General features: G+C 65.6%; 205 protein-coding genes, 3 pseudogenes and 1 riboswitch (2 of these 209 only partly in view). Of the genes and pseudogenes, 119 read left to right on the top strand and 89 right to left on the bottom strand.

Going from position 1 to position 229,111, the window contains the following annotated elements:
- The 3 genes in view from truB to NU688_RS08175 are tightly spaced (at most 15 nt apart) and all read left to right on the top strand, a layout consistent with a single transcriptional unit that may run on beyond the window.
- Window positions 1–396, top strand: partial view of a tRNA pseudouridine(55) synthase TruB gene (gene truB, locus NU688_RS08185; protein ID WP_257860038.1) — the end only. 573 nt of this gene lie to the left of the window's left edge; 396 of the gene's 969 nt are visible here — the last part of the coding sequence; the start codon falls outside the window, past its left edge; its stop codon occupies window positions 394–396.
- Window positions 393–2,231 (top strand): translational GTPase TypA, encoded by a 1,839-nt coding sequence (gene typA, locus NU688_RS08180; RefSeq protein ID WP_257860037.1) that lies wholly within the window; start codon window positions 393–395, stop codon window positions 2,229–2,231. The genes truB and typA overlap by 4 nt, the downstream gene beginning before the upstream one ends.
- A gap of 15 nt (window positions 2,232–2,246) precedes the next feature.
- Window positions 2,247–3,170: a DMT family transporter gene (locus NU688_RS08175; RefSeq protein ID WP_257860036.1), complete on the top strand. Its 924-nt coding sequence runs from the start codon at window positions 2,247–2,249 to the stop codon at window positions 3,168–3,170.
- A 37-nt stretch (window positions 3,171–3,207) separates the two neighbouring features.
- Here the strand turns inward: NU688_RS08175 and NU688_RS08170 are convergent, their stop codons facing one another.
- Both NU688_RS08170 and NU688_RS08165 read right to left on the bottom strand, forming a co-directional pair.
- Window positions 3,208–4,365 carry an AraC family transcriptional regulator gene (locus tag NU688_RS08170; RefSeq protein WP_374684624.1) on the bottom strand — a complete coding sequence of 386 codons (1,158 nt, stop codon included), beginning with the start codon at window positions 4,363–4,365 and terminating at the stop codon, window positions 3,208–3,210.
- 59 nt (window positions 4,366–4,424) lie between these two features.
- A complete protein-coding gene (locus NU688_RS08165; protein ID WP_374684638.1) occupies window positions 4,425–5,492 on the bottom strand; it encodes an AraC family transcriptional regulator in 1,068 nt (355 codons plus the stop codon).
- Window positions 5,493–6,116: 624 nt separating this feature from the next.
- On the opposite strand from NU688_RS08165, the pseudogene NU688_RS34060 reads away from it, so the two are divergent.
- Window positions 6,117–10,472 (top strand): annotated as a pseudogene (locus tag NU688_RS34060) (ESPR-type extended signal peptide-containing protein); the annotation flags it as partial.
- On the opposite strand, the gene NU688_RS34055 reads toward NU688_RS34060, so the two are convergent.
- Window positions 10,406–13,402 carry a hypothetical protein gene (locus NU688_RS34055; protein ID WP_374684640.1) on the bottom strand — a complete coding sequence of 999 codons (2,997 nt, stop codon included), beginning with the start codon at window positions 13,400–13,402 and terminating at the stop codon, window positions 10,406–10,408. The pseudogene NU688_RS34060 and the gene NU688_RS34055 sit on opposite strands and share 67 nt — an antisense overlap.
- On the opposite strand from NU688_RS34055, the gene NU688_RS34050 reads away from it, so the two are divergent.
- Together NU688_RS34050 and NU688_RS08155 are read left to right on the top strand one after the other, a co-directional pair.
- Entirely contained in the window at window positions 13,299–14,417 is a 1,119-nt protein-coding gene (locus NU688_RS34050; protein WP_374684637.1) for a YadA-like family protein, read from the top strand. The two genes, NU688_RS34055 and NU688_RS34050, sit on opposite strands and share 104 nt — an antisense overlap.
- Window positions 14,418–14,609: 192 nt before the next feature.
- On the top strand, window positions 14,610–15,980 hold the full coding sequence (locus tag NU688_RS08155) for a serine hydrolase (protein ID WP_257860034.1): 1,371 nt from the start codon (window positions 14,610–14,612) through the stop codon (window positions 15,978–15,980).
- Between the two features lie 130 nt (window positions 15,981–16,110).
- Here NU688_RS08155 and NU688_RS08150 read toward each other — a convergent pair.
- Window positions 16,111–18,162: pseudogene (locus NU688_RS08150) on the bottom strand (hypothetical protein); the annotation flags it as partial.
- Between the two features lie 298 nt (window positions 18,163–18,460).
- On the bottom strand, window positions 18,461–18,715 hold the full coding sequence (locus tag NU688_RS08145; RefSeq protein ID WP_257860033.1) for a hypothetical protein: 255 nt from the start codon (window positions 18,713–18,715) through the stop codon (window positions 18,461–18,463).
- A 68-nt stretch (window positions 18,716–18,783) separates the two neighbouring features.
- Here NU688_RS08145 and NU688_RS08140 point away from each other — a divergent pair, with 68 nt between their 5' ends.
- The 6 genes from NU688_RS08140 to NU688_RS08115 all read left to right on the top strand — a co-directional run bounded on the left by NU688_RS08140 (window position 18,784) and on the right by NU688_RS08115 (window position 26,986).
- Window positions 18,784–19,626, top strand: a complete 843-nt coding sequence (locus NU688_RS08140) for an alpha/beta fold hydrolase (RefSeq protein ID WP_257860032.1) — start codon at window positions 18,784–18,786, stop codon at window positions 19,624–19,626.
- A 320-nt stretch (window positions 19,627–19,946) separates the two neighbouring features.
- Entirely contained in the window at window positions 19,947–20,690 is a 744-nt protein-coding gene (locus NU688_RS08135; protein ID WP_257860031.1) for a helix-turn-helix domain-containing protein, read from the top strand.
- A gap of 244 nt (window positions 20,691–20,934) precedes the next feature.
- Window positions 20,935–22,605 carry an AMP-binding protein gene (locus NU688_RS08130; RefSeq protein WP_257860030.1) on the top strand — a complete coding sequence of 557 codons (1,671 nt, stop codon included), beginning with the start codon at window positions 20,935–20,937 and terminating at the stop codon, window positions 22,603–22,605.
- Window positions 22,606–22,607: 2 nt separating this feature from the next.
- Window positions 22,608–23,492, top strand: coding sequence for a Crp/Fnr family transcriptional regulator (locus NU688_RS08125; protein ID WP_257860029.1), 885 nt, complete (start codon window positions 22,608–22,610; stop codon window positions 23,490–23,492).
- A 598-nt stretch (window positions 23,493–24,090) separates the two neighbouring features.
- Window positions 24,091–25,803: a tannase/feruloyl esterase family alpha/beta hydrolase gene (locus NU688_RS08120; protein WP_257860028.1), complete on the top strand. Its 1,713-nt coding sequence runs from the start codon at window positions 24,091–24,093 to the stop codon at window positions 25,801–25,803.
- A 103-nt stretch (window positions 25,804–25,906) separates the two neighbouring features.
- Window positions 25,907–26,986: a TRAP transporter substrate-binding protein gene (locus NU688_RS08115; RefSeq protein WP_257860027.1), complete on the top strand. Its 1,080-nt coding sequence runs from the start codon at window positions 25,907–25,909 to the stop codon at window positions 26,984–26,986.
- Between the two features lie 112 nt (window positions 26,987–27,098).
- Here the strand turns inward: NU688_RS08115 and NU688_RS08110 are convergent, their stop codons facing one another.
- From NU688_RS08110 to smpB, 5 genes are all read right to left on the bottom strand, one after another.
- Window positions 27,099–27,491, bottom strand: coding sequence for an ATP-binding protein (locus NU688_RS08110; RefSeq protein WP_257860026.1), 393 nt, complete (start codon window positions 27,489–27,491; stop codon window positions 27,099–27,101).
- A gap of 81 nt (window positions 27,492–27,572) precedes the next feature.
- On the bottom strand, window positions 27,573–28,409 hold the full coding sequence (locus NU688_RS08105) for an anti-sigma factor (protein ID WP_257860025.1): 837 nt from the start codon (window positions 28,407–28,409) through the stop codon (window positions 27,573–27,575).
- A 10-nt stretch (window positions 28,410–28,419) separates the two neighbouring features.
- On the bottom strand, window positions 28,420–28,935 hold the full coding sequence (locus NU688_RS08100; protein WP_257860024.1) for a sigma-70 family RNA polymerase sigma factor: 516 nt from the start codon (window positions 28,933–28,935) through the stop codon (window positions 28,420–28,422).
- Between the two features lie 31 nt (window positions 28,936–28,966).
- The gene (locus NU688_RS08095) at window positions 28,967–29,335 is read right to left on the bottom strand and encodes a hypothetical protein (protein ID WP_257860023.1); all 369 of its coding nucleotides are present in this window, start codon (window positions 29,333–29,335) and stop codon (window positions 28,967–28,969) included.
- A 98-nt stretch (window positions 29,336–29,433) separates the two neighbouring features.
- Window positions 29,434–29,910, bottom strand: a complete 477-nt coding sequence (gene smpB / locus NU688_RS08090) for an SsrA-binding protein SmpB (protein WP_257860022.1) — start codon at window positions 29,908–29,910, stop codon at window positions 29,434–29,436.
- A gap of 62 nt (window positions 29,911–29,972) precedes the next feature.
- Between smpB and NU688_RS08085 the strand changes: the two genes are divergently transcribed.
- Together NU688_RS08085 and NU688_RS08080 are read left to right on the top strand one after the other, a co-directional pair.
- Window positions 29,973–30,419 (top strand): type II toxin-antitoxin system RatA family toxin, encoded by a 447-nt coding sequence (locus tag NU688_RS08085; protein ID WP_257860021.1) that lies wholly within the window; start codon window positions 29,973–29,975, stop codon window positions 30,417–30,419.
- Entirely contained in the window at window positions 30,420–30,755 is a 336-nt protein-coding gene (locus NU688_RS08080; RefSeq protein WP_257860020.1) for an RnfH family protein, read from the top strand.
- A 10-nt stretch (window positions 30,756–30,765) separates the two neighbouring features.
- On the opposite strand, the gene NU688_RS08075 is transcribed toward NU688_RS08080, so the two are convergent.
- The gene (locus tag NU688_RS08075; RefSeq protein WP_257860019.1) at window positions 30,766–31,287 is read right to left on the bottom strand and encodes a DUF4124 domain-containing protein; all 522 of its coding nucleotides are present in this window, start codon (window positions 31,285–31,287) and stop codon (window positions 30,766–30,768) included.
- 128 nt (window positions 31,288–31,415) lie between these two features.
- On the opposite strand from NU688_RS08075, the gene guaB reads away from it, so the two are divergent.
- The 4 genes from guaB to guaA all read left to right on the top strand — a co-directional run bounded on the left by guaB (window position 31,416) and on the right by guaA (window position 35,362).
- On the top strand, window positions 31,416–32,885 hold the full coding sequence (gene guaB / locus NU688_RS08070; protein ID WP_257860018.1) for an IMP dehydrogenase: 1,470 nt from the start codon (window positions 31,416–31,418) through the stop codon (window positions 32,883–32,885).
- Window positions 32,886–33,051: 166 nt separating this feature from the next.
- Window positions 33,052–33,300 (top strand): type II toxin-antitoxin system Phd/YefM family antitoxin, encoded by a 249-nt coding sequence (locus NU688_RS08065; RefSeq protein ID WP_257860017.1) that lies wholly within the window; start codon window positions 33,052–33,054, stop codon window positions 33,298–33,300.
- 11 nt (window positions 33,301–33,311) lie between these two features.
- Window positions 33,312–33,731 (top strand): type II toxin-antitoxin system VapC family toxin, encoded by a 420-nt coding sequence (locus tag NU688_RS08060; protein ID WP_257860539.1) that lies wholly within the window; start codon window positions 33,312–33,314, stop codon window positions 33,729–33,731.
- Window positions 33,732–33,742: 11 nt separating this feature from the next.
- Entirely contained in the window at window positions 33,743–35,362 is a 1,620-nt protein-coding gene (gene guaA, locus NU688_RS08055) for a glutamine-hydrolyzing GMP synthase (RefSeq protein ID WP_257860015.1), read from the top strand.
- Window positions 35,363–35,372: 10 nt separating this feature from the next.
- On the opposite strand, the gene NU688_RS08050 is transcribed toward guaA, so the two are convergent.
- The gene (locus NU688_RS08050) at window positions 35,373–36,341 is read right to left on the bottom strand and encodes an AraC family transcriptional regulator (RefSeq protein WP_257860014.1); all 969 of its coding nucleotides are present in this window, start codon (window positions 36,339–36,341) and stop codon (window positions 35,373–35,375) included.
- 151 nt (window positions 36,342–36,492) lie between these two features.
- Between NU688_RS08050 and NU688_RS08045 the strand changes: the two genes are divergently transcribed.
- Window positions 36,493–37,356 carry an SDR family NAD(P)-dependent oxidoreductase gene (locus tag NU688_RS08045; protein WP_257860013.1) on the top strand — a complete coding sequence of 288 codons (864 nt, stop codon included), beginning with the start codon at window positions 36,493–36,495 and terminating at the stop codon, window positions 37,354–37,356.
- Window positions 37,357–37,406: 50 nt separating this feature from the next.
- On the opposite strand, the gene NU688_RS08040 is transcribed toward NU688_RS08045, so the two are convergent.
- The 3 genes from NU688_RS08040 to NU688_RS08030 all read right to left on the bottom strand — a co-directional run bounded on the left by NU688_RS08040 (window position 37,407) and on the right by NU688_RS08030 (window position 40,198).
- On the bottom strand, window positions 37,407–38,444 hold the full coding sequence (locus tag NU688_RS08040) for an MBL fold metallo-hydrolase (protein ID WP_257860012.1): 1,038 nt from the start codon (window positions 38,442–38,444) through the stop codon (window positions 37,407–37,409).
- Between the two features lie 67 nt (window positions 38,445–38,511).
- Complete coding sequence (locus NU688_RS08035) at window positions 38,512–39,099, bottom strand: TetR/AcrR family transcriptional regulator (RefSeq protein ID WP_257860011.1); 588 nt, start codon at window positions 39,097–39,099, stop codon at window positions 38,512–38,514.
- Between the two features lie 232 nt (window positions 39,100–39,331).
- The gene (locus NU688_RS08030; RefSeq protein WP_257860010.1) at window positions 39,332–40,198 is read right to left on the bottom strand and encodes a pirin family protein; all 867 of its coding nucleotides are present in this window, start codon (window positions 40,196–40,198) and stop codon (window positions 39,332–39,334) included.
- A 131-nt stretch (window positions 40,199–40,329) separates the two neighbouring features.
- Between NU688_RS08030 and NU688_RS08025 the strand changes: the two genes are divergently transcribed.
- The 5 genes from NU688_RS08025 to argE all read left to right on the top strand — a co-directional run bounded on the left by NU688_RS08025 (window position 40,330) and on the right by argE (window position 45,033).
- Window positions 40,330–41,232: a LysR family transcriptional regulator gene (locus NU688_RS08025; protein WP_257860009.1), complete on the top strand. Its 903-nt coding sequence runs from the start codon at window positions 40,330–40,332 to the stop codon at window positions 41,230–41,232.
- A gap of 97 nt (window positions 41,233–41,329) precedes the next feature.
- Complete coding sequence (locus NU688_RS08020; protein WP_257860008.1) at window positions 41,330–42,160, top strand: AraC family transcriptional regulator; 831 nt, start codon at window positions 41,330–41,332, stop codon at window positions 42,158–42,160.
- A gap of 88 nt (window positions 42,161–42,248) precedes the next feature.
- Window positions 42,249–42,968 carry an alanyl-tRNA editing protein gene (locus NU688_RS08015; protein WP_257860007.1) on the top strand — a complete coding sequence of 240 codons (720 nt, stop codon included), beginning with the start codon at window positions 42,249–42,251 and terminating at the stop codon, window positions 42,966–42,968.
- On the top strand, window positions 42,968–43,915 hold the full coding sequence (locus NU688_RS08010) for a DMT family transporter (RefSeq protein WP_374684623.1): 948 nt from the start codon (window positions 42,968–42,970) through the stop codon (window positions 43,913–43,915). The genes NU688_RS08015 and NU688_RS08010 overlap by 1 nt, the downstream gene beginning before the upstream one ends.
- Before the next feature lie 5 nt (window positions 43,916–43,920).
- Window positions 43,921–45,033 carry an acetylornithine deacetylase gene (argE, locus tag NU688_RS08005; protein WP_257860005.1) on the top strand — a complete coding sequence of 371 codons (1,113 nt, stop codon included), beginning with the start codon at window positions 43,921–43,923 and terminating at the stop codon, window positions 45,031–45,033.
- Here argE and NU688_RS08000 read toward each other — a convergent pair.
- Window positions 45,030–47,096 carry a DNA/RNA non-specific endonuclease gene (locus tag NU688_RS08000; RefSeq protein ID WP_257860004.1) on the bottom strand — a complete coding sequence of 689 codons (2,067 nt, stop codon included), beginning with the start codon at window positions 47,094–47,096 and terminating at the stop codon, window positions 45,030–45,032. The two genes, argE and NU688_RS08000, sit on opposite strands and share 4 nt — an antisense overlap.
- A gap of 152 nt (window positions 47,097–47,248) precedes the next feature.
- On the bottom strand, window positions 47,249–47,866 hold the full coding sequence (locus tag NU688_RS07995; RefSeq protein WP_257860003.1) for a porin family protein: 618 nt from the start codon (window positions 47,864–47,866) through the stop codon (window positions 47,249–47,251).
- A 150-nt stretch (window positions 47,867–48,016) separates the two neighbouring features.
- Between NU688_RS07995 and NU688_RS07990 the strand changes: the two genes are divergently transcribed.
- From NU688_RS07990 to NU688_RS07935, 12 genes are all read left to right on the top strand, one after another.
- Window positions 48,017–48,622 carry a 2'-5' RNA ligase family protein gene (locus NU688_RS07990; RefSeq protein WP_257860002.1) on the top strand — a complete coding sequence of 202 codons (606 nt, stop codon included), beginning with the start codon at window positions 48,017–48,019 and terminating at the stop codon, window positions 48,620–48,622.
- Window positions 48,619–49,152: an endonuclease V gene (locus NU688_RS07985; RefSeq protein ID WP_257860001.1), complete on the top strand. Its 534-nt coding sequence runs from the start codon at window positions 48,619–48,621 to the stop codon at window positions 49,150–49,152. The genes NU688_RS07990 and NU688_RS07985 overlap by 4 nt, the downstream gene beginning before the upstream one ends.
- Window positions 49,153–49,355: 203 nt before the next feature.
- On the top strand, window positions 49,356–52,454 hold the full coding sequence (locus tag NU688_RS07980) for a type VI secretion system Vgr family protein (protein ID WP_257860000.1): 3,099 nt from the start codon (window positions 49,356–49,358) through the stop codon (window positions 52,452–52,454).
- A 53-nt stretch (window positions 52,455–52,507) separates the two neighbouring features.
- Window positions 52,508–57,403: an RHS repeat-associated core domain-containing protein gene (locus tag NU688_RS07975; protein ID WP_257859999.1), complete on the top strand. Its 4,896-nt coding sequence runs from the start codon at window positions 52,508–52,510 to the stop codon at window positions 57,401–57,403.
- Window positions 57,404–57,418: 15 nt separating this feature from the next.
- Window positions 57,419–57,955 carry a hypothetical protein gene (locus NU688_RS07970; protein ID WP_257859998.1) on the top strand — a complete coding sequence of 179 codons (537 nt, stop codon included), beginning with the start codon at window positions 57,419–57,421 and terminating at the stop codon, window positions 57,953–57,955.
- Window positions 57,956–57,991: 36 nt separating this feature from the next.
- The gene (locus NU688_RS07965; RefSeq protein WP_257859997.1) at window positions 57,992–58,465 is read left to right on the top strand and encodes a hypothetical protein; all 474 of its coding nucleotides are present in this window, start codon (window positions 57,992–57,994) and stop codon (window positions 58,463–58,465) included.
- Window positions 58,462–58,986 carry a hypothetical protein gene (locus NU688_RS07960; protein WP_257859996.1) on the top strand — a complete coding sequence of 175 codons (525 nt, stop codon included), beginning with the start codon at window positions 58,462–58,464 and terminating at the stop codon, window positions 58,984–58,986. Before NU688_RS07965 ends, NU688_RS07960 begins: the two co-directional genes overlap by 4 nt.
- Window positions 58,979–59,500, top strand: coding sequence for a hypothetical protein (locus tag NU688_RS07955; RefSeq protein WP_257859995.1), 522 nt, complete (start codon window positions 58,979–58,981; stop codon window positions 59,498–59,500). Before NU688_RS07960 ends, NU688_RS07955 begins: the two co-directional genes overlap by 8 nt.
- Window positions 59,497–60,159: an Imm43 family immunity protein gene (locus NU688_RS07950; RefSeq protein ID WP_257859994.1), complete on the top strand. Its 663-nt coding sequence runs from the start codon at window positions 59,497–59,499 to the stop codon at window positions 60,157–60,159. The genes NU688_RS07955 and NU688_RS07950 overlap by 4 nt, the downstream gene beginning before the upstream one ends.
- A 17-nt stretch (window positions 60,160–60,176) precedes the next feature.
- Window positions 60,177–60,716, top strand: a complete 540-nt coding sequence (locus NU688_RS07945; protein WP_257859993.1) for a hypothetical protein — start codon at window positions 60,177–60,179, stop codon at window positions 60,714–60,716.
- Window positions 60,717–60,753: 37 nt separating this feature from the next.
- Window positions 60,754–61,221 (top strand): hypothetical protein, encoded by a 468-nt coding sequence (locus tag NU688_RS07940; RefSeq protein ID WP_257859992.1) that lies wholly within the window; start codon window positions 60,754–60,756, stop codon window positions 61,219–61,221.
- Between the two features lie 4 nt (window positions 61,222–61,225).
- Window positions 61,226–61,726, top strand: a complete 501-nt coding sequence (locus NU688_RS07935) for a pentapeptide repeat-containing protein (protein ID WP_257859991.1) — start codon at window positions 61,226–61,228, stop codon at window positions 61,724–61,726.
- 29 nt (window positions 61,727–61,755) lie between these two features.
- On the opposite strand, the gene NU688_RS07930 is transcribed toward NU688_RS07935, so the two are convergent.
- Window positions 61,756–62,673 carry a LysR family transcriptional regulator gene (locus NU688_RS07930; protein WP_257859990.1) on the bottom strand — a complete coding sequence of 306 codons (918 nt, stop codon included), beginning with the start codon at window positions 62,671–62,673 and terminating at the stop codon, window positions 61,756–61,758.
- Between the two features lie 128 nt (window positions 62,674–62,801).
- Between NU688_RS07930 and NU688_RS07925 the strand changes: the two genes are divergently transcribed.
- The 6 genes from NU688_RS07925 (at window position 62,802) to NU688_RS07900 (ending at window position 67,201) form a co-directional block, all read left to right on the top strand.
- Window positions 62,802–63,791 (top strand): 2Fe-2S iron-sulfur cluster-binding protein, encoded by a 990-nt coding sequence (locus NU688_RS07925; RefSeq protein WP_257859989.1) that lies wholly within the window; start codon window positions 62,802–62,804, stop codon window positions 63,789–63,791.
- Between the two features lie 27 nt (window positions 63,792–63,818).
- Complete coding sequence (locus NU688_RS07920; protein ID WP_257859988.1) at window positions 63,819–65,078, top strand: aromatic ring-hydroxylating dioxygenase subunit alpha; 1,260 nt, start codon at window positions 63,819–63,821, stop codon at window positions 65,076–65,078.
- Window positions 65,075–65,563 (top strand): aromatic-ring-hydroxylating dioxygenase subunit beta, encoded by a 489-nt coding sequence (locus NU688_RS07915; protein ID WP_257859987.1) that lies wholly within the window; start codon window positions 65,075–65,077, stop codon window positions 65,561–65,563. The genes NU688_RS07920 and NU688_RS07915 overlap by 4 nt, the downstream gene beginning before the upstream one ends.
- A gap of 21 nt (window positions 65,564–65,584) precedes the next feature.
- Complete coding sequence (locus tag NU688_RS07910) at window positions 65,585–65,905, top strand: non-heme iron oxygenase ferredoxin subunit (protein ID WP_257859986.1); 321 nt, start codon at window positions 65,585–65,587, stop codon at window positions 65,903–65,905.
- A gap of 98 nt (window positions 65,906–66,003) precedes the next feature.
- Entirely contained in the window at window positions 66,004–66,495 is a 492-nt protein-coding gene (locus tag NU688_RS07905; protein WP_257859985.1) for a RidA family protein, read from the top strand.
- Window positions 66,496–66,676: 181 nt separating this feature from the next.
- The gene (locus NU688_RS07900) at window positions 66,677–67,201 is read left to right on the top strand and encodes a hypothetical protein (protein ID WP_257859984.1); all 525 of its coding nucleotides are present in this window, start codon (window positions 66,677–66,679) and stop codon (window positions 67,199–67,201) included.
- Window positions 67,202–67,203: 2 nt separating this feature from the next.
- Here NU688_RS07900 and NU688_RS07895 read toward each other — a convergent pair whose 3' ends face one another.
- Both NU688_RS07895 and NU688_RS07890 read right to left on the bottom strand, forming a co-directional pair.
- Complete coding sequence (locus tag NU688_RS07895; RefSeq protein ID WP_257859983.1) at window positions 67,204–67,725, bottom strand: DinB family protein; 522 nt, start codon at window positions 67,723–67,725, stop codon at window positions 67,204–67,206.
- A 56-nt stretch (window positions 67,726–67,781) separates the two neighbouring features.
- Entirely contained in the window at window positions 67,782–68,861 is a 1,080-nt protein-coding gene (locus NU688_RS07890) for a DUF72 domain-containing protein (RefSeq protein WP_257859982.1), read from the bottom strand.
- Between the two features lie 61 nt (window positions 68,862–68,922).
- Between NU688_RS07890 and NU688_RS07885 the strand changes: the two genes are divergently transcribed.
- The 8 genes from NU688_RS07885 (at window position 68,923) to NU688_RS07850 (ending at window position 75,349) form a co-directional block, all read left to right on the top strand.
- Window positions 68,923–70,401 carry a sensor histidine kinase gene (locus tag NU688_RS07885; protein WP_257859981.1) on the top strand — a complete coding sequence of 493 codons (1,479 nt, stop codon included), beginning with the start codon at window positions 68,923–68,925 and terminating at the stop codon, window positions 70,399–70,401.
- A complete protein-coding gene (locus tag NU688_RS07880) occupies window positions 70,398–71,036 on the top strand; it encodes a response regulator transcription factor (protein WP_257859980.1) in 639 nt (212 codons plus the stop codon). Before NU688_RS07885 ends, NU688_RS07880 begins: the two co-directional genes overlap by 4 nt.
- 135 nt (window positions 71,037–71,171) lie before the next feature.
- The gene (locus NU688_RS07875; RefSeq protein ID WP_257859979.1) at window positions 71,172–71,666 is read left to right on the top strand and encodes a heme-binding protein; all 495 of its coding nucleotides are present in this window, start codon (window positions 71,172–71,174) and stop codon (window positions 71,664–71,666) included.
- A complete protein-coding gene (locus tag NU688_RS07870; protein WP_257859978.1) occupies window positions 71,666–72,367 on the top strand; it encodes an ankyrin repeat domain-containing protein in 702 nt (233 codons plus the stop codon). The genes NU688_RS07875 and NU688_RS07870 overlap by 1 nt, the downstream gene beginning before the upstream one ends.
- Before the next feature lie 44 nt (window positions 72,368–72,411).
- The gene (locus tag NU688_RS07865; protein WP_257859977.1) at window positions 72,412–73,056 is read left to right on the top strand and encodes an FMN-binding negative transcriptional regulator; all 645 of its coding nucleotides are present in this window, start codon (window positions 72,412–72,414) and stop codon (window positions 73,054–73,056) included.
- 1 nt (window position 73,057) lies between these two features.
- A complete protein-coding gene (locus tag NU688_RS07860; protein ID WP_257859976.1) occupies window positions 73,058–73,294 on the top strand; it encodes a hypothetical protein in 237 nt (78 codons plus the stop codon).
- On the top strand, window positions 73,284–74,399 hold the full coding sequence (gene tadA, locus NU688_RS07855) for a tRNA adenosine(34) deaminase TadA (RefSeq protein ID WP_257859975.1): 1,116 nt from the start codon (window positions 73,284–73,286) through the stop codon (window positions 74,397–74,399). Before NU688_RS07860 ends, tadA begins: the two co-directional genes overlap by 11 nt.
- Entirely contained in the window at window positions 74,396–75,349 is a 954-nt protein-coding gene (locus NU688_RS07850; protein WP_257859974.1) for an LD-carboxypeptidase, read from the top strand. The genes tadA and NU688_RS07850 overlap by 4 nt, the downstream gene beginning before the upstream one ends.
- 40 nt (window positions 75,350–75,389) lie before the next feature.
- Here the strand turns inward: NU688_RS07850 and NU688_RS07845 are convergent, their stop codons facing one another.
- On the bottom strand, window positions 75,390–75,728 hold the full coding sequence (locus NU688_RS07845) for a hypothetical protein (protein WP_257859973.1): 339 nt from the start codon (window positions 75,726–75,728) through the stop codon (window positions 75,390–75,392).
- A gap of 264 nt (window positions 75,729–75,992) precedes the next feature.
- Here NU688_RS07845 and NU688_RS07840 point away from each other — a divergent pair, with 264 nt between their 5' ends.
- The 6 genes from NU688_RS07840 (at window position 75,993) to NU688_RS07815 (ending at window position 81,931) form a co-directional block, all read left to right on the top strand.
- A complete protein-coding gene (locus NU688_RS07840) occupies window positions 75,993–76,940 on the top strand; it encodes an adenylate/guanylate cyclase domain-containing protein (protein ID WP_257859972.1) in 948 nt (315 codons plus the stop codon).
- Between the two features lie 74 nt (window positions 76,941–77,014).
- Window positions 77,015–77,365: a hypothetical protein gene (locus NU688_RS07835; protein WP_257859971.1), complete on the top strand. Its 351-nt coding sequence runs from the start codon at window positions 77,015–77,017 to the stop codon at window positions 77,363–77,365.
- Between the two features lie 209 nt (window positions 77,366–77,574).
- The gene (locus NU688_RS07830) at window positions 77,575–79,395 is read left to right on the top strand and encodes a DUF1800 family protein (RefSeq protein ID WP_257859970.1); all 1,821 of its coding nucleotides are present in this window, start codon (window positions 77,575–77,577) and stop codon (window positions 79,393–79,395) included.
- A 16-nt stretch (window positions 79,396–79,411) separates the two neighbouring features.
- Window positions 79,412–80,887 carry a DUF1501 domain-containing protein gene (locus NU688_RS07825; protein ID WP_257859969.1) on the top strand — a complete coding sequence of 492 codons (1,476 nt, stop codon included), beginning with the start codon at window positions 79,412–79,414 and terminating at the stop codon, window positions 80,885–80,887.
- Window positions 80,888–81,012: 125 nt separating this feature from the next.
- Window positions 81,013–81,237, top strand: a complete 225-nt coding sequence (locus tag NU688_RS07820) for a hypothetical protein (protein ID WP_257859968.1) — start codon at window positions 81,013–81,015, stop codon at window positions 81,235–81,237.
- Between the two features lie 52 nt (window positions 81,238–81,289).
- Entirely contained in the window at window positions 81,290–81,931 is a 642-nt protein-coding gene (locus NU688_RS07815) for a CAP domain-containing protein (protein ID WP_257859967.1), read from the top strand.
- Window positions 81,932–81,953: 22 nt separating this feature from the next.
- Here the strand turns inward: NU688_RS07815 and NU688_RS07810 are convergent, their stop codons facing one another.
- The 6 genes from NU688_RS07810 to NU688_RS07785 all read right to left on the bottom strand — a co-directional run bounded on the left by NU688_RS07810 (window position 81,954) and on the right by NU688_RS07785 (window position 89,082).
- Entirely contained in the window at window positions 81,954–82,472 is a 519-nt protein-coding gene (locus NU688_RS07810; RefSeq protein WP_257859966.1) for a hypothetical protein, read from the bottom strand.
- 22 nt (window positions 82,473–82,494) lie between these two features.
- Complete coding sequence (locus NU688_RS07805) at window positions 82,495–82,857, bottom strand: response regulator (protein WP_257859965.1); 363 nt, start codon at window positions 82,855–82,857, stop codon at window positions 82,495–82,497.
- Between the two features lie 73 nt (window positions 82,858–82,930).
- Window positions 82,931–84,148, bottom strand: coding sequence for a hybrid sensor histidine kinase/response regulator (locus NU688_RS07800; protein WP_257859964.1), 1,218 nt, complete (start codon window positions 84,146–84,148; stop codon window positions 82,931–82,933).
- A complete protein-coding gene (locus tag NU688_RS07795; RefSeq protein WP_257859963.1) occupies window positions 84,138–84,743 on the bottom strand; it encodes a chemotaxis protein CheB in 606 nt (201 codons plus the stop codon). The genes NU688_RS07800 and NU688_RS07795 overlap by 11 nt, the downstream gene beginning before the upstream one ends.
- Window positions 84,740–85,522 (bottom strand): protein-glutamate O-methyltransferase CheR, encoded by a 783-nt coding sequence (locus NU688_RS07790; RefSeq protein ID WP_374684636.1) that lies wholly within the window; start codon window positions 85,520–85,522, stop codon window positions 84,740–84,742. Before NU688_RS07790 ends, NU688_RS07795 begins: the two co-directional genes overlap by 4 nt.
- A gap of 62 nt (window positions 85,523–85,584) precedes the next feature.
- On the bottom strand, window positions 85,585–89,082 hold the full coding sequence (locus NU688_RS07785) for a response regulator (protein WP_257859961.1): 3,498 nt from the start codon (window positions 89,080–89,082) through the stop codon (window positions 85,585–85,587).
- A 144-nt stretch (window positions 89,083–89,226) separates the two neighbouring features.
- On the opposite strand from NU688_RS07785, the gene NU688_RS07780 reads away from it, so the two are divergent.
- Window positions 89,227–91,560 (top strand): ATP-dependent DNA helicase, encoded by a 2,334-nt coding sequence (locus NU688_RS07780; RefSeq protein ID WP_257859960.1) that lies wholly within the window; start codon window positions 89,227–89,229, stop codon window positions 91,558–91,560.
- A gap of 99 nt (window positions 91,561–91,659) precedes the next feature.
- Here the strand turns inward: NU688_RS07780 and NU688_RS07775 are convergent, their stop codons facing one another.
- Both NU688_RS07775 and NU688_RS07770 read right to left on the bottom strand, forming a co-directional pair.
- The gene (locus tag NU688_RS07775) at window positions 91,660–92,529 is read right to left on the bottom strand and encodes an NmrA/HSCARG family protein (RefSeq protein ID WP_257859959.1); all 870 of its coding nucleotides are present in this window, start codon (window positions 92,527–92,529) and stop codon (window positions 91,660–91,662) included.
- A 67-nt stretch (window positions 92,530–92,596) separates the two neighbouring features.
- A complete protein-coding gene (locus NU688_RS07770; RefSeq protein WP_257859958.1) occupies window positions 92,597–93,541 on the bottom strand; it encodes an NADP-dependent oxidoreductase in 945 nt (314 codons plus the stop codon).
- A gap of 103 nt (window positions 93,542–93,644) precedes the next feature.
- On the opposite strand from NU688_RS07770, the gene NU688_RS07765 reads away from it, so the two are divergent.
- The 9 genes from NU688_RS07765 (at window position 93,645) to NU688_RS07725 (ending at window position 102,324) form a co-directional block, all read left to right on the top strand.
- Window positions 93,645–94,520, top strand: coding sequence for a LysR family transcriptional regulator (locus NU688_RS07765; RefSeq protein WP_257859957.1), 876 nt, complete (start codon window positions 93,645–93,647; stop codon window positions 94,518–94,520).
- 2 nt (window positions 94,521–94,522) lie between these two features.
- Window positions 94,523–94,663 carry a hypothetical protein gene (locus NU688_RS07760; protein WP_257859956.1) on the top strand — a complete coding sequence of 47 codons (141 nt, stop codon included), beginning with the start codon at window positions 94,523–94,525 and terminating at the stop codon, window positions 94,661–94,663.
- Between the two features lie 198 nt (window positions 94,664–94,861).
- Window positions 94,862–95,755, top strand: a complete 894-nt coding sequence (locus NU688_RS07755) for a nitrilase family protein (protein ID WP_257859955.1) — start codon at window positions 94,862–94,864, stop codon at window positions 95,753–95,755.
- A gap of 97 nt (window positions 95,756–95,852) precedes the next feature.
- Window positions 95,853–96,980 (top strand): substrate-binding protein, encoded by a 1,128-nt coding sequence (locus NU688_RS07750; RefSeq protein ID WP_257860538.1) that lies wholly within the window; start codon window positions 95,853–95,855, stop codon window positions 96,978–96,980.
- A gap of 50 nt (window positions 96,981–97,030) precedes the next feature.
- Window positions 97,031–97,861, top strand: a complete 831-nt coding sequence (locus NU688_RS07745; RefSeq protein WP_257859954.1) for a branched-chain amino acid ABC transporter permease — start codon at window positions 97,031–97,033, stop codon at window positions 97,859–97,861.
- 101 nt (window positions 97,862–97,962) lie between these two features.
- Window positions 97,963–99,708, top strand: a complete 1,746-nt coding sequence (locus NU688_RS07740) for a branched-chain amino acid ABC transporter ATP-binding protein/permease (protein WP_257859953.1) — start codon at window positions 97,963–97,965, stop codon at window positions 99,706–99,708.
- Window positions 99,705–100,433, top strand: a complete 729-nt coding sequence (locus NU688_RS07735) for an ABC transporter ATP-binding protein (RefSeq protein WP_257859952.1) — start codon at window positions 99,705–99,707, stop codon at window positions 100,431–100,433. Before NU688_RS07740 ends, NU688_RS07735 begins: the two co-directional genes overlap by 4 nt.
- Window positions 100,434–100,503: 70 nt before the next feature.
- Window positions 100,504–101,652: a transporter substrate-binding domain-containing protein gene (locus NU688_RS07730; RefSeq protein ID WP_257859951.1), complete on the top strand. Its 1,149-nt coding sequence runs from the start codon at window positions 100,504–100,506 to the stop codon at window positions 101,650–101,652.
- 60 nt (window positions 101,653–101,712) lie between these two features.
- Window positions 101,713–102,324, top strand: coding sequence for an ANTAR domain-containing response regulator (locus NU688_RS07725; RefSeq protein ID WP_257859950.1), 612 nt, complete (start codon window positions 101,713–101,715; stop codon window positions 102,322–102,324).
- Between the two features lie 79 nt (window positions 102,325–102,403).
- On the opposite strand, the gene NU688_RS07720 is transcribed toward NU688_RS07725, so the two are convergent.
- Complete coding sequence (locus tag NU688_RS07720) at window positions 102,404–102,643, bottom strand: hypothetical protein (RefSeq protein WP_257859949.1); 240 nt, start codon at window positions 102,641–102,643, stop codon at window positions 102,404–102,406.
- Between the two features lie 277 nt (window positions 102,644–102,920).
- On the opposite strand from NU688_RS07720, the gene NU688_RS07715 reads away from it, so the two are divergent.
- Window positions 102,921–103,232, top strand: a complete 312-nt coding sequence (locus tag NU688_RS07715; RefSeq protein WP_257859948.1) for a plasmid stabilization protein — start codon at window positions 102,921–102,923, stop codon at window positions 103,230–103,232.
- Between the two features lie 10 nt (window positions 103,233–103,242).
- The gene (locus NU688_RS07710; protein WP_257859947.1) at window positions 103,243–104,109 is read left to right on the top strand and encodes an NmrA family NAD(P)-binding protein; all 867 of its coding nucleotides are present in this window, start codon (window positions 103,243–103,245) and stop codon (window positions 104,107–104,109) included.
- A 115-nt stretch (window positions 104,110–104,224) separates the two neighbouring features.
- Here NU688_RS07710 and NU688_RS07705 read toward each other — a convergent pair whose 3' ends face one another.
- From NU688_RS07705 to NU688_RS07690, 4 genes are all read right to left on the bottom strand, one after another.
- The gene (locus NU688_RS07705; protein WP_257859946.1) at window positions 104,225–105,721 is read right to left on the bottom strand and encodes a tannase/feruloyl esterase family alpha/beta hydrolase; all 1,497 of its coding nucleotides are present in this window, start codon (window positions 105,719–105,721) and stop codon (window positions 104,225–104,227) included.
- Window positions 105,722–105,869: 148 nt separating this feature from the next.
- A complete protein-coding gene (locus tag NU688_RS07700; RefSeq protein ID WP_257859945.1) occupies window positions 105,870–107,399 on the bottom strand; it encodes an alpha/beta hydrolase in 1,530 nt (509 codons plus the stop codon).
- Window positions 107,400–107,631: 232 nt separating this feature from the next.
- Entirely contained in the window at window positions 107,632–109,488 is a 1,857-nt protein-coding gene (locus NU688_RS07695; protein WP_257859944.1) for a carboxylesterase/lipase family protein, read from the bottom strand.
- Between the two features lie 80 nt (window positions 109,489–109,568).
- Window positions 109,569–109,781 carry a hypothetical protein gene (locus NU688_RS07690; protein ID WP_257859943.1) on the bottom strand — a complete coding sequence of 71 codons (213 nt, stop codon included), beginning with the start codon at window positions 109,779–109,781 and terminating at the stop codon, window positions 109,569–109,571.
- Between NU688_RS07690 and NU688_RS07685 the strand changes: the two genes are divergently transcribed.
- On the top strand, window positions 109,780–110,949 hold the full coding sequence (locus NU688_RS07685) for an esterase-like activity of phytase family protein (protein WP_257859942.1): 1,170 nt from the start codon (window positions 109,780–109,782) through the stop codon (window positions 110,947–110,949). The genes NU688_RS07690 and NU688_RS07685 overlap by 2 nt on opposite strands.
- Window positions 110,950–111,058: 109 nt before the next feature.
- Here NU688_RS07685 and NU688_RS07680 read toward each other — a convergent pair whose 3' ends face one another.
- Entirely contained in the window at window positions 111,059–112,222 is a 1,164-nt protein-coding gene (locus tag NU688_RS07680) for a hypothetical protein (protein ID WP_257859941.1), read from the bottom strand.
- Between NU688_RS07680 and NU688_RS07675 the strand changes: the two genes are divergently transcribed.
- From NU688_RS07675 to bioD, 4 genes are all read left to right on the top strand, one after another.
- A complete protein-coding gene (locus NU688_RS07675) occupies window positions 112,221–112,814 on the top strand; it encodes a DUF3658 domain-containing protein (RefSeq protein WP_257859940.1) in 594 nt (197 codons plus the stop codon). The genes NU688_RS07680 and NU688_RS07675 overlap by 2 nt on opposite strands.
- Before the next feature lie 299 nt (window positions 112,815–113,113).
- Entirely contained in the window at window positions 113,114–114,508 is a 1,395-nt protein-coding gene (bioA, locus tag NU688_RS07670; RefSeq protein ID WP_257859939.1) for an adenosylmethionine--8-amino-7-oxononanoate transaminase, read from the top strand.
- Window positions 114,492–115,724, top strand: a complete 1,233-nt coding sequence (bioF, locus tag NU688_RS07665; RefSeq protein WP_257859938.1) for an 8-amino-7-oxononanoate synthase — start codon at window positions 114,492–114,494, stop codon at window positions 115,722–115,724. The genes bioA and bioF overlap by 17 nt, the downstream gene beginning before the upstream one ends.
- A complete protein-coding gene (bioD, locus tag NU688_RS07660) occupies window positions 115,721–116,452 on the top strand; it encodes a dethiobiotin synthase (protein WP_257859937.1) in 732 nt (243 codons plus the stop codon). The genes bioF and bioD overlap by 4 nt, the downstream gene beginning before the upstream one ends.
- Before the next feature lie 128 nt (window positions 116,453–116,580).
- Here bioD and NU688_RS07655 read toward each other — a convergent pair whose 3' ends face one another.
- Window positions 116,581–117,615 (bottom strand): aldo/keto reductase, encoded by a 1,035-nt coding sequence (locus tag NU688_RS07655; protein ID WP_257859936.1) that lies wholly within the window; start codon window positions 117,613–117,615, stop codon window positions 116,581–116,583.
- A 268-nt stretch (window positions 117,616–117,883) separates the two neighbouring features.
- Here NU688_RS07655 and NU688_RS07650 point away from each other — a divergent pair, with 268 nt between their 5' ends.
- The 6 genes from NU688_RS07650 (at window position 117,884) to NU688_RS07625 (ending at window position 124,481) form a co-directional block, all read left to right on the top strand.
- Window positions 117,884–118,876: an AraC family transcriptional regulator gene (locus tag NU688_RS07650; protein ID WP_257859935.1), complete on the top strand. Its 993-nt coding sequence runs from the start codon at window positions 117,884–117,886 to the stop codon at window positions 118,874–118,876.
- A gap of 22 nt (window positions 118,877–118,898) precedes the next feature.
- Entirely contained in the window at window positions 118,899–119,840 is a 942-nt protein-coding gene (locus NU688_RS07645) for a cation diffusion facilitator family transporter (RefSeq protein ID WP_257859934.1), read from the top strand.
- A gap of 123 nt (window positions 119,841–119,963) precedes the next feature.
- Window positions 119,964–121,196 (top strand): cyclopropane-fatty-acyl-phospholipid synthase family protein, encoded by a 1,233-nt coding sequence (locus NU688_RS07640; protein WP_257859933.1) that lies wholly within the window; start codon window positions 119,964–119,966, stop codon window positions 121,194–121,196.
- Between the two features lie 198 nt (window positions 121,197–121,394).
- Window positions 121,395–122,882 carry an MFS transporter gene (locus NU688_RS07635; protein ID WP_257859931.1) on the top strand — a complete coding sequence of 496 codons (1,488 nt, stop codon included), beginning with the start codon at window positions 121,395–121,397 and terminating at the stop codon, window positions 122,880–122,882.
- 116 nt (window positions 122,883–122,998) lie between these two features.
- Window positions 122,999–123,271 (top strand): helix-turn-helix transcriptional regulator, encoded by a 273-nt coding sequence (locus NU688_RS07630; RefSeq protein WP_257859930.1) that lies wholly within the window; start codon window positions 122,999–123,001, stop codon window positions 123,269–123,271.
- Window positions 123,261–124,481 carry a type II toxin-antitoxin system HipA family toxin gene (locus NU688_RS07625; RefSeq protein ID WP_257859929.1) on the top strand — a complete coding sequence of 407 codons (1,221 nt, stop codon included), beginning with the start codon at window positions 123,261–123,263 and terminating at the stop codon, window positions 124,479–124,481. The genes NU688_RS07630 and NU688_RS07625 overlap by 11 nt, the downstream gene beginning before the upstream one ends.
- Window positions 124,482–124,508: 27 nt before the next feature.
- On the opposite strand, the gene NU688_RS07620 is transcribed toward NU688_RS07625, so the two are convergent.
- From NU688_RS07620 to NU688_RS07605, 4 genes are all read right to left on the bottom strand, one after another.
- The gene (locus tag NU688_RS07620) at window positions 124,509–125,375 is read right to left on the bottom strand and encodes an ABC transporter substrate-binding protein (protein WP_257859928.1); all 867 of its coding nucleotides are present in this window, start codon (window positions 125,373–125,375) and stop codon (window positions 124,509–124,511) included.
- Complete coding sequence (locus NU688_RS07615) at window positions 125,368–126,195, bottom strand: ABC transporter permease (protein WP_257859927.1); 828 nt, start codon at window positions 126,193–126,195, stop codon at window positions 125,368–125,370. Before NU688_RS07615 ends, NU688_RS07620 begins: the two co-directional genes overlap by 8 nt.
- Before the next feature lie 160 nt (window positions 126,196–126,355).
- The gene (locus tag NU688_RS07610; RefSeq protein WP_257859926.1) at window positions 126,356–127,165 is read right to left on the bottom strand and encodes an ABC transporter ATP-binding protein; all 810 of its coding nucleotides are present in this window, start codon (window positions 127,163–127,165) and stop codon (window positions 126,356–126,358) included.
- A gap of 13 nt (window positions 127,166–127,178) precedes the next feature.
- Complete coding sequence (locus NU688_RS07605; protein ID WP_257859925.1) at window positions 127,179–128,234, bottom strand: ABC transporter substrate-binding protein; 1,056 nt, start codon at window positions 128,232–128,234, stop codon at window positions 127,179–127,181.
- Window positions 128,235–128,387: 153 nt separating this feature from the next.
- Here NU688_RS07605 and mgrA point away from each other — a divergent pair, with 153 nt between their 5' ends.
- A complete protein-coding gene (mgrA, locus tag NU688_RS07600) occupies window positions 128,388–129,428 on the top strand; it encodes an L-glyceraldehyde 3-phosphate reductase (RefSeq protein WP_257859924.1) in 1,041 nt (346 codons plus the stop codon).
- Between the two features lie 28 nt (window positions 129,429–129,456).
- Here mgrA and NU688_RS07595 read toward each other — a convergent pair whose 3' ends face one another.
- Window positions 129,457–129,663, bottom strand: coding sequence for a dodecin (locus NU688_RS07595; RefSeq protein ID WP_257859923.1), 207 nt, complete (start codon window positions 129,661–129,663; stop codon window positions 129,457–129,459).
- A gap of 149 nt (window positions 129,664–129,812) precedes the next feature.
- On the opposite strand from NU688_RS07595, the gene NU688_RS07590 reads away from it, so the two are divergent.
- The 10 genes from NU688_RS07590 to NU688_RS07540 all read left to right on the top strand — a co-directional run bounded on the left by NU688_RS07590 (window position 129,813) and on the right by NU688_RS07540 (window position 140,276).
- Window positions 129,813–130,010 (top strand): hypothetical protein, encoded by a 198-nt coding sequence (locus NU688_RS07590; RefSeq protein ID WP_257859922.1) that lies wholly within the window; start codon window positions 129,813–129,815, stop codon window positions 130,008–130,010.
- Window positions 130,011–130,146: 136 nt separating this feature from the next.
- A complete protein-coding gene (locus NU688_RS07585; RefSeq protein WP_257859921.1) occupies window positions 130,147–131,151 on the top strand; it encodes an LLM class flavin-dependent oxidoreductase in 1,005 nt (334 codons plus the stop codon).
- 44 nt (window positions 131,152–131,195) lie between these two features.
- Window positions 131,196–132,533, top strand: coding sequence for an LLM class flavin-dependent oxidoreductase (locus NU688_RS07580; RefSeq protein ID WP_257859920.1), 1,338 nt, complete (start codon window positions 131,196–131,198; stop codon window positions 132,531–132,533).
- Window positions 132,533–133,069, top strand: coding sequence for a GNAT family N-acetyltransferase (locus NU688_RS07575; protein WP_257859919.1), 537 nt, complete (start codon window positions 132,533–132,535; stop codon window positions 133,067–133,069). Before NU688_RS07580 ends, NU688_RS07575 begins: the two co-directional genes overlap by 1 nt.
- Window positions 133,066–134,904 (top strand): amino acid ABC transporter permease/ATP-binding protein, encoded by a 1,839-nt coding sequence (locus tag NU688_RS33950; RefSeq protein WP_308340284.1) that lies wholly within the window; start codon window positions 133,066–133,068, stop codon window positions 134,902–134,904. Before NU688_RS07575 ends, NU688_RS33950 begins: the two co-directional genes overlap by 4 nt.
- Before the next feature lie 35 nt (window positions 134,905–134,939).
- Entirely contained in the window at window positions 134,940–135,872 is a 933-nt protein-coding gene (locus NU688_RS07560; protein ID WP_257859918.1) for an ABC transporter substrate-binding protein, read from the top strand.
- A gap of 10 nt (window positions 135,873–135,882) precedes the next feature.
- The gene (locus NU688_RS07555; RefSeq protein WP_257859917.1) at window positions 135,883–136,809 is read left to right on the top strand and encodes an ABC transporter substrate-binding protein; all 927 of its coding nucleotides are present in this window, start codon (window positions 135,883–135,885) and stop codon (window positions 136,807–136,809) included.
- A gap of 16 nt (window positions 136,810–136,825) precedes the next feature.
- The gene (locus NU688_RS07550) at window positions 136,826–137,869 is read left to right on the top strand and encodes an LLM class flavin-dependent oxidoreductase (RefSeq protein ID WP_257859916.1); all 1,044 of its coding nucleotides are present in this window, start codon (window positions 136,826–136,828) and stop codon (window positions 137,867–137,869) included.
- Window positions 137,870–138,004: 135 nt separating this feature from the next.
- Window positions 138,005–138,955, top strand: a complete 951-nt coding sequence (locus tag NU688_RS07545; RefSeq protein ID WP_257859915.1) for a sulfurtransferase — start codon at window positions 138,005–138,007, stop codon at window positions 138,953–138,955.
- Window positions 138,956–139,085: 130 nt separating this feature from the next.
- Entirely contained in the window at window positions 139,086–140,276 is a 1,191-nt protein-coding gene (locus NU688_RS07540) for a YeeE/YedE family protein (protein ID WP_257859914.1), read from the top strand.
- On the opposite strand, the gene NU688_RS07535 is transcribed toward NU688_RS07540, so the two are convergent.
- Genes NU688_RS07535 through NU688_RS07525 form a run of 3 tightly spaced genes read right to left on the bottom strand, consistent with a single transcriptional unit; the run spans window position 140,260 to window position 143,496 of the window.
- Window positions 140,260–140,505 carry a hypothetical protein gene (locus tag NU688_RS07535; RefSeq protein WP_176657396.1) on the bottom strand — a complete coding sequence of 82 codons (246 nt, stop codon included), beginning with the start codon at window positions 140,503–140,505 and terminating at the stop codon, window positions 140,260–140,262. The two genes, NU688_RS07540 and NU688_RS07535, sit on opposite strands and share 17 nt — an antisense overlap.
- A 34-nt stretch (window positions 140,506–140,539) precedes the next feature.
- Window positions 140,540–142,468, bottom strand: coding sequence for a triacylglycerol lipase (locus NU688_RS07530; RefSeq protein ID WP_257860536.1), 1,929 nt, complete (start codon window positions 142,466–142,468; stop codon window positions 140,540–140,542).
- Window positions 142,468–143,496 (bottom strand): DUF4105 domain-containing protein, encoded by a 1,029-nt coding sequence (locus NU688_RS07525; protein ID WP_257859912.1) that lies wholly within the window; start codon window positions 143,494–143,496, stop codon window positions 142,468–142,470. The genes NU688_RS07530 and NU688_RS07525 overlap by 1 nt, the downstream gene beginning before the upstream one ends.
- Before the next feature lie 219 nt (window positions 143,497–143,715).
- On the opposite strand from NU688_RS07525, the gene NU688_RS07520 reads away from it, so the two are divergent.
- A complete protein-coding gene (locus tag NU688_RS07520) occupies window positions 143,716–146,847 on the top strand; it encodes an amidohydrolase family protein (protein ID WP_257859910.1) in 3,132 nt (1,043 codons plus the stop codon).
- A gap of 21 nt (window positions 146,848–146,868) precedes the next feature.
- Here the strand turns inward: NU688_RS07520 and NU688_RS07515 are convergent, their stop codons facing one another.
- On the bottom strand, window positions 146,869–149,568 hold the full coding sequence (locus NU688_RS07515; protein WP_257859909.1) for a bifunctional acetate--CoA ligase family protein/GNAT family N-acetyltransferase: 2,700 nt from the start codon (window positions 149,566–149,568) through the stop codon (window positions 146,869–146,871).
- 296 nt (window positions 149,569–149,864) lie between these two features.
- Here NU688_RS07515 and NU688_RS07510 point away from each other — a divergent pair, with 296 nt between their 5' ends.
- Window positions 149,865–151,226, top strand: a complete 1,362-nt coding sequence (locus NU688_RS07510) for a homoserine dehydrogenase (protein WP_257859908.1) — start codon at window positions 149,865–149,867, stop codon at window positions 151,224–151,226.
- A 114-nt stretch (window positions 151,227–151,340) separates the two neighbouring features.
- Complete coding sequence (locus NU688_RS07505) at window positions 151,341–152,342, top strand: hypothetical protein (protein ID WP_257859907.1); 1,002 nt, start codon at window positions 151,341–151,343, stop codon at window positions 152,340–152,342.
- A 6-nt stretch (window positions 152,343–152,348) separates the two neighbouring features.
- Here NU688_RS07505 and NU688_RS07500 read toward each other — a convergent pair whose 3' ends face one another.
- Window positions 152,349–152,579: a polysaccharide deacetylase gene (locus tag NU688_RS07500; protein ID WP_257859906.1), complete on the bottom strand. Its 231-nt coding sequence runs from the start codon at window positions 152,577–152,579 to the stop codon at window positions 152,349–152,351.
- A gap of 168 nt (window positions 152,580–152,747) precedes the next feature.
- Window positions 152,748–153,662, bottom strand: coding sequence for a LysR substrate-binding domain-containing protein (locus NU688_RS07495; RefSeq protein WP_257859905.1), 915 nt, complete (start codon window positions 153,660–153,662; stop codon window positions 152,748–152,750).
- 214 nt (window positions 153,663–153,876) lie between these two features.
- On the opposite strand from NU688_RS07495, the gene NU688_RS07490 reads away from it, so the two are divergent.
- From NU688_RS07490 to NU688_RS07480, 3 genes are read left to right on the top strand one after another with little or no spacing between them, the layout of a single operon-like run.
- A complete protein-coding gene (locus NU688_RS07490; protein WP_257859904.1) occupies window positions 153,877–154,806 on the top strand; it encodes a tripartite tricarboxylate transporter substrate binding protein in 930 nt (309 codons plus the stop codon).
- A 13-nt stretch (window positions 154,807–154,819) separates the two neighbouring features.
- On the top strand, window positions 154,820–155,938 hold the full coding sequence (locus NU688_RS07485; protein ID WP_257859903.1) for a DSD1 family PLP-dependent enzyme: 1,119 nt from the start codon (window positions 154,820–154,822) through the stop codon (window positions 155,936–155,938).
- Between the two features lie 36 nt (window positions 155,939–155,974).
- Window positions 155,975–157,435 carry an amidohydrolase family protein gene (locus NU688_RS07480; RefSeq protein ID WP_257859902.1) on the top strand — a complete coding sequence of 487 codons (1,461 nt, stop codon included), beginning with the start codon at window positions 155,975–155,977 and terminating at the stop codon, window positions 157,433–157,435.
- Window positions 157,436–157,456: 21 nt separating this feature from the next.
- On the opposite strand, the gene NU688_RS07475 is transcribed toward NU688_RS07480, so the two are convergent.
- The 5 genes from NU688_RS07475 to NU688_RS07455 all read right to left on the bottom strand — a co-directional run bounded on the left by NU688_RS07475 (window position 157,457) and on the right by NU688_RS07455 (window position 165,402).
- Window positions 157,457–158,089: a response regulator transcription factor gene (locus NU688_RS07475; RefSeq protein WP_257859901.1), complete on the bottom strand. Its 633-nt coding sequence runs from the start codon at window positions 158,087–158,089 to the stop codon at window positions 157,457–157,459.
- A 163-nt stretch (window positions 158,090–158,252) separates the two neighbouring features.
- Window positions 158,253–158,483 (bottom strand): hypothetical protein, encoded by a 231-nt coding sequence (locus tag NU688_RS07470; RefSeq protein ID WP_257859900.1) that lies wholly within the window; start codon window positions 158,481–158,483, stop codon window positions 158,253–158,255.
- A gap of 110 nt (window positions 158,484–158,593) precedes the next feature.
- A complete protein-coding gene (locus tag NU688_RS07465; protein ID WP_257859899.1) occupies window positions 158,594–160,537 on the bottom strand; it encodes a PAS domain S-box protein in 1,944 nt (647 codons plus the stop codon).
- Window positions 160,538–160,703: 166 nt separating this feature from the next.
- On the bottom strand, window positions 160,704–163,274 hold the full coding sequence (locus NU688_RS07460; protein ID WP_257859898.1) for a sulfite reductase flavoprotein subunit alpha: 2,571 nt from the start codon (window positions 163,272–163,274) through the stop codon (window positions 160,704–160,706).
- Window position 163,275: 1 nt separating this feature from the next.
- Window positions 163,276–165,402, bottom strand: a complete 2,127-nt coding sequence (locus NU688_RS07455) for a TonB-dependent siderophore receptor (protein WP_257859897.1) — start codon at window positions 165,400–165,402, stop codon at window positions 163,276–163,278.
- Window positions 165,403–165,604: 202 nt separating this feature from the next.
- Here NU688_RS07455 and NU688_RS07450 point away from each other — a divergent pair, with 202 nt between their 5' ends.
- From NU688_RS07450 to NU688_RS07415, 8 genes are all read left to right on the top strand, one after another.
- Window positions 165,605–166,249, top strand: coding sequence for a TetR/AcrR family transcriptional regulator (locus NU688_RS07450; protein WP_257859896.1), 645 nt, complete (start codon window positions 165,605–165,607; stop codon window positions 166,247–166,249).
- Between the two features lie 406 nt (window positions 166,250–166,655).
- Window positions 166,656–166,773, top strand: a riboswitch (guanidine-I (ykkC/yxkD leader).
- A gap of 58 nt (window positions 166,774–166,831) precedes the next feature.
- Window positions 166,832–167,845, top strand: coding sequence for an ABC transporter substrate-binding protein (locus tag NU688_RS07445; RefSeq protein ID WP_257859895.1), 1,014 nt, complete (start codon window positions 166,832–166,834; stop codon window positions 167,843–167,845).
- A 7-nt stretch (window positions 167,846–167,852) separates the two neighbouring features.
- Window positions 167,853–168,707, top strand: a complete 855-nt coding sequence (locus NU688_RS07440; RefSeq protein WP_257859893.1) for an ABC transporter permease — start codon at window positions 167,853–167,855, stop codon at window positions 168,705–168,707.
- A gap of 3 nt (window positions 168,708–168,710) precedes the next feature.
- Window positions 168,711–169,601, top strand: a complete 891-nt coding sequence (locus NU688_RS07435; protein ID WP_257859892.1) for an ABC transporter ATP-binding protein — start codon at window positions 168,711–168,713, stop codon at window positions 169,599–169,601.
- Between the two features lie 17 nt (window positions 169,602–169,618).
- Window positions 169,619–170,428, top strand: coding sequence for an urea amidolyase associated protein UAAP1 (locus NU688_RS07430; protein ID WP_257859891.1), 810 nt, complete (start codon window positions 169,619–169,621; stop codon window positions 170,426–170,428).
- Between the two features lie 21 nt (window positions 170,429–170,449).
- Entirely contained in the window at window positions 170,450–171,139 is a 690-nt protein-coding gene (locus NU688_RS07425; protein WP_257859890.1) for an urea amidolyase associated protein UAAP2, read from the top strand.
- 91 nt (window positions 171,140–171,230) lie between these two features.
- On the top strand, window positions 171,231–174,974 hold the full coding sequence (uca, locus tag NU688_RS07420) for an urea carboxylase (protein ID WP_257859889.1): 3,744 nt from the start codon (window positions 171,231–171,233) through the stop codon (window positions 174,972–174,974).
- Between the two features lie 67 nt (window positions 174,975–175,041).
- Window positions 175,042–175,962, top strand: coding sequence for a TorF family putative porin (locus NU688_RS07415; RefSeq protein WP_257859888.1), 921 nt, complete (start codon window positions 175,042–175,044; stop codon window positions 175,960–175,962).
- Window positions 175,963–175,965: 3 nt separating this feature from the next.
- Here the strand turns inward: NU688_RS07415 and NU688_RS07410 are convergent, their stop codons facing one another.
- From NU688_RS07410 to NU688_RS07380, 7 genes are all read right to left on the bottom strand, one after another.
- Window positions 175,966–177,024: a porin gene (locus NU688_RS07410; protein WP_257859887.1), complete on the bottom strand. Its 1,059-nt coding sequence runs from the start codon at window positions 177,022–177,024 to the stop codon at window positions 175,966–175,968.
- A gap of 122 nt (window positions 177,025–177,146) precedes the next feature.
- Window positions 177,147–178,127, bottom strand: a complete 981-nt coding sequence (locus NU688_RS07405; RefSeq protein ID WP_257859886.1) for a tripartite tricarboxylate transporter substrate binding protein — start codon at window positions 178,125–178,127, stop codon at window positions 177,147–177,149.
- A 63-nt stretch (window positions 178,128–178,190) separates the two neighbouring features.
- The gene (locus NU688_RS07400) at window positions 178,191–179,411 is read right to left on the bottom strand and encodes a DUF5624 domain-containing protein (protein ID WP_257859885.1); all 1,221 of its coding nucleotides are present in this window, start codon (window positions 179,409–179,411) and stop codon (window positions 178,191–178,193) included.
- Window positions 179,408–180,532, bottom strand: coding sequence for a hypothetical protein (locus NU688_RS07395; protein WP_257859884.1), 1,125 nt, complete (start codon window positions 180,530–180,532; stop codon window positions 179,408–179,410). Before NU688_RS07395 ends, NU688_RS07400 begins: the two co-directional genes overlap by 4 nt.
- 3 nt (window positions 180,533–180,535) lie before the next feature.
- Window positions 180,536–181,414, bottom strand: coding sequence for an amidohydrolase family protein (locus tag NU688_RS07390; protein WP_257859882.1), 879 nt, complete (start codon window positions 181,412–181,414; stop codon window positions 180,536–180,538).
- A 122-nt stretch (window positions 181,415–181,536) separates the two neighbouring features.
- Entirely contained in the window at window positions 181,537–182,520 is a 984-nt protein-coding gene (locus NU688_RS07385; protein WP_257859880.1) for a tripartite tricarboxylate transporter substrate binding protein, read from the bottom strand.
- Window positions 182,504–183,367 (bottom strand): HpcH/HpaI aldolase/citrate lyase family protein, encoded by an 864-nt coding sequence (locus tag NU688_RS07380; RefSeq protein ID WP_257859879.1) that lies wholly within the window; start codon window positions 183,365–183,367, stop codon window positions 182,504–182,506. Before NU688_RS07380 ends, NU688_RS07385 begins: the two co-directional genes overlap by 17 nt.
- A gap of 74 nt (window positions 183,368–183,441) precedes the next feature.
- Here NU688_RS07380 and NU688_RS07375 point away from each other — a divergent pair, with 74 nt between their 5' ends.
- A complete protein-coding gene (locus NU688_RS07375; protein WP_257859878.1) occupies window positions 183,442–184,368 on the top strand; it encodes a LysR substrate-binding domain-containing protein in 927 nt (308 codons plus the stop codon).
- 12 nt (window positions 184,369–184,380) lie between these two features.
- Here NU688_RS07375 and NU688_RS07370 read toward each other — a convergent pair whose 3' ends face one another.
- Window positions 184,381–185,163 carry an AraC family transcriptional regulator gene (locus tag NU688_RS07370; protein WP_257859877.1) on the bottom strand — a complete coding sequence of 261 codons (783 nt, stop codon included), beginning with the start codon at window positions 185,161–185,163 and terminating at the stop codon, window positions 184,381–184,383.
- A 92-nt stretch (window positions 185,164–185,255) separates the two neighbouring features.
- On the opposite strand from NU688_RS07370, the gene NU688_RS07365 reads away from it, so the two are divergent.
- Window positions 185,256–185,522 carry a hypothetical protein gene (locus NU688_RS07365; RefSeq protein WP_257859876.1) on the top strand — a complete coding sequence of 89 codons (267 nt, stop codon included), beginning with the start codon at window positions 185,256–185,258 and terminating at the stop codon, window positions 185,520–185,522.
- 337 nt (window positions 185,523–185,859) lie between these two features.
- On the opposite strand, the gene NU688_RS07360 is transcribed toward NU688_RS07365, so the two are convergent.
- Window positions 185,860–186,819 (bottom strand): DNA-binding protein, encoded by a 960-nt coding sequence (locus NU688_RS07360; RefSeq protein WP_257859875.1) that lies wholly within the window; start codon window positions 186,817–186,819, stop codon window positions 185,860–185,862.
- 143 nt (window positions 186,820–186,962) lie between these two features.
- Between NU688_RS07360 and NU688_RS07355 the strand changes: the two genes are divergently transcribed.
- Window positions 186,963–188,141, top strand: coding sequence for a tyrosine-type recombinase/integrase (locus tag NU688_RS07355; RefSeq protein ID WP_257859874.1), 1,179 nt, complete (start codon window positions 186,963–186,965; stop codon window positions 188,139–188,141).
- Window positions 188,142–188,167: 26 nt separating this feature from the next.
- On the opposite strand, the gene NU688_RS07350 is transcribed toward NU688_RS07355, so the two are convergent.
- From NU688_RS07350 to NU688_RS07325, 6 genes are all read right to left on the bottom strand, one after another.
- Window positions 188,168–188,488 (bottom strand): hypothetical protein, encoded by a 321-nt coding sequence (locus NU688_RS07350; RefSeq protein ID WP_257859873.1) that lies wholly within the window; start codon window positions 188,486–188,488, stop codon window positions 188,168–188,170.
- Between the two features lie 98 nt (window positions 188,489–188,586).
- On the bottom strand, window positions 188,587–189,171 hold the full coding sequence (locus tag NU688_RS07345; RefSeq protein ID WP_257859872.1) for a hypothetical protein: 585 nt from the start codon (window positions 189,169–189,171) through the stop codon (window positions 188,587–188,589).
- A gap of 298 nt (window positions 189,172–189,469) precedes the next feature.
- Window positions 189,470–191,122, bottom strand: coding sequence for a tannase/feruloyl esterase family alpha/beta hydrolase (locus tag NU688_RS07340; RefSeq protein WP_257859871.1), 1,653 nt, complete (start codon window positions 191,120–191,122; stop codon window positions 189,470–189,472).
- A 103-nt stretch (window positions 191,123–191,225) separates the two neighbouring features.
- The gene (locus tag NU688_RS07335; RefSeq protein WP_257859870.1) at window positions 191,226–192,650 is read right to left on the bottom strand and encodes an FAD-binding oxidoreductase; all 1,425 of its coding nucleotides are present in this window, start codon (window positions 192,648–192,650) and stop codon (window positions 191,226–191,228) included.
- Window positions 192,647–193,723: an alpha/beta fold hydrolase gene (locus NU688_RS07330; protein WP_257859869.1), complete on the bottom strand. Its 1,077-nt coding sequence runs from the start codon at window positions 193,721–193,723 to the stop codon at window positions 192,647–192,649. The genes NU688_RS07335 and NU688_RS07330 overlap by 4 nt, the downstream gene beginning before the upstream one ends.
- Window positions 193,716–194,693: a tripartite tricarboxylate transporter substrate binding protein gene (locus NU688_RS07325; protein ID WP_257859868.1), complete on the bottom strand. Its 978-nt coding sequence runs from the start codon at window positions 194,691–194,693 to the stop codon at window positions 193,716–193,718. Before NU688_RS07325 ends, NU688_RS07330 begins: the two co-directional genes overlap by 8 nt.
- Before the next feature lie 77 nt (window positions 194,694–194,770).
- Here NU688_RS07325 and NU688_RS07320 point away from each other — a divergent pair, with 77 nt between their 5' ends.
- Window positions 194,771–195,253 (top strand): MarR family winged helix-turn-helix transcriptional regulator, encoded by a 483-nt coding sequence (locus NU688_RS07320; protein WP_257859867.1) that lies wholly within the window; start codon window positions 194,771–194,773, stop codon window positions 195,251–195,253.
- Between the two features lie 201 nt (window positions 195,254–195,454).
- On the top strand, window positions 195,455–198,502 hold the full coding sequence (locus NU688_RS07315) for a Tn3 family transposase (RefSeq protein ID WP_257859866.1): 3,048 nt from the start codon (window positions 195,455–195,457) through the stop codon (window positions 198,500–198,502).
- A gap of 490 nt (window positions 198,503–198,992) precedes the next feature.
- Here NU688_RS07315 and NU688_RS07310 read toward each other — a convergent pair whose 3' ends face one another.
- From NU688_RS07310 to mltG, 10 genes are all read right to left on the bottom strand, one after another.
- On the bottom strand, window positions 198,993–199,799 hold the full coding sequence (locus NU688_RS07310; protein WP_257859865.1) for a hypothetical protein: 807 nt from the start codon (window positions 199,797–199,799) through the stop codon (window positions 198,993–198,995).
- 721 nt (window positions 199,800–200,520) lie between these two features.
- Window positions 200,521–200,790 (bottom strand): type II toxin-antitoxin system ParD family antitoxin, encoded by a 270-nt coding sequence (locus tag NU688_RS07305; RefSeq protein WP_257859864.1) that lies wholly within the window; start codon window positions 200,788–200,790, stop codon window positions 200,521–200,523.
- 530 nt (window positions 200,791–201,320) lie between these two features.
- A complete protein-coding gene (locus tag NU688_RS07300; protein WP_257859863.1) occupies window positions 201,321–201,803 on the bottom strand; it encodes a DUF2726 domain-containing protein in 483 nt (160 codons plus the stop codon).
- Window positions 201,804–201,896: 93 nt separating this feature from the next.
- Complete coding sequence (locus tag NU688_RS07295; protein WP_257859862.1) at window positions 201,897–202,106, bottom strand: DUF4124 domain-containing protein; 210 nt, start codon at window positions 202,104–202,106, stop codon at window positions 201,897–201,899.
- Window positions 202,100–202,777: an ankyrin repeat domain-containing protein gene (locus NU688_RS07290; protein ID WP_257859861.1), complete on the bottom strand. Its 678-nt coding sequence runs from the start codon at window positions 202,775–202,777 to the stop codon at window positions 202,100–202,102. The genes NU688_RS07295 and NU688_RS07290 overlap by 7 nt, the downstream gene beginning before the upstream one ends.
- Complete coding sequence (locus NU688_RS07285) at window positions 202,774–203,580, bottom strand: TatD family hydrolase (protein ID WP_257859860.1); 807 nt, start codon at window positions 203,578–203,580, stop codon at window positions 202,774–202,776. The genes NU688_RS07290 and NU688_RS07285 overlap by 4 nt, the downstream gene beginning before the upstream one ends.
- 87 nt (window positions 203,581–203,667) lie before the next feature.
- On the bottom strand, window positions 203,668–204,057 hold the full coding sequence (locus tag NU688_RS07280; RefSeq protein ID WP_257859859.1) for a PilZ domain-containing protein: 390 nt from the start codon (window positions 204,055–204,057) through the stop codon (window positions 203,668–203,670).
- Window positions 204,054–205,070: a DNA polymerase III subunit delta' gene (locus NU688_RS07275; protein WP_257859858.1), complete on the bottom strand. Its 1,017-nt coding sequence runs from the start codon at window positions 205,068–205,070 to the stop codon at window positions 204,054–204,056. Before NU688_RS07275 ends, NU688_RS07280 begins: the two co-directional genes overlap by 4 nt.
- Window positions 205,067–205,723: a dTMP kinase gene (tmk, locus tag NU688_RS07270; protein WP_257859857.1), complete on the bottom strand. Its 657-nt coding sequence runs from the start codon at window positions 205,721–205,723 to the stop codon at window positions 205,067–205,069. The genes NU688_RS07275 and tmk overlap by 4 nt, the downstream gene beginning before the upstream one ends.
- Window positions 205,720–206,739 (bottom strand): endolytic transglycosylase MltG, encoded by a 1,020-nt coding sequence (gene mltG / locus NU688_RS07265; protein ID WP_257859856.1) that lies wholly within the window; start codon window positions 206,737–206,739, stop codon window positions 205,720–205,722. Before mltG ends, tmk begins: the two co-directional genes overlap by 4 nt.
- An 88-nt stretch (window positions 206,740–206,827) precedes the next feature.
- On the opposite strand from mltG, the gene NU688_RS07260 reads away from it, so the two are divergent.
- On the top strand, window positions 206,828–207,754 hold the full coding sequence (locus NU688_RS07260; protein WP_257859855.1) for a folate-binding protein YgfZ: 927 nt from the start codon (window positions 206,828–206,830) through the stop codon (window positions 207,752–207,754).
- 147 nt (window positions 207,755–207,901) lie between these two features.
- A complete protein-coding gene (locus tag NU688_RS07255; protein WP_257859854.1) occupies window positions 207,902–208,804 on the top strand; it encodes a hypothetical protein in 903 nt (300 codons plus the stop codon).
- A 165-nt stretch (window positions 208,805–208,969) separates the two neighbouring features.
- Here the strand turns inward: NU688_RS07255 and NU688_RS07250 are convergent, their stop codons facing one another.
- The 3 genes from NU688_RS07250 to NU688_RS07240 all read right to left on the bottom strand — a co-directional run bounded on the left by NU688_RS07250 (window position 208,970) and on the right by NU688_RS07240 (window position 210,841).
- A complete protein-coding gene (locus tag NU688_RS07250) occupies window positions 208,970–209,734 on the bottom strand; it encodes a hypothetical protein (protein WP_257859853.1) in 765 nt (254 codons plus the stop codon).
- An 82-nt stretch (window positions 209,735–209,816) separates the two neighbouring features.
- The gene (locus tag NU688_RS07245; protein WP_257859852.1) at window positions 209,817–210,632 is read right to left on the bottom strand and encodes a hypothetical protein; all 816 of its coding nucleotides are present in this window, start codon (window positions 210,630–210,632) and stop codon (window positions 209,817–209,819) included.
- On the bottom strand, window positions 210,629–210,841 hold the full coding sequence (locus tag NU688_RS07240) for a hypothetical protein (RefSeq protein ID WP_257859851.1): 213 nt from the start codon (window positions 210,839–210,841) through the stop codon (window positions 210,629–210,631). The genes NU688_RS07245 and NU688_RS07240 overlap by 4 nt, the downstream gene beginning before the upstream one ends.
- Window positions 210,842–211,131: 290 nt before the next feature.
- On the opposite strand from NU688_RS07240, the pseudogene NU688_RS34045 reads away from it, so the two are divergent.
- Window positions 211,132–211,473, top strand: a pseudogene (locus NU688_RS34045) (DDE-type integrase/transposase/recombinase); the annotation flags it as partial.
- On the opposite strand, the gene NU688_RS07230 reads toward NU688_RS34045, so the two are convergent.
- From NU688_RS07230 to NU688_RS07220, 3 genes are read right to left on the bottom strand one after another with little or no spacing between them, the layout of a single operon-like run.
- Window positions 211,401–212,279 (bottom strand): YbgC/FadM family acyl-CoA thioesterase, encoded by an 879-nt coding sequence (locus tag NU688_RS07230; protein ID WP_257859850.1) that lies wholly within the window; start codon window positions 212,277–212,279, stop codon window positions 211,401–211,403. The pseudogene NU688_RS34045 and the gene NU688_RS07230 sit on opposite strands and share 73 nt — an antisense overlap.
- Window positions 212,276–213,241: an alpha/beta hydrolase gene (locus tag NU688_RS07225; RefSeq protein WP_257859849.1), complete on the bottom strand. Its 966-nt coding sequence runs from the start codon at window positions 213,239–213,241 to the stop codon at window positions 212,276–212,278. Before NU688_RS07225 ends, NU688_RS07230 begins: the two co-directional genes overlap by 4 nt.
- A gap of 33 nt (window positions 213,242–213,274) precedes the next feature.
- Window positions 213,275–214,147 carry a 2-keto-4-pentenoate hydratase gene (locus NU688_RS07220; RefSeq protein ID WP_257859848.1) on the bottom strand — a complete coding sequence of 291 codons (873 nt, stop codon included), beginning with the start codon at window positions 214,145–214,147 and terminating at the stop codon, window positions 213,275–213,277.
- 109 nt (window positions 214,148–214,256) lie between these two features.
- Here NU688_RS07220 and NU688_RS07215 point away from each other — a divergent pair, with 109 nt between their 5' ends.
- The 3 genes from NU688_RS07215 to NU688_RS07205 all read left to right on the top strand — a co-directional run bounded on the left by NU688_RS07215 (window position 214,257) and on the right by NU688_RS07205 (window position 218,210).
- Window positions 214,257–215,393: an iron-containing alcohol dehydrogenase gene (locus tag NU688_RS07215; protein WP_257859847.1), complete on the top strand. Its 1,137-nt coding sequence runs from the start codon at window positions 214,257–214,259 to the stop codon at window positions 215,391–215,393.
- A 624-nt stretch (window positions 215,394–216,017) separates the two neighbouring features.
- Window positions 216,018–217,784 (top strand): peptidase, encoded by a 1,767-nt coding sequence (locus NU688_RS07210; protein WP_374684622.1) that lies wholly within the window; start codon window positions 216,018–216,020, stop codon window positions 217,782–217,784.
- Window positions 217,785–217,796: 12 nt separating this feature from the next.
- Entirely contained in the window at window positions 217,797–218,210 is a 414-nt protein-coding gene (locus tag NU688_RS07205; protein WP_257859846.1) for a hypothetical protein, read from the top strand.
- 57 nt (window positions 218,211–218,267) lie between these two features.
- Here NU688_RS07205 and NU688_RS07200 read toward each other — a convergent pair whose 3' ends face one another.
- The 6 genes from NU688_RS07200 to NU688_RS07175 all read right to left on the bottom strand — a co-directional run bounded on the left by NU688_RS07200 (window position 218,268) and on the right by NU688_RS07175 (window position 226,399).
- A complete protein-coding gene (locus NU688_RS07200; protein ID WP_257859845.1) occupies window positions 218,268–219,743 on the bottom strand; it encodes a tannase/feruloyl esterase family alpha/beta hydrolase in 1,476 nt (491 codons plus the stop codon).
- Between the two features lie 184 nt (window positions 219,744–219,927).
- Window positions 219,928–220,908 carry a tripartite tricarboxylate transporter substrate binding protein gene (locus NU688_RS07195; RefSeq protein WP_257859844.1) on the bottom strand — a complete coding sequence of 327 codons (981 nt, stop codon included), beginning with the start codon at window positions 220,906–220,908 and terminating at the stop codon, window positions 219,928–219,930.
- Window positions 220,909–221,015: 107 nt separating this feature from the next.
- Window positions 221,016–222,101, bottom strand: coding sequence for a phospholipase (locus tag NU688_RS07190; protein ID WP_257859843.1), 1,086 nt, complete (start codon window positions 222,099–222,101; stop codon window positions 221,016–221,018).
- 33 nt (window positions 222,102–222,134) lie between these two features.
- On the bottom strand, window positions 222,135–224,510 hold the full coding sequence (locus tag NU688_RS07185) for a Tex family protein (RefSeq protein WP_257859842.1): 2,376 nt from the start codon (window positions 224,508–224,510) through the stop codon (window positions 222,135–222,137).
- A gap of 79 nt (window positions 224,511–224,589) precedes the next feature.
- A complete protein-coding gene (locus tag NU688_RS07180; RefSeq protein ID WP_257859841.1) occupies window positions 224,590–225,594 on the bottom strand; it encodes a sensor histidine kinase in 1,005 nt (334 codons plus the stop codon).
- Between the two features lie 10 nt (window positions 225,595–225,604).
- Window positions 225,605–226,399 carry a response regulator transcription factor gene (locus NU688_RS07175; RefSeq protein WP_206179243.1) on the bottom strand — a complete coding sequence of 265 codons (795 nt, stop codon included), beginning with the start codon at window positions 226,397–226,399 and terminating at the stop codon, window positions 225,605–225,607.
- A gap of 382 nt (window positions 226,400–226,781) precedes the next feature.
- Here NU688_RS07175 and NU688_RS07170 point away from each other — a divergent pair, with 382 nt between their 5' ends.
- From NU688_RS07170 to NU688_RS07155, 4 genes are all read left to right on the top strand, one after another.
- On the top strand, window positions 226,782–227,471 hold the full coding sequence (locus NU688_RS07170; RefSeq protein WP_257859840.1) for a hypothetical protein: 690 nt from the start codon (window positions 226,782–226,784) through the stop codon (window positions 227,469–227,471).
- 77 nt (window positions 227,472–227,548) lie between these two features.
- Window positions 227,549–228,445, top strand: a complete 897-nt coding sequence (locus tag NU688_RS07165; RefSeq protein WP_257859839.1) for a hypothetical protein — start codon at window positions 227,549–227,551, stop codon at window positions 228,443–228,445.
- Between the two features lie 16 nt (window positions 228,446–228,461).
- Window positions 228,462–228,782 (top strand): hypothetical protein, encoded by a 321-nt coding sequence (locus tag NU688_RS07160; RefSeq protein WP_257859838.1) that lies wholly within the window; start codon window positions 228,462–228,464, stop codon window positions 228,780–228,782.
- Window positions 228,783–228,843: 61 nt separating this feature from the next.
- Window positions 228,844–229,111, top strand: partial view of a hypothetical protein gene (locus tag NU688_RS07155; RefSeq protein WP_257859837.1) — the 5' portion only. Its footprint extends 248 nt past the window's final position; the window shows 268 of its 516 coding nt (coding positions 1–268); the start codon lies at window positions 228,844–228,846; the stop codon falls past the right edge of the window.

Here is a 229,111-nt window from a genome sequence, read left to right as displayed (position 1 = left end):
GACATCGGCGAGGCGCTGGGCTGCGGCGCGCACCTCACGTCGCTGCGCCGCACAGCCACTGGTGGTTTCGGCGTGGCGCAGTGCATCACGCTCGAGGCGCTAGAAGCCATGGACGAGGAAGAGCGGCTGGCCCGGTTGTTGCCTGCCGAATCCCTGGTCGAGGGCCACACGATCGTCACGCTCGGCAGCGAAGATGCGGGGCGCTTTCTGTCCGGCCTGCGTCGCCGTGGAACCTGGCCTGATTCCGACCACGTGGCGGTGTTCGGCGACACGCCGCCCGCTTTCTTGGGCACGGCGCACATCGCCGCCAACGAACTGATCCCGGGGCGCTTGCTGAACCCCATCGAAATTCAGCAAATTCTTTTGAACGCACAACAGACAGAAGCGACACCATGAGTACCAAGCAAATCCGCAATATCGCCATCATTGCCCACGTGGACCATGGCAAGACCACCATGGTCGACCAGCTGCTGCGCCAGTCGGGCACCTTCGCCGAGCACGAGAAGGTCGTCGACACGGTGATGGACAACAACGCCATCGAAAAGGAACGTGGCATCACGATCCTGGCCAAGAACTGCGCCGTGACCTGGGAAGGCACGCACATCAACATCGTCGACACCCCGGGCCACGCGGACTTCGGCGGTGAAGTGGAGCGCGCACTGTCGATGGTCGACGGCGTGGTGCTGCTGATCGATGCGCAGGAAGGCCCGATGCCGCAGACGCGCTTCGTGACCAAGAAGGCGCTGGCCCTGGGCCTGAAGCCCATCCTGGTCGTGAACAAGGTCGACAAGCCCGGTGCGAACCCCGACAAGGTGGTCAACGCCGCCTTCGACCTGTTCGACAAGCTCGGCGCGACCGACGAACAGCTCGACTTCCCCGTGGTGTATGCCTCGGGCATCAACGGCTGGTCGTCGCTCGAAGAAGGCGCTGCCGGCGAGCAGTGGGGTCCCGACATGTCGGCTCTCTTCAACACCATCCTGAAGCACGTGCCGGCACAGAAGGGCGACCCTGAAGCGCCGCTGCAGCTGCAGATTTCCGCGCTCGACTTCTCGACCTTCGTCGGCCGCATCGGCGTGGGCCGCATCAGCCAGGGCACGCTGCGTCCGATGATGGACGTGGTGGTCATGGAAGGTCCGGACGGCAAGGCCGTCAAGGGCCGCGTCAACCAGGTGCTGACTTTCCAGGGCCTGGAACGCGTGCAGGCCACCGAAGCCGGCCCCGGCGAAATCGTGCTGATCAACGGCGTGGCCGACATCGGCATCGGCGTCACCATCACCGACCCGGCCAACCCGGCACCGCTGCCCATGCTCAAGGTCGACGAACCGACCCTGACCATGAACTTCTGCGTCAACACCAGCCCGCTGGCTGGCCGCGAAGGCAAGTACATCACCAGCCGCCAGATCTGGGACCGCCTGCAAAAGGAGCTGCAACACAACGTGGCCCTGCGCGTGAAGGAAACCGACGAAGAAGGCATCTTCGAAGTCATGGGCCGCGGCGAACTGCACCTGACCATCCTCTTGGAAAACATGCGCCGCGAAGGCTATGAACTGGCCGTCTCGAAGCCGCGCGTGGTGTTCCGCACCGTCAACGGCGAGAAGCACGAGCCGATCGAACTGGTGACGGCCGACATCGAAGACCAGCACCAGGGCGGCGTGATGCAGGCCCTGGGCGAACGCAAGGGCGAGCTGGTCAACATGGAACCGGACGGCCGCGGGCGCGTGCGCCTGGAGTACCGCATTCCGGCGCGTGGCCTGATCGGCTTCACGAACGAATTCCTGAACCTGACGCGCGGCTCGGGCCTCATCAGCAACATCTTCGACAGCTACGAGCCGCACAAGGGCGAAATCGGCAGCCGCAAGAACGGCGTGCTGATCTCGATGGACGACGGTGAAATCTTCACCTACGCCCTGGGCAAGCTGGACGATCGCGGCCGCATGTTCGTCAAGGCGAACGACCCGGTGTACGAAGGCATGATCGTCGGCATCCACAGCCGCGACAACGACCTGGTGGTGAACGCCACGCGCACCAAGCAGCTCACCAACTTCCGCGTCTCGGGCAAGGAAGACGCGATCAAGGTCACGCCGCCGATCGACCTCACGCTCGAATACGGCGTGGAGTTCATCGAGGACGACGAGCTGGTCGAAATCACGCCCAAGAGCGTGCGCCTTCGCAAGCGCCACCTCAAGGAACACGAGCGCAAGCGCGCCGGCCGCGACACCCAAGCCGCCTGACCCTCTGAGGGCTCCATGCGCCTGACGCACGGCGGGGCTGTGTGGCTGATGGTCGTCGTGACCCTGATGTGGGGCACGGCGGGCGTCGTCACACGGCACCTTGCACAGGCGCACAGTTTCGAGATCACCTTCTGGCGCAGCCTCTTCACGACGCTGGCGCTGCTGGTGATCTTGCCGCTTTGGCGGGGGCGCGCCGTGTTCTCGCAGTTGCGCAGCGGCGGGCGCGAACTCTGGATCTCGGGCGTCTGCTGGGCCGTGATGTTCACGGCCTTCATGGTGGCGCTCACGATGGCCTCGACGGCGAGCGTGCTGGTCACGATGGCGCTCGGGCCGCTGCTCACCGCGCTTGCTGCGCGCCTCTTCATCGGTCACCGTCTGCCCGCGCGCACCTGGGTGGCCATCGTGGTGGCCGGGCTGGGCATCGGCTGGATGTACGGCACGCAGCTGATGCAGGGCGGGGCGGGCGGCGGTTCGCTGCTCGGCACCCTGGTTGCGCTGTGCGTGCCGCTGGCCGGCGCCACCAACTGGACCGTGGTCCAGCACGCGCACGCCAAGGGGCATGACATCGACCTGGTGCCCGCGGTGCTGATCGGCGCCGTGCTCACCGCCTTGTTCACCTTGCCCTTTGCCTTGCCGTTCCAGGCGAGCGCGCACGACCTCGGCCTGCTGGCCTTCCTGGGCGTGTTCCAGCTGGCCATTCCCTGCGTGCTGTCGGTGCTGTGCGCGCAAGTGCTGAAGGCGCCCGAAGTGGCTTTGCTGGCGCTGCTCGAGGTGATCTTCGGCATCGCGCTGGCCTGGCTCGGCGCGGGCGAGGAGCCGGCTGCGAGCGTGCTGACCGGCGGAGCGCTCGTCATCGGCGCGCTGGTGTTCAACGAACTGCTGGCGCTGCGCGGGCGCCGTGCCACGCTGGCCGACAACGCGCTGCCGGGCGCGCACTGAACAGAGAGGGCGCGATCAGCGCTCCCCCATATCTCCGCTAACTCGTGACGAGGGCGCTCCTGGCGTCATCCGTCCGCGCTTCGGCGCCACCGGAAAGCGCGGAACGATTCAGTCGAAACTCGCGCGGCGATTGCCCCGTCCATCGCCTGAAGGCGTGGCGAAAACTCACCGGGTCGCTGAAGCCGAGATTGCCGGCGATGTCTTCCGTGCTCAACAAGGTTGTCGAGAGGTAGTCGATGGCCAGGGCCTTGCGAACGCTCGCCAGCAGCTCGCTGTACGTGGTGCCGTCCGCTTCGAGCTTGCGGCGCAGGGTGCGCGAGGTCAGCCCCAGGTTTTCCGCGATCGCATCGATGTCCGGAAAGCGGCCTGGCGTACGCGTGAGTTCCTGGTAGACACGCTGCGTGATGTTCGCCTGAAACCGGAGCTCGTCCATCAGCTTCGCGCATTCGGCCGATACCTGGGCAGCCGCCACCGGGTTCGCCATTCGTGGCGTCTTCGACAGCCAGGCCGCCGGGTAGCTCAAAGCGTGCCGAGATTGATCGTACGCAACGGGGCATTCCAGCAAATGGACCGTGTGGGCGGCATGCGCAGGCTCCGCATACGCAAAAGATGCCCGCACCGGCGTGAACCACGGTCCCATCACGTCCTTGAGGAGCGTGATATGGACTGCAAACTGCAACTCGATGAGAAACCGGTAGAGCGCATCGTCCAGTTCTGGCAGCTTGAGCAAACCCGGCTCAGGAAATATCCACGATGCGAGGTCGCCCTCGTGAACCCATCGGATCGGGATCATGCCGTTCGCGAGTCGGTGATACCGCATGCCCATATCGGCAACATGACGGCCCGTTTCCGAACAGAGCAGCGCATAGCCGAACATGCCGTACGACGTCGCGTGCAGCTTCGACCCCACGCGCAGGCCCAGGTCCGTGCCCGGATAAGCGCGCACCGCGTTGCGCGCCGCGGTCAGGAACTGCAGGGGCGAGGTGAGCGTGAACGGGTTTCTTACCGCTTCAGCGTCGAGCCCGGTCTCCGCGAGAACGCTGGCCGGATCGAGGCCGATTTCCAGGGCGGTGTCCAGCAGCACCGCGAGCTTCGAGGGCGCGAAGCGCTTGGCGGTCAATGTCAGGGTCGACGGCTCGCTCCAGCGCTCTGCGAGCAGTCCGTGGGACGGACCCGGGGGAAGTGAAGTGTTCAATGGATCACCCATGGGCGGCCTTGGTTGTAGTGCGTGAGCAGATGCAGGGCCGGGCGAGCTCAATCGGGCTGGCGACGCTGTCGGAACTCGCGCGGAGAGTTCCCCGTCCACCGCCTGAAGGCGTGGCGAAAACTCACCGGATCGCTGAAGCCGAGATGGCCTGCAATGTCTTCCGTGCTCAACAAGGTTGTAGAGAGGTAGTCGATGGCCAGGGCCTTGCGTACGCTGGCCAGCAACTCGCTGTACGAGGTTCCTTCGGCTTCGAGCTTGCGGCGCAGGGTTCGCGTGGTCACCCTCAAGGTCGCCGCGATGGCATCGATGTCCGGAAAACGGCCCGGCGTGCAGGTGAGTTCCCGGTAGACCTGTTGCGTGACCCCCGCCTGCCAGCGGAGCTCGTCCAGCAGCTTCGCGCACTCGACCGACATCTGGGCCGCCATCGTCGGGCTCGCCATCTGCGGCGCTTTCGACAGCCATATCGCCGGATAGCTCAACGCGTGCCGTGGCTGATCGAACGCAACGGGACACCCCAGCGTGCGTTCCCAGAGCGTGGCATCCGGTGGCTCGGGAAACGCGAGCGACGTCCGCACCGGCGCGCACCACGGCCCCATCGCGTCCTTCACGACAGAGGCGTGGACTGCAACCTGCATCTCGATGAGGAACCGGTAGAGCGCGTCGTCCAGGTTCGGCAGCCTGACGGAATCCGGACCCGCAAAAGTCCACGACGCCAGGTCGCCCTCGCGCGTCCAGCGGACCGAGGTCATGCCGTTCGCGAGACGGTGGTATCTCACGATCAGATCGAAGGTGTGGCTGAGCGTCTCGGCGCAAAGCAGCGCGTAGCCGAGCATGCCGTACGACGTCGCGTGCAACCGGGATCCCACGCGCAGGCCGAGGTCCGAGCCCGGGTACGCGCGCACGGCATTGCGAGCGGCCGTCAAGAATTGCAGGGGCGAGGTGAGCGTGAACGGGTTGCCTGTTGCCGCGACATCGAGCTCGGTCCCCGCGAGAACGGCGGCCGGATCGAGGCCCGCCTCCAGCGCGACATCGAGCAGCACCGCGAGCTTCGAAGGCGTGAAGCGCTTTGCAGTCAAGGTCAGGGTCGACGGCTCGCTCCAGCGGTCTGCGAGCAGTCCGTGGGAAGGCGCCGAGGGAAGCAACGTTTGCAATTAATTACCAAATGTCCGAATTGATATCGAAGTGTCAACGCTGATGCGCTTCATAGGTTCGGGAATTCCCTGAGAGAAAAAAACCGATCGACGAAACTGTGTCATTTTTCATGGTGGCCAATTAACCGTCTTTCGTTTTTATTAACGTCCGTTAACTTTGGTTTTGGAGATTCCAATCGCGCCCGAAAAATGGCCTTTTGAGCGAGTGAATTGGTATTTTTATGCGGAACCCGTCTGCCATCGGGCTCGGATTTGATCCACCGGCTTCACGCATTCCTCCCCTACATCAGGCGTTCGTCGTTGGACTCGCGATGTGTGGAGGCCCTTGGCAGCCATGCCGCCTGGCAGCGCAAACCGCATCGCCGCTGGTCGAAAAGGAGCAGCGGCGCAAATGTGCGTTTTTTCATACCTTTGCTAACTATTGAACCCCAGTGTCCTGATTCATACCGTTTGTGGTCACCGCGATCATTTTCGGGAGCGGATTCAGAACCGACAGTCGAGACTCCCTATTTCTCTCGATCAATCCACTTGGCCCCAATGACCGCCTGACAGTCATTGGGCGGCTGTTCGTGGAAGCACGGTTTATCCATGAACAAGTCTCACAAAAGTATTTGGAACGAAGCTCTGGGCGCCTGGGTGGCGGTGAGCGAGCTCGAAAAGAGCAAGGGCAAGGCGAGCAAGCGCGGGCGCACCGGGGGTGTTCTGCGATTGACCTTGCTGTCGGCCTCGATTGCGTTTGGCTGGGGCGGGTCGGCGGCGAATGCGCAGTCGCTGAGTTGCATCAGTGCGACCAACGCGATCGATTGCCGGAATGCCTCCCAAGCGGGGCTCATGTTCACCGCGAACAGCGACTCCAACGCAAAAAACGAGGATCTGGTTCTGCGCGGCGGTGGTGACAACAAGCAGGCGATCCGCAACTTTCTTGTCGGCAACGCCGATATCGCCGACCAAGCGAACGTCACCTTGGGCGACTCAGGATTCAAGAGCTCCATCACGACGGTCTTTGCCAATCGCTTTCAGGTAGGCGACAGCACGACCAGTGCTTCCGGCGTCAACAGTGCGGCAATCGGTATCGGTGCCAGGGCCATCGCCCAGGACACCGTTGCCATCGGGACCCGCGCGAATGCGTTGTCGAGTAACACGATTGCCATTGGCCCCAACGCCCAGGCCATCTCCTCCGGTGACGTGGCTTTGGGCGCGAATACGACGGCCACGGGTGGAGGCGGCGCGGCACCTTCCACGGCTCTCGGCAGCGGTGCCAATGCCTTGGGCACTGGCTCCACGGCGGTCGGGTCTATTGCGACTGCCAGGGGCAAGAACTCTGCCGCTTTCGGCAACAACGCGCAGACCGGAGTGAATGCAGAGAATGGCCTGGCGCTTGGAACCAATGCGCAGTCGGTGGGAGATCGCAGCGCTGCCATCGGTTCGGGGGCTCAAGCCGTAGGTGCCTTTTCCGTTGCCCTTGGCCGGACGGCGAACTCGTTCGCGGACGGATCTACCGCGATCGGCTCCAATTCCGCGAATGGGGCTTCGACCTTCGCAAACGATTCGATCGCCATCGGAGGACAGTCCATCGTCGTTGCGGGGGCAACCTCCGGCATCGCCGTCGGTCGCGGCGCGACGGTCAACGGCGCCTTTGGCATCGCCCAGGGCGATGGCGTGGTCAGCGGCGCAACGGGCCAGAACGTGGCCATCGGCTCAGGTGGCACGACGGCCAATTCCCGCACCTCGGCGGGCGGCGCGGTGGCCATCGGGCGAGGGCAGAACGCTGTCGGCAATGGCGCGGTAGCCATCGGCGACCCGAACACCGCCAATGGCGACGGCGCCGTAGCGGTGGGCAACAACAACACGGCCGCGGGCAATCTGGCCAACACGGCCGCTGCGAACGGCGCGGTGGCGATCGGCAACGCGAACAACGCCATCGGCCAGGGCTCGCTGGCGTTGGGCAATGCGTCCAGTGCGCTGGCCGCGGGCGCGGTGGCCTTGGGCGACACCGCGAATGCATCCACCGCCAACTCGATCGCAATCGGCGGGAAGGCGTCCGTTGCCGCCAATGCGGCCAACGGCATCGCCATCGGTGGCAACTCGTCCGTCAGTGGTGCCAACACGGTTGCGATCGGTGCCGGCGCCCGGGCGAACGGCGGCGGGGCGACGGCGTTCGGCAACAACGCCAATGCGGCCTTCGGCAATGACATGGCTTTCGGCACCAATGCAGTTGCCATTGGCGACCCAAGCGGCAAGGCCCCTTCGACGGCCTTCGGCAACGGTGCGAATGCCCTGGGCGGCAGTTCGACGGCGTTCGGAACCATCGCGACCGCCAGGGGCAAGACCTCCGCCGCGTTCGGCTATGCAGCGGAGACCGGAAAGGATGCGGAGCAGGCCCTGGCGATTGGCGCCAATGCCTTCGCCACCGGAGGCTTCAGCGCTGCCATCGGTTCGAAGGCCAACGCCAATGGCGCCAATTCCGTAGCGCTCGGTCGGTTGGCGAATTCGTTCGCAGACGGATCTACCGCGATCGGCGCCAACTCCGTTGCAGGAGCCTCGGCCTTTGCGACCGACTCGATCGCCATCGGCGGACAGTCGTCGGTGGCCGCAACGGCCTCCTCGGGCATCGCGGTCGGACGCGGCGCGACCGTCAACAGCATCTTCGGCCTCGCCATCGGTGATGGGGCGAATGCCTCCGGCAGCGGCAGCGGCATCATCGCCATCGGCAACGGGGCGAAGGCGAGCGTTGGAACCAGTACGGCGATTGGTGTCAACGCCAATGCGGCCAACACCGACGCGACGGCACTCGGCAACGGCGCGTTGGCATCGGGCACACAGGACACAGCGATTGGCGTCACCGCCAGAGCCACTGGCGGTTCGAGCTCCGCGTTCGGCAATGCTGCCAACGCCAGCGGCGGCAATTCGCTGGCACTGGGTGTCGGCAACGTCGCGTCGAATTTCGCCGCGGTGGCGGTGGGCAACCAGAGCAAGGCATCGGGCTTGCGCAGCGTCGCACTGGGCGACCAGGCCAACGCCAGCAATACCAGCGCGATCGCCTTGGGCACCAACGCCAATGCCACCCAGTCGGGTGCCATCGCGATGGGGCAGGGAGCTCAAGGCACGGGCGTGAACGCCGTCGCCCTGGGCGCCGGAGCGCTGGTGCGGACCGACAACTCGGTGGCGCTGGGTTCGGGCTCGACCACCGCTGCGACTTCGCCGACCGGCACCGGTTTCATGACGGGCACGGCAGCTCCGGCGTCGGAAGTTTCGGTGGGGGCGTCCGGCGCCACGCCGACGCGACGCATCACCAACCTGGCCGATGGCGCGGCACAGCAGGACGCGGTGACCGTGGCGCAGCTGAGCACCAGCAACACGAGTCTCTCGACCAGCATCACGAGCCTGTCGACCTCGACGTCGAGCGGCCTGAGCACTGCCACGAGCAGCATTGGCAGCCTTTCGACTTCGACGTCGTCGGGTTTGAGCACGGCAACCAGCCGCATTTCGAGCTTGTCGACTTCGACATCGAGTGGTCTGAGTACGGCGACGAGCAGCATTGGCAGTTTGTCGACGTCTACCTCGAGCGGCATCAGCAGCCTGTCGACCTCCACGTCGAGCGGCCTGAGCACCGCGACCAGCAGCATTTCCAGTCTGTCCACCGGCCTGAGCACCGCGACGAGCGGTTTCTCCAGCTTGTCCACGGGTTTGAGCACGACGAACAGCAGCCTTGGCAGCCTGTCGACGTCAACCTCGAGCGGTCTGAGCACCGCAACGAGCGGCATCGGCAGTCTGTCCACTTCGACATCGTCGGGTCTGAGCACCGCCACCAGCGGTATTGCCAGCCTCTCGACGTCCACGTCCAGCGGCTTGAGCACGGCGACCAGCAGCATCTCGAGCCTGTCGACGTCGACCTCGAGCGGCCTGAGCACGGCAGCGAGCAGCATCGGAAGCCTGTCGACCTCCACGTCCAGTGGCATTGCCAGCCTGTCGACGTCCACGTCGTCGGGTCTGAGCACGGCAACCAGCGGTATCTCGAGCCTGTCCACCTCGACATCGAGCGGCCTGAGTACTGCGAGGAGCAGCATCGGCAGCCTGTCGACCTCCACGTCGTCGGGTCTGAGCACCGCGACCAGTGGCATCTCGAGCCTGTCCACCTCGACATCGAGCGGCCTGAGCACGGCAACGAGCAGCATCGGCAGTCTGTCGACTTCCACATCCAGCGGCATCTCGAGTCTGTCCACCTCGACCTCGAGTGGCCTGAGCACGGCCACGAGCAGCATTGGCAGCCTGTCGACTTCCACGTCCAGCGGCATCGCCAGCCTGTCTACCTCCACGTCGTCGGGTCTGAGCACCGCGACCAGCGGCATCTCGAGCCTGTCCACCTCGACATCGAGCGGCCTGAGCACGGCGACGAGCAGCATCGGAAGCCTGTCGACCTCCACGTCCAGTGGCATTGCCAGCCTGTCTACTTCCACGTCGTCGGGGCTGAGCACCGCGACCAGCGGCATCTCGAGCCTGTCCACCGGCCTGAGTTCGACGAACAGCAGCGTAGGCAGCCTGTCGACCGGCCTGAGTACTTCGTTCAGCGGCATCGGCAGTCTGTCCACGGGCCTGAGCACGACGAACAGCAACCTGGGCACGCTGAACTCGTCGGTCAGCTCCATCTACAACACGGGCACCAAGTACTTCCACGCCAACAGCACGGGCGCGGACAGCCGGGCCGTCGGCGTGAACAGCGTGGCGATCGGGCAGGGCGCGAATGCGATCGGCGACAACAGCGTGGCGTTGGGGGCGAACTCGGTCGCCGACAGGCCCGCGGCGGCGCAGACCAACTACGACGCCATCGGGCTGACCAGCAAGCAAAGTTCGTCGGGCGAACTGAACATCGGCGATCGTCAGATCACGGGCGTCAGCGCCGGTAGCGAACCCACCGACGCGGTCAATGTCTCGCAACTGAAGGGTGTTTCGGATTCGCTGTCGACGGGGTTGAGCACGACGAACAGCAATGTGAGCAGTTTGTCGACTTCGACGTCGTCCGGTCTGAGCACGGCGACGAGCAGCATCGGCAGCTTGTCGACTTCGACGTCCTCCGGTCTGAGCACTGCGACGAGCAGCATCAGCAGCCTGTCGACTTCGACGTCGTCTGGCTTGAGCACTGCTACCAGCAGCATCGGCAGCCTGTCGACTTCGACTTCGAGCGGTCTGAGCACTGCGACCAGCAGCATCAGCAGCCTGTCGACCTCGACGTCGTCTGGTCTGAGTACTGCGACCAGCAGCATCGGCAGCCTGTCGACTTCGACGTCGTCTGGTCTGAGCACCGCTACCAGCAGCATCGGCAGCCTGTCGACCTCCACGTCGAGCGGTCTGAGCACTGCTACCAGCAGCATCAGCAGCCTGTCAACCTCGACGTCCTCTGGACTGAGCACCGCTACCAGCAGCATCAGCAGCTTGTCGACTTCGACGTCGTCCGGCCTGAGCACCGCGACCAGCAGCATTGGCAGCCTGTCGACTTCGACCTCGTCCGGCCTGAGCACTGCGACGAGCAGCATCAGTAGCCTCTCGACCTCCACGTCGAGCGGTCTGAGCACGGCCACGAGCAGCATCGGCAGCCTGTCGACTTCGACCTCGTCCGGCCTGAGCACTGCGACGAGCAGCATCAGCAGCCTCTCGACCTCCACGTCGAGCGGCCTGAGCACTGCGACGAGCAGCATCAGCAGCCTCTCGACCTCCACGTCGAGCGGTCTGAGCACGGCCACGAGCAGCATCGGCAGCTTGTCGACTTCGACATCGTCTGGCCTGAGCACTGCGACGAGCAGCATCAGCAGCTTGTCGACTTCGACATCGTCTGGCTTGAGCACTGCGACGAGCAGCATCAGTAGCCTCTCGACCTCCGCGTCGAGCGGTCTGAGCACGGCCACGAGCAGCATCGGCAGCCTGTCGACTTCGACCTCGTCCGGCCTGAGCACTGCGACGAGCAGCATCAGCAGCCTCTCGACCTCCACGTCGAGCGGTCTGAGCACGGCCACGAGCAGCATCGGCAGCTTGTCGACTTCGACGTCCTCCGGTCTGAGCACGGCGACCAGCAGCATCAGCAGCCTATCGACCTCGACGTCGTCGGGCTTGAGTACTGCCACCAGCAGTATCGGCAGCCTGTCGACCTCGACGTCGTCGGGTCTGAGCACTGCGACCAGCAGCATCGGTAGCTTGTCGACCTCGACTTCCAGTGGTTTGAGCACTGCGACCAGCAGCATCAGCAGCCTGTCGACCTCGACGTCCTCTGGTCTGAGCACCGCTACCAGCAGCATCAGTAGCCTGTCGACCTCCACGTCGTCCGGCCTGAGCACGGCGACCAGCAGCATCAGCAGCTTGTCGACTTCGACTTCGTCCGGCTTGAGCACGGCGACCAGCAGCATTAGCAGCTTGTCGACCTCGACTTCGTCCGGCCTGAGTACCGCGACGAGCAGCATCGGCAGCCTGTCGACATCGACGTCGTCTGGTCTGAGCACAGCCACGAGCAGCATCAGCAGCCTGTCCACTTCGACGTCGTCCGGCCTGAGCACCGCGACCAGCAGCATCGGCAGCTTGTCGACATCGACGTCGTCCGGGTTGAGCACAGCGACGAGCAGCATCGGCAGCCTGTCGACATCGACGTCGTCTGGTCTGAGCACCGCTACCAGCAGCATCAGCAGCCTGTCGACTTCGACGTCCTCCGGCCTGAGCACGGCGACCAGCAGCATCAGCAGCCTGTCAACATCGACGTCGTCTGGTTTGAGCACTGCGACCAGCAGCATCAGCAGCCTGTCGACTTCGACTTCCTCTGGTCTGAGCACTGCTACCAGCAGCATCGGCAGTCTGTCGACTTCGACGTCGTCCGGTCTGAGCACTGCTACCAGCAGTATCAGCAGCCTGTCGACTTCGACCTCCTCTGGTCTGAGCACTGCTACCAGCAGCATCAGCAGCCTGTCGACCTCGACGTCCTCTGGTCTGAGCACCGCTACCAGCAGCATCAGCAGCCTGTCGACCTCGACGTCGTCTGGTCTGAGCACTGCTACCAGCAGCATCAGCAGCCTGTCGACTTCGACCTCCTCCGGTCTGAGCACTGCTACCAGCAGCATCAGCAGCTTGTCGACTTCGACGTCCTCTGGTCTGAGCACCGCCACGAGCAGCATCGACAGCCTGTCGACCTCCACGTCGTCCGGTCTGAGCACTGCCACCAGCAGCATCGATAGCCTGTCGACTTCCACGTCGTCTGGCCTGAGTACTGCAACCAGCGGCATCTCGAGTCTGTCTACAGGCCTGAGCACGACCAACAGCACCGTGGGCAGCCTGTCCACTTCGTTCTCGAGTGGTCTGAGCACGGTGACCAGCGGCATCTCGAGCTTGTCCACCGGCTTGAGCACGACCAACAGCACCGTGAGCAGTCTGTCGACCTCGACCTCGAGTGGTCTGAGTACCGCCACAAGCAGCATCAGCAGCCTGTCGACGTCGACCTCGAGTGGGCTGAGCACGGCGACGAGCAGCATCAACAGCCTCTCGACTTCCACGTCGTCCGGCCTGAGCACCGCCACCAGCAGCATCGACAGCCTCTCGACCTCCACGTCGTCTGGTCTCAGCACTGCCACCAGCAGCATCAGCAGCCTCTCGACCGGCCTGAGCACGACGAACAGCAACGTCAACAGCCTGTCGACGTCGACCTCGTCGGGCCTGAGCACGGCCACCAGCGGCATCTCGAGCCTGTCGACGGGCCTGAGCACGACCAACAGCAACCTCAACAGCCTGTCCACCAGCGTGGTCACGGCAGGCAGCGGCCTTGCGAGCCTGTCGACCTCGACTTCGACGGGCCTGGCCACCGCGACCAGCAGCATCAGCAGCCTGAGCACGACGGTCAACACGATCAACGACAAGGGCACCAAGTACTTCCATGCCAACTCGACGGCGGCGGACTCGGTGGCCAGCGGCCAGGAAGCCGTGGCGATCGGGCCGCAGTCGGTGGCCAGCGGCGCCAGTTCCTTCGCCGCCGGCAACGGCGCGAGGGCGACGGCCGACGGCGCCGTGGCGGTGGGCTTCGGCGCCCAGGCGACCGGTGTCAACGCCATTGCCATCGGCACCGGCGCATTGGCCACGGGCTCGCAGGCCATCGGTGCCAACTCCCGCGCAGGCGGCGGTGGCGTGGCCCTGGGCGACGGGGCCGACGCCGGCGGCACGGTGCTGAGCCAGGCGCAGACCGTCTCCAAGGGCACGGCCATCGGCTTCGGCGCGATCGTGCAGCAAAGCGGCGGCGTCGCGCTCGGCTCCGGCGCGGTCGCCGACCGCGCAGGCATGAACGGCCAGACCGAAGCCATCTCGGGCGTGGCGGTCAGCTCGACCGCGGGGGCGGTGTCCGTGGGCAGCGTCGGCAACGAGCGGCAGATCACGAACGTGGCCGGCGGCACCAAGCCCACCGACGCGGTCAACCTGCGGCAGCTGGAAACCGTGCAGGCGGGCGGCGTGCGCTACGACGTCAACCCCGACGGCTCGGTCAACTACAACCAGATGACGCTGGGCAACGGTCAGGCGCCCAACGGCACGCGCATCTCCAATGTCGCGCCCGGCATCCTTCCGACCGATGCCGCCAACGTGGGCCAGTTGAACGCCATGCAGTACCAGCTGCAGGGCCAGATCGCCAGCACGCAGCGCATCGCGTACTCGGGCGTGGCGATGGCTACCGCCATGAGCACGCTGCCGCAGGCCATGACGCCGGGCAAGAGCCTGATGTCGGTGGGCGTGGGCAACTACTCGGGCTACAGCGCATTGGCCATCGGCTACTCGTCGCGCTCGAACGACGGCAAGTGGGTCTACAAGATCAACGGCAGCTACAGCGGGCAGAAATTCAACATCGGCGTGGGTGTCGGGTACGAGTTCGATTGAAGAACAAGAAAAGGAGAGGGTTGACACGCCCTCATGCGCCCGAACAGAGGCGCAGGGCGTGTTGCAGCAAGTAAGGTCCGGGTCGGTATGACAGACCCGGTCGTTGCGCGGGGCGGGCATGGCGCTCGCCCCGTTTTTTTGCCTCGGCAAATCGCCATTCAACAAATAAAGAGACAAAGAGAGGTATCGCACATGCAGCAATTTCTTCGCCTGAAAGCACTGGCCATCGCGACTGCGGCGGCACTGGCACTCGCAGCCTGCGGTGGAGGAGGGAGCGACGGCAACGCTTTCTATCCACCTGCACCCACCGCAGCCGCGGAGCCCGCGCTGGCGCCCGCATCGCCCGAATCGGCCGGCTTCTCTTCAGACCGCTTGAAGACGGTGATCGAGACGGCGCATGCCTTCGTCGACAACAAGAAGGGCGCGGCACCTCCCGGCATCGCCCTCTATGTGGCGCGCCACGGCAAGATCGTGCTCGACGACATCTACGGCAAGAGCGACCTGGCCAGCGGCGCGGCGCTGAAGGCCGACACCATCTACCGCATCTACTCGCAGACCAAGCCGGTCACCGCGGTCGCCATGCTCAAGCTCTACGAGCAGGGCAAGTGGCAGCTGGACGACCCGGTCACCAGGTTCATTCCGGAGTTCGCGAACCTGCAGGTCTACAAGGGCAAGGACGACAAGGGCAACGCGATCCTCGAGCCCGCATCGCGGCCTGCCACCATGCGCGAGCTGATGACCCACACGGCGGGGTTTGCCTACGGGCTCGTGGCCGGCGAATCGGATGTGGACGACATGTACCGTGCATCGAACATGCTCGGCCAGCCGGGTACGAAGGCCTTCATCGACAAGCTGGCTTCGCTGCCGCTGGCCTACCAGCCCGGCGAAAAGTGGAAGTACTCGATCGCCATGGATGTGCAGGGCGTCATCGTCGAACGGCTGTCGGGCCAGTCGTTCTCGCAGTTCATGCAGGACAACATCTTCGGCCCCCTGCGGATGAAGGACACGGGCTTCTATGTCCCCGAGGACAAGCGCTCGCGGCTGGCCACGCTCTATGGCGTGGACCCGGCAAGCGGCCAGATCGCGCCTTACACCAGCGGGTTGTTCCTTCTCGACATCTTCACCAACCCGCCCGTATTGCCCAGCGGCGGCGGTGGCCTGGTGTCGACGACGGCCGACTACGCGCGCTTCGCGCAGATGCTGCTCAAGGGCGGCGAACTCGAAGGCGTGCGCATCCTCAAGCCCGAGACGGTGAAGCTGATGATGAGCAACCACCTGTCCGACAAGGTTCAGGCGTACCTGCAGGGGAACAAGGTGCCTGTCTTTCCGGGTGCGGGCTTTGGTTTCGGCCTGAACGGTGCCGTGGTGGTGGACCCTGCAAAGTCCCCGCTCAAGCAGGGCAAGGGAACCTACACATGGGGCGGTGCGGCGGGCACGACATTCTGGGTGGACCCGGCCAACGACATGATCGTGCTGGGCATGATTCACGTGCTGGGGCTGTCGGGCTCATTGGCCTCCCTCAGCCCGTCGATCTACGACGCGCTGACCGATCCGTCCAAATAGTCGGTGTGCATTCAGCAGTGCAGGCAACTGCCAGAGGTTGTCTGAAAAGGCGCGCGCAACAAGCCACATAGGGCCCACGACGCGCGCCTCTTCCGGAGGTGCTTGCTTGCTGTTTGCTGTTTGTCGCCTGTCAGCCCAGCAGGCCGTGCAGGATGCTCGTCACCGGCGAGACCGCATGCTCGACCAGGCTGGTGATCGGGGTCACGACCTCGGTCACCAGCGGGGTGACAACGTCGCCGATACCGTTCACCGCACCGGCCACCGTGTCGACAACCGGCGCCACCGCGCCCGCTGCACCGGCGAGGATGTCGGCCACCGGCTCGACCACGCTGGTTGCGGCACCCGCCACGGTTGCGATGATCGGCGCGACGGTGTCCGTCAGGCTGCCCGCTACCTCGGAGATCGGCTCCAGGATGTTGGCGACCGGACCGTCGCTGCCAAGGACGCCGCCCAGCAGGCCGTCGTCACCCAGCACGCCACCGAGAAGACCGCCGTCGCCGCCAAGCAGGCCACCCAGCAGACCGTCGTCACCCAGCACGCCACCGAGGAGACCGCCGTCGCCGCCAAGCAGGCCACCCAGCAGACCGTCTTCACCCAGGACACCGCCGAGGAGGCCGCCGTCGCCACCGAGCAAGCCGCCCAGCAGACCGTCTTCACCCAGGACGCCACCGAGGAGACCACCGTCGCCACCGAGCAGGCCGCCCAGCAGACCGTCCTCACCCAGTACGCCGCCGAGCAGACCACCGTCGCCACCGAGCAAGCCGCCCAACAGACCGTCGTCACCCAGGACGCCACCGAGGAGACCACCGTCGCCACCGAGCAGACCGCCCAGCAGGCCGTCATCACCCAGGACACCGCCGAGCAGGCCACCGTCGCCACCGAGCAGGCCGCCCAGCAGGCCGTCATCGCCCAAGACGCCACCGAGGAGACCACCATCGCCGCCGAGCAGACCGCCCAGCAGACCGTCGTCACCAAGGATGCCGCCGAGGAGGCCACCGTCGCCGCCGAGCAAGCCGCCCAGCAGGCCGTCGTCGCCAAGGATGCCGCCGAGCAGGCCGCCGTCGCCACCGAGCAAGCCACCCAGCAGACCGTCATCACCCAGGACACCGCCGAGCAGGCCGCCGTCGCCGCCGAGCAAGCCGCCCAGAAGGCCGTCATCGCCCAGGACACCGCCGAGGAGGCCACCGTCGCCGCCGAGCAGACCGCCCAAGAGGCCGTCATCGCCCAGCACGCCACCGAGCAGGCCACCGTCGCCGCCGAGCACGCCGCCCAGCACGCCGCCCAGCAGGCCGCCTTCGCCCAGCACGCCGCCAAGCAGGCCACCGTCACCGCCGAGCAATCCGCCCAGCAGGCCGTCGTCACCCAGCACGCCGCCGAGCAGGCCATCGCCATTCAGAAGATTCGCCACGCCGTCGGTGAGGAAGTCCACTTGCGTGTCGACCGCATTGAGCAGCGCTGCCGTCGTTCCGGCACCCAGCAGTTGGTCGGTCAGCGGGCTGATGAGGCCGCTCACGCCGTCCGTCACCTGGTCCACCACGCCGTCGACCGGGTCGAGGATGTTGGGGCTGTTCGGGGTAAACGTGGTGCCGAGCAGCGGGCCAAGCAGACCGTCGACCGTGTCGGTCACCGTGTCGGTGATGCCGGCCACCGGGGTCAGCAGGTCGCCCAGGCCGAGGTCGCCGAGCAGGCCGTTGTTCAGTCCGCTGGCGATGCCGCCCACGATGCTGTCGACCGGATCGAGCAGCGCCGGGCCGCCAGGCGTGCCGGGGTTGCCGCCGCCGATGCCGTCCAGGAGGCCGCCGAGCAGACCGCCCAGGAGGCCGTCTTCACCGATCAGGCCACCGACGATGCCGTCTTCGCCGAGCAGGCCGCCAGCCAGGCCGTCCGGTCCGAGCAGGCCACCGACAAGGCCGTCGCTGCCGAACAGGCCGCCGACCAGGCCGTCGTCGCCCAGCAGGCCACCGAGGAGACCGTCGTCGCCAAGCAGGCCACCCACGAGGCCGTCGCTGCCGAGCAGACCGCCGACCAGGCCGTCGTCGCCCAGGAGGCCACCGAGGAGGCCGTCGTCGCCAAGCAGGCCGCCGAGGAGACCACCGTCGCCACCGAGCAAACCACCCAGCAGGCCGTCATTACCCAGAACACCGCCGAGGGGGTCGTCGTCGCCGACAAGACCCTCGATCAATTCGGTCAACGTTTGCGAAAGGCTCATGCTCACCTCTGTAAAAAAATAGGGGCCGACGCAAGGGCAACTTGCATGCCGCTGTCCTGCAGCCCAGCCAACGATGCGCCTGCAGCGACTCAAGTCGTTGATCCACATGAGATTTCTCGATCGAGCTTCGATTGGAACGGCACGTTGGCGCAGGGCTGCCAGGTGTTATTTCGCGACGCGTTACGTAACGTCGTGTCGTTTCGAGCCGGAGCAACGCGCTTGTTACGTAGGGATTGCTCACACACCGTGGTGTCTGTATTAATCCTTTTTTCTAATGCGAAAAAATGGCGAGGCCGCGCTGCGCCTCTTCATCGGATGCGTCGCACACCGCGATGCAGCGCAGGGTTCGAGGTGCAGCAGGGGATGGCGCCGGCAAAGCAGATGAGCGCCGAAACCTCGAAGAGGAAAAGATGTCCTTTTCCATACCGTTCAAGGGCACCGCAATCATTTTCAAGCGCGGTTGCGCATCCCATAGTCCAGGTTCCGCATTCGTCTCGATGAACTTCGCCGGGTCTGTGCGCCGCATGGCGGAGCGGCCACGGCGTCGGCGACTGAATGTCCTCTCCCTCTCTTCACCCGCCAGCCACCACCCGCATGAGCTACGCAAAATCCGGAAACACCCACATCTACTACGAGCGCCGGGGGCAGGGCCCCGCGGTCGTCTTCTGCCACGGCGCGGGCTCCAACGCCGCCACGTGGTGGCAGCAGTTGCCGACCTTCGCCAGGCGGTACACCTGCATCACCATCGACAACCGCGGGTTCGGCCGGTCGGTCGCACCGGCGAGCGGATTCAGGCTCGACGTGTTCGCGGACGATGTGCTGGCCGTGATGGATGCCGAGGGTATCGACAGCGCGGCGCTGATCTGCCACTCGCTCGGCGGGATGACCGGGCTGCGCCTGGCGTTGCGGGAGCCGCAGCGGGTCTGGGCCTTTGCGTGCTGCGATTCGCCCATGGCGATCCGGCATGCGCAGATGCTGGCGAACGTTCGCGGGTTTTTTCTGTCGGTCGAGTTGGGCAACCTCGAGAACAGCGCGCTGAGCCCGGGCTTCGTGCAGCGGCACCCCGAGTTGGCGGTGCTCTATCGGCAGATCAATCAGTTCAACCCGTCCATCTTCAACGAGGAGGCGAGCGCCGGCCTGAGCGCGCGCCTCGCATCGTTGCTGCAACTGGACCAGTTGCTGCCGCTGGAGGTGCTGGAGGTGCTTGGGTGCCCCACGTTGCTTCTGGTCGGCTCGGAAGATCCGATCGTGACACCCGCGGTCGTGCGCGATGTGGCCCGCCATATTCCCGGCAGCCGGGTGGTGGAGATCGAAGGCGCCGGCCACTCTCCCTATTTCGAGCAGCCCTTGCGCTTCAACACGGAGGTTCTGTCGTTTCTGGAGGAGGCGGCACAAGCATTGCCCGCCGCACATCCGATGGCCAGACGCACCGGTTGATACGAAGGTTTGGCACGCTGGTATTCGGGTGCTCCACCATCGCGGTTTGTCCGTTTTCATACCGTTCGAGGTCACTGCGATCATTTTCAGGCGTGGCCCCGTGGCTCATAGTTCGTTTACATCAAGCGATGAACCGAGGCCCATGTGTCGGCGGCGATGAACGCGGTTGCAAACATCGCTCAGGTCGCACACAGGCCCGTCAAGAAAACCCACGTTCGGATTGGAAAGATATTTTTCTCGAACCCTCAACCCATGGCGTTTCCGCGCGGTTCCAAGGACTCGCGACCGCCCCGCCCATCGGCCTGCCGAGGCCGAGCGTCTTGCGGCAGGTCGGACTCACCGAGCCGATGTCGGTGCAGGCCATCGTCGCGCTCGTCGGGCACGGCGATGCGCTGTCCGCCGCGATTCGCCGGCGCCTCGACCTGATGCGCCATGCCTCGGTGGCGTTCGAGACGATGGTCGACCTCGCGGTCGCCTCGCGCGCCGGCCAGCGCTTCGATCTGCTGGTGCTGGTGTGGCCGGCCGATGCCACCGCCGAGGGCCTGGCGATGCTGTGCGCCAGCGTCGCGGTGCCCATGCTGGTGGTGGTCGAGCGGCAGGTTTGCATCGAGCTTCAGGAGCGGCGCATCGCCGTCGGCGGCAACGTCGATTTCGTGACCTTGCCCAAGGACGATGGGGAGTTCGAATCGGGCGTGTGGGACATGCTGGCGCGCTTCGGCGTCGGCATGGTGATGCCGCCGAAGATGGACGAGGTGGTTTGCGGCGACTACCGGTTTCGCGCATCGCAATGGACCGTGGTGCTGCCCGACGGCCGGACGGTCCATCTCAAGCCGCTCGAATTCAAGCTCGGGCTCCTGCTGTTCTGCAACCAGGGCCGGCTCCTGCCGCGCGACTGGCTGTGGTCGGCGCTCTGGCACCGGGCGCCGCGCCCGGGTGAGCGTTCGCTCGATGTCTGCATCGCGGGCGTACGCCGGACCTTGGGCCTGCACGCAGCGGGACGCGGGCTGGTGCTGCGTGGGATCTACAAGCAAGGCTATCGGCTGGACGCCGTGATGGCCGATTGAGGCCCTCGATCGATCGGCTGCACGCCGGATTTGCAGCGATCGACGACGGGCCCTTCTTCATGCGCTTCAAAAAACTCGCTGCTTCCGCGCAGCGTGGGTGAAAAACTGCGTCCGTTGCGAGGACCGCGCGCTGTTCGTGTCCTATTTCATATCGTTTAAGGACGCCGCAATCATTCTCAAGCTCGGCATCAAAGTCCATAGTCCGGCATCTGCATCCGACTCGATGAACATCGCTTTGATTCCAATGAAAAAGAGACACTGGCAGGCTTCCTATGGTTACATCCCCCGGGAAATAGATGCCGACCGCTATGCTACGGTTAACGTTCTTCTCGAACTCGCCATGGAGCGCTTCCATGCGCAGCCGGCGTTCCATGGTTTCTGGCAGACCTTGACTTTCTCCGACGTCCGGCAGATGTCCTCGGATTTCGCCGCCTACCTGCAGAAAGTGGCGGGCCTGAAGAAGGGCGATCGCGTGGCCGTGATGCTGCCGAACGTGCTGGCATTTCCCGTGGCCTTCATCGGCATCGCGCAGGCCGGCGGCGTGCAGGTGAACGTGAACCCGCTGTACACGGCGCGCGAGCTGCAGCACCAGCTCGAGGATTCCGGCGCGGAACTCATCGTGATTCACGAAGACGCGCTGCCGACATTGGCTGAAGTCGTCCACACGACGGGCATCCGGCGGGTCGTCATCGTCACGGCCGGCGATCTGCATGGCCTCGAACCCACGGACCTGCCGACGGACCGGCGCCTCGGCACCACCATCACGCTGCCCGCGGCCATCGCGGAGGGCGCCCACCTCGGTTTCGACCCCGTGGACATTCGCGGCGAAGACCTGCTGTTCCTGCAGTACACCGGCGGCACCACCGGCCCGTCGAAAGGCGCGGCGCTCACCCATCGCAACCTGGTGGCGAACATCGAGCAGTTCAGGGCCTTCATGCCCGAAGCGCTGCGCGATGGGCAAGAGGTGGTCGTGACGGCCATTCCGCTGTATCACATCTTCGCGCTTATGGTGAACTTCCTGTCCTACTTCATGGCCGGCGCGCAGAACTGGCTGGTCGAGAACCCCCGGCGCATGGATGCCTTCATCGATGTGCTGAAGACCGCGCGGCCGACCGTCTTCACCGGCGTCAACACCCTCTACGCGGGCCTTGCGGCGCACCCCCGCATGCACGAGATCGACTGGTCGCGCCTGCGGTTGTCCATGGGCGGCGGGGCGGCCGTGCTGAAGCCAACGTCCGAGCGCTGGGAGGCCCTGACGGGGTGCTACATCCTGGAGGGCTACGGCCTTTCGGAGACCTCGCCGATCGTCTCGGCCAATCCGCTGCAGATGCTGCGGTACACCGGCACGACCGGGCTTCCGCTCCCCTCGACGGACGTCAGGCTGCTCGACGCGTCGGGCCTGGACGTGGAGATCGGCCAGCCCGGCGAAGTGTGCGTGCGCGGCCCGCAGGTCATGCGCGGCTACTGGCGCAAGCCCGAGGCCAACGTGGCGGCCTTCACGGGCGATGGGTACTTTCGCACCGGCGATATCGGCGTCTTCGACGATGAGGGATTCCTCAGGATCGTCGATCGCAAGAAGGACATGGTCATCGTCTCGGGCTTCAACGTCTATCCGAACGAGGTGGAGGCCGTGGCCGCCGAGTACCCGGGCGTCTTCGAGTGCGCGTGCGTCGGCGTTCCGGACGACAGGACCGGCGAGGCGGTGATGCTGATGGTGGTGGCTGCCCCCGGCGCGACGCCGAGCGTGACGCCACTGCTCGCGCACTGCCGCGCGAGGCTCGCCGCCTACAAGGTGCCCAGGCGCATCCGTTTTGTCGATGCGCTGCCCAAGTCCGCGGTCGGGAAGATCCTGCGCCGCGAGCTGCGGCTGCTGGCCGGATCGGGGTCCGAATCCAACGCCGTGGCGCAGGCCTGACGATGAGCCTGGCGATCAGTCTGATGCTGGGCCCGCGCGGCGGGGCTGTTCTCGAGGAGGACGGGCAGCCGCAAGACGTCGCCGCGGCGCGCGCGGAGGCGCCGCAAGGGTCACTCTCGCCCGCGCCCCTGCAGCTGGTGCAGCCGATGCAGGTGCCGCTGCTCGCTCCGGCCGAGCGCGAAGCGATCAGCAGCGGGACCTGGTTTTCTTCGCTCTCGCCCACGGTTCGCCACGATCTGCTGTGCCGGGCGGTCGTCAGGCGCTACGCCGACGGCACCTCGATCCATGGCCGGGACGCCACGCAGCCCACGCTCGAGGTGGTGGTGCAGGGCGCGGTGCGCATCAGCCCACCGCTGTCGCGCGACACCGGGCCGACGCTGGCCTACCTGCCGCAGGGCACCTGGTTCTCGGATGTGAGCGCGCCGGGTGCCAGGCAACGGATTCATGCCGCCTATGCCTGCGGCCGCACCACGGTGCTCGGCATCGAGGGCGAGAACCTGCATTTGCTTCTGCGGCGTCACGAGGAGCTGCGCGATGCCGTCACGGAGCTCAAGCAGCGCCTCGCGCTCAAGCTCTTCGACACGCTGCACGACCTGGCGACATTGCCGCTGCCGGCACGGCTGGCCAATTGCCTGCTGCGCCTGTGCGTGGACTTCGGGGCGCTGGAGCCGCCACAAGGCGCGGTGCGCATCGGCATCGCCCTGAAGCAGGGCACCTTGGCCCGGATGGTGGGCGTGTCGCGCCAGCGGATCAACCTCGAACTCAAGACGCTCGAGCGGCAGGGCGTTCTGCGCGTCGGGGCGGAGATCACCGTGCTGGACCGCGCGGCGCTCATTGCCATGGGCAGTCTTCATCGAACGCGGGAAAGCGCTGTGATGCGCTGGTAGTGAGGCTGGGGCAGGTCGAGCTGCTGCTGCTACCGCTACGTACTTGTTGGGATTCCTAAAAAAATGAGAGACAACAATGAGTTCTACGCTGAATGCCTGTGGGAGAGGCCCGACTTGCGGCCTCGTGCTTCTTCTTGCGACGGCTTGCGGAGGAGGGGGATCGGACGGCGTGGCCTTCGTTCCCGTGCCGACAGGGTCCGCGGCACCGCCTGCTGCTGACCCGCCTCCCGCTGACCCGCCTCCCACGCCTGCGCCGTCGAGCGCGGCAGGTCTGCGCCGCGCTCGACGGCATGCCCGGCAAGAGCGCTCCCAAGCTCACCGCCGCCCTCGTTGCCGTCACGGACACGGTGCGTTGTGCCGGTATCCGCGGTACCCGCGCTATGCCGAGCCTGCCAATGACTTGGCCGCAGCAAGGCTTGCGAGCAATTACGCCTGCACTCTGCCCAAATAAATGATTCGGGCATTGCGGTGCGCCCAAGGCGATAAATAAAAGGAGGTTTGCAAGCAGGTCTAAATCTATTTAAGCCTTCGGTGATTAATTTGCCGGAGCCGGTTTTTTCCATGATCAGTCAATTTAAATTAATATGTGGAGGCAGTTGTGAAATCATTTCAATTGGCATGCGGGCTGCTGCTGGCGTCGTCGCTGTACCCGATGTTGAGTCATGCAAATCAAGCGACAATGAATCGCGCGCAATGCGATCAGTTCAAAAGCGCAACCATTGCTGCAAACGAAATTGGCCTGCCCACGACAGGGGCAGGCATCGTGAATGCAGAATGGAAATTCGAGGGTCTGCTCGGGGTCGACTCCTACTGCAAGCTCGACGGAGAAATCAGTCCGGTCGATCCGGCGGCGCCTCCGATCAAATTCACCGCCAATTTCCCGATGATCTGGAACAAGCGCGCTCTGATGTTTGGTGGTGGCGGATTGAATGGAACCATTCCCCCATCCAATGGGCCATTCATGCACTCTCTGTTCGTTGAATCGCCGTTGAAACAGCGCTTTGTCACCTTTTCCAGCGATTCGGGGCATTCTTCCAAAGGTCTCGCTGTCACCGACGGCAGTTTTGCACTGAACGAAGAGGCGTTGAACAACTTTGCGGGCGACGCATTGAAGAAAACCAGGGATACGGTGGCGTATCTGATCAATGCGGGTTATGCGACGCGGCCGACGTATTGGTATGGAATTGGTGGCTCGGAAGGCGGGCGCGAAGTATTGGCGCTGGCACACCGGTGGCCCGAGGAGTGGGACGGTATCGTCAGCTGGTATCCCGCAGCCCGTATCGCCGACCAGGTCAGGTCCTATGCAGGCTGGTCGCAGGCATTGGCTGCGCCGGGTGGCTTTCTGAGTGTGAATGAACGGCAGGTACTGCACGAGAGCGTACTTGCAACGTGCGACGGGCTCGACGGTGTGAAGGATGGATTGGTGAGCAATCCAGACGCTTGCCGAGCGGCATTCAATCCGAAAAACGCAAAGAAGGCGGACGGGTGGCCATTGCGCTGTATTTTTCAATCTGCCGCCGGCCTCAACGAGGTTTGCCTCTCGGATTCGCAAATCAATACCCTCAATGTCATGACCAGCCCCACGTCGTTTTCAACGAAAACCGTTCGCGGCGACAAGGATTTTCCGGGGGTTGAATGGAATGCCGCTTTTGGCATCAGCAAAATAAAAGACCTTGAATCGGGAGTCGGTGCTATTGCTGGCGTGATGGGCATGGGATTTGTTGCGCCGTCATATCCGGAGGTGACTGACGATTTTAAGCGTCTGGCCATGGCTGCCGACACGCAATTCGGAGACGCCGCCTTCAGATATTTTGTTGCACGAAATGCCACTGCAAATATTCTGAAATTCAATGTCAATGATCCTGGTCCATTTCAATCGCGAATCACGGCTCTGGAAGGGTTGTTGAACATGAATAACTCGGATTTGACGCCATTTTTCAAAAAAGGAGGAAAAATCATTCTGCTGCAGGGCATGTCGGATCCGGTGGTTCCGTTGCAAAGCACCCGGCGCTATTACAACGATGTCGTGAGCGCGGTGAATGCCACAAAACCCGGATCGGCGTCGAGCAGCATTCGCTACTATGAAATTCCCGGCATGGGCCATGCGGCGGGTGGAGACTTCAACGGGCAATGGGACGGCCTCGCGGCGGTGCAGAAATGGGTGGAGGACGGTACGGCGCCTGTCTATCCGGTGGTCTGGGATCTTCTCAATCCACTGACCAGCAGGCCGTTGTGTGAATATCCGGCATGGCCGAAATATGTGGGCGGGAATGCCGATTTTTTCCTCAGCTTTAAATGCGCAACGAATTGACGGAGCGCTTGGTGCGCAATCGAATTTGCGCCTGAACCTGACAGAAATTCCCAGTGCAGTCGTGTGCTGGGGTTCGTTTTTTCAGTAACCCGGAGTGAATTCCATGCACCGCCGTTCCCTCATCCAAACCACCGGCATCGCCGGCATCCTGGCCGCCGGCATCGCGCCCGCCGTGCATGCCCAGCCCGCCATCCGCTGGCGCCTCGCATCGAGCTTCCCCAAGTCGCTCGACACCGTCTACGGCGCCGCCGAGGTGTTCGCCAAGAGCGTGGGCGACATGACAGGCGGCAAGTTCCAGATTTCGGTGCACGCCAGCGGCGAACTGATGCCCGCCTTCGGCGTGGTCGACGGCGTGCAGAACGCATCGGTCGAGCTGGCGCACACGGCGCCGTATTACTTCTACGGCAAGGACCCGACCTTCTGCCTCGGCTGCACCGTGCCCTTCGGCATGAACGCGCGCCAGCAGAACGCCTGGATGTACGAGGGCAACGGCCTGAAGCTGATGCGCGCGTTCTACGCCAAGTACAACATCATCAATTTGCCGGGCGGCAACACGGGCGCGCAGATGGGCGGCTGGTTCCGCAAGGAGATCAAGTCGGTCGCCGATCTGAAGGGCCTGAAGTTCCGCACCAACCCGTTCGCGGGCAAGGTGCTGGAGCCCTTCGGCGTGGTGCCGCAATCGATTCCCGCGGCCGACCTGTACCCGGCGCTGGAGAAGGGCACGCTCGACGGTCTCGAATGGGTCGGCCCGTACGACGACCAGAAGCTGGGCTTCAACAAGATCGCGCCGTTCTATTACTACCCGGGGTGGTGGGACGGCGGGCCCGAGGTCGACTTCTTCATCAACGCCAAGGCGTGGGAGGGGTTGTCGGCGGAGTACAAGGCCATCGTCGAGACGGCGGCTGCGCACGCCAACATCACGATGACCGCCAAGTACGACGCGAGGAACCCCGTGGCGTTGAAGCAGCTCGTGGCCTCGGGCACCAAGCTGCGGCCGTTCTCGCAGGACGTGATGAACGCGGCGTTCAAGTCGGCCCAGCAGATCTACGCGGACCTGAACGCCAGCAACCCCGAGTGGAAGAAGGTGTACGGCGACTGGTCGAAATTCCTGGCCGACCAGAACGCGTGGTTCCGCTACACCGAGGGCACGTTCGATCGCTTCATGCAGCAGCAGAAGCTGTAGGCGGTCAAGCGGGTCGTCGTCGACGGGCATTTCCTTTGCGCCCATGAAAAAAGCCCCGGTCCATCGAGGCCGGGGCTTTCGCGGTCAGGCGACCGGAGGAACGATCAGGCGGTCAGGGACGCGCGATCTTCCAGTTGCCGCCCACGCCGTCGCCGGTCTTGTCGCCCGGCTTGGCATCCTTGGCCCAGTAGTACAGCGGCCAGCCCTTGTAGGCCCATTGGCGCTTGGCGTCTTCGCGAATGATGATGGTGTAGCCGCCGATGGGCTTGGCGGTGTCGGCCACGGGGAGCGGCGGCCAGTTGGTCGCGCACTGGGCGTTGCAGACGGAGGTGCCGGTGCCGGCCGTGTCCTTGGTGAAGGTGTAGAGCGTCATGCCGTTCGGTCCGACCAGCACGCCGTCGGCGGTGCGGGTGGGCGTGTCGGGGGCGCTGGCGGTCTTGTTGGACATACCGCCGCAGCCGGCGAGCAGGGCCGCCGCGAGGATCGAGGCGCTGAGCAATTTCATGCAGTTTCTCCTTCGGTTTGAAAAATCGCGAAAACAAACAATCAGGCGGGTTGTTGCGCGAGCCGGCAGTTTATGCCGGCCTCACGACAAATCGCGGTAGGCGAGGGTCGCGAGTTTCAGCAAAACGTCGCGTGGTAGCTTGCCAGCAACGGCATAGCCGAAGCCCTGGTCGACCCAGTAGAAGCTCGGCACGGGGCCTTCGGAGGCGAAGCGGAAGGCGGTTTCCTTCAACGCCTCCGGTGACGAGCCCGCGGCCCGGGCGTCGAGGGTGCCGATGTAGAGCGTGACGCGCTCGCCCGCCGCGTCCTCGAACATGAACTGGGCGCGCGCGCCGGTCTCGCCGGGCAGCAGGCGTCCGCCGACGAGGGTGTAGCCCAGGGTGCTCAGGTCGGGCACCTTGAGCGGCCGGTCCAGGCGCCTGGAGAGCCACTGCACGAGGTGCTGCTGCTCGGAGGCGGCCACTTCGACCGCGTGTCTTTTCTCGGGCGCGTAGACGGCATGGGCGATCGATGCGTCGTGCACGAACTCGCGCATCGCGGGGGCCTTGGCCAGCACGGCCGACGGGCTGCGTGATGCCGACCATTGCGCGTTGCCGAGCCAGCCCGCGGCAAACGCGATGAGCACGCCGGCCGCCATGCCGCCCCAGCGCATCCAGCTGCTGCGCCGGGCCTGGCGGGGCAGGTGGTGGTCGAGGGCGCTCATCAGCGGCGCGGGAATGGGGTCGTCCAGCAGTTCGCCATGCAGGCGGCGCAGGGCATCGCGCTGCGTGTGCCAGGCCGCGACCTTCGCGGCCATGGCGGGGTCGCGCGCGAGGGCCTCCTCGACGGCGGACCGGCGATCCGGGGCGAGCTGGCCATCGACCAGCGCGTGCAGTTCGTCGTCGGTGACGTCGGGGGAAGGAGGGGCAGGGCGGTTCATGGGGCGGGTTTCACTTGAGGCGGCGCAGGCCCGGACGATGCGGTGCGGCGGCGCCGTCCAGCAGCTCCTGCAGTCGCACGCGGGCGCGCGAGAGGCGCGACATCACGGTGCCGGCGGGAATGCCGAGCACCTTGGCCACCTCGGCATAGGACATGTCTTCGAGCGTCACCAGCAGCAGTACGGCGCGCTGCTCCTCGGGCAGTTGCATGAGGCAGCGTTGCAGGTCGAGGCCCGTGCCCTGGTCGCGGCCGGGGTCGACGCCGCCGTGCTGTTCGTGCGTGATGTCGTCGAGCGACACCACGGCGTGCGGCGGCGGCGTGCGCCGCACCTGGCTCGCGAAGATGTTGTGCATGACGGTGAAGAGCCATGCGCGCAGGTCGCTCCCCACCACCCAGAGCCGCCACTTGCTGCAGGCCCGCTCCAGGGTGTCCTGCACCAGATCGTCGGCCGCCCACGTGTTGCCCGTGAGCGCGCGCGCATAGCGGCGCAGGCTCGGGATGTGGTCGACCAGCAGGCGGGCGTCCATGGGTGGATGGATTGCGGGAGGCGCGTCCGGATCAGGGCTTGGCGGTCTTCCAGTTGCCGCCCACGCCGTCACCGGTCTTGTCGCCCGGCTTGGTGTCCTTCACCCAGTAGTACAGCGGCCAGCCCTTGGCGGCCCATTGCTTCTTGCCGTCGTCGCGGGTGACGATGGTGAAGTCGCCGCTAGGCTTGTCGCTGTCGGCGGCCATGAAGGGCGGCCAGTTGGTGGCACACCCGCCGTTGCAGACCGACTTGCCGTTGCCGGCAGTGTCCTTCTCGAAGGTGTAGAGCGTCATGCCGGTCGCGCCGACCAGCGCGCCATCGGCGGCCTTGGGTTGGGCGAATGCGGGGAGGGTGAGCAGTGCGGCGGCGATGCCTGCGGAAAAAAGGCGGAGAGGCGACATGGAAAGACTCCTGAGGTTGGATGGCATCGGCAATCCGATGACACCGCACAAACGCCTGCAGCCCGCGTTTTATTCCATGCCGCGCAAAAAAAGAATGACTAGCGGCTGCGGCTCTTCATCGCGCGCTCGACCTCGCGCTTGCCTTCGCGGTCCTTGATGGTGTCGCGCTTGTCGTGCTCGGCCTTGCCCTTGGCCAACGCGATGTCGCATTTGACCTTGCCCGCCTTCCAGTGCAGGTTGAGCGGCACCAGCGTGTAGCCCTTCTGCTCGACCTTGCCGACGAGCCGGCGGATTTCTTCCTTGTGCAGCAGCAGCTTCTTGGTGCGGATCGAGTCGGGGCTCACGTGCGTCGAAGCGCTCTTGAGCGGATTGATCTGCAGGCCTACGACGTAGAGTTCGCCGTCGCGGATGACCACGTAGCCGTCGGTGAGCTGCACCTTGCCTTCGCGCAGCGACTTGACTTCCCAGCCTTCGAGGACCATGCCGGCCTCGAAGCGTTCTTCGAAGAAATAGTTGTACGCGGCCTTCTTGTTGTCGGCAATGCGGGAGGAGTTATCTTGTTTCTTTGTGGCCATGGCTCGGGAAGATGGGGACGCATGGCTTCAATACAATCCGTCGCGCACGCTGCACCGATTCTATGAAAACAGTCAACAAGTCCGTCCTCATCTGGTACAGCGCCGAAGAGATGTACGCGCTCGTCACCGATGTGGCGAAGTATCCGCAGTTCCTTCCGTGGTGCGACAAGGCCCGGATCGTCGAAGAGGACGAAGGCGGCATGACGGCCGAAGTCGGCCTCGCCTTCGGCGGCTTTCACCAGAGCTTCACCACCCGCAACACGCATGTGCCGGGGCGCGAGGTGCAACTGAAGCTGGTCGACGGGCCGTTCTCCAACCTCGATGGCCACTGGAAGTTCGTACCCGTGGGCGAGGCAGGCGAACGCGCCTGCCGCGTCGAGCTGCACATGAGCTATGGATTCAGCAACTTCGCCTTGCAGGCGCTCGTGGGGCCGGTGTTCGACACGATCGCATCGAGCCTGGTCGAAGCCTTCGTCAAGCGCGCCGAGCAGGTCTACGGCGCTTCCTGAATGATCGAGGTCACGCTGACTTGCTCGCCCGCGGCACGCGAGGTGTTCGAGCAGGTGCTGCAGCTTGAAGAAGGCATCGTCCTGAGCGAGGCGGTGCGGGCGAGCGGGTTGTCGCAGCGCTTTCCCGATCTCGATTGGCGGCATGCCATGACGCCGGGTGTCTGGGGCAGGGCGGTCGAGTGGAGCCAGGTATTGAAGGACGGCGATCGCATCGAGCTGTGCCGTCCGCTCACGGTCGATCCGAAGGTGGCGCGCCGCGAGCGCTTCAAGCGCCAGGGCGCGCGGGGCACTGGCCTCTTTGCGAGCCAGCGCAAGGGTGGCAAGACCGGCTACTGAGGCAGCCGGTTTACTTGCAGTCGCTGTCGATGACTGACTGAACGCGCTTCTGCTCGTCGGCGCGGGTGGTGTCGTCCATGATCTCGCGCTCGCCCTTGGCATTCACCTTCGCGATGCGGATGCCGCTGTCCAGCGTGGACTTGCCTTCGCGGGCGCGGGCGCAGTTGTCGGCCTTGGACTTGGCGACCTTCGCCTCTTCGGCCGCGCGCTTGGCCTTCTCTTCGGCCTCGGCCTTCTTGGTCTTTTCTTCGAGTTCCTTGTCGACGCCGCTCGGCTTCGGTGCGGCGGCGCTTTCTCGCGCCTTGGGCGCTGCGGCGTCGGTGCCCTCGGCCGCCGGGGCGTCAATGCCGGTGGCGGGCCGCGGCGGCGGCGTGCCCGAACGGCGCAGGATGTTCTTCTCGGGAACATCGGGCGGCGGCGCCTGGTCGCTGAAGACCTTCTTGCCGTTCTTGTCGATCCATTGCCATTGCGCGCTCGCAGAGAGCGGCAGCGCCACGACACATCCCACCAGCAGCCAGTGCATGAATTTCATGCCCGAAGTTTAGCCGCGCCTTACTTCTTGCAACATCCTCATTCGCTGCTTTTGCAACGGTCCGGAAAAGCCCGGGCCGGCGAACGACCTGGGAGCCTCGTTACAATCCGTCTTTTGGAGCTTCACCCATGCGCCTTCTCGGCAAAGCGCTCACCTTCGACGACGTGTTGTTGGTGCCAGCGTTCTCCCAGGTCCTGCCCAAGGACACCTCCCTCGCCACCAAACTCTCCCGCAACATCACGCTGAACCTGCCGCTCGTCTCGGCGGCCATGGACACCGTGACAGAAGCCCGCCTCGCGATCGCCATCGCGCAGGAGGGCGGCATGGGAATCGTGCACAAGAACCTCACCGCGCAACAGCAGGCCGCCGAAGTGGCCCGCGTGAAGCGCTATGAATCGGGCGTGCTGCGCGACCCGGTGGTGATCACGCCGACGCACTCGGTGCGCCAGGTGATGGCGCTTTCCGACCAGCTCGGCATCTCCGGCTTCCCGGTGGTCGACGGCGGCAAGGTCGTGGGCATCGTGACGGGGCGCGACCTGCGCTTTGAAACCCGCTACGACGTGCCCGTCAGCGAAATCATGACGCAGCGCGACAAGCTCATCACCGTGCCCGACGGCACCACGCTGGCCGATGCCAAGGCGCTGCTCAACAAGTACAAGCTCGAGCGCCTGCTGGTCATCAACAACGAATGGGAGCTCAAGGGCCTCATCACCGTCAAGGACATCACCAAGCAGACCAGCTTTCCCAACGCCGCACGCGACCCCTCGGGCCGGCTGCGCGTGGGCGCGGCGGTCGGCGTGGGTGACGGCACCGAGGAGCGCGTCGAAGCGCTGGTGAAGGCCGGCGTCGATGCCATCGTGGTCGACACCGCCCACGGCCACAGCGCCGGCGTGATCGAGCGCGTGCGCTGGGTCAAGCGCAACTATCCGCAGGTCGACGTGATCGGCGGCAACATCGCCACCGGCGACGCCGCGCGCGCGCTGGCCGATGTCGGCGCCGATGCGGTCAAGGTCGGCATCGGCCCGGGCTCCATCTGCACCACCCGCATCGTGGCGGGCGTGGGCGTGCCGCAGATCATGGCGGTCGATAGCGTCGCCACCGCGCTGCAGGGCACGGGCGTTCCGCTGATCTCCGACGGCGGCGTGCGCTACTCGGGCGACATCGCCAAGGCCATCGCCGCAGGCGCCAGCACCGTGATGATGGGCAGCATGTTCGCCGGTACCGAAGAGGCACCCGGCGAAATCGTGCTGTACCAGGGCCGCAGCTACAAGAGCTACCGAGGCATGGGCTCCATCGGCGCGATGCAGCAGGGCAGTGCCGACCGGTACTTCCAGGAATCGACCACCGGCAACCCCAACACCGACAAGCTCGTGCCCGAAGGCATCGAAGGCCGCGTGCCCTACAAGGGCTCGATCGTCTCGATCGTCTACCAGATGGCCGGCGGCGTGCGTGCCAGCATGGGCTACTGCGGCTGCGCGACCATCGAGGACATGCAGAACAAGGCCGAGTTCGTCGAGATCACCACGGCCGGCATCCGCGAGAGCCACGTCCACGACGTGCAGATCACCAAGGAAGCGCCGAACTACCGCGCTGAGTAATGTGGCCCCCACGCGCCCCCACTGCGTGTGGGGCGCTGCCCCCCAAGGGGGCCGCAGGCCGCCTTGGGGCGGCCCGGCGCCGGCCTGAAGCTTAATCTGGCCAGACCTTGAAAGTCAGGCCAGACTCGGTTTAGAATTTGGGCCAGATTCAATTTTTCTGGCCCAAATGCAATCCATCGGCATCGCTGAAGCCAAGAACAACTTCTCGGCCCTGATCGACCTGGTCGAAAAGGGCGAGGAGGTTCGCATCACCCGCCACGGCAAGGAAGTCGTGCGCATGCTGCCGGTGCGCCGCAAGCCCGTCATCACCGACGAGCAGATCGAGCGCGAACTCGGCCAGATCGACGCGCTGCACGCCACCATCCAGCCGGGTCTCTCATTGCGCGCATTGCTCGACGAAGGGCGCCAATCGTGACAGCCTTCGTCATGGACGCCTCCGTCACCGCCGCCTGGCTGCTGCCCGACCAGGCCAGCGAACACACCCGCAAGCTCTACGCCGCCATCCGCCGCGACGAGGTCGAGCCGCAGGCGCCCAACGCCTGGCAATGGGAGTGCGCCAACATCCTCGCCAACGGCGTGCGCAGCGGCCGCATCCCCACATCCGCGGTCGAAGGGCTGTGGAGCGTGCTCGATGCCATCCGCCATCGCGTCGAACTGCACGAGCTCGCGCCTGCCCAGCACAAGGCCGTGCTCGCGGTGGCCATCGATGCCGGCATCTCGACCTATGAAGCGGGCTATCTCTGGCTCGCCAAGTCGCTCAATCTCCCGCTCGCCACCTTCGACGAGCACCTCATCCAGGCAGCGCCCAAGGCGGGCGTGAAGCTGTTCGACATTTCAACGCTCTGAGTCCTCTCGCCATGCAACACGACAAGATCCTCATCCTCGACTTCGGCTCGCAAGTCACGCAGCTCATCGCACGCCGCGTGCGCGAGGCGCATGTGCTGAGCGAAGTGCATCCCTGCGACGTCACCGACGAATGGGTGCGCGAATACGCGGCCGACGGCCACCTGAAGGGCGTGATCCTTTCGGGCAGCCACGCGAGCGTGTACGAAGAAACCACCGACAAGGCCCCGCAGGCCGTGTTCGACCTCGGCGTGCCGGTGCTCGGCATCTGCTACGGCATGCAGACCATGGCGCACCAGCTGGGCGGCAAGGTCGAAGGCGGCCACAAGCGCGAGTTCGGTTTTGCGGCCGTGCGCGCCCATGGCCACACCGCGCTGCTGAAAGACATCGCCGACTTCACCACGCCCGAAGGCCACGGCATGCTCAACGTGTGGATGAGCCACGGCGACAAGGTCACCGAGCTGCCCCCGGGCTTCAAGCTCATGGCGAGCACCGACAGCTGCCCCATCGCCGGCATGGCCGACGAGGCGCGCCGCTACTACGGCCTGCAGTTCCACCCCGAAGTCACGCACACGGTGCAGGGCAAGGCGATCATCGAGCGCTTCGTGCTCGGCATCTGCGATGCGAAGCCCGACTGGGTCATGCGCGACCACATCGCCGAAGCCGTGCAGAAAATCCGCGAGCAGGTGGGCGATGAAGAAGTCATCCTCGGCCTCTCGGGCGGTGTCGATTCGAGCGTGGCTGCCGCGCTCATCCACCGCGCCATCGGCGACCAGCTGACCTGCGTGTTCGTCGACCACGGCCTGCTGCGCCTGAACGAGGGCGACATGGTCATGGAGATGTTCGAAGGCAAGCTGCACGCGAAGGTCATTCGCGTCGATGCCAGCGACCTGTTCCTCGGCAAGCTCGCGGGCGTGAGCGAGCCCGAAGCCAAGCGCAAGATCATCGGCGGCGAGTTCGTCACGGTGTTCAAGCAGGAGGCAGCGAAGCTCAAGGCAGGCGATGGCGGCCACAAGGGCGCGACCTTCCTGGCCCAAGGCACGATCTACCCCGACGTCATCGAATCAGGCGGCGCCAAGAGCAAGAAGGCCGTCACCATCAAGAGCCACCACAACGTCGGCGGCCTGCCCGAGCAGTTGGGCCTCAAGCTGCTGGAACCGCTGCGCGATCTCTTCAAGGACGAAGTGCGTGAACTCGGCGTGGCGCTTGGCCTGCCGCCCGAGATGGTCTACCGCCATCCGTTCCCCGGCCCCGGCCTGGGCGTGCGCATCCTGGGCGAAGTGAAGAAGGAATACGCCGACCTGCTGCGCCGCGCCGATGCGATCTTCATCGAGGAGCTGCGCAACTTCACCGACGCCGAGACCGGCAAGACCTGGTACGACCTCACGAGCCAGGCCTTCACTGTGTTCCTGCCCGTCAAGAGCGTCGGCGTGATGGGCGACGGCCGCACCTACGACTACGTCGTCGCACTGCGCGCCGTGCAGACCAGCGACTTCATGACGGCCGACTGGGCGGAGCTGCCGTACGCGCTGCTCAAGAAGGTGTCGGGGCGGATCATCAACGAGGTGCGCGGGATCAACCGGGTGACCTACGACGTGTCGAGCAAGCCGCCGGCGACGATCGAGTGGGAGTGACCCGGATATTTCAGACCTTGCTGCGCTGTTCTTTCAAGTCGCCGCGCAGCAACGAGATGTCGCGAATGGGGGGATTGCCGAACAGCCGCCTGTACTCGCGGCTGAACTGGGTCACGCTTTCATAGCCGACACGGTAGGCGGCGGAGGTCGCGTCCAGCCGCTCGGTCAACAGCAAGCGTCGCGCTTCATGGAGCCGGATGTGCTTTTGATACTGCAGCGGACTCATGTGCGTGATGGCGCTGAAGTGATGGTGCAGCGTCGACACCCCCATGGCAGCGACTTCCGCCAAGGCCTCGATACGGATCGCCTCGGCGTAATGCTCGCGCAGCCAGGCGATGGCCGTCAGGATCTTGTCGTAGCGGGGGTCCTGTCTGGCAATGCGACGTAGATGGCCGCCCGACGGTGCCATGAGCAGGCGGTATGTAATTTCGCGCAGCACCAGCGGCGCCATGATCGCAATGTCCCGAGGCTTGTCGGCGAGTGCGAGAAGCCGCACGAAAGCGTCGAGCAGTTCCGTGGGCATGTGGCCGAAAGCCATGCCGGATTCGGTGTCGTCCGTCACGGCGATGCCTTGCAGGTCGATCTCTCCTCCGACCGCCTGCACCAAGGCGAAGTCCAGCTTCAGCATCATGGACAGGCAGGGTCGACCGGGATGGGCCTCCAGCACGTGCGAGATCGTGGGCAGATCCATCGTCGTCAGCACAAACTTGGCGGCGTCGTACTCATAGGCATCCGAGCCCAGGACTACACGCTTGCGGCCCTGAACGACGAAGCCGACGCTGGGCTCGTAAAGCATCGAGGCGGGTTCGGTGGGGCTGTCGCGACGGTACAGGGCCAGGCCCGGCAATGCGGACACGTGGTCGCCAGCTTCAGGCAAGTGCGCCAACAGATGCGAGCGAAGGCGCGCACGCAGCGACGCGGCCTCCGGGTCTTCATCGGGCTGGGTCGATCGAGGCCGCGCGTCATTCATCAGAACCATGGAGTCATTGTGTCCAGAGGCTCTGGCCCGGACAAGAAATCCGCGCCCGGCAAGACGATCGGGCAATGATCGGGAAGGATCAGGCTAACGACCATCTGCAGCCATGCATAGAGTGAGGCCCCATCACAAACTGATGGGAACGAGATCGAATATGTCCAAGGTATGGCTTGTTACGGGTAGTGGCTCCGGCTTGGGCCGGTCAATCACAGTCAAGGCGCTGGAGGCGGGTCACCGTGTCGTGGCGACTGCGCGCGATGTGAGCCAGCTGGATGACTTGGTCGAGTCTTATGGCTCCCGCGTAAAGCCGGTCCGTCTCGACGTGACCGATGAGCGAGAGAGCGTCGCTGCCGTAGACGCTGCCATCTCGGCGTTCGGGCGCCTCGATGTTCTTGTGAACAACGCAGGGTTCGGTGAAACGCGGCCGTTCGAAGAGGTTTCATCGGACGACTTTCGTCGTGTCGTGGAAACCAATTTCTTTGGTGTCGTCAACCTCACGCGGGCCGCCCTTCCTGGAATGCGCCGGCAAAGGAGCGGTCACATCATCCAGATCTCGTCCGTCGGCGGTCGAACTGCCTTGGCGGGCAACGCTGCATATGTTGCTGCCAAGTGGGCGGTGGGTGGCTTTGCCGAGACCGTCGCTCTCGAATCGGCGCCGTTCGGCGTCAAGGTGACCGCGCTCGAACCAGGCGGCATGCGCACGAATTGGGGGAAGCGAGCGTTCGGGAGCGTGCTGCCCATGTTGCCGGACTACGAGGCCTCGGTCGGGGAGATTGTTCGGCAACTGGAAGCATATTGGGGCAATGAGCCAAGCGATCCTGAAAAGGTCGCGCAGGTCGTCGTCGGTGTTGCTGGAGCCGATCGTCTGCCGCCCCACATCCTCCTCGGCTCGGACGCATTCCAGGGCGCACTTGGCGCCGACGCAGCGAGAAATGCTGCTGCCGAGCGCTGGAAGGCTGTGAGCGCATGGACGGATATTGCTTCCGAGGGGCCACTGCCCGATTTCCCTTCCGAGTAAAAAACCAGCGGGCCCCGTTGCCCGCTCGGGACGGGGCCTCTCGCAGAAGATCAGTCCCGCGCGCCCACCCACCATGCGTCGCCTGCGTGCGGCGCGGCCAGCGCAACGCGCTCACCCATCACCGGTGTCGCAAGCTTCACATCGCGCGCCTTCGCCAACGCCTGAATGCGCTCGAAGGGCTCGTTCCAGGCGTGCATGGCCAGGTCGAAGGTGCCGTTGTGCACCGGCAGCAGCCAGCGGCCCCGCAGATCGAGATGGGCCTGCAGCGTTTCTTCGGGCTGCATGTGGACGTCGGCCCACTGCTTGTCGTAGGCGCCGGTCTCGATCATCGTCATGTCGAAGGGGCCGTAGCGATCGCCGATGGTCTTGAAGTCCGCGTGATAGCCGGTGTCACCGCTGAAGAAGACCCGCAGGTCGCCGGCCACGATCACCCACGACGCCCAGAGCGTGCGGTCCTCGTCGAGCAGGGTCCGGCCGGAGAAGTGTTGCGCGGGCACCGCCGCCAGCCGGACGTCGCCGACGGTCGTTTCGCCCCACCAATCGAGCTGCCGGACCCGGGCGGGATCGACGCCCCACGCGATCAGGCGTTCGCCCACGCCGAGCGGTGTGATGAACACCTCGACCTTCGGCGCGAGACGCGCGATGGCGGCGCGGTCGAGGTGGTCGAAGTGGTCGTGCGAGAGGATCACGCCCTTGATCGGCGGCAGGTCGTCGATGTCGATCGGCGGCGCATGGAATCGCTTCGGGCCGGCCCATTGCACCGGTGACGCGCGCTCGGAGAAGACCGGGTCGGTGAGCCAGAACTCGCCGCCCAGCTTGAGCAGCAAGGTCGAGTGGCCCAGGCGGTAGAGGCTGCCATCCGGCGCCGCGACGAGCGCCGCAGCCGTCAGCGGCTGCACGGGAATCGGGGTGCTCGGCACGGTCGTGTCGCTCTTGCCGGTCAGGAACTGCCAGCCGATCGCGACCGTCTTGAGGAAACCCATCGGCACGCGCGGCACGACGTTGCGGTAGATGCCGTCGCGCTGCTGCGGCGACTGGGGGTTGGCGGCGAGGCGCGGGCCGCAGGCGCAGAGCGAGGAGGTGGACATGGCGATGACTCCGATCATGAAAAGTTTGCGAAGGTGAGGGGGCGTGCGCTTCATTCGAGGCTCACGGTTAAGGCACGGCTGGCGCCGGCCCGCCGCACACCAGACGCACCGCGATGCGGATGCCGGCCTGGTACTCGGCCGGTGTCTTGGCGTAGTGCTTGAGGCCGTGAGAAGCCGCGAACAGGTGCTGCGCGAGCGACTTGGCCGTGAGGCCGGCGGCGCGCCAGGGCACAGCGGCCCCGGCCGACTGGATGGCTCGCGCGAGCTCCTTGGGCACGACGAGGTCGAACTCTTCCAGCACCGGGCCGACGAGTTCCCGCGCGGTCGCGACGATCTCGCTCATGTGTTCCAGCGACATCTGCGAACCGTCGTTCTGCGCATGCAGCGCCGCGAAGGCGCCGATCAATCGCTCCTCGATCGGCAGGTCTTCTTTTGCCAGCGCGGCCCGCATGGCGGCGATGCCCCGCTGCGCGAACCAGGTGACGGCTTCCTTGAAGAGCTCGTCCTTCGACGTGAAGTGCAGGTAGACGCCTTGGCGGGAAATGCCCGCGGCGCGCGCGAGATCGTCCATCGACGTCTTCCGGTAGCCGTAGCGCAGGAAGACGCCGAGCGCGGCCTCCATGATGGCGATGCGCCGGTCGGGAGCGGGGGCCATCAGCGGGCCGCTCCAGCGCTGTGCGGAACGGGCATCGGAAGAGCGAGGCCGGCGGAAGCAGGGGGCAACAGATGCATGGAGCGATTTCGACAAAGAGGGTGGGGGTTCATGGCCCTGCCGGTTGGCGCACCACGAACGTTGGCCGCCAATCCGTGAGGACAGGCGGCCAACTTTACAACTTATATCTATTTTGTCAAGTACGTCAAATACTCCCCGTCACCACCGACGGCGTTCAGGCCGCCATCCGCCCGAAGCGGCCGCTGTTGAAATCGGCCACGGCCTGGCGGATCTCTGCCTCGCTGTTCATCACGAACGGCCCGTAGCCCACCACGGGCTCGTCGATCGGCTCGCCCGACAGCCACAGCACGGTCGCGTCGCTGTTGGCTTCGATCTCCACGCCGCTCCCGGCGCGGTCCAGATGCACCAGTTGCCCTTCGCGCGCAACGGTCGCGCCGTTGACCAGCACCGTGCCGTGCAGGACGACCAGCGCCAGCGTATGGCCTTCCTTCGCATCGAACCGTCCGACGCCGCCCTGGCCGATGCGCAGGTCCCACACGTCCATCGCCGTGAAGGTCCGCGCCGGGCCGCGGTGCCCGTCGAATTCCCCCGCAATCACACGCACCCGGCCCGCGCCTTCGGGCAGATCCACCGACGGAATTTCCGCATCCACCAGGGTTTGGTAACCCGGCTCGGCCATCTTGTCCTTCGCGGGCAGGTTCACCCAGAGCTGCACCATCTCGATGGTGCCGCCGCGTTCGGTGAAGCCCCGCGAGTGGAACTCCTCGTGCAGGATGCCGCCGCCGGCCGTCATCCACTGCACGTCGCCGGGGCCGATCAGCCCGCCCGCGCCGGTGGAATCCTTATGTTCCACCTCGCCCTGGTAGACGATGGTCACGGTCTCGAAACCGCGGTGCGGATGCTGGCCGACGCCGCGCGGGCGCACCGTCGGCTCGAAAGGCGTCGGTGCCGCGTGGTCCAGCAGCAGGAACGGGCTCAGGTGCTTGCCGAGGCCGTCGTAGCCGAACAGCGAGCGCACCGGAAAACCGTCGCCCACCCAGTGCGGACGGGGGGCGCTGTAGACACCGAGGACTTTCTTCATGTTCATCTCCTTGCGTCGCCAAGAGGAAGCTCCTGGCCGATGGATAGAGAATATGGGATGAACGATGAGGCCGCTAGTCGGTACTATTTGCCATCAGAGTCCTATTCAAGGAACGATGAGGACGGTTTGCCATGAAAGACCTGAACGATCTCTACTACTTCGTGCAAGTGGTGGACCACCGCGGCTTCGCACCGGCCGGGCGCGCGCTGGGCATGCCCAAATCCAAGCTCAGCCGGCGCATCGCGCTGCTGGAAGAGCGCCTCGGCACGCGCCTGATCCAGCGCTCCACGCGGCGCTTTGCCGTCACCGACACCGGCCAGACCTACTACGGCCATTGCAAGGCGATGCTGGTGGAGGCCGACGCCGCCGACGAAGCCATCGCGCTGACCCATGCCGAGCCGTGCGGCATCGTGCGCATGACCTGCCCGGTGGCGCTGCTCGATGCGCGCATCGCCGACATGTTGGCGGCGTTCATGGTCGCGAATCCGCGCGTGGAGATTCACCTGGAAGAAACCAACCGCCGCGTCGACGTGGTGGGTGAGGGCATCGACGTGGCCATCCGCGTGCGCCCGCCGCCCATCGAGGACAGCGAACTCGTGATGCGCGTGCTCGGCGAGCGCGGGCAGTGCCTGGTGGCCTGCCCGCGGCTGTTGGCGAACGGCATCCCCCAGGTGCCCGCCGACCTGGCGGGCCTGCCCAGCATGGACCTGGGCCTGCCGCAGCACGAGCACGTGTGGAACCTGATCGGCCCGGACGGCACGCAGGCGGCCATCCGCCACCAGCCGCGCCTCGTCACGCGCGGCATGCTGGCCCTGCGCGCGGCGGCTGTTGCCGGCGTGGGCGTGGCGCAGTTGCCCTCGATGATGGTGCGCGAGCAGATCGAGCGCGGCGAACTGGTCCACGTGATCCCGGGCTGGGCGCCGCGGCGCGAAATCATCCACGCGGTGTTCGCCTCGCGCCGCGGGCTGCTGCCGGCGGTGCGGGCGCTGGTGGACTTTCTGGCGGATCGGTTCCAGGCACTGGATGAAGACTGATCGGCGCACATGGCACACCGCTTGCAATCTCGGTCTAATCGCACCTGACCCGGCGGCCGCAAGTGCCGCCGCCCTTCGTGCGAAAAAAGGACGCCCGTTGGCCCGCTCCGATCCTCGCAACAGCTCGCGGTACTGGCATGCGCCCGGCGTGCCCGGCATGGACATGCTCCATGCCGATTTCACGACGCACGACTACGCGCCCCACGTCCACGATTCGCTCGTGGTCGCGGTCACCGAAGTGGGTGGTTCGGAGTTCAGGAGCCGTGGCCGCACAGACATCGCCCATGCGCAGGCGCTCCTCGTCTTCAACCCCGGCGAGCCGCACTCGGGCCGCATGGGCGGCAGCGCGCGCTGGCGCTATCGGAGCTTCTATCTGGCCGCGCCGGGCATCGGGCATGTCCTGGCATCGCTGGGCATCGACCAGCCGCGGCATTTCACGTCGAACGTCTTTCGCGATCCGGACCTCATCGCGCGCTTTCTGGCGCTGCATCGCGCGCTGGACGGCGAGCCCGATCCGCTGCTCCACCAGGAGCTGCTCGTGCGCAGCTTCGGTGCCTTGTTCGCGGGCCACGCGCGGGCCGGGCAGCGCATTCCCGTCGCGCCTTCGGATGCGCGCGTGCTCGCGCCCGTGCTGGCGCTGATGCGGGATTGCCACGCAGAACGCCTGACCCTCGAGCAGATGGGCCAGACGGCCGACCTCACGACGTTCCAGTTGATCGACGTGTTCAACCGGTCGATCGGCCTCACCCCGCACGCCTACCTCACCCAACTGCGCCTGCGCGCCGCGATCCGGCAGCTCGATGCGGGCCAGTCCGTAGCCGATGCCGCGCTCACGTCGGGCTTCTACGACCAGAGCGCGTTCAACAAGCACTTCAAGCGCACCTTCGGCATGACGCCGCTGCAGTACGTGCGCGCACGGGGGAGCTGAAGGAAACGTGGCCGTCGCCACGGCCAATTTCGACCAATAGCATTCCGAGTCGTCCTGCCATGCTGGCGCCCAACAGCCAAGGCCAGCCATGACACGACTCTTCTGCCAGGACAACCCCGAAATCCTGAGGCTGGATGCCCAGGTCCTGAAATCGCGGCCCGGCGCCGTCCTTCTTTCGCGGCATCCCTTCTATCCCGGTGGAGGCGGGCAACTGCCGGACCGGGGCGTCGTGCGATGGCAGGGCGGCGAAGCGCCTGTTGCCGGGTTCTCCGAAGAGGGCGGCCTCGTCTGGGTTCAGGTCCCCGGCGGCACCGAGATCACCGGCGAAGTGCAAGCGGAGGTCGAGCCGGTCTTCCGGCAGCTCATGCGGGAGCTCCACACGGATTTGCATGTGCTGAACGCGCTGGTCTTCAGGGACTTCGACGGTGCCTTGGTCACTGGCGTGCAGATGAACGACGACGGCACGGCGCGCATCGACTTCGACCTGCCCGGCGCCGACAACGATCGCCTGCGGGCGCTCGAAGCCGAACTGAACGACGTGGTCGCCCAGGATCTGCGCGTCGAGACCAGCTACGTTTCGGTCACCGCCGCCCATGGCGAGCAGGGGCTGCTGCGCTCCCGCTCCGTGGCGCCGCCGCCTTCGCCGGAAGGCCTGGTCCGCATCGTCGAGATCGCCGGCCTCGACAGGCAGGCATGCGGCGGAACGCACCTCCCGTCGACCGGCGCTTCGCGTCCGGTCCGGATTCTCAAGATCGAGAACAAGGGCCGCTCCAACCGCCGTGTCCGCATCGGGCTGCAAGGGTTGTGATGCGCAGGTCGCTGCTGGCCCTTTGGGCAAACCCCGTCTGGCTGCTGTGGGTGCCGCCGGCTTTCTGGGCCGGCAACCTCGTGCTGGGCCGCGCACTCGGACCCGTCTTTCCGCCGGTGTCCCTCGCGGTCGGCCGCTGGGTCGTGGCGCTCGCGGCGCTGGCGCCATTCGTCGCGATGCAGGCGTGGCGCGAGCGGGCGCTGCTGGCGCGGCACTGGCGGTTGATCGCGGCCTGCGGCGCCTTCGGCATTGCCGGCTACAACGCGCTGGGCTACCTGGCCCTGCAGACGGTGCCGGCCACCAGCGTTGCCTTTCTTAACTCAACGCTGCCGCTGATGGTCCCGCTTGCCGCGGTGGTGCTCGGCGTCGAGCGCATCACATGGAAGGCGCTTGCGGGCATCGCCATCTCGTTCGTGGGCGTGACCTGGATCGTGGCGCGCGGCGAGCTTGCCAGCCTCGTTGCGCTGCGCCTGGGCGGCGGCGAGCTGCTGGTGCTGCTGGCCGTTGCCAACTACGCCGTGTATTCGGTGCTCCTGCGGCGCAAGCCCGCGGCGATCAGCCCGTTGGTGTTCCTGGCGGCGACCATGGCCGCGGGGCTCGTGGTGCTGATGCCGTTCTGGGCATTCGAGCTTGTCGTGCGTGGCGCGCGCATCCCGACGGACGCCGCTTCGGTGGGCGCGGTCCTCTACATCGGCATCTTCGCTTCGCTGTTCGCGTTCATCCTGTGGGGCCGATGCGTTGCGACCTTGGGTGCGACGGTGACCGGCGTGTCTTTTCACCTGGTCGCGCTGTTCACCGCGCTGCTGGCCTTCGTGGTTCTGCGAGAACCCGTGAAGAGCTTTCACATCGCAGGCATCGCGCTCATCCTGCTCGGCTTCTTCGTCACGACCTTCCGGCCGGCAAGGCGCCCGACAACTGCAACCGCAACCGGTCCGTCCGCGTCCTGATTGCCATGAACACGCCCGAACTCCTGCGCGTCCTCGTCGGGTTCGACACGACCTCCCGCCGGTCCAATCTCGATCTCATCCACTGGGTGGCCGCGTACCTGGAGGACCATGGCGTCGAGGCACGGCTCGTCCCCAGCGACGACGGCGCGAAGGCCAACCTGCTGGCCACCATCGGGCCGCCAGTGGCGGGCGGCATCGTCCTGTCGGGGCACACCGATGTGGTTCCGGTCGACGACCAGGCCTGGGATTCGGACCCTTTCGCGCTTGTCGAACGCGAGGGCCGGTTTCACGGCCGGGGCGCGGCCGACATGAAGGGCTTCATCGCGGCCTGCCTCGCCGCGGTGCCGTCGTGGCGCCGTCTGGATCTGCGCCGCCCGATTCACCTTGCGCTGTCGTACGACGAAGAGGTCGGATGCTTCGGCGTTCCGCGCCTGATCGCCCAGATGCGTGCGCAGGTTCCGCCGCCGGCACTCGCCATCATTGGCGAGCCCACGCAGATGCGCGTCGGGCTGGCCCATCGGGGCGTCTTCTGCCATCGCGTCACCTTCTGTGGCGTGCCCGCGCATTCGAGCGATCCGGCGCTCGGGATCAGCGCGATCGAGCCGGCCGCCTTGCTGATCGCACGGCTGGCCAGCTTCGGGCGCACGCTGATCGCGCAGGGCAATCGCACCACCCTCAATGTCGGCAGCATCCGTGGCGGAACGGCGATCAACATCGTCCCCGGATGCTGCGAAGTGCAGTGGGAGTTCCGGCCGCCGGACGAGGCCAGCGCGGCGGCAGTGAGGGGAGAGCTCGAACGGCTGCTCGCGGATGTGCCCTCCGACGTGGCCGTCGAGATGACGCTGCTGGCCGGGATCCCGGCGCTCTCTGCCGAAGGCGGCGGCGTTGCCGCGCGCGTGGCCAGGAACCTGGGTGCGCTGTGGCCTCCGGGCGATATCCCGTTCGGAACCGAGGCCGGCTTCTTCCAGCAGGCCGGCATTCCCTCGCTGGTCTGCGGGCCCGGCGCGATTGCCCAGGCGCATCAGCCCAACGAGTGGATCGCAGCGAGTGAGCTCCATGCCGCCGACCGTTTTCTGGCCGGCGTCGGGGAATGGGCCGCCTCCAAACCGGAGTCCTAGTCCTCGAACGTGTCCGCGCCCTTCAGCACCGCAGGGAACACCAGCCCCGTCGCGCGTTCGATCCAGGCGAGCGGCTTCTGCTCGAGCTTGAACAGTTTGTCGAAATTCAGCACCTCGAACTCGATGTTGCCGACCAGCTCTTCCTGTGAAAGCCGGTAGCCCGTGGCCCGCAGCGCGCCGTCCTTGTCGTACCAGGCCACGACCTTGAAGCAGCTCAGCGCCACCTGGACCGCGGCGTAGACCGGGTCGTCGTCGAGGAACAGCGGTCCGCTGAAGACACAGATCCGCGAGGCTTTGCCCGACTCGCCTTCGACGCCTTCCTCGAGCATCTTCTGCTCGAGCTCGCCCCACTTGCCGTGATAACCGAAGACCGAGCGGTTGAACGCCGGCACCTGGGGCACGGCGTTCGCATACGAGCAGGTCATGTCCGCGGCGGTTTTGGCGGCCGCCATGGTCGTGCCCCATTCGGCATCCTCCCGCCGCGACAGGTGGCCCTTGTCGAAGCCGCTCTTGGCGTACCACTTGTCGTCGAGCTGCGCGTCGTAGTCGATGCGGTTGTCGCGCAGCCAGTTGTCCTTGCGGGTTTCCGCGCCCAGGGCGTCGTAGCGGTGCTTGCCGTGCACGTTGATCGCGCTCACCACGGGCACGCGGCGCACCGCGTGCTGGATCGTGCTGAAGTGGTGGTACTTGAGGACGCAGGCGCTCGGGTTGCCCGTGAGGAAGGCGAGCTTCTTGCGCAGCTTCGCGTTCGGCGTGGGCATCGGAATGCGGATGCCCATGAACTCCTCCTCGAAGCCCAGACACGCGCTGTAGTCCTGCGCGTCTTCGAGCTTCTTCTCGATCTCCGGCGAGGCGAGCAGGTGCGCGGCGGTCACGGCCTGTTGTCCGCCGTTCGTCTGGACAAGCGGCGCGCCGTTGCCGATGCTGATCCGGATCTCGATCGGCGTGGGCAGCACCGGCGCCACCGGGGCAGTGGCCGGCGTTGCCGTGGGCGTCGCCTTCATCTGCAGCTCGTCGTCCGGCAGCCTGGGCTTGGGCAGGGTGGTGAACGGCCGGCTGTCGTCGTAGGCCGGGCTGGAGAAGATGCGGCCGAGCGGATGCAGCGAGACGCTGGGTGTCGATGTCAGGTGCTTCACGATGGTGCTCACGCGCACGCCGCGATTCGACAACCAGACAACGCGGGCTTCGTCGATCCTGTCGTTCACGATCGGGATGACCTGGTCGTCCTTGTCGAGATAGTGGCCCTGCCCATCCTTCTTCGCGACGCCCGCGCTGTGCAGCGCGATCACCTGCCATTCGTTGTTGAAGACCGGCGCGCCGCTGCTGCCCTGGGCGGTGTCGCTCTTGTAGATGAGCACGTCGCTCTGCTTGTTGTCGATGATCTCGTTGTCGCGCAGCGCGATCTGCTTTTCCTGGCCGTCGGGGTGCTGGATGATCGTTGCATAGTCGCCTTCGCCGGCCTTGCCGATGTTGCCGTTCAACACGAGGTGGCCGTGGTCGCTCAGCGGCCGCCGGCCCGTCTGGTCCAGCGGCCGCACGGCCACCAGCGCGAGATCCAGCTCGCTGGACGTGTGCAGGAAGGTCGCCGGGTCCAGCGCATGGACGATGGATTCGCGGTGCCGGCCCAGGGCGTCGAACTCGTAGTCGAACTCGATGGCGGCGTCCTCGGCCAGCGCCGCGAAGCCCGCCGCATCCTCCACGGGAAAGACGTGGTGGTTGGTCATCATGAGTTCCGGGGACACCATGAAGCCGGTGGTGTAGGCCGTCTTGCGCTCGCTCTTGTCGAAGTAGCGCACGCGCCCCACCGCGCGGGACTGCATGTAGCCGATCTGCAGGTAGTTGATGCCCAGCAGGTCGTTGGTGCCCATGTACCGCTCGAAAGCGAGCGACGCCGGCTCGCGCGCCGACGCGACGATCATCGAGCGCCGCAACTCGAAGTGCTCGAGTCCGTCGAGCGCCTGGGCGGAACTCCCTGCAATGCGTGCGTGGGCGCCGGCCAATTCGGCCGGCGATCGCGCGCCCTGCGCATCGGCCTTCTTGAGCAATTCAACGGGCAGCTTCATGGATCGGATCCTCTGTCTGTGTGTTGCGTCGAGACGTGGATCGCAAGGCGCGCGGTCGATGCCGTGCGCCATGGCGGCAGCCCATTTGGCGGTTGAATTCCGTCAGGCGTGTGACGGCACGAAGACGCGCCGTGGCCACGCCCCCGGGCACGCTAGAAGTTCGCGCGCAAGCCCACCGTGAGCATCCCGCCCTTCGCCTGCTTCGACAGCTTGCCGAAGTAGTCGTAGTCCGCGGTCACCGAGAGGGTCTTCGTCATGCGGTACTCCGCGCCGAAGCCCGCCATCACGCCGGTCGAGCTGCCCGAGATGCGCTGGTTGGCCGGCACCCCGTTGTCGCCACCGGAGAGGCGGCCGCGCGAGATGCCCAGCCGTCCGTTGAGCGCGAACGAATCGCCGAGCGGCAGGCGTGCGGTGGCGGCTGCGTAGAAAACGTTGCCCGAGCCGTTCTGCAGCGTGGAGAGGCCGCGCACCGAGGTCCACTGGCTCACGCGGCCCAGGCGCGCATAGCCGGCTTCGACGCCGAAGGTCTCGGTGAAGCGATAGCCGCCGTACAGCTTGTAGGCCGTGCCGCTCTTGCTGTTCTTCTGGCCGCCCCACGGCACGGGCGCACCGCCGGCATTGGAGAGACTGAAGCTCGAGCGGCCGATGGCGCCGCCCACGTAGAGGCGGGTGTCCAGTGCGGCATCCGCGGCAGGGGCGGCATGGGCCGCCAGCGAGGCGGTGCCTATCAGGATGGCGGCGAGGGCGGTGCAGGCTTGCGTTTTCTTCAAGATGAAATTCCTGGTTTGGAGTTGAGATCGATCCGACAAGCGACCCGGTCGTGATGCCGTGTCGCCAGCGTCGGACGATTCTCGAAAGCCAGGCTGAAGACGAGCTTTGCGCTTGCTGAAGGGCTCGTGAAGAGCGGCGATGATCGACGCATGTCAGAACAGCTTCTTCTTCCCGGAATCGATCCCCCGCCGCGGCCCCTGCCGCGACCCCGAACCAAGGCACGCCGCAAGGAGCCGCTGCCGCACACGCTCTTCTTTGCGATCTTTCCGAGTGCCGAGGACGCCGCATCCATCGCTGCATTCGGCACGCAACTTGGCGACCGGCATTCGCTGAAGGGCACGGTGACCGAACCACATCGCCTGCATGTCACGCTGCACGATCTCGGCGGCTACGACACGGTGCCGCGCAAGAAAGTGCAGGCGGCACTCGAAGCGGCCGCTGCTGTGGCGCCGCCTTCGTTCGATGTCGTCTTCGACCACGCCATGACCTACGCGAACGGCAAGGCCTTCGTGCTGTGCGGCGACGAGGGCACCACCGCGCTCGCGGACTTCAGGCAGCGCCTGGGCGAAGCGCTGGCCGATGCGGGGCTCAAGCCCGATCGCAGTTTCACGCCGCACATGACCGTCGCGTACACGCGGCGCAAGATCGAAAGGCACGCCATCGAACCGATGCGCTGGACCGCGGGCTCCTTCGCACTCATCGACAGCCATGTTGGGGAGGGCGTGCACGAAGTGCTTGGACGGTGGCCCGCATGAGCGAGCCGCTCATCGCCTGCCTCGACGTCGACTACCGCGCCGGCACGGCCGTGGCTGCGGGCCTCTGGTTTCGCGGATGGATGGCCGAACGCGAAGAGACGCAGGCCATCGCAGGTTTTCGCGAGGTGGCCGAATACCAGCCCGGCGAGTTCTATCGCCGCGAGTTGCCGTGCCTGCTCGGCGTGCTGCGCGAAGGGCCACCGGCGGACATCGTCATCGTCGATGGCTACGTGTCGCTGGAGCCGGGGCACCCGGGCCTGGGCGCGCATCTGCATGACGCGCTCGATCGCAAGGTGCCTGTGGTCGGCGTCGCCAAGACGGCTTACCGCAGTGCGAGCGATGTGGTCGAGGTGCTGCGCGGACAGAGCACCTCGCCGCTGTTCGTGACGGCCATCGGCATCGACCTCGCCGCCGCGGCCGCCGAAGTGAAGCGCATGCACGGCGAGTACCGCGTGCCGACCTTGCTGCGTGCGGTCGACCAGCTCGCGCGCCGTTCGGAAATTCCGGGTCGCATCGGGCCGGCAAGCTAGCAAATCTCCTTCGCGTTTACGACTTTTTCATTCGTGTGCGAGCACATGAATGCCAACGTTCCTGTGCTCTCCAAACTGTTGTCAAGCTGACGACATATTTGGCGTCGAAGCTGCCGAAGACGGTACTATTTCGAACCGACCGGAAGAGGGAGAGTCAGCGTGAACCACATCGTGGCGAGATCATTCCTGCAAGGGCGCATCCGATGAGCGGCCCGCCGGGCCGTCACCTCGCGGAGCTTGTCGCCGACCGCCAGCACGACCGGCTGCTGCGGCTGTCGTTCCCCCAGGGCGGAGAGCCGGCGGGTGGCGACCTCGCGGTCAACACGCTGCATGCATCCGAAGGCCTGTCGCGCGATTTCGAATTCACGGTGGGGCTGCTCAGCAGCAATGCGGAGCTGGCCCTCAAGGACCTGCAGGGCAAGATGCTCTGCGTCGAACTCGTGCGACCCGATGGCACGCTGCGCCATTTCACCGGCATCGTCTTCGGGTTCCGGCTCGTGCGCACCGACGGCAACCTGGCGTTCTACGAAGCCCGGCTCGGCCCGTGGCTGCAGTACCTGCGGCTGCGCGCGAACAACCGGCTCTTCCATCGCCAGACGCTGCGCGCGCAGACCGAGGCCATCTTCAACGACTACGGCGTGCTGCCCAAGTGGGAGTGGTTCGTGCGCGGCGAAGACACGCCCCACACGATGGCCGTGCAGGGCGGCGGCGCCGGCGGTGAGAGCGACCACAACTACCTGCACCGGCGCTGGGAGGCCGCGGGCTACAGCTACTGGTACGAGCACTCGGCCGAAGGCCACACGCTGCATGTGTGCGACGACAGCACGCTGGCCAAGGCCGTGGACGGTTCGTCCTCCGGCATCCGCTTCCAGGACGAAGGCGGTGCGCAGGAAGAAGACGCCATCGGCCAATGGACCGCTGTGCGCGAACTGGTCTCGGCGCAAACGGCCGTCAGCGCCTTCGACTTCAAGAGCCCGCGCCCGCAGCACGCAGAGATGCCCAGCAACAACCAGCAGGGCGACGTACCGCAGCTGGAGGTGCACGAGTACGGCGGCGCGCGCCACTTCAAGACCTCGCTCGAAGGCGAGGGCGTGGCGCGGCGTCGCATCGGCGAGATCGAGGCCAAGGCCAAGCGTTTCGAGGCCGAGGGCAACAACCGCTTCGTGCTGCCGGGCCGCTGGTTCCGGCTGATCGACCACTTCGGGCGCACGCAGGGCGATGGCTCCGAGAGCGAATTCCTCGTCCTTTCGGTGGAGCACCGCGCGAGCAACAACTACCTGCAGGAGCCTGGCACGGCGGAAGGCAAGCCGAAGGGTTCGCGGGCCGAGTACAGGAACAGCTTCGTCTGCAGCCGCCGCTTCGTTGCGTGGATGCCGGGCCGGGGCTTTCACAGCGTCGAGCAGCGCGTGCTGGCGCCGCAGACCGCCACCGTGGTCGGCCCGGCCAGCGAGGGCAGCATCCACACCGACGAGTACGGCCGCATCCGGGTGCAGTTCCATTGGGACCGCGAAGGCCAGAACGACGAGAAGAGCTCGGCCTGGGTGCGCGTGCTGAGCAACTGGGCCGGTGGCGAAACCGGCATGGTGTCGTTCCCCCGCGTGGGCTCCGAAGTCGTGGTGCAGTGCCTCGACGGCAACCCCGACCACCCGGTGGTGATGGGCGTGGTCTACAACGCGCGGCGCATGCCACCGTGGGCGCTGCCGGGGCAGAAGGCGCTCATGGGCCTGCGCAGCCGCGAGCTTGCCGAGGGCTCGGGCAACGAGCCCGGCGGCAAGAGCAATCACCTGCTGCTGGACGACACGCAGGGAAAGATCCAGGCACAGCTCCGGAGCGACTACGACGCGAGCCAGCTGAGCCTCGGCCACATCGCGCGCATCGAAGACAACGCGGGCCGCAAGGACGAGCGCGGCCAGGGCTTCGAACTGCGCACCGACGGCCACGGCGCGATCCGCGCGAAGGCGGGCCTCCTCATCAGCACCGAGCCGCGCCCCAACGCGCAGGCGCACATCACGGACATGGGCGAGACGGTGGCGCGGCTGGAGAACGCCGGCGACCAGCAGGAGAGCCTGGCCGACCTTGCGCAACAGCACCAGGCGCAGGACAAGGGCGGCGACCAGGACGAAGTCGGCAAGGCCCTCAAGGCCCAGAGCGATGCGGTCAAGGGCTCGGGCGGCAACCCGCAGCAAGGCGAGTTCGCGGAGTTGAAGGAGCCGCACATGGTGCTCGCGAGCCCGGCCGGCATCGCGGCGACCTCGGTCAAGTCGACGCACCTGCACAGCGAGGAACACGTCGCGTTGACCAGTGCGCAGCACATGAGTTTTTCGGTGGGCAAGCGGCTGCTTGCGAGCGCGATCGAGTCGGTGCGCTTGTTTGCCTACAAGCTCGGCATGAAGCTGGTCGCGGCCAATGGCGACATCGACATCCAGGCGCTGAAGGACAACATCAACCTGCTCGCCAAGCTCAAGATCACGCAGACCGCCGACGAGATCGTGATCACCGCCAAGCAGAAGGTCACCATCGTCGGCGCGGGCAGCTACACGCACTGGACGGCCGACGGCATCCGCAGCGGCACCAGCGGCGCGTGGGTCGCGCACGCGGCATCGCATTCGCTGATCGGGCCCGACACGCAGCCCGCCTCGTTCCCCGCGCCGCCCGCGCCGGGCAACGGCACGCTCGAACTGTTCAACAAGTACGTGGCCGACCAGCGCGGCGTGAAGGGCGGCGACTACGAGGTCGTCGATGCGCTGGGCACCGTCAAGACCGGCAAGCTCGATGCGAACGGCTTTGCCAGCGTCGCGGGGCTGTTCCCGGGGCCTGCGAGCGTCACCTTCGGCGACGACCCGAGCCAGACGTGGGAGGAGGGCAGCTACTTCGGCAAGCCCAGGAACGATGCGGCCGGTGGCGCGGATGCGGCAGGCGCAGGAGGTCTCGGCGGCGCAGCGCAGGCCGCGATGGGGCAGGTCGCCGGCGTGCTCGGAAAGAGCGGCATCGCAACGGATGCGGGCGGCCTCGCCGGCCTCGCGCAGACCGTGCAATCGGGCATCCAGGCCGCGCGCACCTTGCAGGCGATGGGAAAGGGCGATCTGGCGGGCATTGCGGGCGGCGCCGCGAGCTTGCTGGGCAATCCAGCGGGCTCGCTCACGGGCGCGGCGACACAGGCGGCGGGCTCCCTGCTGCCTCCCAAGCTGGCCGATGCCGCGGCCAACCTGTTGCCCCGTGCTGCATCGGCCGCAGCGACAGCGAAGACAGCCACGGCACTGCCCGAGATCGCGGGTCTGAAGATCCCCGGCTTCGTGGGCTGAGCGGGGCGTGAGCAACCCGACAACGAACAACCGATATCCAGGGGCCCCACTTCATGGCTGAATCCGCTGAATCCGACGAGTACGCGATCGAACCCCTCGAGCAGATCAATGCCAGCGAGGTGGCCGAAGGCTTCAGCCCGCTCGACAAGTGGCTGCGCGAGAACACCAACAACATCGTCACGCTGGAGGGCCTGAAGACCGTGGGCAACGCCATTCCGGGCGTCTCCAACCTCATCGCGTTTTCCGATGTGGTCTACGACATCATCGAGATCAACGACCTGAAGCAGGCGGGCAAGGAGGTGTCGATCATCTCGTGGGTCAACCTGGGCGTCGACGCCATCGGCGTGTTCCCGGGGCCTGGCGGGCCGGCGCGCATGGCGTTGCGTGCCCCGCTGCAGATGGCCAAGCAACAGCTCCGGCAGGGCGTGAAGAATCTTGCGGAGGGCTTTCTCGTCATCATCGCGGGACATCTGGCGGACGCCATCAAGGGCGAGCTCGACGAGTTCATCAAGACCGCGCAGAAAAACCTGAAAGACATGCTGGAGGAATGCGGCAAGTTCGCCCAGATGCTGGCCAATGCGCTGGCCGATGCGCTGCTGGCCGCGCTGGACGGCCGCGTCTTCGACACCAACGCCAGCCTTCGCTCTGCAAGTGTTGCGCTCAAGGCAGCGGATAGAACCTCCTGGCGCAATCCGCTTGAAAAGTCGGAGCACCTGCTGCGCGCGGGCAAGAACATGTTCGTGGCGGTCAACAAGGAGACCGTCAATCTGGGTCTGGGCGGGGCCTCCAGCGTGGCCACCTACATCTCGCCCGAGTTCAGAACTCACATCCAGGCCCTCGCCAAAGCCATGCGCGCCCTGGGCAAGCTGGCTGCCACGAAGCTGATGGAGCTGGTCAACCCGTCCACCATGTTCAGCATCGGCTGGCTGCTGATGAAGATCCTGGAGGTCGCGCCCAAGGTCAGGCGCAAGCGGGGCGGCACGGTCCACCCGAGCAGGGTCAACAACGTCAAGGGCAAGCGCGGCCCCGGCACGCTGGAGCCGCGCAGGCGCCAGAAGCGCGGCGCCGCCGACGGCCGCCCCTGCAAATGCCCCGGCTCGGCGACGGCGCGCTCCATCTCCCTGAGCCTTGGCGCCGAGACCCTCACGCACACCGATTTCGAACTGCCCGGCGCGCTGCCGATCACCTGGAGCCGCACCTACCGCTCCGACCTCGGGGCGTACGAGCAAGGCGTGCTCGGCGCACGCTGGATCACGCCCTACACAACGCAGCTCGACATCGAACTGCAGGACGACGGCAGCGAAGGCGCATTCCTCTATCACGCGGAAGACGGCCGCACGAAGCGCTACCCCGCGCTCGCCGTGGGGCAGACGCACCGCGACGCCATCGAAGACCTGACCCTCGTGCGCCTCTCGCCCGACCTGCTGACCATCAACCAGGGCCGCGACTGGATGCAGACCTACGAGCGCATTCCGGCGCTCGGCGGCCAGCGCGGATTCTTCCGGCTCGCGCTCATGCAGATGCGCGCCGGTGCGAGCGTGGCGCTGCGCTACGACCATGCGCATCCGCTGCGGCCGGAGCACACGGTGCTCAGCGACATCATGGTCAAGCAGGGCGAGCAGACCATCGCGCATGCGGGCACGCGCGTCGATGCACAGGGGCGGCTCGCGGGCGTGTGGGAAATCAAGGAAGGGCAGCTCGTGCGGCAACTGGCCGCCTATGCCTACGACGCGCACGGCGACCTCATCGAGGCGCAGGATGAGAACGGACCCATCGCAGTGATCGAGCCCGTCGACGAGACGCAGCAACAGCAACAGCAACGCACCTCCACCGCCTGGCACTACCAGTACGACCACCACCTGCTGACCCGCTACGAAGACCGCACCGGCCGCGGCGTGAACCTCGCCTACGACGGCACCGCCCCCAACGCCCGCGCCGTGCGCGAGTGGATGGACGACGGCAGCTTCGACACCCGCGTGCGCTGGACCGAGCACATCCGCCTCACGACCGTGACCGATGCGCTCGGCCACGAGACCCGCTACTACTACGACGAGCTGGGCTACACCTACCGCATGGTCCACCCCGACCTGCGCGAGGAATGGTTCTTCCGCGACGAGGCCCGCAACATCGTGCGCCACATCCAGCCCAACGGCGGCGTGGAGAACTTCAGCTACGACGCACAGGGCCAGCTCGTGAGCCAGACGCGCCCCGACGGCAGCGAGATCCACCTCGATTGGGACGACAGCGGCAACCTCGTGAAAGTCCTCGACCCCGAGGGCCAGGTGTGGCTGCGTGCGTACGACGTGCAGGGCAACCTCGTCGAAGAGACCGATCCGCTGGGCCACAAGACAAAGTACGAATACGACAAGGCCGGGCTGCCCGTGCGCGTGGCCGACGCGAAGGGCGGCATCACCCGCATGGTCTACAACCCCGTGGGCCAGTTGCTGTCGCGCACTGACTGCTCGGGCAAGACCACGACCTGGGCCTACGACGCGCGCGGCCGGTTGATTGAAAGCACCGATGCCGCCGGCCAGTCCACGCAGTACCGCTATGCACGCGGCCAGCTCGAGGCCATCGTCAATCCCGACCAGAGCACCGAGCGCTTCGCCCACGATGCCGAAGGGCGCCTGCTCGCGCACACCGACGTGCTCGGCCGCACGACCCGCTACGGCTACAGCGAAGCCGGCCTGATCGCGCGGCGCACCGACGCCGCGGGCCAGCAGCTGGCCTACCGCTGGGACAAGCTTGGCCGCCTCGTGCAGCTCGACAACGAAAACCGCAGCAGCTACACCTTCGCCTACGACCCCGTGGGCCGCCTGCTCGCCGAGGTCGCCTTCGATGGCCAGAAGACCGGCTACGCGTACGCCGAATTCAACGGCGTGCTGGAGAAGATCGAGCAGCCGCTGCAGTCCATCGACATGCGCTTCGATGCAATGGGCCGCCTGCTGGAGCGCAGCGCGGGCGAGGCGAGCGAGACCTTCGGCTACGACGCCTCGGGCCGCCTGGTGCAGGCCAACAACCGCGACGCGCGGCTGCAGTGGTTCTACGACCCGGTGGGCAATGCGGTGCGCGAGCACCTGCACTACCTGCACGATGAAGAGGGCGCATCGGACAAACCGATGACCGCCGTGTGGCGCCACCAGTACGACGAACTGGGCAACCGCACCGTGAGCACGCGGCCCGATGGCCACGAGGTGCGCCTTCTCACCTACGGCTCAGGCCACGTTCACGGACTGATGCTGGACGGACAGGACATCCTCTCCTTCGAGCGCGACGACCTGCACCGGGAGGTCGGGCGCGAACAGGGCAACGGGCTGACCCAGAGCCTGGACTACGACCTCATGGGGCGGCTGCTGGAGCAGCGGGTTGCGCCGACGGCGCAAACCACAGCGCCAGCCGCTGCGGCAACGGGCACTGCCGGCGGTGTGCTGGTGCGCCGCACCTACGCCTACGACAAAGTCGGGCAACTGATCGGCATCGGCGACACACGGCGCGGCCGCCTCGACTACCGCTACGACCCGGTGGGCCGGCTGATCCAGGCCAACAGCACCCTGGGCAGGGAAGTCTTCGCCTTCGATCCCGCGGGGAACATCGCCGCGCCGGGATCACCCGATGCGCCGGGGCAGCCGGCCGCGACGACACGCGGCATCGGTCTTCGGGACGAGCCGTTGTCCGAATCGCGCGTGAGCCCCGTGGCCACGCACAAGCTGCTGGACAACCTGCTCAAGGACTACGCAGGCACCACCTACCGCTACGACGCGCAGGGCAACCTCGTCGAGCGCATGCGCAACGGCGAGCGCACCAGCTTCGAGTGGGACGGCTTCGGCCGCATGGTCGCGGCCAAGAGCCACCAGGGCACGACCACCTTCCGCTACGACGCACTGGGCCGCCGCGTGGCCAAGCACAGCCCGAAGGGCCGCACCGTGTACGGCTGGGACGGCGATGTGCTCGCGTATGAAAGCGTGGAGAGCGTCGCCGGCAGCAAGTCCACGAAGGCGCAGGCCCGCACCGTTCACTACCTGTACGAGCCCGGCAGCTTCAGGCCGCTGCTGCAGGCCAGGAGGCAGCAGGCCATCGCACTGCACGCCACGCCGGACTATGCGGCGATGGTGGCCGAGGAGGGCGACTACGACGTGGCGCGCGACCCGCTATGGACGACCGAGCCGGTGGCGCAGCCCTTCGCGAAGGAGGAGATCTGCTACTACCAGTGCGACCACCTCGGCACGCCGCAGGAACTGACCGACGACGAAGGCCGCATCGCGTGGTCCGCGCAATACCGGGCGTGGGGCGAGGCGCGGGAAGCGATTGCGCAGGCGGCGGAGGGTGCGGGAATCCGGAATCCGATCCGGTTCCAGGGGCAGTATTTCGATGAGGAGACGGGGCTGCATTACAACCGGCACCGGTATTACGATCCGCACAGTGGGCGGTTTGTGAGCAGGGATCCGATTGGGCTCTATGGCGGCGTGAATTTCCATCTGTATGCGGAAAATCCCATTGAATGGGTTGATCCAACGGGATTGAAAAATTACCGCGATATATTTTGGGAGGCCGTTGGCCAGGGTGGACGGGAGCTATATCAGGTTCATCACATTATTCCGCAGAATATATTTGCGAGCAAAAAATACGCAGGCATGCTGGGATGCGCCGGCATGGGTGTTGATGATCCAGATAATATGATCGGACTTCCCAAGGATCCAAAAAATGCAGGAGTTCGAACGGGCCGGTATTTTGGGCAATCACAGCACAACACTCAACATCCCTTGTACGACGAAGCTATCAGAACAAGTCTGAATCGGATAGGGCAAATAAAAAGTTGCAAAGCACGCAAAGTGGCATTGCACGGGCTTCAGGAAACCCTGAGAGAATCATTGCGAAGAAAAGGGAATCCCATCGTAAAAAAACAGGGCGCATCTCAATCTGGGTGGGAAGATATCTTAAGCAAATTTTAGAATTCGGACGTCAAAATGACCAACTTTGAAACCTATGCAAAAATCCTCGAAAATAAGGCTCAAGAGCTTTTTGAGTTGATCGAGAGCGACAAATTTTTGGCAGGTAAATACCTTGCCAAACAAAATGAAATCGTCATAAAAAATCCCGATGATGCGGTTATTTTTGCCTGCGATCAGGATGTAGACATTGTCAAGGGGGAGGAATATCAGTACTGGACAAATATTCTGGAAAATCACGCTCGCACAGAGGAGCGGGTAGACGAAAAAGAGAACCTTGGATTGAACCGGGAGTTCAACGATCTCAGTGAAAAAATATTCGACGAAAAAATAATGTCGGCGATCAATGAAAAAGCCGAGGCACTAGGTATTCCTGAACCCTTGATTGATGTCATTGTCGGCAATTTCCTCATTTTTCTGATGAACAGGGTTTTGCTGCGCGAACAAAGCTCTTTTGATGAGAGTCTGTACTCGGTCTATGAAAAAGGAGGAGTTCCTTGCGGTTGGAAAGGGGAGTATCCCGAAGGCAGCATGCTCGTTTTCTCCGCCGATTGATTGGGGTGCGCATTGGGTGAGGAAAATTGGAATCAGATGCTGACCAATGTCAAACCGCTTCTTGATTTTTTGGACCAGCCGGTGTTTTTTCATGGCCCGTATCGAGGAAATCAAGAAAAAGTGAAACTGATTTTCGATGCATCATTGGCAGTCGTATATTCGACTGACGACGGCGAGGGTGGGTCTGAAAATTGGCAAGAGTTGCTGGAATCGGTCACCCCAGCCTGGCCCGACATGCCGCGTTCCGTGGAGAAGAAAATTCTCGAAGTACTGGATCAGATGTCCGGCAAAGACTATTCAGGGCTCGACGAGGTCCCATTGATCTACAACATGCAGGGCGATGTTTCCCGGCTACTTCATTGCTATGCGTATGGCGAAGTCGATTTGCTGTGGAAAAGCGTGGAAGAGGCCTATTTGCTGGGCGGTATTCCATGCGGTTGGGATGGGAAGTATCCAGAGGGTCGAATGGTTGTCTATTCGAATTCTCCTGCTGTGGGAAGCGGCAAGTGAGTATGGGCTATCGGAAGTTTTTTGATAACTCTCCTGGTCTCGTCGATTTTTGCGAGCACGGCCGCTTGCTGACTCAACCCTACCGGGGAGATTTCACTAAGCTCGCTGTCATTCATGACAGCAATGAAGCCTTGCTTGCGTGTGGAACAGAGCGTGATGGTGACTACGAGTTTTGGCCAGACTTGTGTGAGCGCGAATATGTAAAGCTTGGATTCGATTGCCCGCACTGGTTACCTGGAAAAATAGATCAATTTCTGGTTGGCCCATTCAGACAGAGAACGAATGACGAAGGACTCGTTCTTGAAATACCCATCATCTGGGATGCGATTCAGCAAGAAATATGGTTCTGCATGGCAAGCCGGAATTCAAAAAATCCCGGGCTTCTTTTTGATTTGATTGAAGAAGCTTACCTGGCGTCCGGATGGCCTTGCGGTTGGAAAGGGAGATTCCCCGATGGCCAATTCGTTGTTTTTTCCAGGGGTCAAGAGTCGTGCGGCTTGAGGCCCGTTGCACATGAGTAATTGGACCGATCTGTTGATGAAGGCCAAGCCGTTGGTGGAGTTCCTTGGTCGGCACGAGTATTTTCATCGAGCCTATTCAGGTGATCGCGTGGAAAACCTGGTCATAACCGATGCGTCCTTGGGGATGGAATTTGCGATCAATGATTCATTTGAGAAATTCGACGAATGGGAGACTGTTAGTGATTCGATTCATCTCTTTCCCGAGGAATTTGAATGGAAAAGATGGATTGATGCTGGCTTGTTAAAAAATAATTATTTCGGATTGTGCGAGAGGAATTTCCATGGCGCCGAATTGAAATTGTCCGTCGATGGCGTGTGCCCATTGCTGGAATTGATGCACCGAGATATGAGAATTTTGCTCAACTGCTATGCCAATGAGATTTTCCCGGCGATCTGGATGAAAATAGAGTCGGCTTATTTTTCTGATGGATTTCCATGTGGCTGGGACGGAAGATATCCTGTCGGAAAATTGGTTGTTTACTCCAACGAGCCAGCTCAGATGAAAAACATATGAAATTCTTTGCCATGACTCAAAAAAAGGAGCGTGGCTGTCCCATCGGTTATCTGAATGCAATTCTTTATGATCATTGCCCAGAGCATCCTGAATCCGTCCAGCATGGATTGGTGTATCCGTGGTACGCAGATAAAAGGAACTTGAATGAATTCCCCGATGGAATGTGTCTGGTGGTGAAGGAGAAATTGATCGACTTTTCGATTCGATCGGACGCGACACATCAATATATACAGGAGGATTTTCTTCGCCTTTTGGAGCGTTTTGGTGCGCCGATAAAGGATTTCAAAAGAATTTCTGTTGTTTCAAATGCGCAGAAAAGTGAAATCACAGAGAAAAGGTACTTCGCGTCGATATTCGCGCCGGATTTTTATTTGGACGAATCTTTGGCGATCGATTTTGCATCGTCTGTCATTGAAAAAGACGAGTGCGATTTTATTGCGTTGAGAAAATTAAAGATCAAGAACAACGTTGGGAGAGATGTTTTCGGAATTCAGAATCTCGACTCAAAGCATGACACAATCATCTGCTCGGAGAAGTTCGTGGTTGCGGCGAAAAAGGAAGGCTTCAAAGGAGTGGATTTTATCGATCTGAATTCGGCCAAGTGGCCAAGCGCGAGCTCTTTTGTCTATCACGCCAATGAAATTCTTGCAGTCCTGTAGACCCAAGCGCCGATGCCATGATGAGTAATTTTCAGATTTACAAAAAAATCCTGGAGAAGAAGGCTGACGAACTTCTCGAGTTGATCAATGGGCCGATTTTTCTGGCGAGAAATTACTGCGCTGCAGGGAATGAGATCCTTGTCTCAGATGCCGATGATGCAGTTATATTCGCTTGCGATCAGGACGTGGACATCATAAAAGGCGTGGAGTATCAATACTGGACAAATCTCCTGGAAAACCATGCCCGCACAGGCGATCAATTAGAGAAAGAAGAAAGTCTCGGGCTGGGACGAGAATTCAAAGCTCTCAGTGAAAAAATATTCAACGAAAAAATAATACCAGCGATCAGCGGCAAGGGCAAAAAATTGGATCTCCCAGAATCCTTGATCGACGTGGCCGTCGGAAATTTCTATATTTTCCTGATGAACAGGGTGCTGCTGGAAGAGCAGAGTTATTTTGATGAATATTTGTATGTTGTCTACCAAAAAGGAGGAATCCCTTGTGGATGGAAGGGGTCTTATCCCGAGGGCAGCATGCTCGTTTTTTCCGTCAGTTGATCTGTGAGGGCATATGGAGGAATTTTGGAGCCGGATATTGGTTGAAGGAAAATCGCTGGTCGATTTTCTGGAAAGGCCGATTTTTTTTGATCAGCCATACAGCGGCTCTCGGCACAATGCCATCGTGGTCACCGATTTGGCGACGGATTTTTCATGCTCAAGTGCTGGGAGTGAGGAGTTCGAAGACTGGCAGGCGCTCCTCGATCAAGAATCGCGCGGCGCGTATTCCTTGCCAAAAAACACCGAGAGGAAAATTTTGGATTTGATAAGCAGCGGACTGTCGGTCGACAAAAATTACTCCTCCGCGCCAGAGCAACTCCTCAACAACATGGAAGGCGACATCTATCGCCTGCTTTGCTGTCATGCCTCCGGAGAATTGCCGGCGTTATGGAAAAAGGTCGAGCGCGTATACCTGGAAAATGGAATTCCATGCGGATGGCGTGGCGCCTACCCGGAAGGCCGGATCGTGGTTTATTCAAATTCCCGAGAATTCCCGATCGAGTGAACCCATGACCTCCCAACTCATCATCCTCAACCACAACCTCTGGCGCAAAGGCGCAGGCGGCGCCCCCGCCGGCCTCGTCGGCCAGGCGGACACCTTCGTCTACGCGGGCCTCGATCTCAACCTCGCCCAGTTCGCCTCCAGCGCCTTCACGGGCACCAGCTTCACCGCCACGACGTTCCAGAACGGGGGCTGGACCGCCTGCCAGTTCAACGCCTGCACCTTCACCGCGTGCGACTTCGCGGGCATCGCCGTCACGGGCTGCACTTTCACCGGCTGCACCTTCAGCAACTCGCAATTCAGCGCCGCGCAACTGAGCGGCTGCACCTTCAACCGGTGCACCTGGAACAACCTCGGTTTCGACAACGGCCGCTGGACGCAGGTCGACATCCTGAACTGCAACGGCAACCAGATCCGCGCCGACGGGTTGCGAGGCGAGATGGTCGATTTCACCGGCAGCCATTTCGAGCAGCTCGAATTCCGCAATACGCAGATCAACACGGTGTGATGCGGCTTCCGCGGTAGCTGGCCGATCAGTCAGTCCTTGTCCGCGAAGCTGTCGAACAGCAACCCGCGCAGCCACTGGTTGCCCGGATCGCGGTGCACCTTCGCGTGCCAGAACAGGTTGATCGCAATCTGCGGCAGCGCCACCGGGTGAGGGCGCCACACGAGGCCGAAGGGCTCGGCGATGCTTTGCGCGAGCCGCTCGGGCACGGTCGCGATCATTCCGCTCGAACGCAGGATGTGGCCGATCGCCACGAAGTGCGGCACCTTGAGGCGAATGCGCCGGTGGATGCCCTGCGCGGCCATCACGTCGTCGGCCTTGCCGTGGCCGGTGCCGGCGGCCTGCACCAGCACGTGGTCGGCGGCGCTGAAGTCTTTCAGCGACACGCTCCGCTTGCGCGCGAGCGGATGCGTACCCGAGAAGAGGCACACGTAGCGCTGCAGAAAGAGCCGGCGCTGGAACACGCCCGCCTTCAGCTGCGGCAGCAAGCCGATGGCGATGTCCACATGGCCGGCTTCGAGCTCGTCGCGCAGGTTGGTCGCGGTGTTGTTGTTGCGCAGCGTGCTGATCGTCACGCCCGGCGCAGCGACCGACAGCGCCTCCATCAGCCGGGGCGTGAAGTAGATCTCGCCGATGTCGGTCATCGCGAGCGTGAAGCTGCGCGTGCTGGTGGCGGGGTCGAACACCACCTGCTGGTTGAGCGCGGTGTGCAGCGCACCCATCGCGTAGGCGACCGGCTCGGCCAATTGCAGCGCGAAGGGCGTGGGCTCCATGCCGCGCGCGGTGCGCAGGAACAGCTCGTCGCCCAGGAGCTTGCGCAAGCGCGCGAGCGCATTGCTGATGGCGGGCTGCGAGAGCCCCAGTGATTCGGCCACCGCCGAGACGCGCTTCTCGGCCAGCATGCGGTCGAACACCAGCAGCAGGTTGAGGTCGATGTCCTTGAGTTGCATGCCGGACCTTTATTCACATCCGTGATGGAGTCGATTCACAAGATTCTATTGGTCAATCTGCGGCGGCCGCGCATCATCCGGCCCCAGAGACAAGCCGGCCACGACGCTGGCGCACAGAGAGCCCCGCGATGGACCTGCACATTCACCCCCTTGCCCGCACCCTCGAGGTTCGCCCCGGCGCGAACCTGCTGGAAGTGCTGCGCGAGCACCATGTGCCGGTGTCGTACAGCTGCATGTCGGGGCGCTGCGGCACCTGCCGCTGCAAGGTGGTGTCGGGCCAGGTGCTCGACGGCGGGCAGGACGCGATCCGCCCGGACGGGCAGGGCGAGCGCTATGTGCTGGCCTGCCAGACCACGCTGACCGAAAGCTGCGCCATCGAAATCCCCGAGCCCGACGAAGTGGTGGTGCATCCGGCGCGCATCCTGAAGGCGACGGTGACGGGCATCGACGTGCTCACGCACGACATCCGGCGCCTGCGGCTCAAGCCGAACAAGCCGCTGGAGTTTTCGCCGGGGCAGTACGCGCAACTGCAGTTCGCGCCCGACCTCGCGCGTCCGTATTCGATGGCCGGGCTGAGCCGCGATGCGGAGCTGGAATTCCATGTGCGCAAGGTGCCGGGCGGAAGGATCACAGCACACATCTTCGAGCAGCTGCGCATCGGCGATTCGGTGCGCGTGAGCGGGCCGCTGGGCACGGCATACCTGCGCACGAAGCACCGCGGGCCGATGCTCTGCGCAGCCGGCGGCACTGGGCTTGCGCCGATTCTTTCCATCGTGCGCGGCGCCGTCGCGAGTGGGCTGATGCAGCCGATCCATCTCTACCTCGGGGTGCGCTCCGATGCGGACGTGTACGGACTCGACGAACTGCGCGAACTGCAGGCGCAGCACCCCGGCCTGAAGGTGCACGTGGTGGTCGTCACCGGCCCCGCGCGCGAAGGCCAGCGCTTTGGCCTCATCACCGATGCCATCCGCGCCGACTGGCCCGGCAGCCTCGATGGCTGGCGCGCATACCTCTGCGGCTCGCCGCCGATGGTCGAGGCCGTGACGCAACTGGTGCGCGCCCGCGGCCTCGCGCCCGAGCAGACCCATGCCGATGCCTTCTACCTGCAAGGCACCTGAAGAATCCAAAAGACAAGGAGACCCACGATGACCACGCAACCCGTGTTCCCCATCGAGCTGCATTGGGAGAGCGACAAGACCAGCCGCATTCCCTTCATGGCCTACACCGACGAGGCGCTGCACAAGAAGGAACTGCAGCGCTTCTTCTACGAGAAGCACTGGTGCTATGTCGGCCTCGAAGCCGAGATTCCGAACCCTGGCGACTTCAAGCGCACGGCCATCGGCGAGCGCTCGGTCGTCATGTCGCGCGACGAGGAGGGCGCGATCCATGTCTTCGAGAACGTCTGCGCGCACCGCGGCATGCAGTTCTGCCGCGAGCGCCACGGCAACAAGAAGGAATTCGTCTGCCCCTACCACCAGTGGAACTACACGCTCAAAGGCGACCTGCAGGGCGTGCCGTTCCGCCGCGGCGTGAAGCAGGACGGCAAGGTCCACGGCGGCATGCCCGCGGACTTCAAGACTGAAGAACACGGGCTCAACAAGCTCAAGGTGGCGTCGCGCGGCGGCGTGGTGTTCGCGTCGTTCGACCACGGCGTCGAACCGTTCGAAGACTTCCTCGGCCCCGACATCCTTCACTACTTCGATCGCCTCTTCGACGGCCGCAAGCTCACCATCCTCGGCTACAGCCGCCAGCGCATTCCGGGCAACTGGAAGCTGATGCAGGAGAACATCAAGGACCCGTACCACCCGGGCTTGCTGCACACCTGGTTCGTGACCTTCGGGCTCTGGCGCGCCGACAACAAGTCGGAGCTGAAGATGGATGCGCGCAGCCGCCACGCCGCGATGATTTCCACGCGCGGCAACGCGGGCAAGGCCGCGCAGGTGACGCAGGTCTCCAGCTTCAAGGAGAGCATGCAGCTCAAGGACCCGCGCTTCCTGGACATCGTGCCCGAGCCCTGGTGGGGCGGGCCGACTGCCGTGATGATGACGCTGTTTCCGAGCCTCATCCTGCAGCAGCAGGTCAACAGCGTGTCGACACGGCACATCCAGCCGGTGGGGCACGATGCCTTCGATTTCGTGTGGACGCATTTCGGCTTCGAGGACGACACCGAAGAGATGACGCAGCGACGCCTGCGCCAGGCCAACCTGTTCGGGCCGGCCGGCTTCGTGTCGGCCGACGATGGCGAGGTGATCGAGTTCTCGCAGCAGGGCTTCGAGCAGAAGCCCTATCACCGCACGCTGGCCGAACTGGGCGGCCGCGAGGTAGAGAACACCGACCACATGGTGACCGAGACGCTGATCCGCGGCATGTACCGCTACTGGCGCGAAGTGATGGAGGCGGCATGACGAAGAAGAAGCTCGATGCCGATGCCTACCTCGAACTGGCCGGGCTCTATGCGGCCTATGCGCAAGCGGTCGATTCGGGCAAGTGGGATTTGTGGCCTGCGTTTTTTATCGAGGCGTGTAGCTACCGCCTGCAGCCGCGCGAGAACCACGAGCGCAATTTGCCGCTGGCCACGCTGTCGTTCGAGAGCCGGGGCATGCTGGAAGACCGCGTGTACGGCATCCAGGAGACGCTGTTCCATGACCCGTATTACCAGCGGCACGTGGTCGGGTTGCCGGTGGTGCATGCAGTGGACGACGACGGTGCGATCCACAGCGAAGCGAACTACGCGGTGTTCCGAACCAAGCTCGATGGCCCATCGACCGTGTTCAACGTCGGGCGCTACATCGACAAGGTCGTGTCCACCCCCGAAGGCCTGAAGTTCGCCTCGCGCCTCTGCGTCTTCGACAGCGAAATGATCCCGAACTCCATCATCTATCCCATCTGAGCCGCGAAGGAACACAACGACATGAGCACGATGACATGGGTCGACGCCGCGGCGGTCGACGAGGTTCCCGCCGACGACGTGGTGGGCATCGAGGTGCAGGGCCGCGACATCGCCCTCTTCGGCACCGAAGACGGCATCCACGCGACCGACAACATCTGCACGCACGGCCATGCGCGGCTGTGCGACGGCTTTCTCGAAGGGCACGAGATCGAGTGCCCGCTGCACCAGGGGCGCTTCGACGTGCGCACGGGCAAGGCCATGTGCGCGCCGCTCACGGAAGACCTGCGCAGCTATCCGGTGAAGATCGAGGGCGGGCGGGTGTACCTGGGGTTCGAGGCGTAGCAAGCAGGCCATCTGTTCCGCATCCGGTCCCCGCGATCTGTATCTGTTTCCATCGCGTGCCATTGGCGACAATGACCCCCCCGTTTCATGGAACACATATGACGACAGCGCAAAGCCGAGACCAGATTGCCGATCAGATTGCCGCCGAGCTGGGCCACAGCTTCGCTGGAGAGATGCTTGCGGGCGGGCACTACGTGCCCATCGTGCGCGATGGCCGCACGCTCTACACCAGCGGGCAGGTGCCGCGCGTGGGCACCACGGTGGTCGTCACCGGCCGCGTGGGCGACGTGGTGTTGCTCGAGAAGGCGCGCGAGGGCGCACAGATCTGCGCGCTGCGCTGCCTCACGCTGCTGCGCCGCGAGCTCGGTTCGCTCGACGGCGTGGAAAAGGTGCTGCGCGTGGGCGTGTTCATCCAGTGCACGGCCGAGTTCACGCAGCAAAGCGAAGTGGCCGATGCGGCGTCCGATCTTCTGCATCGCGTCTTCGGCGATGCCGGCGTGCATGTGCGCACGGCGGTTGGTGTCTACCAGCTGCCGAAGAACGCGAGCGTCGAGCTGGAGATGACGGTCGCCGCGCGCGACGCCGCATAGGCACATCGGCAAGAAGGAAAGGGCGCCTCGGCCATTGGTCGGGGTCCCGAAGAAGAAAGCACTCGCAGCCATACGGAATATGGACAGCGCGGCGGCTGGAAGCTCGAATACCAGCCTCGCACAGACGGCGCCGATGGGCGCCGTCTTCCTTTCCATCTTCTTTTTTTGCAGGAATCCCCGGATGGCTTACGAGGGTGAAATTCTGAATGCGTGCGGTGTGATCAACATCGATTTTTCCGACGCCTACATCGTCGCGGTCAGTGGCGACGGGCCCAACATCTGCGGCCATCTCCTGATCTATTCGCCCAAGGGCGGTGGCTATTACTTCCACGTCACGGGCGACCCGACGGGCAAGGGCCTGGGCCGGCTGCGCGGCTACCCGATGTACATGAACGATGCGGGCTACCGGCGCTACCTGCGGGACACCGGCAAGACCGAATTGCGGCGCAGGCCCGTGAACCTGCCCAACCCCGCAGGCGCTTTTCTCTATGTCGAGAAGCTGCTGTCGGAGGAGTGGACCTGGGCCGTGCTGCCGCACAACTGCGTGTCGTTCGTCGAGGCCATCATCGATGCCGGTGGCGGCAGCTGGGGTTCGTACAGCAACTGCCCGGCGCTGGCCACGGCCGACAGCGTCTCGCAGCGCATCAACGCCTTCTACCGGTGGATGGAGAGCGGCGTGTATGGCGTCTACGGCGTACCGCGCTGAGGCTATTGCTGTCTTTGCCCCTGCATCCGGCGCGACGGATCGGTGCTGTGCAGGTACACCGCGAAGGTGTCCCACGGCAGGCCGACGGCGTGCTGCCGCATGAGTCGGCCGACCTCGCCGCGGTGGTAGCCGCCGTGGGTGACGACGTGGGCCAGCATTTCCTCGCGCGTCATGAAGCCCTTGTCGCCATCGGTGAAGCTGAAGGGCACGGATTCGGACAGCTGTTCCGGCGTCGTCGTTTCGAGGTAGTCGAGATACCAGCGGTCGAGCGCGGCAACGGTGGCGCGAAGCTCCTGCAGCGACGGCGTATCGGGCGTGTTGTCCGAGGCGAACCTATGCGCCTTGCCGGTGAGGTGCGCGGCGAAGATCTGGTCGACCACGTGGCAGTGGTTCATGAGGCGGATGGCATCGTGCCGTGCGTCCTGATGTCGCTCCGGATCGAAGCCTTCCAACTTTTCGAGCAGCTCGTCGTTGGCCCAGGCGCGGTAGTTGAAGAGGGTGCGAAGCAATGGCAGGGAGCTCATGACCGTGGTTCCTGTGGGGGAGGCGCGGGCCATGCTACGTGAATAGGATTTCCTGTCTACCCCGGGCGCGATGGCAGATCGACGATGTCCCGCGCGAGCGAGGCAATCGTCAGCGGGGCGCAGCCCTCGGCGTTGTTGCTCACGGTGACGAAAGCGTTCTGGCCCGCGCGCGTGGTGCCGGCAATCACCTTGGCCAGGGCCGCGCGCGTCTCGGGGTCGGGGTCGACGATCTTGTCGAAGGGGCCGTAGAGCTTTTCCGCATCTTCATAGCCGAAGCGGCCGTGCCGGCGGTGCAGGTTCCAGCGGCACACCAGCGGGCCGGGCCACAGCGCGCGCAGCATCGGCAACTGGTCTTCGATCGGCGGCATCTTGGCGTGCAGGCCCATGCAGAAGGTCGCGCCCACGCTGCGCAGCATGTCGGCGAAGGCGGGGCACAGCAGTTGCGGGTCGCGCACCTCGACGGCGATGACGGCATCGGGCGCGGTCTGCTTCAGGCCGGGCAGTGCTTCGAGCATTTCGCCGATGCGCGTGAGCAGCGCGGGCTGGTCGGCCAGCAACTGCGAAGGGATGGGGCTCAGCTGGAACACCAGCGCGCCGATGCGGTCGCCCAGGCCTTCGAGCGCGGGCTGCACGAACTCCTGGATCGCGATTTCGCTGTTGAGGAACACGGGGTTGGCCTGCGTGCCGCGGCCGCTTTCGTCGCGCACGGTGGCGTCGGTCACGAGGCTCGGCGCCTTCACCACGAAGCGGAAGTCGGCGGGCACCATGGCCGCATAGCGCGCGTACTGGCTCGCGGTGAGGGCGCGATAGAAGTTGCGGTCCAGGCTTACGGTGCGAAAGAGCGGGTGCTGGGCGAGGGCTGAAAGGCCGTTCTTCGAGAGCACGGTCTCGGCGTATTCGCCGTCCCACACGAGGTTGGCCCAGCCGGGGTAGCTCCATGAGGAGGTGCCGAGGCGCAGGTTGGGCGAGAGCGCTGAGGCCAGATCGACGAGCGCCGGATCGGTGGGGGCGGGGGCCACGGTGGCGCCGCGCGATTTCTTTTTCGCGGGCGCTTCAGCCTCGGGCTGCGGCGAGGCCACAGGCGCCTCTTGCGGGCGCGGAAGATCGGGAAAAAGGGAGTCCTGTACTTCGCTCATGCTGGGGTCGCATTCTCGGCCAACACCGGGTCGCCTCGCAGCGGCGGGCACAATCCGCGCCATGAAACAGTGGTTGCGCTCGCAGGGTGGTTGGTGGCTGGCATGGCTGATCCTCACGGTGGCGGGCGCGGTGTGGCTGGCGCGCGCGGAGCTCGCGCAACTGAGCCAGGACTTCGAGACCGACGCGCGCATCGCGCACCGGCTCATGAGCCAGCAAGTGGTGCAGTACGACGCGGTGCTGGCCACGCTCGCACTGCTGGAGCCCGGCGCCGATGCAGAGCAGCCGGAGCAGCGCTTGCCATCCGTGTACGCGTCGATCCTGAAGGTGCAGCGGCGGGCGCGCGATGAGGCATGGCCCGACGAAAAACTGGCGAGCGCATTGGTCGCCGCCGAAGCGCGTTCGCGCAGCCAGCAGCGCGCCGAGCTCGCATCGCTCAATCTTGCAGAGGGCCGTTACCAGCTCGTGATCGGCGCCACGCCCTTCAGCTACGCGCTCGAAATCGACCTGGCCGGCTCCGTGCCCTGGCGCGACTGGCCGATGAATCCGCAGCGCAGCCCGGTGCGCGTGAGCCTGCAGCGCGATGGGCAGCAACTGGTGCTGCAGCCCGGTCGGCTGGGCGAAGGCGGCTGGCGCTTCGGTCTCACCAAGGCGCTCGCGTCTCCAAGCCAGCCATTCGATCTGGTCGCGGAACGACAGGTCGGCTGGGGCGAACTGCCGTGGCGCAGCATCGCCGGATGGGCGGTGGCGATGGCGGTGTTGATGGCCGGCCTCTGGATGGCGCAGCGCCAGCGCATCGCACGCCGACGGGCCGAGGAACTGCTGCGCCTGGGCCAGGTCGCGCGGCTCAATGCATTGGGCGAGCTGTCGGCGGGGTTGGCGCACGAACTCAACCAGCCGCTCACCGCCGTGCTGGCCAATACGCAGGCCGCGCGCCGCCTGCTCGACGACGATCCGCCCGACCTCGCCACCGCGCGCGACGCGATGGGGCAGGCCGTGGTGCAGGCCCGCCGCGCGGCTGATGTGGTCGGCCGTTTGCGCCGCGTGATCGAGCGGCCCGAGGCCGGCGGCGATGTGAAGCCGCTGGTGCTGCAGGAGGTGGTGCGCAGCGCGATGCACCTGCTCGCGCCCGAGTTCGCGCAGCGCGGCGTCGCCGCCCAGTTCGATGCGGGCGCGCAGGCGCCGGTGCGCGTGCAGGCCGAGGCGGTGGCGCTGGAGCAGATCGTGCACAACCTGCTGATGAACGCGCTGCAGGCGCTCGACCTCGTGCCCGCTGCCGAACGCCGGCTCGTGGTGTCGGTCGGGCGCAATGGGCAGGAGGGCGTGCTGACCGTGACCGACAACGGCCGCGGCATTTCCCCCGAGGCGATGCCGCGTCTTTTCGAGCCGTTCTTCAGCACGCGCGAGGGCGGCCTCGGTTTGGGCCTGAGCCTCAGCGAGACGCTGGCGAGCGGCATGGGCGGCAGCCTGACGGCGGCCCATGCCGCGCCGCGTGGTGCGCGCTTCACATTGCTGCTGCCGCTGGTGGCGCAGTCCGCATGAACACCTCCGCCACACATCAACCCCAGTCACCGTTGATTCACCTGATCGACGACGACCAGGCCGTGCGCGACAGCCTCTCGCTGCTGATCGGCACCGTCGGCCTGCGCGTGCAGGGCTGGGCCGATCCGCAGGCCTTCATCGACGGCTTCGACCGCGCGAGCGTCGGCGCCATCGTGCTCGACGTGCGCATGCCCGGCATCAGCGGGCTCACGGTGCTCGACCGGCTGATGGCGCAGGGCGTCGACCAGCCGGTGATCATGCTGACCGGCCACGGCACGGTCGAGATGTGCCGCCGAGCCTTCAAGGCCGGCGCGGCCGAGTTCCTCGAAAAGCCGGTGGACGACGAGCAACTGCTCGAGGCGCTGCAGCAGGCGGTGCGCCAGCATGTGCGTACGCGCGAACGCTCGCAGGCCGACAACGCCGCGCGCGAGCGGGTGGCGCAGCTGTCGGAGCGCGAGCGCGAGGTGCTGGCCTTCATCGTGCAGGGGCTCACCAACAAGGAGATCGCGCGCACGCTGGCGCTGTCGCCGCGCACGGTCGAGACGCACCGGGCCAACCTGTTCGCGAAGCTGGACTGCGATTCGCTTGCGCAGTTGATCCGGCGGTATGCCGTGCTGGTGACCGCGGACGCGTGAGGTGCGCGCTCCGTAGTTCTACGGAGCGGCGGGCGTAGCCGTACGAATGGTCGCGGCGCATGGCTTTTTCTACAGTGGCGCAGCCGTCGGCAACATGCTGGCGCAGTCACCCTGCATCTACTGGAGAAATCAAAAATGCGTTCCATTCTTTGCCTCGCCGTCCTGCTCGCCGCATCGGCCGTTCAAGCCCAGACACCCGCTCCCGCCGTGCGCACCGAGAAGAACATCTCGCTCACGCTCGCCAACCAGATCGCCGCCGAAGCCGTGGCCGCCTGCGCCGCCAACGGCTACAACGTGGCCGCCACCGTGGTCGACCGCGCCGGCACCGTGCGTGCCGTGCATCGCGCCGACAACGCCGGCCCGCACACGCTGGCCTCGAGCGAGCGCAAGGCCTGGACCTCGGCATCGGCCAAGAGCCCGACACAGGCCATGATGGAAGGCGCGCAGAAGAACCCCGGCGCCGCGAACCTCGTGTACCTGCCGGGCTTCTTGCTCTTGGGCGGCGGCGTGCCGGTGAAGTGGGGCAACGAAGTGATTGGCGCCGTGGGCGTGGGCGGTGCGCCGGGCGGGCACCTGGATGACCAATGCGCCAATGCGGCGATCGAGAAGGTCAAGGGCCTGCTGGGCTGATGGCGATGAGGCGCGGTGCCTGGTCTCTCGTTCTGGCTGGTGCACTCGGCCTGGGCGCATCGGCCGGCGTGTCGGCCCAGGTGCCGCCGCTCGCGGCCGAGGTGCTGGCCTATGAAGGACTGCACCGCGCGGCATGGTATGGCGATCTGCCGAAGCTCAAGGCGCTTGTTGCCTCGGGCGCGAACCTCGAAGCGCGCGACGCGAAGGGCCGCACGCCGCTGCACGTCGCCACTTACGCGCGGCAGCGCGAAGCGATCAAGCTGCTCGCCAAGGCGGGCGCGAACCTCGACCCGCTCGAAGACGACCGCTATGACGCGGTAACCATCGCGTCGGTCGCTGACGATGCCGCAACGCTCACGCTGCTGCTGTCGCTGGGCGCGAATGCCGGGCAAACGACGAGCCGCTACGACGGCACCGCGCTCATAGCCGCCGCGCACCTGGGCCATGACGACGTGGTGCGCCGCCTGATCGCGGCCGGCGCGCCGCTCGACCACGTGAACAACCTGCACTGGACGGCGGTGATCGAATCGATCGTGCTCGGCGACGGCGGGCCGCGCCACCAGCGCACGCTGGCCGCGCTGGTCGATGCGGGCGCGAGCCTGAAGCTGACCGACCGTCAGGGCAACACGCCGCTGCAACTGGCGAAGGCGCGCGGCTACACCGCGATGGTCAAGCTCCTGGAAGCGCCGCGTGCAAGATAGGCCGGCTCGGGGACAATCGGGGTTCGCCACGAGGAAAAAAACCCATGTACATGCCCCCGCAGTTCAATGCCAAGGACCCGGCCATCGCGCTGGAGTTGATGCGCTCGCGCCCGTTCGCGAGCCTGATCTCGAACGACAACGACGGCCTGCCGTTCGTCACGCACCTGCCGCTGGTGGCGGAGGCGGGCGAGGGCGACGAGCTGGTGTTGTGGGGGCATTGCGCCAAGCCGAACCCGCATTGGCGCTACCTGCAGGCGCGGCCGCAGGCGGTTGCGACCTTCCTCGGGCCGCATTCGTACCTGTCGCCCCAGGTCTATCCCGACCTGGCGCGCGTGCCGACATGGAACTACCTCGCGGTGCACTGCACGGTCGAGGCCCGGCTGGTGGAGGAGCCCATGGAGAAAGACGCGCTGCTCAAGAAGCTCATCGGCGAACACGAGCCCGCCTACGCGCAGCAGTGGCGCGACCTGGGCGAGGAGTTCCAGCTCAAGATGCTCAACGGCATCGTCGGCTTCGAGCTGAAGGTGACCGCGCTGCAGTGCAAGGTCAAGATCAACCAGCATCGCAAGGAATCGCATGCGGCCATGCGCGCCATGTACGGAGCCGGCACGCCGGACGAGCAGGCGCTGGCCGTGTGGATGGACCGGCTCGGCATGAATGCCGAAGCACCCGTGGCGGAAGGAAGCTGAGATGCGCGTGTTCGGATTGCTCGGGCTGGTGCTGGCGCTCGTGATCGTCGGTCTGATCGCCAAGAAGCAACTGACGACGGCGGTGGCGCCCGTGTTGCCGTCCGTGGCTGGTGCCGCGGCCCCAGCACCCGGAGCGGCGCCAGTCGATGTGCGCACGCAGAGCCAGCAGGTTCAGCAGCAGGTGAAAGACGCGCTCGACGCCGCGGCGCAGGCGCGCAAGATGCCGGATGACAACTGAGTTGCCATCGCAGACGAACGACGCGCATTGGATGGCGCTCGCGCTGGCCGAGGCGCGCCTTGCGGCCGAAGCCGGCGAGGTGCCGGTGGGCGCGGTGCTGGTCAAGGACGGCCAGGTCATCGCGACCGGCCGCAACACACCCGTGGCGCAACACGACCCGAGCGCCCATGCCGAGATCAACGCGCTGCGCGCCGGTGCCGCCGCGCTGGGCAACTACAGGCTCGACGGCTGCGAGCTGTTCGTCACGCTCGAACCCTGTGCGATGTGCGCGGGCGCGATGTTGCATTCGCGGCTGGCGCGGGTGGTGTTCGGCGCGGCCGATCCCAAGACCGGCGCGGCGGGATCGGTGCTCGATCTGTTCGCCGAGCCGCGTCTGAATCACCGCACGCAGGTGCAGGGTGGGGTGCTCGCGGAGGAATGCGCTGCGGTGCTGCAGGGCTTCTTCCAGCAGCGGCGCAGTGTGGCGCGCGAGCAGGCCGAGCCCTTGCGCGACGATGCGCTGCGCACGCCGGCCGAGCGCTTCGCAGCGCTGAGTGGCTACGCCTTCGCGCCGCACTACGTGCAGGACCTGCCAAGCCTGCAGGGCTGGCGCCTGCACTTTGTGGACGAAGAGGGCGCGTCGGGCGGAGATGGCCAACGGGCCTCCTGTCTCTGCCTGCACGGCCCCGGCGAATGGGGCTACTTCTTCCGCCATCTCGTCGGCGCGCAGGGGCTGCAAACGCTGGTGCCCGACCTCATCGGCTTCGGCAAAAGCGACAAGCCCAAGCGCGAAGCCGCACACCAACTCGAATGGCACCGCGACGTGCTGCTCGAATGGCTGGATCGTGTGCAGTCGCAGCCTGTGGTGCTGGTGCACAGCGTCGCGGCCACTGGACTTGCATCGCTGCTGCAAGCCGCGGCCGCCGATCGTTTTGCGGCCGTGATCGTCGCCCCCGATGGCGGCGAGCGCATCAAGGACGCGTGGCGCGCGCCGTACCCCGACCGCGGCTACGAAGCCGCACTGCGCGCGCTCGGACCGATCGCTTCGTCCTCGGGGCCAACGGCCACGCAGGCCACGCTGCTTGCCCGGTTGGCGCGCAACGCAATGGGATACTCAACCTCGTGACCAAACACATCTACATCTACTCTCCCTCCAGCGCAATCCGCGACAAGGCCGCATTCCGGCGCGGCGTGAAACGACTCCAGGCCCTCGGCCACGAGGTCGAGGTCGATCCCGATGCGCTCTCGGTGCATCAGCGTTTTGCGGGCGACGATGCCACGCGGCTTGCCGCCATTTCGCGCGCGGCCGCGAGCGGCGCGAACATCGCGCTCATCGCGCGCGGCGGCTACGGGCTCACGCGCATCCTCGACCAGATTCCGTACAAGGCCGTGGCCAAGGCGATCCACCGCGGCACCGAGTTCGTCGGCTGCAGCGACTTCACCGCGCTGCAGAACGCGCTGGTCGCCAAGACCGGTGCCGTCACCTGGTCCGGCCCCGCGGTCGGCGAAGACTTCGGCGCCGAAGCCGGTGCCGACGACATCATGGAAGCCTGTTTCGACGACCTGTTGAGCGGGCAGGGCGAAGGCACCGGCTGGCGCATGCCGGTGCGTGATGCCGAATTGAAGTTCAAGCCCGTGGAAGACGCCGTGCTCTGGGGCGGCAACCTCTGCGTGCTCGTCAGCCTGCTCGGCACGCCGTACTTTCCGGCGGTCGACAAGGGCATCCTCTTCATCGAGGACACCAACGAGCACCCTTACCGCATCGAACGCATGCTCGACCAGCTGAAGATGGCTGGCGTGCTGGCAAAGCAGAAGGCGATCGTGTTCGGCCAGTTCACCGGCATCCGCAAGGTGCCGGGCTACGACCGCGGGTTCGGGTTCGATACGGTGGTCGACCGGCTGCGCGCGTCATTGAAGAAGGTGCCGGTGCTCACGGGCCTGCCGTTCGGCCACGTGCCGACGAAGGTGCTGCTGCCGGTGGGTGCGAAGGTGGCGATGGCGGCCGAAGGGCGCGACGTGTTCCTCGTGTGGGGGCATCGGCATGCCCATTCACACGACCATGACCACGCGCACTGAATGCCAGGCGGGCTGGCGGCCGTCGAAAGCCGCTTCGCCTTCAGCCGTTGTTGGTGAAACGCTGATGGGTGCGCGGACCCATCGAGCCGGGCAGGCCGCCCTTGAACATGCTGTTGATGGATTTCATCTGGCGGCGGGCGGCGGATTCGCCGTCGATGGCGCTCAGGGCGGTCATCACGTCCTGGCGCAGGTACCAGAGGGCTTCGACGTCGACCGCAAAGCGCACGCGTTGGCTGACGCGCTGGATCGAATGGCCGCCATGGACCTGGAGCACCGACAGCATGGCCGTGCGAATCCGCCCCAGTTGGCTTTCAGTCGCCTGGCGGGATCCGAAACTGGGCACGTTCAGCAGACTAAAAATGCGGCGGAAGAGCACCATGTGACGAATAGCGTATTGCCGGAAGCCAGGACGGCCGCTACCTTAAGCTTGAGTTCGGCATTACACAAGATGTTAAACAGTGTTTCTTGTTTGCAAACAACAAGCTTTACGTATCACTTCCAGCGACTATTGAAATTTGATATCAAAAGTACTACATCGTCCGGCGAGCCAGGGTTTGGGCATATGTCAACCGAAACACGGGCAAGGGGCCGCAAGGCTTCCTGACCATAATCAACCAGCGATCGCTACCGAGTACAAGACAGTATGGGTGTCAATGCCACAGTCGTTTTCGCGGACCTGACAGGGAGCACAAGGGTCTTCGAGGCCATGGGGAATGCGCGCGCCACCGAGACGGTGACGCGCCTGACCCAGTGGATCGGCGGCGTTTGCCAGGCGCACGGCGGCCGGGTGGTGAAGTCGCTGGGCGACGGCGTCTTTGCCATCTTCTCGAGCGGCGCGGCCGCCACGCACGCGGTGATCGAACTGCAGCGCTACCACCAGAAACGCCTGCAGGTCTGGCCCGCGCCGCTGCGCATGGCGCTGCAGATCGGCGTGGCCAGCGGCGAAGTGGTCGAGCTGGAGGGCGACTGCTTCGGCGATGCCGTCAACCTCGCATCGCGGCTGAGCGACCTCGCCGGACCCGGGCAGATCTGGGTGACCGATGCGGTGATCTCGCAGCTGCGCGAAGGCAGCGTCCAGCATCGCGACCTTGGGCTCATCAATATCCGCGGCCGCAGCGAGATGTCGGTGGTGCACCGCATCGACTGGCAGGAAGACGTGACCACCTTTCTCACCGTGCCGGCCGCGTTGGCGCCGCTCAGGATGCCGGACTCGTCGTTCGGCCAGATCGAGCTGTCCTGGCTCGACGTGCGCTCCATGTTCAGCAGCGAGCAGTTGCCGATTCACCTGGGGCGCGTGGACGACGCGCAGTTCGTGGTCAACGACCCGCGCGTCTCGCGGCTGCATGCGCGCATCGAGATGCGGCAGGGCAGCTGCGTGCTGATCGACATCAGCACCTATGGCACCTGGGTGCGCTTTCATGGCAATGGCGGGCCGAGCACCGAGATCGCCTTGCGCCGCGAGGAATGCGTGCTGCACGGCCGTGGCGAAATCGGCCTGGGCGCACCGCTGAGCGATTTCAGCGCCCCGACCATTGCCTTCAACACGACCGGCGGCGAGGTGATGCTGTCGCGCCGCGAGGTGAGTCCTTGAGAAGGTGCACCGGCGGGTTGCGTCGGGCGTTGCTTGTGAACCGGGCGCTGTTCGCCCTTGGCCCTGGAGCCGCTGTGAACTTCAAACAACATTCTTCTGTTTTCAAATGGGCAACCCTCGGCGCGATCGCGGCCGGCGCGTTGCTCGCCGCGGGTGCCGCCAATGCGCGCGGCCACTGGTCTGTGCAGATCGGCACGCCCGGGTATGTGGGCGGCGGTTATCCCGCGCCGTACTACGTGCCGCCGCCGGTTTACTACCCGGCGCCGATCTACTACCAGCCCGCGCCACCCGTCTACTACCGGCCGCCGCCGGTGTATTACCGCCCGGCGCCCATCTACAGCCCGCCGCCCGGACGCATCTACTACGGCCCCGGTTATCCGTATCGCCCGCCGAACGGCTACGAATGGGAAGACGAGCAAGACTGAAGTTCTCGCACGCCGCGTTAACTTAAGACCTGCCCGATCGGGCCTCTGGAGTTGCCAATTTTGTTTCACAAGTGACGAAAAAGTCACATAAAGTCACAATTATTGGATTGACGACCCCGTCGTCAAAGGTTCTCACCACCGAAATCCGCAGGGCACGGCACTTGCCTTGAATCGCTACCGGCGCAGGAACGCCGCAGGAGCGAGGAAACATGGTGGAACCGATAGAAGCCGGCTGCGCGAGCGTGGCCGACGATTTGGCGTATGTCGATACGCCGGCAACAGACACAGCCGAGACCGAAGCGTCGTCCAGGCCCTTGAAGGCCCTGGCGACGTTCTCCATCGCGGCCGCACTCGCGGCCTGCGGTGGAGGTGGCGGCGGAAGCGGAGGGGGCGGATTCGGCGGCGGCATCGGCGGCTTGCCTGCACCGGGCCCCGGCGCGGAACCGGACGCGGGCCCCTACCGCTACACGCAGGCCAAGACCGACGACGAAGCCGCACGCTTCCTGCTGCAGGCGCAGTTCTCGGCCTCGGACGCGGAGATTGCCGACGTGCGCAACAAGGGCTACCTGCCCTGGCTCAGCGAGCAGTTCGGCGCGCCGCGTGCGCAATCGGCCTGGGAGTGGATCGACAGCAAGCCCTGGGACACCGCCGAGATCGACGCCGCCATCTGGCGCCAGCTGATGGCGTCGGCCGATCCGGTGCGCAAGCGCATGGCACTCGCGCTCAGCGAGATCTTCGTGGTCTCGGCCAACGAGATCGGCTCGAACTGGCCCCACGCCATGATGGCCCAGTACTTCGACACGCTGGTCGCGGGCGTCACCGGCAACTTCCGCACGCTGCTGGAAGACGTGACGCTCAACCCGGCGATGGGCTTCTACCTGAACACCCGCGACAACCGCAAGGAAGACGGCCGGGGCCGGCAGCCCGACGAGAACTACGCGCGCGAAGTCATGCAGCTCATGACCATCGGCCTGTCGCAGCTCAATGCCGACGGCACGGTGAAGACCGGCGCCGACGGCCAGCCGCTGGACACCTACACGCAGGACGATGTGACGAACCTCGCGCGCGTCTTCACCGGCTACGTGCTCGACATCCGCGCCGGGGAGCGCGAGGGTTTCAGGCCGCCCAACGGCGGCGGCGCCTTCGACACCAAGGACTGGACCACGCGCCCCATGGCCTACCTGGCCGCGAACCACTCCATGCTGGAGGCGAAGTTCCTCGGCACCAGCGTGCCCGGCGGCACGCCCGGCCCGGCGGCGCTGAAGATCGCGCTCGATGCGCTCTTCAACCACCCGAACACCGGCCCCTTCATCGGCAAGCAGCTGATCCAGCGGCTGGTGACCAGCAACCCGAGCCCGGCGTACGTGAAGCGCGTGGCCGGCGTCTTCGCCAACAACGGCGGCGGCGTGCGCGGCGACATGAAGAGCGTGTTCGCGGCCATCCTGTTCGACGACGAGGCGCGCGGCCCGGGCGGCCTCTCGGACCCGAACTTCGGGCGCCTGCGCGAGCCGATGCTGCGCTTCGTGCAATGGGGCCGCACCTGCGGCATCGCCTCGGCCACCGACGCCTGGAAGATCGGCATCCTCTCGGACGCGAGCTTCGGCCTCGGCCAGAGCCCGCTGCGCTCGCCCTCGGTCTTCAACTTCTTCCGGCCCGGCTACGTGCCGCCGTCGACGGCCATCGCCGGCAACAAGCTGGTCGCGCCCGAGTTCCAGCTGGTCAACGAAAGCAGCGTGGGCGGCTACCTCAACTTCATGCAGAGCGTGCTGCCCAACGGCTTCAACAGCAAGGACGTGCTGGCGAGCTACGCGGCCGAGAAGGCGCTGGTGCTCGACCCCGCTGCGCTGGTGCGGCGGCTCAACCTGGTGCTGACCGGCAACCAGCTGACGGCCTCGACCGTCACCCTCATCACCACCGCGCTCGCCACGCCCAACCTCACGGCGGCGAGCAGCGACGGCGCGAAGCTCAATCGCATCTGCGCCGCCGTCCTCCTGGTGATGGGTTCGCCCGAATACCTTGTCCAGAAATAAAGCGAGAGCGTCTTTCATGTACCTGATCGATCCCGCGCGGCACACCCGCCGCGCGTTCCTCCGCCGCACCGGCCAGCTCGCGATGGCCGGCACCGCGCTGCCGTTCGCGCTCAATCTCGCCGCCATGGGCGAGGCCGCCGCGCAGGCCGCACCCGGCGACGACTACCGCGCGCTGGTGTGCGTGTTTCTCTTCGGCGGCAACGACTATGCGAACACCGTCGTCACCTACGACGCCGACAGCTACGGCCAGTACAGCCTGATCCGCGGCGGCAATGGCGAGGCGGGCGGCGGCATTGCCATCGCGCGCGCCGCGCTCGCCGCAACCGAACTCAAGCCGACGCAGGCGCTCCCCGGCGGGCGCGCGTACGCGCTGCATCCGTCGATGACGGGGCTGGCCGACCTCTTCAACAACCAGGGCAAGGTGGCGGTGCAGCTGAACGTCGGCCCGCTCATCAAGCCGCTGACGCGCGCGCAATACAACAGCAGCAACCGCCGCGACTTCCCGATTCCGCCCAAGCTCTTCTCGCACAACGACCAGCAGTCGGTGTGGCAGTCGTCCTCGCCCGAAGGCTCGACCGTCGGCTGGGGCGGCAATCTGGGCGACCTGGCGCTCGGGCCGAACGCGGGCTCGCTCTTCACCTGCATGTCGGTCTCGGGCAATGCGGTGTTCCTCTCGGGCGACCAGGCGCTGCAGTACCAGGTGGGAACGGGCGGCGCGGTGCGCATCGGCGCGGTAAGCGGCACCGGCGGCAACCTGTTCGGTTCGTCGACGGTGAAGGCGGCCATGCAGCAGATCGCGCAGCGCGAGAGCGGCCACACGCTGGAGAACGAATACACCAAGGTCATCCGGCGCGCGGTCACGGCCGAGGGAAAGATCACCGAGGCGATCCAGTCGGATTTCGCGACCGGCACCTTCCCGCCGCAGAACTACCTGGCCGACCAGCTCAAGATGGTGGCGCGCCTGATCCGCGGGCGCGACGCGCTGGGCGTCAAGCGCCAGGTGTTCTTCGTCTCGATGGGCGGCTTCGACCTGCACGACGACCTGATCGCGCGCCAGCCCGGGCTGATGAAGGGGCTGTCCGATGCGCTGGTCGCGTTCCACAACCAGATGGGCGTGCTCGGCGTGGCCGACAAGGTCACGGCCTTCACCGCGTCCGATTTCGGCCGCACGCTCTCGAGCAACAGCAATGGCTCCGACCACGGCTGGGGCGGCCACCACTTCGTGGTCGGCGGCGCGGTGAAGGGCAAGGCGCTGTACGGCACGGCGCCGCCGGTGAGCATCACCAACACCGCCTCCGACATCGACCAGTGGCACGTGGGGCAGGGCCGATTGCTGCCCACCACCTCGGTCGACCAGTACGCGGGCACGCTGGCGCGCTGGTTCGGCGTGCCGGACGACCAGCTTGACGGCATCCTGCCGAACCTCAAGAACTTCGGCATGACGGCGCCGAGCGGCATCGCGTATCCGCGCAACGTGGGGTTCATGGGATGAACGGCGCGAGCGGCATGAAGGGGATGAAGGGCCTGAACGGGGAGGAAGGCGGCACGCGCGTGTCCTTTCCGTCCGATGGCGGCAGGAAAACCTCCTCTCACGTTCGCGGTGCGGACCTGACGCCCATGCACCCCTTCTCCAGCGTCGAGGGCGCCATCGCCGCCATCGACGCGCTGGACCGCGGGCTGCGGGAGTTCGAGCTTTCGGTGTCCGACAAGCTGCAGGACTACCTCGGCGTGCAGATGGCGCAGATCACCGACCGTGCACTGGCGCGCGGCTGGGAGCCCATCAGCTTCATGCAGAAGAATGGGTTCCGGCGCTATCGCTTCAAGGCGATGCGCCGGGCCTGAACCATCGCCTTTCTTTTTTGCTTTTTCTCTTTTACAAGGACCCCCAGAAACCATGCGCTCGAAATTCCAGACCGCCGCCATCGGCACCCTCGCGACCCTGTTGCTTGCATCGTGCGGTGGGGGAGGAGGTGGCGGCGGCGGTGGTGGTGCGCTGCCGCTCGGGTTGGGCGTTCCGCCTGCAGCCGCGCCCGCTCCCGCACCTGCGCCGGCTCCAGATCCTGCACCGGCACCCGCGCCTGCACCCGGCCCCACCGCACTGGAAAGCTGCAGCCTGCCGGACTTCGTGCAGGACACGATCACCCGCGTCAACCAGTTCCGCAGCGAGCCGCGCACCTGCGGCGCCACGCAGTACCCGGCCGCCGCGCCCATCGCATGGAACGCGCAGCTCGACACGGCCGCGGCACGCCATTCGCGCGACATGGTCGCGAAGAACTTCTTCGATCACACCGGTTCGGACGGCAGCACGGTGGGCACCCGCGCCACCGACGCGGGCTACAAGTGGTCGGGCGTCGGCGAGAACATCGCGGCCGGGCAGACCAGCGTCGCCTCGGCCATGAACTCGTGGCAGGGCAGCGAAGGCCACTGCCGCAACCTGATGGGCGCGAACTACAAGCACGTCGCGCTGGCATGCGTGCGCGGCGGCTCAGGCAATGCCTATCCGTACTACTGGACGATGGTGCTCGGGACGCCCTGACCGGAATCCACGACCGCGCGCGTCAGTCCAGCCGGATGCGGCCCCACAGTTCGAGCGTGCGCTTGCCGATGCGGTCGACCACCTTGGCCTGCACGCTGTAGAGCCCGGCCTCATTGGTCGGGTCGAAACTGAAGTTCATGCTGGCCGAACCCAGCACCAGCGTGGCCTGGGGCGGCTCCGAAGTCCAGAGTGGCCCACCGCCGGCCGGCACGCGCTGTCCGCTGGGGGTGATCACGAAGAACTCGACCACCACATCGCACTGGCCAATGGCATTCGGCGCGCAGCCGCGCAGGAACAGCATCGCGCTGGACCTGATGCCGCGCTTCACGCTGTCGGTAACCCGCAGCGTCGGTGCGCGGCTGGAAGTGTTCCAGGCCTTGCGAAGCTCGGCCTCGTCCGGCGTGATGAGCAACTGCGCATGAAAGTCACCGTTGCTGCGCATCGATTCGGTGTCGGGAATCAGCTTGCCGGTGCTGTCGGTCCATCCCGCCGTCGATGCGAGCGGCACAAGAAGCGAGAGAACGAGAAAGAGGCGGCGCATCGGCACGGACCTCCGGTTTTTCCTAGAGCGAAGGCTGCGCCAGGATGCGATCGAGCTGCGCGATGTCGATCGGCTTCTGCAGGTGATGGTCGAACAGCCCCTTGGCCGCTTCGCCGGCCGCGTCCTGCGCCGAGAAACCCGAGATCGCGATCAGCAGCCGGGGGGTGCCTTCGGCGGTGCTCGCGCGCAGCCGCCGCGCCACCTCGGAGCCCGGAAAGTCGGGCAGGGTGAGGTCGATCAGCGCGGCGTCGAAGCTTTCGGCGGCCGCCGCGTCCAGCGCCTGCTGCGCCGTGTAGGTGCAGCGGGCCGTGTGGTCCTGCAGCGTGAGCAGTTCCTGCAGCAGGTCGGCAGCGGCCTGGTTGTCGTCGACGATCAGCACGTTCACGGCGGTTTGTCTCTTGGGTAAGTCGAAAGAAGCAGTATCAACGGAATGTGTCTTGAGCGGCGTAAGGGTGTTCCTACGCCTTGGGAGCGGGGCCCGCCGTGCCGGTCTGCAGCGGCAGTTCGACGGTGAAGCGCGCGCCCTGGCCGGCCGCGCTTTCCACGCCGATCTGCCCGTCATGCAGGTCCACGATCTTGCGCGTGATGTAGAGCCCGAGGCCCAGCCCGGCCGCGTGCTGGCGGCTGTGTTCGGTGCGCTCGAACTGCTCGAAGATGCGCGCCTGGTCTTCGGGCGCAATGCCGATGCCGTTGTCGCGCACGCTCACGCGCGCCGTGCTGCCGGCTTGCAGCACGGTCATCTCGACCGGCTTGCCGCCGCCGTAGCGCAGCGCGTTGGTCAAGAGGTTCGTCAGCACCTGTTCGATGCGGAACTCGTCCCACACGCCATGCAGCGCGGCCGGCGCTTCGAGCGTGATCACCGAGCCCGCGGCTTCGGCCTGCTGGCGCAGGTTCTCGACCACGGCGCGGGCGAGCACCGCCAGGTCGACCGGCTTGGTCTGGATCGACAGCGCATCGCGCCGCATGCGCGTCACGTCGAGCATGTCGTCGATCAGGCGCACCATGTTGCGGATCTGCCGCTGGTCGCGCTCGATCATCGCGGGCAGCCGGTCCGCCGCGAAGTTGGCGAGGTTGCCCTTGGACAGGTGAAGCTGGCGCAACTGCGCTTCCAGGTAGAGCGTATTGAGCGGCGTGCGCAGCTCGTGCGAGACCATCGACATGAAGTCGTCGCGCATGCGCACCGCGCGCTCCAGCTCTTGCTGGGTGTGCTGCAGCTGCTGCACCAGTTCTTCCTGCTTCCTGTGCGCGGCGGCGAGCGATTCCATCTCGTGGCGCAGCGCCTTGCGGTGCTGGTACAGGTCGACGAACACGTTGACCTTGCTGACCACCGCATGCGGATCGAGCGGCTTGTGCAGGAAGTCGACCGCGCCGCTCTCGTAGCCCTGGAAGGCGTAGTTGAGCTCGCGCCCCGCGGCGCTCACGAAGATGATCGGGATGTGCCGCGTGCGTTCGGTGCCGCGCATCATCTCGGCCAGCTCGAAGCCGTTCATGCCGGGCATCTGCACGTCGACGATGGCGAGCGCGAATTCATGCTCCAGCAGCAGCGAGAGCGCCGCCTCGGCCGAGCCGGCGCGGTACACGAGGCGGTCCGGTGCGCGGATCAGCGCCTCGAGCGCCAGCAGGTTCTCCGGCAGGTCATCGACGATCAGCAGCTTGCTTTGGACGTCAATGGGCATGGGCGGCCTCCAGTTGCAGGAGCAGGGCGTGAAGCTCGCGCAGCGGCAAGACGTGGTCGGGGGCGTGACGCGCAAGGGCGGCGTTGGGCATGATGGAAATCAGGGCTTCTTTCGGGTCTTGCACGGCGGTAAGTCCGCCGGCCAGGTGAATGCGATGCAGGCCTTCGGCGCCGTCGTCGTTGGCGCCGGTCAGGAGAAAGCCGGCCAGCGCGGGGCCGTAGGCGTCGGCGGCCGAGGCCATCAGCACGTCGATGGACGGCCGTGAGAACAACACGGGCGCCTCGCAACTGAGCGAGAAGCAGCGCTCGCGCTCGATCGACAGGTGGTAGCCGGGCGGCGCGAAATAAAGGCTGCCGGCCGCGACCGGCATCTTGTCGGCGGCCTCGTGCACGGGAATGGGCAGGCGCAGCGCAAAGATCTCGGCGAGATGGCTGTCATGGTTCTCGGGCAGGTGGAGCACCACCGTCATCGGCAGGCGCCAGCCCGCGGGCAGCCCCTCGAGCAGCACCATGAGCGCATCGATGCCGCCGGCCGAAGCGCCGAGCACGACTGTGTCCACACGCTTGCGGGTGTAGGGGCGAGGCAGCGTCGTCATGTCGCCTTGCGGTAGATGCGCTCGGCGCGGGCGTGCGGCGCGAAGCGGTCCGCGTAGCCGGAGAAGTCGATGCTTTCCTTGGACCCCAGGCCCAGGAAGCCGCGGTGCGACAGCGACTCGTGGAACAGCCCGAGCGCACGGTCCTGCAGCAGCCGGTTGAAGTAGATGAGCACGTTGCGGCACGACACCAGCTGCGTCTCGGCGAACACGGTGTCGGTCGCGAGGCTGTGGTCCGCAAAGATCACGTCGGCGCAGAGCGACGGGTCGAAGCGCGCCGCGTCGTAGGCGGCGGTGTAGTAGTCGGAGAACGCACTGCGCCCGCCCGCGCGCTGGTAGTTGGTGGTGTAGCCGCGAATGGCCTCCAGCGGAAAGATGCCCTGGCGCGCCTTCTCGAGCGAAGCCGGGTTGATGTCGGTCGCATAGATCTGGGTGCGCTCGAGCAGGCCTTCTTCGCGCAGCAGGATGGCGAGCGAGAAGACCTCCTCGCCCGTGCTGCAGCCCGCCACCCACACCTTCACCGAGGGGTAGGTGTGCAGGATCGGCACCACGTGCTCGCGCAGCGCGAGAAAGTACGACGGGTCGCGGAACATCTCGCTCACCGGGATCGTGAGGAACTGCAGCAACCGCCCGAACAGCCCCGCGTCGCGCAGCACTTTTTCCTGCAGCGCCGAGATGCTCGGCAGCCCGAGCTGCTCCAGCGCATACAGCACGCGGCGCTTCTGCGAGGCGGTGGTGTAGTTGCGAAAGTCGTAGCTGTACTTGAGATAGATGGCCTCCATGAGGAGGCGCAGCTCGATCTCGGTGTCGCTCAGCGGCTGCAGGGGCGAGGGCGGCTTGTCGGTCACAGGCGCTCCATCTTGGGCATCCACACGCGCAGCAGCGAGAACAGCCGCTCCAGGTCGACCGGCTTGGCTAGGTAGTCGTTGGCGCCGGCGGCCAGGCACTGCTCGCGGTCGTCCTTCATGGCCTTGGCGGTGATGGCGATCACCGGCATCTTCTCGAAGCGCGGGTCGGCACGCAGACGGCGTGTGGCTTCCAGGCCGTCCATCTCCGGCATCATCACGTCCATCAGCACCAGGTCGATCTCGCGCACCTGGTCGAGTTTTTCGAGCGCCTCGCGGCCGTTGCGGCCGATCTCCACCGCCGCGCCGCGCTGCTCCAGCGCGCTGGTGAGGGCGAAGATGTTGCGTACGTCGTCGTCCACCAGGAGGATGGTGCGGCCCTCGAAGATGCGGTCGCGCCCGCGCGCCGTCTTGAGCATGCCCTGGCGCTCGGTGGAGAGCGAGGCCTCCACCTTGTGCAGGAACAGCGTCACCTCGTCGAGCAGGCGCTCCGGCGAGCGGGCGCCCTTGATGATGATCGAGCGCGAGTAGCGCTGCAGCTCGGTTTCTTCGTCGCGCGTGAGGTTGCGCCCGGTGTAGACGATGACCGGCGGGAACGACACGATCTCTTCCGCCGCCATCGCCTTGAGCAGCTCGCTGCCCTGCATGTCGGGCAGCCGCAGGTCGGTCACCATGCAGTCGAACACGCGGGTGCGCAGCAGCTCCAGCGCCTCTTCGCCGGAGCCGACGGCCACGATTTCGATGTCGTCGTCGCCGATCAGCTTGATCACGGCTTCGCGCTGCAGTTCGTCGTCTTCCACCAGCAGCACGACCTTGACCTTCTGCGTGAGCTTTTCCTCGAGCCGGCCGAACACCTTCATCAGTTCGTCGCGGGTGGCCGGCTTCAGCGCGAAGCCGATGGCGCCCATGTGCAGCGCGGCGGCCTGCGCGTTGTCAGCGGCCGAGACCACGTGGATCGGGATGTGGCGCGTGTGCGGTGAATCCTTGAGCTTCTGCAGCACATCGAGGCCGGTGCTGTCGGGCAGGCGCATGTCCAGCAGGATGGCGTCGGGCACGAACTGCGTGGCCAGCTCGAAACCGTCGGCCGCGCCGTGCGCCACCAGGCAGCGGTAGCCCAGCTCGTGCGCCAGGTCGTAGAGGATGTGCGCGAACTGCGGCTCGTCCTCGATCACCAGCACGCGGCGCACCTGGTCGCGCGGGATCGCGCGGTCGTCGTCGAACTGCGGCGCCGGCACCACGGCCCGCGGCGTGGGCGCTTGCAGTGCGATGGGGGCGGGCGCGGCGGCGGGGCTCCGGTTGCTTGGCGCATAGGTCGGCATGCTCCGCGGGGCGGTGGCCTGCTGCGTCGAAGCCTGCGGCGCCAGGGCCGGCAGTTGCAGGACGAAGGTGCTGCCCTTGCCGGGCTCGCTCTGCACGGTGAGCGTGCCGCCCAAGAGGTGCGTGAGGTCGCGCGAGATCGACAGGCCCAGCCCCGTGCCGCCGTAGCGCCGGCTGGTGGTGCCGTCGGCCTGGCGGAAGGCCTCGAAGATCAGCTCGTGCTGCTGCGCGTCGATGCCGATGCCCGAGTCCGACACCGCGAAGGCCGCGCCGCCATCGGCCGTGGCGGAAACCACCAGCGCCACCTCGCCCTTGTCGGTGAACTTGAGGGCGTTCGACAGCAGGTTCTTGAGAATCTGCTCGACCCGCTGCCGGTCGGTGACCAGCGAGGCCGGCGCACCCGGTTGCACCTCGAGCCGGAAGCTCAGGTTCTTCTGCATCGCGAGCGGGTTGAAGGTGCTCTCCAGGCTCTGCCCGAGCCGTGCGAGCGACACGTCCTCGGGCACCACCTCGAGCTTGCCCGCCTCGACCTTGGCGATGTCCAGGATGTCGTTGATCAGCACCAGCAGGTCGTTGCCCGACCCGTAGATCGACTCGGCGAACTTCACCTGCTCCAGCGTGAGGTTGCCCTGCGGGTTGTCGCCCAGCAGCTTGGCCAGGATCAGCGCGCTGTTGAGCGGCGTGCGCAACTCGTGCGACATGTTCGCGAGGAACTCCGACTTGTAGCGGCTCGCGCGCTGCAGCTCGTCGGCGCGGTCTTCCAGGTCGCGCTGCACGCGGCGCAGGGCCGTGTTGCGCTGGTCCAGCGCCTCGGTGCGCTCGGAGAGCTGGCTGTTGGTCTGCTCCAGCTCGGCCTGCTGGTTCTCCAGCATGGCCTGCGAGGCGCGCAGCGCCCGCGACTGCTCTTCGAGCTCTTCATTGGCGGTGCGCAGCTCTTCCTGCTGCACCTGCAGCTCCTCGTTGAGCTGCTGCGTTTCGGCCAGCACGTCCTGCAGCTGCTCGCGGTAGCGCGCCGCGGCGAGCGAGGTGCCGATGTCGTCGCACACCACTTCCAGCAGCTGGCTCGCGCGCTCGTCGGGCGCGCCGGGCAGGCCGAGCTCGACCACGCCGTTGACGACGCCGTCGCTCATCACCGGCATCAGCAACACGGTCTTGGGCGCCATCGCGCCCAGCCCGGAGTTGACCTTGAGGTAGTCGGCGTCAATCGGGTCGATCAGCATGCGGCGCCGCTCGGCGGCCGCCTGGCCCACCAGGCTCTCGGTGGGCGAGAAGACCTGCGGCGAGGCTTCGGCATCGGCCGAGAAGCCGTAGCTCGCGGCCCGGCGCAGCGGACCGTGCCGCTCGCGCACATACATCGCGCCGACGCTGCTGCCCAGGTGCCGCGAGAAGAAGGCGAGGATCTTGCGGCCCATGTCCGGCGCGGTCAGCTCACCGACCAGTTCGCCCACCAGCTCGGTCTGCGTGCCGCGCAGCCACGCCTCTTCCGACAGCCGCTGCGAATGCGCCGCCTGCTCCTTGAGCACGACGTCGTAGCTGTCCGACAGCCGCACCAGCTGGCGGCGGCCGAAAAAGCTGATCAGTCCGGTCAGCGTCAGCGTGAAGAACAGGAAGAGCCCGACCGTCCACCAGCTGGTGCGGTTGGCATCGTTGTTGCGCTGGAAGCGCAGGGCCTGTTCGGTGTCCATGAACGCGATGTATTCGGCGCGCATGTCGTCCATCAACCGCTTGCCGCGGCCCAGGCGCGCGGTGGCCTGCACGTCGTTGCCGGCGCGGCGGGCCGCAATCATGTCGCTGGCGAATTCGTTCCAGGCGCCCTGCAAGCCGATGATGCGGTCGATGCGCTCCACCTGCTGCTGGTTGTCCGACACGAGCTTGCGCAGCGCATCGGTGTCGGGCTTCAGGCGCGGCAGGGCACTCTGGTAGGGCTCGAGAAAGCTTTCTTCGCCGGTGATCAGGAAGCCGCGCATGCCGGTTTCCATGTCGATGCTGCGGCGCTGCAGTTCGCTGGCCGAACGGGTCACGCGGTCGGTGTGTTCGACCCAGCCGATGGTCGAGAGCAGGAACAGGATGAGCCCGACGAACACCACGGCGCCGAGCAATCCTCCGAGCATCGGGAGCTTGAGATTGCGACTCAGCAGACGGTCGAAGTCGTGGGGATCGATGGCGGCAGGAGTTTTCATCAGCGCATTTGTAAGCAAAACTTGTCAAGTTTTGCCGAAAACGGAGGGTCGCCCTGTCGGAGAAGGTCCCGAGACGGACGATGGACCCTCAACGTTAACATTGCATCGCTCGGTATACTGTAATTTCATACAGTCATTCGAGCGATGGCCCCGGCTTCCTCCACCACCCCGCCAGATCCGGCTTCGGCCGCCTACGTCGTTTCCGTCAAGGCGCTTTGCGCTTTCGGCGCGAAGGCGGGCGACCTCGACCTGCGCTTCGTGCCCGCGCCCAGCGCGCTCGAAGGCATGGCCGGCCATGCGCTGGTGCAGGGGCGGCGCGGCGGCAACTACCAGAGTGAGGTATCGCTCGAAGCCCGGCACGGCGCGCTGCGCGTTCGCGGCCGCGCCGACGGCTACGCGCCCGACGAACCGCGCGTGGAAGAGATCAAGACCTTCCGCGGCGACTTCGACGCCATCCGCGGCAACCACCGCGCGCTGCACTGGGCGCAGGCCCGCATCTACGGCTGGATGCTGTGCGAGCAGCACGGGCATGCACACATGACGGTTGCGCTCGTCTACCTCGACCTCGCCACCGGCGAGGAAACCGTGCTCGAGGAACGCCACACATGGGACGCGCTGCGCGTTCACTTCGAGTCGCTGTGCGAGCGCTACGCCGCGTGGGCGCAGCAGGAAGCCGACCACCGCGGCGCGCTCGACCAGGCGCTGGCGACACTCACATTCCCGCACCCCTCCTTCCGCACCGGCCAGCGCGAACTGGCCGAAGCCGTCTACCGCGCCGCCGCCGGCGGGCGCTGCCTCATGGCGCAGGCGCCGACCGGTATCGGCAAGACGCTGGCCACCATCTTTCCGCTGCTCAAGGCCCGCGCGGCGGGGAAGCTCGACAAGGTCTTCTTCCTCACCGCCAAGACCTCGGGCCGCCCGGTGGCACTCGATGCGCTGCGGGTGCTCGGCAAGGGCTGTGCCGCAAGTGGCGCGCAGCCACGCGTGCTCGAACTCGCGGCGCGCGAGAAAGTCTGCGAATACCCCGACCGCGCCTGCAACGGCGATTCCTGCCCGCTCGCCAAGGGCTTCTACGACCGCCTGCCCGCCGCCCGCATCGAAGCCGCACAGGCCGGCTGGCTCGACCGGCAGACGCTGCGGCAGGTCGCGCTGCAGCACACGGTGTGCCCCTATTTCCTCGCGCAGGAAATGGCCCACTGGAGCGACGTGATCGTGGGCGACTACAACTACTACTTCGACGGCAGCGCCTTCCTCTTCGCGACCATGAAGGACGCCGGCTGGCGCGTCGCGGTGCTCGTGGACGAAGCCCACAACCTGCTGGAGCGCGCACGCGGCATGTACACCGCGCAGCTCGAGGGCGGGGCGCTCGAGGAGGCGCACCGCATCGCGCCCGCACCGGTGCGCGGCCCGCTCGCACGGCTCTTTCGCGAGTGGGACACCGTCCAGCAATCGCAGACCGAGAACTACGAAACCGCCGACGAAATTCCCGAGCGTTTCGTCCGCGCGCTGCAGACCGCCAACACCGCCATGGCCGAGTACTTCGCCGCCAAGCCCGAGGCCGCGCAGGGCCCGCTGCAACGCTTCTTCTTCGATGCGCTGCACTTCGCCCGGCTCGCCGAGGTGTTCGACGACCACTCGGTGTTCGAGCGCACGCTCGGCACGACGCAACAGGCTCGGCAGCAGGACCGCACCCTGGCCATCCGCAACCTCGTGCCCGCGCCGTTCCTCGAAGGCCGGTTCGCGGATGCGGTGTCGGTCACCTGCTTCTCGGGCACGCTCTCGCCCTTCGAGTTCTATCGCGACGCGCTCGGCCTGCCGCCGGACACCGCGCTGCTCGACGTGGCCTCGCCGTTCAACAGCCAGCAGTTGCGTGTCGAAGTGGCGATGGACGTCTCCACGCGCTATCGCGACCGCGCCGGATCGCTGGGCAACGTGGCGGGCATCATCGGCGCCCAGTTCGAGCGCATGCCCGGCAACTACCTGGCCTTCTTCAGCAGCTTCGAATACCTGGAGAGCGCCCGCGCCGCCTTCTCGGCGCGGCACCCCGGCGTGCCGGTGTGGACGCAGACGCGCGGCATGCTCGAAGCCGACCGCCACGGCTTCATCGCGCGCTTCGAAGAAGGCGGGCAGGGCATCGGCTTTGCGGTGCTCGGCGGTGCGTTCGGCGAGGGCATCGACCTGCCGGGCAGCCGCCTCGTCGGCGCCTTCGTTGCGAGCCTGGGCCTGCCGCAATACAACGCGCTCAACGAGATCACGCGCGAGCGCATGCAGTCGCGCTTCGGCAAGGGCTACGAGTACACGTACCTCTATCCGGGACTGCAGAAGGTGGTGCAGGCGGCGGGCCGTGTGATTCGCACCGAGGAAGACCGGGGCGTGCTGCACCTGCTCGACGACCGCTTTGCGCGCACGGAAATCCGCGAGCTGCTGCCGCGCTGGTGGCATGTGGAAGTAGGGAAGGTCAGCGATGCGCTCCGCTAGGCGCAATACTCGATCAGGAGTTCGGTGAGGACCCGTATCTTCCGTGCGGGATGTTGACTGGGACCTGCGGTCCCGGCTGACATACGCGAGGCGCACCGCCTACGATGCGGCAACGGCCTCCTTGACGAAGTCGGCGTACTTGCGCAAAGGACGCCCGAGGATGGCCTGCAGGCGACCCGCTGCGCCGTCCGCGCCATGCATGCCGAACTTCTGGATCCCGGCCATCATCAGGCGCATGTCGTAGGCAAGCCAGGATGGCCCCAATGCGGCCATCTGTGCTTCGAAGGCCACTACGTCGTCCCCGCCGTAAGCCACTTCGCGACCGAGCGCGGCACTCCAGATCCTGGCCACCGACTCGCCAGTCAACAGCTCGGGCCCGACCAACTCCAGCGTCGTGCGCGGTGAAGGCGCGGGTGCGCGATCGCGGCGCAGCAGTTCGGCGACGGCGATGTCCGCGATGTCTCGCGCATCGATCATCGCGACGCCGGACGAGCCGATCGGCATCGGGTAGACGCCATAGCCCTGGATCACCTGCTGGACCATGCGCTCGTTCTGCATGAAGTAGGCCGGCCGGAGGATGGTCGCCGGAATATCGAGGCTCTCGATCATTCGCTCGACCGTGTGCTTGCCGGTGAAGTGCGGCACATCGGTGAACTTGTCCGCGTGGATGACCGACAGGTAGACGATGCGCTCGATGCCAGCCTCGCGCGCCAGGTTCAGCGCGACGAGGGCCTGGGTCACTTCGTCGGGCGTGACGGCGTTCAGCAGGAACAGCGTGCGCACCGACGACAGTGCCGCGCGCATCGAAGGTACGTCGGTCAGGTCGCCGACGACCTCCTTGACGCCCACCGGGAAGCTCTGCTTTCCGGGTGTGCGGACGAAGGCGCTGACTTCGGCGCCGGCACGGGCCAGCCCTTGGACGACGAGGGAACCGATGGTGCCGGTGGCACCGGTGACGAGAATGCGCATGGAAATCTCCAGGGAGTTGAGGGGAAACGGGTTGAAGGGGGAAGAAGAAAAGGGGTAACGAGGTCGATCAGCGCGAGAAGTCCGCAACGACCTTGCCGATGCGCGGATCGGTGCGATTGCGTTCGATGGCCGCGGGGATGTCGTCGAAGCCCACGACTTCGTCGAGCTTCGAGATCAGGGTGCCTTGGGCGATCTCCGCCGCCAGCCGTTCCAGGAGGGCGGTGTCCGGCTTGTTCATGAACCACAGTCCGCGGCGGCCGGGAGGCGTGCGGGCAAGGATGTCGGGCGAGGACGTGCCGACGATCGCGCCGTCCTTCTTCAATACCTGCCACGAGCGATCGAGCACTTCGCCGCCGACGTAATCGAGCACCAGGTCGATGTCCCGCGCGAGCGATTCGAAGCGTTCGGTGCGGTAGTCGATGACGTGGTCCGCGCCCAGGCTGCGAACGTATTCGACATGCGCGGTGGACGCAGTCGCGAAGACTTCGGCACCCGCCCGCTTGGCGTACTGCACGGCATAGCCGCCCAGCCCTCCCGCCGCGCCATGAATGAGGATTCGCTGACCTGCGGCAATCGGACCTGCGTGGTGCAAGCTTTGCCAGGCTGCCACGGACGCGACGGGGACGGCGGCCGCATGGACGTCGTCAAGGCCTTGCGGCGTGCGCACCAGGTTCGCCTCGTCGACCGCCACGAAATCGGCATAGGCACCCAGGCCGCCCAGCGGACCCATGACGCGATCGCCGATGCGAAAACGCGAGGCGCCGGGGCCGAGCGCTTCGACGACACCCGCAAGCTCGATGCCCAGCACGGCGGGCAGTTGAAGCGGGAACGCGTCCCGGACGAAGCCTTCACGAACCTTCCAGTCGATGCCGTTCACGCCGGCGGCCCGGACGCGGACCAGGACTTGGCCCTGTCCGGCCGTGGGTGTCGCGATCTCGGCGACCTCGGCGGCGGCAGCACCGCCGTAGGTCCGGATCAGGACTGCGCGTTGAGTGGTAGTGGTGGTGGTCATTTCAGTTTTCTCCTGTTGAGTTGCGATGAGGAGAAGATAGGTCGTTGCATTGGTAAAACGAAGATCCGAAAATGAAGACACCTCGTTTCAAATCCGGAACACCATGGACCTGAACGCACTGAGCGACTTCGCGCTCGTCGCCATGAATGGCGGCCTCGGCAAAGCAAGCCGCGCGAGCGGCAGATCGAAGGCGACGCTGTCCCGGCGCATCGCCGACCTGGAAGAGCAGCTCGGCGTGCGGCTCATCGAGCGCAGCGCCCGCGGGCTCAAGCTCACGGAAGCCGGGCAGATGCTCATGGACCGCACCGAAGGGCCGATGCACGAAGTGGTCGACGCCATGACGTCCGCGCGCGAGGGCTTGTCTGTACCGCGCGGTCGCTTGCGCATCGCTTCGCCCGTGCTGTTCTCGCAGTTGGCGATGGGCGGCATCTCCGCCGAGTTCTGCACCGCCTACCCCGAGGTCAGCTGCGAGGTGGTGGCGGACGATCGCCTGGTCGACCTCGTCGAGGAGCAGTTCGATGCAGCGATCCGGATCAATCCAAGCCCGGACAGCAGCCTCGTCGGCCGGTGTTTCGCCAAGGACCGGCTGGTGGTCGTGGCCGCGCCCTCCGTGCCCATGCCGAAGCCGGGCAAGGTCAGCCCGGTGCTCGGCATCGTTTCAACAAGCTTTCAAGCCGGGAATTGGACGCTCGACGATGGACGTCTTGTGCTGGAGCCGATTCCGCGGCTCAGACTTTCTTCGTTCCTGATGATTCGCGACGCTGCGATCGCCGGCGCTGGCGTCGCCCTGATGCCGCAGTCGATCGCATGGAACCAGCTGACGCGCGGAGAACTGGTTCAGTGGGGCATGGTTTCGGGCGTGGAGGTCGCGCTCTGGGTCCTGCATACGTCGAGGCGACTTCCTGCGCCGAAGGTTCGGGCGTTCGTCGAGTTCATGTGCGAGCGGTATCCGCAGGGATCTCTCGTACTGAACGGCTAGCTGTGCGCCTCGAACACGCCGGCCAGGACGACCTGTTCGACGGAACGCCCACGGCCGTCATCGAAGCGCTGCGCTACTCGATCACGCTGCGCACGCTGTCTCGAAAGCGACCGGGACACGTCACCGCTACGGATGTGCTGTGAGTGCGAGCCATCGTGCTTTCCGCGCGCCGCAGAAAATTCCAATTGACACCGCGAATACCTTCTTCTAATCTCCGGCCCCACGACGGCACTCGGCCTTGAGTGCGTCGGGCAGCAACATCGCTGCTTCACATACCGGCTATGAAAGCCCTCGAACAACGCGCAAGCGGGGTCGAGGGCTTTTTGCTTTTTGGAGCTTGAATGACAACAGCAGTGCAGGAAGAGGGTTCGGGTTTTCCGGACCTCGTCGTGGCGAGCGTGCAGATGGAGCCGCACGTGGGCCACACGGCGGCCAACGTCGCGCGGTCGGTCCAACTGATCGAGGAGGCCGCGGCGCAGGGCGCATCGATCGTGGTGCTGCCCGAGTTGGCCAACAGCGGCTACGTGTTCGCCAGCCGCGCCGAGGCCTTCGCGCTGGCTGAACCGGTGCCCGATGGGCCGAGCACGCAGGCCTGGGCCGATGCGGCCCGCCGCTGCAACGTGCACGTGGTCGCGGGCATCGCCGAGCGCGAGGACGACCGCCTCTACAACGCGGCCGCGGTGCTCGGCCCGCGCGGCTGGCTCGGCACCTACCGCAAGCTGCACCTCTGGGGCGACGAGCACCTGTTCTTCGAGCCGGGGAACAAGGGGCTGCCGGTGTTCCACACCGAGCTCGGCCGGCTGGGCGTGATGATCTGCTACGACGGCTGGTTCCCCGAGGCCTATCGCCTGCTCGCGATGCAGGGCGTGGACATCGTCTGCATGCCGACCAACTGGGTGCCCATGCCCCAGCAACCCGCGGACCGTCCGGCCATGGCCACCACGCTCGCGATGGCCAGTGCCCACAGCAACGGCATGAACATCGTCTGCGCCAACCGCACGGGCACCGAGCGCGGCCAGCCCTTCGTCGGGCAGAGCGTGATCGTGGGCGCGCAGGGCTGGCCGCTGGCTGGACCCGCCTCGCACGACGGCGAAGAGATTCTTCTGGCCCGCATCAACCTCAAGGCATCGCGCCAGGCGCGCCACCTGAACGCGTTCAACGATGTGCTGCGCGACCGCCGCGATGACATCTACGACCCGATGCTGGGCACCGGCTGGCCGCTTCCGCGGCACTGAATTCGCTCTTCCTTTCCGCTGTCACCCACTCAACTTTTCCATCGACCCCAAGAGGACCCTGAACATGAAGATCGCTTCCCTCCTGCGCCTTTGCGCCATGACGGCCGCCACCTTGCTGGCCGCGCACGCCCAGGCCGCCGACCCCTTGCGCATCGGCGTGGCGGTTGGCCTTTCGGGCGCCAACAGCGTCGTGGCGCCGGCCGCGGTGCAGTCGTCGCAACTGGCCGTCGACGAGATCAACGCCGCCGGCGGCATCCTCGGCCGCAAGGTCGAGCTGGAGATCGTGGACGACGCCTCCGGCGCCGTCGGCGCGCAGAAGGCCTTCGACACGCTGGTGTTCCAGAAGAAGGTGGCCGCCATCATCGCGATGGAAAACAGCGCCGCGCGCAATGCGGCGCTGCCGGTGGTGAGCAAGGGCAAGGTGCCCTACATCTACACCTCGTTCTACGAAGGGCGCTCGTGCAACAACTGGATGTACGTGAACGGCTGGGTGCCCGAGCAGCAGGTCGCGCCGGTGGTCGACTATTTCCTGAAGAGCAAGAACGCCAAGACCTTCTTCCTGGTCGGCAACGACTACGCCTTCGGCCGCGGCATGCTCGATTTCACCCGCAAGTACATCGAGCAGAAGGGCGGCAAGGTGGTGGGCGAGGAGTACCTGCCCATCGACGGCAGCGACTGGACCTCGGTGATCTCCAAGCTGCGCGCCGCCAAGCCCGATGCGCTCGTCAGCGCCACCGCGGGCGGTGCGCCCAACGTCTCGCTGGCCAAGCAGCTCAAGGGCGCCGGCCTCACGCTGCCCTACGGCAACCTCGCGATCGACGAGGGCACGGCCAAGACCATGGGCGACGTGGCCAGCGGCATGTACATTTCGGCCTCCTACCTCACGGGCATCGACATCCCCGAGAACAAGAAATTCCTCGAGGCGATGAAGAAGAAATTCGGCGCCGACCTGAAGACGCCCAACGAACTGTCGGAGCCGCAGTACGAGGCCTTCTTCCTCTACAAGGCCGCGGTTGAAAAGGCCGGCTCGGTCGATGCGGCCAAGGTGGTGAAGGCGCTCGGCGAGGTGTCGTTCACCGGCCCGCGCGGTGCGGTGTCGATGAACAAGAGCCGCCACACGCCGCTGTCGATGCGCCTCGGCCAGGTGCAGGCCGACGGATCGATCAAGATCCTCGAGACCTTCGCGAGCGTCGATCCCGGCGCGCAGTGCCCGAACCTGAAATAACGTCGCAAAAATAACGCCGCAGACATAGCGTCTCGGACAAAGGCCTCTACATGGTGCTGCTGCTGGATTTGCTCACGACCGCCGCGATGCTCTTCATCGTCACCGCCGGGCTGATGATGATCTTCGGGGTCATGAAGATCGTCAATTTCGCCCACGGCGCGCTGCTCACGCTGGGCGGCTATGCGAGCTATGTGGTGACCCAGCTCAAGCTCGACCCGTGGCTGAGCTGGCCGCTGTCGCTGGCGGTCGGCGTGGTGGCGGGCATGGCGGTGGAATGGCTGATCGTGAAGCCGCTCTACAAGCGACCGCTCGACGCCATCCTCGCGACCTGGGGGCTGGGCATCGTCATCGGGCAGTCGATCGTGATGGCCTTCGGCCGCGAGGTGCAGTTCGTCGACGCGCCGCTCGCGGGCACCTGGTCGCTCGGCGGCGTGGACTACTCGGCTTGTCGCCTGCTGCTGGTGCCCATCGCCATCGCGCTGTGCCTGTTGCTCACCGCGCTGCTGAACGGCACGCGCTTCGGCATCCGCACGCGCGCGGTGATCATGAACGAGGAGCTGGCCAGTGGCCTCGGCATCCATGCGGGGCGCGTGCGCTTCATTACCTTCAGCCTGGGCGCGGGGCTGGGCACGCTGGCGGGCGCGATGATCACGCCGCTGTCCAGCGTCGATCCGAACATGGGCCTGCCCTGGCTGGTGAGCGCCTTCATGCTGGTCATGGTGTCGGGCCATTCGATGCCCAGCCTGCTGCTGACCTGCGTGGTGTTCGGGGCCTGCCAGGTGCTGGTGAGCACCTATGCCAACCCGGTGCTCGGCGGGCTGACCATCGCGGTGCTCGCGGCGGTCACGCTGCGCATCCGTCCGAAGGGGTTCGCAGGATGAAGCTCTCCCCCAGGCTTCGCGCACTTCGTGTCGCTTCGCCAACCCCCTCACCGGGGGCGACACCAGTGGCCCGGCAGAGCCGGTTCCACGGTGTCTCTGGTATGTGGATGCTAGGCGCCTTGGGGACGGCACTGATCGTGGCCGGACCCTGGGTGTTCGACACCTACCTGCTCAACATCCTCGTGAAGGCCTTCTTCTTCGCCATCGCGGCGATCACGGTCGATGTGCTGTGGGGCTACACCGGCTACCTGAGCTTCGGCCAGTCGGCCTTCTTCGGCATCGGCGCCTATGCGGCGGGGCTGGTGTTCACGCACAGCGGTTTCAGCGTTTCGACGGCGCTGCTGGCGCTGGGCGCCGCCATCGCCGTCAGCGCGGCGGTCGGGGCGCTGGTGGGATGGCTGTCGTTCTACCGGGGCGCTTCGCCGTTCTTCGCGACGGTCATCTCGCTGGTGTTGCCGATCGTGCTCACGCAACTGCTGCTGTCCGGTGGCCAATGGACGGGCTCCAGCTCGGGCCTGACCGGCTACGAGAGCTTCGACCTTTCGATCGAGGCCTGGTACTGGGTGGCCGGCGGCATGCTCGTGCTGTTCGGCCTGCTGGGCTGGCTGCTGGTGCGCAGCGATGCCGGGCGCGTGCTGGCCGCCATCCGCGACAACGAATCGCGCTGCACCTACCTCGGCATTCCGACCGCGGCGGTCAAGATCGCGCTGCTGACCGTCATGGCGATGGTCGCGGGCATCGCGGGCTTCGGCTACGGCGCATTCAGCGGCGTGGTGGCACCCGAGCTCACCGGCTTCGCGCTGGGCACCGAGCTGATCATCTGGGTCGCGCTGGGCGGGCGGGGCACGCTCTGGGGGCCGCTGGTCGGCGCGGTGCTGATCAACGTGGCCACGGCGTATCTCAGCGGCAGCATGCCGTTCGCGTGGCAGTTGATCGTCGGTGTGGCTTTCGTGTTGGTCATCGTGCTGCTGCCGCAGGGGCTGGTGCCGTTGCTGCTCAAGCCCTTCGGACTGGGCCGCATCGCCGTGCGCCTGCCGGTGCTCCAAGTGCGCGAGGCCAGGAGTGTGGCGGCAACACAGGCAACCGAGCCGGCCTTGCACATGCAGCAGGTGGCGAAGCACTACGGCGCGCTCAAGGTGCTGCAGGGCATCGACCTGGAAGCGCGCGCCGGCGAGCTGCTCGGGCTGATCGGACCGAACGGCGCGGGCAAGACCACGCTGATGCGCTGCATGAGCGACGGCGCCGAGCGCAGCGCCGGCACCGTGAAGCTCTGCGGCCACGACATCCGCGAGCTGCCGCCCGAGGCCTGCGTGCGCTTCGGGCTGGGCCGCAAGTTCCAGAACGCCAACATCTTCGAGTCGCTGACGGTGGCGCAGTGCCTGCGCATCGCGGGCACCTTGCTGGAGAAGCCCTCGCTCGTGCGGCAGGACGCCACGCTGCGCCTGCCGGCGTATGCGCTCGACGTGGTGCGCACCACCGGGCTCGACGCCAAGCTGGCGACCATTGCACGCGACCTCTCGCACGGTGAGCAACAGGCGCTCGAACTCGCGATGGTGCTGGCGCTGGAGCCGCGCATCGTGCTGCTCGATGAGCCGACCGCGGGCCTCACCAAGACCGAGCGTTCGCAGATCGGCGAAGTGCTGGCGTCGCTCGCGCACCGGCATGGCCTGTGCTGCCTGCTGGTGGAACACGATCTCGATTTCGTCGAACAGATTGCCACCCGCATCGTGGTGCTGCACCAGGGAACCATCGTGATGCAGGGCAGCTTCGAGGAGGTGGTGAATTCGCCGCTGGTGAAGACCATCTACGCCGGCAGCGCACACGCACCGCAGGAGGAGGCCGCATGAGCGAGAAGAGCCACCAGACGCAGGTGCAGGCATTGCGGCTGGAGCAACTGAGCAGCGGCTACGGGGCCTCCCTGGTGCTGCGCGGCCTGTCGCTGGACATCGCGGCCGGCGAGGCCGTGGCGCTGCTCGGCAAGAACGGCATGGGCAAGAGCACGCTGCTCAAGACCGTGATGGGCTACCTGCCCAAGAAGGGCGGCCAGGTCCGCCTGAACGGGCAGGACATCACGCGGCAGCCGCCGCACCGCATCGCGCGCCAGGGCATCGCCTATGCGGCGCAGGAGCAGGCGCTGTTCGCCGACCTGAGCATCCGCGACAACCTGCGGCTCGGGTTGGCGAAGGAGTCCGTGTTCGAGGAGCGCTTTGCGGACATCGAGCCGCTGTTCCCGGTCTTCAAGACCCGCCTGAAGCAGGACGCCGGCACGCTGTCCGGCGGCGAGCAGAAAATGCTGCTGCTCGCCCGTGCGCTGATGATGCGGCCCGCGATGATCCTGCTCGATGAGATCACCGAAGGGCTGCAACCCTCGGTCATCGACCGGCTGGCCCGCGCGCTGCTGGACGAACGCGCCCGGCGCGGCACCGCGATGCTGATCGTGGAGCAGAACGTGCCGTTCGCGCTCCAGGTCGCCGACCGCTACGTGGTGCTGAAGCAGGGCGAGCTGGTGGACGAGGGGAATGCCAAGGCCGCAGGTGCCGCGGCATCCGTTTTCGATCACCTGCGTGTGTGACTTCGGACCCGGAGGCACGGATTCTGCTGGTGCCTTTTTGAATGACGATGGTGACGATGGAGAAAAGCCGATGACCACTGAGAAACCCGCCCCCGCCGAAGACGGCTGGCGCGTCGGCGTGCTGCATTCGCGCTCGGGCGCGACCGGCGTGAGCGAGTCGGAGCATTTCTTCGGGACCGCGCTGGCCATCGAGGAAATCAATGGCCTCGGTGGCGTGCTCGACCGGCCGCTGCTGCCGGTGGCCTACGACCCCAAGGGCGATGCCGACGAATACCGGCGGCTCGCAACGCGGCTGCTGCTGGAGGACGAGGTCAACGTGATCTTCGGCTGCTCGCGCTCTTCGAGCCGCAAGGCCGTGCTGCCGGTGATCGAGCGCAACAACGCGCTGCTCTGGTATTGCTCCTTCTACGAGGGCTTCGAGTACTCGTCCAACGTCATCTACACCGGCGCGGTGCCCAACCAGAACAGCGTGCAGCTCGCGGCCTACCTGTTGAAGAACCGGGGCCGGCGCTTTTTCCTGATCGGCGCCGACTACATCTTTCCGCGCGAGTCGAACCGCGTGATGCGCGAGATGGTCGAGCAGCACGGCGGCGAAATCCTCGACGAGGTCTATGTGCCGCTGGAGGCCTCCGAGACGCAGCTGCAGGACGTCATGCGCGACATCGCCGATGCGCAGCCCGACGTCATCTTCTGCACCATCGTCGGCCAGTCGGCCCGGCGCCTGTACCAGATCTACCGCGAGCACGGGCTCGATCCGCAGCGCATGCCCATCGCCAGCCTGTCGATGGTGGAGGAAGAAGTCCGCATGACCGGCGCCGAGGCCTGCGCGGGGCACATCACGTCGGCCACGTACTTCAGTTCGCTGAAGAACGAATGCAACGACCGCTTCATCGCGCTGTGGCGCAAGCGCTATGGCGACCGGCCCACCAGCATGTGGTCCGAGGCGGCCTACAGCCAGGTTCACCTGTTCGCGCGGGCGCTGGAGCGCAGCGGCAGCCTGGACACGCGCAAGCTCGTCAACGCCGTGCGCGCGGTGCGCTTCGAGTCGCCCGAGGGGCCGCTGTCCATCGATGCGGAGAACAACCACACCTTCCTCACGCCCCGCATCGGCGTGTGCCGCCGCGACGGGCAGTTCGACCTGCTGTGGGAGGGGGCGGGGCCGGTCAAGCCAGACCCGTATCTGTCGACCTTCGGTTTCTCCGAGTTCTGGCTGAGCTGATGTCATGAGACGCCGGGCCGCCCCAAGTCGAATACCGCAGCCGAAGGCGGAGGTTACCCAATGAGCAGTTTGCGCCGCCTCTACGATGACCTGCGCAGCATCTGCGTCGCGGTGGTGTACCCGCCGGGCGAGGACCGCGACATCCTTCTCGACCAGCTCAAGCGCATCGGCTGCCGGCTCAAGGTCATCTGGCCCTTTCCCTCCGCGCCGCCCACCGGCTGCGACGTGATCTTCTTCCAGGTCTCGCAGGAGCTGCAGGACAGCACCAGCTGGTGCGCCAGCGCGGTGGAGGCGACGCTGATCGCGCTGTCCGATTACGAGAGCCCGACCACGCTGAAGCTGCTGCTCGACACCAGCGCGCACGGCGTGCTGACCCGCCCGTTCCGTTCGTCGGGCGTGCTGAGCACGCTGGTGCTGGCGCGCTCGTCGCGCGGATACCAGGAGCGGCTGCAGAGCAAGGTCAGCAAGCTCGAAGAGACCATCAAGTCGCGCCGGCAGATCGAGAAGGCGGTGCGCATGCTGGCCGAGACGCAGTCGCTGACCGAGGCCAAGGCCTACGAGCACATGCGCACGCGCGCCACCACGCTGCGGGTCACGGTGGCCGAAGTGGCGTTGATGGTGGTGGAGGCGCACGAGGCGATGGAGAAGCTGGGGCTGGGGCGCTTGCGCTAGGGGCCGTCAGAGCCGGCAGATAGCGGCGCGCAGCTCGCAGATGAGACCACCGTTGCGCGCCATCGCGTCCGCGCAGCGTTCAGACCGGAAAAAATCGGCTCCGATGATCTTCCGTCTCAAAAAATGCCTTGTGCTGACGCAGAACGGTGCGGCCGTCGTCCAGCCGGTAGACAACCTCCTTGAGAACCGGCGCGTAGCGTTTGGTGACGCTCAAATGCTCGATGTAGACGCGACTCCCGGTCACGGTGGCGTGGTGGTCGAAAGCATCGACCACTTCAACCCGTTCCGTTTCGCGGACGATGGTTGCATAGGTAGCCATGGCACCTCCTGCTCGACATCGGGAAGCACGCCTGGAAATGGCTTGCTTTCAGGTGATTCGTAATACTTACGGATTCATATTGCGTGAGGAAGCGGGTTTTCCATGCCCCTGTGCGAATCGTGGAGATGCGGGCGCGTTCGCGGCGCATGAAGGCCGGTGCCTGATCGGGCCAGCGACAGACAACGCCGACGCGCATCGCGTCCGTCTTCTTACCCACGGCACGGGTCGTGCGCCCAGCATGAAAGCTTCTTTTCATCAACCTGAAGGAGCGATGACCATGCCAAGAGGCGACAAGTCGTCCTACACGGACAAGCAGAAACGCAAGGCCGAGCACATCGAGGAAGGCTACGAGCACCGCGGCGTCGGCAAGGCCGAGGCCGAACGCCGCGCCTGGGCCACGGTGAATGCCGAGACCGGCGGCGGCAAGAAAAGCGGATCGGGCCGCGGCAAGGCCGAGAACCATGCGCCCTCGCGCAAGGGCGGCCACAAGGGCGGGGCGGCTGCGGCATCCCGCACTGCAGCGGAGCGATCGGCTTCCGCGAAGAAGGGCGCTGCCACGCGCAAGCGCAATGCCGAGAAGCGCTCGTAAGGAGATGGCGATGCACATCATCCTGGGCGCCACCGGCCACGTCGGCTCGTCGCTCGCGCAAGCCCTGCTGGCGCGCAACGAGCCGGTCACCGTGGTCACGCGCAAGGCAAGCAAGGCCGAATCGCTGAAGACCAAGGGCGCCCATGTGGCGCAGGTCGACGTGCTCGACACCGCGGCGCTGCACCGCGTGATCGAAGGCGGGCACCGCCTCTTCGTGCTCAATCCGCCGGCGCCGCCATCGACCGACACGGTCGCCGAAGAGCGAAAGAGCCTGCACGCCATCGTGGCCGCGCTCGAGGGCTGCAGACTCGAGAAGATCGTCGGCGAATCGACCTACGGCGCGCAGCCCGGCGACGGCATCGGCGACCTCGGCGTGCTGTACGACATGGAGCAGGCGCTGCGGGCGGCTGGCGCCGCGCCGGTCAGCGCCATCCGCGCGGCCTACTACATGAGCAACTGGGATGCCTCGCTGGAGACCGCGCAAAAGGAGGGCAAGGTCCACAGCATGTACCCGCCCGATTTCAAGCTGCCGATGGTGGCGCCGCAGGACCTCGGCGAGTTCGCCGCGCGGTTGATGCTGGGCGCGGCCGAGGCCTCGGGGCCGCACTATGTCGAAGGACCGGAGCGCTATTCGCCGGACGATGTCGCGCGGGCCTTTGCAGAAGCGCTGGGACGGCCCGTGCAGGTGGCGGTGACGCCGCCCGATCAGTGGGAGCAGGCGTTCCGGTCGCAGGGGTTCTCGGAGGCTGCGGCGAAGTCGTACACGGCGATGACGCGGATCACGCTGGAGAGCAAGGAGGAGCCTGAGAGGCCGGCGCGGGGGGCGACTTCTTTGGGCGAATACATCTCGGCGCTGGTCAGGAAGAGCTCGGGCTGAGTGCGCCAGGGGCGTCACGGCAGCCGGCTCGTTGCATGTTGGGGCGACGACGACGGTGGCTGGGCAGCCGCGCCAGAAGCTGGCGGCCACCGTCTTGCGCGTTGTTCAATATTGATTATTGAAAGTCGTTCGGTGAGCATCCCCACGTTTTCAATTCTTCCGTGGTCGGAATATTTCCTGCCGGATTGAAGGAGTTTCGAGGCGCCTTGGGTTTTGCATTGTCGTCATGAACCCATTGATCCAGCGCCGAGATGTAATTCCAGGACAAATCGCCAAGGCCACCATCTGCAGTTACGGGAAAGAACCCATGATTGAAGCCATTGATGAAATAAACTCGTGTGGAATCTCCCATCCTTTTCACGGTTTCCTCATCATTTTTTGAGCGCACGTAATTGGCCGAATCTCTTACAAATTTTCCGGTTTGAGTACACGGAACCACAATGTCTTGTGTGCCTTGATAAAGAATGACCCTTTTCTTTTTCTTGCCGGAATTCGTTGGTGTATTGAGGAAATTCTCGACGGCACCGGGCTTGACGTTCCAGACGGGTTCCATGGCATTCATGAGTTTATCTATCGCGTTATCTTTATCCGCCCCCGAATCAATTGCCGCCTGAGAAATGGACTGGACAGCCCAGCCCAGCGCTTTTCCAAGTGCTTGGGTCGCGGATGGGTCGGACCACTTCAAGGTGCCAAGAATCAATCCCCCCAGGACGCCACCAAATTTATCGGTATCAAACTCCTCCCAATGCGAATGTCCAACTCGCTTTATCATCCGAGTCAGGTAGACGGACGGAGCCCCCGACACAACACCATCGTATGCGTCGGGCCAGCTTTCAATAGCTTTGAGAGCTTGCCGGCCTCCCGTAGAGAAGCCTACGAAATACTTGGCCTCCGGTGTTTTCCCGGTAATTTTCTTTACAAGCGTCACCCCGACATCCAGCGATTTCTTGATGGAATTTCCACCGAAATTTGTTGCCAATTCTTGTTGCGGTATGTCGTTGATATCGTTGGCCCCCTTGACAAGGCCAGCCATGCCAAAGCCGGTGATATTAGGAAGAAATGGAAGAAGTGGCTGGGTATTTCCAGCATCGCTCATGAGAAGAGCGTAATTTTCCGTCTCCGCTGTCTTGCTTCCCATGACACTCGATGGCCAAGAGAACAGACCTCCACCAAATTGAATCAACTTTCCATTCCATTGAGAGGGGATGTAGAGTTCAAAATTAATGTCGGGGACACCTTTGTTCCACAAGTCCTTGACCTTGGGGTCGAGCCTGTACTGAGAAGTTGAATGAATTTTTCCTTTGACAAGGCAGCTGCCATTCAGAAAAATGGAAGTTGGCGTCCAACTTGGTTCTACCGAATCTATCGTGAATCCGCCGGTTTTTGGCGAAGGGTATTTTTCACCTCGAACCTTTTCGAGTACGGCATCGTCGAACTCTCCCCCAATTTTCTCCTTTTTGCATAAGTCGGCAAGTTTGAAAAAAATATCTTCGTTATTTGCCGCGTGTACCGATGATAAAAGCCCTCCGCAAGCGGTTGCAAGGAAAAGGGCTTGACGCAAGCTTCGAGCCGCATTTTTAAAACGGCCAGGTTTGTTTTTCGGATCAGTCATGATTTTCCCTTTCAATTTAATTGAGGTTAGATGGGTTGGTGCAAATCGGCACTACAGATTTGCAATCGCTGCATGGATTTCATTGCATGAGTGATTGCAGGTCGAGGCAAATCAAGGGCGTCGCCGTGCCATGGCTGCCCCTGAGCGTTCAAGTCGGGCAAGGCTTGGACCCGGCCAGCATTCGCCCGAGCTTGATCAAGCCGGAGTCATCCGCCATGTCGGCCGGCCGGGTGAACGTGCAGCCATACGCCGGGTCCGCCACCACGGCCGGTGTGACCACGTCGTCGCCGGCCGGCTTCACGCCGTCGCGCTCCCACTTCACCAGCGCATCGAAGGCTTCGGTCGCCTCCTTCTGGGTGAAGTCGCAATGGGAGATGCCGCGCACCGCGCGCTGCACCAGCCACTGGCCGTTGCCCTTGGCGGCCACGCGCCGGTTGTAGATCTGCTCCATGCTGAAAGGCACGAACAGGTCGCCCAGCGTGTGCAGCGTGAGTACCGGGACCTTGAACTCGCCGTTGATCTTCGGAATCCAGCGCAGGCCGTCGCGGCGCAGGCGATTGGCATCGGGCACGGCGCTGATCTTCAGGGCCGAGGCATTGAGCGCGGCGCTACCGGCAGGGTCGCCGTCGATGGTGTAGGTGAAGCGGGTGGTGTCGGTGACGTTCTTGTTCAAGACGCCATCGGCGATGTCGTCGACCACGAACGCCACGGTCCACGGCGCCATCAGCGACCCGCCGGCCGTGAAGGCCAGGTCGAACAGCGGACGAGGTCCGCCCGACAGGTTCTGAATCACCGAGGCGTACTTCTCGCCCGCAGGTGTTGGCGCGATGCCCAAGGGGGAGAACTGCGTGAAGAGCGCGCTCGTGACCTGCGCCTGAATGTCCGCCCAGTTCGCCCTGGGGTATTTCGGCAGTCCCGCCAGCGCCTGGGCCGTCACCTGCAGGCCCGCAAAGTAGTCGAACAGTTCCGTGTCGCCCAACGCGCCGCACATCGGCAGCGCGCCGTTGTACTTCACCTTGTGGTTGGCGGTGGCGTAGGTCTCGTCTTCCACGGCCGTGGCGGCGAGGCTGCCGCCGAACGAACCGCCGGAGATGAAGAGCTTGGACGGTGCCGCAAGGTCGCGGCCGTTGGCCTTGGCGATCTGGCTGAACGCGAGCGCCAGCGCGTTGGTGTCTTCCACGGCCACGCGCAGGTCGTAGTAGTTCTTGCTGAAGCTGGAGGCCGCCCACGCGTAGCCGTTCTGGATCAGGTGGCGGCGGATCGAAGGGTCATCCACCTTCAGCTCTTTGCCTGTGCCCGCATAGCCGTGTCCCCACATCACGAGCTGGCCGTTCCAGTTCGCCGGCACTTCGACGTGGTACTGCGCACCGCCGAGCATGCCGGCCCATCGGCTGGTGGTGGCGTTGTCGACTTTGTCGCTGGCGTCGGCCTGGAGCGCCGGGAAGGTGGTGGCCGTGGGATCGGCCGGCGCGAAATCGTTGCGGCTGTCTTGCAGCCGTGTTTCCTCGGGCTCGGGGGCGGGCGGCGCGGGTGGCTCAGGAACAGGGGCCGGCGGATTGGATTCCGAGGCGGGCGGCAGCGGCGTGAACGAGAAACCGTTGCCGCCGCCCCCGCCACCGCACGATGCGATGACCAGGCTGGTTGCCAAAGCAAGAAGTGTCAGACGCGCTGAATGCATGGTTTGTCTCTCCGTCTATGAGTAAGTCTTGGGAATGCAAAACCGGTGCGGCGCCACGCGTGCAGTCCCAGGTGGTGACAGACAGACGCGCAACGCTGCCGCAGCGGATGGTCTTGTCGGTCGTACAGGGGGAACCCCTTGGGCCCACAAGACCGTGAATGGGCAGGACACATGGAGGCTGCTGTCCGGCGAACTGCGTTGCCTCCATCACCGACACCGCAGGCCGGTCAGCTCAATTCAACAGGCTGCTCAGTCCAAGTAACTTGAGCAGGCCCTGCAGCAAATCGCGCTGTGGCTGCGACAAGTCCGAGTACGACGCAGTACCGGACGGGTTGTCTGTGTTCGACATGTACGACTTCGTGTCGAAGATCATTCGCTTGTTGCACTGCGAACAGTTGGCGCTCGGCCATGAAGCCCACGCCATCTGGTCGCCGGACTCCCCCTGACCGGGCTTGCCATCACGGACGAAAGAGGCCGTGTAGTCGATGAACTTGTCCGACAGTGCCTTGCGGCCCTTCGCGTTCTGTGGCGTTTCCAGAAAGTGAAAGGCATTCGGCGTGTCGGTCATGGAGTTGCCGAACAGTGTGGGTACATCACTGGCGTGCGTGGCACCGAAGACGTCCTTCCACGGTTGCGGCATGTCGTTCCATTCGTAGTTGTAGCGATAGATTTGCTTGTTGTCCCGCTGCAGCAGGGTGAGGTTGACGTCGGTCAGGCCGTCGTAAATGACGTTGGCCACCTCACTGATCTGCGCAAAGGAAGCCGCCTTCGAGGGATCGATCAGCTGATTGCTGGTCACGGAGGCTGGATCTTTCGCGTTGGCGAGCTTCCAGAGCTCCGCCTGAGTCGGTTTCATCATGAAGCCCATTGCTGCGGCGAGGAGCGGCAGCTCTCTGTGCGTTGTGCCGATCATCAGCGGCATCTTGTTGTAGTCCGGCGTCAGCCCCACCGCAATGCCTTTGGGGAGGACTTTGCCGTCGGTATAAGACTGCGCCAGCGGGTAGGGGATCTTCGCAATCGTCTCTGCCTTGGCATTGCGCAGCAACTTGGCGTTGAGATCCTCTGGCGACATAAGGATGCTGCCCAGGGCGAGTCCGAACGGATTGCGCAGGGCTTCTTCGATCATCAGGGTGGCAGTAACGACAATGCTCATCGCTTGCCCCACCTCCGGCGGTACAGCCATTGGCAAGCCCGACATGCACAGCGCGCGCTGAAATTTGTCTTTGGCCAGCGGCGACATCAGCAAGCTCCATGTGTTGATGCATCCAGCGGATTGGCCCGCGACTGTGACCAGGTCTGGATTTCCGCCGAAGGCACGGGCGTTGGTGCGGGTCCAATCAAGTGCACGCACCAGGTCGAGCAGGGCGAAGTTGCCCGAGTCATCCAGCGGGTCCCCGGTCTTGATGGCCGGGTTGTTGAACCAGCCGAACGCACCCAATCGATACTGCACCGTCACCACCACCATGTTGGCTCGGTGCGCGAGTTGCGCCGCGTCATACAGCGGGTCGCTTGCCGATCCGTACAGGTTGGCGCCACCGTGAATCCAGAAGAAGACCGGCAAGTTGTCGTCCTTGGAATCCGGGCGCCACACGTTCAGGTAAAGGCAGTCTTCGCTACCCACTGGCTTGCCGAAGGTGTCGGGATTGAGCTCGCCCATGATGCTGCCCATCTGCGTACACATGCTCGCGAACTTGGTGGCGTCACGCGTCGTGCGCCACGGTTCTGACGGCACCGGAGCGCGCCACCGCAGTTCTCCAACCGGCGGCTTCGCGAAGGGAATGCCCAGAAAGGACTGCGTTTCGTTATTTGCCCGTTGGCCTTTGATCGGGCCAGCATCGAGCCGGCGAGTAAGGCTCTGGTCGTAAGCCGCCATGGCGGGTATCGAGAGCGCCGCGAGGGCTGCAATGGCCCAACGGGCGGCAATGCGGACGAAGTCCGACAGACGATGATTCATTGGTTTGTCTCCCTGAATTGAAATGCAACGATGTTGCATGTGCACGAAAAGCCTTCGAAGCGCGGCGACGATCTTTTTTTCAGTGGGCGCGGCGTCGACGCCGGCCCGTGTCTGTTTGCTGTTGAACGCAATCAAGATTCATCGTCGCGACACGTGGCCGGACTATGGGCTTTGGCTTTGCACTTGCCTATGATCGCGGCGGCCAAAAACGGAACCTAATAGGACGTATTGGGTTTTGCCGCCGCCCGCGCAATTGGGATGAGGCGTTTCTGTTGCCGGGTATTCACCGATCCGTCATTCACCGTCACTAGCATCCCGCGGTCCGTCACACACGAACCGCCGCCGATGCCCTCGCTCCTGTCTTCTTCCTCTTCTTTTTCTTCTTTCGCAGCGCCGGTTTTCCGGACACTGGTCGCCAGTGCCGTCATGGCGCTTGCGGCATGCGGGGGCGGCAGCGACGGCGGGTCTGGCTTCTTCCCGCTGCCCGTCGCTTCGGCCCCTCCACCAGCGCCGGCCCCGGCGCCCGCACCTCCCGCACCACCGGCCGAGCGGACCGTCGAAAGCATCCGGCTCATCGGCGAGCAACTGCTCGCCAACGACCTGAAGGTCGATGGATTCGTCGTGGGCGGCCTGTCCGGCGTCGACTACGACCCGGTCACCGGCACCTGGTATTTCTTGAGCGACGACCGCACCGCGTCGCGTTTCCATACGGCCGAACTGGCCTACGACGCGACGAGTTTTTCGTCGATAAAAATCCGTTCGTCCGTCACCCTGAAGGACGCAGGCGGCAAGCCCTATCCCAGCAGCGACCCGGCGCCCGGCGGCACCGTGGCCGACCCCGAATCGTTCCGTGTGGACCCGCAAGACGGCGCGTTGTGGTGGGGCAGCGAGGGCGACCGCGCCAAGAGCCTCGACCCCTTCGTCGCGAAGATGGGCAAGGACGGGCAGATGGTCGCGAGCCTGCCTTCCACGCCCATGTTCAAGATGTTCCCGGCCGAGGAAAAAGGCTCGCGCAACAACGCGACCTTCGAAGCCCTGAGCTTCGCGGCGGACGGCAAGAGCCTGTGGGTGGGCATGGAAGCGCCGATCTACGAAGACGGCCCGTTGCCGACCGTCGCCAGCGGTGCGGTCTCCCGCTTCACCCAGTACGACCGCGCAGGCAACCTGCTGCGCCAGGTCGCGTATCCGATCGATGCCTTGCCCGCAGCACCGGCCGTCGGCAAGTCGGCCGACAACGGCGTCTCGGAGATGCTGGCGATCAACGACCACCAGTTTCTCGTGATCGAACGCTCGGGCGTGCAGGGCGCCGACGGCGTCTACGTCAACTACATCCGCCTGTACCAGATCGACACGGCCGGCGCCACCGACGTCCGCGCCATCGCGAGCCTGGCCGGCGCCGACTACAAGCCCGTGCAGAAGCGCCTGGTGCTCAACCTCAACACGCTGGGCTTGAAGAAGCTCGACAACATCGAGGGCATCACCTGGGGCCCGAAGCTCGCCAACGGGCACGACACGCTGGTGCTGGTGTCGGACAACAACTTCAATGCAGCCAGCCAGATCACGCAGGTGCTGGCGTTCGAGGTGGTTGGGAAGTAGGGCGGGGCTGGCGCGCAGAGCCTGGGCAGTTCAGCATCCACTGCACGCCGAAGCAGTCGGTCAGACCGCCGCCTATCGGAGTTCCCTTTGGCAACGATGGGCCCGGAGATCACGCTTGGCGTCGGTCGACCTCATGGACAAAGCAGGTTGCGCCATCCAGCACGTACTTGCCTCCGGCCTTCCAAAGCCGATAGGCCGGCTCCAGATCGAACGCCGGCTCGCCCTTGCGCAGACCCAGCGTCCCGAGGATTCCTTGCGGCGCCCGGGCCGGGCGCAGGAATTCGACGTTCATCGCCAGCATCAGCCAATCCCGGAGTACGAAGCTGGCCGCGATGCCATAGCAGGCCTCCTTGAGGCAGTACATCCAATGTGGGCGATCCTGGTCGGTATGGCGCAGTTCGTCGTCGAACCTGTCCATTGCCGCTGCGGCGGGTTCATAGGCTGGATCGTCGGGATTGCCCGGCTCGAAGCGAAGGCGCGCCAGGACATCGGCTTCGGCGTCGAGGTCGCGTCGGCGCAGGAACGCCACGCGCTGGGCGATGTCCTGCTTGGCGAGTTCCACCAGCGCGGACATGGGCAAGGCGTTGCGTTGCAACGGGCAGACATACCAGTAGAACCTTTCTTCACCATCCGTGAGCACCGACGCCTCGCTCAACAGATGATCGGCAAACAGTTGCTTGAGCCGAGACAGGAACTCGCCGGAATTCGGCAGATCGCCGAACAGGTGGTCGAACTCGGCGGGCTGCGCGTCCTTGATGAGTGCGAGGAAATGAGACCAGTCGTATTCCTTCTCACCTCGCTTGACCTGTTGCCACAGCTTCACGATGTCGTCGGCGTCGTCCGGGTGCGGTACATCGTCCGGGTCTGCGAGATAGGCGAAGCGATCGAGCGGCACGTGGATGTTGGCCACGAGCATTCCGTTGGCGCCGGCGAGCGGCTCTGACCCCTCGGGCCACCACCTCATTCCAGTCCGTCCCCACTCGGGGCCGATGGCTGCGTCGAGGCCGGTCCAGATGTCGTGCAGTGTCCTCTTCCGAGCCTCGTATTCCGGCGTGTACATCTCGACGTTTTTGCCCGGCAGTTCAAGGAGCCATGCCTCGATCAGATGTCCCTCTTCCGGGCCGATGTCGTCGGGTGCCTCGTGGCATATCTGGTTGATGAATCCCTTGCGCCACTTTCCGGGCAAGGATGCGTAGACGTGGTGGTTGGCACCGCCTGGCGCATGGCTGCCGTAGGCGATGAGGACCGAGGAATGGTTGTTGGGAACAGTCATGCGAAAGATGCTGGATGCCGATCTCTGTCAGCGGATTCTTGATGCGCGGTGCATCGTCGCATACGCTCCAACCATGATCAGACAACAAGACGCAGAGGCGTTGTACCAGGCCTACGAACGTGCCCTCGGCGCGCTGAGCGAGGCTGAAGCATTCCTCTGGAACATGTCCAAGGGACCTGCGCGCGACAAGCTGCTGCATGCGCACAGCGACATCACCGTGGACATGCTTTCCAGGCTGCGTGCCCCATTGGTTCTTCAGTTTCCCGAACTCGACAGCGGCACTCCAAAGGGGCCCCCGAGCACATTGCTGGAACCGGGTGAGCAGGAAGCGGTGAGCCGGCTGACCGCTGCGCAGACACGAGAAATCGATGAAACGCTTCTTGCTGCTTGCGGCCCGTCGTGGAAGAAGGTTGCGAGCGTGGTTGGCACAGCTTCGACGCAGGTCCCTGAGCAGCTTGCTGAAATTCCGGTCGGGTATTTCGCGCAAAGAGTGAAGGCCTTGGTCGAAGCGGGACGACTGGAAGCCCAAGGCGACCTTGACCACATGCGATACAGCGAAGTCAGGCTTGCCCAGCACGTGAACCAGAGGTGATGCAAAGCCTAGTAGTCGAGATCGGCCATCGGGCTGTCTGATAGCCACAAAATCAGCCTCGCATCGGCGGGAACCAGACATTCCGCCACTATCTTTGGCGCCTGCAAGACAACTTGCATTGGCCTCCTGCTGCGGCCTCTGCACGCGAAGCCACCGTGTTGCGCGAGGTTGCCCGGAACGGGCCGCCTATGACCGCCAACGTCGTTCAAGTGCAGGCCATTCCACACCCGCGCCAGCCGTTTGCCGCACCCGATCTGCGTCTATACGATCCCGCGCCTTGCCCCCAAAGGAATGCGCGGATGCCGCCAACGATTGCTTCTCCCTCGACGCCCGTGCCGTCGAAAAACGCCGGCTGGCAGCAGCGCAGCCGGCGCCATGTCTGGCACCCGTGCACGCAGAGCATCCGCCTCGAAGCAGTGCCGCCATTGCCGATCGCGCGGGGCGAGGGCGCTTGGCTCCTCGACCATGACGGCCGCCGTTATCTCGACGCGACAAGCTCGTGGTGGGTCAATCTTTTCGGCCATGCGCACCCGGCCATCAACGCCGCGCTGAAGGACCAGCTCGACACGCTCTCGCACGTGATGCTCGCGGGATGCACGCACGCGCCGGCCGTGGAGCTGGCCGAGCGCTTGTCTGCATTGACCGGCCACGCGCTCGGCCATTGCTTCTACGCTTCCGACGGCGCCTCGGCCGTGGAGATCGCGTTGAAGATGAGCTTCCACGCGTGGCGCAACGCCGGTCGGGGCGGCAAGCAGAACTTCGTCGCGCTGCGGCACGGCTACCACGGCGAAACGCTGGGGGCGCTGCATGTGACCGACGTGCCGGTGTTCCGCGACGCCTATGCGCCGCTGCTGGCGAATGCGCACCTCGTCGCATCGCCCGATGCGCGGACCGCACGGCAGGGCGAGGATGCGGTTGACGTGGCGTGCCGCGCCGCCGCTGAACTCGAAGCGCTTCTGGCCGAACGGCACGCGTCCATCGCGGCCGTGATCGTCGAGCCGCTCGTGCAGTGCGCCACCGGCATGGCGATGCACGATCCCGAATACCTGCGCCTCGTGCGCGCGCTGTGCGACCGCTTCGATGTGCATCTCATCGCCGACGAAATTGCCGTGGGGTGCGGGCGCACCGGTACTTTCTTCGCGTGCGAGCAGGCCGGCATCTGGCCCGATTTCCTGTGCCTCTCCAAAGGCATCAGCGGCGGCTACCTGCCGCTCGCCCTGGTGATGACGCGCGATGCGATCTACGAAGGCTTTGTGGACGACGACGTGGCGCGCAGCTTCCTGCATTCGCATTCCTACACCGGCAATGCGCTAGCCTGCCGCGCGGCGCTTGCAACGCTCGACCTGTTCGAGCGCGAAGACGCATTGCGGCGCAACCGTGGCCGCGCCGAACGATTGATCGGCCGGTTGCGCGAAGGCCTTCGCGGCATGCCCGTCGACCACCTGCGCCAGCGCGGAATGATCGCGGCCTTCGACGTGCGCGAGCCCGGCGCCCGGTTCGCGGAGCGCTTTCACCTCGCAGCGCGTGCGAACGGTTTGCTGATGCGGCCCATCGGCTCGACCGTCTATCTGATGCCGCCCTACGTGATCGGCGACGACGAGATCGATCGGCTGGTCGATGGCACGCTCGCCACGCTGCAAGCCGTGGCCGAGCCAACTCGCGCAGAAGGAGGCCAGGATGTTGCGCTTGCTTGAACGCCTGGAGGACGAGATCACCGCGCTCGATGCGCAATCGCTGCGCCGCCGCCGTCAGATCGCCGAGACGGCCTGCGCGCCCGAGCAGTCGCTGACGCTGGCTGGCACCACCGCACCGCGCACCATGCTCGGCTTCAGCAGCAACGACTACCTGGGCCTCGCCGCGCATCCGGCGCTGGCGGCCGCATTGGCCGAAGGCGCGGCGCGCTACGGCACGGGCAGCGGCGGGTCGCACCTGATCCTGGGACACTCGCGCGCGCATGCCGAACTCGAGGAGCGGCTGGCCGACTGGATGGCGCCGTTCATCCCCGAGGCGCGCAGCCTTTTCTTTTGCACGGGCTACATGGCGAACCTCGCGGTGCTGTCGGCGCTGGGCGGCGCGGAGGCGGTGATCTTCTCGGAGTCGCTCAACCACGCCTCGCTGATCGATGGCGCGCGGCTGGCCAAGGCGCGGGTCGAACGCTATCCGCATTGCGACGTGGCGGCGCTCGATGCGCAGCTTGCTGCCTGCGACGCACCCGTGAAACTCATCGTGAGCGATGCGGTCTTCAGCATGGACGGCAACATCGCGCCAGTGGCCGAACTGCTCGCGCTCGCAGAGCGCCACGACGCCTGGCTGGTGCTGGACGATGCCCATGGCTTTGGCGTGCTGGGCGCGACGGGCCGGGGCGTGCTGCAGGTGATGGCGCTGCGCTCGGAGCGGCTGGTGCTCATCGGCACGCTGGGCAAGGCGGCGGGTGTGTCGGGCGCATTCGTGGCGGCGCATCGCACCGTGGTCGATTACCTCGTGCAGCGGGCACGGCCTTACATCTTCACCACGGCCGCGCCTCCGGCGATTGCGCATGCGCTGCTCGCGAGCCTCGCGCTGATCGAAGGCGAGGAGGGCGATGCGCGCCGTGCGCAGTTGAAGGCGCGCATCGCACAACTGCGCCGGGGCCTGCAAGCGATCCTCCCGCCCGATGGCAGCGCCTGGTTGCCCGATTCACCGACCGCTATCCAGCCGCTGATCCTCGGCGACAACGCACGCGCGATGCGGACGATGGCGCAGCTCGATGCCCACGGCCTGCGTGTCGGTGCGATCCGCCCACCGACCGTGCCGGCCGGCACCGCGCGCCTTCGGATCGCGCTGTCGGCCAGCCACAGCGAGGCCGATGTGGCGCGTCTGGTCGATGCGCTCGGCGAAGCATTGGCGCAGCCATGGAAAGAGGCCGCATGACGCAGCGCCGCTGGTTCGTCACGGGCACCGACACGGGGGTCGGCAAGACGCTGGTCAGCAGCGCGATGCTGAGCTTGCTCGCCGCCTCGGGCCTGCGCGCGGTCGGCATGAAGCCGGTGGCTGCAGGCCTGGAACGTGTTGACGGCGCATGGCAGAACGAAGACGTCGAGCAACTGCGCGCGGCCGGCAATGTCGATGCGCCGCTGGCCTTGCGCTGCCCCTACCTGCTGCGCGCGCCGATGTCGCCGCACCTCGCGGCGCGGGAAGAGGGCGTGCGCATCGAACTGCCGCTGCTGCTGTCGGCTTTCGCGGCGTTGTCGCAGCGCGCGGACGCGGTGGTGGTCGAAGGCGTGGGCGGGTTCTGCGTGCCGTTCGGCGATGACCTCGACAGCGCCGACCTCGCGGTGGCGCTCGATCTGCCGGTGATCCTCGTGGTCGGGTTGCGGCTCGGCTGCCTGAACCATGCGCTGCTGACCGCCGAGGCCATTCGCGCGCGCGGCCTCGTGCTGGCCGGCTGGGTCGCGAGCGTCATCGAGCCGCAGATGCTGTCGCCCGAGGCCAACCTGCAGACCCTGCGCGACCGGCTCGGCGCGCCCTTGCTCGGCGTGGTGCCGCACCTGGCCGCGCCCGATGCGGCCAGCGCCGCGCGGCACCTCGACCTGCGCGCACTGCGCGCGACCGCGGGCCACGCGGCGCGGCGCTCGGCCGCGCTGGCGTTGGCGGCGTGACGCACTCAGAAGGTGTGAAGAAACCGTAGCGAGCGGTTCGAGCTTGCACCGAGGACCGGAGCCGTACTCTGTACGGTGAGGACCGCAGGTGCGAGATCGGACCGCGCAGTAGGTTTATTCACACCTTCTCAGGCCAGGTGCTTGTCGCGGTTGATGCGCTGGCGCTCCAGCATCCAGCCCGGGTACTCGGCCGGCAGCGCACTCGCCTTGTCGAGCGTGGCCAGTTCGTCGGCTGAGAGCTTGATGGCGGTCGCCGCGATGTTGTCGTCCAGCTGATCGACGCGCTTGGCGCCGATGATCACGCTGGTCACCACGGGCTGGTGCAGCAGCCACGCCAGCGCGATCTGCGCGACCGACACCTTGCGGGCTTCGGCCAGCACGCGCATCGCGTCGATGCAGTCGTAGGCGCGTTCGCGGTTCACCGGCGGGAAGTCGAAGGTGGCGCGGCGAGTGCCCTTTTCGGTTTCGGTGTGGCGGTCGACCTTGCCGCTCAGAAGGCCGCCGGCCAGCGGGCTCCAGACCATCAGGCCGACGTTTTCGCTGCGCAGCATGGGCACCAGTTCGCGCTCCAGGTCGCGCCCGGCGATGGTGTAGTAGGCCTGCAGCGATTCGAAGCGCGCGAGCCGGTCGCGCTCGGCGATGCCCAGCGCCTTGGCGATTTGCCAGGCCGCCCAGTTCGACACGCCCACATAGCGCACGTGGCCCTGCTGCACGAGGTTGTCCAGCGCGTGCACGGTTTCCTCGATAGGCGTGAGCGGATCGAAACCGTGGATCTGGTACAGGTCGATGTGGTCGAGCTGCAGGCGCTTGAGGCTCGCCTTGACGCCGTCCATGATGTGATAACGCGAGGCGCCGCTCGCGTTCGGGCCCTTGCTGCCGGTTTCGCCGAGCACCTTGGTGGCGACCACCACGCTGTCGCGCGGGATCTTGAGGTTCTTCAGCGCCTGGCCGGTGATGACTTCCGACTGGCCTTCGGAGTACACGTCGGCGGTGTCGATGAAGTTGATGCCGGCGTCGATGGCCCGGCCGACGAGGCCTTCGGCCTCGCTCTGCTGGAGATCGCCGATATGGGTCCAGATGCCCGAGCCGCCGCCGAAGGTCATCGTGCCGAGGCAGAGTTCGGAAACCAGGAGGCCGGTGCGGCCGAATTTGCGGTACTGCATGGAATAGGTCCTTTGTGTTCGGAGTGGTGTGGAGGTGTGTGGTGTTGGGGGATGCCGGGAGATGTCGGGAGGGGCATCGGTAAAAAGTATCCGCCCGCAGCCCCCGGCGCGGCGAGCGCGTTTCTGCAAAGTCTTTGCCTATTTCTCCAGACCTCGTTCCAGACCCGTGCAGATCCATGGGCGCGGCGCTAAGCTGCAAACCACCCGATCCTCCACGGTTCCCGCCACCGTGATTCCCACCGCCATCCCCCCGCGAGAGGCCCCCTGCATGTCCGACGAAACACCCGAAATCGCTGCAGCCATTGCCCAGCCGATGCCGCTGGAGCCCGAACTCGACGACGCCAGGAAGGAACTGGTGGCGCTCATCAACCGCATCACCGGCGGGCGCGACGGCACCGTGGAAACACCGGTGGCCGGCCTGCAGGTGTACTGCATCAGCAAGCCCGACCGCCCCAAGCACGCCTTCGCGACCCCGGCGCTCGGGCTGATCGCGCAGGGCTCCAAGCGGATCATCATGGGCGACGACATCTACGTGTACGACCCGATGCACTACCTGGTGACTTCGGTTGACCTGCCGGTGTGCGGCCAGGTGCGCCTGACCAGCGACAACGCGCCCTACCTGGGCCTCCGGCTGGAGCTTGCGCTCGACGAGATCGGCGAACTCATCGGCGACGAGAAGCTGCCCGCCAAGGCCAACGCGCCCGCCTCGCGCGGCATGTACGTCAACCGCATCGCGATGCCGGTGCTGGAGCCGGTGCTGCGGTTGCTGCGGCTGGTCGAGACGCCGGAAGACGTGCCGATCATGGCGCCGCTCATCAAGCGCGAGATCATGTATCGTCTGCTGGTGAACGGCGAAGGCGCGCGGCTGCGCCAGATCGCGCTGCAGGACAGCCACACTCAGCGCATCGCCAAGGCCATCAGCGCGCTGCGCATCAACTATGCGCAGTCGCTGCGGGTGGAAGACATGGCGCGCGCGGTGCACATGAGCGTGTCGTCGTTCCACCACCACTTCAAGGCCGTGACGGCGATGAGCCCGCTGCAGTACCAGAAGCAGCTTCGCCTGCAGGAGGCGCGCCGCCAGATGCTGGTGACCGGCGTCGACGTGGCGAGCGCGGCGCACAGCGTGGGCTATGAAAGCCCGTCGCAGTTCGCGCGCGAATACGGCCGCATGTTCGGCGCGCCGCCGCTGCGCGACAAGCAGCGCTGGCTTTCCGAGGCGGGCAACGATGCGATGGGGGCGGCTTCGATGGAAGCGGCCTGAGCAGCCCGGACAAACACGCCGCATGGCTGAATCGAAGGTCGCGATCTACGGCGCCATCGGCGCCAATGTCGCGATCGCCATCACCAAGTTCGTGGTCGCGGGCATCACCGGCAGCTCGGCGATGCTGTCCGAGGGCATCCACTCGGCGGTCGACACCTTCAACGGCGTGCTGCTGCTCGTGGGCCTGAAGCTCAGCAAGCGGCCCGCGACGCCAGAGCATCCGTTCGGCCACGGCAAGGAGCTCTATTTCTGGAGCCTGATCGTGGCGGTGCTGATCTTCGGGCTGGGCGGCGGCGTGTCGTTCTACGAGGGCATCCAGCACATCCGCGCGCCCGAGCCGATGCGCGACCCGACGTGGAACTACGTCGTGCTCGCGGCCGCCTTCGTGTTCGAAGGCGCGAGCTTCCTCATTGCGCTCAAGCAGTTCCGCGCGCAGGCCAAGGGCACGCCGTTCTGGCAGGCGCTGGACCGCAGCAAGGACCCGACCACCTACACCGTGCTGGCCGAAGACTCGGCCGCGCTGGTGGGCCTGCTGGTGGCCGGGCTCGGCATCTACCTCGGCCACACGCTGGACATGCCGGTGCTCGACGGCGTGGCCTCGGTGGTCATCGGCGTGCTGCTGGCCGGCGTGGCCGTGCTGCTCATCGCACAGGCGCGGGGCCTTCTCATCGGCGAGGGCATCCGGCCCGAGACGGCACGCGCCATCCGCGAGATCGCGATGGCGCAGCCCAGCGTGGAAGACGTGGGGCATGTGCTGTCGATGTACATCGGTGCCGACGAGGCGCTGGTGATCGTCGATGTGAACTTCAAGGACGACATCTCCACGGGCGAGGCGGGCGAAGCCATTGCGGTCATCGAGCAACAGGTGCGTGCGCGTTTTCCGACGATCAAACGCATCTTCATCGAGGCGACCGAGGCACCGCAGGCCGGCGCGGCATCGGCAAAGGATGGGGGCGCCTTGTAGCACTTGCTGCAATTTCTTGCGTCGTCACGACCATGCAGGTTTCAGAATTTTTCGTTATTGTTTTGCTCGCTGCAGCACCCCGGCGCACAGGCGCCGGGTGAACCAAACAACACGGAGAGATGCATGCTTTGGGAAAAGAAACTGGCGCAGTGGAGCGCCGCCGTTCGTGACCGCGCGAACCTGCCTGCGCGCCTCACGCTGTGGGACGGTCAGTCCTACGACTTCGGCAATTTCAGCGGGCCTTCGGTCACGCTGCACGTCAAGTCGCCGGCCGCACTGTCGCTGATGCTGCAACCCACGCTCGACAACCTGGGCGAGGCCTACGTCAAGAGCAAGATCGACATCGAGGGCAAGCTCAGCGACGTGATCGACATCGCCTACGGCCTCGCGAAGACATCGATCGACAGGCAGGGCGGGGCACTGCAGAACATGGCGCGCTACTTCACGCACACCAAGTCTTCGGACAGGAAATCCGTCCAGTACCACTACGACGTTTCCAACGAGTTCTACCAGCAGTGGCTGGACCCGAACATGGTCTATTCGTGCGCCTACTTCGAGAACGGCGACGAAGACCTCGCGACCGCGCAGTTGAAAAAAATCGACCACATCCTCACCAAGATCGACCTGCGGCCGGGCCAGACGCTGCTGGACATCGGCTGCGGCTGGGGCGCGCTGGTGATCCGCGCGGCGCAGAAGTTCGGCGCGCGCTGCGTGGGCGTCACGCTCTCGCAGAACCAGTTCGACCTGGCGACCGAGCGCGTGAAGGCCGCGGGCCTGGCAGACCGCATCGAGATCCGCCTGCAGGACTACCGCGACGTGACCGGCCAGTTCGACCGCATCACGAGCGTCGGCATGTTCGAGCACGTGGGCCGCAAGAACCTGCCCGCGTACTTCAAGCGGGTGCAGGAACTGCTGGCCGACGACGGCGTGGTGATGAACCACGGCATCACCTCGTCCGACCCGGAGGGTGGCGGCGTTTCGTACGGCGGTGGCGACTTCATCGACCGCTACGTGTTCCCCAACGGCGAGCTGCCGCACATCAGCCTTGCGCTGCAGGCCATGCAGCAGGGCGGGCTCGAGGCCTTCGACATCGAGAACCTGCGCCGCCACTACGCGCAGACGCTGCGCTACTGGAGCGACAGCTACGAGGCCAACAGCGACAAGCTGCACGCGATGGTCGACGAGGAGAAGTTCCGCATCTGGCGCGTGTACCTCGCGGGCTGCGCGTATGCCTTCGAGAACGACGACGTGGCGATCTACCAGATCGTGGGCCGCAAGGCAGGGCGCTCGGCGAAGACGCTGCCGTGGTCGCGCCGCTATATCTACGACGGCACTTCGGCGCTGAACGCGGGCTGATGTTTTCGGGGCGGCCGCGTCGTCATGGCGGCAAAGCGATATCGCAAGGCCGCATCAGCGCGTGAACAAGACAGCGGAGGGCCTGTGCGAGCACGGATTCGCGCAGCCCGATAGCATCACGGGCTCGCGGCTTCACACCACCTCGGCGCTCACCGGACACCCTGTTCGGGGCAGCCTCCCCGGCCCGCGAAAAACCCCATGAGCGTCAGCACCAAAACTACAAACCGCCCCCTGGTCATCGCAGCGATCATGGCCTCCATGGCCATGGTTGCCATCGAAGCCACCATCGTCTCGACCGTCATGCCGCAGATCGCCTCCGAACTCGGCGGGTTGCATCTCTACAGCTGGGTCTTCGCCTCGTTCCTGCTCGCGCAGACCGCGATGACCGTGGTGTTCGGCAAGCTCTCCGATCTGTACGGCCGCAAGCCCATCATGTTCGTGGGCATCGCGATCTTCGTCATCGGCTCGGTGCTCGCGGGCTTCTCGTGGTCGATGCCGGCCATGATCTGCTTCCGCCTCATTCAGGGCATCGGCGCGGGCGCGATCCAGCCGGTGTCGCTCACCATCGTCGGCGATCTCTATCCGGTGCGCGAACGCGGCAAGGTGCAGGGCTACCTCGCGAGCGTGTGGGCGGTGTCGGCGGTGGTCGGGCCGATGATCGGCGCGCTCATCGTGCAGAAGCTGTCGTGGGCCTGGATCTTCTGGGTCAACGTGCCCATCGGCCTGGCCGCGGCGGCGGGCTTCTGGTTCTTCCTGCACGAGGCGCCGACGGTGCGCCGCTCGTCCATCGACATGGTGGGCGCGGTGCTGTTCACAGTCGGCATTGCGTCGCTGATGATCGCGCTGACCGAGTTCGGCGTCGGCAACTCGGGCGTCGCGCTCGCGTGGGCAGGGCTCTTCGTCGTCACGCTTGCGCTCTTCATTGCGCAGGAGCGCCGCGCGGCCGACCCGATGGTGTCGCTCAAGCTCTGGGGTGCGCGAATGATCGCGACCGTCAACGGCGCGGCGATGCTGGCCGGCATGGTGCTGATCGGCATCACGACCTTTTTACCGATGTACGTGCAGGTGGTGCTGGAGCGCTCGTCGGTCACGGCCGGCCTCACGCTCACGATGGTGATGCTGGGCTGGCCCATCGGCGCGACGCTGACCTCGCGCACCTTTCACCGCATCGGGCTGTGGCGCATGGTGGTCGTGGGTGCGGCGCTGATTCCGGTCGGCACATCGACCTTCGCATTGCTCGGTGCCGGCAGTTCGCCGGTGCTGCCCGCCATCGGCTCGTTCATCATCGGTCTGGGCATGGGGGTGATGAGCCTGAGCTCGCTGATCCTGATCCAGGAGGGCGTGGAGCTGTCGCAGCGCGGCATCGCCACGGCCTCGAACGTGTTCTCGCGCAACCTCGGCAGTGCGCTGGGCGCGGCGTTCTTCGGCGCGGTGTTCAACTTCGGGCTGACGCGCAGCGACGGCAGCATGATGTTCACCGACGACGAGCTGCGACTGCTGCTGCAGGGCGTGCACGGCTCGGTGGCGGGGGATGCAGGGATTCGGCTGGCGCTGGGCAGTTCGCTGCATCTCACGTTTCTGATGATGCTGGTGGTGAGCCTGGGGGTGGTGGCGCTCGCGTTGTGGTTGCCGAAGGAAGGGCTGGAGACGCAGGCGGTGAAGGACAACAAGGCTGTGCAGAAGTAGCGGACGTCTGCCAAGCGTCGCTTCAGGTGGCCTTGTCCACGAGTTTTTTGGGCCATCCGCAGGAAAACTGTCCTGTTTAATGGACATTTATCCACAAATGTCTAAGAATGTGGCATATGAAGGACAAAATCCGACTGCCCATCGAACTAGGCCAAGCCATCCAGCGCGCGCGAAAAGAAGGCCGCCTGAAGGCGATCGATATCGCCGCGCGCTCGGGCCGCGCGCGCAACGTTCTCTATCGACTGGAGCGAGGGGAAGACATCACGCTGGCCTCGCTGTTCGACATCCTGCGCGCCATGGATCTCACGATCGGCCTGGAGCGCCTGGGCATGCCGACGTTGGAGGAAGTCACGGAACGCTTTGGGCAGGATGACGACGATGCTTCCTGAAAAGATCAGGCAGCTCGACGTCGAGATCGCCGGCGCGCCGGCCGGCCAGTTGCTCAAGCACTCGGTGTACGAGTTCCGGTATCTCGACGGCGGGGTGGAGCAGCCCTCGGTCGCATTGCTGATGCCGCCGACCCGTCCGACCTACCAGGACGGCGACCTCTTCGCCGTGATGGACCAGAACCTGCCCGAGGGCGATCTGTACCTGCGTCTGCGGGCGATGTTCCCCAAACAGCAACTCACCCCGATGCACCTGCTCGCGGTGGTGGGCTCCAACGGCATCGGGCGCCTGGGCTTTCGGCTGGCAGGCGCAGAGGCGCTTGTGGCGCCCCGGATCATCGACCGCAAGGCCTTGCTCGCCACCCGCTACACGCCCGAGGTGTTCGACGAACTGGTGCGCGCGTACCTGAGCACGGGCGCCGGCATTGCTGGCATGCAGCCGAAGATCATGGTGCCGGACCGGGTGAGCGTTCCGGTGCCCACGATCATCGTGAAGGCGGGCGCACCTTCCTATCCGGGCCTGTCGGCCAACGAGTTCATGTGCCTGACGGCGGCCGGTCATGCCGGCATCGAGACACCTACATTCGACCTCTCGGACGACGGGCAACTGCTGCTGGTCGACCGGTTCGATATCGCGGCAGACGGTTCCCGGATCGGCTTCGAGGACATCGCGGCGCTGATGAATCTTCGGGTGCGCGACATCCAGTCCGACCGGAAGTATCACGGGAGCTACCAGCGCATCGCCGAGTTGATGCAGTACCTCCAGCTGCCCAGCGAGAACCTCGAGCGCTTCTTCGAGCAGGTGGCGTTCAGCATCATGGTGCGCAACGGCGACGGCCACCTCAAGAACTACGGGTTGCTCTACACCTCGACCGCCGATTGCCGCCTTGCGCCGATGTTCGACGTGGTGACGACCTCGCTTTACCGGTACACGCGCTACGAAGGCGGACCCGAGCTCGAGGACCGCACGCTGGCGCTCAAGCTCTTCGCCGGCAAGGGCCACACGAAGGCTTACCCGACGACCGAGGAGTTGCTGCTGTTCGGCAGCAAGGTCTGCGGGGTCGCAAAGCCGGAACTCGTTCTCGCGCGAATCGCGGAGGGGATGCAGAAGACGCTGCGCCTGGCGGCCGGTGACCCGCGGATCCCGAAGGACCTGCTGGCGAAGATGCGAGAGATCTGGACCGATGGGATGACCTACGCCAAGGCGAAGTAGATCGCCGGATACATCGAACCCCGCCAGCTAGGAATGGCAGACAAACCCATCCTTGAGCAGCGTGATCTCGAACTGCAGATTGCCCGCACGCGCGCCTCTCGCCTTGGCCAGCGTACCGTCCGAACGCCATTGGCGCAGAGCCGCGGCCAGGTAGTCGCGTGAGGCCGTATCGCCATCGGCCAGCCGGATCGCGGCATCCGATGGCAGGCGCACATCGCTGACCAACGGCTTGTAGAAGCGCCACTCTTCGTTCCGCATGAGCCGCTCCAGCACTTCGCCGTCTTCGGCGAGCGCGGCGCATTCACCGGCCATGAAGGCCGAGGCCGCATGCACCGACGACGGGTAGCTGCGCGGCTGAGCGCCGTAGCGTTGCGACACCGCGCCGGCATAGCCCGAGCCTTCGCCAACGCAGACCGAGGCGCCGCGCAGCGCGGCTTCGTCCTGCACCTTGCCGCGTCGCAGCGCGACCACGAGGCCGCGGCCGGTGTCGTAGCTGCCGGGTGCAGCGGCGATGTCTTGTGCGTTGGGTGAAGCTGGTACGCCGGCGACCAGCAGGTCCACGCGGCCTTCGCGCAGCGCCGCTTCCTGCGTGGCGGGATCGAGGCCGACCAGTTCCAGAGGGATGCCGAGCGATGCCGCCAACTGCCGCGCGAGCGTGGCGTCGAAGGCATCGGGTTCGGGCGGTGTCGGCGCCTCGGGCGGGGCAGGGCGCGGGTAGCGGCGCACGCCGATGACGAGCTTGCCGCGCTCGATGGCACGGGCGAGCACCGGTCCCTTCGGCAGGCTCGACAGCGAGGGCGTCGCAAAGGCCCAGGCGCCGCCGATGCCCGCGAGCGCCACGGCCGCGGCGAGCAGCAGGGCCGTGCCTGCCAGAACCAGCCTGCGCTCAGTCATCGAGGCTCAGCCCCTTGCGCCAGCGCAGCAGCCGCCGCTCCAGCAAGGCGAGCAGGTAGTTGAGCAGCAGCCCGAGCACAGCCAGCAGCAGGATGCCGGCGTACATCGTCGGGATCTGGAAGGTCTCTTGCGAATTGAGCGTGAGAAAGCCCAGGCCCGAATGCGCGCCGATCATCTCGGCCGCGACCAGCGCGGTGATGCTGTAGGCCCCCGCCAGCCGCACGCCCGTGAAGATCGATGGCAGCGAAGCCGGCAGCACCACCTTGAAGAAGATGAATCGCTGCGAGGCGCCCATCGACAGCGCCGAGTTGACGAGCAGGCGGTCGACCTGCTTCACGCCGCTCACGGTGCTCAGCAGCACCGGCCAGAACGAGGCCCAGAAGATGATCGCCACCTTCGAGAGTTCGCCGATGCCCAGGAACAGGATGAACACCGGGAACAGCGCGAAGGCCGAGGTCTGGCGAAAGAGCTGCAGCACCGGATCGACGATGGCTGCCAGCCGCTTCGAACTGCCGATCAGCAGGCCCAGCACCACGCCGAAGAAGCTCGCGAGCAGCAGGCCCCACAGCGAGCGCTGCAGGCTCGCGGCCAGGTGCTTCCAGAGCTGGCCGGTGTCCACGAGCTGGGCGATGCTCGCGACGACGGCGGAGGGCGGGCTCAGGTAGGCGTCGCTCACGATGCCCAGGCGCGGCAGGGCTTCCCACAGGGCCAGGAAGATCGCGATGCCGATGCCGCGTTCGGCCACGCGGGCGAAGCTGCGTGCGAACCTGAAGAAGCGGTTTGGCGGGTGGACCACTGGTGCATCGAGCACGGCGCTCATCGGGTCACCTCCGCGTTTGGTTGTTGCTCCCTCCCCCTCTGGGGGAGGGCTGGGGTGGGGGCAAGCGGCGTATCAATCCCCAGCGGCTTTTCAGAGGCCGCGTGCCCCCATCCCAGCCTTCCCCCAGAGGGGGAAGGAGCAAAACCAAGACCGAGCGCGCTCATGACACAACCCCCTCGAGCGACCGTGGCTTCAGCCCGGCCTGCACTTCGTCCTTCAGCACCTCCCACGCCCGCTGGCGCAGCGCCGCGAACTCGGTCGAGTGACGAATCTCCGCCGAGCGCGGGCGCGCGAGCGGGATGTCGATGATGTCCTTGATACGCCCGGGCCGCTGCGTCATCACCGCCACGCGGTCGGAGAGGTACACCGCTTCTTCCAGGCTGTGCGTGATGAACACGATGGTCTTGCGGTATTGCTCCCAGATGCGCAGCAGCTCGCCCTGCAGGATCTCGCGTGTCTGCGCGTCGAGCGCGGCAAAGGGCTCGTCCATCAACAGCACGTCGGGCTTGTAGGCGAGCGAGCGCGCGATGGCCACGCGCTGCTTCATGCCGCCCGAGATCTCGTGTGGGTAGCGGTCGGCAAAGCCGTGCAGGCCGACCAGCTCCAGGTATTCATGCGCGGTGCGTCGGCGCTCGGCCTTGCCGATGCCGCGGATCTCCAGCCCGACCGCGATGTTGTCGAGCACCGAGAGCCACGGAAAGAGTGCGTAGCCCTGGAACACCACGCCCTGGTTGCGGTTGATGCCCGCGAGCGGCTGGCCGTTGATGGCGATGCGCCCGCCGGTGCGCTCGGTCAGCCCCGCGAGGATGCCAAGGAAGGTCGACTTGCCACAGCCCGAGGGGCCGAGCACCGAGAGGAATTCGCCCTCGCGCACGTCGAGGTCGAAGCCTTCGAGCACCCGCACGCGCTCGCTCGCGCCGCGTGCGGCGTAGTCCATCCGCACGTCGCGGGCCGAGATCTTGAGGCTCATGGCGCTTGCAGGTTCATGACTTCGCGGCTTGCTGCGCGAAGGGATTGAACTGGTTGGTGTACACGTCCTTCACCGCCACCTTGCCCGCGGCGAGCTTGCCTTCGGACTGCAGGATGTCGATGTAGTACTGGATCGGCGGCTCGGTCACCACCAGGTCGTCGACATAGGCGTAGCGGTCGACGTTCTTCAGGTCCATGTTGATGCGCTTGGCCACGAGCTTGCGCGCTTCCTCGGTGTTGGCGTTGACCCAGTTGCCGGCCTTGGCCAGCGCCACCACCACGTCGCGCACCGCCTCGGGGTGCTGGCGGATGAACTGGCCGTGCGCGCTGTAGGGCGCCATGCCGCCGAGGCCGCCGTCCAGGTCGAAGTCGCTCCACAGGCGCACCAGCGATTCGGCGTTGTCGGCCCGGCCCGAGAAGGGCGCGTGAATGATCGCGAGGTCGGTGTTGCCGGTCACCAGCGTTTGTTCGGCCTGCTCGTCGGGAATGACGACGAAGTTGATCTTGTTCACGTCCACGTCGTGCTGGCGCAGGTACTTCTTGGTCACGAACTCGGCGCAGGCGCCGAAGCTGTTGAAGCCGATGGTCTTGCCTTCGAGGTCCTTCGGGTTGCGGATGCCGGAGTCCTTGCGAACGAAGTACTTCATGTGCGGCGCTTCCTGCAGCGTCTTGCCACCCGCGGCCACCACCTTGAGGTCCGCACCCGATGCGATGGCCGAGATCACCAGCGGCACCATGCGGCTGCCGAAGTCGATCTCGCCCGTGCCCACGAGCGGAATGATCTGCGGCGCGGCGATCTTGCCGACGTACTCGGGGCGGGTGCTGGTGCCCTCGAAGTAGCCGAGCTCGTCGGCCAGGTAGATGAGGTCGAACGACGGGTTGTTCGGGTACTTGAAGGCAACCTTGTCGCCGGTCTTCTTCACCACGGCCGGGCCGCCAGTGGCTGCGGCCTTGCTGCTGTCTTCGCGGGAGCAACCCGCGAGCGCCAGGCCGCCGATGGCAGTTAGCGATGCGAGGGTCTTGAGCGCCACGCGGCGCGAAGGAATGGAAGAGGGCGTCTCGGTGGGCATGGCAGCGCGCTCCGGCACGGGAGCGGTGGGGCTGGTTGGGAAGCGACGATCCTAGAAAGCCCTGCCCGCGTCACCAACGAAGAAAACCGCGCATGCATATGCGCAAACACGCGGGCATCATGTCGCTCCCTTCTCACTTTTCTTCCGCATCCCATGACCTACCTTGCCGCCCCTGAACGCTACGACGCCATTCCCTACCGCCGCGTCGGGCGCAGCGGGCTCGTGCTGCCCGCGATCTCGCTCGGCCTGTGGCACAACTTCGGCGACAGCACGCCCATCGAGGTACAGCGCAAGCTCCTGCGCACGGCCTTCGACCTGGGCATCAACCACTTCGACCTGGCCAACAACTACGGCCCGCCGTACGGCAGCGCCGAAACCAACTTCGGCCGGCTGCTGCGGGAAGACTTCAAGGCGTATCGCGACGAACTCATCATCTCCAGCAAGGCCGGCTGGGACATGTGGCCCGGCCCCTACGGCCAGGGCGGAGGCTCCCGCAAATACGTGCTCGCGAGCCTCGACCAGAGCCTGCAGCGCCTGGGCCTCGACTACGTCGACATCTTCTATTCGCACCGCTTCGATCCGCACACGCCGCTGGAAGAAACCGCTTCCGCGCTGGCGCAGGCCGTGCAGCAGGGCAAGGCGCTCTACATCGGAATTTCTTCTTACTCGGCCGGCAAGACGCGCGAAATCGCCGCGCTGCTGCGCGAATGGAAGGTGCCGCTGCTCATCCACCAGCCGGCCTACAACCTGTTCAACCGCTGGATCGAGAAAGACCTGCTCGATGCCACCGGCGAACTCGGCGCGGGCGTGATCGCCTTCACGCCGCTTGCGCAGGGGCTGCTCACCGACAAGTACCTCAAGGGCATTCCGGCCGATGCGCGCATCAACCGCCCCGGTGGCGGCTCGCTCAAGCAGGAGCACCTGTCGGACGACAACGTGGAACGCGCACGCGCGCTCAACGCGATCGCCAAGCGCCGCGGCCAGAGCCTCGCGCAGCTTGCGCTGACCTGGACGCTGCGCGATCCGCGCGTGAGCTCGGCGTTGATTGGCGCGAGTCGGCCCGAGCAGATCGTCGACAACGTCGCGGCCCTGCGCCATGCACCGTTGAGCGCCGAAGAGCTTGCGGAGATCGACAAGTACGCGGTGGAAGGCGGCGTGAATCTCTGGGAAAAGCCGTCGACCGACTTTGCGTGACGACGGCGGTCGCGCCGGGCCGGACCGGCTATTCCAGCGTGAACCCGATCTTCACCGTCACCTGCCAGTGCGCGACCTTGCCGTCCACCACGTGGCCGCGTGTTTCGGTGACGGTGAACCACTGGATGTTGCGCACCGTCTCGTGCGCCTTGGCGATGGCGGTCTGCACCGCGTCCTCGATGCTGATGGGGGACGAGCCGGTCAGCTCGAGGGACTTGTAGACGTGGTTCGACATGTCTCTGCTCCTTGTGAATGGGCGTAGGGGCATCGTAGTCACGGCGCGTCGCGGCAGGTGGAATTTTCTGCATCAGGTAACTCGCAATCCGTCTTTGCGAAAGCGGGACGGCTGCGCAGAATCGCCGCAGCGTTCACCGGAAGTTCCTCATGCCACAGCGCAGTCCCTATGTTTCCCCGGCGGCACAGGTCCGCCATGTCCTCGCCCTGACCACCGCAGCGTGGCGCATCGCGCCGTCTTCGCCGCACGAGGTCGCGCGGCGTGCACCGCATGGCTATGTGCCGATCCGGGCCATGCGACGGTTCCATGCGGCTGCGGCCCTGGCCTTGCTGCCGCATTCGTGGTGAGCAGCGCGCGCCCGAAGGTGAGCAGCGCGCGCCCGAACGATATGCAGATATCGATAGAGGAAATCAGCGCAAGCAGTGCGCGCGATGCCCAAGAGAATTCGCAGCAATTCTTTCAAAGGCATCTCTGCTGCACACCGTGTCCTATTCGCTGTCCCTGCTCGACAAGAGCCTGATCCCCGAGGGCGCCGATGCCGCCCAAGCGTTCCAGCACACGATCGCGCTCGCTCAAAGCGCCGAGCGCCTGGGCTATCGCCGCTACTGGCTTGCGGAGCATCACGGCAATCGCGGCTATGCCGGCTCGGCGCCCGAAGTGCTGGCTTCGCATCTGCTCGCCAAGACTTCGCGCATCCGCATCGGCACGGGCGGCGTCATGCTTCAGCACTACAGCCCGTTCAAGGTTGCGGAGACCTTCCGTGTGCTCGCATCGCTGGCGCCGGGCCGCGTGGACCTGGGCGTCGGCAAAGCGCCCGGCGGCCTGCCGCTGACCAGCAAGGCGCTGCAGTGGCTGCACGATCCGGTGAAGAAGAAAGAAGACTTCGCAGTCCGTCTTGCCGAGCTCGATGCGTTCCTGCACGACGGGGTCGCCGCCGACCATGCGCTGGCCGGCGCGGTCGCCACACCGAACCCGCCGCAGTTGCCGCAGCGCGTGCTGCTCGGCGGCACGCCCGAAAGCGCGGTGCTCGCGGCGCGCCTCGGCTGGGAGTTCGTCTATGCGGGTCACTTCAACGGCGACCCGGTGAACATCGGGCAATCCATCGAGGCCTACCGCTCGGCCACCGGCCGCGCGCCTCTGCTCGCGCTCTTCGCCTTCGCGGCCGAGACGCATGAGAAGGCCGCGGAACTCGTCGGCGCGCTGCGCAGCTTCAAGGTCCACCTGCCGAGCGGACAGAGCGTGAACCTCGGGAGCCTTGAAGCCGCGGCCGAGTTCGCGCGGCAGGCCGGCGTGACCGACTACCGCACCGAAGAGCGCCGCCCGCACGTGATCGCAGGCACCGCCAACGAGGTGCGCGATGAACTCGACGCGCTGAGCGAGCGCTACGGCATCGAAGAGTTCGTCATCGACATCCCCGTCGCCGGTTTTGCCGAGCGCGCCACTGCCGTCGAACTGCTGGCCCAGGCGCGCGAACCTGCGCTGGCCTGAACTCTTTCGCCTTTCCCTTTCCACCTCTAGAAGAACGAGTCGCGATGAGCAACATCAAGTTCGGCGTCATGCTGCAAGGTGCCGGCAGCCACATGAATTCATGGAAGCACCCGGGTGGTCCGGCCGATGCCAGCGTCAACCTCGACTTCTTCGTGCGCACCGCGAAGAAGGCCGAGGACAACGGCATCGCTTTCGCCTTCGTGGCGGACGGGCTCTACATCAACGAGAAGTCGATCCCGCATTTCCTCAACCGCTTCGAGCCGATCTCGATCCTGTCGGCGCTCGCGACCGTCACCTCGAAGATCGGCCTGGCGGGCACCGTCTCCAGCTCGTACAGCGATCCGTTCACCGTGGCGCGCCAGTTCGCCTCGCTCGACCTCATCAGCGGCGGGCGCGCGGGCTGGAACGTGGTGACCACGCCCCTCGAAGGCAGCGCCAAGAACTACAGCCGCAACCACCCCGAGCATGCGCTGCGTTACGAGATCGCAGACGAGTACCTGGCTGTGACGCAGGGACTGTGGGACAGCTGGGACGAAGACGCCTTCACGCGCAACCGCGAGACCGGCCAGTTCTTCGACCGCGAGAAGCTGCACACGTTGGACCACAAGGGCCGCTTCTTCCAGGTGGCGGGGCCGCTCAACATCCAGCGTTCGCCGCAGGGGCAGCCGGTGATCTTCCAGGCCGGTTCGTCGGATGCGGGCGTGGGCCTTGCGGGCAAGTACGCCGATGCGGTGTTCACCCATTCGCCCTCGATCGAGGAGACGCGCGCTTTCCTGAAGCAGGTGAAGGCCAGCGCGGTGGCGCAAGGCCGGCAGGCCGACGACGTGAAGATCTTTCCCGGCATCGGCCCGGTCGTCGCGGCCACCGAAGAGGAGGCCGAGGCCAAGTACCGCGCCATCCGCGAACTGCTGACCATCGAGGAAGCATTGGCCTACCTGGGCCGCTTCTTCGACCACCATGACTTCAGCCAGTACCCACTGGACGAGGCCTTCCCCGAACTGGGCGACATCGGTCGCAACAGCTTCCGCTCGACCACCGACCGTATCAAGGCCAAGGCGAAGGCCAGCGGCCAGACGCTGCGCGAGGTGGCGCTCGAAGTCGCGACGCCGCGCACGCAGTTCGTGGGCACGGGCGAGCGCATTGCGGACGAAATCATCCGCTGGGTGGACGAAGGTGCGGCCGATGGCTTCATCCTCGGCTTTCCGGTGCTGGGACAGGGGCTGGACGATTTCATCGAGTTCGTCGTGCCCGTGCTGGTGGCGCGCGGCCGCTACCAGCGCGAGCTGCCAGGGCAGACCCTGCGCGATCATCTCGGGCTGCCGCGCAAGGCGAGCCGTTATGCAGCGGCAGACGCTGCCGCCGCCACGCGAAAGGCCGCGTGATGAGCGAACAGTTCCTCTACACCACGCCCCTCGACCCGCGCGCCCAGCCACTGGTCGAAGGCCTGACCTTCGAGTACGACAGCCGCTACGGCGACGTGCTGCGCGAACCCGGCGCACCGCGCGAGATGGACCGCTATCCGCCCGAGGTATTCGCACCGCCGCACGGCAACTTCGTGCTGTTGCTGCGCGACGGCATCGCCATCGGCGGCGGCGCTTTCATGCGGCACGACGAGCGCACCGCCGAACTCAAGCGCGTGTGGACGCACACCGATCTGCGCCGGCAGGGCCTCGCGAGCAAGGTGCTGCTCGAGCTGGAGGCGCAGGTGCGGCGCCAGGGCTACGAGCGCATCTACCTCACGACAGGTTTTCGCCAACCCGAGGCCGTGGGCCTGTACCGTGGCCACGGCTACACCGCACTGTTCGAAGAAGCGGCGGACCCCGAGGTGCCGCGCAAGCTGCCGTTCGAAAAGCACCTGGTGGTGCCGCGTCACCATGGCCAGACCGCCGCGGTGCTGAGCGAGGCGGTGCAGCGATGAACACGACCACCCTCCTGGACGTCGGACCCGAGCCGCGAAGCCCGGCGCCGGTTCGTCCTGTGGCTCGGCCCGAGCCTTCGGCGCCCCAACAGGCCGCGCCCGCGAAGGGCGACTACTCGCACTTCCGCGTGGTGCCGGCGAAGTACCCGGCGCGCACGGTCGGCACGGTGTTCGCGGTGCTGCTCATCGGCATCGTGCTGCATTCGGTGCTGACCAATCCGCGCTGGGGATGGGGCGTTTTCGCCGAATGGTTCTTCGCCGAGCCGGTGCTCGCCGGGCTCGGCCGCACGCTGCTGCTGACGGCCTTGGGCGCGGTGTTCGGCTTCGTGCTCGGCACCGGGCTGGCGCTCGCGCGGGTCTCGCGCTCGCCGCTGCTGGCGCGGCTGTCGTGGGTGTTCACCTGGCTCTTTCGCTCGGTGCCGATCATCGTGCTGCTGTTGATCATCAACAACCTCGGCTACCTCTACGAGACGGTGGCGCTGGGCATTCCGGGCACCGACATCACCTTCTTCTCGTACCCGACCACGCAGCTGATCAGCCCGTTCGTCGCGGCGCTGCTGGGCCTCACGCTGAACCAGGCGGCCTTTGCCTCGGAGATCGTGCGCGGCGGCATCCTGTCGGTGGAGCAGGGGCAGCTCGAAGCGGCGGCGGCACTGGGTCTTTCGCGCAGGCGCCAGGCCTTTCGCATCGTGCTGCCGCAGGCGATGCGGACCATCTTGCCGACGGCGTTCAACGACATCATCGGCCTCGCCAAGGGCACGTCGAACCTCTACATCCTCGCGCTGCCCGAGCTGTTCTACACGATCCAGATCATCTACCGGCGCAACCTGGACGTGATTCCGCTGCTGATGGTGGCGACGGTCTGGTACCTGGTGATCCTCACGGTGCTGTCGGTCGCGCAGCACTACATCGAGCGGCATTTCTCGCGCGGTGCGCTGCGCAATCCGCCGCGCTCGCGGCTGGCCGGCGTGGCACGCGGCCTGTGGCGAGCGAAGGCGCCGGTAGCGGCGGAGCCCGTGGTTTCGGCACCGCCCGCACCGGTGCTCGTGCCGCGCTGGACCGATCCGCTCACGCTGGGCGGCGAGGTCACGATCCACGGCGTCTCGAAGAGCTTCGGTGCGCTCAAGGTGCTCGACGACGTGACGCTCACCGTGCCGCAGGGCAGCGTGACGGTGATCCTCGGCCAGTCGGGCTCGGGCAAGTCGACGCTGCTGCGTTCCATCAACCACCTGGAGCGCGTGGACGACGGCTTCATCGCCATCGATGGCGAACTCATCGGCTACCGGCGCGACGAAGACACGCTGTACGAACTGCACGAGAAAGACATCCTCAAGCGCCGTGTCGACGTCGGCATGGTGTTCCAGAACTTCAACCTGTTCCCGCACCTCACGGTGCTGGAGAACATCGTCGAAGCGCCGGTGTCGGTGCGCGGTCTCACACGGGCGGATGCCGAGGCACTGGCTTCGGAACTGCTGGTGCGCGTGGGCCTGGCCGACAAGACGCACGCCTATCCGCGCCAGCTCTCGGGCGGCCAGCAGCAGCGCGTGGCCATCGCCCGCGCGCTCGCGCTCAAGCCCAAGGTGCTGCTGTTCGACGAGCCCACCTCCGCGCTCGACCCCGAGCTGGTGGGCGAGGTGCTGGCCGTCATCAAGGAGCTTGCGCGCTCGGGCACCACACTGGTCATCGTGACGCACGAGATCGGCTTTGCCCGCGAGGTGGCCGACACCATCGTCTTCATGGAGCAGGGCCGCATTCTCGAAACCGGCACGCCCGACAAGGTGTTCAACGCGCCTTCGCATCCGCGCACGGCCGAGTTCCTGGCCAAGGTGCTCTGATTTTTTCTTCTTTTCCCCTGACCGAAGTCCTTCCCATGATCCATCGCAAGAACCTCCTTTCCGCGCTCCTGGGCGCTGCCATGCTGCTGCCGCTGGCGGCCTCGGCGCAGCGGGCTGCTGCCGCCGACGACCTGAGTCCGGAGCAGGCCAGTCGTCCGCGTTCGCAGAAGGTGGAGGAGGCCGTCAAGCTCGCCAAGGATTTCAAGTTCGTGAAGGAGGGCGTGCTGGTCGTCGGTACCACCACAGGACGGCTGCCGCTGGCGGCGTACGCCACGGACACGAAGACGCCCGTCGGCAATGCCCCCGACATCGCACAGCTCGTGGCCGACAGCCTGGGCCGCAAGCTCGAGCTGGTCTCCACCGTGTGGGCCGACTGGCCGCTGGGGCTGCAGTCGGGCAAGTTCGACGTGGTGGTGTCCAACGTGACCGTGACCGAGGAGCGCAAGGAAAAGTTCGATTTCTCCACCTACCGCAATGACCAGTTGGGCATCTACGTGAAGTCCGACAGCAAGCTCGGCGCGATCAAGGAGCCGAAAGACATCGCAGGGCTCAAGCTCATCGTGTCGGCCAGCACGAACCAGGAGCAGATCCTGCTGCGCTGGAACAAGCAGAACATCGCTGCCGGGCTGAAGCCGGTGGAAATCCAGTACTACGACGACGATGTGGTGCAGCGCCTCGCGCTCCAGTCGGGCCGCGCCGATGCCTATGTCGGTCCCAACGCCCTGGCTGCCTACGAGGCACGCGACGGCAAGACGCGGCTTGCAGGCCTCGTCTCCGGCGGTTGGCCGCTGAATGCCGAGATCGCAGTCACCTCTCGCAAGGGCTCGGGCATTGCCGAAGCCATCACGGTAGCGCTGAATGCGCAGATCAAGAACGGCAACTACGCGAAAGCCTTGTCGCGCTGGAACCTGAGCTCCGAGGCGATCGAGGTGGCGCGCACCAACCCGCCCGGCCTGCCGAAGAACTGAGGCGAGGGGAATGTCTTTCAGAAGCAAAGCCGGCGTACTGATCGCCTTCGGTTTGATCGCCATAACGACGGCACATGCCGCCGACAAATTCGACTTCAGTCCCGAGCAGAAGGGCCGCCTGCACACGGGCAAGGACGCCGATGCGGTCAATGCCATCCAACCGGGCTTCAAGTTCGTGAAGGAGGGCGTGCTGACCATCGCGATCGCGCCGTTCGCGCCGCCCATCTCCACCTACGCCACCGATGCGAAAACCGTCGTCGGCTTCGACCCCGACTTCGCGCACCTCATTGCCGAGTCGCTGGGCCTGAAGCTCGAGCTGCAGCCCGTCGCCTGGCCCGACTGGCCGCTGGGCCTGGCCTCGGGCAAGTACGACGCGGTGATCTCCAACGTGGGCGTGACCGAGCAGCGCAAGGAGAAGTTCGACTTCTCGACCTACCGGCTCGGCCTGCACGGCTTCTATGTGCGCACCGACAGCGCCATCAAGTCCATCAAGGAGCCGAAGGACGTGGCGGGCCTGAAGCTCACGACAGGCGCCGGCACGAATCAGGAACGCATCCTGCTCGAATGGGACCGCCAGAACGTGGCCGCGGGCCTGAAGCCGATCGCGATCCAGTACTACGACGACGATGTGACGCGCTGGCTGGCGGTGACGACCAAGCGCGTCGACGCCAACTTCAATCCCAACGCGCCGCAGGCCTACGAGGCGGCGAAGAACGGGCAGCTCCGGCTGGTCGGCACGGTGAATGCGGGCTGGCCGCTGAAGTCCGACGTGGCGGTTGCCACGCGCAAGGGCAGCGGCCTTGCGACGGCGCTGAGCACTGCAGCCAACAACTTGATCCGCAACGGGACCTACGGCAAGGCACTCGCGCGCTGGAGCCTCACGGAAGAGGCGCTGCCGAAGTCCGAGATCAATCCACCCGGTTTGCCCAAGTTCTGAAAAGGAGGGCGGCACCGTGGCCATCCATCACATCGGTTTTCTGACACCCGGCAACTACGCCGAGGCGAATCCGCTGGCCGGCCTCGAAGCGGCGCTGGCGCTGTTCGAATTTGGCGAGCGGCGCGGCTTCGACAGCGCCTGGGTGCGGCAGCGACACCTGGAGCGCGGCGTGTCGTCGGCCACGACGATCCTCGCGGCCGCGACGCAGCGCACGCGCCGCATCGAGCTGGGTGCCGCGGTGATCCAGATGGGCTATGAGAACCCGTTCCGCCTTGCCGAAGACCTCGCCACCGTCGACGTGCTCTCGCGCGGCCGGCTGCAGGTGGGCCTGAGCGCGGGCGTGCCGCCGCACGGCGCGTTGCTGGGCAGCCGCTTCTACGACGCGGCACCGAACACCATCGACTTCACGCACAAGCGCGTGGCGCGCCTCCGGGCCAACCTCGAAGACGTGCTGCTCGGCGACGAGGACACCTTTGTCGAGTCGGCCGGCGGGCGCGTGCGTCCGCGCGTGCAGCCCTATGCACCGGGGCTGATCGACCGGCTCTGGTACGGCGGCGGTTCATTGCGCTCGGCCGAATGGGCAGGGCGCAACGGCTTCAACCTGCTCTTGGGCAACGTGCTTTCGGGCGAGCACACGGATGACTTTCTGCAGGCGCAGTCGGCTCTCATCGAGCGCTACCGCGCAAGCGAGGCCGGGCCGCGCGCGGGCAGGGTGGCGCTGGGCCGCGTGATCGTGCCGCTCGATGGCGCCGATGCGGCCACGCGAAGGCGATACCGCGAGTTCGCAGCGAGCCGCATCGAACGCACGCTGACGCCGCAGGGCGAGCGGCGCACGCTCTTCGCGACGGACCTCGTGGGCACGGCCGACGAAATTCTGGAGCGGCTGCGCAAGGACCCGGTGCTGCCGCAGGTGAGCGAATTGCGCGTGGAGCTGCCCTACAACTTCGCGAGCGAAGAGTACGAACAGATCCTGGACGACCTCGCGCGCCGCATCGCGCCAGAGCTGGGATGGCATGCAACGGCCGAGCCTGTGCGCGAGCCGGCGCTGCGGGTCGCTTGATGCCGTTGCCCCTTTTTCTGCTGGGTGCATTTGCTGAATTGGTTATGGACTTATCGCAAACGCTTCGTTGGTGATCGGCGCGCGCTTGCCTAGAGTCCAGTCTCGTTTTTCATGTTCATTCACAAGGAGTCCCGCATGTCGATTCTCAGCAGATGGTGGCGAGCCGCGTCCTTCGCCACGCTGGCCTTCCTGGCCACTTCGCCGGTCGCATTCGCACAGGCATCGGCCGACGGCAGCGGCCCGCTCGTCTCGACTGAGTGGCTCGAGAAGAACCTCAAGAACCCGAAGCTGCGCGTGATCGAGGTCAGCGTGAACCCCGGCCTCTACGAGCGTGGCCACATTCCCGGTGCCGTCAACTTCTCGTGGCACAACGACCTGAACGACCGCGTGCGGCGCGACATCGTGAGCCAGGCCGATTTCGAGAAACTGCTGTCCACGGCAGGCGTGGACAAGGACACCACCATCGTCCTGTACGGCGACAACAACAACTGGTTCGCCGCATGGGGCGCCTGGGTGTTCGACCAGTACGGCCTGTCGAACGTGAAGCTGCTCGACGGCGGCCGCAAGAAATGGGAGGCCGAGAACCGTGGCTTGGACAACCGCGCGCCCGAATACGCCGCCACCCGCTTCAAGGTGACGCAGCCCAACCCGCAGATTCGCGCGCGGCTGGCCGACGTGCTGGCCGTGGCCGAGGGCAAGAGCGACACGAAGCTGGTCGACATCCGCTCGGCCGACGAGTACAGCGGCAAGATCTTTGCCCCCGCCGGCGCTGCCGAGCTGGCAGTGCGCGCGGGCCACATCCCCGGCGCGGCCAACGTGCCTTGGGGCCGTGCGGTGAATGAAGACGGCACCTTCAAGTCGGTCGCCGAGCTGAAGGCGCTCTATGCGGGCGTGGGCATCGACGGCAGCAAGCCGGCCATCACCTACTGCCGCATCGGCGAGCGTTCGAGCCACACCTGGTTCGCGCTCAACAAGATTCTTGGCTACAAGAACGTGCGCAACTACGACGGCTCGTGGACCGAATACGGCAACGCCGTCGGCGTGCCGGTCAACAACCCGAGCGGCACGGTCTGGGCTTCCAAGTGAGGGATCTGGAGGTGGTTTGAAGGATGAGTTCGAGGTGAGTCGGAGTCGGGTTGTCTTCACCGCCAACTTGACGGACGACTTTTGAGCGAGCCCACGGGCTCGCTTTTTTTATGGATGTGCCGGAGAGGACATGACTACTTCATCGCTTTCACTTTCCCGCACCGGTCTCGTGGCAGCCACCGCGACGGTGTTGCTGATCGCCGCCGGCGTGCACCTGCTCGGCGAACGCAGCGGCGGCCGGGCGCTCGCATTCGCACTCGGGCTGGGCGCCGTGCTCGGCGTGGTGCTGCAGCGCTCGCGCTTTTGCTTCTATTGCCATGCGCGCGACTATTTCGAGGGCGGCGATGCACGCGGGCTGCTTGCCATCGTGGCCGCGCTCGCGGTCGGCACGGTGGGCATGCATGTCGTCATGACGGGCTGGCTGCCCGTGCCGCAACCGGGCCGGCTGCCGCCCGATGCGCACATCGGCCCGGTCAGCTGGGCCTTGGTGCTCGCGGGGCTGGCCTTCGGCGCGGGCATGGTGGTTTCGGGCTCGTGCATCAGCGCGCACTGGTACCGGTTGGGCGAAGGCTCGCCGACCGCGCCGTTCGCGCTGCTGGGGGCTGCAGGTGGGTTCCTGCTGGGCTTCAACAGTTGGAACTGGCTCTACAGCGCCACCATCGCCACCGCGCCGGTGGTGTGGTTGCCGCATTACCTGGGCTATGCGGGGTCGGCGGTGCTGCAGCTCGTGGTGCTCGGCGTGTTGAGCGCCGTCCTGTGGCGACGGTTGCCCACGGCCGAAGCGCCGGCAACGACGCCCCGCAGCTTTGGCGCGGCGCTGCGCGGTCTGCTGCAAGGACGCTGGGCCTATGGATGGGGCGGCATCGCGGTCGGCGCAATCGCGGTGATCGTGGTGCTGCGGCTGCGCCCGCTGGGCGTGACGGCCGCACTGGGCAGCGCCGCACGCGATCTCGGGAACGCGCAGGGCCTGTTGCCGCAGCGGCTCGATGGGCTCGATGGTTTTGGCGGTTGCGTCACCGCCGTGGTCGAGAGCCTCTGGCAGACGCCCAACGCGTTGCTGGTCGGCGGCATCGTGGCGGGTGCATTGGCTGCGGCGCTCGCAAGCGGGCAGTTCAAGCCCGCGTGGCCGAAGGCGGGCCAGATCGCTCGCGGCCTGGGCGGCGGCGTGCTGCTCGGCTGGGGCGCGATGACCGGGCTGGGCTGCACGGTCGGAAACCTGCTCTCCGGCACCATGGCCGGCGCGTTGTCGGGCTGGGTGTTCGGTGCGAGCGTGTTGTTTGCGGTGTGGGCGGGATTGCGGGTGCTCAATCGCGGTCGATAAAAACACCCGCGCACAGCGCGATGCCGACGACGTAGAGCAGCCAGGTCCACGGGACCGCGTAGGGATAGAACATCAGCGCCACGCCGAGCCACTTGCTGCGCCGGCGGCCGGAACGCTTGCCGTACCGGTAGGCCGCGATGCCGGCGAGGCCGAACAGCACGGCGCCAAGGATGTAGGCCGGGCTCGGCAGGGTGATGCCGAGCGACTGCAAAGCTTGCAAGTTGTCCATGGCGGGTGGGGATGTGAGGGGGCGTGTGCTTTGACTACCGGGTGGGCTGCAATTGTTCCCTGAGTATTCGCCGGATTTCCAGGATGGCCAGCGGATTCTCCTGCACGCTGTGCGCTGACGGTATGACAAGCTCCGACGCGGCGCCCTCGAGGTGCGCGCTCTCGTAGGGCACGATGCCGTCGCTGGCCAGCGCCAGCGCGACGCCCGGCGTGTCGTTGCCGATGATCGAGTGGAAGCGCACGCGCGGGTTCATCGGCAGGCCCGAGGACATCTGCACGAAGGCGTCGCGGTCGCTCAGGTTGTCGATGCTGTTGGGAATGCGCAGCGGCCCGATGTCCTGCTTGCCGGGCGCGATGCGCATCAGCTCGCGGGAGATGTCGTTCAACTGCCCCAGCATCGCCACCGGCAGCGTGATGAGGTTGGCCACCCAGCGTGCGATGCGGTTGTTGGCGAATGGCGTGCCGCGGTGCGGCGAGGCGATGAAGATCGCATCGCTCACCTGCGGCAGCGGCTCGAAGCGCAGGTAGGGCGCAAGCCGCTGCTCGACGCGCTGCTGCTGCGCGCCCTGCATGGGGTAGCTGGAGAGGATCGAGTCCCACAGCTTGTCGCCCGACGAGGACACCAGAAGGCGCGAGAGCACGCCGCCCATGCTGTGCCCGATCAGCGTGATGTTGCGCGAGGCCTCGGCTTTGCCCGTCGGGTCGAAATGCGCGAGCGTCTCGGTGATGGCCTGCCGGATCGCGAAGTTGTTGATCGCCAGCGGCGCGTTCGTCGGGTAGTAGACCTGCCAGATCTGGTAGCTGCGGCGCAGTGTTTCATCGCCCAGCACCTCGTTGGCCACGTTGATCCACGCCTCGGGGCTGCTCGCGAGGCCATGCAGCATGATGACCGTGCGCCGGTTCGGGTCGTAGGGCTGCATCAGGTAGATGCGCGGCCGGGTGAGGCCGTCGGCGCTGCCGAACAGGCTGCGCAGCGCCTGCCGTGCGAAGTCTGAGCGGGCGAGCCAGAGGCCGTAGCCCGAGGTGAAGTTGGCCGCGAGCGGAATGTCCTGCTCCGCGAGCCGGGTGGTCGAGGTGCGGTAGGGGTCGAACACCACGATGCGTGCGGTGTGCGTGGCGAGCACCTGCCGCAGGTCCGTGCCTTCGAAGCGCAGGAGCGCGGTGAGGCCGGGGAAGGGCATTTCGCTGTAGGGCGGCGTGTCGTCTTCGGCCTTGTTGTCCAGGGGGCGGGGCGAGGGCGCCGGCTGGTTGGTCTCCACCACCAGCTCGGCGCCGAAGCCGTCGCGCCGGTAGGTGTTGCGCAGGCCCGAGAAGGTGAGCGAGGCGGCGGGAATCAGCGCCTGCGGTACCGGGTCGTCGGGGCGCAGCTCGAGCGCGGACAGGTCGGTGTCGATGCGCCAGGCGCCCACCTGCGGCACGCGCACCAGCGCGTCGTCGCCCATGCGGCCGCTCTGGCGGTAGCGGCTGAAGAGGCCGGTGATCGCCTGCTGCACCGCGTAGTTGTAGTAGTCGCGCACCTGCGTCTGGCGGTCTTCGAAGGCCCGGTCGCGCGGCTTGCGCGCGGTGAAGAACAGGTAGGCGTAGGCATGGCGCGCGGTCTCCAGGTACGCCTCGATGGTTTCGGGCGCGGCAGGCCCGGCGGCGGCACCGCTGGCCTTGCCGGCCGCGAGCGCCACCTGCAGCCAGACTTCCGAGAGGGCGGAGAGCCGTTGTTCGTCGCTGAGGCCGGTGGAGTCGGCCAGCGCCTGGCGGCAGGCCTGTCCGTTCGCGGTGCACTGGTCGGCGTCCGAGCCGATCACGCGCAGCACCTCTTCTGCCGAAGTGCTGAGCTTGCCGGTGATGAGCACATCGCCGCGGCGTTGCGCAAGGTATTCGGAGGGCGAGATCGAGCCGACGGTGACGCCTGCGCAGCCGCCCAGCAGCAGTGCTGCGCACAACAGCAGTGAAGAAAAACGTGGGCGCATCACGGCTTGCTCCCCGTCTCGGCGCCCGGCAAGCCGCGCCGGATGGCTTGCGAGAAGCCGTCCGCGCCAGGGTTCTTGTCGAAGGCGATCGCGCGTTCAGTGATGCGCCCGGCCGCGCGCAGCTGCGCCATGTCGTGGCCCGGCGCGAGGCCGCCCACGTCGTAGAGGTAGTCGGGCAGGTAGCCGGAGGCCAGCAGTCGCCAGTCCATCGGAAGCCCCGGCACGACGTGCCTGGCGAGCGCGTAGACGATGGTCGTGCAGTTGGCCGTGAGCGTGTTGTAGAAGCTCGGCGCGCGCACCAGCGCTGCGCCTTCGCCGAGGTAGCCGAGGAACAGCGAGCGCATCTCGGCCTCGGGCAGCCGCACGCGGTACATGTAGACGTCTTCGCCGCGCACGTTGGTGCGCACGCGCAGGATGTCGTGCTCGTCGGCCGCGACGAGGCTCATTTCGAACTGCCTGAAGAAACCGCTGACGGACGAGAAGCTCTCGCCGCGTTCCTTGCGGATCTCGATGGAGAAGGTGACGAACTGGCCGTCGTCGAAGCCGAAGGACACGAGCGTGTGGGCGATGGCCGGACCGGTCCAGTAGGAGAGCGACACGTCGACCGAGCGAAGCCGGTCGAGGTCGTAGCGGCGGGTTTCCCAGCGCGGCGTGTAGTCGGTGTCGGTGCGCCAGTCGAAGTTGCGGACGTTCTCCATGGTGACCACGTTCCCCTCGACGCGCGCGACGAGCTGCCGTGCCACGTCGTCGGCCCACACGCGATTCTGCGAGGGCTGGATGGTGCCCCACCACGCGAGCACCATGGCAAACCCCACGGCATACGAGAGCAGGGCGCGTGCGGCCTTGCCGCGCCACAGCAGCGCGATCGCCGCGAGGCCGAAACCGGCCCAGAGCACACCGGCGGCGATCTTGAGGGCGGGCGTTGCCGGCAACTGGTACCACAGGGCCGCACAGGCCCATGCGGCCGTGAGCAACACGGCGAGCGAGGCCACGAGTCGGCCGGAGAAACGCAGGAGGGTTCGGATCATGGAAGGAGAGGGGAAACCGGAGGCTTGCAACGAATTCATTACGCAAGAGGCGCAATGCAACGCCGAAGCTTACGACGTGGCGACGGCTTGGTCTCCACCGGTAACGGGTAAGCGCGCTGTCAGAAAGCGCACACAGAGTGAACCGGCGCGCCGCCCCCGGTGTGCCACCCGTCCGCAGGCGAATGTGCGGAACAAGAAGACCAACAGGAGACCTCCCTCATGAAGATGCGCAAACACGCGCCGGCGCTCGCCGTTGCCGCGGCCGTTTCGGTATTGATCGCCGGATGCGGCACCGGCAGCAGCAGCGGCCTCGTGGCCCGTACCGATTCCACGGGCGTCACGAAGCCCGCCGTGCCGATCACGAGCCTGAACAAGCTGCAAGGCTCGACCAAGGACGTGTCGGTGGAATTCCACGAAGGCACCAACATGGCGGCCGCGCCGTCGCCCGACGGCAAGCGCATCGCGTTCACCGCGATGGGCGCGCTCTGGATGCTCCCGCTGCGCGGCGGCATCGCCACGCGCATCACGAGCTGGGACATGGAGCCGACCGCACCGGTGTGGTCGCCCGATGGCCGCCTTGTCGCATTCCAGAACTACGACGTCGAAGGCAACTACCACCTCTGGGTCGTGCAGCCCGATGGGGCGGGCCTCAGGCGCGTCACCACCGGCCCCTACGACGACCGCGAGCCCACGTGGGCACCGGACGGCAAGGGTCTGGTCTTCGCATCGGACCGCGGCAACGATGGCCAGTACAAGATCTGGCGCGTGTCGCTCGACGATGCGAGCTACACGCCGCTGACCTCGGGCGCCGGTGCGGAAAGCAACCCGGCCGTCTCGCCCGACGGCAAGCAGCTTGCCTTCGTGGACGCGGCGCGCGTCTTCACCCGGCCCATCGGCGGCACCGAGGCGCCGAAGCTGGTCGGCCCCGGCACCATGCCCGCCTGGGCGCCCGACGGCTCGGGCCTCGTGTTCCAGACCGACCGCAAGACCCTGAGCGTGCGCGGCAAGGACGTGGCGCAGAACGAGGACTTCTTTCCGTTTCCGGTGCGCCACCTCGCGGACGGCCGCTTCCTGTACACGGCGGACGGCCAAATCAAGATCCGCAATGCCGCAGGCGAGGCGCCCGCCAACGTGCCGTTCAGCGCGACGCTGACGGTGCGCCGGCCCGCCATCGACAAGCAGAAGGACCGCGGCTTCAACGCCATGGGGCCGCAGCCGGTGCGCGGCATCAGCGGGCCGGTGATCTCGCCCGACGGACAGAGCGTGGCCTTCGTGGCGCTGAACGACGTGTGGGTGATGAAGATCGGCCAGGCTCCCGTGCGCCTGACCAACGACAAGGCGCGCGATGGCAGCCCGCAGTTCACGCCCGATGGGCGGGCCGTGTACTTCTCGACCGAGAAGGGCAACGGCGGCGCACTGGCCATCGACCAGGTCGAGATCGGCTCGAAGCGGCGCACGCGGCTCGCGGCGATCCAGGCCAAGTCGATGGTCACGCCGAAGATGTCGCCCACGGGAGACCGCATCGCCTACACCACCGGCTCGGGCCAGCTGGAGGTGTGGGACATCGCATCGCGCACGCCGCAGGTGGTGATCGCGCAGGTGAGCTCGCAGGTCAGCACGCCCTCGTGGCTGCCGGACGGCAGGAAGGTGGTGCTGGTGGACAACGAGCGCATGAACAACCGTTTTCGCGAGGGCTACAACAAGCTGCGGGTGATCGACATCGCGGGCAAGACCGGCGCCTTCTATCCCGTCGCGGAAGTGCCGCGGCAGATATCGGACCGGGAAGAGGGCGCCGCGGCCGTCTCGCCGGACGGCACCAAGGTCGCCTTCATCATGGATTCGGTGCTGCACGTGATGCCGCTCAAGGCCGACGGCGCGCCCGCCGGCCCTGCGGTGGCGATCACGAAGGAGGCGGCCGACCTGCCTTCGTGGGCAGGCGACTCGCGCACCATCCTCTACAAGGCGACCGACAAGCTGAAGACCGTCGCCGCCGATGGCTCCGGCGCGACGGAGGTGCCGCTGAACCTCTCGTGGACGCAGGCCGTGGCCACCGGGACCACTGTGATTCGCGCAGGCCGCCTGTGGGACGGCAACAGCGAAACCTTGCGCACCGACATGGACATCGTGATCAGCGGCAACCGCATCACCGCGATCCGGCCGCACGAGGCGTCGGCCGCCCGGCGCGCGACCCGGTACATCGATGCGTCGGCGCTCACGGTGATGCCCGGGCTCTGGGACCCGCACTTCCACCCGCTCACGCTGTACCAGGGCGGGCAGTACGGGCAGGTGGCCGCATCGATGCTGGCCTATGGCATCACCTCGACGCAGTCGGTCGCGGGGCCGCTGCACCAGAGCATCGAGATGCGCGAGGCGCTGGATGCGGGCAACCTCGTGGGCCCGCGCCTCTTCGTCTCACCGCCGCTGTGGGAGGGCAACCGGCTCTTCTACAGCTTTGCGCGCACCTTGCGCACGCCCGAGGTGGCCGACCTGGAGATCGCGAAGGCCAAGGCCATGGGGGTCGACTACCTGAAGTCGTATGTGCGCGCGCCGATCCCGATCATGGCGAAGATCGCGCAGGCTGGGCTCGACATGGGAGTGCCCACCGGCACGCACATGCTCGCACCGGGCGCTGCGGCCGGCATCGGCGGCACCACGCACCTGTCGGCGACGCAGCGCATGGGCTACGGCTGGTCGAAGTCGGTCGGCGGCTTCACCTACCAGGACGCCTACGACCTGCACGCGAAGGCGGATTTCCGCCTGGTCGACACGCTGTTCTCCTCGCTCGCGCTGGTGGGGGATGACCCGCTGATGACCAGCGACGACCGCTTCAAGCTGCTGATTCCGCCGAACTTCCTCGCGGGCCTGCGCGACACCAAGACGCCAACCCCCGCCGTGCTGCAGCTTGCCCGCAAGGACGCCGAGCAATCGGCCAAGGTGCAGCGCGCGGGCGGCCTGCTGGCCATCGGCACCGACACGCCGCTGGTCGCGCCGGGCATCGCGCTGCAGACCAACCTGCGCGCGGCGGGCATGGTCACGTCGAACCACCAGGCGCTGCAGGACGTGACCATCAACGCCGCACGGATGAGCCGCGTCGAGCGGGACCTGGGCACGGTGGAGGTCGGCAAGCTGGCCGACCTGGTGATGGTGCGCGGCAATCCGCTGCAGGACCTGAAGGCCGCGGCCGCCGTCGAGTACGTGGTGAAGAACGGCGTGAGCATGTCGCTCGGCGAGATCCTTGCGCCGTTCCGCACGCCGGCCGCCTTGAACGAGCGCAGGAAGGCGGTGGTCGCGTACGAGAAGCTGTGTCGCGCCGATCCGCACAACTGCGCGGACATGAACCACGCCGATTGAGCGCGACGGTGCGCTGGTGACCTACAGCTGGTAGGTCACCAGCTTGAAGTCCGGGTCCTCGGGGAACGACTTCACGGTGAAGCCCAGCCGCCGCACCAGCTTCAGCATGTCGGGGTTGTTGGCGAGCACGAGCCCGTCGACTTCCGCCAGGCCCTTGTCGCGCGCCACGTCGATGATGCTTTCCAGCAGCCGCGAGCCGATGCCCTTGCCGCTGAACTCGTCGGCCACCACCAGAGAGAACTCGCAGCTGGTCTGGTCGGGGTTGGTGACATAGCGCGACACACCCACGATGCGCTCGCTGTCGAGGATGGTGCCGTCGGGCGCGTTGCTGCGCTCCATCACCACGGCCACCAGTGCCATCTCGCGGTCGTAGTCGATCAGCGTGAAGCGCGAGAGCATCGAGGGCGGCAGTTCGTGGAAGCGCGAGACAAAACGGAACCACCGGCTCTCGGGCGAGAGGCCCTGCACCAGCGCCTGCAGCATCTGCGCGTCGTTCGGATGCACCGGGCGCACGGTGTAGATGTCGCCCCCGGTGCCGGGCAGCGGCCACTCGCGCCGGTAGCGCGCGGGGTACGGCATGATGGCCAGGTGCTGGTAGCCGCTGCCCACGTGGCCTGCCACCGCCTGCGGGCTGCTGTCGACCACGATGCGCGCATCGACCGACACCGCGCCATGCTCGTCCACGATGATGGGGTTGATGTCCATCTCGCGCAGCTCGGGCAGCTCGCACACCATCTCCGACACGCGCAGCAGCACGTCTTCGAGCGCTTCCATGTTCACCGGATTCGCGCCGCGCCATTCGCCCAGCGTCTCGGCCACGCGCGAGCGCTCGATGAGGCGGTGCGCGAGGAACTGGTTGAGCGGCGGCAGCTCCATCGCGCGGTCGTTCATGAGCTCGATCATGGTGCCGCCCGCGCCGAAGACGATGACCGGGCCGAAGGGCTCGTCGGTCACGAGGCCGACGTAGATCTCGCGGCCGCGCCGCGCCTTCACCATCTTCTGCACGGTCACACCGTTGATGCGCGCCTCGGGCGCGAGGCGGGCGACGCGCTCCATCATCTCGACGTAGGTGTCGCGCGCGCTGGTGCCGTTGAGCACATTGAGCGCCACGCCCTCGACGTCGGACTTGTGGCTGATGTCGGGCGAATCGATCTTCAGCGCCACCGGAAAACCCAGTTGCGTCGCGATCATCATGGCCTCGTTGGCGCTGCGCGCGAGCAGCGTGCGGGTGATCGGGATGTGGAAGCACGACAGCAGCGACTTCGACTCCATCTCCGTCAGCACCTTGCGCCGCTCGGCCAGCACGCTCTCGATGAGGAGGCGCGCGCCTTCGATGTCGGGCTTGTCCAGCGCCGAGAGCGGCGGCGGCGTCTGCTGCAGCAACTGCTGGTTCTGATAGAAGGCCGCGATGTTGCCGAAGGCACCGACGGCCGCCTCGGGCGTGCGGAAGCTCGGGATGGTGGCCTCGGCCAGCACCGCGCGCGCATTGCCGACGGAAGAATCGCCCATCCAGCAGGCGAGCAGCGGCTTGTTCATGGGGCGCGGAATGTCGGCCAGGGCACGGGCCGTGGCGGCCGCATCGACGCCGGCCTTGGGGGAAAAGATGGCGAGCACGCCATCGATCTGGCTGTCGGCCGAGGCGGTGTCGATGGCGGCGCGGTAGTGCGCGGGGGTGGCGTCTTCGGAAAGGTCGATCAGGTCCGTGAGCGTGGCGAGCGGCGGCAGCGTGGGGTGCAGCAGCTTCTGCGCGGGCGTGGAGAGTTTGCCCAGGTCCAGGCCGATCTCGTTGATCCAGTCGGCCGCCAGCACGCCGGGACCGCCACCGTTGGTGACCACGGCGAGTCGCTTGCCCACGGGCCGATAGCGCGAGGCCAGGCACTTGGCTGCCGAGAACAGCTCGACGAAGGAGCGCACCCGCACGGCGCCCGCGCGGCGCAGTGCGGCGTCGAACACATCGTCGCTGCCCACGATGGCCGCGCTGTGCGTCTGCGCCGCCGCATTGCCGGCAGGCTTGCGGCCGGCCTTGAGCACCACCACCGGCTTGGCATGCGAGGCCGAACGCAGCGCACTCATGAAGCGGCGCGCGTCCGAGATGCCTTCGAGGTACACGATGATGCTGTGCGTGGCCTGGTCGTTGGCGAGGAAGTCGAGCACCTGGGGAATGTCCACCGAGGTGTGCGGGCCAAGCGACACCACGCTCGAAAAGCCGACGCCGTTCTGCCGCGCCCAGTCGAGCATCGAGGCAGTGAGCGCGCCCGATTGCGACACCAGCGCGAGCGGCCCGGCCTTGGCCAGCGGCCCCGCGACGCTGGCGTTCAGGTGCAGCAGCGGGCGCTGGAAGCCCAGCGAGTTGGGACCGAGCAGATGCACGCCTTCGCGGCGCGCGATCTTGCGCCACTGGGCTGCCTGCTCCGATGCGATGCCGTTGGAGATGACCACCGCGGCCTTGCAGCCGATGCGTCCGGCGATCTCCAGGGCGGCCGCCACGTCCTGCGGCGCGAGCGCGATGAGGGCGAGGTCGGCATGGGTCTGAGAGAGTTCTTCAAGCGTGCCCTTGGTGCGCACATCGAGAAAGCGCAGCGTGCCGTCGAAGCGGTCGGCGCGAAAGGCTTCGCGCAGCACGCGGCCCGATGCGGTCTGGCCGCCCGGGTCACTGGCGTTGCCGACGAAGGCCACGGCGGAGGCGGGGGCGAAGAGCGGGGTCAGGAAGTGCTTGTCCATGGCTTAGTGTGCCCCGATCCCCCGGGTCTGTGCGAGCTCCTGTACACTCCGCGCTCCATGTCGTGCCTCCCACTCCACACCGCATCCGCCGCCGCCCGCATGGGCCGGATGATGCCGCCTGCACTCCCGCAGGCAATGGGCGCACGAATGATTACCTCCATTACCACCGCGGCCACCTGAGCACGCGCAGGTGGCCGTTCCGGCAGCCACCTGGTGAATCGCTCTTCTCCCCGAACGAATGAAACCCAGCTCTGGCAGCTGGGTTTTTTGTTTGTTTGTTCGTTCGGAGAAGTCCCATGTACCGCGATCCAGTCCAATCCCTTCAGCCTCTTCACGGTGTTCCCGTGGCCATGCGCCCGCTGCGCGTGGGCATGATCGGCATCGGCACTGTGGGCTCGGGCACCTTTCGCGTATTGGCCCGCAACCAGGCCGAGATTGCCGGCCGGGCAGGGCGGGGGATCGAGGTGGTGATGGTGGCCGCGCGCAACCTGCAGCGGGCGGCCGGCATCGTGGGCGATGGCGTCGTGCTGACCGATGACCCGATGCACGTCGCCACGCACCCCGACGTCGACGTGCTGGTCGAAGTGGCCGGCGGCACCGGCCCGGCACGCGACTGGGTGCTGGCGGCCATTGCGCATGGCAAGCACGTGGTCACGGCCAACAAGGCGCTTCTGGCGGAGCACGGCGGCGAGATCTTCGCAGCCGCCCGGCAGCATGGCGTGGCGGTGGCCTACGAAGGCGCGGTGGCGGTCAGCATCCCCATCGTCAAGGCGCTGCGCGAAGGGCTCACCGCGAACCGCATCGAATGGGTGGCGGGCATCATCAACGGCACCACCAACTTCATCCTGAGCAAGATGCGCGACGAGGGCCTGGACTTCGCCGCCGCGCTCGCCCAGGCGCAGGCACTGGGCTACGCCGAGGCCGACCCAGCCTTCGACATCGAGGGCATCGACGCCGCGCACAAGCTGACGCTGCTCGCCGCCAATGCGTTCGGCTCGCCGGTGCGCTTTGCCGATGTGCAGGTGGAAGGCATCACCTCGCTGCAGGGCGTGGACGTGGCCTGCGCGGAACAGCTGGGCTACCGCATCAAGCTGCTGGGCGTCGCGTGCCGGCGGGAAGAGGGCGTCGAACTGCGCGTGCAGCCCGCGCTCGTGCCCGCTGCGCACCTGATGGCGCATGTGAACGGCGCGATGAACGCGGTCATGGTCAAGGGCGATGCATCGGGCGTGACGATGTACTACGGCGCAGGGGCCGGCTCGGAGCAGACCGCGTCGGCCGTGATCGCCGACCTGGTGGACATGGCGCGGCTCGACGGCACGCATGCGGCGCAGCGCGTGCCGCACCTGGGCTTTCATGCGCATGCGATGAACGAGCTGCCGGTGCTGTCGCGCGCGGCGGTGCGCACCTCGCACTACCTGCGGGTGCCCGTGCATGCAGGGAGCGATATCAAATCGGTTGCGGCCGTGCTGGCGGTGCAACAGGTGCCGGTGCAGCAGCTGGTGCTGGCGGCGGAGCGGTCGGGAGCGAAGCCTCAGGTGCTGGTGCTGACAGGGCCGGCGGCGCAAAGCGCGATCGACCTTGCCGTGCATGCGCTGCAGGCGCACCCGGCTGTGAATGGCGCTGTGACGACGCTGCGCGTGGAAGAACTCGCGAGCTGACATCGCAAGCACGGAGGAATGACTTTAGGCACTGTGTGCCTTGCGGAAAAGAGGCTAGCTTCACCGTCGCCCAGGAGGTCGGGCGACGTGTGATCGCTAACGAAAGGGCCGCCAATGCCGCAGTCTCCGGATGCAGGAGGAAGCCAAGGATCGCAGCCGGACCCTTCCGGCGACGGGCTCGTCCTGTCGATGGATCCGGCACGGTTGCAGACGCTGCCGCACGGCAACATGTCTTCGGCGCTCAAGGGCATCCTTCTTTTTCTGGGTCTGATGATGCTGGGGATCGCGGCGTGGTTCTGCCGGATGCTCGCCGAGGCATTTCGGCAAGGCACCGCCGACACCGCCTTCGTGCTCATCATGTCGGTGTCGATCTTCGTGTTCGCGCTGATTGCGGTTGCCGCGCTGGTGCAGGCGGTGACTGCGCCTTATGCATTTCCCACGCTCTTCAACCGGCTGACGGGCAAGGTCGCTCAACTCAGGGGCGGGGAGCGGATCGAGGCCGACTGGTCGCAACTCGTTCCGCAGGTGGAAGTCGCCATGTCGGGCGGCGCACAGCTCTGCCACCTCTGCCTGACCGGTCCGGCGGAAGCCGGCGGCGGGAAGATGATCGTCGTCAGCAACGCAAACAACAGCCCCGCCGATTGCCTCGCGCACTACGAGTTTCTGTGCAGATACATGGCGGGCGACTGGCGCTCGTTGCCCGAGGTGGAATGCCTGGAAGGCGCCAGAAGGCCGCTGCTGCGGGAGTTCAGTGACAACCTCTGGACACAGATGACGAACTACCGGCCGTGGGATGAACGATCCGCGCAAGGAAAGGCGTTGTCCTCGGCCGCGCTGCTGACGATCGCGCTGCTCTGGTGGCCGATGCTGTTGCTGACGTTGATCGGTTCCCGTCTTGGGCGGTTGCCCCGGTTTTCCGACGCCGATCTGGGGGCCAGCCCGGCGCTGCTGGAAGGATCTGTGCAAGAGCCATTTATGCGCATCCGCCTCGTGCCCGCGTTGGGGGCTGCCGAACAGGCGGTCTATGTCTCGATTGCCGCGCTATCGACCGCGGTGTGGTGCTGGCCCGGTGCCGGTGTGCTGGCAAGAATCGCGGACATGGTCCGCGCGCTGTGAGCGGTGTCAGGCCGGCAGTTGCCTGGCGCCGCCTTGCGGGAATGGCAGCACCGCTTCCGTGTCCAGCCAGCGTAGCTCGTCCGGCGCGAACGGCTGGGAGCGCAACATTCCGTCCATCCGGACCCTGACGGCCGCGGAGCTGGACGAGGTCACCGTCCCGAATTGCCCTTGGAACTCGACCCGGGCACCTCGTTTGGCGGGCACGTTGTACCTGGCTCTGATGTGTGCGTAGTTCATGGAATGGAAACGATAGTATTAATATTCGTTTCAAAAAGCAAGTCTGTGACAGCGATATGGCCTGTCCTGAACGAGTGGGCCGGCACATCGGTTGTCAGGTTCGGCCCGCCATCGGCGCATCGCGCAGGAAAACCGGCAAGTCCATCACCGGTGGTCGCCCCATGCTCGTCAGCGAGGCAATGGCGGCGTAACCGGTCCCGCCTGCGCCATCAGCCATTGCCTGAAGACCTGCAGCGACTGCATCTGCGCCGACTCCTCCGGGTACACGAGGTAGTAGCCCTTCGCATAGCGCCACTTGCGGCGCGACAGTCGCCTGATGCGCCCCGAGGCCACCGACTCGTCGCTCATGTAGGGCGGCAGCAGCGCCACGCCCATGCCTGCCAGCGAGGCGTTGAGCGCCATTGACATGATGTCGTAGCGCGGCCCTTCTCGACCTGCTTCACCCTCGATGCCTTCGCGCGCGAACCACTCGTCCCATGCACCGGGCAGCGTCTGGTGATGGATCAGCGCCGAGCGCGGCGTGTTTGCATCGACCGTCTTGCCGTGCGCGGCGATCCATGCGGGCGCCGCGTAGGGCGAGAGATCCAGCGGCAGCACGAACTCGCTGTGCAGACCCGGGCGCTTGCCGTCGCCGAATTCCAATGACGCATCGACCGGCGTGGCGGCGAAATCCACCGGCCCCACGCGCGTACCCAGGTTCAGCGTGATCTCGCCATGGTCGCGCGTGAACCCCGGCAGTCGCGGAATCAGCCAGTAGCTGCCGACCGAGGCGCCGCACGACAGCGACAGTTCGCCGCCCCGGCCCTTGAGCGCCATCACGTTGGCGGTGGCGCGCTCCAGCCGCTGCAGCAGCGGCCCGACTTCGCCGAGGTAGTAGCGGCCCGCGTCCGTCAGCGCGAGTGCCTCGCGCCGCCGCGTGAAGAGCTTCACGCCGAGCCTGTCTTCCAGCGTCTGCACCTGCCGGCTCACCGCGCCCTGCGTGAGGCGCAGCTCCTGCGCGGCCGCGGTGAAGGAGCGCAGCCGCGCGCTGGCCTCCAGGCACATCAAGGACATCGTCGAGGGAGCGCGAATGTGAAGGTTCATGAGAAAAGAACAAGTTTGGTGCATGCGCCCGCTGATGTTGCCTAGGCGCACCGCCATCGGGCATGAGGAAAGCTCATGCTAATCCCAGAAAACATGGCTTGTCCAATGCGACATGCGAACTGATCATCGGCCCACCGATCCTTCATAGCCGGAGTTCTCTGCCATGCGTCCACGTGCCTTGCTTTGTGCGTTCGCTCTCGCCGCTTCTGCCGCGATGGCGATGGTTTCGCTACCGGCCCTCGCGGCCTATCCCGACAAGGCGATCCGCCTGATCGTGCCCTCGGCGCCGGGCGGCGCACCCGATTCGCTGATGCGCGCGCTGGGCACGCAGCTGTCGCAGCAGATGGGCGTGCCCATCATCATCGACAACAAGCCCGGCGGCTCCTACACGATCGGCACCATGGACCTGGTGCATGCCGCGCCCGACGGCTACACGCTGGCCTACGGCAACATCGTCTCGCTGGCCACCAACCGGTCGCTGCTGCCCAACGTGCCGTACGACGTCGAGAAAGACCTCACGCTGGTCGCCAATACGCTGCGCCTGTCGAACCTGATGATCGTCAACAACGAGCTGCCGGTGAAGAGCGTGACCGAGCTGATCGCCTACGCGAAGAAGAACCCGGGCAAGCTGGCCTTCGCATCGGACGGCAACGGCACCACTGCGCACCTGGGCGTGGAACTCTTCAAGTCGATGACCGGCACCGACATGCTGCACGTGCCCTACAAGGCCGCGACGGCGGCCGTGACCGATCTGATCGGCGGCGGCGTGCAGCTCATGATGGTCAACACCCCCGTGTCCGGCCCGCTGGCGCAGTCGGGCAAGGTGAGGGCGCTGGGCATCTCGTCGCGCCAGCGTTCGTCCACCTACCCGGACGTTCCCACCATCGCCGAGGCCGGCGTGCCGGGTTTCGAAGTGTCAGCCTGGGGCGGGATCATCGGGCCGGCGCGCATGCCGAAAGACGTGGTGGCGCGGCTCAACGCCGAGATCCGCACCGCACTGGCCAACCCCGGGCTGCGCGAGCGCTTCAGGCTGCTCGGCGCCGAGACCGATTTCGGCACGGCCGAGCAGTTCCTCGACTTGTCGCGGCGCGAGACGGTCAAGTGGTCGAAGATCATCAAGGACTCGGGCGCGAAGATTGACTGAAGGCCGGCACACCATGACCCCCTGGAAAGCCGCAAGGCCCGGCGACCCCATCGACGCCATCGACACCCCCGCGCTCGTGCTCGACCTCGATGCGTTCGAGCGCAACTTGGCGCGCATGGCCGAGGCGCTGCGCGGCAGCGGCGTGCGACTGCGCGCCCATGCCAAGTGCCACAAGACGCCCGAGATCGCCCTGCGACAGATCGCGCTGGGCGCAGCAGGCATCTGCTGTCAGAAGGTGAGCGAGGCGGCGGTTTTCGTGGAGGCCGGCATCGCCGATGTTCTGGTCACCAACCAGGTGATGGGCGAGACCAAGCTGCGCCATCTCGCCGCGCTGGCCCGCAAGGCGCGCATGGGCGTGCTGGTCGATCACCCCCAGCAGGTCGAAGCGCTGCGTGCTGTCGCGCAGGCAGAGGATGTGACGCTGGACGTGTACGTCGAAGTCAACGTCGGCGCCAACCGCTGCGGCGTGGCCCCTGGTGAAGAAGCGGTGCGGCTCGCGCAGCAGGTCGCGGACGGCGCGCCGCAGCTTCGCTTCATGGGCCTGCACTGCTATCACGGGCCGGCCCAGCATCTGCGCGCACCCGAGGACCGCGCCGCGGCCATCGCCAGCGCCGTGGAGGCCGCGCGCACGACCCGCGACGCCATCGAGGCCTGCGGCATCGCCGTCGAACGCGTGACGGGCGCGGGCACCGGCAGCTTCCAGCACGAGCGCGACTCGGGCGTGTTCAACGAGATCCAGGCCGGCTCCTATGTCTTCATGGACCGCGACTACGGCGACAACGAGCGCGGCGCGCACGACGTCGCGTTCGAGCACGCGCTGTTCGTGCGCACCACCGTCCTGAGCCGCGCCACGCCGGAGCGCGCCGTGGTTGACGCGGGCCTCAAGGCCTCCAGCGTCGACTCGGGCATGCCCACCGTGTGGCAGCGGCCCGACCTGCGCTATGTGAAAGCCGCCGACGAACACGGCGCGCTGGCCACGCCCGATGCCGCAGCGCTGTCCCTGGGCGACCAGCTGATGCTGGTGCCCGGCCATTGCGATCCGACCGTCAACCTCTACGACGAACTGGTCTGCGTGCGCGGCGGGCGGGTGGAGGCCCTGTGGCCGATCGCCGCGCGTGGCGCGCTGCTTTAACTCTCTTCAATCCAAGGCATTCAAGGTACTCATTCGATGCAGGAAAAATTCGACCTTCTCATCCGCAACGCCAGCATCGTCGATGGCACCGGCGCGCCGCGCTACACGGGCGACATCGGCATCCGCGGCGACCGCATCGCCCGCATCGGCGATCTCTCTGCCTCGCACGGCGAGGTGGAGATCGACCGGGCAGGGCGCATCGCGTCGCCCGGCTTCATCGACGCGCACACGCACGACGACCGCCTCATGCTGTCCAACCCCGACATGGCGCCGAAGGTCAGCCAGGGCATCACCACGGTGATCGCGGGCAACTGCGGCATCTCGCTCGCACCGATGCCGGGCGGCATCCCGCAGCCGGTCACACCGCCGCTGAACCTGCTCGACGAAGAGGGCGGCTGGTTCTCTTTTCCGACCTTCGCTTCGTACATCGCCGAACTGCGCGCCAAGCCTGCGGCCACCAATTGCGCGCTGCTCGTGGGTCACACGACGCTGCGTGTCGCGACGCTCGACGACCTGGGACTGCCGGCCACCGATGAACAGATCGTCCGCATGCGCGCGCTGGTGCAGGAAGCGCTCGAAGCCGGTGCCATCGGCGTTTCCACCGGCCTCTACTACGAGCCCGCGGTCGCCGCGCCGACCGAGGAAGTCATCGAGACCTGCCGCCCGCTGAAGGACTTCAACGGCGTCTACTGCACCCACATGCGCAACGAGGCGGACAAGGTGATCGACTCGCTCGAAGAAACCTTCCGCGTCGGCCGCGAGGTCGGCGTGCAGGTGGTGATCTCGCACATGAAGGTGGTTGGGCCCGAGAACCATGGCCGCTCGCAGGAAGCGCTGAACTTCATCGAGAAGAACATGGCCACGCAGCCCATCTGCCTGGACTGCTACCCCTACACGGCCGGCTCGACCATCCTCTCGTCCGACCGCGCCGCAAGCTCGTCGCGCGTGATCGTGAGCTGGTCGAAACCGATGCCCGAATACGCGGGGCAGGACCTCGACGTCATCGCAAAGAAGCTGGGCGTGAGTCAGGACGAGGCGATCCGCCAGCTCAGCCCCGCGGGCGGCATCTACTTCCGGCTGGACGAGGCCGACGTGCAGCGCATCCTGAAGTTCGACCAGACCATGATCGGCTCCGACGGCCTGCCGCACGACGCGTCGCCGCACCCGCGGCTGTGGGGCAGTTTTCCGCGCGTGCTGGGGCATTACGGCCGGCTGCTTGGCCTCTTTCCGCTGGAGACGGCGATCTACAAGATGACGGGCCTCACCGCAAAGAACTTCGGCCTGAAAGATCGCGGTGTGCTGAAAGAGGGCGCGTACGCCGACCTGACCCTGTTCGACGCCGACACGGTGGACGAAGCCGCCACCTACGAATCGCCGATGGCACCGGCGCGCGGCATCGAGGCGGTGATCGTCAATGGCGCGCTCGTGTGGCAGGGCGGCAGCCCGACGGGCGCAAGGCCCGGTCGGGTGCTGGCGCGCGAGGTGGCGCGCGACTGATCGAACAAGAACGCCGCGGTCTTAATCGATCAACTGCGTCTTGATGGCGTAGTAGGTGAGGTCGCTGTTCGTGGAGAGATTCATCTTCTCCATGAGCCGCGTGCGGTAGGTGCTGATCGTCTTGACCGAGAGCGACAGCGCCTCGCCGATGCTGCCCACCGATTCGCCCTTGGCCAGCTTCAGGAACACCTGGAACTCGCGCTCCGAGAGATGCTTGTGCGGCGGCTCGCCGTCCTTGCGCTCCAGCTGGCCGGCGAGCAGCTCGGCCACCGAGGCCGAGATGTAGCGACGGCCGAGTGCCACGGTACGGATGGCGTTGGCGATTTCTTCCGGCTCGCATTCCTTGTTGAGGTAGCCCGATGCGCCCTGGCGGATCAGGTTGACCGCGTAGTGCTCCTCCGGGTAGCCGCTCAGGATGAGCACGCCCAGCTGCGGCGCCTTGGCGCGGACCATGGCGAGCGCATCGATGCCGCTCTGCCCGGGCATGGAAAGGTCCATCACCAGCACGTCCATTTCCGTGGTGCGGACCATGTCGATGGCTTCGCGGCCGGTGGCGGCCTCGCCGACGACCCGGAAGTCCACGAAGGTGGAGAAGAAAGCCTTGAGGCCTGAGCGAACGACCGCGTGGTCGTCGACGATGCCGATCTTGATCATGAGGCGGCTCCTGTGTGTTGAACGATGAACGCGCTGTGCGCGGAGGTCAAAACGATGCCACAAGCGTGGGGTGTTTTTCCGCCGTCCGGACGGGACGCGCCCTTGTCCTGCACGAGAACCCGGAGCCGTCCGCCACGCCGGCGGGAAGTCCTCCCGGCGGCGGTCAGGCAGCGCCCAGGACGATGGCGCCCGATTCGATGAAGCGATCGAATTCGATTCTCGGAATGGCGGCCGTGAGCGGCTGGCCATCTTCCGTCCAGGTCAGCACCGCGCTGTCGCCGTCGACGATGACCTGGCAGTTGCCTTCCGGAATCTCCAGCAACGGGCCGTCGCCCGCGCGAAATTCGACATGGGAGACGATGCGGGCGTCGATCTGTGTGGGGGTGGAGGACATGGCGCCCATGTTTGCGCCCATCCGTCAGTCCCGGCGTGGGACGGCGCCGCGTGAGAGGCGAAGGTAAATGCCTTCAAAGAGCCCTCAAAGAGGCTCGCGCGCCTTCTCGGTCAGGGCTTGCCGAGCAGTCGCTCGAGCAGGCCTTCGAGATGGTGCGCATCGACCGGCTTGGTCAGGTGCGCGTAGAAGCCGGCCGCCATGCTCGCGTCCCGGTCGGAGGACTGGCCGTAGCCCGTGACGGCAACCAGCGGCGGTGGATGGGCGATTTCGCGGCGCACCCGCCGCGCCACTTCGACGCCGCTGAACCCCGGCAGGCCGATGTCCAGCAGGACCAGATCCGGCTGTTCGACCTTGATCGCTTCGAGGGCCGAGGGGCCGTCGGCGGCCGTCCGAGTCAGGTAGCCCAGGCTTTCCACCAGCAGGCACATGGTCTCCGCCGCATCGCCGTTGTCGTCGACCACGAGAACGATCTTCCGGCCCTCGGCACTTTCATTCCTTTTCTTCTCCAGCGGCGCGGCGGCGCGCGGCAGGCGAATGACGAATTCGGCACCGTCGCCGGGCGTGCCCTTGCTGAATGCACTGACGTCGCCGCCATGCAGCGTCACCAGTTGCTGCACGAGCGTGAGACCGAGGCCCAGCCCGCCCTGCGGACGGGAGATTTCCTGCTCGCCCTGCGCGAACAACTTGAAGATCTGCGGCAGCGAAGGCGGCGGGATGCCGGGGCCGTTGTCGCTGACGCTGATCTCCGCGTTGCTGCCGTCTTCCCGCAGCCGCACCTCGATGCGGCCGCCCTCGGGCGTGAACTTGATCGCGTTGTTCAGCAGGTTGCAGAGCACCTGGATGAGGCGGGCCCGGTCGCCGGTGACCCAGGGCTCGCCGGGCGGACCGTGAAAGACCAGCGCGTGGTGCCTCGCGTCAGCGGACGGCCTGAGCATTTCCAGCGCTTCGTCGATGACGCCGGAGAGCTTCACCGGCTTCGATTCGAGGTGGATCTTGCCGCTCGTGATGCGCCCGACATCCAGCAGGTCGTCGACCAGCCGCGTGATCTGCTTGAGCTGGCGGCCGATGATGCTGCTCATGCGGGCCAGCGTCGCCGCGTCGGCGGCCGGGCCCAGGCGCTCCATGATGGCCACCGCGTTGGAGATCGGCGTCAGCGGATTGCGCAGCTCGTGGCCGAGCATGGCCAGGAAGGTCGTGATGCGGCGCCCCTCGTCCTCGAGGATGGAGATGCGCCGGCGCTCCGTCAGGTCACGCGTGACCTTGGCAAAGCCACGGTGGCGGCCGGTTTCGTCGAAGAGGGCCGTGATGATCACGCTGGCCCAGAACCGGCTGCCGTCCTTGCGCACGCGCCAGCCCTCGTCCTCGAAGCGGCCGACCTCGTGCGCGGTCTTCAGCTCCTGGTCGGGAAAGCCGGTGGCGGTCACCTCGGGCGGATAGAACGTCGAGAAGTGCTTGCCGATGATCTCGTGCGCCTCGTAGCCCTTGGTGGCCTTGGCGCCGGCGTTCCAGCTCACGACGTAACCGCTGGGGTCGAGCATGAAGATCGCATAGTCCTTCACGCCGTCGACGATGAGCCGGAAGCGCTCCTCGCTGGCGCGAAGCAGGTCGTCCTGCTTCTGCCGGGTCGACAGGTCGCGGGTGATCTTGGAGAAGCCGCGCAGCTTGCCGTCCGGGCTGGTCAGGCGGGTGATGACGACGCTGGCCCAGAAGCGCGTTCCGTCCTTGCGCAGGCGCCAGCCTTCTTCCTGGTACTGCCCGGTCTTCGTCGCGACATCGAGTTCGTGCTGGGGCCAGTTCTTCCCCAGCAGCTCGGGGGGATAGAAGACGGAGAAGTGGCGCCCGATCACCTCATGGGGTTCGTAGCCCTGGAGTTGCCTGGCGCCCGCGTTCCAGCTGAGCACGATGCCGCCGGGGTCGAGAAAGAAGATCGCGTAGTCGGTGATGGCGTCGATCATCAGCCGGTAGTCGGCATCGGTGATCAGCCCGAGGTTCAGCGGAAGATTGAGATCGGGGCCAGTTTCATCCCTCTGGACTGGTGCACCGGCAAGGGCCATTTTCTCGGTCTCGTTTTGGAAAGCCAGAGCGGCACAAAGCCACTGTCGGGCGAGACGTTATGGCGTTTTGCTGCGGGCAGGTGTCGGACAAGGCCGCAGGTTCCGACCATCTGTTGGCCTGTCGGGGCCGCGGGTTCAGGCGCGGCGCTCTCTTCAACCCAGCCTCTCAGTAGACATCGCGGCGATAGCGGCCCCCGGCGACCAGGTCGTCGAAGGCCGGCTCTCCCAGTGCCTCGCGCAGCACGGCATCGACACCGGGGGCCATGCCTTCGAGGCTGCCGCAGACATAGACCACGGCACCGTCGGCCACCCATTGCCGCAACGTGTCGGCCGCCTCGCGCAACCGGTCCTGCACGTAGCGGCGCTGCGGCTGGTCGCGGGAGAACACCAGGTCCGCGCGCGCCAGCATGCCGCTCGCCTGCCACCGTGCGATGTCGGCGGCGCAGAAGGCATCGTGCGCGGCGTTCCGCTCGCCGTACACCAGCCAGTTGCGCCCATGTCCGCGCCGCACGCGCTCGCGCAGATGCGCGCGCAGGCCCGCAAAACCGGAGCCGTTGCCGATGAAGATGCACGGCGACGCCTCGTCGACCAGCGCGAAACCGGGGTTGTGCAGCAGGCGCAATTCGATGGCGGCGTCGGCCGGCGCCGAGGCGGTCAGCCAGCCCGAGGCCACGCCCAGCCCGTCGTCGTGACGGGCCTGGCGCACCAGCAGTTGCACGCACCCGTCGGGCGTGATGGACGCCACCGAATAGCTGCGCGGCGCCAGGGGCAACAGCGTGTCTGCCAGGGCTTGCGCGGTGCTGCCCGGGGCTGGCGGCGGCAGCGTGCTGCGGGACAGCGCCTCTTCGAGCGTGCGCTCGTGGCCGTCGAAACGCACGAGCGCTCGCCCGTCGAGCCCGCTGTCGTGCAGGAACCGTTCGACCAAAGATGCGGCCTGGCGCGGCAGCAGTTCGACGAGCGCACCGGGCGCCCAGGCGGCCGCTTCGGGGCGGGCCAGTTCGATCTCGAACAGGGGATCGCCCTGGCTGCCGTTGTTGAGCAAGCTGCGGCGCACAAGGCGCCACGGCTCGAAGGCCAGCGCCTCTGGCTGGTGCGTCTGCCAGGCATCGGCCTGCACCGCGAACGTTTCGGCCAGCGACTGCCGCCAGCGCGCGAGAGCGCCGGCATCGCCGTTACTCACCTCGATCATCGGGAACAGCGCCCGTGCGCCATGGCCGCGCAGGTCGTGGTCGAGCGTCCTGCCGAAGCCGCAGAAGTTGGCGTAGTGCCTGTCGCCCAGGGCGAGCAGGCCGTAGCTCACGTGCTGCAGGCCGGGGCCGGTCTGGGTCTGCCGCGCGAACTGGCGCGCAAAGGCGCGCAGGCTGTCCGGCGGATCGCCGTCGCCGAAGGTGCTGGCCACCAGCAGCACCTTGCGGTAGCGCTGCAGCGCATCGACGCTCAGGCGGACCAGCGGCTGCAGCACCACCGCGACGCCGGCCGATTGCAGCACCGCCGCCGTCTGCAGCGCGATGCGCTCGGCGTGGCCGGTCTGGGTCGCGAAGGTGAGCAGCACGGGTTCGGCGCCGCTTCCGGCCGGCGGCAGGGCGGGGCTCAGCCGGGCACGCTCGTCGCGCACGGCCCGCTTGGTGCGCCGGCGCCCGAGGTAGAGCATCCATCCGGTGATCGCGAACAGCGACAGCCCCAGGCTGCTGAGCGTCATCACGATGCGGCCCGGCAGGCCCCAGTAGGTTCCCATGTGCAGCGGGTAGACGCTGTTGAGCAGGCGGCCGGCCAGCGGCTTGTCGCTGTAGCGCTCGTGCCGCGAGGCTTCGCCGGTGGCGGCATCGAGATAGAGGCGGTTGCGTGCGCGCTCGTGCTCGGGGTTAGTGCGCAGGTAGGTCGCTTCGATCTGCGTTGCATTGCGCCCCGGCATGCGGAACGTGACCAGGCTCCAGTCGCCATGGGTTTCCTGCAGGAAGGATTGCCACACGCGCTGCAGGTCGGGCTTGGGCGCCGAAGCCTTCCTGGCGGGCGCGGCGCCGGTTTGCATGCGTTGTGCGCGAACCATGCGCCCTTCGCCCGCGGCGTTGTCGATCACCGTTCGCAGCGCATCGAAACCCCAGTAGAGGCCCGTCAGGCTGGAGGCCAGGTACGCCAGCAGCGCCACGGTGCCGACGACCGCATGCAGGTTCCAGAGAAATGCGCGGCCGGTGAGCGCGAAGTCCAGCTTCAGCCAGGCCCGCCAGGCGAGTGGCCGGCGTGGCCAGCGCAGGTAGAGGCCCGACAGCGCCAGGATCAGCAGGCCCGTGGCCAGCGTGCCGGTGACGGGCTTGCCGGTATCCCGGGGCAGCAGCAGCCATCGGTGCAGGCGCTCGACGAACTCGAAGAAGGCATCGCCCTTCGGTTCGGGCAGCAGCTCGGCCGTCCAGGGATCGACCAGCCGCGCCTCGCCCTGGCGTTGGCCTTCGGGCGGCGCGAAGTTGACGCGCGCCGGCCGGCCGGGTTCGGCATACACGGTGAGCGCGGCGATCCGCTCTGCCGGATGCGCCGCCTGCACGCGCTCTGCCAGCGCCGCGGGGAGCAGCGCCGCTGCGCCCTGCGGGTTGGCCACATGGCGCAGCTCGGGATTGATCGCGTCGACGATCTCGGCGCGAAAGGACAGCGTGGCGCCGGTCAGCCCGATCACCACCAGCACGGACCCGGCCGTGATGCCGATGAACCAGTGGATCTGGAACCAGACGCGCCGCAGGAGTGCCATGTCAGAGGTCGATCTTCAACGTTGCCTTGACCGAACGCGGCGCGCCCACTGCCAGCCGCGTGCCGGCGGCTGCCCAATAGCGCTTGTCGCCGACGTTGTCGATGTTGATCTGCCACAGCGTGCGCTTGCCGAACAGCTGCGTGACGTAGCGCGCGCCCAGGCCGAAGATCGTGTTTCCGCCGATGAACGCCTGGTTCAGGTCGTCCACCGGGCGTCGCCCCGTGTAGTAGGCCCCGCCGTTGACCGAGAGGCCCGGCACGGCCGCGATGTCGTACGAGAGGAAGGCACTGGCCGTCTGTTTGGCGGTGTTCTCGGGCAGCTTTCCGTTGTACTGCGCGTTGATGTCGCGGAACTCGGCGTCGAGCGACTGGGCCGAGAGTTGCCACGCGAGCGCGCGGGTCAGGCGGCCCTGTGCCGAGAGTTCGAGACCGCGATAGCGCTGCCGCCCGTCGGCCACGAAGGTGTTGGCGCTGTTGGTGTAGGCGCCCGGGCGCTCGATGTCGAACAGGGCGCCGGACAGCAGCATGCCGCCGCCGGTGAGCCAGCGCAGGCCGATTTCCTTCTGCTTGCTGATGCCGGGCGGCATGTGGGCGTTCTGGTTGGCGGTGCCCGCGGGCGCGATCTCGCCTTCCTCGACACCCTCCGCATACGACACGTAACCCGCGAGGTCCGGCGTGAACTTGTAGCTGAGCGCCGCGAGCGGCGTGGTCTTGCGCACGTCGAAGGCAATCAGCGGGATCGTGGCGCTGGCGCCTTGCGTGCTCTCGAAGTGCGTGCGGCGCGCGCCGACCACCAGTTGCCACTGCGGCGAGAAGGTGATCCGGTCGAGGGCGTAGAGGCCCAGTTCCTTGCTGTCCTGCGCGCCGGTGGTGGGGCGCGTCGGCATCGCGGTCAGCGGCAGGTAGCCGATGACGATCGGGTTGTAGAGGTTCTGCGCGGTACTTGCGCCGCCATAGTTGCGCTGGAAGATCGGGTCCTGCGTCTTCTTGCTCTGCGCGGCGCCGAGGGTGAGTTCGTGCTGCACGCTGCCGGTGGAGAAGGTGCCGAACAGCTCGGTGCGGAACAGGTCGGAGGTCTGCTTCAGGCTCTGGTCGTTGCCGGTGATGCGGCCCAGGCCGGTCTGCACGTTGTAGTTGCCGAAGCTGGCGAGCCGGCGATCGCGCTCGGCCTCGGAATGGCCGGCTTCCACCATCAGTGCCCAGTTGTTGCTGAGCGAATAGTCGGCGCGCAACTGGGTGTTGGTGACCTCGGCATCGAAGACCGCCCAGGCGGGGCCCAGCAGCTTGTCCGGATCGGGCAGGGCGGGCAGGGTGATGACGCCCCTGACGGCCGCGGGCCGCGTGATGCCGGCCTGCTCGGTGATGCGCTTGCGGTAGTTCTCGATGTCGGCCTTGAGGGTGAGGCGGCTGTTGACGCGCCAGTCGAAGGCGGCCGACACGAACCTGCGGTTGCCATCGATGCCGTCGATGTTGGAGCCGACGCGGCCGCCGGCTGCGTTGATGCGCAGCCCGTACTGGTTCTGGTCGCCGAACTGCCGTCCGATGTCGGTGGAAGCCTGCAGCGAGCCCTTGTCGTCGACCGTGAGCCCGACGGAGCTCACCGGCGTGCTGCCCGCGCGCTTGGTCACCAGGTTGATGATGCCGGCCGGCGTGGTGAAGCCGTAGTAGAGCGCCGATGCGCCCTTCAGCACCTCGACGCGCTCCTTGTTCTCCATGGGAATCTCGGAGACGTTGGGAATGGCGAGCGAGCCGTTGAGCCGGTAGTTCGTCCGGTTCTCCACGGCGATGCCGCGGATCACGAGCTGGTCGAAGGTGTCGCCGCCGTTCTGCTGGCGCGTCACGCCCGCGGTGTTGCGCAGCACGTCATAGATGCCTGCGGCGCCCTGGAGCTCGAACACGTCGCGCGTGACCGTGTTGACGGTCGCGGGGACCTCCAGGATGTTGGCGCCGCGGAATGTGCCGGCCTCCACGGTGTTCGCGACAAAGCCGTTGGTCGCGCTGCCCTCCACGGTGACGGTGCCCAATTGCCCGCGCGATTCGGAGGAGGAGGCGTCGGTCGTTTGTGCGTACGAGACGTGGGAAAAGGCGCCCGCGAACGCGAGTGGCGTTGCCAGAAGAAGCTTGTGCATGGAAGAGGGGGGAGTCAGCGTTGCGTGGAAGCGCGCAGTACTCAAAGAGTATGCAGATGGAGTTTATCGCAGGCCGTGCGGATGAGAATCGTTCTCGCAAAAATCTCAGAGCAATTTCAATGCCTCTTGCGCAGGGTGAGCAGGGCCCTGCCCCCTAAGATCGCGAACCCACCGCTTCGCGCAGGCCCCATCATCCCGACCCATGACCGCTGAATCCCTTTCTCCCCGCGCGAGCGACCAGCGCAGCCTGATCGCCAAGGGCGCCGCGGAGCTGTTCGCCCGCAGGGGTTACGCGGCGACGTCGATGAACGAAATCGCCGAAGCGAGCCATCTGTCCAAGCCCGGCCTCTACCACCACTTCAAGGACAAGGCCGAGGTGCTGCTGCACATCGCGGACGGGCATGTCTCGCGGCTGGTCGACATCGTGACGGGTGTGGAGGCGTTGGACCTCGCACCCGAGCAGAGACTGCCCGAGCTGATCGAGGCATTCATGCTCGAGTACGCGGGGGCGCAGAGCGAGCACCGCGTGCTCACCGAAGACGTGCGCTTCCTCGCCCCGGACGCACAGGCCCGCGTGCTCGACAAGGAACGCACGGTGGTGCGGGTGTTTGCCGATGCCATCGCCGCGACGCGCCCCGACCTGCACGACGCGCAGCTTCACAAGCTCTTGACGATGTTCCTCTTCGGCATGCTCAACTGGATGTTCACCTGGTTCCGGCCCGGCGGACGGTTCACCTACGAGGAGATGGTGCCGATCGCGACGCAGCTCTTCGTGAACGGGATCTCGGGGTTGGAAGTCACGCCGAAGAAAACGACGCGGGGCAAGCGGCCGGGCAAGTCATCCTGAGGGACTGCGGCCGCAGGGCAGGCTAGGTCTTCCTGCTCGATCGGCCCGTGAATTGCCCGTGCCAGCACGCACGCGCATCCGCGCGAGCCAGCAGCCCGTCTCTCAGCGCAGCGACGAATGCGCGCCAGATCGGGCGCAGCCAAGTCAATCCAGGCATCGGTTTTTCCTTCAAGGCAGGCACAAGGCATTCCGGACATCGGACATGCGGTTGGCTTGCAAGCCGCATGCCGTCGAGCGTTGCCGGGCAGCACCAGAAAGTCGCCGTGCATCGCACTGGATGGGTGCGGCGAACCGGCGCACGCACCGATGCCTTGCGTTCGACGACCCACCGACCCGCGAAAACGCCTCCAACGTCTGGCATGGCGTTTGCGTAGGAGAGGGCAGGGAAGCGACGTTCAGTCGCTCACCGAAGGGTCGCTAGGGTTCCGGTTGCACGCTCGGTGCAATGTCTGGTCCGAGAGCAACCGGCCTCAGGCGCGCACGATCGCGTCCAGGCTCCACGGCGGGACAAAAGCCCGGGAGGTTCACTTCGTTGCGAGGTGGCTTCCCAGCCTTTTGCTATTCGCTTTTTGGAGCCGACACATGTCTGAAATCTCTTTTGCACGCCTTTCACGGCGTTGGTATCAGCGCGTCTGCGCGGGCCTTCTGGGCGCTGCGCTGTTCGCTTGCGGCCTGGGCGCCTCGCGGCCCGCGATGGCCGAGGTCAAGGTCGGCGTGTCCGACTGGCCGGGCTGGGTCGCGTGGTACGTGGCCGAGCAGAAAGGCTTCTTCAAGAAGCAGGGCGCGGACGTCAAGCTCGTCTGGTTCGCCAACTACACCGACTCCATCGCTGCGCTCTCTTCCGGCCAGCTCGACGCCAATTCGCAGACCTGGTCCGACACGCTCGGCCCGCTGGCCAAGGGCCTGCCGCTGAAGGCCGTGCTGGTCAACGACAACTCCGCCGGCAACGACGCGCTGGTGGTGAGCGCCAAGATCAAATCCTTCGCCGACCTCAAGGGCAAGACCGTGGCGCTGGAGCAGTACAGCGTCTCGCACTTCGTGCTGGTCACGGCACTGGCGAGGAATGGCCTGAAGCCCTCCGACGTCAAGATCACCAACCTGTCCGCCGGTGATGCCGCCGCTGCCTTCATGACCGGCCGCGTCGATGCCGCGGTCGTGTGGAATCCGTGGATCGACCAGATCACGCGCAGCGGCAAAGGCCGCGCGCTGTTCACCTCGAAGGACATGCCGGGCCTCGTGCCCGACCTGCTGGTAGCGCAGGACAAAGCCATCCAGGGCAAGCGCAAGGACCTCGTCGGAATGATCCGCGCCTGGTTCGACACCGAGCGATTCATCCGCGAGCACCCGGAAGAAGCGGCCGCGATCATGGCCAAGGTGGTCAGCATGAAGCCGGCCGACTACAAGGTCTTCCTGCCGGGCACCCGCTTCTTCGACGCCGCCACCAACAAGCTCGCGTTCGATGCGGGGCAGGGCGCTTCGCTGCAGGCAGTGACGCCCACCATCGCCGCCTTCCTGCTCGAGCACAAGCTGATCGACGGCAAGCCCGATGCGGCGCGCGGCGTGGATGCCAGCCTGCTGGCCGACGCGCTGAAGTGAGGCCGCGATGAGCGAGAACACCGGCTCCTTGCCGGGGGCAGCGCCGTTGCCGCCACCCTTGCGCGCATTGCGCCAGCCCTGGTGGGGCATACGCAGCGCCATCCCGATGCGCCGCACCGCCGTGCTGGTTGGCCTGGGTCTGTTGCTGCCGCTGCTGGCCTGGGGCCTGCTCGCGGCCAGCGGCTGGGTCGAGCCCGTCTTCATGCCCGGACCCTGGCAGGTGCTCCAGCGGCTGCACGACTGGTACGCCGACGACGCCTTGCTGGGCGACATCGGCATCAGCACCTTGCGCGTGGTGGCGGGCTGGGCGCTGTCGGCGCTGCTTGCGCTGCCGCTGGGCCTGGCGATCGGCAGCTTTCGCAGCGTGCAGGCGCTGCTGGAGCCGCTGACCGACTTCATCCGCTACATGCCGGCGGTGGCCTTCATTCCGCTGGTGATGGTGTGGGTGGGCATCGACGAAGGCGCCAAGATCGCGATCATCTTCATCGGCACTTTCTTCCAGATGGTGCTGATGGTGGCCGAGGACGTGCGGCTCGTGCCCATGGCGCAGATCGAGGCCGCGCAGACCATGGGCGCGAGCCGCGCGGAAGTGATTGGGCTGGTCATCGTTCCGGCGGCCAAGCCGGCGCTGCTCGACACCTTGCGCATCACCATGGGCTGGGCCTGGACCTACCTCGTGGTGGCCGAGCTGGTGGCCGCCAGCTCGGGCCTGGGCTTCTCGATCCTCAAGGCGCAGCGCTTCCTGCAGACCGACAAGATCTTCGCCGGCATCCTGCTGATCGGGCTCATCGGCCTCGCGATCGACCAGTCGATGCGCTGGGCGCACCGGCGCGCTTTTCCCTATCTGCATACGAGGCGCTGAGCCATGGACACGCAACTCACTCCCAAGCTGCCCAAGCTCCGTGTGCGCGGCGCATGGAAATTCTTCGGCACCGACACCACCGGCCCTGCCGCGCTGCAGGACGTGCACCTCGACATCGCCGACAACGAATTCGTCACGCTCGTGGGCGCCTCAGGCTGCGGCAAGTCGACGCTGCTGCGCGCCCTCGCGGGCCTCGAGCCGCACAGCGCCGGCGAGATGCTGTGCGACGGCGCGCCGATCGAAGGCCCCGGCCCACAACGCGCCATGGTGTTCCAGCACTACAGCCTCTACCCCTGGCTCACGGTGATCGAGAACATCAAGTTCTGCCGTCGGCTGCAGATTCATACCCGCGAGCGCACCAGCGCCGACGTGGAAGCGGCCTCCGGCCGCGCCGATGCGCTGCTGCGCCTCATGGGCCTGTGCCATGTCGAGAACGCCTACCCCGGCCAGCTCTCGGGCGGCATGCAGCAGCGCGTGGCCATCGCACGCGCGCTGATGGGCCGGCCGCAGATATTGCTGATGGACGAGCCCTTCGGCGCGCTCGATGCACAGACCCGCGAGGTGATGCACGACCTGATCCTGCATGTGCACCGGCTGGAGCGCAGCACCATCGTCTTCGTCACCCACGACGTGGAAGAGGCGATCTACCTCGGCCAGCGCGTGGTGCTGATGGCGCCGCGACCGGGGCGCATCGACACCGTCTACCCGGTGCCTTTGCCGAACGCGCGCACGCAGGACATGAAGCTCGCGCCCGAATTCCTGGCCCTCAAGCGCGAGGTGCTCACGCGCATTCGCGCCACCTCCGGCATGCAGACCGATTTCGAGCTGCTCGAAAAGCTCTCGCATGCCGCCTCCACCGACCTGGCGCCCGAGCCGGGCGGCCTTTCTTCATGAATGAAACGGAGACCTCGATGACCGATCTCGACAACACCCTCGCGCCCGATTCGACGGCGCATGCCCCCGTCGACGCCTTGCCCCACTGGCGCAGCTTCGCCGCCAGGCTGCCCGAAGACCGCGTGCTGTGGAGCGAAGTGCTGCCCGGCGGCAGCCACTGGAGCTGGCGCGTCTCGCGCGGCACCGCGCTGCGCTTCGTTGCGATGGGCGAGCGCGCCAACTGCTCGGTGCTGCTCTATGCCGCGCGCGACAAGCTCGAGCGTTACAGCATGCCCGACACCTGCAAGGCGCTGCACACCGCGCACTTCACGCGCGGCCATGTGCTGATGAGCGACATGGGCCGTGCGATGGCGTCGATCACGCACGACACGCTGGGCTGGCACGACCCCTTCGGCGGCCTGCTCGATGCCGCGCGGCTGCGCGAGAAGCACGGCGAGCAGCGCTACGAGACGCACCGCAACGCGATGTACCGCGCGGGCCGCGACGGCCTCCTGATCGAGATCGGCAAGCACGGACTGGCCGCGCGCGACCTCATCACGCCCGTCAACCTGTTCAGCCAGGTCGCGGTCGATGCCGAAGGCCGCTTCGGCTTCAACGCCGGCCAGCGCGTCGAAGGCCATGCGGTCGAACTGCGCTGCGAGATGGATGTGGTCGTTGCCGTGTCCACCGCGCCGCATCCGCTCGATCCGCGCCTGGGCTACGCGCCGGGCAAGGTGGGCATCGCCGCCTGGCGCTCCGGCCCCGCGCCGGCCGACGACTTCTGCCGAGGCTTTCGCCCCGAGTGCGCGCGTGCGCTGCACAACGCGGATGTCTTCGCGCTCTCCTGAACCTTCAGCCCCTGCAGTCCCATGACCACCACTGTTTCCACCCCTTCATCCGCCCAGCGCCTGCAAGAAAGCGCGCTCGATCCGGCCCGCGCCGTGCTGCGCCATCGGCAGCCCGCCGGCGAGCCCTGGCTCGGTGAAATCCGCGCCGGCCAGACCGTGCGCATCGTCGACCTCGAAGGCAATCAGGCCGCCGACGTGCTGTTCTACAACCGCCACGACGTGGCCGAGCACTACAGCGCCAGCGACACGCTGCTGCGCCAGAGCGGCATCTACCTCACTACCGGCTCGGTGCTGGTGTCCAGCGAAGGCCGGCCGATGCTGACCGTCGTGGCCGACACCTGCGGCCGGCACGACACGCTGGGCGGCGCCTGCGCGGCCGAGAGCAACACGGTGCGCTATGCGCTGCAGAAGAAGTTCATGCACTCCTGCCGCGACAACTTCCTGACCGCGCTGATCCATGCCGACATCGGCCTCGGCAAGCGCGACCTCGTGCCCAACATCAACTTCTTCATGAACGTGCCGGTCACGCCCGAAGGCGGCCTGCGCTTCGACGACGGCGTTTCCGGCCCCGGCAAGTACGTGGAGCTGCGCGCCGAAATGGACGTCTGGATGCTGGTGTCCAACTGCCCGCAGCTGAACAACCCGTGCAACGCCTACAACCCGACGCCTGTGGAATTCATCGTGTGGGATGACCCCGTCACGGTCGACTGACCGCTTCACCGCGCCGACAGGCGCCGCTGCGGGACGACCCGCAGTGCCCGTGTTCCGCGGCAGGACGACCTGCCACGACGGAATCCGTCCCATGTCTTCGCCATCCGTTTCCATTCCGGGCGCAGCCGCTGCAGTTGCCACTACTGCAACCCGCTTCGACACCGTCCTCGTCGCCAACCGCGGCGCCATCGCCTGCCGCATCATCCGCACCCTGCGCGCGCTGGGCCTGCGCTCGGTCGCCGTGTACTCGGAGGCCGACGCCGATTCGGCCCACGTGGCACAGGCCGACCTGGCCATCTGCATCGGCCCCGCGCCGGCGGCACAGAGCTATCTCGATGCGGAGCGCATCCTCGCCGTCGCGAAGGAAACCGGCGCTGGCGCCATCCATCCCGGCTACGGCTTCCTGTCCGAGAACGCCGGCTTCGCACAGGCCTGCGAGGACGCCGGCATCGCCTTCATCGGCCCGACGCCCGCGCAGATGCGCGCCTTCGGCCTGAAGCACACGGCCCGCGCGCTGGCCGAGGCGCACGGCGTGCCGCTGCTGCCGGGCAGCGGCCTGCTGGGCGACCTGGACGCCGCACGCGAGGAAGCCGCGCGCATTGGCTATCCCGTCATGCTCAAGAGCACGGCGGGCGGCGGCGGCATCGGCATGCGGCTGGTGCGCAGCGAAGCCGAGCTGGCGCCCGCGTTCGAAGCGGTGGTGCGCCTCGCGCGTGCGAACTTCAAGGACGCGGGCCTCTTCCTCGAGAAGTTCGTCGAGCGCGCGCGCCATGTGGAGGTGCAGCTCTTCGGCAACGGACGCGGCGAGGTGGTCGCGCTTGGCGAGCGCGACTGCTCGGCCCAGCGCCGCAACCAGAAGGTCATCGAGGAAACGCCGGCCCCCGGGCTCGATGCGGCCACGCGCACGCACCTCCTGAAAACCGCCGGCCGGCTCGGCCGCGCGGTCGGCTATCGCTCGGCCGGCACGGTGGAATTCGTGCTCGATGCCGACAGCGGCGCCTTCTACTTCCTGGAGGTCAACACGCGCCTGCAGGTGGAGCACGGCGTGACCGAGCAGGTCACGGGCATCGACCTCGTCGCGTGGATGGTGCAACTGGCGCGCGGCGACCATTTCGAACTCGCGGCGCCGGTGCCGCGCGGTGCGTCGATCCAGGTGCGGCTCTATGCCGAAGACCCGGCGCGCAACTTCCAGCCCAGCGCGGGCCTGCTGACCGAGGTGCGTTTTCCGTCCGATGCGCGCATCGAGACCTGGGTCGGCGCGGGCAGCGAGGTGCCGTCGCACTACGACCCGATGATCGCCAAGCTGATCGTCACCGGCACGGACCGCGCGGACGCCGTGGCGAAGCTGCAGGCCGCCTTGCGGGACACGCGCCTTGCCGGCATCGAGACCAACCTGCGGTATCTGCGCGCGGTGGTGGCGACGGACGACTTCGTGCAGGGCCGCATCGTGACCCGCTCGCTGGCGGATTTCGACCATCGCCCGAATGCCATGGAGGTGCTGGAGCCCGGCGTGCAGACCACCGTGCAGGACTGGCCCGGCCGCACCGGCTACTGGGATGTCGGCGTGCCGCCCTCGGGCCCGATGGACGACCTGGCGTTCCGGTTGGCCAATCGGCTCGTCGGCAACCCCGAAGGCGCCGCCGCGCTCGAGTGCACGCTGGGTGGACCCGCGCTGCGCTTTCACAGCGACGTAGTCATCGCGCTGTGCGGTGCATCGATGCCCGCCATGCTCGACGGCGTGGCGCTGGCGCCCTGGGCCTCGCACCGCGTCAAGGCCGGCGGCGTGCTGCGGCTGGGCGCGATCACGGTTTCGCCCGCTGAAGGCGGCGGCAGCCGTGCCTACCTCGCGGTGCGCGGCGGCATCGACGTGCCGCGTTATCTCGGCAGCCGCGCCACCTTCACGCTGGGCCAGTTCGGCGGCCACGCGGGCCGCACGCTGCGCGCGTCGGACATGCTGCACGTGGGCGACGAGGCGGTCGGCGAGCCGGTTGCCGCGCTGTCGCCGCAAGCCATTCCGGCGCATGCCGGCGGCCCTCGCGCCTGGGACATCGCGGTGCTCTACGGCCCGCACGGCGCGCCGGACTTCTTCACCGATGGCGACATCGACACGTTCTTCGCCACCGACTGGGAGGTTCACTACAACTCCAGCCGCACCGGCGTGCGCCTGATCGGACCGAAGCCCGTGTGGGCGCGCCGCGACGGCGGCGAGGCGGGCCTGCATCCCTCCAACATCCACGACAACGCCTACGCTGTCGGCGCCATCGACTTCACCGGAGACATGCCGGTGATCCTCGGCCCGGACGGTCCCAGCCTGGGCGGCTTCGTCTGTCCGGCGGTGGTGGTCGCGGCGGAGCGCTGGAAGCTGGGCCAGCTGCGCGCCGGCGATGCGGTGCGTTTTCGCTGCGTCACGCAGGACGAGGCGGCCCGGCTGCAGGCGCAGCAGGACCACTGGGTGCAGGCACTCTCGGGGCCGGAGCCGGCCCTGCACCCGACGATCAGGCTGCTGCCGACAGCGCGCGACCTGGGCTCGCCGATCCTGCGCGAGCGCGCCGCCGGGCCCGGCCGTCCCGCGCTGGTGATGCGCCAGGCCGGCGACCGGTACGTGCTCGTGGAGCTGGGCGAGCTGCAGCTGGACATCGCGCTGCGCATGCGCATCCATGCGCTGCATGCCGCGCTGCAGGCACGCGCGCTCGATGGCGTGATCGACCTCACGCCCGGCATCCGTTCGCTGCAGGTGCACTTCGATCCGCGCCGGCTCGCGCGCACCGCGCTGCTCGATGCGATCGTTGAGGCGGACGACGCGCTCGGCGACACCGACGACCTCGTCGTGCCCTCGCGCACCGTGTACCTGCCGCTCTCGTGGGACGACAGCGCCACGCGGCTGGCCATCGAGAAATACATGCAGTCGGTGCGCCCCGATGCGCCCTGGTGCCCGAGCAACATCGAGTTCATCCGCCGCATCAATGGCCTCGCCACGATCGAGGAGGTGCAGCGCATCGTGTTCGATGCGAGCTACCTGGTGCTCGGGCTGGGCGACGTGTACCTGGGCGCGCCGGTGGCCACGCCGCTCGATCCGCGCCACCGGCTGGTCACGACCAAGTACAACCCCGCGCGCACCTGGACACCCGAGAACGCTGTGGGCATCGGCGGCGCATACATGTGCGTCTACGGCATGGAGGGGCCCGGCGGCTACCAGTTCGTCGGCCGCACGCTGCAGATGTGGAACCGCTGGCGCGATGCGCAAAGCGGCGCGGCCGACTTCGAGGCCGGCAAGCCCTGGCTGCTGCGCTTCTTCGACCGCATCCGCTTCTATCCGGTGAGCGAGAGCGAGCTGCTGCAGATCCGCCGCGATGCGCCGGCCGGGCGCTATCCGCTGCGCATCGAGGAAGGGCGCTTCGGCATGCGCGAGTACCGCGGCTTTCTCGATGCGCATGCGAGCGACATCGCCGCCTTTCGGGAGCGCCAGCGCAGCGCCTTTGCCGGCGAGCGCGAGCGCTGGCGCGCGCTCGGGCAGGCCGAGCATGTGGACGAGTCGCCGCTCGCGGCATCCATCGCGGCGGACGCCGAAGACCTGCCCGGTGGCGCTTCCGTCGTGCGGACCCAGGTGCCCGGCAGCGTGTGGCGGGTGCTGGTCGAGGAGGGTGATGCCGTGGCCGAGGGCGACACGCTCGTGGTGGTCGAGTCCATGAAGATGGAATTCGCAGTGACGGCTCCGTGCACCGGGCGTGTCTGGCGCATCGCCTGCCGTGAAGGCGCGGCGGTCGGCGCGGGGCAGGAGGTGGTCGTCGTGGTGCCTGCTACGGCGGCAATCGGGACGGACGGGGGAGGGGCATGAAACACGAAACCTGATGCATCCATTCCGCTTTCGTTTCTTCCTTTCCTATCGATCAAGAGGCCTGTTCATGCCCAAACCCGCATTTCGCATTCGTTCGTTCCACCTGCTGACCGCCTGCATGGCGCTCGCCGGCGCCGCGCAAGCCGGCGCGCAAGAAGCGCCGCCCGCCGACAAGGCGAGTCCGCCGTACACGCTGACGGCGCACATCGACCTGGTCTCGCGCTACGTGCTGCGCGGCGCCACCTCCACCTACGGAAACAGCGCACCGCTGGGCAATGCCGGGGCCGATGCCCCCGAGTCTTCCAAGGGCGCGGTGCAGTGGGGCGTGGACTGGGTGCACGAGAGCGGCTGGAGCCTCGGCTACTGGGCATCGACGGTCAACTACTCCTACCGCCAACTCGGCCGTTCGTACAGCGACCGCAGCATCACGGCCTTCCAGCGCGGCAAGTCCATCGAGAACGATTTCTATGGCGCCTACAGCGGCAAGATCGTCGGCGACCTCGGCTACGCCGTGGGGCTGACCGGCTACTACTACGTCAACGGCAAGAACTCCAACGCACTGGAAACCAAGCTCGGCCTGAGCTACGGGCCCGTGAGCTTCAACGCGCAGACCTTGCTCGACGACGTGGTCTGGGGCAACAAGGGCGACACCTACTGGACGCTGGTCTACACCGCGCCGCTGCCGCACGACATCACCTTCACCGCCACGCTGGGCGCCTACACGTACAAGAAGGAGGGCAAGTACCTCGGCACCACGGACACGTTCAACGGCACGGCCTGCGGGCCGGGCGCCGCCTTCGTGGTCAATGGCTGCTTTGCGGGCAACGCGCCGGTGGGCAGCGCCTTTCGGCATCTGACCCTGGCGCTGTCGGCGCCGATTCCGGGCACGCCGCTCACGGCTTCGGCGCAATGGATCGTTGGCGGCGACAACCGCTTCGGCGTGCGTCAGAAGGACCAGTGGCTTGCATCGGTCGCCTATGGGTTCTGAAGATCAGAAGTTGTGCGAGATGCCGAACTGCAGCCCGCGCGCCGCACGGCCCGGCGTGCTGGCCGGCGCCGAGTCGGCCACCACGTAGGCCGCGTTGCCGCGGTTGCGCACGAGCGAATAGGTGCCGTACAGCGCGGTGCGCTTGCTCAGGTAGTGCACATAGCCGACGGCGTATTGCGTCGCGTCGTCGTTGTCCAGGCCCGGCCCCGAGCGGTTGGAGCGCGCGACCGACACCTTGATCACGCCCGGACCGACCGGCACGCTCACGCCCAGCATCGCGTTGACCTGCTTGTCGCCCTCGGTCTTCTGGCGGTAGTAGTTCGCATAGAGCTTGGCGAGCCCGAAGTCGTAGGTGCCGCCCAGGGTTGCCACGGTGTAGTCATTGGCGCCGACTGGCGTCACGCCGTAAGCGGCGGCGACGTCGATCGTGCCGTTCGTCCAGCCGACGCGCCCGCCGCGGTAGCGCGCGCCGTCCTCGCCTTCGGGCAAGGCGTACATCGCCTGGCCGTAGAAACCGCCCAGGCCCTTGGGAAGGAAGTAGCCCACCGAGTTGTTGGCCCGCGCCAGCGTGCGTGCGCCGCCGAGGCCGAAGGGCCAGCCCTCGACGATGTTGGCCGAGCCGCCAACGCCCACGGTGCCGAAGGGCGAGAACTGCGAGATGTTCCAGAACGTGGGCGTGTAGTCGCGCCCGAGCCGGATCTCGCCGAAGCTGTTGTGCGACAGGCTCACCGTGGAACGCCGGTGGAAGCCCACGCCCTGGATCTCGCCGGTGTCGGGCAGCAGCGCCATCTCGAGCCAGAAGCTCGCAGCCAGTCCGCCGCCCAGGTCTTCCGTGCCGCGAAAGCCCAGGCGGCTGGGGAAGATGTTGCCGCCCTGGTCCATCGCCTTGACGGAGCGGCCATCGCTCTTCGTGTAGGTGATGTTCATGTCCAGCGTGCCGAAGAGCTGGACGCTCGACTGCGCCGTGGCGCTCGCGCCGGCGGCGAAGCAGATCGCGCCGGTGACGGCGTGCGGCAGCCGGCGGCGAATGCGAAGGTGAAAGGGAAGGGTGGTTGTCCTCATGCGTGTCTCCTCGTTGTAAAAATGGCGTGCGTCGGCACACGGCGCCTGCACTGCAGGCACCGCGGCGTGGGAACTTCGGAAAAGAAAAAACGGGCGCCGCGTTCAGCCGCGCCGGGGCACCGTCAGTCGATGCGGATGTTCTTGGCCTTGATCAGCCGGCCCATGGCCTGCGCCTCGCGCTCGACGGCGGCTGCCGCCTCGGCGGATGTGCTGCCGATCGGGTCGAGGCCGGCGTCGTTGAGCAGCTTGGCCATCTCGGGCGAATGCGTGATGGCGACGATTTCCTTGTTCAGACGCTCCACGATCGCCGGAGGCGTCTTGGCGGGCACCCAGAAGCCCAGCCAGGTGAACACCTCGACGCCCGGGTAGGTTTCCGAGAGCGTGGGCACGTCGGGCGCCGCCGGGCTGCGCTTGCTGCCCGTGTAGGCCAGCGCCTTGAGCCGCCCCGACTTGATGTTGGCCAGCGCCGAGACGGGCGGCTCGAAGCCCAGCTGCACCTGGCCGCCGAGCAGGTCGGGCGCGGCGCTTTGCTTGTAGGGCACATGCAGCAGCTCGATGCCGGCCGCCTCCTGGAACAGCTCGAAGCCCAGGTGCGAGGTCGTGCCCGAGCCGTACGAGGCAAAGGAAATCTTGCCCGGCTCGCGCTTGGCGAGCGCCACCAGCTCGGGGATGTTCTTCGCCGGCACCGCGCTGTTAGCCACGATGAACGAGCCGCCCTTGAGCGCCTGCGTGACGGGCACCAGATCGTGCTTCGCGTCGTAGGGCATCTTTGAGAGCAGGAACGGCGTCATCGTGAACGGGTTGCTCGTCGAAAACAGGATCGTGTAGCCGTCGGGCGCCGCCTTGGCCACCGCGTCGGTGCCGATGGAGGCCAGCGCGCCGGGCCGGTTCTCCACCACCACCGGCGTCTGCAGCGCGCGGCCGAGCCGGTCGGCATAGGCGCGCGCAAAGATGTCGGAGCCGACACCCACGGGCGTGGGCGTGATGATTTTTATCGGCCGCGATGGCCAGGGCGTGCCCTGGCCCCAGGCCGGTGTGAGGGCACTCGATGCGGCCAGCACGGTGAACGCGGCGAGCAGCGAGTGGGTGAGTTTTTTCTTCATGGTTTGTCTCCGGTCTTTCTTGTGTGTCTCTGAGGTTCGGACGCTCGAAGGCGCAGCCGGCGTTCAGCCGGTGTTGCGCGCGCCTTCGGGCAGCGGCGGATAGGTCGTGCCATCCAGGCCGGGCACCGTCACCCGCGCCGGGTCGTTGCCGTGCGCCTGCAGTTGCTCGACGGCGTAGTCGGTCACGCAGCCCGAGAGCAGCTGGCGCGGGTCTTCGAGCACGACGCGCAGCCGCGTGTTCAGCGCGCGCCAGTCGTCCGGCCCGGCGATGGCCGGCATTTCGCCGACAGCGCGCGTGTCCGCATCGAGCACCGGGCGCACGGTCGACGTGGGCTCGTAGCGCGGGTAGCCGTCGTACATCAGCGCGCCGAGTTCGCTCACCGCGCGCGTGTGCGCCCAGAGCTGGCGCATCGGCGTCTCGAATGCGCGCAGCGCTGCGATGTCGGTGGCGGCGCCCGGCGCGAACTCGCCCGCGTGCGGCGCGATGAAAAGCCGGTCGAGCGAGAGCGTGTGGCGCGAGGCGCCCAGGATCATGGCGGCCACCGAGTTGGTGGTCCAGGTCACGCCGGCGGTCGGCCGGCCCTGGCGCCCCACGACCAGCGCCATGGCGCGCGACCAGTCGATGGCGTGGCGGTCGAGCCAGGCGATCACGCGGTGGCTGATGTCCATGCCGACCAGGAAGAAGGTCGCGATCATCACGGCGTTCATCGGCACGGTGGCACCGGCAGCGGAGCCCGTGCCTTCGAGGTAGTGCGTGCGCATGTCCTCCGGCGTGAAGAGCGCGGGCTGTTCCAGCACGCGCTCCAGGTAGCGCTCGGTCAGCACGCAGGAGTAGTGCACCAGCTCGGCGATCTTCTCTTCGCGCCCTCGGTAGGCCGGCACCGCGATCGTGTCGCGCCACAGCGCCACCGAGTTGGCTTCGCGCGCGATGCGGGTGGCGACCAGCAGCCGCTCAGCCTCCCGGCGCCACAACGGTCCCTCGGGATCGACCAGGCGCATCTTGAGGATCGACGCCACCGCCGGGCCGTGGTGCGAGATGCCGGCCAGCTCCTTGAAGCCGCGCGTGGACAGGCGAAAGCCCTGGACCTCGGGGTCGCGGCCGCTGCCGGGGAACAGAACCACGTCCGCGCTGGTGGCCACGATGAGCGGGTCGCCCGCCGTCGCGGCGGCGGTCAGCGCGGCGAGGTTCGCGCCGATGCCCTGCGGGCCTCCCGTGTAGGTCTCGAAGAGCCGCAGCAGCTCGGGGCTCTGATGGCTCTGTGGCGATGCGGGGGGCTGGTTCATGCGGGCTCCTTGCCTGCATCGAGGTCGAGGCGGTACACGCGGCTCGGCGTGCGAAACCGCACCTCGCCGCTGAGGCTGTTCGTGACCACGAGGTAGCGCCGGCCTTCCGCCTCGAAGCAGGTCGCGTCGGTGCCGCCGGAGGTCGGGAATTCGCCGATGGGCACCATGAGGCCATCCTGCATGCGGGAGATCGTCGACTGCAGCCGCGGAATCGGCGCCTCGCGCGTGCCGTGCAGGAAGTTGATCTGCACCAGCCGACCGCCGTCCGGCGTCGGTATCCAGTCGAACTCGCGGCCGCCGGGGCCGCTCAGCACCTGGTGCGCCGCGAAGCGGCCGTCGGTCCAGCGGAAGAGCACGGTTTCTTCATGCAGGCAGGCGAATGCCAGCCAGGTGGCGCCTTCCGTTTCGAAGCAGCAGAAGGCGCGGCCGCTCTTGCCATCCAGGTCCTGGAAGGGCTCGAAGGCATCGCCGTTCCAGCGCAGCAGCTGCGAAGGCACCGCATGGTCGGCGTAGGCCAGCAGCTTCTGCCCGTCGACCTCGAAGAAGGCCCAGTTGTAGCCCCAGCCCGAACGCACCGTCTGGCGCTTGACGAAGCGATCGCCGTCCCATTCGAAGATGCACGATTCGGCGCCCGGTGCGAGGGGCGCATCGCCGTGGGTCACGCCCTGCGCGAGCGCGAGGAAATGCCGCGACCCGATCTCGAAATGGATCCATTGCTTGGCGGCCGAGGTCGGGATGCGCTGGAAGGTCTCGAAACGGCCATCCACCAGCTCGAAGATCGTCGAGTGCGTGTCCAGCGCGTACGGGCCCGAGCCCGTGCGCAGGCTCGCGGTGGCGAGAAAAGCACGCGTGCCGATGCGAAAGAACTCGGCGTCTTCGCCGCCCGGCACCGGAAGGCGCGCGTGTTCGACGAACTGCTCGCCTTCCCAGCGGTAGACCAGCGCCTCGACGTCGCTGTTGCCCAGCGTCATCTGCGCGGGCTGGCCGGCGATGTCTTGCGCGAGTTGCGGCACCACGAGGTAGCGCGTGCCGTCGTGCTCGAAGACCTCGGCGGCGCGTGCGCCCGAGGTGTCGAGTTCCTGGATGCAATGCATGAGGGGCATGAGGGTGGTGTCGCTCATGGTTCAGAAGCCGAAGAGGCGTGCGGGGTTGTCGGCCAGCACCTTGCGGCGCGCGATGGGGTCGGGAATCCAGTCGGCCAGCAGGTTCAGAAGTTCGCCGGTGTCGCGCCCGCCTTCCGGGATGTGCGGCCAGTCGCTGCCCCAGATGACGCGGTTGGGCACGGCCTCCACGATGGCCTGTGCGAGCGGCCGCAGCTTCGCGTAGTTGCCGTCCTTCGCGAGGCGGTACGGACCCGACAGCTTGAACCAGCCGCGCCCGTCGGCCACGGCGCGCAGCAGGCGGTCGAAGTCGGCGCGGGTGAGGCCGTCGCTCTCCAGCATGTAGCCCATGTGGTCGATCACGAAGTCCGATTCGAGATCGGGCAGCACCGGAATCAGGTCGCGCACGACCCAGCCCGGCGTGTAGAACTGGACGTGCCAGCCGAGCGGCGCGATGCGCCGGATGCTGCGCTCGATGTAGGCGTGCAGCTCGGCGGTGGGGAGCTGTGCGCGCAGGAACAGGTCGAGCCGCAGCGCACGCACGCGGCGCGTGTGCATCGTGCGGAGGGCCTCTTCGGAAACATCGTCCTCGACCATCGCGACGCCGCGTGCACGGTCGCCGACGGCGTCCAGCGCATCGAGCATGCAGCGGTTGTCGGTGCCGTAGAAGCTGGGCTGCACGATCACGAAACGCTCGATGTGGAGCACGCCGAGCGCGCGCCGCAGTTGCGCGAGGTTGCCGTCCGGCAGCGTGTAGTGCGGGTGTTCGACGTGCGGGTAAGGCTCGGCGGGGCCGAAGACATGCACATGCGCATCGCAGGCACCGGCGGGAACCTCGAAGGCCGCGCGGGTGAGGGTCTGCGCGTCGCGCATGGGCTTGGAAGTCAGGATCTCGTGGGTCATGGTCGAGCGGTGGCGGGAGAAAAGAAAGAGAGAAAAGAAAGAGAGAAAAGAAAGAGAGAAAAGAAAGAGAGAAAAGAAAGAGAGAAAAGAAAGAGAGAAAAGAAGGCGGGAGGGAAGGGCGGTCAGTCGAGCTTGATGCGGCCGCTTGCGAGCAGCGCGCGGAGGCGCCCGATCTCGCCGGCGATGGTGCGTTGCATTTCCGCGGGGTCACCCGACGCGGGCTCGAAGCCCTGCACCGCCAGGGCCTCCCGAAGTTTCGGGCTGGCCAGCGTGCGTTGCCAGGCCTGCAGGACCTCCTGCCGCTGGGCGGCCGGCGTGCCGGTGGGCAGCACGAAGCCGACCCACGAGCGGTACTGGTAGGTGCGCAATGCGGGCAGGCCGGTCTCGGCATAGCTCGGAACCTGCGGCAGCATCGCCCAGCGCCGGGAAGAGGTGGCGGCCAGGGCGCGCACCCTGCCGCTCTGCACCAGCGGGACGATCGGCGCGGTGGCGTAGAGCATCAGGTCCACTTCGCCGCCCGCCAGCGCAGCCATCACCTGGGCCTCGCCCTTGTACGGAATGTGGCGCGCGTCGATGCCGAGCGTGTGCAGCAGCTCCTCGCTCTGCAGGTGCAGGCTGGTGCCGATGCCGAAGGAGCCGTAGGTGAGTTCGCCCGGATGCGCCTTCGCGTACTGCACCAGTCCAGCCATGTCGGCCACCGGCAGGTCGGCGCGCACTGCCACCACGCCGGCATTGGTCGCGGCGATGCCGAGGGCATCGAAATCGGTCAGCGGGTCGTAGCCGGGCGCCTTGTCGACCACCGGATTGACCGAGGCGATGGACGGCGAAACCGCGATCAACGTGTGGCCGTCGCGCGGTGCGCGCAAGGCGGCCTGCACGCCGATCTTGCCCGCCGCGCCCAGGCGGTTGTCGACCACCACGGGGTGGCCGAGCGCGGCCGACAGCTCGGGCGCAACAAGCCGCGCGACGCGGTCGATGGGACCGCCGGGCGGCGCGGGCACGATGATCGTGGAGACCTGCGAAGCGGCATTGGCGCTGGCACAGGCCCCGCCGAGGACGAGGCCCGCCGCGAGAAGCAGTGCCCGCAATTCAGGCCGCGCGCGCATGCGGTGTCTCCGCGGCAAGAGATGCATGGCTGGCCAGCGCACCGCGCACGCGCTCGTGCATCGCGGTGAGCAGCACATCGGTGTCGATGCCCGTCATGAGGAAGGGCGCCGCGCCGCGCGCCAGCAGTTCGGCGTTCAGCGCCGCATCGGCGATGCCACCGATCGACAGCGGTGTGCCGGCGCGCGCGCAGGCCGCGAGTGCGCTGTTCAGCGCCTGCTGCACCAGCGGATGGCGGTAGTCGCCCGGCACGCCGAGTTCCGCGCTCAGGTCGTTGCAGCCGATGCTCACCAGGTCCACGCCGGGCACCCGTGCGATCGCCTCGGCGTTCTCGATGCCCAGCGGGCTCTCGATCAGCACGTTGACGACCACGGCATCGTTGGCCAGGCGGTAGGTGTCGGCCGCCGGCAGCCGGCGGTAGCCGAACTGCGGCAGCGCCGCGATGGCCGAGCGGTGGCCGTGCGGCGGGAAGCGGCAGGCTGCGGCGAGGTCAGCCGCCTGCTCGGCAGTCTCGACGCGCGGAAAGATGAGGCCCGATGCGCCCGCGTCGAGCAGCCTGCCGATGGCGCCGTACTCGCGCTCGGGCACCCGCACCAGCGCCATCAAACCGAGGTCATGCGCCGTGGCGCAGATCGCGCCGGCCGCGTCGAGCGGGATGGTGCTGTGTTCGAGATCGACCCAGATCGCGTGGTGGCCGCTGGCCTTGGCCAGCCGGGCGATATCGGGTGTGCGCGCCATGCGGATGCCGAAGGCCGTCAAGGGCTCGCCGCGGACCAGCCCCTGGATCAGTGGATGGCCCTGGAAGGGCTTGGATGCAGGGTGCGCCTGCGGCTTGTCTCTGCTTGTCATGCAGGCATCGTAGGCAAGGTGTCTTATATTTGGAAATACCGTTTATTGTCGGTTTTCAATACCTTGAAAATATCATGGAACTGCGCCATCTCCGCTACTTCGTCGCGGTTGCCGAGGAGCTCAACTTCACGCGCGCCGCGCAGCGCCTGCACATCGCGCAGCCGCCGCTGAGCGTGCAGATCCAGGCGCTCGAAGAGGAACTGAAGGTCCGGCTGCTCGAGCGCGACAAGCGGCGCGTGTTCCTCACGCAGGCGGGGCGCCATTTCCTCGAGCGGGCGCGCGGCATCCTGCGCGACGTGGAAACGGCCAAGGGCGAGGCGCAGAGCGCGGCCTCGGGGGAGGTGGGGAGCATCGCGCTGGGCTACACGGCCTCCTCGATGCTGTCGCCAGCCATGCCCGGCGCCATTCTTCGCTTCCGGCAACTGCACGCGCGGGTGGTGCTGACGCTGAAGGAGATGACCTCGCTGGAGCAGCTCGACGCGGTGCACGGGCGCAGCCTCGACATCGCCGTGCTGCGCCGCCCGAACGTGGAGATTCCGACCGGCATCACCGTCGAGGAGTGGTACCAGTCGCCGCTGACGGCCGTGGTGCCGCGCGATCACAGGCTCAGCGGCAAGCCGCTGCGGATCGCGGACCTGCGCGACGAGCCGCTGGTGATGTACCCGCGCAATGCCGGCATCGGGCTCTACTGGAAGGTGCAGGACCTGTGCGCCAAGGCGGGCTTCCGGCCGCGCATGGTGCAGGAGGCGCGCGAGGCATCGACCATCGCGGGGCTGGTCGCGGCCGGCGTCGGCATCGCGCTGGTGCCAGGCGACACGCGCTGCATCCAGCTGGACGGCGTCGTGTATCAGACGGTGCTCGACAAGGAGGCGGTCTCCAGCCTCTACCTGGCGCACCGGCAGGAGGACCCGAATCCTTATGTCGACCTGATGCTCAAGGAGCTTCGTTCGGCGTTGAAGCGCGGGACTGCGCGCAGCCGTGCGAAGCGCAAGAGCGCGTAGCCCTTGTGGCGGTCATGCCTGCCGCATGTACTGCGTGGGCGTGACGCCGAAGGTGCGCTTGAACAACGCGATGAAGGCGCTGATGTTGCAGTAGCCCAGCTCGAGCGCGACGGTCGTGACGGACCGCCCCTCGGCCAGGAGCTCCAGCCCGCGCAAGAGGCGCGCGCGCTGGCGCCACGCGCCGAGGCTGTAGCCGGTCTCCATCGGAAAACGGCGATTGAGCGTGCGGGGCGAAACATTCGCCAGCGCGGCCCAGTCGTCCAGTGAGCGTTCTTCCGCGGGCTCTGCCAGCAGCCCTTGCGCGATCTTCACCAGCGACGGGCTGGTCGGCATCGGCAGGCTCAGTTCCTCGACCGGCAAGGCCTGGATCTCGTTGACCACGACGCGTTCGAGCAAGTCCCGCATCGGTCCGCCTGTTTCGTCGTCGGGGCGCTCCAGCCGCCGCACGGCCTCGCGCAGCAGGGCAGAGATGCGAAGCGTCGCCGGTTGATCGGGCAGGCCCTCGCAGGCACCGGACTGGACATAGACGCTCCATGCGTCCACCTGGCCATGCACGCTCGCCCAATGCAGTTGCCCGGGCGGTATCCACACCGCATGCACGTTGGGCACGAGCCACTTGCCGAACTCCGTGCCCAGCGTGAGAAGGCCTCGCCAGACGCCCAGGAGCTGTCCTCGTCCGTGGCTGTGGGCCTCCACCAGCGAGCTGCCTTCGACGCACTGGGAAACGACGATCGCCAACGGACCGGTCGTGCCGTCCTTCAGGTTTTCGAGGTCGGGATGGGGCAGGGAAGACATGGCGCAAATGAGCTACTGATTGGCCCAAACAGCATAGTCACGCCAGGCGCAAAAACCTAGCATGAACCCATGTTTCAGAGCAGGTGACTCCCATGCAAACCCAGAACAGCCTTTCCGACGGTGCCTCAAGCGCCGAGTGCGAGCAGCCGGCGCGCGAGGTCGTCGAACTCGACGTGCTCTACGCCGAGCCGTCTTCGATGATCCAGAAGGCGGTGTCCCGCCACCTGACCGAGTACCACCGCGCCTACCTGGAGATCGCGACGTTCTTCTGCCTGGCGACGGGGCGCGGGGACTCGGGCCTCGATGCCTCTCCACGCGGCGGGAGTGAGCGGTCAGAATGCCATAAATTTGTTTGCTGACAACCACTTAGGAGTTTTCAAACACGATTGCGTCAAATAATTACGGGGTGCGATCTTGTAAATTGGCTCTGCGCAAGAGCGGGTGGTCAGAATGACATAAATTTGCGTGTTGACAACCACTTAGGAGTTTTTAAACACAATTGTGTCAAATAATTACGGGCTGCGATCTCGTAAATTGGCTCTGCGCAAGGCCGGCCACGCCACGCAGTGTTCCTGTAGCTGAGGGTTGGCCGGGATTCACGATTTTTTCGCCAAAAAGTGACCTAACCTGTTATCAGTAAAGGAAATTTCCTCATCGGAAATCTCATCCCTTCCGGATCGGATCACACCTCCCTCGTCAAGGCGACTTTCGCGTGGTCGTCTTGCGTGGTGCCTTGGCCTCAAGGCGCTTGTCCAGTTGAGTGCGCAGCGCCTCGCTCGCACTTCGAGCTTCTGCCAGCGCCCCTTCGGTCGCCCCGAGGCGCTGACGCAATTGCCCCAACTCTTGCTGCAGTTCGGCCATGCGAACACGATGTTGCTCGGCATGGGCCTCGGTCGTCTTGCGCACTTGCTCAAGATCTTTGGCAAGCTTGGTTGCTCCCGATCGCTCGCGGTCAACATCCAGCAGCGCACGCCGCAAGTCGGCCTGGTGCCGCTCGCTGGAAGCCGCGGCTGCAGCACGCTGCTCCTCGAGCTGCCGCTCAAAGCCCTGTCGGGCCGCGTCCAAGGCTTGCTGCAGTTCCCGTCGCTGCTGCTCGCCCGCTTGGAGCTGACGCTCCAGGCCAACGCGTGTGCCTTGCTCCCTGGCCAGCGCCTGGCCGGTTTCCTGAAGTTGTGTCTGACAGACCGAGAGATCGGTCTGCAGCTTGGCATTGGCCTTCTCAGCGGCCTCGGCATGCGCCTGCGCGGCTTCCATATCGGCCGCCGCTGCAACCACGGCCGCCTGCGCCTCGCTGCGCTCCGCCGTAAAGCCCTCCGACGCTGAGGCCTGTGCCCGCAACCACAGCGCGCCGATCACCTCGCCGGCGGCATCGCGCAGTTCCTCGGGCAGATCCGGGTGTTCGATGCGCACGCGGCTTTTCTCGCGCAGGATTTCCCAGAAGCGCGACAGCGCCTCGGCCGGTGCGCTCATGCTCCCCTTGCGAACGAGCTGATAGAGCTTGTTGGCGGTGGGCGTGATGCCGTGACGGAAAAACAGGAGCACGCAGACCTCGCGATACAGCTCCTGCGTGTCGACGTGCCTGGCGCGCAGATCTTCGATTTCGGCCTGCAGGCGCCGGTCTTCGGGGTGGATTTCGAGGGAAGCAGAGTCGCTCAAAGGATTCTCCAAGGCTGAATATTGATTGATATTACAACGTAATACGTTGTGTTTATTGAATTTAATTTCAATCTATGGACATAATCCATTTAATGTCCATGATATCGATTCAGCCTCGAATTTGAGCGTCGCTCGCCCACTCCATGTCCTCTCTTGCCGTCCAGCCCATCGACCAGATCGCTATCGCTGAGCATCTCAGCGGCGTGCGCGGCCGAAACCGCGCGGCCGGCACGCCGCAGATCGCGGCTTCGGACGACCGCTCGGCCGTGCACGCCTGGCTGGCACGTTACGCCGACTCGCCCGCAACGCTGGCCAGCTACCGCAAGGAATCCGAACGCCTGCTGCTGTGGTGCCTGCTGCAGCGCCGGGTCGCCTTGTCGGACCTGACACACGAAGATCTGCTGATGTACCGGCACTTCCTGGGCGACCCGCAGCCGCACGAGCGCTGGGTGATGGCACCAGGCCAGAAACCGCAGCGTTCTTCGCCACGCTGGCGCCCCTTTGCAGGACCCTTGAGCGTTGCCAGCCAACGCCAGGCCATGTCGATCCTCAACGCGATGTTCTCCTGGCTGGTGGAAGCGGGCTATCTGGCGGGCAATCCGTTGGCGCTGAGCCGGCGCCCGCGCCGGACCGCGGCGCCGCGGGTGACGCGGTTTCTGCCGATGGAACACTGGGATGCCGTTAAGGCGACCATCGAGGCGATGCCCACAGCCACTGTACGGCAGGCGGCACAGGCCGCGCGCACGCGCTGGCTGTTCTCGCTGCTGTATATCGGCGCACTGAGGGCCTCGGAGATCAGCACAACGCGCATGTCCGGGTTTTTCCAGCGCCGCTCGGGCGGTGGAGGTCCCGTGCGTTGGTGGTTGGAAGTGACCGGCAAGGGCGACAAGATCCGCCTGGTGCCGGTGACCGCCGAATGGCTCGCCGAATTGATGCGCTACCGCCGCGCAATGAGTTGGAGTCCGCTGCCGCGTGAGGACGACGACACACCGCTGCTGACGTCGTTGATCGGCCCCGTCAAACCAATGGCGCGCAGCGCGATCCACGAGATCGTCAAGGGCGTGATGCGCGAGACAGCCGCCCGGCTGCGGGCCCAAGGTGAAGAGTTCGAGGCGACCGCCGCACACATCGAGCAGGCCTCCACACACTGGCTGCGCCACACCGCCGGCAGCCACCTGAGCGAGAAAGCCGATCTCAAAATCGTGCGCGACAACCTCGGGCATGCCAACCTGACCACCACCAGTATTTATCTGCACACCGAGGACGACGCGCGGCATGAGGCTACCCAACAGGCGCATCGGGTCGGATGGCGAAGCCCTTGAGAACAAAAGACAGGAGACCTGCCACCTCAAATTCTCCACACCATCGCCAGCAGCGGCTGGACGCGAATCGCACGCTGCACCGTGGTCAAGGTGCCAGCGTAGCCGGGCAATGCCTTTTGTGTCGCGCCTGCAGAATCGGCACCGAGTGCCGCCGCCTCCAGTTTTTGGTCTCCGGCCGGCGTCCGGCAAAATAAGGCGATCTCGTCGCTCGGCTCACCTTCGTTGACGCGTGCAACGCGCCCGCTGCGCCGAAGATGACCCACGACATTCATCAGCGTACGAATGGAAAAACCCGTGGCCTGCGCGAGGTCCGCGTACGTCGCACAGGGCCCGATCGCGGCAAGCACCTGCAGTATCCGCTCGTCTCTGCGATGGCGAGGGACCACATTGCCACCTTCACTCAGTGCGATCCGACGATCGATGCCTGACCAGCGGACGCGGACATTTACAGCGGAGCTTTCAACTGCCGGATGAATTCGTCCCGGACCTCTGGTTCGATACGGCCCGCTTCCGACAGCATCCTGGCAGCCACCAGCGCTTGCTCCGGGCGAAGTCCTCCCTGGGCTACATGCTCGGGAAGCCGCTTCAGGACCTCGTAGGCTTCCTGTCGGCGCTCATCGTCGCTGAGGCTCGGGAGCAATTCGGCCAAGGTGTTCACGCGGTCGCGATATCGCGCCAGCTCGACTTGGCGGGCCACCTCGTCTTCGACGGGCTTGCCGTTGCGCGCCAGATCGCGCCGCAGTTGATCGAGATCGAGCTTGCGCTCCAACGGTCCGGCCGACATGAGATATGGCGATGCACCGGGAGCGAACACTTTGTACTCGGGCGCCCGACGCGCGAGTACGACACCGCTGCCGCCAACATCCGGCGTGGTTTTCGCATTGCGCTTCGTGGCGGCGCTTGACGTTACTGCAACGAGGGGCTGTTCGACACCGGGCTCGAACAGGAGCCAGAGCACCAGGGTCCCTATCGCGCCGCCCATGACGACGATCAACTTGGTGCCGCTCAGAAAAGGAAAACGGGTACGCATGCGAAATCTCTCCTATCTCCGATTTATTTCTTCCGCTTGGCATCGCGCGTGGAAATAGGCCTCTGTTGTCGAGGTCTCTGCTGGCGTTGACCCCCCAATCAGACCAGCCTTCATGGCGTTCGCCGAACCTCACCTGGATCGCCAATCCGTAGAATTCGACAACCTCCGGCTTGAAGCCGGTGGTTGTCGAACTGCCGCGCTCATTACTGAATTTCGGCACCAAAGAATCGCTGTTGCTCTTTGAATTCCAGTATTCTCGAATTACTGGCAATAGCCAAGTCAATGAGCATTCGTAGATTCAAAGATCGGGGGCAGTGCAGTTGAAGCTTGATGCTTTTTCTTGCGGGCCTTTCCCATCATATTTGGGATAGCTCGGATACTTGCACAAGGGGCGCTCGAGGGTAATCTGTCCTAACAGATTTTTCTTGACTAATGTCAGATTCTGTTTGGATGGCGGAGTGCCTTGCTCAACCCAGGTTGAAACTGCTTTTATTAAATCCACTCCATATGGACCATTTCCACCCATGCCAACGTGTCCTACTCCTGGCGCGGCGAAAAACTCTATTACGCTATCAGCGTCAGATTGACCCATTGTACTGATAACGCTGTCATAGTATTTGGTCTGATCGATGAAGCTGACTGCTGAATCGATGGTTCCATCGAGCGAAACTAACTTGCCACCACGCTTTTTGAATCCACTAAGATCTGGATTCGACGTATCGAACAATTTGTTAAGCTCTTCCAGTCGCGGTATTGATTGCTCGGGACTCCAAGTTTTCGGATCGATATAGCCTGGATCGTCTGGGCTGACCAAATTTTGAACAAAATCTTTAATAAAGCTTTCGGCAAATATTTGGCCTCCGGAAATATTGACCAAAGGCAACGGCCATTGAAACAAACCCCATCCACCAGAAATATCACTTTCTCCTCCTGCGAAGCCATATCCTTCAAAGTGGATATTTTTACTTGAAGTCACAAGAGGCGAAGCAATGACATTCACGCTTGAAATTTGTTCATCGGACAGGCAGGAGTGAAACCATGGATCGCTACCGCCCCAGCTACACCGCAGCACTTCCGGTTTAAATTTGCAGGCAATTGGATTGGAAATGATGCCGTCCTTCAAACCATCTTTCTCGTCGCATGCCTTGAAAACAGCGTCGGAGAGCAATTTCTGCTCTGGAAGACCCAATTTTGAATTCGGTTTGGCAAGTTGCTGTGCAACGCGACTGAAATTGACAAATTGCCCTACAGCATGAGACCCACTGCTACGCGCAACAATTCCATCGAAATCTTCTGGATAACGCTGCGCCTCGATCACGCCTTCTTGCCCGCCCTTGGAGCCTCCCTCGAAATAGCTTCGATCCGCTGATTTTCCATAATAGGTTGTGATGATTTCCCTCCCGAATGGCAACGCCCTGTGCGTAGCCTCACTGGTATAGTCAGCCAATTTTCGAGGATCTCTTGCAAAGCTCGAGTCAATCAAGCCACCATCATGACCGCCATTGGTTGCCATGATTGCATAGCCGTCGGATTTGATAGAAGGACTGAAGAAGGGGTAAGTCGATAGATTAGGAATTGATCCATCAAATCCACCCCCACCGAGAAAAGCCAAATTATTGTTCCACTTGGTTGGAAGGTGAAGTTGAAATTTCAGATCCGAATCATTCATTTTTGCGTCAACAACGCAATATCCACCCAAGAAATCCAGGGATATGTTCGTGACAACCGCTTCGCCGTTGCTCCCAAGTTTTCGATCCTTCAATGACAAACATTGAAGAACGCCTGCATTTGTTTTTCCTTCGTCGCTATCTGGTGTTGACGAGGCAGCATGCGAAGAGGTTGCCAAACTCAAAGCGAACAGCGATAAACAAGAGTACACCCGAGTCCTCTTGCTGAAAGATTCAAGTGTTTTGTTTTCGAAATTTCTTGAATCATGCGAACTTTTTTTCATTTCTTTATCTCCTTCCTGTATGACTTTGCTTTAGGCAAACGTTGCGCATCCATTACGCTGGTTGTGCAAAGCTTCCTTCCCTGAATGACGCAAAATATTTGCATCAAATATTGAATACTTTCCCCGGATTCATGATGTTCTTCGGATCGAGCGCGCGCTTGATCGTGCGCATCATGTCGATGGCGCCGACGCCCACCTCGGTCACCAGGAAGTCCATCTTGTGCAGGCCCACGCCGTGCTCGCCGGTGCAGGTGCCCTCGAGTGCCAGTGCGCGGCTCACCAGCTTGTGGTTGAGCGCCTCCGCCTTCACGCGCTCTTCGGGGATGTTCGGATCGAGCAGGTAGCCGAAGTGGAAGTTGCCGTCGCCCACGTGGCCGACGAGGAAGTAGGGGATGCCGCTCGCATCGGCTTCGGCCACCGAGTCGAGCAGGCAATCGGCCAGGCGCGAGATCGGCACGCAGGTGTCGGTCGTGATCACGCGGCAGCCGGGGCGCGACTGCACCGCCGCAAAGTAGCTGTTGTGCCGCGCGGTCCACAGGCGCGTGCGTTCTTCCGGCGTGCTGGCCCACTCGAAGGCATTGCCGCCGTGGCCGCTGGCCAGCTCCTGCACCGTCTCGGCCTGTTCCTTCACGCCGGCGGGCGAGCCGTGGAATTCCATCAGCAGCATCGGCTCTTCGCGCAGGTTCAGCTTGGCGTAGGCGTTGACCATGCGCACCGTGTTCACGTCGATCAGTTCCACGCGCGCGATCGGCACACCGAGCTGGATGGTCTCGATGGTGGTGCGCACGGCCGCCTCGATGCTCGGGAACGAGCAGATCGCGGCCGACACCGCTTCGGGCAACGGGTAGATGCGCAGCGTGACCTCGGTCACCACGCCCAGCGTGCCTTCGCTGCCCACCATGAGGCGCGTGAGGTCATAGCCGGCGGAAGACTTCTTGGCGCGCGTGCCGGTGCGAATGACTTCGCCGCTGGCCGTGACCACTTCGAGCGCCAGCACGTTCTCGCGCATCGTGCCGTAGCGCACGGCGTTCGTGCCGCTGGCGCGCGTGGCCGTCATGCCGCCGAGGGACGCGTCGGCACCGGGGTCGATGGGGAAGAACAGGCCCGTGCTCTTGATCTCTTCGTTGAGCTGCTTGCGCGTGACGCCGGGTTGCACCGTCACCGTGAGGTCGTCGGCATTGATCGACAGCACCTTGTTCATGCGCGACACGTCGATGCTGATGCCGCCTTGCACCGCCAGCAGATGGCCTTCGAGCGAGGAGCCCACGCCGAAGGGAATGACGGGCACGCTGTGCTCGCTTGCGAGCTTCACCGCGTCGGCCACGTCCTGCGTGCTTTCGGCGAACACCACGGCCGAGGGCGGTGGCGCATCGAACGAAGACTCGTCGCGGCCGTGCTGCGTGCGCACCGCCATTGCCGTGGAACAGTTGGCGCCGAAGCGTGCCTTCAGGCCGTCGATCAGGCTGGCGGGTACGTCGCGCAGATGAAGCGCCGGCATCAGGTGCGAGGTTTGGGTCGGGGCGTTCATCCATATCTCCGTGTCTCGTGGGCGAAGGTCTGAATCGCGTCAACCTGTTCCTGACCGGTAAGAAACTCGCGCAACACCTCGCTCCAAAGGTGCGCATCGATTCCGCTGGCAAGGTGGCCGTAGTCGCTGCGCAGTTCGTGGAAGTGCGCCTGCACGCCGTGGCGCTTCAGGTCTTGCATCGCGGCCGGCCCGAGCGACGACGGAAACAGCGCATCGCTCGAACTCAGCACATACAGCACGCGGGCGCGAATGGCGCCAAGCTGTTCGCGCACGTCGAAGCGTTCGATGGTCTGTATCAGCGTCGCCAGCGAATTGGCGTCGAACCCTTCGGCCCACGCCCGGGACAAGGCACACATGCGTTCGGAGCGCTGCGGCTCGTCGAGCGACAGGCTTGCAAGCCACGCGTCCATGCCGTAGCGGCGCAGTGTGTCCAAGCGCAGGCGCGACAGCAATTCGCCCATGTCGCCAGGTGCATAGCGGCCGCTATGCCAGTTCGGATCGGCCGCGAAGGCATCGCGCAAGCCCTGTGCTCCCGCCGACGCTCCGCGCCCGTCGAGATGCGCCAACGCGATCACCAGCCGCGAGACCGACTGCGGATACTGCACACCCCACTGCAGCGCCTGGAAACCGCCCATCGACACGCCCGCCACCGCATGCAGCTTGCGCACGCCCATGGCTACGAGCATCGATTTCTGCAGCCGCACGATGTCTTCGAAAGAGATGGCCGGAAAGTCCGGCCCATAAGGTTCGCCGGTTGCCGGATCGATGCTGGCCGGCCCGGTCGAGCCGTAGCACGAGCCCAGCGCGTTGGACGACACGACGAAGTAGCGCCGCGTGTCGATGGCCTTGCCCGGGCCCACGAGCTCGCTCCAGGAGCCTTCAGCGGCGCTGCTTCCGGACAGCACGAATTCATGGCTCGAGGTGAAGCCGTGTGTGATCAGCACCGCGTTGTCTCGCGCGACATTGAGCGTGCCCAGCGTGATGTAGGCCGCGCATGCCTCGGCCAGCACCTGGCCACCAGCGAGCCGGAAGTCGCGTTCGATGTGAACGCCGCGCGTGGCTTCTTCAGTCATTGGTGATACCCAGGCGCTCGATCCACGGCCGCCAGAACGCGATGTCGCGCTTGACGACGCCCGCGTAGTCCTTGGCACTCACGTACTGCGGCGCGAAGAGCGCCTGCTTGAGCGCGCGATTGAACTCGGGCGTATCAAGACAGGCTTGCGTCCAGCGATCGATCGACTGTGTCACTTCGGGCGGGCTGCCGGCCTTGGTCGTGATGCCGATCCATGCGGTGCGCGCGAAGCCCGGATCGTGCAGCACCTCGCCGGCAGTGGGCACGGCCGGCATGGTGGGCAGGCGCTTGTCGGTGAAGTTGAGAATCGGCACCAGTTTGCCGTTGTCGATGTACTGCGTGGCCGAGCCGGTCAGGAAGATCATCACGGGCACCTGTTCGCCCATCAGTGCTGTGAGCCCGTTGGGCTCGCCGTTCATCGGCACCATCGTCGCCTTGATCCCCAGCTTGGCCGCGAGCGCCGCACTCAGCAGATGCCCGGGTGCACCGATAGCCCCAATACCGAAGTCGATCCCACCGGGGCGCGCCTTGGCGTAGGCGACGAGGTCGTCCATTGTCTTGATGCCCGACTGCGCACTGGCCACGAGCGTGAGCGGACTGACCGCGAACATGGCCGCGCCTTCGAAGTCCTTTTCGGGGTCGTAGGGCGGTTTCTTGAAGACATAGGGGGTAATGGTGGTCTGCGACATGCCTGCGACCATGACCGTGTAACCGTCGGCCGGCTGTTGCTTCATGAAGCTCGCTGCCACCACGCCGTTGGCACCGGGCTTGTTGACCAGCACGAACGGCTGCCCCGCGAGACTGTCGCGCTGGGCGCAATGCATCCAGGCGCGCGTCACCACGTCGGTGCTGGCTCCCGCGGGCAACGGACTCACGAGCGTGACCGGTTTGGACGGATAGCGTTCAGCGTGGGTCGGTGCCAGAAACGCTGCTGACGCAGCAAACGCCAGCAGCAGATGAGTTGCTTTCAAGAGGCTACGCATGGTTTTTGATTGCCCATATTAGGTTCCATTCAGAACCGAGCTTAGTTCCATAATGAACCATCAAAATGAGTACTTACCCGATGCCGAATCTCACTGACTTCATCTCCGGATCGATCACCTATGCGAGCCAAATCAGCTATCTGGCGAGCTTCTATACCAACAGCGTTTACCGACAAGTGATGGAGAAGCACGAGATTTCGCGCTCTGATTTCGTGGTCGTTTTCTGCCTCAACAAAGCCGGTGAAATGACCGCGCAAGATATCTGCGCCTTCACCGGGCGCCCCAAGAACAGCGTGAGCCGCGCGGTCAACACCATGCTCGAACGCGGCTACATCGCCCGGCGTAACGACCCGAACGACGCACGGCGTGCGGTGCTGTCGATCACACGTCGCGGCAGCGAACTCTATGAAGCGGCGCTGCCGCTGTTCGAGGCTCGTCAAGAGGCGATGCTGGCGCCGCTCACAGCCAAGGAGTGCGCCACGCTGGCGCGCCTGCTCGAAAAACTGGTGCTGCGCGAAGACGCGTGGGCCGTGCCGGAAGCCGACTGAGTCGATCGCCCATACTGATCGAGTTTTGATCCGCCTGTCGAATCGCACTGGTGTTTTGTATTAGTGCTGGATTGGTGGATGCAAGCAGCGTCGTGTCGTTTCCCTATCTGGCGGAAGTCATCATTGCGGTAGTGTGATCATGAAACAGAAATGGATCGCACACGCATTCAGTGCCGCGAGAGCGGAGATGCGCCAGCGTCTATGAGCAATCTCGACGAAACTGCCTACCCCAGGCTGCGAGACGACATCTCGCCTCAGGAACTGGACCAGCTCTACACGCCGAGCGCCAAAGAGCGCAAATTCGTGACCGATTCCTATCGGCGCACCTCGCCCCAGACTTTCCTGATCTTGCAGCTCAAGCTGATGCAGCGCCTGGGCCATTCGGTGCCCTTGGCGAGCGTGCCGCTTGTGATCGTGGCGCACGTGTGCAAGAAATTCAAGATCGCCCGGCCGTCCAAGGACGCCTTGGCTCGTTACGACGCCTCGGGCGAGAAGTCGCGCCACTTGCAGCAGGTGGTGACGGTCCTGAAATTGCAGGAGGTCGACCAGGCCGCACGGCGCTGGATGGTCGAGCGTGCCGAGGCGGCCGCGCGCACCAAGCAGGAGCTGCCCGACATCATCAATGCGTTGCTCGAGGAACTCGTGCACCAGCGCTACGTGCTGCCCGGCTTCAGCTACCTGGATCGCATCGCACAGGCCGCGCGCGACAAAGTCAACACGGCCATCCAGGACCGCATCGTGGCTGCGCTCGACCAGCCGACGCGTGATCGACTGGATGCGTTGCTCGGAATTGAGGATGACGATGCCAAACCCCAGGGGGAAGAAAGCCCGCCTTGCGCTGCATATTGCGCCGCGTACTGGCAGGGCTGGGACCGCATCAAGCGTGAACCCGGCAAGCCGACGGCACGGGAAGTGGTCGCGTTCTTGCAGCACATCCGTTGGCTGCGCGAGTTGGCGCAAGGCTTGCCGGATCTGTACGACGTGGCCGCCACCAAGCGCGCACAGCTCATCCTGGAGGCACGCGCGCTCGATATCTCGGAAATGCGTTCGCTGGTCGAGCGCAAGCGTTATGCCCTGACCGTGCTGCTGATCCAGTCGCAGTTGCGCAAAGCCACCGACGACATCGCCGAGATCTTCGTTAAGACCGTGCGCAAGCTGGACACCGATGCGAACATGCGGCTGCGGGAATACCGGGTCGAGCATGCCCTGCAGGTCGACCGTCTGGTCGGGCAATTGCGAGAGGTACTGACGGCCTACAACCAGGACGATCCCGAGGTAGACCGGCTGGCGGCCATCGGCGGCAGCCTGGTGGACGAGCCGCGGCAGCTCATCGAAGAATGCGATGAGTACATGGCCTATGCGGACAACAATTATTTCCCCTTCATGCTCAGGCCCTACGGCACCAAGCGGGCCTTGCTGTTCGAGTGCCTTGACGTGATGCAACCGATGGCAACCTATCGTGACGACGCCTTCGGGCAGGCCCTCACCTGGATGCTGCGACACCGCAACAGCCACAAGGAATATCTGCAGGCCGAGGTCGGACAGACCGATCTCGACCTGGCTTGGCTGCCCGTGAAATGGCGCCACCTCATCGTCGGCAAGGGTGCCAACATGCCTTTGCCGCAGCGCCTGCATCGCAAGTATTTTGAGCTGTGCCTGTTCAGCCGGCTCCACGAGGAATTGCAGTCCGGCGATCTGTTCGTGCCGCGCAGCGAGCTCTACGACGACTACCGCAACCACTTCGTTGATCAGGCCACCTTCCAGGCCGAGTTGAATGGCTACGTCGAGATGCTCGGTCTGGAGTCGGATGGAAGGGGTTTTTGCGAGGGACTTCGCAACAAGCTGACGGCATTGGCCGAGGCCGTTGATCAGGAGTTTCCGCAGAATGCGGGCGTCGCCTGGGGGCCGAACGGGTTGTTGATCCGCAAGGTCGAGAGCGATGTGCTGCCAGAAGGTTTCGACGCGCTTGACCAGGCCGTCAACGAGGGGCTGGGCCACGTGAACGTGCTCGAAGCGCTGATCCAGACGGAGGGGTGGCTGAACCTGCACAAGATGTTCGGACCCTTGTCGGGCTTTGAATCGAAGCTGGACGATCCCCGGGCGCGCTTCATTGCGACGCTGTTCTGCTACGGCTTCAACATGGGAGCGAGCCAGACGGCGCGCAGCCTAAAGAGTTTCAGTCGCAAGCAGATCGCCTGGCTCAACCTGCGGCACGTCACGGAGGATCGCCTGGACAAGGCCATCACGAAGACGGTCAATGCTTACCACCGCTTTGGCCTTCCGAAGTACTGGGGTTCCGGGAAGTCGGCCTCGGCCGACGGCACGAAGTGGTCGATGTACGAGAAGAACCTGCTGTCCGAATATCACATCCGCTATGGCGGCTACGGGGGCATCGGCTACTACCACGTGTCCGACACCTACATCGCGCTGTTCAGCCATTTCATTCCTTGCGGGGTGTATGAGGCGGTCTATATCCTGGACGGGTTGATCCGAAACGACTCCGACATTCAGCCCGACACGGTGCACGGCGATACCCAGGCACAGAACACGCCAGTCTTCGCGCTGGCCCATCTTCTGGGTATCGAGCTGATGCCGCGCATCCGCAACGTCAAGGATCTGATCTTCTTCAAGCCGGGCAAGGACGCGAAGTACCAGAATATCCAGTCGCTGTTTCGAGGGGAGGCCATCGACTGGGATCTGATCGAGCGCCACTACGAGGACATGCTGCGCGTGGCGGTCTCGATCAAGGCCGGCATGATCACGCCGTCCACGCTGCTGCGGCGCCTGGGCAGCAAGAGCCGTAAGAACAAGCTGTACTTTGCGTTTCGCGAGCTCGGGAGGGTGCTGCGTACGATGTTCCTGCTGCGCTACATCAGCGAGCCACAGCTACGCCGCACGATCCACGCGACGACGAACAAGAGCGAGCAGTTCAACCATTTCGCGCAGTGGACCTTCTTTGGTGGCGAGGGCACCATCGCGGAGAACGTGCGGCACGAGCAGCGCAAGGTGATCAAGTACAACCATCTGGTGGCCAACATGCTGATCCTGAACAACGTGCACCGGATGTCCAAGGTCGTGGGGGATTTACAGCAAAGCGGCAAGTTCGTGATCGACGCGAAGATGGCGGCGCACCTGTCTCCATATCGCACGATCCACCTCAATCGCTTTGGCGTCTATCCGATGGATCTGAATGCGCCCGTGGAGCCGATGAATTTGAAGGTAAAAATCTCAACTGCGACAACAAGTTAGATCACTTTTTGGCGAAAAAATCGCGAATCCCGGCCAACCCTCAAAGTTATGCAGACCATCCTTAACGGTCATGGACGCCTCGTGACGATCGACGCCAAGACCAAGACATTCGAGGACCGGTTACTCGTCCCATGAGCACCCCGACACCCGAGATGTCATTGGCGCACCGAGGCACGTTCCAATGCGTTCGCACGCTGAGGGCTCGGACCCACTGGTCAACGCTCCTGGAAGGTGAGTCGATCTCGCGGCAAACGAGATGGCGATTTCACTGGCCATAAGTGCTTACATAAGCAAGCCATTCAGTCGGCGATGTCATCGACCTAAGATTCCCGGAGGCCTTCGAGCCAAGGCTGCCTTGAGATCATCCGATATGAGACCAGTCTCTGGCAAGTCGAACCAGAGCAATCACGCCCGCGAGATAGATCGATAGCCTAAGGGCGCCCCCAGACCAAGCCAGTGTGGCCATTTTCCATTAAGTGTTTCAGTGCAACTAACTAAGAGCGCTCAAATCGCCATTCGGCAATGGCGAAACGGTCTTTCCAAATGAAGCGCAAGCAACAAGTAGACTTTGAAGTGAGCATTTTGTAAGCCTTGCTCCACCACCGGCGCTGACGTAGCCAAAAAGAAGTTCATCCGAAGCCTGTGCGGCCATGCTCGATGTAATTGGCGGGGCAAAACAACATTGCAAAATGCAAGCAAGGTATTGGCGCATTCCCTCAATTGGGAGGCCGATTCCTTCCTGAGAAAATAATTTATTCTGCTCCCACAGGGTGGTGTCGGAGTTGTTAAGGCCAGAATAGAATTCGTCAAATCCAGCTGCGGAAACAGGGTAATCCAATTCATCTCTGGGTGGAGGCGGCCCGTTAGGCGGTTTCCGAACAATTGTATTCACGTACGGAGCCCAAGCGATAGCACAGCTCTCTTGCCAAATGGCAAAATGCGCAACCCTTGATAATCTGCTGCTTAATTTACTGGCATGCAAATGCTTGGAAAGTGCCACTCGATGAGCTTTCGCAGAGGCTGAAAAAACCTCCTCATGAAATCCCCCTCGACTTAGCTTCAGCTCGGCAATAAACCATCGGCGTTGATGGGGAGATTTAGCGTTTATAGAGGCGTTGGCTTGAGGTGCGGTTACCTGTGGCAGAACGGCGCCCAACAAATCGCCGACCAGATTGTCAAGAGCATTTTGAGCATTGAGGAGCAGTCCAGGGGGGATATGAACTTCATGCCGCGCGTCTCGATAGCCCCACATGTACATCAAAGCTCCAGAGAGATTGCTCTCGTACATATTGGTCATATATTCTTTCTTCGTTCACGAAATTTCCAGGCGAATCGTGTGCATTTCGATGTTTCCACACCGACTAAAAGAGCAGCAGAAGTCGGCCCGACCTAGTCTGATAAGCACGAAAAGGCTCTCTCCCAGTGCAAGCTCCATGCGGCCGTCCGGCTAACGTGAGGCGGTGCTGAGCACAGCGGGGGCTCGGACCACCGAGCCTACGACATCACCCCACCAAGAGCGTGACCTTCTACTACGAGGTGAATGCCTGTGTGGGCGAGCCAAACAGAAATTGAGATCCTGATCCAAGTTCTGCAAACCCGAGTTTGCAGAACTTGAGGGGCCGTTTTCCTTGGGAGAAGGGCGGGGCGCTTGTTTGGGACTACCCGTCCGAAGCCGCGTTGTGAGCCAGCCTAGTCTTTGTCAGGCCCAGATTGCAACCAACTCGGCATCTTGGTCGCGACCACTGCCATTGAATCTTCTGCCGCGTCCAGCCCAGTTACGTAGCGGATATAGCTCTGCTCGGATTGGCTCCCATCGAGTTCGCGAACGGAAAGCCAGCCCGGCACGGTTTGCATAGAAAAGCTCTTTTTAAAAGCTCAATTCCAGCATGCGACTGCGCGCCTCCAAAGGGCGGTTTTCCATATGTGAAAAGTGCGGCCCTTTACTCACCCTTCGTGCCTCCAGCGCTTATGGGCTAAAACTAGCCGTATCTTGGCTTACTCCCAAACGACGCGATAGCTCATCGCGCCTTGATGTGCTCAGCGGCAAGGCGGGCGCGCACTCGGTCAGCAGTCACAGCGCGGGACGGATCGGCCTTCAGTGCATCGTAAGCTGGGCCGACCTGGTGGTGCAGCCAGCTTTCGACGGCACGATCACGCGCCAAGAGCGCTCGCAAACCGTCGCGAATGACCTCGCTTTCGGTGGCGTACTCGCCAGCCCGCACCTTTGCCTTCACCACGTCGGCCATTTCATTGGGAAGGGTAATACTCAGTTGCTGCGTCGTTCGCATTCGATCAGCCTCCAGTCAAAACAGTAGGATTCAATCCTATCAGGGTCCATTTGTTCGTCGTGCCCGCGCTGAGCGCGAGCAGGCCGCCAGCGAAGTGTCGGCTCTGCGCTGAACGGGAGAGATCTGAGCCAATTTACGAAATCCTGACCGCTCACTAAGGCCTACGTTCGCTGGAGGTTCGCTCACTCGCCGTAATTATTGGCAGCAATGTTGAAAGCGTCGTGAAAACGCGACGTCAACAGTCCGATGCCGCGGTCCGCAAACTCGCAAATTTGCTCGTGAAATGGCCTCTTTCCGGCCGCAAAGTCATAAATTCGCTCTGAAAACGGTCGATCTCAGCAAATTTATGAAATTGCAGGCTGAAAGAGGGGCCAATTTACGAGATCCTGACCGCTCACTATCAATGATGGGATACGACATTGCTCCTGTCATGCGCCTCTAGCTCTTTCATTTAACATAATGCACATTGTGTTCTTTAAAAAGCTACCAGATGAGCCCACCCATTCTGGGAACCGCGCAAGAAAATGCACTCAGGAGCCCAGCGGGCTGACAGACGCCAACGACGGGTCGAAATCCGCTTCCACGCGCCCGATGTCCGGCACGCGCTGATACCGCAGCACGCGGTACCCGGCTTCGGTCAGCATTGCATCCCGATCCGGATCGCGTCGGGCCTTGTCCTTCTGGTTCTTGTCGCCGAGCTCGACCACGGCCACGACCTTGAACGAGCGGTCGCACACGACGAAGTCGGCGATCCTGCGGCTGAATGTGCTGCGCGCCGCGCGCGTGCGGGCCGTGAGCAATGCGCCGAAGCTGACCTGCGGCAGCACCACAAGGTCCGGGAGCGTTTGCACGAGCCGGTTGTACATCGCCTGCTCGCGCGCAGTGAGCGGTGCACGGGCCTTGGGCTTGTCGACGAAGTTGCTGGTGTTTTGCTCGGACCTTTTCTTGGCCACCACCACAAACACCAGCACGCCGACAACCAGCAAAACGACCATGAATAGGAACGTATTCATCTCTGCTTCTCCTTCTCCACAGAGTCTCGCACGAGTGCGCAGGCGCCCTTTTATTGACCTTTTGCCGGGCCTGCAAGGCGATGAAATCAGCCCTCAACGCTTGGGCGAATTTCCAGATCCTCTGCCTTCGTAGTTCACTCCCTTGGTCTGCTTGATCTCGATCTTCTTCGCGTCGGGACAGGGCTCGTTCGAGTACGTGATCTTGCCGCCCTGCATGCACTTGTAGATCGAGTTCTGGGCTGCTGCATCGAACGCGACCGTCGTCAAACCGAGTGCGAACGCAACGCCGCCCCATCTCACCATTTGCCGTCCTTCGGTATTGGCTTCGGGCCCGCTTTTGCGTTCATTGCGGCTGTGATGAGCTGAGCCGCTTCCGCACGGTTCGCCTTGTTCGCGAAGTCGACCGCAGTCATACCCAACTGATTTTTCATCGCCGTGTCAGCGCCTTCGGCCAGCAGCAGCTTCACGGCTTCGCCCGAGCCGTACATGGCGGCCATCATCAGCGGCGTGGTGCCGTTGGGCGATTGCGCGTCGATGAACGCGTAGTTGTCGAGCAGCTCCTTCATGATCGTCAACTGGCCGCTGGTGGCCGCGTAATGCAGCGGCGTCCAGCCGGTCTTGTTGACGGCGGCATCGCGCTTGAGCAGCTGGGTGACCAGGTCCTGCTGGCCCTTGATGGCGGCCAGCATCAGCGGCGTTTCGTCCTTGGCGTTGGCGATGTCCACGTTGAGCTGCGGCGATTCGAGCAGCGCCTGGATGACCTTGGGCGACGGTTCGCGCAGCGCGATGAGCAAGCCGGTCTGACCGTTTTCGTCGCGCGTGTTCGGATCGAAACCGCGCTTGAGCAGGCTGCGCACGCCGCTGGCGTTGTCGCCGCGCACGGCGCGGAAGAAGTCTTCGAACGAACCCGCATGCGCTGCAAAAGATGCAGCAATGACAAGGAGATAAAGCGACTTCTTGAAGTAGTTTTTCATGATTTAACGTCCCTGAACAGCGTTTCGAAGTTGTCGCTCGTCGCCTTGGCGATGGCCTCTACGGGCACGTTTCGCAGCTCGGCGATCTGTTGCGCCACGTAGGGCACATACGACGGATTGTTGGTCTTGCCGCGGTACGGCACGGGCGCCAGATACGGGCTGTCGGTCTCGATCAGCATGCGGTCCAGCGGCACGAAGGCGGCCACGTCGCGCAGGTCCTGTGCCTTCTTGAAGGTCAGGATGCCCGAGAACGAGATGTAGAACCCCAGGTTCAGCGCCGCGCGCGCCACCTCGGCGGTCTCGGTGAAGCAATGGAACACCCCGCCTGCCGAGCCCGCGGAGCCGTCTTCGCCCTCCTCCTTGAGGATCGCAATCGTGTCGGCCGAGGCTTCGCGGGTATGGATGATGAGCGGCTTGCGCGTCTGCCGCGCCGCGCGGATGTGCACGCGGAAGCGGTCGCGCTGCCACTCCATGTCGGCGATGCTGCGACCGCCCTTGCGTTCTTCCATCTGGTAGTAGTCGAGGCCGGTTTCGCCGATGGCCACCACGCGGGGACGGCCCGAGAGGCGCACCAGGTCTTCGATGCTGGGCTCGGCGATGTCCTCGTTGTCGGGGTGCACGCCCACGCTGGCCCAGAAGTTGTCGTAGCTGGCGGCGAGCGCCTGCACGTCGTCGAACTCTTCGAGCTTGGTGCAGATGCAGAGGGCCCGGTCGACCTTGGCCGCGGCCATGGCGGCGCGGATCTGCGGCATCTGGTCCGCGAACTCAGGGAAGGTCAGGTGGCAATGGGAGTCTGTGAACATCGGAAATGACGGTGAAGTCGGCGCACCTGTCACCTGTGTGAGGTGGCGCCGTACACGGAGTTCCGCGTCACGAGGACGACGGAAAACTCAGATGGTTTGGGTGGGGCGGTCTGACGCCATCGAGCCGCCGAGGGCTGCCTCGATGCGCGCCTTCAGTTGCCGCGATTTTTCGTCCGAAGGAAAACGGATGCCAACGCCAGGCGCCCGGTTGCCGGCAGCGCGCGACGGGGTGATCCACGCGACCTTGCCGGCCACCGGATAACGCTGCGGGTCTTCGGGCAGCGTCAACAGCACATAGACGTCGTCGCCCAGCCGGTATTCACGCGTGGTCGGAATGAAGATGCCGCCCTCTGCAAAGAGCGGGATGTACGCCGCATAGAGCGCGCCCTTCTCCTTGATGGCGAGCTGGATGACGCTCGGCCTGGCGGGCGTGGAGGCTGCGGACGCAGCGGCGGCGGGGGCGACAGGTTGGTTCATGGGCGGCGAGCGGCTGAGTTTAGGGTGCTTCGCGCTTCGCTCACAAGCGCTTCGAGCATGAGACCTGCATTGAACGGATGTTCGGCGGTTCTCGCGGCGTTCGCGAGCGACTTCGACCAGCGCGCCAGCGCCAGCCTCGACGGCGCCGCCGGCAGGTCGGCGGCCTCGAAGAAACGGGGTTCGGCGCCGTTGCCGACAGCCATCAGGTCGTGGCAGAGCTTCTGCAGCGCGCCGACGGCCTGCGCCGGCGCATGGTCCGACAGCGCACCCACGTCGCCGCGCGAAATGGCCTTGGGGAACAACGACCACGCCTTGGGCGATTGACCGGACCGCGCGAGCCGCAAGGCATCGCTGGGCCGTCCGCCGGCAGCGCGCAACAGGGCGGCTGCATCGGCGGCCGGCACGTCCTGCGCAACGAGCCAGGCTTCGGCTTCGGCCGTTTCCGGCCACGGCAGCGTGAAGCCCAGGCAACGGCTGCGAATGGTCGGCAGCAACTGCCACGCGGCTTCGCTGGCGAGCACGAACCGCACGTCGCCGACCGGCTCTTCGAGCGTCTTGAGCAGCGCGTTCGCGGTGATGGTGTTCATGCGCTCGGCCGGATACACCAGCACGACCTTGCCGCGCCCGCGCGCGCTGGTGCGCTGGGCAAAGCCGACCGCATCGCGCATCGCCTCGACGCGGATTTCGCGGCTCGCCTTGCGCTTCTTGTCGTCGATGTCGGCCTGCGCCTTTTCGTCGAGCGGCCAGCCGAGTTCCTGCATGGCGACTTCGGGCATCAGCACGCACAGGTCGGCGTGGGTGCGGACCTCGATGGCGTGGCAGCTGGCGCAATGGCCACAGGCGGTACCGCCCTCTTCCGCCGGCTGCTCGCACAGCCAGGCGGCAGCGAGCGCCAAAGCGAGTTCATATTGGCCGATGCCCGACGGGCCTTGCAGCAGCCAGGCATGGCCGCGCTGCCGAAGCAGTTCCGCGAGCGGCTGGCGCAGCCAGGGTGTCAGGGCAGGAATGCTCATCGTGCAACTCCGCTTTGAGGTGCCAGCACGCCCCGCGCCACCAGCGCCGTCTCGATCTGCTGCCAGACCTGGTCGCGCGCCTGGCTGGCGTCGATGCGAACGAAGCGCTGCGCGTCGGCGGCTGCGCGGTCTGCGTAGCCTTGGGCGACACGGCGGAAGAACTCGACCGGCTGCGCCTCGAACTTGTCGGGTACGCGCGCACCGGCCAGCCGCTGCGCCGCGATCTCGGGCGCGAGGTCGAACCACAGCGTGACGTGCGGCTGCAGCAGCCCTTCCGCCCTGCCCCCTTGCACCCACTGTTCCAGTGTCGAGAGCACCTCTGCATCGAAGCCGCGCCCCGCGCCCTGATAAGCGAAGGTGGCGTCGGTGAAACGGTCGCACAGCACGAGGTCGCCGCGCGCGAGCGCCGGTTCGATGACCTGCACGATGTGATCGCGCCGCGCCGCGAACACCAGCAGCGATTCGGTCAGCGGGTCCATCGGCTGCTCCAGGATCAGTCCGCGCAGCGTCTCCGCCAGCGGTGTGCCGCCGGGTTCGCGCGTGCGCACGATCGTGCGGCCCTGCGCCTTGAACAGCGCCTCCATCGCATCGAGGTGGCTCGACTTGCCCGCGCCATCGATGCCTTCCAGCGTCAGAAAGAGACCATCGCTCATTGCGTTGCCTTGGGTTTGGAGTCGCCGCCGCGTTGATAGCGATTGACCGCGCGGTTGTGGTCATCGAGCGAACTGCTGAACTGGCTGGTGCCGTCGCCGCGCGAAACGAAGTACAGCGACTTGCTCTGCGCCGGCTGCACCGCCGCCAGCAGCGCCGCCTTGCCCGGCATCGCGATCGGCGTGGGCGGCAGGCCGCCGCGCGTGTACGTGTTCCAGGGCGTGTCGGTCTGCAGGTCTTTCTTGCGCAGGTTGCCGTCGAAGGCGGCGCCCAGGCCATAGATCACCGTTGGGTCGGTCTGCAGCGGCATGCCGATACGCAGGCGGTTGGTGAAGACGGCGGCGATTTCGGCGCGGTCGTTGGCCTTTCCTGTCTCCTTTTCGACAATGCTGGCCAAAATCAGCGCCTCATCGGCCGATTTGAGGGGCAAGTCGGCGGCCCGCGCCGCCCAGGCGGCTTCGAGCTTCTTGTCCATGGCGCGCATCGCGCGCTGCAGCAAGACGATGTCGGTCGAGCCCTTCGAATAGGTGTAGGTGTCCGGAAAGAAGCGGCCTTCGGGGTGCAGGCCGGGCTTGCCCAGCTTGGCCATCAGCGCCTCGTCGGTGAGGCCCACGCTCTCGGGCTTGAGCTGGTCGGCCTTGCCGAGCGCGGCGCGCACCTGGCGCATGTTCCAGCCCTCGACCAGCACCAGACTGCGCGTGGCTTCCTCGCCGCGCACCAGGATATTGAGCAGCAGCTTCGGCGTGACGCCACGCTCCAGCTCGTAGCTGCCGGCGCGCATCTGGCGGTCTTGCCCCGAGACGCGGAACCACAGGTAAAGCAGTTGCGGCTGCACATCGACGCCGGCATTGGCCACCGCCTGGGCAATGCCGCGCGGCGTGGTGCCGGGCTCGATGGAGAGATCGGCGCTGGGCGCCGCCATCTTGAGCGGCTGGTGCACCCACCAGAGTCCGCCGGCGCCGAGCGCGAGCGCAATCAGGGCGGCCAGGAGGAAGAGCGTAAGAAAGAAGCTGCGCACGAATCCGATGGAGAGCGTTGGATCGACCGGGAAAAAGGAGGGAGTCCCTGCCGCACCGAGGGGACAGGCCGGCCATGATAATTCAGCGATGACCACAGTCGTTCTCAACGGGGCTGCCACGCTGTCCCCACTCGGCGTGATCCGCGCCGAAGGCCCCGATGCCGCCAGCTTCCTGCACGGACAACTGACCCAGGATTTCTCCCTCCTCGGCGCCACCGAAGCCCGGCTCGCCGCGCTCTGCACCGCCAAGGGCCGCATCATCGCGAGCTTCATCGGCATCCGGCCGCAGCCCGAGCTGATCCTTCTGGTGTGCAGCCGCGACATCCTCGCCGCGACGCTCAAGCGCCTGTCGATGTACGTGCTGCGCGCCAAGGCCAAGCTGACCGACGCCACCGACCAGTTCGCGCTCTACGGCCTGGCCGGCACCGCGCTCACCGCCAATGGCCTCGATGCGGCCACGCCGCCCGGCAAGCGCACCGCCATTGGCGACGACATCAGCGTGGTGTCGCTCTACCCGGCCGACGGCGTGCCGCGCGCGTTGTGGATCGCCCCCGTCGACCACGCTGCGCCGGCCGGCCCGAAGCTCGATGCCGATCTCTGGCAATGGAGCGAAGTCCGCAGCGGCATCGTGACCGTGACCACGCCGATCATCGAAGCCTTCGTGCCGCAGATGATCAATTACGAATCGGTGGGCGGCGTGAACTTCAAGAAGGGCTGCTACCCCGGCCAGGAGATCGTGGCGCGCAGCCAGTTCCGCGGCACGCTCAAGCGGCGCACCTACCTCATGCAGGCCGACGCGCCCGTGGCCACGGGGCAGGAAGTGTTCGCCGCCACTGACGGCGAGCAACCGGTCGGCACCGTGGCCCAGGCGGCACAGGCGCCCGGCGGCGGTTGGTCGGCGCTGGTCTCGATGCAGATCTCGGCGCTCGAAGCCGGCGGCCTGCATGCCGGCGCGGCCAGCGGCCCGGCCCTGACGGTCGAGCCGCTCCCCTACCCCTTGCTCGAAGACATCTGATCTGTCTTCCCCCAACGCCCCGATCCAAAGGGGCGTTTGGCGCCATCGAAAAAAGATGGCGCCATTTTTTTGCGCGTCGCTTAACCCCGCCGTCGATGCTGCGCCGTAGAAGCCTGCATCGATCCACTCCTGGCAAGGAAGAGCACCATGAAGCGCAGACTTTTTTCCACCGTCCTGGCCCTGACCGCATTGGCGGCCTGCGCCGAAAGCCCGGCCCGGCCCGCGCCGCCGCTCACCTCGAGCCGCATCGGCTCGATCATGCAGATCGCCATCGTCGACCGCACGAGCGGCGCCGAACTCCCGATCTACCGCCACCGCGGCGAGTACTGGGTGGCCGGCCGCCCCGGTGCGCGCTACGCCATCCGGGCGCGCAATGCGATGGGCGAACGCATCATGGCCGTGATGTCGGTGGACGGCGTCAACGTCGTCAGCGGCGAAACCGCGGGCATCGGGCAGACGGGCTATGTGTTCGGCGCCCGCGAGTTCAGCGACATCACCGGCTGGCGCAAGAGCGATTCGCAGATCGCCGCCTTCGAATTCGCCTCGGCCGGCAACTCCTACGCGAGCCGCACCGGCCGGCCCGACGATGTCGGCGTGATCGGCGTCGCGCTGTTCCGCGAGAACGTGCCGGTGCCACTGCCTCCCCCGATCGCGCCCTATCCGAGCCGCGACGAGTACAGCTCGCGCGACCGCGAACTGCGCAGTGAGTCGTCTGCGCTGGGCGATGCCCGTGCCAAATCAGCCCCTGGCGAAGCCGCAGCCTCGGCCCAGGCACCCGCCGGCGACATGGCGCGCCGCCAGGCTCCGGCCCCGAGCCTGGGCACGGCCCACGGCCGCCGCGAAACCTCGTATGTCGGCAAGACGAACTTCGAGCGCGCCCAGTCGACGCCCGACGAAGTGGTCCGCATCCGCTACGACAGCCGCGAAAACCTCGTTGTCGCGGGCGTGATCCCGGTGCCGCCGACGCCGCGCTGGCCGCGTCCGGCCGGCCCGTCGCCGTTCCCGGGCTCGGACCCCGGCTACGTGCCGGACCCGCCCAGCCGCTATTGAGCGAGCGGGCAAAAAAACTGTCTGATTGATCGCGACGGCCCCATTTGGCTGATGACCGCCGCAAAAAATTGGTGGCCGCGATAAAAGAATCTTGTCGGCCTTGCTTCCGCGCAGCGGCAATGCGACAGCGCCGACAAGATCCTTGGAATCAGCGTTTCGCGGAATTTAAATGATTCGAGTCACTGAAATTCGAACCATCCGGCTTTTCCAATCGGGCGCGGTGGTGACAAACCAAGCCACTTTGTACCATTTGTTATTGACGGTTAAATCGGCAAGCTCGGTCTCGACGAGCTTTGGCGTGCCCCAAACCAACGCATCAACATCAACCTCGACAAATTCTCCGGCCTTGACCGTGAGGTTTGTTTTAACTTGCGATCCACTTGCGAAAGAGGCAAGAGACGCCATTGACAGGTCAATGGGAGAGTTTGTGTAGTTATAAAACCTTGGCGCGATAAAAGTGATGTCGGCCAGGTTTGCCAATTCAATACCCACGCCGTCGACAATGATCGGATTGAGGCCACTGGACTTGAGCGTGGTCACAGCCAACTTGGTGACCGGCATGGTCGCCATGAAAACCTTGGTTTCACCAGCAGCCAAAGCAATGTCATTGCCTGCCGGCTTGATCAAAGGCGCCCACTTGCTTCCGTCGTTGATGTAAAGGCCCGGCGTCACATCATTTGCCGTGGCACTGTTGTAGACAACCATGCCTGCGGTATGTGCCGGCAAAGGCGTGGAAAGATTGGTTGCCACCAGATTGACCCTGGGGAAAAGCAGGCCCTTGTCGGTCGACTCCAATTCAAGAAGTGCGCCAGCAGCAGGAGAATTGGAAGAATTCGGCACAGTGCCATCTTTCAATTTTGTCTGCGCATGAATTTGCGGGGCAATCAGAATCGAGGCTGCCAGCAGCAGGGAATATGTTGATTTATTCATGATGGAATTCAGAGGTGAGCTATTGGGTACGTATTGCGCATCTAAAATGCGCCGGCTTATTTCAGGTGTGGCGATCCGCTCATCAGGGCGCGACCAGCGAGGAGCCCATTCGGGTAACCAGAATTCGAACCGTTCGACTGTTGTGATCGGGATTGGTCGTGACAAACCAGGCCACCTTGTACCAATTGCCATTGATGTCCAGATCGGCAAGTTCAGTCTCGACAAGCTTTGGCGTGCCCCAAACCAACCCATCGACATCCACATCGACAAAGTCACCCGGCTTGACGGTGAGATTTGTCTTGACCTGAGACCCACTCGCAAATGAGGCGAGAGAAGCCATTGACAGGGTAATGGAAGCGTTGGAATAGTTATAAAACCTTGGGGCGATAAAAGTGGTGTCGGCCAAATTGGCCAATTCGATTCCCACGCCATCGATAACGATGGGGTCAAGCCCGCTGGATCTCAGCGTGGCAAGAACCTTCTTGGAGACAGGCATGGTCACTACATAGACCCTGCCTTCACCGATTGCCCAGCCACTGCTGGCTTGGCTGCCATTGCCTGCAATTACCGGCTTGATCTTTGAAGGCTTTATCAAAGGCTGCCACTTGCTCCCATTGTTCAGATAAAGGCCGGGAGCCACATCGTTCACTGAAGCCGTGTTGTAAACGACCATGCCCGCTGTATGTGCCGGCAAAGGCGCGGAAAGATATGTCGCCGTCAAACTCACTCTGGAAAAAAGCAGACCTTTGTTATTTGATTCCAGTTCAAGAAGTGCGCCGGCAACAGGAGAATCGGAAGAGCTAGGTATGGTTCCGTCTTTTAGCTTTGTTTGCGCGTGGGTTTGCGGGGCAAACAAAAATGGAGCCGCCAACAATATCGAGTATATTGATTTGTTCATAGAGGATTTTTTGGAGCAAGCCATTCGGGGAAATTTGATTCCCATCGATGGCGCGTCGGTTTTTTTGGAATCGCGATCCGCGATTTTCCAAAGATTGTTTTCAATTTATATATGACATCCCTCCGCTTTTTTTGAATTACCAGGCCTTTTGAAAGCTGAAAACCTCCAGCAGGAAATCGCTCACGAAGAAAATTTGTTGCAATCGACATGAGGCTGTCATATTCGGGCTGTTTGTTAACAATCGATCCTTGCCTGGTGCCCGATCCGCTTTTTTCGGCAAGAAACTTCAGGCGATTTGCACTGTAGTTGTCATGAGACAGTTTCCCTTTGTTAGCGTCCGTTCTTATTTCACGAAACAATCGGCCAATTGCAATTTCTGGTGCGACAGTTGAAAAGTCGAGCGCAATTTAATGAAATTGAATTTCGGAAAAAGAGAATTGACGAAGATCTTCGTCAGGTGCTCCGGCGGCTGCGTTTACCCGCACGCGGCCTGCCCGCCAGGGCGGCGAGCCAATGGAAATATCTGTACCGGGAGGTCGACCGCCAAGGGGACGCCATTGGCTTCCTGCGGCGGGCCCAGGGAGATCACGCGGCGGCGCGGCGCTTTTTCGGGCAAGGCCGCCGGGCGATCAAGGAGGCCTCAGGGCCGTGCGGGGCTCAAGTCGTTTCAGGACGCAGCCGCGTCCGGCCGGCCCGTCGCCGTTCCCGGGCTCAGGCTCGGCAACGGGGTTGCCCCACCCTGCCGCTATGGGGCGAAAGCGAAAAGGTTCAGCGCAGCGACCGGCGCATCTCGACGTGCGGGATGCCGGCCTCTTCGAACGGCGCGCCGTGCACCGCATAGCCCAGCCGCGCATAGAACCGCTCGGCGCTGCGCTGCGCGTTGAGCGCCACTTCGCGGTCGCCGCGTGCCCGGGCCGCGTCTTCCAGCGCCTGCATCACCGCCGCGCCATGCCCGCCGCTGCGCAGCGTGCGATGCACCGCCATGCGGCCGATGTGGGAGACGCCGTCTTCCGCATGCAGCAGCCGCCCTGTCGCGATGACCTGTCCGATGCGGTTGCGGGCCACCGCGTGCAGCACGACGGCATCGTGCGCGTCCCACTCCAGCTCCTTGGGAATGTTCTGCTCTTCGATGAAGACCGCGCGCCGCAGCGCTCCCGCGCCTTCGCCGAGCGCATCCCAGCCGCCCGTCTCCACCGTGCGCATCGGCTCGCCGGCCTCGAACCCCAGCAGCACTTCGCGCAGCCCCGCGGGCACCGGCTTCGAAGTCTGCGTGGCCGGGTCGGCGAACACATAGACCAGCTCGCAGCCGACCAGGTACTGGTCCTGCCGGAACAGCGCGCCCTCGAACACGATCGACGAATTGCCGATGCGCGCGCACTTCATGCCCACGTCGATCACGTCGTCCATGCGCGCCGAGGCGCGGAAATCGATCGTGGCCTTGCGCACGTACAGGTCGCCGCCCAGCGAATGCATCGCCTCTTCGTACGGCAGCGCCATCGCGCGCCAGTAGTCGGCGATGGCGGTGTCGAAGTACATCAGGTAGTGCGCGTTGAAGACGATCTTCTGCATGTCCACTTCGGCCCAGCGCACGCGCAGGCGGTGGAAAAAGCGGAAGTCCTCGCGTCGGTTCGCGGTTGTCTCGGTCATGGTGTCAATGCTTCCTTGAGTGCCCGGGCCGCGTCACTTTGCGCCTGCAGCGCTTCGGGCAATGCGCGGCCCATCTTGATGAATTCGTGGATCACGCCGCGGTAAATCTCCAGGTCGACCGCCACGCCTGCGGCGCGCAGCTTGTCGGCGTAGGCGATGCCTTCGTCCACCACCGGGTCGCATTCGGCAAGGCCGATCCATGCGGGCGCCACGCCGTCGATATCGTCGGCCAGCAGCGGCGCAAAGCGCCAGTCGTCGCGGTCGGCCGGCGTGCGAACGTACTGCGCAAAGAAGAAATCGATCATCGCCTTCGTGAGCAGCGGGCCGTGCTCGAAGCGTTGGTGCGAGGCCGTGTCCTGGTGCGCCGTCATGCCGGGGTAGATCAGCAACTGCAGCGCAAGCGGCAGGCCCGCATCGCGCGCCATGATCGCGCACACCGCGGCCAGCGTGCCGCCGGCGCTGTCGCCGCCGACCGCGAGGCGGCTGCCGTCGAGCCCGAGGCTCGCACCCTGCGTGGCGACGAACTGGAAGGCGTCCCACGCGTCGTCGGATGCGGTCGGGAACTTGTGCGCGGGCGCGAGGCGGTAGTCGACCGACACCACCGCGCAGCCGCTCCTGGCGCTCAGCACGCGGCAGAGCGTGTCGTGCGTGCGGATGTTGCCGACCGTGAAGCCGCCGCCGTGGAAGTACACCAGCACGGGGAGCACGTCCGATGAGGGCGCATAGAGCCGCGCGGGTATCGCAAAGCCGTCACGCGCGGCGATGGTGAAGTCTTCGATGCGCGCCAGCTCGGGCTTGGGCACTTCGAGCACGCCCGCGCCTTTTTCATAAGAAGCCTTGGCCTCGTCGGGCGAGAGCTGGTCGAGCGTCGGATGGCCGGCGCGCGCCATGCGCTCGACCACGCTGGCCATCTTCGCGGTCAGCGGCTGCGGGGGGAATGTCGTGGGAGGGTTGCCTGTCATGCGCACTGATCGATTGCTTGCTTGTTTGTTTGCTTACTTGAACGTCACGACCACCGGCTGCGTGCGCGCGAGGCCTTCGTAGGTCACCAACACGGTCTGCCCCGCCTTGGGCGGCAGCAGCGCAGAGAACGAACCCAGGCTGACAAGGTCGCCGGGCTTCAGGGCCAGGCCCTCTTTTGCGAGCGCGCCGGCCAGCCACACGACCGCGTTGAGCGGATGCTCCAGGATGTCGGCGCCCTTGCCGCGCGCCAGCTCCGCGCCCAGCCCGTCCTTCATCACCACCGTCATGTCGCGCAGGCTTTCCAGCATCCACGCCTGTCCGCCGGCCGTGGCGGGCACATCGACCGGCAGGCCTTTCACGCCAAGCCGCGCCGCCACGTTGATGCCCGCGAGGACCGGCCCGTTGAGTTTGGCTGGCGTCTGCACCGCGAGGTCGGGCAGTTCGATGAAGGGAATGACCTGGTCGATGTTCGCCAGCACCTCGGCAGGGGTCTTCGCGCTGTTGATGTCGGCACTTTTCACGCGCACCAGCATGTCGGCCTCGAAGAGCGGCCGCGCGCCGAAGGCCGCCTCGACCACCGCGCCGCTGTCGAGCAGCATGCCCTGGTAGAGCACGCCCCACACCGGCTTGTCGTAGTTGAAGCGCTTCTGCACCGCGGGGTTCGTGAGGCCGGCCTTGTAGCCGATGACCGCACCGTGCTTGCGCGCCAGCAGCGCGTTGAGCTTGGCGCGGGTGCAGGCGGCATCGGCTTCATCGAGGTTCTCGATGTCCGCGGCGGGCGTGCGGGCCTCGCGGGCGGCGAAGAAATCGGCCACCTGCGCATCGCCGAGGCATGCGGCGTGCGCCCCCGCGGACGCTGCGGCCACCAGTGTGCCGAGCGCGACAGCGGCAAGGGTTTTGTTCATGTGCAAGGCTGTCCCCTGTTGTTAGATTCGGATGGCCGGCAATCGTACTTCCCCGACGCTTTCCCGCGCATCCAGGCACCCACCCACGTCCTCACGTCCCCACGATCCCATGGCACTCATCCAGTACCTCACCCAGATCCAGTTCGAATTCGGCGCGATCAAGCTCTTGTCCAGCGAATGCGCGCGCATCGGCATCCACCGCCCGCTGATCGTGACCGACGCCGGCGTGCGTGCGGCCGGCGTGCTGCAGAAGGCGCTCGACGCCATCGCCGACCTGGAGGTCTCGGTGTTCGACCAGACCCCCTCCAACCCCACCGAGGCCGCCGTGCGCGCGGCCGTCGAGCTCTACCGCAGCGGCCGCTGCGACGGCCTCATCGCCGTGGGCGGCGGCTCCGCCATCGACTGCGCCAAGGGCGTGGCGATTGCCGCCACGCACGAAGGCCCGCTCAAGACCTACGCGACCATCGAAGGCGGCTCGCCGAAGATCACCGACCGCGCGGTGCCGCTGATCGCGGTGCCCACCACCAGCGGCACCGGAAGCGAAGTGGCGCGCGGCGCGATCGTCATCGTGGACGACCACCGCAAGCTCGGCTTTCACAGCTGGTTCCTGATGCCCAAGGCCGCGATCTGCGACCCCGAGCTCACGCTCGGCCTGCCGCCCAGGCTCACCGCCGCCACCGGCATGGACGCCATTGCGCACTGCATGGAAACCTTCATGTCGGCCGCGTTCAACCCGCCGGCCGACGGCATCGGCCTCGATGGCCTGGAGCGCGCCTGGCTGCACATCGAGCGCGCGACAAAAGACGGCAGCGACCGCGAGGCGCGCCTGAATCTCATGAGCGCGTCGATGCAGGGCGCCATGGCCTTCCAGAAGGGCCTGGGCTGCGTGCATTCGCTCAGCCACAGCCTGGGCGGCGTCGATCCGCGCCTGCACCACGGCACGCTCAATGCCCTCTTCCTGCCCGCGGTGATCCACTTCAACGCGGGCGCCGAGTCGGTGCAGAAAGAGCAGCGCCTGCAGCGCATGGCGCAGGCCATGCACCTCGATTCGGCGAGCGACCTGGGCGATGCGATCCGCGACATGAACGCGCGCCTGGGCCTGCCCAAGGGCCTGGCCGAAGTGGGCGTCACGCCCGCGCTGTTCGAGAAGATCATCGACGGCGCGATGGCCGACCACTGCCACAAGACCAATCCGCGGCTCGCTACGCGCGACGACTACAAGGCGATGCTCGAAGCGTCGATGTAGGCGCCGGGCCCGCGCGCATCGGGCAACCGCGCATCTGAACGAAACCAGCGGGCGCTGCAACGGCGTCCGCGGACCGACTTTTCGGTCTGGATCAGGCCTTCACTTCCCCACTCCCCCACTCCCTGTTGGTCGATGCCGCGCAGCTGCTGGCGGCGTCTGCATTTCTTTGAAATCAATTCAAGTCAGCTTGCGGTCAGGCTGTCAAAAATAGATTCCTCCAGCCAATTAATTAACAAATAAATTGCAGGCCTGAGATCAAAAGAATTAATTTATTCAGGGCGTGTGCGGATTGAATACATATCCCCCACACCACCGCATTGATGAGCTTGAGATTCTTTTGCAGAGACTTTATTTTTAGTACTTAAACAGTATTTGCTTTGAAGACTGATTCAAAAACACTCATTTCCAGTTTTCTCAATTCAAAGAATCCGAGATTTGATTCAGCCCCCGCTGCGTAGAAAAAAGATTGAAAGATCATCGAATTTCGGTGCTTGCACAACGAGCCCCGAAACGACCCGGGTCATGCGGCCATTCGCAGTCGGATGGCATCGCGCGACCTGGCTCGAAGGCGAACGGCGGCCACCAGCTTGCCGTTCTTTTTTTGACCTCTCGGAGATCGCATTCATGCATCGCAGAAGTTTGAGTCGAGCCGTCCTCACGGCTTTTGCCGCCGCCGCCCTCGCGGCATGCGGCGGTGGGGGCAACAGCCCCTCGTCATTCGCGCCGGTTTCCAGCGCGCCCCCGTCCGGGCCGGCCGCCGACGCACCTGCGTTGAACGCCAACGCGGCCGTGGTGGACAAGGTGCTTGACGATCCCAACACCTACAACACGACGCGGACCGGTTCGATCGCGCTGGCGTCGATCAACGAAGACACCTCGCTCAAGCAGCACACGATCACGATCGACGGACAGGCCCTGAACTACGTGGCGCGCGCCGGTCACCTGGTGGCCTACAAGGGCGTCGGCACCACCAAGAAGGCCGAAGCGGCGATCTTCTACACCTCGTACACGCGCGACGACCTGCCCAAGGAAAACCGCCCCGTGACCTTCCTGTGGAACGGCGGCCCCGGCTCCGCGTCGATCTGGCTGCACATGGGCTCATGGGGCCCGAAGCGGCTGAAGTCGGACGCGCCCAACATGCCCAACCCCACGGTGCAACCCACGAGCTTCCCGTTCGAGGACAACGCGATCTCGCTGCTCGACAAGTCGGACATCGTTTTTGTCGACCCGCCCGGCACGGGGCTTTCGACAGCCATCTCGCCGCTGCGGAACGCGGACCTGTGGGGCACCGACATCGATGCCCAGGTGGTGGCCGACTTCATCGTCGCCTACACCAACAAGTTCAACCGCCAGAGCTCGCCCAAGTACCTGTATGGCGAGTCGTATGGCGGCATCCGCACGCCCATCGTGGCCAACCTGCTCGAGCAGGCCGGCACCAGCGGCTACGTGCCCGACCCTTCGGGCAAGCCCGCGAAGGTGCTGGCCGGGTTCATCCTCAATTCGCCGCTGGTGGACTACAACACCAACTGCGACATGATGGACGAGCAGTCTTCCTGCGAGGGCTACCTCCCCTCGTACGCGATGACGGCGGACTACTTCGGCAAATCCACCAAGCGCGGCACCAAGACGCAGGACCAGTACCTGGCGGAACTGCGAACCCTCGCGAGGACGACGTTCAAGAACACGCTGACCACGTACTTCGGCCCGAACGATTTCAGCGTGCCCAAGAGCCAGAGCCAATGGAACACCTACGCCGCCAGCACGGCGGGCCAGACGGTGCTCAACCAGTTGGCGGCCTACACCGGCATCTCCGCGACGACCTGGAAGGGCAGCTTCAACTACGGCCCCGGCAGCTTCCGGACGGCGCTGGTCTCGGGCAACACGCTCGGCCGCTACGACGCGCGGATGAAGGTTCCCAACGACAACAGCTTTGCGGCGGACGACTACATCAACGTCGCATTCCTGAACCAGATGAAGACCTACTTTCCCGACTTCGTGAACTACAAGAACAAGACGGCCTACCAGCCGCTGAACAACCAGACGATCCAGTACTGGAAATGGCAGCGCGCCGGCAGCAGCGACTTCTACCCGCAGAGCATCACCGACATCCAGGCGGTGCTGACCGCCAACCCGGACAGCAAGATGCTGATCCTGCACGGCTATGAAGACGTGGCAACGCCGGGCTTCCAGACCGAACTCGACCTGGAAAGCGTGAACCTGGGCAACCGGATCCCGGTCAAATGGTTCGAAGGCGGCCACATGATCTACAACACCGAAGCTTCGCGGGCACCGCTCAAGCAGACGCTCAACGACTACTACGCCCTGCCGGTCCAGGACGCGCTGGACAGCGCCAGCGCCGATGCCGGTGCTTCTGCCGCTCAACTCCAATAAGCGAGGCACACCATGAAAAACACATCTTTCTGGTTCACCGCCAGCGCCATCGCCACCATCGTCCCGCTGATGGGCATGAGCACCGCGCACGCCTACGACGACATGCCCAGGCCGCCACCGCCGCCCAAGGGCTGGGTCCATCCGCCCAAGCCGACTGAAAACTCCGTCGTGCAGCACGTCGAAACCCAGACCAGCGAGCGCTTCGCCGCCGCCGCGGGGGGCGATGTCAACGGCATGCTCTCCCGGCAGCAGGCCCAGGCGGCGGGCTGGGGCTTCGTGAGCGATCATTTCAGCGAGATCGACCAGTCCGGCAGCGGCTATGTCCGGCTCGACGATGTGCTGCGCTTTCAGTCGCAACGCACGCCGCAGCAGGTCATGCGAATGAAGGCGGCGGCAAAGACGAGCACCGGGGCCGACAGCAAGTAAAACGCCAAACGGAGAAGCGAAGCAGCGCCGGCCAACCGGGGCCGGCGCTGTTCGGGATCACTGGGATGCCGGCAGGCACTTCCAGGCGCTCAATGCCTGATCTCCGGGGATGGCGCCCGAGGCATTTCTGGCGAGCGACGGCGCGCCGGCCTCGGCGCTGTCGTCGTGTACCCATTTGTCGAGGTCGGAAACCGCATTCCAATTCAATTGCAGGTGAATCAATAGCGGCTTTTTGGGCAATGAATTGGTGTTGTAGAAACCGTGGCTGTAGTCCTTGATGAAATAGGCGCGCACGGAATTATTTACTTCGTCCGCCGTCGCCTTTTCGGCCAATTTTCTGACAAATCCGCCAGCCTGGGTGCAAGGGACCAGGAAATCGGATGTCCCTTGGTAAATGATGATTTTCTTGCCTTTTTTGCCCGCCTTTTTCTGATCAGCGGCTGCATTGAAGAAATTGGCAAGATCGCCCGGCTTGACATCCCAGACCGGCGCCAGCTCGTCCAATAACTTGTTATAGCCATCGTAGTCGGCGCCAGACTCAATGGCGACATTCGTCAGATGCTGCGACGTTGCAGCCAGCCCATTGTTCAAAGTTTTCTCCGACACATCTTTGCCAAAAAAGCTGGTCAGTACGGCAGCGCCGCCGCTCAAATTGGTCACCAAATCGTTGACCACAGCCGGCACCTCCAGCGTTCTGAGCAGGTTGGTTTCGTCAACGGGAGGCGCGCCCGCGACAACACCGTCATAAGCGTCCGGCCAGTTCGCGATGGCTTTCAATGCCTGCCTGCCACCGGTGGAAATACCTACGAAATAGGTATCGGTGGGCGCCTTTCCGGTCAATTTTTTCACCAGATATAACCCGACATCGAGCGATTTCTTGATGGAGTCCTGCCCGAAATTCTTCACGGCCTCCTGCTTGGGAACATCGCTGAGTTGTTTGCCGGGGCGCACGAACTGCGGATCGAATGCCTGCGACGATTCGCCGGCACCAGCGTCGCTGTGAATGACCGCGTAATCCGACAATGCCAATCCCCCGCTGGATGGCGAGAACTGCAGGTCGGTCAACAGGCCGTTTTGCACGACGCCGGCATCCCAGCTGAATGCACCGCCACCCAGCTGGATGAATTTTCCATTCCATTTCGACGGAATATAAACCTGGTAATTGATATCGGGAACCCTGTAGTCGGGCGCCTTGACTGCGGGGTCTATTCCATCGGGCGAAGTAGGCTGGATTTTTCCTTCGATCAAACAATAGGAAGGAGATGCAAGCCAGACCTGCTTTACCGATGTGATGTTGAATCCTCCGGTTTTTGGCGAGGGAAATTTCGAATTGCGAAATTCCTTCAACTCAGTATCGCCATATGCCGTGCCATTCAGTTGGTTTGAACATGTCCGGATGAGGGTGCTTGAGATATCGCTGGCCGCATGGGCCGACGAAAAAATCCCGCCGCAGGCAATTGCCAGGAAAAATGACTTGTGCAGCCGTGGTGCGCACCGTTGTCTCGAAGATTCTCGATTTTCTGTCTTGGTCAAGATTTGACTCCCGTTGGATTGAATTGAACATTCACGGACACCATCCACTTTTTTTGGATTGCGCCGTACCTTCTCAGAGGCCGTGAAATTCTCAATCGCCCGGCAACGGGCCGCACTATCCCTGCGGCGCCAATCGAATGACCTTCAGTGCATGCACGCGCAAGCAAACACGCCGGCGTGTGCGTTATTCCGCCTTCACCCCCGCCGTGCGGATGACCTTGCCCCACTTGGCCGTCTCCGCCGTGATGAACGCATCGAACTCCTCCGGCGTGCTGCCCGCCGGAATCGTGCCCATCGCATCGAGCTTGGCGCGCGTCTCGTCGCTCTTGATGATCCGCGCCACCTCCTCCGACATGCGCTTGACCACATCGCGCGGCGTGCCCGCCGGCGCCAGCATGCCGGCCCAGGTGCTGCCGGTGAAACCCGCGAAGCCCTGCTCGATGAAGGTGGGCACATCGGGCGCGGCGGGCAGGCGCTTGTCGCCCGCCACGCCGATCAGCCGCACCTTGCCGGCCTTGCCCTGGTTGATGAGCCCGGTGGGCGCATCGAAGAACAACTGGATCTGCCCGCCCATCAGGTCGGTCAGCGCGGGCACCGCGCCGCGGTACGGGATGTGGATCATGTAGGTCTGCGTGAGCGACTTCCACAGCTCGGTCGTCAGGTGCGCGGCCGAGCCGTTGCCCGAGGAGCCGAAGCTCACCTTGCCCGGGTTGGCGCGCGCGTAGTCGATGAGCTCGCGCGCGGTCTTGAACGGCGCGTTGATGTTCACCGCCGCCAGCAGCGGCGAGACGCCCATCAGCGAGACGCCGGTCAGGTCCTTCTGCGGGTCGTAGGGCAGCTTGGGGTACAGCGTGGTGTTGGCCGCGTACGCCGCGATGACGACGCCGAAGGTGCTGCCGTCGGCCGGCGCCTTGGCGATGGCATCGACGCCGATGAGGCTGTTGGCGCCGGGCTTGTTGTCGATGAGCACGGGTTGGCCGAGGCGCGTCTGCAGGCCGATCTGCACGAGCCGCGCCATCTGGTCGGTGAAGCCGCCGGGCGTGTAGGGCACGACGATGCGGATCGGCTTGCTGGGCCACGCGGTCTGCGCGAAGGCGGGAACGGCGAGGCTGGATGCGGCGGCGGCGAGGGTGAATCGGCGGCGTGTCAGCGGGAAATGCGGCATGGGGGCTTGTCTCTTTCTTTATTGCTTCTGATGGATCGGTCCATTCTCGAAGCGCCACCAGCCACGCCCGTCAGGGTTTGCCCCGGCGGGCAAGCGCCCGTGCCTCTTCAGAGCGGAAGAACGTCGGGCGCGCGCCCGTTCGCCAACCAGCCCTCGAACTCATCCGACAGCCGCTGTGCCTCGCGCGTGGCCTTGCCCCAGGCCGCGATGCGCGCCTGCGCATCGTTCTGGAAATGAATGAAGTCCTTGCGGTCCGGCAGCTTGCCGTTGGGCAGCGACTTCACCCATTCGGGATCGGGCGCGAGCACCACCATGCGGTCCAGAAATCCGGTGGACTTGTGGCGCCAGTGCAGGCCCTTGTCGAGCCAGCCCGGCACCACCGCGCGCTGGAAGTGTGGATACAGCACCAGGCCTTCGTCGGCCCCGTCATGGTCAGTTCGGTAGTCCAGGTGCAGGTGGTAGTCGGTGATGCCGCCGTCCCAGTAGGCACCGCGCGGCGCGCCCGGAATGTCGTGCACCGCGGCGAGCAGGAACGGAATCGAGCACGAGGCCTGCAGCACCATGTTGAAGTTGGCTTCGCTCAGCGCGTGCTGGCGGGTGCGGAAGTCCTGCGTGCCGAAAGGCAGCGCCGCGCCCGGCGTGGAGAACACGCAGCGCTCCAGCCATGCGCCCAGGCTCTTGCGGTAGACGCTGTTGGAGGCAAAGGCGCCCAGGTAGCCGAACGGCGTGCGCGCCCTGCCCTCGCGCCCGAGGATGTGGCGGCCGCGCGAAGTCACGACATGCAGGCGGTAGCGCGGATGGTTCAGCACCTCGCCGATGCGCCCGCCGTAGAAGTCGACCAGGCTTTCGGCAAAGCGCTCGCTGAGCTGGCGCGGGCTCAGCCGCTTCTGGCCCGGCGGCACTTCGAACTGCTGGTGCACGTAGTCGTGCTCGAAGCGCGTGAACGCGGCCTCGGAATCGGCCAGGCAGGCAGTCGACAGGCGCCACGCCCCAATCGAAGCGCCGACCAGATGCACCGGCTGGCTCGACTGCGTGAGCCAGCGGCCGAAGATGAAGCGATCGAGCGGCCCGAGGATCAGGCCCTTGGGCCCGCCTGCCGCGCCGGGAATCGTGCGAACGTCCTGCGGGCGCAGGCCGTTCTGCTCGATGTGCTTGCGAGCCGCGGGGCCGGCGTAGATGCGCAGGGCTTTCATGCCGGGTAGGTCAGCAAGAACCGTGCGGCACGGTTACTTGCGCAACCCCTGCAGCTTCGCAAACGCACTGGCCATCTGCCCCGCAGGCTGCGGCGCGTTGTCGCGGCGCGGCTGCTGCTGGTTGCCTCGCCCTGCCCCTTCGAAGCGGTTATCGCGCGGGCCATCGCGGCGCGCGGGCGCTGCATCGAGCTTCATCGACAGGCCGATGCGCTTGCGCGCCACGTCCACTTCCATCACCTTGACCTTGACGATGTCGCCGGTCTTCACGACCTCGCGCGCATCGTTGACGAACTTGTGGCTCAGCTGGCTCACGTGCACCAGACCGTCCTGGTGAACACCGAGGTCGACAAAGGCGCCGAACTGCGCGACGTTGCTCACCGTGCCCTCGAGGATCATGCCCTCGACCAGGTCCTTGATGTCGTCCACGCCGTCGTTGAAGCGCGCCACCTTGAAGTCGGGGCGCGGGTCGCGGCCGGGCTTCTCGAGTTCGCCCAGGATGTCCTTGACCGTGATGACGCCGAACTTCTCGTTGGCGAAGAGCTCGGGCTTCAGGGTCTTGAGCATCTCGGCGCGGCCCATCAGCTCGGCGATGGGCTTGCCGGTCTTCACGATGATCTGCTCGACCAGCGGATAGGTTTCCGGGTGCACGCCGGTGATGTCCAGCGGGTCGGCGCCGCCGCGGATGCGCAGGAACCCGGCGCTCTGCTCGAAGGCCTTAGGGCCGAAGCCGGTCACGTCGAGCAATTGCTTGCGGGTTGCGAACGCGCCGTTCGATTCGCGCCAGCGCACCACGGCCTTGGCCACGCTGCCCGAGAGGCCGGACACGCGGCTGAGCAACGGCACGCTCGCGGTATTGAGATCCACGCCCACCGAGTTCACGCAGTCTTCGACCACCGCCTGCAGGGTGCGGGCGAGCTCGCTCTGGTTCACGTCGTGCTGGTACTGGCCCACGCCGATGCTCTTGGGGTCGATCTTCACCAGCTCAGCCAGCGGGTCCTGCAGGCGCCGTGCGATGGAGGCGGCGCCGCGCAGGCTCACATCCACGTCGGGCATTTCCTGCGAGGCGAATTCGCTGGCGGAATACACGGAGGCGCCGGCTTCGCTCACCACGACCTTCTCGACCGTCATCTCGGGTGCGCCGGCCTGCGCGGCCATCTTGGCCAGCAGCTTGATGAGGTCGGCGGCGAGCTTGTCGGTCTCGCGGCTGGCGGTGCCGTTGCCGATGGCGATGAGGTTCACGCCGTGCTTGGCGCAGAGCTTGCCGAGCGTGTGCAGCGAGCCTTCCCAGTCCTTGCGCGGCTCGTGCGGGAACACGGTGGCGGTCTCGACCAGCTTGCCGGTGGAGTCGACCACGGCTACCTTCACACCGGTGCGGATGCCGGGGTCCAGGCCCATCACGACGCGCGGGCCGGCGGGTGCGGCCAGCAGCAGGTCGCGCAGGTTGTCGGCAAACACCTTGATCGCGACCTTTTCGGCGTCTTCGCGCAGGCGGGTAAACAGGTCGCGCTCGGTGGAGAGCGCCAGCTTCACGCGCCAGGTCCAGGCCACGCACTTGCGCAGCAGGTCGTCGGCCGGGCGGCCCGCGTGGCTCCAGCCCAGGTGCAGCGCGATCTTGCCTTCGGCGATGCTGGGCTTGCCCGGTTCGGGCTCCACCGGCAGCACCAGCTTGGCATCGAGGATGTCGAGCGCGCGGCCGCGAAACACGGCCAGCGCGCGGTGCGACGGCACGCGGCCGATGGGCTCGTCGTACTCGAAGTAGTCGCGGAACTTGGCGATGTCGGCGTTGTTCTCGTCCTTGCCGGCCATGAGGCTGGACTTGAGCAGGCCCTCGGCCCAGAGCCATTCGCGCAGGCGCTGCACCAGCACAGCGTCTTCGGCCCAGCGCTCGGAAAGGATGTCGCGCACGCCGTCGAGCACGAGGGGCACGGTGGAGAAATCGGGGCCCGGCTTGCCGTCGTCCAGCGTGGTGGCGGGCTGCAGGAAGGCCTTGGCTTCGACGGCCGGATCGAGCGTGGGGTCGGCCAGCAGCTTGTCGGCGAGCGGCTCGATGCCGAATTCACGGGCGATCTGACCTTTGGTGCGGCGCTTCTGCTTGAACGGCAGATAGAGGTCTTCCAGCTCCTGCTTGGTGGGCGCGAATTCGATCGCGGCGCGCAGCTGGGGGGTGAGCTTGCCCTGCTCGTCGATGGCCTTGAGCACCGCCACGCGGCGGTCCTCGAGTTCGCGCAGGTAGGAAAGACGGGCTTCGAGTTCGCGCAGCTGGATGTCGTCGAGGCCGCCGGTCACTTCCTTGCGGTAACGGGCGATGAATGGAACCGTGGCGCCTTCGTCGAGCAGTTCGACGGCGGCCTTCACCTGGTGCTCGCCGACCTTGATTTCAGTGGCGAGCTGGCGAATGATTTTCTGCATGTCTTGAGCGCATCCCTGGCAAAGCGCGGAAGTTTGCCATAGGCGAGGACGGGCTCCGGCGGCAGCGGCCGCGCGCCTGTTACAGGCTGCTCGCGGTTTCCGGTCCGGCGCTGGCCGGCGCGGCTTCGGCGTCCGACAGCACGAGGCGCACACGCAGCCCGTGCGGCGCGGCGTCCATGACGGCCAGTTCGCCGCCCAGCGCGTCGGCCCGCGCACGCATGCTGCGAAGTCCCTTGCCGAATTGCTCGAGCTGCATGGGGGCCGATGCGTCGAGGCCGCGGCCGTTGTCCTGCACTTCGAGCACGAGCCCGCGCGAGCGCCCCAGCGGGCCGAAGTGCACCTCGACGCTGCTGGCGTGGGAGTGGCGCAGCGCATTCGACAAGGCTTCCTGCGCGATCCGGCAGATCTGCATCGCGGACTCGGCGGACATCGCGCGGGCGAGCGGCACGTCATGCACGTGCCATGCGAGGCCGATGCCCAGCCGGTCGAAGGCCGGCTGCAGCCGGTAGCGCAGGTGGGCCAGCCGCTCGACGATGGTGGCCGAGGCCTCGTCGTCCAGGGAATCCACGGTCATCTGCAGTTCCAGCAGGCAGGCCTGCAGGGCCATCGACAGTTCGCTGGGCTCGGCCGCGCGCGGGTCCTGGCTGGCCAGCAGCGCCATCAGCCGGGAGCCGACGCCGTCATGCAGGTCGCTGGCGATGCGGCGCCGCTCGGCCAGCACCGCCTGCACCTGCCGAAAGCGCACGACGCGGCGGCGGGAGAGATACCAGATGCCGATGATCATCCCGAACACCGCCACGTTGACGCCCTGCAGCGCCCAGAAGGCCAGCGGGATGTCGCCGACCTCCACCGCCATCGACGAGGTGGCCCGCAGCACCTGCCCCGTCACCGGCGTGAGGTGCAGCGCGCCGGCCAGCGCGGCCCACAGCAGCATCCTGCGGCGCGAGGCACGGGGCCAGAGCCAGGCCAGCAGCGCGGACCACGCGGCGATCGAGAGCCACACGAACTGGTCTTCGAGGTAGTGCGGCAGCTGGGGCACCGAGGACCACATGACCGTATCGACCCGTTGCGTACCGTTGTTCATTGCAACCGTGTCAGAGCAGCCCCCGGTGCGAGGCGAAGCTCACCGCCTGCGCGCGGGTGTGCGCATGCAGCTTGCGGTAGATGTTCTTCACATGGGCATTGACCGTCTGCGCGCTGATGGTGAGCTGCAGCGCGATCTCTTCGGTCACATATCCCGTGGCTACAAGTCGCAACACTTCGCGCTCCCGTGCGGACAGCGCGGCCTTGGTCTCGGGTGGGCGCACCGGGCTCTGGTTGCTGCGCTGGTGATCCAGGTGCACGAGCAGGCGGCGCGCGAGCCGGGGCGTGATGGCGGCGCCCCCATTGACCACCTGCAGCACGGCCTGGGCATAGCTCTGGAACCACGCGTTCTTCACCAGGAAACCGGAGGCGCCGAGCTCGAAGGCGTGCAGCACCTGGGGTTCGTCCTCGATGGCGGAGATGACGATGATTTCCGCGGCGCTGCGGTGCTTCTTGGCCTCCTCGATCAGCTCGAAGCCGCTGCCGTCGCCCAGGCGGATGTCGACCATGAGCACGTCGAATTCATGCTGCATGAGAAGGCGCCGCCCTTCGCGCAGGCTCCCGGCCTGGCCTTCGAGCTGGATGCGCAGGTCGCCCAGCAGTTCCTGCGCAATGACGCGTCTCACGAAGGGGTCGTCATCGACCAGCACGACGCGCACCGGCTTGGTCTGCTGGCCCGTCAGGTAGTCGGGCCAGGGGAGCGTGTCGGCAGAGGGCGCGAGGAGCCCGCCGAACTGGCCAGGATTCGAGAAATTCCTAGCACTCGCATTGACCTCCGTCAACGAAATGTCAAGCTCATTTTCCATTTCTATCCCCTCGTGACAAAAACTACCGCTTGTTCGTGAGCAAAAGTTAATTCATTTCTACTCAAATTTTGTCCAAGAGCTTTTTTGATTACTTTGGTTTCGTCTTGTTGCAGTAGGGGATGAATGTGTACTAAAGGAGTAGAGATAGCAAGCACCACCATGCGGAAACAGGGCCTTCGGCGAGGCGCCCGAACTGCGCGCTTCCATTGCTTTCGCCATAGCCTCGCACTACCCACCACAGGGCATTTTTCGATTCCTCCCCGACGCTGAAACTGCATCCCGGTCGCAACGGAAACATCCAATCCGGGCTCGCTGACCGTTGGCTGATGGCCGGATTCGCCGGCAATCGGGTTCGTTTCAACACTATCGAGGAAGCATCATCATGAAGAAGACTCTCATTTCGGCAGCTGTGGTCCTGCTTGCAGGCGTGGCCTCGGCAACCAGCACCACCGCCCTTGCCGTTACCAGCACGAACACGGGCTCTTCCAGCGCGGCCGGGTCGGTGGCAGCGAGCTCCGGCACCGGCAGTGCACTGAGCTACAACGCAGCCACCTCCAGTTCGTCGGCCAACGCCGCCGCAGCGGGCGGCGCAGTCAGCGTTCCGGGCCTGCGTGTCGGTGGTGCAACAGCCAGCGGCTCGGCAACGACCCAGGGCCGCGTGACCAGCGTGGCCGCCACGACCGGCAACGGTGTCGCACTCGGCGGTGCCAACGCCTCGGCCAACGCAGGTGCGAGCTCCAGCGCCAACTACGCTGCAGGCGGCCCGAACGCAGTGAGCGGCGCGGCAGGCGGCGCAGCAACCTCCACCACCAACAACACGGCGGCCACCGCAGCCGGTCCTGGCGGCGGTCTGGCTGTGGTGACGCGCACTTCGGGCACGACGTCGGGCTACAACGCCTCTTCGGGCGCCATCAACGGCTTCGTCAACGGCACGACCACCTCGGCGACGGCGGGCTCGGCCGGCGGCTCCTTCGGCGTGACGAACTTCGCGATCGGCAATGCCGGCGGCGTCAGCAACGGTGGCGGCACCGGCGGCACGGCGGGCGCTGGCGCAATCGCATCGGCTCCCTGAACGGAGCATGCAACGGTTGTTGGACCAGAAATGGGGAGGGGCATGCCCCCTCCCCCGGCTTTCAAAGGAGCGAGAACATGAAAAAACTGATTGTCCTGACCTTGATGGGCTTGTCCGCGGGCGCCTTCGCGCAGACCACCGCGGGCGGTGCCAACAACCAGTCAACGAGTTCGGCCACCACGTCGGCCCAAGGCAACACGCAGGCCGTGAACTTCAACAGCAGCGCCCCGGCCGAAACCCGCGCGACGCTGAACAGCAACCAGAACGTCAACAACACCGGTGCCACCACGAACACCGTGGACTACCGGGGCAGTTACACGGTCAAGAACGTGCCGTCGGTCAACGGGCCCAACCTGACCACCAGCAACGACACCTGCATGGGCAGCACGAGCGCGAGCGCGAACGGCCCGGGCGTCGGCATCAGTTTCGGCACCACCTGGACGGACGAGCACTGCAAGCGCCTGAAGATGAGCCGCGAGCTCTGGAACAAGGGCATGAAGGCGGCGTCGCTCGCGATGGATTGCATGGATTCGGCGGCCATGGCCGCGCTGGAGATGACCGGCACCAAGTGCCCGCAGTCCATGACCGCCGCGGAGCGCGTGAGCGCATTCGGGCCGTATGCATCGCCGGCGAACGCCGCCGCGCAGGTGATCGGGCAACCGGTCGCCGCGATGACGCCGCCCATGCCGCCCCTGCAGCCCATTGCCGTGTCGGTGCAGCCGATGCAGCCGCCGCAGGCGGTGGTCGTCGCGCCGCAGGTGGCTTCGGTGCCCCCTCCCACGTCGACATCCACGTCGACGTCCACGCCGACCCCGCTGCCATTGCCGCAGGCCCCCATCGCCGAAGCGGCACCTGCGCAGGAAGAGCCGCACCAGGCCGCGGAGACCATGCCGGTCGAGCCTGCCGGGGTTGTGGCCGTCGAGCCCATCGGCGAGATCGCGTCGGCGCCGCAAGCGGCGGCCGTTCCGCAATGACAGCCCGGAGCCCATGATGACCAGGACCGTATTCCTCTGGATCGCGGCTTGTTGCGTGGCTTCGGCCTCCGCGGGCCCCGTGTTTCCCAACCTGCGCATCGAACGGGTGACCTTTGGCAGCGGCCTGCAGAACGCCAGCGGCACCGACAACGCCGAGCCGGTCGGCGACCTGGGCGTGTGGCACGTGCCGCAGTACCTGCCCGGCTATCCGACGTCGGCGACCATCTGGCCGCGCGTGGTCGTGATCCAGTGCGCCAACGAGCTGTGCTCCGGCTACGAGGTCACGCCGGAGCTGGGTCGCGGCGAGTACCTGTTCTTCCGGCCGGCGCGCAAGTAACGGCGCTCGAGCGGCACCGCGGCCGGACTGCCCCGGCCGCGCGATGCCGTACCCTTCGCGCATGACATTCCGCGTGCGCCTTCCGCGCGTCGTGCGCTCCGCGCTTCGCGCGATCGCCACCGTCCTCCTCGTTCCCTTCCTGCTCTTCGAGGAGTGGGGATGGGAGCCGCTGGCGGCACTGGTGGGGCGGCTGTCGCGCCTGCCCTTCTGGGCCCGTCTCGAGGAGCGCCTGCGCCGCCTGCCGCCCTGGGGCGCGCTGCTGGCGTTCTTCGTGCCGGTGCTGCTGCTCCTGCCGGTCAAGGTGCTGGCGCTCTTTCTCTTCAGCCACG

It is taken from the genome of Variovorax sp. ZS18.2.2, from assembly GCF_024701975.1.
Taxonomy (GTDB): domain Bacteria; phylum Pseudomonadota; class Gammaproteobacteria; order Burkholderiales; family Burkholderiaceae_C; genus Variovorax.
This window is presented reverse-complemented; position numbering and strand designations above follow the sequence as displayed.

Coding starts and splice junctions, on each gene's coding strand:
- NU688_RS07925 (WP_257859989.1), top strand. CDS start 62,802: ATGGACCTGCACATTCACCCCCTTGCCCGCACCCTCGAGGTTCGCCCC.
- NU688_RS07165 (WP_257859839.1), top strand. CDS start 227,549: ATGAAAAAACTGATTGTCCTGACCTTGATGGGCTTGTCCGCGGGCGCC.
- NU688_RS07580 (WP_257859920.1), top strand. CDS start 131,196: ATGAGCAACATCAAGTTCGGCGTCATGCTGCAAGGTGCCGGCAGCCAC.
- NU688_RS08155 (WP_257860034.1), top strand. CDS start 14,610: ATGCAGCAATTTCTTCGCCTGAAAGCACTGGCCATCGCGACTGCGGCG.
- NU688_RS07555 (WP_257859917.1), top strand. CDS start 135,883: ATGTCTTTCAGAAGCAAAGCCGGCGTACTGATCGCCTTCGGTTTGATC.
- NU688_RS07910 (WP_257859986.1), top strand. CDS start 65,585: ATGAGCACGATGACATGGGTCGACGCCGCGGCGGTCGACGAGGTTCCC.
- NU688_RS07330 (WP_257859869.1), bottom strand. CDS start 193,723: ATGACTGAAGAAGCCACGCGCGGCGTTCACATCGAACGCGACTTCCGG.
- uca (WP_257859889.1), top strand. CDS start 171,231: ATGTCTTCGCCATCCGTTTCCATTCCGGGCGCAGCCGCTGCAGTTGCC.
- NU688_RS07980 (WP_257860000.1), top strand. CDS start 49,356: ATGAGCGGCCCGCCGGGCCGTCACCTCGCGGAGCTTGTCGCCGACCGC.
- NU688_RS08030 (WP_257860010.1), bottom strand. CDS start 40,198: ATGAAGAAAGTCCTCGGTGTCTACAGCGCCCCCCGTCCGCACTGGGTG.
- bioF (WP_257859938.1), top strand. CDS start 114,492: ATGTTGCGCTTGCTTGAACGCCTGGAGGACGAGATCACCGCGCTCGAT.
- NU688_RS07720 (WP_257859949.1), bottom strand. CDS start 102,643: ATGGCTACCTATGCAACCATCGTCCGCGAAACGGAACGGGTTGAAGTG.
- NU688_RS07455 (WP_257859897.1), bottom strand. CDS start 165,402: ATGCACAAGCTTCTTCTGGCAACGCCACTCGCGTTCGCGGGCGCCTTT.
- NU688_RS07680 (WP_257859941.1), bottom strand. CDS start 112,222: ATGACTGTTCCCAACAACCATTCCTCGGTCCTCATCGCCTACGGCAGC.
- NU688_RS08130 (WP_257860030.1), top strand. CDS start 20,935: ATGAAAAAGAGACACTGGCAGGCTTCCTATGGTTACATCCCCCGGGAA.
- NU688_RS07875 (WP_257859979.1), top strand. CDS start 71,172: ATGCGTTCCATTCTTTGCCTCGCCGTCCTGCTCGCCGCATCGGCCGTT.
- NU688_RS07185 (WP_257859842.1), bottom strand. CDS start 224,510: ATGCAGAAAATCATTCGCCAGCTCGCCACTGAAATCAAGGTCGGCGAG.
- NU688_RS07890 (WP_257859982.1), bottom strand. CDS start 68,861: ATGAGCGAAGTACAGGACTCCCTTTTTCCCGATCTTCCGCGCCCGCAA.
- NU688_RS08065 (WP_257860017.1), top strand. CDS start 33,052: ATGCAATCCATCGGCATCGCTGAAGCCAAGAACAACTTCTCGGCCCTG.
- NU688_RS07780 (WP_257859960.1), top strand. CDS start 89,227: ATGGCCCCGGCTTCCTCCACCACCCCGCCAGATCCGGCTTCGGCCGCC.
- NU688_RS07845 (WP_257859973.1), bottom strand. CDS start 75,728: ATGGTGCTCTTCCGCCGCATTTTTAGTCTGCTGAACGTGCCCAGTTTC.
- NU688_RS07530 (WP_257860536.1), bottom strand. CDS start 142,468: ATGCGCCCACGTTTTTCTTCACTGCTGTTGTGCGCAGCACTGCTGCTG.
- NU688_RS07930 (WP_257859990.1), bottom strand. CDS start 62,673: ATGCAACTCAAGGACATCGACCTCAACCTGCTGCTGGTGTTCGACCGC.
- NU688_RS07860 (WP_257859976.1), top strand. CDS start 73,058: ATGCGCGTGTTCGGATTGCTCGGGCTGGTGCTGGCGCTCGTGATCGTC.
- NU688_RS07495 (WP_257859905.1), bottom strand. CDS start 153,662: ATGAACCTTCACATTCGCGCTCCCTCGACGATGTCCTTGATGTGCCTG.
- NU688_RS07990 (WP_257860002.1), top strand. CDS start 48,017: ATGTCAGAACAGCTTCTTCTTCCCGGAATCGATCCCCCGCCGCGGCCC.
- NU688_RS07790 (WP_374684636.1), bottom strand. CDS start 85,522: ATGGAGGCCATCTATCTCAAGTACAGCTACGACTTTCGCAACTACACC.
- NU688_RS07970 (WP_257859998.1), top strand. CDS start 57,419: ATGACCAACTTTGAAACCTATGCAAAAATCCTCGAAAATAAGGCTCAA.
- NU688_RS07445 (WP_257859895.1), top strand. CDS start 166,832: ATGTCTGAAATCTCTTTTGCACGCCTTTCACGGCGTTGGTATCAGCGC.
- NU688_RS07750 (WP_257860538.1), top strand. CDS start 95,853: ATGACGGCCGCCACCTTGCTGGCCGCGCACGCCCAGGCCGCCGACCCC.
- NU688_RS07490 (WP_257859904.1), top strand. CDS start 153,877: ATGGCGATGGTTTCGCTACCGGCCCTCGCGGCCTATCCCGACAAGGCG.
- NU688_RS07410 (WP_257859887.1), bottom strand. CDS start 177,024: ATGAGGACAACCACCCTTCCCTTTCACCTTCGCATTCGCCGCCGGCTG.
- NU688_RS07250 (WP_257859853.1), bottom strand. CDS start 209,734: ATGAATAAATCAACATATTCCCTGCTGCTGGCAGCCTCGATTCTGATT.
- NU688_RS07320 (WP_257859867.1), top strand. CDS start 194,771: ATGAGTACTTACCCGATGCCGAATCTCACTGACTTCATCTCCGGATCG.
- NU688_RS07840 (WP_257859972.1), top strand. CDS start 75,993: ATGGGTGTCAATGCCACAGTCGTTTTCGCGGACCTGACAGGGAGCACA.
- NU688_RS07180 (WP_257859841.1), bottom strand. CDS start 225,594: ATGAACAACGGTACGCAACGGGTCGATACGGTCATGTGGTCCTCGGTG.
- NU688_RS07475 (WP_257859901.1), bottom strand. CDS start 158,089: ATGATCAAGATCGGCATCGTCGACGACCACGCGGTCGTTCGCTCAGGC.
- NU688_RS07905 (WP_257859985.1), top strand. CDS start 66,004: ATGACGACAGCGCAAAGCCGAGACCAGATTGCCGATCAGATTGCCGCC.
- NU688_RS07280 (WP_257859859.1), bottom strand. CDS start 204,057: ATGAACCAACCTGTCGCCCCCGCCGCCGCTGCGTCCGCAGCCTCCACG.
- NU688_RS07450 (WP_257859896.1), top strand. CDS start 165,605: ATGACCGCTGAATCCCTTTCTCCCCGCGCGAGCGACCAGCGCAGCCTG.
- NU688_RS07415 (WP_257859888.1), top strand. CDS start 175,042: ATGCCCAAACCCGCATTTCGCATTCGTTCGTTCCACCTGCTGACCGCC.
- NU688_RS07400 (WP_257859885.1), bottom strand. CDS start 179,411: ATGAACCAGCCCCCCGCATCGCCACAGAGCCATCAGAGCCCCGAGCTG.
- NU688_RS07625 (WP_257859929.1), top strand. CDS start 123,261: ATGCTTCCTGAAAAGATCAGGCAGCTCGACGTCGAGATCGCCGGCGCG.
- NU688_RS07375 (WP_257859878.1), top strand. CDS start 183,442: ATGGAACTGCGCCATCTCCGCTACTTCGTCGCGGTTGCCGAGGAGCTC.
- NU688_RS07510 (WP_257859908.1), top strand. CDS start 149,865: ATGTACCGCGATCCAGTCCAATCCCTTCAGCCTCTTCACGGTGTTCCC.
- NU688_RS07955 (WP_257859995.1), top strand. CDS start 58,979: ATGAGTAATTGGACCGATCTGTTGATGAAGGCCAAGCCGTTGGTGGAG.
- NU688_RS07795 (WP_257859963.1), bottom strand. CDS start 84,743: ATGACGACGCTGCCTCGCCCCTACACCCGCAAGCGTGTGGACACAGTC.
- tmk (WP_257859857.1), bottom strand. CDS start 205,723: ATGAGCGATGGTCTCTTTCTGACGCTGGAAGGCATCGATGGCGCGGGC.
- NU688_RS07620 (WP_257859928.1), bottom strand. CDS start 125,375: ATGACTGAGCGCAGGCTGGTTCTGGCAGGCACGGCCCTGCTGCTCGCC.
- NU688_RS08040 (WP_257860012.1), bottom strand. CDS start 38,444: ATGTCCACCTCCTCGCTCTGCGCCTGCGGCCCGCGCCTCGCCGCCAAC.
- NU688_RS08145 (WP_257860033.1), bottom strand. CDS start 18,715: ATGCGGCGCACAGACCCGGCGAAGTTCATCGAGACGAATGCGGAACCT.
- NU688_RS07610 (WP_257859926.1), bottom strand. CDS start 127,165: ATGAGCCTCAAGATCTCGGCCCGCGACGTGCGGATGGACTACGCCGCA.
- NU688_RS08175 (WP_257860036.1), top strand. CDS start 2,247: ATGCGCCTGACGCACGGCGGGGCTGTGTGGCTGATGGTCGTCGTGACC.
- NU688_RS07735 (WP_257859952.1), top strand. CDS start 99,705: ATGAGCGAGAAGAGCCACCAGACGCAGGTGCAGGCATTGCGGCTGGAG.
- NU688_RS07255 (WP_257859854.1), top strand. CDS start 207,902: ATGAAGCGCAGACTTTTTTCCACCGTCCTGGCCCTGACCGCATTGGCG.
- NU688_RS07775 (WP_257859959.1), bottom strand. CDS start 92,529: ATGCGCATTCTCGTCACCGGTGCCACCGGCACCATCGGTTCCCTCGTC.
- NU688_RS08080 (WP_257860020.1), top strand. CDS start 30,420: ATGATCGAGGTCACGCTGACTTGCTCGCCCGCGGCACGCGAGGTGTTC.
- NU688_RS07300 (WP_257859863.1), bottom strand. CDS start 201,803: ATGAATACGTTCCTATTCATGGTCGTTTTGCTGGTTGTCGGCGTGCTG.
- NU688_RS07305 (WP_257859864.1), bottom strand. CDS start 200,790: ATGCGAACGACGCAGCAACTGAGTATTACCCTTCCCAATGAAATGGCC.
- NU688_RS07515 (WP_257859909.1), bottom strand. CDS start 149,568: ATGGACAAGCACTTCCTGACCCCGCTCTTCGCCCCCGCCTCCGCCGTG.
- typA (WP_257860037.1), top strand. CDS start 393: ATGAGTACCAAGCAAATCCGCAATATCGCCATCATTGCCCACGTGGAC.
- argE (WP_257860005.1), top strand. CDS start 43,921: ATGAACACGCCCGAACTCCTGCGCGTCCTCGTCGGGTTCGACACGACC.
- NU688_RS08035 (WP_257860011.1), bottom strand. CDS start 39,099: ATGGCCCCCGCTCCCGACCGGCGCATCGCCATCATGGAGGCCGCGCTC.
- NU688_RS07295 (WP_257859862.1), bottom strand. CDS start 202,106: ATGGTGAGATGGGGCGGCGTTGCGTTCGCACTCGGTTTGACGACGGTC.
- NU688_RS07880 (WP_257859980.1), top strand. CDS start 70,398: ATGAACACCTCCGCCACACATCAACCCCAGTCACCGTTGATTCACCTG.
- NU688_RS08125 (WP_257860029.1), top strand. CDS start 22,608: ATGAGCCTGGCGATCAGTCTGATGCTGGGCCCGCGCGGCGGGGCTGTT.
- NU688_RS07440 (WP_257859893.1), top strand. CDS start 167,853: ATGAGCGAGAACACCGGCTCCTTGCCGGGGGCAGCGCCGTTGCCGCCA.
- NU688_RS07425 (WP_257859890.1), top strand. CDS start 170,450: ATGACCACCACTGTTTCCACCCCTTCATCCGCCCAGCGCCTGCAAGAA.
- NU688_RS07650 (WP_257859935.1), top strand. CDS start 117,884: ATGTCCGACGAAACACCCGAAATCGCTGCAGCCATTGCCCAGCCGATG.
- NU688_RS07950 (WP_257859994.1), top strand. CDS start 59,497: ATGAAATTCTTTGCCATGACTCAAAAAAAGGAGCGTGGCTGTCCCATC.
- smpB (WP_257860022.1), bottom strand. CDS start 29,910: ATGGCCACAAAGAAACAAGATAACTCCTCCCGCATTGCCGACAACAAG.
- guaA (WP_257860015.1), top strand. CDS start 33,743: ATGCAACACGACAAGATCCTCATCCTCGACTTCGGCTCGCAAGTCACG.
- NU688_RS07170 (WP_257859840.1), top strand. CDS start 226,782: ATGAAGAAGACTCTCATTTCGGCAGCTGTGGTCCTGCTTGCAGGCGTG.
- NU688_RS07690 (WP_257859943.1), bottom strand. CDS start 109,781: ATGACGGCACTGGCGACCAGTGTCCGGAAAACCGGCGCTGCGAAAGAA.
- NU688_RS07540 (WP_257859914.1), top strand. CDS start 139,086: ATGACTACTTCATCGCTTTCACTTTCCCGCACCGGTCTCGTGGCAGCC.
- NU688_RS07340 (WP_257859871.1), bottom strand. CDS start 191,122: ATGAAAAAAAGTTCGCATGATTCAAGAAATTTCGAAAACAAAACACTT.
- guaB (WP_257860018.1), top strand. CDS start 31,416: ATGCGCCTTCTCGGCAAAGCGCTCACCTTCGACGACGTGTTGTTGGTG.
- NU688_RS07395 (WP_257859884.1), bottom strand. CDS start 180,532: ATGAGCGACACCACCCTCATGCCCCTCATGCATTGCATCCAGGAACTC.
- NU688_RS07435 (WP_257859892.1), top strand. CDS start 168,711: ATGGACACGCAACTCACTCCCAAGCTGCCCAAGCTCCGTGTGCGCGGC.
- NU688_RS07755 (WP_257859955.1), top strand. CDS start 94,862: ATGACAACAGCAGTGCAGGAAGAGGGTTCGGGTTTTCCGGACCTCGTC.
- NU688_RS07480 (WP_257859902.1), top strand. CDS start 155,975: ATGCAGGAAAAATTCGACCTTCTCATCCGCAACGCCAGCATCGTCGAT.
- NU688_RS07800 (WP_257859964.1), bottom strand. CDS start 84,148: ATGCCCATTGACGTCCAAAGCAAGCTGCTGATCGTCGATGACCTGCCG.
- NU688_RS07830 (WP_257859970.1), top strand. CDS start 77,575: ATGGTGGAACCGATAGAAGCCGGCTGCGCGAGCGTGGCCGACGATTTG.
- NU688_RS07975 (WP_257859999.1), top strand. CDS start 52,508: ATGGCTGAATCCGCTGAATCCGACGAGTACGCGATCGAACCCCTCGAG.
- NU688_RS07535 (WP_176657396.1), bottom strand. CDS start 140,505: ATGGACAACTTGCAAGCTTTGCAGTCGCTCGGCATCACCCTGCCGAGC.
- NU688_RS07915 (WP_257859987.1), top strand. CDS start 65,075: ATGACGAAGAAGAAGCTCGATGCCGATGCCTACCTCGAACTGGCCGGG.
- NU688_RS07405 (WP_257859886.1), bottom strand. CDS start 178,127: ATGAAGAAAAAACTCACCCACTCGCTGCTCGCCGCGTTCACCGTGCTG.
- NU688_RS07635 (WP_257859931.1), top strand. CDS start 121,395: ATGAGCGTCAGCACCAAAACTACAAACCGCCCCCTGGTCATCGCAGCG.
- NU688_RS07945 (WP_257859993.1), top strand. CDS start 60,177: ATGATGAGTAATTTTCAGATTTACAAAAAAATCCTGGAGAAGAAGGCT.
- NU688_RS08050 (WP_257860014.1), bottom strand. CDS start 36,341: ATGGTTCTGATGAATGACGCGCGGCCTCGATCGACCCAGCCCGATGAA.
- bioD (WP_257859937.1), top strand. CDS start 115,721: ATGACGCAGCGCCGCTGGTTCGTCACGGGCACCGACACGGGGGTCGGC.
- NU688_RS07965 (WP_257859997.1), top strand. CDS start 57,992: ATGCTGACCAATGTCAAACCGCTTCTTGATTTTTTGGACCAGCCGGTG.
- NU688_RS07685 (WP_257859942.1), top strand. CDS start 109,780: ATGGCGCTTGCGGCATGCGGGGGCGGCAGCGACGGCGGGTCTGGCTTC.
- NU688_RS07810 (WP_257859966.1), bottom strand. CDS start 82,472: ATGCGCCGCCTCTTTCTCGTTCTCTCGCTTCTTGTGCCGCTCGCATCG.
- NU688_RS07160 (WP_257859838.1), top strand. CDS start 228,462: ATGACCAGGACCGTATTCCTCTGGATCGCGGCTTGTTGCGTGGCTTCG.
- NU688_RS07190 (WP_257859843.1), bottom strand. CDS start 222,101: ATGAAAGCCCTGCGCATCTACGCCGGCCCCGCGGCTCGCAAGCACATC.
- NU688_RS08025 (WP_257860009.1), top strand. CDS start 40,330: ATGAAAGACCTGAACGATCTCTACTACTTCGTGCAAGTGGTGGACCAC.
- NU688_RS07220 (WP_257859848.1), bottom strand. CDS start 214,147: ATGAACAAAACCCTTGCCGCTGTCGCGCTCGGCACACTGGTGGCCGCA.
- NU688_RS07465 (WP_257859899.1), bottom strand. CDS start 160,537: ATGGCCCTTGCCGGTGCACCAGTCCAGAGGGATGAAACTGGCCCCGAT.
- NU688_RS07380 (WP_257859879.1), bottom strand. CDS start 183,367: ATGACAAGCAGAGACAAGCCGCAGGCGCACCCTGCATCCAAGCCCTTC.
- NU688_RS07745 (WP_257859954.1), top strand. CDS start 97,031: ATGGTGCTGCTGCTGGATTTGCTCACGACCGCCGCGATGCTCTTCATC.
- NU688_RS08015 (WP_257860007.1), top strand. CDS start 42,249: ATGACACGACTCTTCTGCCAGGACAACCCCGAAATCCTGAGGCTGGAT.
- NU688_RS07460 (WP_257859898.1), bottom strand. CDS start 163,274: ATGGCACTCCTGCGGCGCGTCTGGTTCCAGATCCACTGGTTCATCGGC.
- NU688_RS07815 (WP_257859967.1), top strand. CDS start 81,290: ATGCGCTCGAAATTCCAGACCGCCGCCATCGGCACCCTCGCGACCCTG.
- NU688_RS07725 (WP_257859950.1), top strand. CDS start 101,713: ATGAGCAGTTTGCGCCGCCTCTACGATGACCTGCGCAGCATCTGCGTC.
- mgrA (WP_257859924.1), top strand. CDS start 128,388: ATGACCTACCTTGCCGCCCCTGAACGCTACGACGCCATTCCCTACCGC.
- NU688_RS08085 (WP_257860021.1), top strand. CDS start 29,973: ATGAAAACAGTCAACAAGTCCGTCCTCATCTGGTACAGCGCCGAAGAG.
- NU688_RS07675 (WP_257859940.1), top strand. CDS start 112,221: ATGCGAAAGATGCTGGATGCCGATCTCTGTCAGCGGATTCTTGATGCG.
- NU688_RS08110 (WP_257860026.1), bottom strand. CDS start 27,491: ATGAAATTGCTCAGCGCCTCGATCCTCGCGGCGGCCCTGCTCGCCGGC.
- NU688_RS07225 (WP_257859849.1), bottom strand. CDS start 213,241: ATGACAGGCAACCCTCCCACGACATTCCCCCCGCAGCCGCTGACCGCG.
- NU688_RS08010 (WP_374684623.1), top strand. CDS start 42,968: ATGCGCAGGTCGCTGCTGGCCCTTTGGGCAAACCCCGTCTGGCTGCTG.
- NU688_RS08075 (WP_257860019.1), bottom strand. CDS start 31,287: ATGAAATTCATGCACTGGCTGCTGGTGGGATGTGTCGTGGCGCTGCCG.
- NU688_RS07640 (WP_257859933.1), top strand. CDS start 119,964: ATGCTTTGGGAAAAGAAACTGGCGCAGTGGAGCGCCGCCGTTCGTGAC.
- NU688_RS07935 (WP_257859991.1), top strand. CDS start 61,226: ATGACCTCCCAACTCATCATCCTCAACCACAACCTCTGGCGCAAAGGC.
- NU688_RS08100 (WP_257860024.1), bottom strand. CDS start 28,935: ATGGACGCCCGCCTGCTGGTCGACCACATCCCGAGCCTGCGCCGCTAT.
- bioA (WP_257859939.1), top strand. CDS start 113,114: ATGCCGCCAACGATTGCTTCTCCCTCGACGCCCGTGCCGTCGAAAAAC.
- NU688_RS07370 (WP_257859877.1), bottom strand. CDS start 185,163: ATGTCTTCCCTGCCCCATCCCGACCTCGAAAACCTGAAGGACGGCACG.
- NU688_RS07710 (WP_257859947.1), top strand. CDS start 103,243: ATGCACATCATCCTGGGCGCCACCGGCCACGTCGGCTCGTCGCTCGCG.
- NU688_RS08140 (WP_257860032.1), top strand. CDS start 18,784: ATGAGCTACGCAAAATCCGGAAACACCCACATCTACTACGAGCGCCGG.
- NU688_RS08115 (WP_257860027.1), top strand. CDS start 25,907: ATGCACCGCCGTTCCCTCATCCAAACCACCGGCATCGCCGGCATCCTG.
- NU688_RS07240 (WP_257859851.1), bottom strand. CDS start 210,841: ATGTCGATTGCAACAAATTTTCTTCGTGAGCGATTTCCTGCTGGAGGT.
- NU688_RS07985 (WP_257860001.1), top strand. CDS start 48,619: ATGAGCGAGCCGCTCATCGCCTGCCTCGACGTCGACTACCGCGCCGGC.
- NU688_RS07785 (WP_257859961.1), bottom strand. CDS start 89,082: ATGAAAACTCCTGCCGCCATCGATCCCCACGACTTCGACCGTCTGCTG.
- NU688_RS08000 (WP_257860004.1), bottom strand. CDS start 47,096: ATGAAGCTGCCCGTTGAATTGCTCAAGAAGGCCGATGCGCAGGGCGCG.
- NU688_RS07355 (WP_257859874.1), top strand. CDS start 186,963: ATGTCCTCTCTTGCCGTCCAGCCCATCGACCAGATCGCTATCGCTGAG.
- NU688_RS07230 (WP_257859850.1), bottom strand. CDS start 212,279: ATGACCGAGACAACCGCGAACCGACGCGAGGACTTCCGCTTTTTCCAC.
- NU688_RS07335 (WP_257859870.1), bottom strand. CDS start 192,650: ATGAACGCCCCGACCCAAACCTCGCACCTGATGCCGGCGCTTCATCTG.
- NU688_RS07920 (WP_257859988.1), top strand. CDS start 63,819: ATGACCACGCAACCCGTGTTCCCCATCGAGCTGCATTGGGAGAGCGAC.
- NU688_RS07605 (WP_257859925.1), bottom strand. CDS start 128,234: ATGCCCACCGAGACGCCCTCTTCCATTCCTTCGCGCCGCGTGGCGCTC.
- NU688_RS07275 (WP_257859858.1), bottom strand. CDS start 205,070: ATGAGCATTCCTGCCCTGACACCCTGGCTGCGCCAGCCGCTCGCGGAA.
- NU688_RS08105 (WP_257860025.1), bottom strand. CDS start 28,409: ATGAACCGCCCTGCCCCTCCTTCCCCCGACGTCACCGACGACGAACTG.
- NU688_RS07865 (WP_257859977.1), top strand. CDS start 72,412: ATGTACATGCCCCCGCAGTTCAATGCCAAGGACCCGGCCATCGCGCTG.
- NU688_RS08060 (WP_257860539.1), top strand. CDS start 33,312: ATGGACGCCTCCGTCACCGCCGCCTGGCTGCTGCCCGACCAGGCCAGC.
- NU688_RS07260 (WP_257859855.1), top strand. CDS start 206,828: ATGACCACAGTCGTTCTCAACGGGGCTGCCACGCTGTCCCCACTCGGC.
- NU688_RS07175 (WP_206179243.1), bottom strand. CDS start 226,399: ATGGAAAATGAGCTTGACATTTCGTTGACGGAGGTCAATGCGAGTGCT.
- NU688_RS07885 (WP_257859981.1), top strand. CDS start 68,923: ATGAAACAGTGGTTGCGCTCGCAGGGTGGTTGGTGGCTGGCATGGCTG.
- NU688_RS07825 (WP_257859969.1), top strand. CDS start 79,412: ATGTACCTGATCGATCCCGCGCGGCACACCCGCCGCGCGTTCCTCCGC.
- NU688_RS07365 (WP_257859876.1), top strand. CDS start 185,256: ATGCAAACCCAGAACAGCCTTTCCGACGGTGCCTCAAGCGCCGAGTGC.
- NU688_RS07630 (WP_257859930.1), top strand. CDS start 122,999: ATGAAGGACAAAATCCGACTGCCCATCGAACTAGGCCAAGCCATCCAG.
- NU688_RS07895 (WP_257859983.1), bottom strand. CDS start 67,725: ATGAGCTCCCTGCCATTGCTTCGCACCCTCTTCAACTACCGCGCCTGG.
- NU688_RS07655 (WP_257859936.1), bottom strand. CDS start 117,615: ATGCAGTACCGCAAATTCGGCCGCACCGGCCTCCTGGTTTCCGAACTC.
- NU688_RS07505 (WP_257859907.1), top strand. CDS start 151,341: ATGCCGCAGTCTCCGGATGCAGGAGGAAGCCAAGGATCGCAGCCGGAC.
- NU688_RS33950 (WP_308340284.1), top strand. CDS start 133,066: ATGAACACGACCACCCTCCTGGACGTCGGACCCGAGCCGCGAAGCCCG.
- NU688_RS07310 (WP_257859865.1), bottom strand. CDS start 199,799: ATGACCAATATGTACGAGAGCAATCTCTCTGGAGCTTTGATGTACATG.
- NU688_RS07560 (WP_257859918.1), top strand. CDS start 134,940: ATGATCCATCGCAAGAACCTCCTTTCCGCGCTCCTGGGCGCTGCCATG.
- NU688_RS07210 (WP_374684622.1), top strand. CDS start 216,018: ATGCATCGCAGAAGTTTGAGTCGAGCCGTCCTCACGGCTTTTGCCGCC.
- NU688_RS07520 (WP_257859910.1), top strand. CDS start 143,716: ATGAAGATGCGCAAACACGCGCCGGCGCTCGCCGTTGCCGCGGCCGTT.
- NU688_RS07245 (WP_257859852.1), bottom strand. CDS start 210,632: ATGAACAAATCAATATACTCGATATTGTTGGCGGCTCCATTTTTGTTT.
- NU688_RS07765 (WP_257859957.1), top strand. CDS start 93,645: ATGGACCTGAACGCACTGAGCGACTTCGCGCTCGTCGCCATGAATGGC.
- NU688_RS07470 (WP_257859900.1), bottom strand. CDS start 158,483: ATGTCCTCCACCCCCACACAGATCGACGCCCGCATCGTCTCCCATGTC.
- NU688_RS07290 (WP_257859861.1), bottom strand. CDS start 202,777: ATGAAAAACTACTTCAAGAAGTCGCTTTATCTCCTTGTCATTGCTGCA.
- NU688_RS07870 (WP_257859978.1), top strand. CDS start 71,666: ATGGCGATGAGGCGCGGTGCCTGGTCTCTCGTTCTGGCTGGTGCACTC.
- NU688_RS07740 (WP_257859953.1), top strand. CDS start 97,963: ATGTGGATGCTAGGCGCCTTGGGGACGGCACTGATCGTGGCCGGACCC.
- NU688_RS07615 (WP_257859927.1), bottom strand. CDS start 126,195: ATGAGCGCCGTGCTCGATGCACCAGTGGTCCACCCGCCAAACCGCTTC.
- NU688_RS08045 (WP_257860013.1), top strand. CDS start 36,493: ATGTCCAAGGTATGGCTTGTTACGGGTAGTGGCTCCGGCTTGGGCCGG.
- NU688_RS07645 (WP_257859934.1), top strand. CDS start 118,899: ATGGCTGAATCGAAGGTCGCGATCTACGGCGCCATCGGCGCCAATGTC.
- NU688_RS07385 (WP_257859880.1), bottom strand. CDS start 182,520: ATGCGCGCGCGGCCTGAATTGCGGGCACTGCTTCTCGCGGCGGGCCTC.
- tadA (WP_257859975.1), top strand. CDS start 73,284: ATGACAACTGAGTTGCCATCGCAGACGAACGACGCGCATTGGATGGCG.
- NU688_RS07900 (WP_257859984.1), top strand. CDS start 66,677: ATGGCTTACGAGGGTGAAATTCTGAATGCGTGCGGTGTGATCAACATC.
- NU688_RS07820 (WP_257859968.1), top strand. CDS start 81,013: ATGCACCCCTTCTCCAGCGTCGAGGGCGCCATCGCCGCCATCGACGCG.
- NU688_RS07195 (WP_257859844.1), bottom strand. CDS start 220,908: ATGCCGCATTTCCCGCTGACACGCCGCCGATTCACCCTCGCCGCCGCC.
- NU688_RS07595 (WP_257859923.1), bottom strand. CDS start 129,663: ATGTCGAACCACGTCTACAAGTCCCTCGAGCTGACCGGCTCGTCCCCC.
- NU688_RS07285 (WP_257859860.1), bottom strand. CDS start 203,580: ATGTTCACAGACTCCCATTGCCACCTGACCTTCCCTGAGTTCGCGGAC.
- NU688_RS07390 (WP_257859882.1), bottom strand. CDS start 181,414: ATGACCCACGAGATCCTGACTTCCAAGCCCATGCGCGACGCGCAGACC.
- NU688_RS07430 (WP_257859891.1), top strand. CDS start 169,619: ATGACCGATCTCGACAACACCCTCGCGCCCGATTCGACGGCGCATGCC.
- NU688_RS07700 (WP_257859945.1), bottom strand. CDS start 107,399: ATGCATTCAGCGCGTCTGACACTTCTTGCTTTGGCAACCAGCCTGGTC.
- NU688_RS07545 (WP_257859915.1), top strand. CDS start 138,005: ATGTCGATTCTCAGCAGATGGTGGCGAGCCGCGTCCTTCGCCACGCTG.
- NU688_RS07525 (WP_257859912.1), bottom strand. CDS start 143,496: ATGATCCGAACCCTCCTGCGTTTCTCCGGCCGACTCGTGGCCTCGCTC.
- NU688_RS07345 (WP_257859872.1), bottom strand. CDS start 189,171: ATGCGTACCCGTTTTCCTTTTCTGAGCGGCACCAAGTTGATCGTCGTC.
- NU688_RS07575 (WP_257859919.1), top strand. CDS start 132,533: ATGAGCGAACAGTTCCTCTACACCACGCCCCTCGACCCGCGCGCCCAG.
- NU688_RS08095 (WP_257860023.1), bottom strand. CDS start 29,335: ATGTCGCCTCTCCGCCTTTTTTCCGCAGGCATCGCCGCCGCACTGCTC.
- NU688_RS07715 (WP_257859948.1), top strand. CDS start 102,921: ATGCCAAGAGGCGACAAGTCGTCCTACACGGACAAGCAGAAACGCAAG.
- NU688_RS07205 (WP_257859846.1), top strand. CDS start 217,797: ATGAAAAACACATCTTTCTGGTTCACCGCCAGCGCCATCGCCACCATC.
- NU688_RS07315 (WP_257859866.1), top strand. CDS start 195,455: ATGAGCAATCTCGACGAAACTGCCTACCCCAGGCTGCGAGACGACATC.
- NU688_RS07705 (WP_257859946.1), bottom strand. CDS start 105,721: ATGACTGATCCGAAAAACAAACCTGGCCGTTTTAAAAATGCGGCTCGA.
- NU688_RS07770 (WP_257859958.1), bottom strand. CDS start 93,541: ATGACCACCACCACTACCACTCAACGCGCAGTCCTGATCCGGACCTAC.
- NU688_RS07500 (WP_257859906.1), bottom strand. CDS start 152,579: ATGAACTACGCACACATCAGAGCCAGGTACAACGTGCCCGCCAAACGA.
- NU688_RS07590 (WP_257859922.1), top strand. CDS start 129,813: ATGCCACAGCGCAGTCCCTATGTTTCCCCGGCGGCACAGGTCCGCCAT.
- NU688_RS07215 (WP_257859847.1), top strand. CDS start 214,257: ATGGCACTCATCCAGTACCTCACCCAGATCCAGTTCGAATTCGGCGCG.
- NU688_RS07730 (WP_257859951.1), top strand. CDS start 100,504: ATGACCACTGAGAAACCCGCCCCCGCCGAAGACGGCTGGCGCGTCGGC.
- NU688_RS07485 (WP_257859903.1), top strand. CDS start 154,820: ATGACCCCCTGGAAAGCCGCAAGGCCCGGCGACCCCATCGACGCCATC.